Below are 230,686 nucleotides of genomic sequence, written 5' to 3'. Positions count from 1 at the left end.
CCGTTCGTGGTCGGGCCGGGCACCACCACCCACGTCTACCGGGACTCCGGCCGGGTCGGCGACGCGATCGGCGCGGAACTGGCCGCCGCCGCGCCGGGGCTGCTCACCGAGGGCGGCACCATGCAGTACCTGGCCAACTGGGTGCACGTCGCCGGGGAGGACTGGGCGGAGCGGGTCACCGGCTGGTTCGCCGGCACCGGCCTGGACGCCTGGGTGATCCAGCGCGAGGTGGCCGACCCGATGGCGTACGTCCACCTGTGGCTGACCGACGTCGGCGAGGCGGCCGACCCGCACCGGGCGGCGGCCTGGCTGGACTGGTTCGACGCGCACAAGGTCGAGGCGATCGGCTTCGGCATCGTCTCGCTGCGCCACAGCGGTCACGAGGACCCGGTCGTACGGGTGGAGGACCTGCGTCAGCGGGTCGAGCCACCACTGGGCGACCAGGTCGCCGCCTGGTTCGACCGGCAGGACTTCCTCCGGGCCCGGGGCGCCGACGGCCTGCTCGCCACCCGCTACCGGGCGGCCCCCGGGCTGCAACTGCGCCAGGAGGCGACGATCGGCGACGAGGGCTGGGCGGTGGACCGGCAGGTCCTGACGATGCCGCACGGGCTGCGCTGGAGCGAGGAGATCGACCCGCTGGTGCTGGCCCTGGTCGGCGGCTGCGACGGACGGCTGCCGCTGCGCGACCAACTCGCCCTGCTCGCCGCCGCGCACGACGTCACCACGGACGAGCTGGCCGAGGCGGCCGGCCCGATCGTGGCGCGACTGGTCGAGCGGGGCATCGTCGAACCGGTGACCGACTGATGCGGGCGGTGGTGCAGACGGTCGGCCGGGCCGGCGTCACCGTCGACGGCGAGGTCGTCGGCGCGATCACCGACGGCCTGCTGGTGCTGCTGGGCATCACCCACACCGACACCCCCGAGCTGGCCCGGACGATGGCCCGCAAGGTGCACGAGCTACGCATCCTCGACGACGAGCGCAGCGCCGCCGACACCGGTGCCCCGATCCTGGTGGTCAGCCAGTTCACCCTCTACGGCGACACCCGCAAGGGCCGCCGCCCGAGCTGGACCGCCGCCGCCCCCGCCGAACTGGCCGAGCCCCTGGTCACCGCCGTGGTCGAGGCGCTACGCGCCCGGGGCGCGACGGTCGAGACGGGCCGCTTCCGCGCCCACATGCTGGTCGAGAGCATCAACACCGGCCCCCGCACCCTCCTCCTGGACCTCTAACCCACCCCACCCCACCCCACGCCCACCCCACCCCGCCACGCCCGCCTCGCCACGCCCCGCCACGCCCCGGTGATCAAGAGGTTTGCGTCAACTTTGATCTTCTATTTGACGTAAACCTCTTGATCACCGCGAGCAGGGCGGGAGCGCGGGGCGGGAGCGCGGGGCGGGAGCGCGGGGCGGGAGCGCGGGGCGGGAGCGGGAGGGGTGGGGGTCAGGAGAAGAGGCCTCGGCGTTGGAGGGACTGGCGGAGCCAGCCGTCGAGTTGGGCGGCCCAGTCGGTGCGGTCGGCGGTGGCGTGGTCGACGGTGAACCGGCCGAAGGCGTCCCGGCCCTCGGTGAACAGGCCACCCCGCTTGTCCATCTCCAGCACCACCTGCACCTGGTGCGGGTCGGTGATGAAGGTGACCTCCAGCTGGTTGATCGCCCCGGCGTACTGCGGGGCGGGGTAGAACTCGATCTCCTGGTAGAACGGCAGGCTCTGCCGTACGCCAAAGATCTGGCCGCGCTCGACGTCGGCGCGGGCGAACCGGAAGCCCAGCCGCAGCAGCGCCTCCAGCAGCCGTTCCTGCGCCGGCAGCGGATGCACCGACACCGCGTCCAGGTCACCCTTGTCGACCGCGCGGGCCACCTCCAGCTCGGTACGCAGCCCCATGGTCATCCCGTGCAGGCGGTGGCCGTACAGGTCGGTCAGCGGGGTCTCCCACGGCACGGCGAACCGGAACGGGATGTCGTAACGCTGCCCGGCCTCCAGCCGGAACCGGCCGGTGACCTGCTGCCGGGCGAACTCCTGGGTGGTCTCGTACTCGGAGTCCGCGCCTTCCACCTCGACCCGGGTGAGCAGGCCCAGCGCCACGTACTCGATGTCGGTGGCGTGGTCGCCGCCGGCCACCTGGACCCGCCCCTCCAGCACCCCGCCGGGACGGCAGTTCGGGTTGGCGAGCACGGTCTCCACCGCCGGACCGCCCACCCCCATCGACTGCATGAGCCGCTTGAAGACCACCACGTCCTCCATTGCCTGTCGCATTGCCGACCCGGATGGCCGACCGCTGGCACGGTAGCCGGACCTGGCAAGACCCACGACGGCCGACACCCCGCATCCGACCGGATTGCTGTCGGGTCCCCGATCGCCTCACCCCCGTTTCACGTCCCGGTTGGAAAGCTGTCTCTCACCGGAGCCGATGGCGCCGGTACGCGGCACCGAAAGCGGACACGGGGAGACACAGAGATGGCCCTGCAGATGATCGATAACCAGACGCGCCCGGCCACCACCATCGACGCCGAGCACGGCACCGACGCCCTCACCGACCTGGACGCCACCGACGAGCGCGGGGTCTCCACGGACCTGGTGCGGGCCTACCTCAACGGCATCGGCCGGACCAAGCTGCTCACCGCGGCCCAGGAGGTGGAGCTGGCCAAACGGATCGAGGCCGGGTTGTTCGCCGAGGAGAAGCTGTCCACGTGCACTCCCGTCTCCGGTGACCTGCACGCCGACCTCGCGCTGATCGCCCGGCAGGGGCGCGCCGCCAAGGACCACCTGCTCGAGGCGAACCTGCGGCTGGTGGTCAGCATCGCCAAGCGCTACACCGGGCGGGGGATGGCCTTCCTCGACCTGATCCAGGAGGGCAACCTCGGCCTGATCCGCGCGGTCGAGAAGTTCGACTACGCCAAGGGCTACAAGTTCTCCACGTACGCCACCTGGTGGATCCGGCAGGCGATCACCCGGGCGATGGCCGACCAGGCCCGCACCATCCGCATCCCGGTGCACATGGTCGAGCAGGTCAACCGGATGGTCCGGGTCCGCCGGGAGCTGTCGGTCACGCTGGGCCGCGAGCCCATCGTCTCCGAGGTGGCGCGGGCCATGGAGATCCCCGAGTTTCAGGTCATCGAGCTGATCTCGTACGACCGGGAGCCGGTCAGCCTCGACCAGGCCGTCGGCGAGGACGGCGAGAGCGCCCTCGGTGACTTCGTCGCCTCGGTGGACCAGCGCACCACGCCGGGTGACGCCGCCGCCAACGGCGAACTGCGCAACGAGGTACGGATCGTGCTGTCCACCCTCTCGCAGCGGGAGCAGGCGGTGATCCGGCTCCGGTTCGGCCTGGACGACGGCCGGCAGCGCACCCTCGACGAGGTCGGCAAGGAGTTCGGCCTGTCCCGGGAGCGGATCCGGCAGATCGAGAAGGTCACCCTGCTCAAGCTGCGCGACCCGGAGCGGGCGCAGCGGCTGGAGGCGTACGCCTGCTGAGCGGGACGGTTCGGTGCAGGCCCCCGGCGGTTCGCCGGGGGCCTGCACCGTGTCGTACGGGGAAGCGTCGTACCGCTGCGGCAGGGTCGGGGGCATGAACTGGACCCTGGAAGTGGTGGTGGTGCCGGTCTCCGACGTGGACCGGGCCAAGGAGTTCTATGCCGACCGGCTCGGCTTCACCGTCGACCACGACACCCGGATCGGTGCCGACGTGCGGATCGTGCAGCTCACGCCGCCCGGGTCGGGTTGCTCGGTGGTGATCGGCCGGGGTGCGGTGCCCGACATGCCGCCCGGGTCGCTCCGGGGGCTCCAACTCGTCGTGTCGGACCTGGAGCGGGCCCACGCGGAACTGCTCGACAGGGGCGTACCGGTCAGCGACATCCAGGTGGTTGGCGTCAACCCCCGCCCGGTGCCCCACCCGCTGGACAACGTCGGCTTCCTCCACTTCACCGACCCCGACGGCAACGGCTGGGCGGTACAGCAGATCTCCGACCGGGCCTGACCCACCACACCGACCACCGCAGGGAGGCCGGGACCCGACGGCGGGTCACCGGCATCGACCACGGGCGGCGGCGGTCGACACCGAACGACCGCGGTGACGGTCAGAGCCGGCGCGGGCCGGTGTCCGGACGGGCGTCCGCCGTGCCGACACCCACGGCGGCGTGCAGCACCGAGATGCCGTCCGGTCGGGCCAGCACCGGGTTGAGGGTGAGCGACCGCACCCGGGGCTGCTCGTCGGCGAGCCGCCCCACCCGCAGCAGCAGGTCGGCCAGGGCCGCCCGGTCCACCGGGGCGGCACCCCGGTGGCCGCGCAGCAACGGTGCCGCGCGGGGCTCGTCGACCAGTTCGGCGGCGTCCCGGTCGGTCAACGGCACCGCCCGCCAGGCCCGGTCGCCGAGCAGTTCGGTGGCGACCCCACCCAGCCCGAAGCCGACCACCGGCCCGAACGCCGGGTCCTCGCGCAGCTCCACCACGCAGGCCACCCCCGGCGGCACCATCGGCTGCACCAGGACGTCCGCGCCGAAGACCGCCGTCAGGTCCGCGTACGCCCGGCGCAGCGCGCCCGGATCGGCCAGGTCGAGGCGGACGGCGCCCAGGTCGAGGCGGTGCCGCAGGCCGGGCGCGGCGGCCTTCAACGCCACCGGCCAACCCAGCCGTCCGGCGGCGGCGAGCGCCTCGTCGACGGTGCCGGCCGGGGCCGATCCGACCACCTCGACGCCGTACGCGGCGAGCAGCGCTGCCGGATCGGCGGTGTCACCGCGCAGCGCCGCCTGCCCGGCGACCTGGTCCACCCGGGGAAGTTCGGGCGGTGTGCCCGGGTCCCGACGCAGCCAGTCCGCGTACCGGCTGACCCGGCCCAGCGCCCGGACCGCCTCCTCCACACTCGGGTACCCGGGCAGCCCGACCGGCACCCGGCCGGCGAGGAACGTCACCACGGTCGGCTTGCCGCCGGCCACCGCCGCCGCCACGGCGGCGGTGAAGTCCGCCTCCTCGACGGTGAGCTGCCCCGGCAGGGGCGGGGCGAAGACCGCCACCAGCGCGTCCACCCAGTCGTCGGCGGCGGCCCCGGCCAGCGCGACGGTGAACTCGGCGGCCCCGGCGTGCGGGCCGACGTCGCGGGGGTAGCCGTCGGCGACGGTGAGGCCCTGCCCGGCGCAGGCGGTGGCGGCCAGCCCGGTCAGCGCCGACGAGTTGCCGACCACCCCGACCCGACCACCGGCGGGCAGCGGCTGGTTGGCCAGCAGCGTCCCGACGTCGAGCAACTCGGCGACGGTGTCCACCCGGATCACCCCGGACTGCGCGAAGAGGGCGTTGACGGCGGCCTCGTCGAGCGCCGGTCCGACGCCGGGCCCGACCGGGCGGGCCAGCGAGGCCAGCGCCACCACCGGTTTGTCCCGGCCGATCCGGCGCACCAACCGGGCGAACTTGCGCGGGTTACCGAAGGTCTCCAGGTACAGCAGGATCACATCGGTGCCCGGATCGTCCTGCCAGTACTGGAGCAGGTCGTTGCCGGAGACGTCGGCCCGGTTGCCGGCCGACACGAAACTCGACAGGCCCAGCCCCCGGCGCTGCGCCTGCGCCAGCAGCGCCACCCCGAACGCGCCGGACTGGCTGAAGAAGCCCACCCGTCCGGGGGCCGGCAGCACCTGGGCCAGGGTGGCGTTGAGGCGTACCCGCTCGGCGGTGTTCGCCACGCCCAGGCAGTTCGGGCCGACGACCCGCATGCCGGCGGCGTGCGCCGCCCGGACCAGCCCCCGCTGGGCCGCCGCGCCGGCGGGTCCGGCCTCGGCGAAGCCGGCGGAGATGACCACCAGGCCGTGCACGCCGGCACCGGCCGCGTCGGCCACCACCCCCGCCGCCGCGTCGGGGGGCACCGCGACGACCGCCAGGTCGACGTCCACCCCCGCGTCGGCCGCCGACGGGTACGCGGGCAGTCCCGCCACCGTGCGCGCGCTCGGATGCACCGGCACGATCGCCCCCGGGTAACCGCCGTCGCGCAGGTGCCCGAGGACGGCCGCGCCGACCCCCTGCCCGGTGGCGCTGGCCCCGTAGACGGCCACCCCGCGCGGGGCGAGCAGCCGGGCGATGGACCGCGCCTCGGTGCGGTGCTCCCGACCCCGCTGCACCGCCAGGGTCGCCTCGGTCGGGGCGATCGGGAAGGTCAGGTGCACCACCCCGTCGGCGAACTGGCGTTGCACCTGGTAGCCGAAGTCGGCGAAGACCCGCAGCATCGCCCCGTTGGTGGGCAGCACCTCGGCGACGAAGTGCCCGATGCCGGCCCGACGGGCCGCGTCGGCCAGGTGCTCCAACAGCACCGAACCGATCCCCCGGCCCTGGTGGGCGTCCTCCACCACGAACGCCACCTCGGCCTCCGGGGCCGCCGGGCCCAGCCGCTCGTACCGGCCGACGGCGACGATCCGGTCGCCGACCAGCACCACGAACGCCTCCCGGTCCCGGTGGTCGACGGTGACGAACCGGCGCAGGTCCCGCTCCGGAATCCGTGGGTACGGCGAGAAGTAGCGCAGGTAGCGGGTGCGCTCCGAGAAGCGCCCGTGCATGGCGACGATCTCCGGCGCGTCCTGCGGCCGGATCGGTCGCAGGCCGACGGTGCTGCCGTCGCGCAGCAGCACGTCCACCGGTTGCTCGACAGTGGTCACCACGTCCGGTCCCTCCCCAGGTCCCCGGCTCAGTCGCGCGGGTCGTACGGGTCCAGCCCGAGCAGCGGGAACACCGCCTTGCGGGTGGCCGCCACCGCCCGGTCCACCGAGTTCGGCTCACCGGTCGGCTGCCACGGTTGGTGGGACGGGTCGACGTCGTCGGTCATCCGCAGCGGGACGTCCCGGCCGGGCAGCCGGTGGGCGGCCAGGGCACGCCAGCCCGGTGGGGTGAGGGTCGCCGGGTCGAGCGGGGTGCCGGTGGCCACCGCCAGCAGATGGGTCCAGGCCCGGGGCACCACCTCCACCAGGGCGTACCCGCCGCCGCCGGTGGCCACCCACCGGCCGTCGCACAGTTCGTCGGCGAGCGCCCGCAACGCCAGGTAGGTGGCCCGCTGCCCGTCCACCGACAGGTGCAGGTCGGCCAGCGGGTCCATCCGGTGCCCGTCGGCACCGCACTGGGTGACCAGGATCTGCGGCCGGAACGCCCGCAGCACCGACGGCACGATCGCGTGGAAGGCGCGCTGCCAGCCGGAGTCGTCGGTGCCCGGTGGCAGCGGCACGTTGACCGCGCTGCCCTGCGCCCCGGGGCCACCGGTCTCGTCCGGGAACCCGGTGCCGGGAAAGAGCGCGAGCGGGGTCTCGTGCAGGCTCACCGTGAGCACCCGGGGGTCGTGGTAGAAGACCTCCTGCACACCGTCGCCGTGGTGCACGTCCACGTCGACGTAGGCGACCCGTTCGGCGCCCAGGTCGAGCAGGCGGGCGATGGCCACCGCCGGATCGTTGTAGACGCAGAACCCGGCGGCCCGGTCGGGCATGGCGTGGTGCAGCCCACCGGCCACGTTGACCGCGCGGCGGGCCTCGCCCCGCCAGACCGCCTCGGCGGCGGCCACCGTCGCCCCGGCGACCAACGCGCTCGACTCGTGCATCCCGTCGAAGACCGGATTGTCCGAGGTGCCCAGTCCGTAACCGGCGAAGAGCGGATCGCGGGGGGCGGTCCGGACCGCCGCCAGGTAGTCGGGCAGGTGCACCCGGGTCAGCGTCGCGTCGTCGGCCGGCTCGGGCCGGACCAGCCGTACCCCCGGCCGGTCCAGGACGCCCAACTCCCGGGCCAGCGCGACAGTCAGCTCGACCCGGACCGGGTCGAGCGGATGCTCCCCCATGTCGTAGTCGAGCAGGGACTCGTCCCACACCACCAGCGTGTCGTCCGACATGGGGTCATCGTCGCACGCGGGTCACCGGCCGCCCACCACACGCGCTGGTCAACCCGCTGGTGTCGGGCCGGTGGCCACCGGTCGGGACGGATCGGCGACCCAGCCGCTCCACGATCCGACATAGAGCGCGGCATCCGGCCGACCGGCCAGGTGCAGTGCCAGCACGGCCTGCGCGGCGGTCACCCCCGACCCGCAGTACGCCCCCACCGGCCGGTCGGCGTCCACCCCGACGGCGGCGAACCGGTCCCGCAACGCCTCGGCGGTCGGGAAGCGGCCCTCGGTGACGTACTCGGGGGCGGGCAGGTTGACCGCGCCCGGCACGTGCCCGGCGACCGGGTCGATCGGCTCGGTCTCGCCCCGGTAGCGGGGGGCGGCCCGGACGTCCAGCAGCACGCCGTCGTCGGCCGCCCCGAGCCGGGCCGCGCCGTCGACGTCGAGCACCGGCAGCCCACCCGGCCGGACGGTGACGTCGCCGGGCTTCGGGGTGGGCACCTCGACGGTGTGGGGCAGCCCGGCGGCGAGCCAGCCGGGCCAACCGCCGGCCAGCACCCGCACCGACCGGTGGCCGGCCCAACGCAACGTCCACCAGGCGCGGGCTGCCGCCAGCCCGTCGCCGCCGTCGTACACCACCACGGGGTGACCGGCCCGGACGCCGGCGGCCCGCAACGCGGCCTGGAGCGCGGCCGGTTCGGGCAGCGGATGCCGCCCCGCCGCGCCGGGCGGACCGCACAGCGCGGTGTCCAGATCGACGAAGACCGCCCCGGGCAGGTGACCTGCGGTGTAGTCCTCGCGGCCCGGCGGGCCGGCCAGCCGCCAACGGACGTCCAGCAGGGCCGGCGGGTCGGGCCGGGCCAGCTCGGTGGCGAGCCGGTCCGGCTCGATCAGGAGGTCATCGGTACCGGACATGACGTCCAGTCAACACCATCGGGGCACCGACCTCGCGATTCGGCGCAGGTCGATCTTCGTACGCCGGGGTAGCATCGACCACCGGGAGGCCGCTGACGTGAAGCATGACCTGGTCGACACGACCGAGATGTACCTGCGCACCATCCTCGAACTCGAAGAGGAGGGGGTGCCGCCCCTGCGTGCCCGGATCGCCGAGCGGTTGCGGCAGAGCGGGCCGACCGTCAGCCAGACCGTGGCCCGGATGGAACGCGACGGGCTGCTCACCGTCGAGGGCGACCGGCACCTGGCGCTCACCGGTCTGGGTCGGGGCAGCGCGGTGTCCGTGATGCGCAAGCACCGGCTCGCCGAGCTGCTGCTGGTGAACGTGATCGGGATGCCCTACGAGGAGGCCCACGAGGAGGCCTGCCGGTGGGAGCACGTGATGAGCGACGCGGTGGAGAAGCGGGTCTACGACCTGCTCAACCGCCCCACCCGCTCGCCGTACGGCAACCCGATCCCGGGCCTGGAGGAGCTGGGCTCATCGGAGGCCGAGGCCACCGACACCGTCGAGGGTGAACGGAACCTCGCCTTCCCCGGGCTGACCGGCCCGGTGGTGGTCCGGCGGATCTGCGAGAGCGTGCAGACCGACGCCGACGTGCTGCGGCAACTGCACGCCGCCGGGGTGGACCCGGGCGCCACCGTCACCGTGGCCCAGGAACGCGACGGGGTGTTCATCGACCGCTCGGGCGAACGGGTCCGGCTGCCCCGCGAGGTCGCCTCCCGGGTGTTCGTCGCCACACACTGACCGCAGGCCGCTGCCGGCGTACGCCGGGCCGGGTGGGCCCCGTCGCCGCTGGTCCGGGCTGGGCTCGGCTCGGGTCGCCGTCAGCCCGGACGGGGGTCACAGGGACCGGGTGTCGAGCTTCCTGGCCAGGTCGACCAGGCGGGCGGCCACCGCACCGGCGGTCGCCCGGTCGTCGGCCGGCGGGCAGGTCCAGCGGAGCGTGGCCAGCCGGTCCTCGGCGGCCAGCCAGCCCACCTCGGCCGTCGGCCCGTGCTTCGCGGTCTTCGCGCCGGTCCGCCGGTAGGCGGCCTGGCCCAGCTTCGACACCTTCGTCGCCCCGTCGGGCAGCACATCGGCGGTGAAGGTGGGCACGTCGATCGAGGTGTCGGTGACCGTCAGGGTCAGCTCCGGCCAGGTGGTGTCCGTGGCCCGCACCACGCAGGTACGGGTGTCCCCCCGCTCACTGGCCGCCGCCACGTCGAAGCGGATCTCGGTGTGTTCCTCGATCACCGCGAAGTCGAGCAGCCGGCACGCCCCGCCGGACGAGGCGGCACCCACCTCGACGGTGACCGGCTCCCCCGCCGGCAGTCGTACCGGGTCGCCCTGCGACGCGCCGCAGCCCGTGGTCAACAGCACGCCCATGCCGGCCAGCCAGATCCGCCCGTGCACGGGCACACCTCCGTGATCGTCGACGGAGAACCGCCGGGTGACCGGTCGGCAGGCCGTCCGGGTGGCCCGGTCGACGGTCCGCCGGATGTCGTCGAACCGTACGGGTTGGCCTCCCCGGACGGAAGACCCGGGGGTCGGCTCGCCGGCGCACCGGCCGGTCCTCGCCCCGGTTGCGCCGTCATCGGTCCCCGACGGTCCGCACCCGAGCTGGGCGGCCGGCCGGAGCGGGGACAGCTGGATCAGTCGTCGACGTACGGGCAGTGTCGGCAGCCGCGTCCACAGCAGGTGCCGCGCCGGGCCAGGAAACCGGCGCTGAGGACGAACAGCCCGGTGGCCGGGTCGGGATAGCCGGCCTCACCGGCGGCGAGGGCTGTGGCGTGCGCGGCCAGCACCCGTGCCCGGTCAGGGTGCTCTGGCGGCAGCCGGGACGGGTGCGGCTCGGTCAACGGCCGGTCGGCCAACGGACGTCGTTCGCCACTCATCGCGGCGAGTCTACGGACCCGACGAGCTCAGCCGCCCGCGCCGGCGGTCTCGGCACGGACCCGGGTCAGCAGGTCGACGAAGGGGCCGGGCCGTTGGTAGAGCGAGCGGTGGCCGGCGTCGTCCAACACCACGTGCTCCTTGTGCGGGGCCTGGAGCTGTGCGTACCACTGGTCGGTCAGGGCCAGCCGGCCCGGCACCTCGTGCGCACCGTCGACCAGGTAGACCGGCACGGCGAGCTGCCGCACCCGGGTACGCAGGTCGACCTGCTGGACCTTCGGGTAGAGCACGTCCCAGCCGTCCAGGGCGCCGCCGAGCACGTGTGCCTTCTCCAGCACGGTGTACTCGGCCACGCCGAGGTTCTCCCCCGCGCCGCCCCGCCCCTCGTGGCTGCCGGTGCGGTCGAAGTCGAAGGCGGCGGCCTCGTTGGCCAGCAACGGCTCGTAGTGGTACATGTCCGGATACGGCGGCGGCCCCAGCTCGGTGAGCTGCCGCACCAGTTCGGCCCGTCCGGTGCGGCGGGCCCAAACGATGGTGTCGGCGTACTGGCTGCGGTCGGCGTCCAGCAGGTGGACCGCCTGCCCGACCCCGACGTACGCCCGGAACAGCTCCGGGCGGCGCTGCACGGCGACGGTGGCGACCAGCGACCCGCCGGAGTGCGCCACCAGGTAGACGTCCGGTCGGCCGAACCGCTGGCGCAGCCGGTCGGCGACGGCGAGCAGATCGGCTACCTCGTTGTCGAGAGTCAACGACGACGACGGCGGAAACGCCGCCCAGGAGCGTGCCGCGCCTCGGCGGTCCACGCTCGCCACCACGAACTGCCGTTCCAGGCCGGCGAGGTGCCGGCGGACCGCCCCCACCTCGGAACCACCCGGCCCACCGGGCAGGAAGAGCAGCACCGGGGCGTGCCGGTCGGTTCCCCGCAGCAGCACCCCCAGCTCCCGGTCACCGCCGCCGCGCACGGTGGTCAGCTCGGCGATCCCACCAGGCAGGGCGGCCGTTGCGGCCGGCAGCGCCACCCCGACCGTCACGAGCGCCACCAGCGCGGCGAGCGACCCCACCCCGATCCGTCCCAGCCAGGTCCACACCGGACGGCGGCCCGCCGTCGGGGCGGCCCGCCGCGCCAGGCCCGCGCCGTACGCTGCGCCGACCAGCAGCGGCAGCAGGGACAGCAGCCCGTGCACGCCCCGCCCCAACAGCAGCGCGCCGAGGCCGAAGCCGCTCAGGTGCGGGGCGTCCACGGTCGGCCCCCGCAGCGGCCAGCGGACCAGCTCGACGGCGAGCGCGAAGAACACCGGAGCCGCGAACATCGCCCAACGGGACCGGCTCGACCAGCCGGCGAGCCCGCCGACCGCGAGGCTGACCAGGATCGACGTCACCGCCTCGGTGTTGGTGCCGGGACCGCGCGGTGTCCACCAGCCGACGACCAGACCCCAGCCGAGCGGAACGACGCCGGCGACGACCCACCGGAACGGGTGGGCCGACCGGGCAGCACGGGCGAGAAAGGCAGGTCGGGGGAACGACGGCTTCGCCATGACACCTCACCGGAGTCGTCGGCACCCCAGCCTAGTGACGATCGATCTCATCCGCTGTCCCGCCACCCGCACGGAACGTCACGGCCCGGGTCGTCTCCCCGCCGGCTCCACGAAGCACCCGCCGCCCGGCTCGCCCGGTCACACCGCCACCCTGGGTCGGCCGAACCAGTGCACCTCCTGGCCGTGCGAGCGGGTCCAGGCCAGCGCCGTTCCGTCGAGGCTGAGCACGTTGTACAGCGCCCCGTCGGGTGGGGCCGGCAGCCGGGGGTGGCCCAGCACCTCGACCGCCTCGTTGGCCACCCAGTGCCCGGGAAGGGTGCGGACCAGCGCGACGAAGGCCGCCCGGCGCGGCGACGGCACCTGATAGAGCACGGAGGTGTGCAGGACCACCAGTGTCGCGCCGGCCGGTGCCCGCGCGGCCAACGCCGGCAGGTCGTCCACCAGGTCACCGCGGACCAGCTCCGGCGGGTCGGCGGCGGCCACCGCCGCTGCCGCCCGCAGCCGGGCCCGGCGGTGGGTGTGCTCCGGCCAGATCAGCGCGTCGAGCCAGCCCACGTCGGCCGGGTCGGTGACGTCGAGCGGGTTCAGGTCCAGGCCGGCCCGCCACACCACCTCCGGCCGGGCGGCCGGCGGCTCGGTCCCGGTCAGCGTGCAGTCGAGGACCGGCTCCCCCGGGCCGAGCAGGTGGTCGAGGGCCGGGTCCCCGGAGCCGGGCAGGTGGTCGCCGTAGCGGTAGGCGTACCGGTCGGGATAGAGACAGAGACCGGCGGACGCGCCGACCTCCAGCAGCGCCAACGGCTGCGGCAACGCGGCCAGCACCGGCAGCAGCGCCGCGCAGCGACCGGCCTCGTTGGTCTGCACCGAACGGGTGAGCAGCGCGGCCCGCACGGTGGCCCAGTGCGCCAGGGTGTGGGCGCGGAAGGCGGCCGGGTCGTCGACCGGGCCACCGAGCCAGCGGACGACACCGAGGAGCAGTTGCGGCTGCCGGGTGGCCGACGGCAGGGTGTCCAGCAGCGCCAGCAGTTCGTGGTCGTGGGCGATCGCGTGGGCCAGCCGCTCGTAGGCCGGTGAGACGCCGTGCGCCTCCCGGGTGGCGAACTCGACGTACCGGTCGGCGGTGGTCATGCCCCGATCATCCCCGCCGCACCCGTCCCGCGCGGCCCCGCGCCACCCCCGTCCGGATGCCCGGCCGCCTGTCCCACCCGGCCGCCTGTCCGGGATGCTCGCCTGTCGGCCCGGCCACCTGTCCCGCATGGTCGCGTCCGCCCGGCGGCCTGTCCCGCGGGGTCGGCCGCGCCGCGCACGGCATCGGCTTGATCCACTCGCCGGGGGCGATGTAGTGGTGTCCGGATGGGACCGATACCGCCACCTCGCCCCACTGGAGTCGATCATGGAGATGGAAGCGGGAGGGCCGGCACCCGTCGGTGCCGGCCCTCCCCTTCGACGCGTGCGTCAGCTGCAACCGCTGGTGGAGCCGCAGCCCTCACAGACGTAGCAGCTGCCGGCCGGGCGCATCTTCGTGCCGCAGGTGAAGCAGAGCGGCGCGTCGGCGGCCTTGCCGATCACGGCCTCCAGCAACTCGGTGGAGGAGCCCACGGCGGGTGCCGGCTTGGCGGCGGCCACCTCGGCCAACTCCAGGGCCGGCTGGGCCAGCGGGCCGGTCCTGGGCTCGATCGTCTCCACCGGAGCCGAGGACGCCATCGCGGTCAGGTCCGTGCCGCTGGCCTCCGCCTCGGCCTCGGCCCGCAACTGCGCGGCCCGCTCCTTGGCGGTGAAGATGCCCAGCTCGGCACGGCGCTCGTAGGGCAGGAAGTCCAGCGCCAGGCGACGGAAGATGTAGTCCATCACCGAGGCGGCCATCCGCACGTCCGGGTCGTCGGTCATGCCGGCCGGCTCGAAGCGCATGTTGGTGAACTTGCTGACGTACGTCTCCAGCGGGACGCCGTACTGCAGGCCGATGGAGATGGCCACCGAGAAGGCGTCCATCACCCCGGCCAGGGTGGAGCCCTGCTTGGACATCTTGAGGAAGACCTCGCCGAGCCCGTCGTCCGGGTAGGACGAGGCGGTGAGGTAACCCTCCGCGCCGCCGACGGAGAAGGAGACCGTCTCCGACGCGCGCTTCTTCGGCAGCCGCTTGCGCACCGGGCGGTACTCGACGACCTTCTCCACGGCGGCCGGGGCCGGCGCCTCGACGACGGCCGGGGCGGCGGTCTTGTTCGGCTTGGCCACCGAGAGCGGCTGGCCGACCTTGCAGTTGTCCCGGTAGATCGCCAGCGCCTTCAGACCGAGCTTCCAGCCCTCGAAGTAGATCTTCTCGACGTCGGCGACGGTGGCCTGCTCCGGCATGTTGACGGTCTTGGAGATGGCACCCGAGATGAACGGCTGGACGGCCGCCATCATCCGGACGTGGCCCATCGGGGCGATGGACCGCTCGCCCATCGCGCAGTCGAAGACCGGGTAGTGCTCCGGCTTGAGGCCGGGGGCGTCCACCACGTGACCGTGGTCGGCGATGTGCTCGACGATCGCCTCGACCTGCTCCTCGGGGTAGCCGAGGCTACGCAGGGCGCGCGGCACGGTCTGGTTGACGATCTGCATCGAGCCGCCGCCGACCAGCTTCTTGAACTTCACCAGCGCCAGGTCCGGCTCGACCCCGGTGGTGTCGCAGTCCATCATCAGACCGATGGTGCCGGTGGGCGCCAGCACGGCGGCCTGCGAGTTGCGCCAGCCGTACCGGTCACCGACCTTGTTGCCCTCGGTCCACTGCCGGGTGGCCTCCCGGGCGATGGCGGTGGCCACCGTGCCGGCCGGCTTGATGGCGTCGTTGGCGGCGGCGTGCTTGCGCATCACCCGCTTGTGCGGCTCGGCGTTGCGGGCGTAGCCGTCGTACGCGCCGACGATCGCGGCCAGCTCGGCCGACCGACGGTACGCGGTGCCGGTCATCAGCGAGGTGATCGAAGCCGCGACCGACCGGCCCTGCTCCGAGTCGTACGGCAGGCCGGAGGCCATCAGCAGCGCGCCCAGGTTGGCGTAGCCGATGCCGAGCTGCCGGTAGGCGCGGGTGGTCTCGCCGATCTTCTCGGTCGGGAAGTCGGCGAAGCAGATCGAGATGTCCATCGCGGTGATGACGAACTCGACCGACCGGACGAACTTCTCCACCTCGAAGCCGCCGTCGGCGCGGAGGAACTTCATCAGGTTCAACGACGCCAGGTTGCACGAGGAGTTGTCCAGGTGCAGGTACTCCGAGCACGGGTTCGACGCGGTGATCCGGCCGGTCTCCGGGCAGGTGTGCCAGTCGTTGATCGTGTCGTCGTACTGCAGGCCCGGGTCCGCGCACTCCCAGGCGGCCTGGGCGATGGTGCGGAACAGCTTCTGGGCGTCGATGGTCTCGATGGTCTGCCCGTCGAGCCGGCCCCGCAGGTCGAAGCCGCCGCCGTTCTCCACCGCCGCCATGAACTCGTCGGAGACCCGGACCGAGTTGTTGGCGTTCTGGTACTGGACGCTGACGATGTCGTTGCCGCCGAGGTCCATGTCGAAGCCGGCGTCCCGCAGCGCGCGGATCTTGTCCTCCTCGCGCGCCTTGGTGGTGACGAACTCCTCGATGTCCGGGTGGTCCACGTCGAGGATGACCATCTTGGCCGCGCGCCGGGTGGCGCCGCCGGACTTGATGGTGCCGGCGGAGGCGTCCGCGCCGCGCATGAAGCTGACCGGGCCGGAGGCGGTGCCGCCGGAGGAGAGCAGCTCGCGTGACGAGCGGATGCGGGACAGGTTGACCCCGGAGCCGGAGCCGCCCTTGAAGATCAGCCCCTCCTCCTTGTACCAGTCCAGGATCGAATCCATCGAATCATCCACAGAAAGGATGAAACAGGCGCTCACCTGAGCCGGCGACGGGGTGCCGACGTTGAACCAGACCGGCGAGTTGAAGCTGAACACCTGGTGCAGCAGCATCCAGGTCAGCTCGTGCGCGAAGATCTCCGCGTCGGCCGGGTTGGCGAAGTAGCCGTGCTGCTCACCGGCGGCCCGGTAGGTCTTGACCACCCGGTCGATGAGCTGCTTGAGCGACCACTCCCGTTCCAGGGTCCCCACCGCGCCCCGGAAGTACTTGGTGGTGACGATGTTCGCCGCGTTGACGCTCCACGACTCGGGGAACTCCACCCCGCGCTGCTCGAAGTTGATCGAGCCGTCCCGCCAGTTGGTCATGACGATGTCGCGGCGCTCCCACGTCACCTCGTCGTACGGGTGCACGCCCTCGGTCGTCCAGACCCGCTGCACCTTGAGCCCCGTCACCGCGCCGTTCTTCGCCGCCCGCGTCCGGCTTGTTGTCACGCCGTCCCCCGCCATCTCATCGGCCCCCTCGTCTGCGCGGCCACCCGCCACGCGTCGTCACTGTCGGAATCCAGGTCGCTGTCGAAAAAGCTGTCATTCGGTACGGTCGGCGGCCTCGGCCGCGTCGACACGGGCCTGCGCGGCGGCCCGGAGTGTCTCGATCTCCCGCTCGAAGTCGGCCAGCGAGTCGAACGAGCGGTAGACGCTGGCGAAGCGGAGGTAGGCCACCTCGTCCAGGTCGCGCAGTGGGCCCAGGATCGCCAGCCCCACGTCGTGGCTCGGCAGCTCGGCCGCCCCCTTGGCCCGGACGGTCTCCTCGACCTTCTGCGCCAGCAGCGCGATGGAGTCCTCGTCGACCGGCCGACCCTGGCATGCCTTGCGCACCCCACCGATGATCTTCGTCCGGCTGAACGGCTCGGTCACCCCGCTGCGCTTGACCACCGCGAGCACGGCCTCCTCGACCGTGGTGAACCGCTTGCCGCATTCCGGGCAGGAGCGCCGCCGCCGGATCAGCTGGCCGTCGTCGGCCTCGCGCGAGTCGACCACCCGGGAGTCGGCGTGCCGGCAGTACGGACACCGCATCGCCCGACCTCCTTGATCGACCGTGGGCACGCCACCCACCTCCGGGCACGCGTCGACCCGGCGGAGCCGGCGTCGCCGGTCGTCGCCGTGGTCGACGATACGGGAGTGCGGTGGGTAGTCGAACCCAACCTGTGGGCTACTTACGCCCGTGTGACTACTACATCTAGGGGTCGACCGTAGGCCGCCGACCGGGTCGGGTCAAGTTGCCCGGGTGTCCGGCGCGTCACGCCCGAGCCGCCTCCCCCACCCCCGTGACCACCTCGTCACACCCGGACGTCGACAGCTCCAACCGACCGGACCGCCGGGAGGTTACCGGCCGTCCGGCCAGCTCCGACGGAACGGATGACCGACCCGGGACGTGTCGACCCGTCGAACACGGGTTCGACAAGGACGTACCATCTACCAGAACAGACGTACGAGATGCCAGGCTTTCCGTCCGACACGCCGAGGCGCGTCGTACAGATGTTTGAAAATGACCGATCTCACCTATACGGTCATGAACGACCGGGCACGGCACACCACGTCGGTCCCGGCACCGCGACACCCCCGCACGCACCACGAGCCGCCAAGGCACCCAGCGCCGACCAGGGAGGACGGACGTGACCGAGGACCGGGTCAACCGGCAGAAGAACCCGCAGCCGATCGCCGAGGCGGGTCCCCCGGCCACTCGGCGTCCCCGCGCCGCCCGCAGCCGGACCGGCCAGCCGGCCGTCCGGCAGGTCACGCCGGTGGTCAGCGGCTTTCCCGACCCGACCGCCGTCGACCTCACCGCCCGGCAGCGCCGCATCCTGGAGTTCATCCGCAGCTGGGTGGAGCGGCACGGCTACCCGCCGAGCGTCCGCGAGATCGGCGAGGCGGTCGGTCTGGTCTCTCCGTCCAGCGTCGCCTACCAGCTCAAGGAACTGGAAAAGAAGGGCTTCCTGCGCCGCGACCCCAACCGTCCCCGCGCGGTGGACGTCCGCGCCCCCCACGACGCCGACGACGAGCTGAGCCGCGCCCAGCGCCCCACCCCGGCGTACGTGCCGATGCTGGGCCGGATCGCGGCCGGTGGGCCGATCCTGGCCGAGCAGGCGGTGGAGGACGTGTTCCCGCTCCCCCGCGAACTGGTGGGTGAGGGCGAGGTCTTCATGCTCCAGGTCAAGGGCGACTCGATGCTCGACGCGGCGATCTGCGACGGCGACTGGGTGGTGGTCCGGCAGCAGCCGATCGCCGAGGCCGGTGACATCGTCGCCGCCATGCTCGACGGCGAGGCGACCGTCAAGACCTACCGGCGACGCGACGGTCACGTCTGGCTGATGCCGCAGAACCCGGCCTTCGATCCGATCCCCGGCGACGACGCCACCATCATGGGTCGGGTCGTCGCCGTGCTCCGCCGGATCTGACCCCACCTCGACCGGCCGCCTCCGTCGGAGGCGGCCGGCGCTGCCCTCAGGGGCTGTTCCCGTCGCGGCCGGTCACCGCGCCCCCTCGGGGGATCCGTTGGTGGCGATCGCCGTGCCCCCTCGGGGGGTATCCGTGGCAACGGTCGCCGTGCGTCGCGCCGGGTGATTCAGTAGCGTTCGCCGCTGCGGCCGGGGGGTGGGCCGCCCCGCCGGTCATCAGCGCCGCCGTCACGGCGCGGACCGGAACGCGGCTCGCGGGGGCCGGCCTCGCGCCGCGGCGGTTCGGCCCGTCCACCGCCGTAGACACCGTCCCTACCGGCCGGAGCGCCACCCCGCCCGCCCGCCGGGCCGGCGCCGCGCCCACCAGCCGGAGCACCGCCGCGCCCACCAGCGGGAGCACCGCCGTGGCCGCCCGGCGGACCACCACGCCCAGCGGCCGGCGCACCACCACGCCCGCCCGGCGGCGTGCCGCCACGGCCATCCGCCGGACCACCACCACGTCCACCGGCCGGCGCACCACCACGTCCATCCGGCGGCGTGCCGCCCCGGCCACCCGGCGGCGTGCCGCCTCCGGCCACCGGGGCACCGCCACGGGCCCCCGGAGGAGCACCACGCCCACCGGCCGGCGCACCACCGCGCCCCCGGCGGGAGCACCGCCGCGCGGGTCGGCGGCGGCCGGCGCACCGCCCCGGGCACCACCGCGCGGGACGGTGCGTGGGCGCCGCCGCCCGGGGCACCACCGCGTGGGCCGGCGCCGTTGACCGGCGGACCGCCGGCCGGGGCGGCACCGTAGACACCGCCGCCGGCAGGGCGATCGCCACCGTAGACACCGCCGCCCGCCGGACGCCCGCCGCCCGCCGGGGCACCGCCGCCCGGGCCTGCGGGGGAGCCGCCGCGGCCGCAGCCGGGGTCGGCCGCCGCCGTAGACCGCGCCGCCGGCCGGGCGGGCGGGCGCACCACCGGCCGCCGCCGGAGCGCCGTAGACGCCACCACCACGGGCCGGCTCGGCACCCCGGGGAGACTCACCGGCCGGCAAGCTCCCGGCCCGGGACACCGCACCGGAGGTGAAGACCTCGTCGTCGGGATCGTCCGACTCCTCGCCGGCCGTGGCGGCCCGCCGCCGGGAGCGCACGATCCCGACGATGCCGGCCCCGACCAACACCACACCGACCACCCCGACCGCGGCGATCAGGTAGGTGATCTGGTCCAGGCTGAGGTTGTCGTACCAGGACTTGTCGGCCGCCGGCTTGACCCCCGCCGCGCCCTCGACCGCCTCGGCGCCCTTGGTGGACGGGGTGTAGCCGAGGATGTCGATCGGGTCCTCCGGCGAGAGTTCCCCACCGTCGGAGACCGTCACGAACCCGGTGCCGTCCGGGGTGTACGAGATGGCCTCGCCGAACGGGTCGGCCAGCGGGGTGACCCGGGGCTTGCCGGTCGTCAGGGCGGCCACGATGTCGTCGCCACTGACGTCGTACTCGAAGACGTCGGCGTAGGTGCGCAGGACCACCTTGCTGCCGTCGGGCGAGCGGGCCGCCCCGGTGATGGCCACCCGGCCGATGATGTTGAGCGGGTTGTCGGTGGTGGTCTTCGGCAGGGTGATCTCGCCGACCTTCTTCATCGGCACCGGCTCGGTGTTGCCGCCGCTGTCGAGCTTCGCCTCCGGGGTGTAGATCTCCGCCTTGCCGCTGGGCACCTTGGTGATCACCAGGGGCAGTCCGTCCGCGCCGATCAGCAGCGCCTCGGCGTCGTGCGGTTTGCGCTCCGGGTACGACAACCGGTGCAGCACCGGCTGCTTGGACCCACTGACCGGCATCGTCCAGACCGCGACGCGGGTACGCCGTTCCCGGCTGGTGACGTTGTCACCGGTGTCGGCGATCCAGAGGGTCTTGCCGTCCGGGGACAGGGTCAGGTCCTCGGTGTCGAACGGGCCGTCACCGGAGTACTTCACCGGCTCTTTGGCGATCTTGCACTTGCTGTCGAGGAAGAAGACCCGCTTGCGGCTCTCCTGGAGGGTGCCGTCGTTGATCACGATGTAGCCGGTCTTCGTGGCGACCAGCCCGGACAGCTCCCGCAGCCGCTCGTCGGTGATCGTGCACCGCTTCTTACCGGCGACGGCGGCGGCGAGCGGTATCGCCCCGACGGGGGCAGCCAGTGCTGACGCCACCCCGTCGGGGGCGGCCAGGACCGGCGCTGCCCCGGCGGTGGCAGCGGAGACCGGTGCCGCTCCGGCGGCAACGGCGGGTGCCACGGCCGCGCCGAACAGGGCGAGGGCAACCGTGACCGAGGAGACAGCGCGGCGCATGGCGTCAGTGTCGCATGCCGCCATGAACCTCAGGTCACACCGCAGCGCTCACCGACTACCGGCTACCGCCGGGTCACCCGCCGCCACGAACGGCGTCAACTCGGCGGCGAGCGCCTCCCCCACCCGGACGTGCAGCAGCGTGCCCTCCGGCAGGTGGGAGGTGCTGAGCACCTCGCCCTGCCGGTGCAGCCGGGCGACCAGGTCACCCCGGTCGTACGGCAGGACCGCGCGGACCTCGACGGCGGGGCGGGGCAGCCGCTGCTCGATCACCTCGCGCAGCCCGTCGAGACCACGCCCACTGTGCGCGGAGACGAAGACCGCGTCGGGCCAGAGCCGCTTGAGCCGCAGCAGGGTCTCCTCGTCGGCGGCGTCGGTCTTGTTGACCACCAGCAGCTCGGGCAGCCGGTCCGCGCCGACCTCGGAGAGCACCTCACGCACCGCGCGGACCTGCTCCTCCGGATCGGGGTGGGTGCCGTCGACCACGTGCACCACCAGATCGGCCTCGGCGACCTCCTCCAGCGTCGAGCGGAACGCCTCGACGATCTGGTGCGGCAGGTGCCGGACGAAGCCGACCGTGTCGGACAGCGTGTAGAGCCGCCCGTCCGCGGTGGTCGCCCGGCGGGTGGTCGGGTCCAGGGTGGCGAAGAGCGCGTTCTCCACCAGCACGCCCGCGCCGGTGAGCCGGTTGAGCAGGCTCGACTTGCCGGCGTTGGTGTAACCGGCGATGGCGACCGCGGGCACGGCGTTACGGGACCGGCGGGCGCGCTTGGTCTGGCGTACCGTCTTCATGGCCTTGATCTCCCGGCGCAGCCGGGCGATGCGGTGCCGGATGCGCCGCCGGTCGGTCTCCAGCTTGGTCTCACCGGGGCCACGCAGGCCCACGCCGCCGCCGGCGCCGCCGCCGCGCCCGGAGCCACCGCTCTGCCGGGAGAGCGACTCGCCCCAACCCCGCAACCGGGGCAGCAGGTATTCGAGCTGGGCCAGCTCGACCTGCGCCTTGCCCTCTTTGCTCTTGGCGTGCTGGGCGAAGATGTCGAGGATCAGCGCGGTGCGGTCGACCACCTTGACCTTGGTGCGCTGCTCCAGGTTGCGCAGCTGGGACGGGGACAGCTCACCGTCGCAGATCACCGTGTCGGCCCCGGTGGAGAGCACCGCCGCGCTGAGGTCGTCGACCTTGCCCCGGCCGACGTAGGTCGCCGGATCGGGGCGGCTGCGGCGCTGGATCAGCCCTTCGAGCACCTGGGAACCGGCCGTCTCGGCCAGCGCCGCCAGCTCGGTCAGCGAGTTGTCGGCGTCGCGCTGGCTGCCCTCGGTCCAGACCCCGACGAGGACGACCCGCTCCAGCCGGAGCTGGCGGTATTCGACCTCGGTGACGTCGGTCAGCTCGGTGGAGAGGCCGGGGACCCGCCGCAACGCCTGCCGCTCCGACAGCTCGTACTCACCGGTCGTGGCGTCGAGGTCGTCGTCCGAGAAGGGGGTGTGGGTCTCCTGGTCTCGCAAGCTGCGTCTCCTGTCCGTTCTGTGCATGTACCGAGTAATCCTGACACGGGTCAACGCGGAACGCGACCGCTATATGCCCGTGGTGCAGGTCGCCGAACGCGGGGGCGGCTGCCGCCGTGGCCCGGTGGGCGAGTAGAAATGCTGACGAGCCGCCAGCGACGACGGAGGTATTTCCGTGGCCATCACCAGACTGCCGAGTGCCGGATTCTCGATCACGATCCGGATCGCGGTCCCCGCGGACGCCTCCTCGATCGGCCGGCTGACCACGTCGGTCGGCGAGGCCGGCGCGATCGTCACCGCGCTGGACGTGGTCGACTCCGACCCGACCAACGTGATCGTCGACCTCACCTGCGACACCGCCGACGCCGGCCACGCCGACCAGGTCGTCGAGGCGCTCACCGCGCTCGACGGGGTGGACGTGCGCAAGGTCTCCGACCGCACGTTCCTGCTGCACCTGGGCGGCAAGATCGAGGTCACCTCGAAGGTGGCGCTGCGCAACCGCGACGAGCTGTCCCGGGCGTACACCCCGGGGGTGGCCCGGGTCTGCATGGCGATCGCGGAGAACCCGGCGGACGCCCGGCGGCTGACCATCAAGCGCAACACGGTCGCCGTGGTCAGCGACGGCTCGGCCGTGCTCGGCCTGGGCAACCTCGGCCCGGCGGCGTCGCTGCCGGTGATGGAGGGCAAGGCGGCGCTGTTCAAGCGCTTCGGCGGGGTGGACGCCTGGCCGGTGGTGCTGGACACCCAGGACACCGACGAGATCGTGGCGATCGTCAAGGCCATCGCCCCCGCGTACGGCGGGATCAACCTGGAGGACATCGCCGCGCCGCGCTGCTTCGAGATCGAGGCCCGGCTGCGGGAGCTCCTGGACATCCCGGTCTTCCACGACGATCAGCACGGCACCGCGATCTGCGTGCTGGCCGCGCTGACCAACGCGCTGCGCGTGGTGGGCAAGCAGCTCGCGGACGTCCGGGTGGTCGTCTCCGGGGCCGGCGCGGCCGGCACCGCGATCATGAAGCTGCTGCTGCGCCAGGGCGTCGGCGACATCATCGCGTACGACCGGCAGGGCGCCCTGCACCGTGGGCTGACCGGGCTCAACCCGGCCTGGCAGTGGCTGGCCGAGAACACCAACCGGGACAACTACTCCGGTGACCTGGCCGGCGCGGTCCTGGGCGCGGACGTCTTCATCGGGGTGAGCGCCCCCAACCTGCTCACCGGCGACGACGTCGCCACCATGGCCAAGGACGCGATCGTCTTCGCGCTGGCCAACCCCGATCCGGAGGTCGACCCCCGGGAGGCCCGCAAGCACGCCGCGATCGTCGCCACCGGCCGCTCCGACCAGCCGAACCAGATCAACAACGTGCTCGCCTTCCCCGGGGTGTTCCGGGGCATGCTCGACGCGCACGCCGAGGAGTTCACCGAGGAGATGGCGATCGCGGCGGCCCGCGCCATCGCCGACGTGGTCGGCGAAGACAAGATCAACCCGACGGTGATCGTGCCGAGCGTCTTCGACTCCCGGGTCGCCCCGGCGGTCGCCGCCGCCGTCCGCGCCGCCGCCCAGAACCCGGCGGCGACGCCACCCCCGGCCGCCGACCCCGGCCCCGCCGACCTCCCCGAGGTAGCCGCCACCGCCAGCGCCACCCCCTGACAGTGATGAGGTGGGAGCGGGCCACCCGGCCGGTCCGACTCACCCTCTGACGCACCAGACACGCCGGCCACCTGTCGGTCCGGCACCCATTTGAGCCACTCAATGGGGCCGATGTAGCGGTATCGCAGTACCGGCGATACCGCTACATCGACCCACAGGAGTCGATCATGACGGCCAGGACCCACCCGGGCAGGGGCGAGCAGGGCACCCGGCAAGGCAAAGGCGAGCCGGCAGGGATGGGTTATCGCGGGTGTAGGGCAGTGGGGGTCAGAGTGCCGGTGGCGGTGAGGACGGCGGGGCCGGCCAGCCAGCAGGAGTCTTCGGTGACGGTGATGGTGAGGCGGCCACCGGGGACGTCGACCGTGATCGTGCCGGTGTCCCGGGCGGCGTCGCGCAGGGCCACCGCGGCGACCGCGCAGGCGCCGGTGCCGCAGGAGAGGGTTTCCGCCGAGCCGCGCTCGTAGACCCGCATCAGCACGTGGCCGTCGGAGCCGTCCAGCGGGCCGCCGGGGGTGGTGAACTCGACGTTCACCCCGTGCGGGAAGACCCGGGGGTCGAAGTCGGGCGCGCGGGTCAGGTCCAGCTCGGCCAGGTCGATGCCGGCCGGTAGGGCGCAGACCAGGTGCGGGTTGCCGACGTCCACCGCCGTGCCGGGCAGGGTGAGCCCGCCCAGGGTGGCATGCGACGTGTCGTACAGCCGGGGGCGGCGCATCTCGACGGCGATGGTGTCGCCGTCGACCCGGGCCCGCACCAGGCCGGCGCGGGTGGCCACCGGCAGGGTGCCGTCGGTCGCGGTGGCCAGCCCGGTCGCGAGCAGGTAGCGGACGAAGACCCGGGCCCCGTTGCCGCACATCTCGGCGAACGAGCCGTCGGCGTTCCAGTAGTCCATGAACCACTCGGCCGTATCGGCGAGTGCCACCCCGTCGGGGTGCTTCGCGGCGCGCACCACCCGCAGCACGCCGTCGCCGCCGAGGCCGCGTCGTCGGTCGCAGATCCCGGCGACCAGGTCGGGTGTCAGGTCGAGGGCGCCGTCCGGGTCGGGCAGGATGACGAAGTCGTTGCCGGTGCCGTGACCCTTGGTGAACTCCACGCCCCCATCATTGCCGATGCGCGGCGACCACCCGCAGCGCAGTGTCGACAAACGTCGGCGACGTGGGGTCCAGCCAGTGGATCCGCTGGTCCCGGCGGAACCAGGAGCGTTGCCGTCGGACGAACCGCCGGGTGGCCCGGACCGTCTCGTCGCGGGCCTGCGCCTCGTCGGTCTCCCCGGCCAGGAACCGCAGCACCTGCTGGTAGCCGAGCGCCCGGCTGGCCGTCCGTCCCCCGGCCAGGCCGTGCCCGCACAGCGCGCGGACCTCGGCGACCAGCCCGTCGGCCCACATCCGGTCGACCCGCAGCGCGATCCGCTCGTCCAGCAGCGCGGTGTCCAGGTCCACCCCGAGCTGCACCGCCGGATAGTACGGGGTCGGGTCGGGCAGCGAGGCGGTGAACGGGGCCCCGGTCAGCGCGATCACCTCCAGGGCCCGGACGATGCGTCGACCGTTGCCGGGCAGGATGCCGGCCGCCGCGACCGGGTCCGCCTCGGCCAGCCGGGCGTACAGCGGGGCCGGACCGAGGTGCGCCAGCTCCGCCTCCAGCCGTCCGCGTACCACCGGGTCGGTGCCGGGGAACTCGAACTGCTCCAGCACCGCCCGCACATACAGGCCGGAGCCGCCGACCAGCAGCGGCACCCGCCGCCGGGCCAGGATGTCGTCGACCGCCGCGCGGGCCAGCGGCTGGTATTCGGCGACGCTGGCCGGCGCGGTGACCGGCCAGATGTCCAGCAGGTGGTGCGGCACCCCGTCCCGCTCGGCCGGGGTGAGCTTGGCGGTGCCGATGTTCATGCCCCGGTAGAGCTGCATCGAGTCGGCGTTGACCACCTCACCACCCAGGGCGTGCGCCAGGGCGATGCTCAGCGCCGACTTGCCCGCCGCGGTCGGCCCGACCACGGCCACGACCGTGCCGCTCACCGCGCCGGCCCGCCGGTCCATGCCCCGCCCGGTCCGACGGCAACCGGCACCGTCGCGTCCGCATGGTCCTCGCCCGGTCCCGCCTGCGTCGGCCGGGACCACGAGGCCACCAGGTAGCCCACCCCGTAGGGATGCGAGTGGTGGCGCAGTTCGCCGCGCCAGTCGCCGCCGGCCGCGCGGACCGCACCGGCCAGCACCTGCCAGGCGGGCCGGCCGGCGGCCCCCAGCTGCGCCGAGACCGCCGGGTCCAGGCCGAGCAGCGCGTCGGCGTCCGCGTCGGCCAGGGCCCGGGCCACCCCCTCGTCGTACGCCCCGGCGCGCGGGTCGTCGTAGCCGGGCGCCTTCGGGCCGTGGCAGGACGAGCCGTCGCCCAGCACCAGCAGGGCCCACGGCCCGTCCACCCCGAGTCCGGCCCCGAGGGCGGCACACCGGTCGACCGGCTCGTCGGGCCCGACGCTCACCATCCGCCAAGCCGTCGGCGTCGGGGGGGCGACCCGGTCGACCAGCCAGGCCCCGACCAGCAGACTCAGCGGCAGCAGATCGTCGCCGCCGCCGGGGTCGGTACGGGTCGACCCCCCGCCGAGGCGCACCGCCAGGGGCAATCCCCAGGGGGCGAAGCTGCCCTGCCGGGGCAGGTCCAGTTCGGCGGTGTGCCCACCGGAGCCGACCAGCACGACGGTGGCCGCCCCGGCGGCGTAGAGGGCGGTGACCGCGGCGGCACAGGCGGCGCGGAGTTCCGCCAGCTCGGGCGCGGCGGCCCCGGCCAGCTCGGGCACGATCAGCGGCGGATGTGGGCAGACGGCGGCGGCGACCAGGGGCACCAGGCAACGTTAGCGGCCCGGCCCCGACCGCCCCGCCTGCCCCACCGTTGCGGCAGCCCGCCACCGGACCGACCCGGTCGGCAGCCCGACGCCCGAACCGACCCGTTCGGCAGCCCGCCACCGGACCGTCCCGGCCGGCAACCCCGATGCACGGAATCAGCCCGGTTGGCCGCCCCAGCCGCCCTGGACCATGGTCTGGAACCGCCACTGCCCACCGGTGCGGACCAGCAGGTCGGCGTAGCGCACCCGCTGGCGTGCGCCGTCGAGGGTGAACTCGGCCTCGGTGAGCACCACGGCCAGGCTCCGGGTGAGGAAGTACGGCGTGCGGCGGCTCTCCATCCGCAGGTCGCCACCGCCACCGAGCACGCCGCCCATCATCTCCAGGTATGCCGCCCGGTCGAGCTGACGGGCGGAGCCCTCACCCGCCGCGTCGTCGGTGGCCGTGTTCAGCGGGAACATCGCCAACTCGGCGGTGCCGGCGACGTCACCCGCCTCGGCCAGGGCGTCGTAGTGGCGGAACCACTCGTCCAACTCGGCGAGATCGGCCGCGTCGGGCACGAAACCGGGGTCGGCCGGGGGCGTCATCCGGGTCTGGGACTGGGTCATCCTGCTCCTCCTCGCCCGCCCGTCGATCGGGCGGCAGCATCTCGTACGTCGTACGGTACAGCGTACGGCGAATTGCGACACTCCCCCCACGGAGTCTGTGTGTGGGTGCTAGGACACCGTATGGTCACGGTCAGAGACAGGCGCTCGACGCGGACGGGGGCGGACCTGTGACAATGCCGGGAGCAAGTTGGCTGCGCCGTGGCGGCGATCGCGGGGGGTTTCCTGTCGACGCCGGGAGAACGAGGATGTGCACATGAGCGACTGGACTGCCTTCGGACGGGTGGACGCGGACGGCACCGTGTACGTGAAGACCAGCGAGGGCGAGCGGGTGGTCGGATCCTGGCAGGCGGGGGCCCCCGAAGAGGGGCTGGCCCACTTCGCCCGCCGCTTCGCCGACCTGGTCACCGAGGTGGACCTGACCGAGGCCCGGCTCAACTCCGGCGCCGCCGACGCGGGTGGTTCGCTGAGCACGGTCCGGCGGATCCGTGGCTCGCTGGCCGAGGCGCACGTCGTCGGGGACATCGACGCCCTCGCCGCGCGCCTGGACAAGCTCGCCGTCGTCGCCGAGGAGAAGGCCGGCGAGGCCCGCGCCGCCCGGGAGGCTGCCCGGGGTGAGGCGCTCGCCCGCAAGACCGCCCTGGTCGAGGAGGCCGAGAAGCTGGCCGCCGAGTCGACCGGCTGGAAGACCGCCGGTGACCGGCTCAAGGAGATCCTCGACGAGTGGAAGACCATCCGGGGGGTCGACAAGAAGGCCGACGGTGAACTGTGGAAGCGGTTCGCCGCCGCCCGGGACGGCTTCACCCGGCGTCGGGGCGCCCACTTCGCCTCCCTCGACCAGCAGCGCAAGCAGGCGCACACGGCCAAGGAGGAGCTGGTCGCCGAGGCCGAGAAGCTCTCCGACTCCACCGACTGGGCGGCCACCGCCAACCAGCTCAAGGAGCTGATGAACCAGTGGAAGGCCGCCCCGCGCGCCTCCAAGGAGTCGGAGCAGAAGCTCTGGGAACGGTTCCGCGCCGCGCAGGACGCCTTCTTCACCCGGCGCAGCGAGGTCTTCTCGGCCCGGGACAACGAGCAGCGGGCCAACCTGGAGCGCAAGCAGGCGCTGCTGGTCGAGGCCGAGGCGTTGGACGTCGACGGTGACCCGAAGGGTGCGCAGGCCAAGCTGCGGGACATCCAGGCCCAGTGGCACGAGGCCGGCCGGGTGCCCCGGGAGGCGGCCACCAGCCTGGAGCGGCGACTGCGGGCGATCGACGACAAGGTCCGCGAGGTGATGGACTCCGCTTGGCGGCGGACCACCAAGGAGGACAACCCGCTGCTCGCGCAGATGCGGGCGCAGGTCGCCGAGGCCGAGGAGCGGCTCGCCCGGGCCCAGGCCGCCGGGGACGCCCGTCGGGTCAAGGAGGCCGAGCAGGCGCTCGCCTCCAAGCGGCAGTTCCTCCAGCTCGCCGAGCAGGCCGCCGGCTGAGCAGAGCCGCCGGCTGAGCAGGCCGCCGGCTGAGCAGGCCGCCGGCTGAGCAGAGCCGATCCGTGAGCCCCCGGTCCCGTCTGGGACCGGGGGCTCACGCGTACCCGTGGTCGCCGGAACCCACTGACAGATCGGCGAGACGGTCGCGGGGACCGGCCGACGGGTCGGCGGGAGGGGCGCGGGGGCGGGCGCGGGGCCAGCGGTTGACGCATCGAGGCCGGCTGATCAGAATGAGCGGCAGAGCCAGGTCGATCCCACCGGCGCGAGGGCACCGACGACGGACACCGTCGTCGGGAGTCGCCGGTGCACCGCAGCGAGTGGCCGCGTCCACGTGACCCGGCGTGCCGCGCACTGTCCGCGTACCCCCGCAGGAGCGGGACGGGCGGGCGGCGGCCGGTGAATCCCTGGTTTTCCCGCCCCGCGTCGCCGTCGCGACACCGGGCATTCGAAGTGGAGCCCGTATGTACCGACCCCGCATCATCGGCGCTGCGCTCACCGCGCTCGCCACCGCCGCGGCCGGCGTGCTCGTCGCCACGGCCATCAGCACCACGCCGGCCGCCGCCGCAGTCGGCGGCACCGGCACCGGCTACCTGCACACGAACGGCAACAAGATCGTCGACGCCACCGGCGCGACGGTACGGCTGACCGGCATCAACTGGTTCGGCATGGAGACCGACAACCGGACGTTCCACGGCCTGTGGTCGAACAACCCGTGGCGCGGGCAGCTCGACAAGATGGCCAGCCTGGGCTACAACACGCTGCGCGTCCCGTACTCGAACGACTCGGTGAAGCCGGGCGCGACGGCCAGCGGGATCAACGACTTCGTCAACCCGGACCTGGTCGGGCTCTCGCCGTTGCAGATCCTGGACAAGGTGATCGCCTACGCCGGCAGCAAGGGCATGCGGGTCATCCTGGACCGGCACCGGCCGACGGCGGCCGGACAGTCGCCGCTCTGGTACACCCCGACGGTCTCCGAGGCGACCTGGCTCGCCGACTGGAAGATGCTGGCCCAGCGGTACGCCGGCAACACCACGGTGATCGGCGCGGACCTGCACAACGAGCCGCACGCCGAGGGCACCAACCCGGCCGCCACCGGCGCCTGCTGGGGCTGCGGCGACACCGCCCGGGACTGGCGGCTCGCCGCCGAGCGGGCCGGCAACGCCATCCTCGGCGTGCAGCCGAACTGGCTGATCTTCGTGGAGGGGGTGAGCTGCCCCAGCGGCGGCCTGTCGAACGTCTGGGACAACGACCCCAGCAACGACGAGGACTGCGGCTGGTGGGGTGGCAACCTGTCCAAGGCCGGGCAGTTCCCGGTCCGGCTGAACGTGGCGAACCGGCTGGTCTACTCGCCGCACGAGTACGCCACCAGCGTCTACGAGCAGAACTGGTTCAAGGCCGCCGACTACCCGGCGAACCTGCCGGCGATCTGGGACAGGTACTGGGGTTACCTCTACAAGCAGAACATCGCCCCGATCATGATGGGTGAGTTCGGCAGCACCCTGGCCGACCCCCGGGACAAGGTGTGGCTGGAGAAGTTGATGGCCTACACCGGCACCGGGGTCAACGGGATGTCCTTCACCTACTGGTCGTGGAACCCGAACTCGGGTGACACCGGGGGCATCGCGCTGGACGACTGGACCAACATCAACACCGCCAAGCAGGCGATCCTCCAGCCGTACCTGATCGCGCCGGTGGGTGGCGGGACCGACCCGACCGGCACCCCGACGCCGACGCCGACCACCACCGGCCCGACGACGCCGCCGCCGACCACCACCCCGCCGCCGACCACCACCCCGCCGCCGCCGACCACCACGCCCCCGCCGACCGGTGGCTGCACCGCCACCTACAAGCAGGTCAGCGCGTGGCAGGGTGGTTTCCAGGGCGAGCTGACGGTGAAGAACACCAGTTCGTCGGCGGCCAACCCCTGGTCGGTGACCTGGGCCTGGCCGGCCGGGGTCACCCTGGTCAGCGGTTGGAACGCCACCGTCACCCAGTCCGGCACGACGGTGACCGCCGCCGGGCCGAGCTACGCGCCGTCCCTGGCGGCGGGCGCGTCGGTCACCGTGGGCTTCACCGCCAACGGTACGGCCGTCGCCCCGGCCACGGTGAAGCTCCAGGGCACCGCCTGCTGAGCCGAGACCGTCCGTAGTGCCCACCGGCGGGTCGCCGGTCGACGTTGCCCGTCGGCCGGCGACCCGCCTGCCGGATCACCGCCCGCGCACCGGTCGGGGTCCGCCGCTCGCGGGTCCCGGCCGGGGTCGGCCCGCCCCGGGCAGGGGCCGCCACCGGGATCGGGCCGCCACCGGACCCGACGGGTCAGTGCGCGGCGCAGCCGGTCGTCGGCGCGGGCGGCGCGGCCGGCACACCGACCGTGGGCAACCCGAGCACCACCCCGGGGGTACGCGCGGCGCGGCCCGCCTCGGCGGCGTCACCGGCCCGGGTGCGCCGGTGCGCCAGCGGGGCGCCGTCGGCGTTGAGGTGGTGCGGGGCGGCGTACGTGATGGTGGTGTGCACGATGTCCCCCGGCCGGATCGCGCCGGGCTGACTGCTCGCGCCGGGCTGGCCGGTCGCGCCGGTGGCGAAGTGCACCAGGCGGCCGTCGCGGGCCCGGCCGGAGAGCCGGCCGGTGCGCTCGTCCTTGCGGCCCTCGCCGACGGCGACCAGCACCTCGACGGTCTCGCCGACCAGGCGCTTGTTCTCCGCCCAGGTGATCTCCTCGACCGTGGCGATCAGCCGCTCGTAACGCTCCTGCACCACCTGCTTGGGCAGTTGGTCGGGCATGGTGGCGGCCGGGGTGCCCGGGCGCTTGGAGTATTGGAAGGTGAACGCCGAGGAGAACCGGGCCGCGCGCACCACGTCCAGCGTGTGCTGGAAGTCGGCCTCGGTCTCGCCGGGGAAACCCACGATGATGTCGGTGGTGATCGCCGCGTCCGGCATCGCCGCCCGGACCTTGTCGATGATCCCCAGGTAGCGCTCGGACCGGTAGGACCGGCGCATCGCCTTGAGCACGTCGTCGGAGCCGGACTGCAACGGCATGTGCAGCGAGTGGCAGACGTTCGGGGTCTCGGCCATCGCGGCGATCACGTCGTCGGTGAAGTCCTTCGGGTGCGGGCTGGTGAAGCGGACCCGCTCCAGCCCGTCGATGTCGCCGCAGGCGCGCAGCAGCTTGCCGAAGGCGTACCGGTCGCCGAACTCGACGCCGTAGGAGTTGACGTTCTGGCCGAGCAGGGTCACCTCCAGCACCCCCTCGGCGACCAGGGCACGCACCTCGGCGAGGACGTCGCCGGGGCGGCGGTCCTTCTCCTTGCCGCGCAGGGCGGGCACGATGCAGAACGTGCAGGTGTTGTTGCAGCCCACCGAGATCGACACCCAGCCGGCGTACGTCGACTCGCGCCGGGCCGGCAGGGTGGACGGGAAGACGTCGAGGGATTCGAGGATCTCCACCTCGGCGGCGGTGTTGTGCCGGGCCCGTTCCAGCAGCACCGGCAGGGAGCCGATGTTGTGGGTGCCGAACACCACGTCCACCCAGGGGGCCTTGCGGACGATGTCGCCGCGGTCCTTCTGGGCCAGGCAGCCACCGACGGCGATCTGCATCCCCGGGTGCCTGTCCTTCACGGGGCGCAGGTGACCGAGGTTGCCGTAGAGCCGGTTGTCGGCGTTCTCCCGGACGGCACAGGTGTTGAACACCACCACGTCCGGGTTGTCGTCGGCCTCGGCGAGCCGCACGTAACCGGCCTGTTCCAGCAGGCCGGAGATGCGCTCGGAGTCGTGCACGTTCATCTGGCAGCCGTACGTGCGCACCTGGTAGGTGCGCGGGCTGCCCACGGCTGCGGTAGTCATGACATGCACAGCGTATCCGGGCCGCCCGGTCCGGGCCGACCGGGAAGACCCCCACGAGGAGAAGCCATGTGCCGGAGCATCAAGACCCTGCGTGAGCCGTACGTCCCGACGGTCACGCCGGCCGACATCGAGGCGGCGGCGTTGCAGTACGTGCGGAAGGTGTCCGGTTTCCGGGCCCCGGCCGCGCACAACGCGGCGGCGTTCGAGGCGGCGGTGAGCGCGGTGACCGCCGCCACCGCGACCCTGCTGGACCAGTTGCAGGTCCGGGGCGTCCGCCCCACCGCCGCGCCCTGACCCACCCGCTGGACCACCGCCGTGGACGGGCCACCGGCTGACTCACCGGCCGCGCCCTGGCCCACCCGGTCGTGGACGGGCCGCAGCGGGCCGGACGGCCGCGCCCGGCGGGTCCGGGTGGCGAACCCGCAGGACGGCCCGGGGCGGGTCGCCCGGCGGGGTCGGTCAGGCGGCGGCCAGGGCCGGGTTGACCGAGTCGGGTGCCCAACGCGAGCGGCAGCACCGCGACCAGCCCCGACAGCCCGGGTGCGCCAGGGTGCAGAGCCGGCGGGCGGACAGCACCTCACCGTCGTCGGTCTCGGTCACCGCGAAGTGCACCGGGCGGATCGTGCCTCCCGGCGCGACCAGCAGGTGCCGGCCGGCGTCGAGGGTGTCGTCGGCCAGCAGGCAGTCCCGGTCGAGCAGCCGGGCCAGCGCGGCGACCGCGCTCAGCTCGTGCAGCGACTCGGGTACGCCGTAGCAGTCGACGATCGTCCCGAACTCCCCCGGGGCCTCCCAGACGTCGCAGATCACCGCGTACGTGGGCAGCCGGGCCGGATCGGCCACGGCCAGGGGCATCACCACCCGACCGAGCGCCTCGGCCAGGGCCGGGTACACCTCCACGGGTGCGGCGCGGTCGATTCTCCAGTTCCACAGCTCGGTCATGCCGCCTCCTCGCTGCGTTAGTCCCACCGGCCTCCGGATCGGGCCTTACTCACGATGGTGGGGGGCATTTGACCTCAGCCGGGGGCAAGTTACCGGTCTGTGACCATTCCGGGCAAAATTTCCCAGTACCTCATTGCACGGAGTAGCGGGAAGATGACAGTTTATCGGGTACGGTGCCCCCGGCTGGCCAGCCGGACGGCGCGTCAGCGGATGACGACCATCGACTCGCCCCGGGGCAGCAACTCGCCGATCACCGTGCCGCCGGGCACCTCGCCGGCGAGCAGCAGCCCACCGGAGGTCTGCGCATCGGCCAGCAGCAGCCGATCCTCCTCACCGGTCGACCCGAACCCGGTCCACGGCGCCACCCAGTCCAGGTTGCGGCGGGTGCCACCGCTGACGTACCCGTCCCGGACCGCCGCCCGGGCACCGGGCAGGTAGGGCACCCGGGCGGCGTCGATCGCCACCGTGAGCCCGCTCGCCCGGGCCAGCTTCGAGGCGTGCCCGAGCAGTCCGAAGCCGGTCACGTCGGTGCCGCAGCGGATGCCGGCCGCGACGGCGGCGCGGGCCGCGTCCCGGTTGAGGGTGGTCATCAACGCCACCGCCTCGGCGGACACCTCACCGGTGGCCTTGTGCCGGGTGTTCAGCACCCCGACGCCGAGTGGCTTGGTCAGCGACAGCGGCAGCCCGGCCCGGCCGCCGTCCAGGGTGATCAATTCCTCGGGACGCACCAGGCCGGTCACCGCCAGCCCGTACTTGGGGCCGTCGTCGTCCACGCTGTGCCCGCCGGCCAGGTGGCAGCCGGCCTCCCGGGCCACGTCCTGACCGCCGCGCAGCACCTCCCGGGCCAGCTCCAGCGGCAGCGTGTCCCGGGGCCAGCAGAGCAGGTTCAGGGCGACCAGCGGGGTACCGCCCATGGCGTACACGTCGGAGAGGGCGTTGGCGGCGGCGATCCGCCCCCAGTCGTAGGCGTCGTCGACGACCGGGGTGAAGAAGTCGGCGGTGGTGACCAGGCCGGTCCGCTCGTCCAGCCGGACCACCGCGGCGTCGTCGCCGTGGTCCAGGCCGACCAGCAACTCGGCGGTGCCGGTGGCCGGGCCGAGACCGGCGACCATCGCCTCCAGCTCCCCCGGTGGGATCTTGCAGGCGCAGCCGCCACCACGCGCGTGCTCGGTCAGGCGGACCCGGTCGGTCATCCCCCCATGATCTCCGTCACCCGGCCCACCCGCCACCCGACAGGGCCGCGGGGTGACGAAATTCGGACGCCGGAGCACACCCGACACCGGTGTTACCTCTCCGTGACCCGCTGAGTGGCGATCCGCCACGTCGCCCCGCCTACAGTGGCCCAACCGGGGGTCGACCGACCCCGCTTCCGGTACGACGACAGGGACGGTGGACGACGTGGCGACCGGCGAACCGCTGATCGTGCTGGACCGGGTCAACAAGTGGTTCGGCCCGCTGCACGTGCTGCACGACGTGTCACTCTCCGTCGACAAGGGCGAGGTCGTGGTGGTGATCGGGCCGTCCGGCTCCGGCAAGTCGACGCTGTGCCGGGCGATCAACCGGCTGGAGCCGATCAACGACGGCACGATCGTCTTCGACGGCCAGCCGCTGCCGGCCGAGGGCAAGGCGCTGGCGAAGCTGCGCAGCGAGGTCGGCATGGTCTTCCAGTCGTTCAACCTCTTCGCCCACAAGACCATCCTGGAGAACGTCGCACTCGGGCCGATCAAGGTCCGCAAGGAGAAGCCAGCCGCCGCCCGCGAGCGTGGCCTGGCCCTGCTCGACCGGGTCGGCATCGCCAACCAGGCCGACAAGTACCCGGCCCAGCTCTCCGGTGGCCAGCAGCAGCGGGCGGCGATCGCCCGCGCGCTGGCCATGCAGCCCAAGGCCATGCTCTTCGACGAGCCGACCAGCGCGCTCGACCCGGAGATGGTCGGCGAGGTGCTGGACGTGATGACCTCGCTGGCCAGCGAGGGCATGACGATGGTGGTGGTGACCCACGAGATGGGCTTCGCCCGGCACGCCGCCAACCGGGTGATCTTCATGGCCGACGGGCAGCTCGTCGAGGACGCCCCGCCGACGGAGTTCTTCGCCAACCCGCGCAGTGAGCGGGCCAGAGACTTCCTCTCCAAGATCCTCACGCACTAGGCGTCCGTAGTGGAGCGTGCCGGTCACCGGTGCATTCCGACGAAGAAGGAGATCAGTATGCGTATGAAGCGCGTGGCGGCAGTCGCCGCGGCGGCTACTCTGGCGCTCGGCCTGGCCGCCTGCGGCGGCGACGACGCCGACGAGGGCACCGGTTCCGGCAGCAAGTCCTTCGCCGCCGGCAGCACCATGGAGAAGCTCAACAAGGCGCAGAAGATCAAGGTCGGCACCAAGTTCGACCAGCCCGGCTTCGGCCAGAAGGGCCTGTCGGGCAAGCCGGAGGGCTTCGACGTCGAGGTGGCCAAGCTCATCGTCAAGGAGCTGGGCATCCCTGCCGACAAGATCGAGTACGTCGAGACGCCGTCGAAGGTCCGTGAGGACGCCATCGTCAACGGTACCGTCGACCTGGTCGCGGCGACCTACACGATCAACGACAAGCGCAAGGAGCGGATCGCCTTCGCGGGCCCGTACTACGAGGCCGGCCAGAACATCCTGGTCAAGAAGGACGACACCACCATCACCGGCCCGGACTCCTTCAAGGACGGCACCAAGAAGGTCTGCTCGGTGACCGGGTCCACCCCGGCCGAGGAGATCAAGAAGTCCATCAAGGACGTCGGCACCCAGCTGGTGCTCTTCGACACCTACCCCAAGTGCCGCGACGCCCTCAAGGGCGGCCAGGTCGACGCCGTCACCACCGACAACGTGATCCTGCTCGGCTACATCGCCGAGGACGAGGCGTCGTTCAAGCTGGCCGGCGACAACTTCACCAAGGAGCCGTACGGCATCGGGGTGAAGAAGGAGGACACCGACTTCCGCAACTTCATCAACGACACGTTGGAGAAGGCGTTCAACGACGGCAGCTGGAAGAAGGCGTGGGACGACACCGCCGGCAAGTTCGGCGCGGAGCTGGGCACCGCGCCCACCATCAACCGTTACTGATCTGACCTCGATCTGGAGGGTGGGGAGGAACACCGGCCCGTGAGTGTGCTCATCGACAAGTTCGACGTCTTCGCGGGTGGTTTCTGGCTCACCCTCCAGATCTGCGTGCTCGCCGCGATCGGCGCCCTGATCCTGGGCGCCGTCATGGCGGTGCTGCGCATCTCGCCGGTGCCGCCGCTGCGCGCCGTCGGCACCGCCTACGTGACCGTGTTCCGGAACATGCCGCTGACCGTGGTGATGTTCTTCGCCGCCTTCGGTCTGCCGGCGCTCGGCTCCAACGCCGACTTCCTGCGAATCCCCGTGCTGGACTCGCTCTTCACCCGGCTCGGCACCGACCTGCCGTACTTCCGCTTCGCGCTGCTCGCCCTGGTGCTCTACACCGCCGCGTTCGTCTGCGAGGCGCTGCGCTCCGGGGTCAACGCGGTGCCGCCAGGTCAGGCCGAGGCGGCCCGGTCGCTCGGCCTGACCTTCGGCCAGAACCTGCGGCACGTGGTGCTGCCGCAGTCCTGGAAGGCGTCGGTGGTCCCGCTCGGTTCGGTGATCATCGCGATGATCAAGAACTCGGCGCTGATCGGCTTCTTCGGCGTGGTCGGCGACCTGTCCCAGACCGCCGACCAGCTCACCTCCGCCGAGGGCTACGCCTTCATCCCGGTCGCCGTCGGCATCTCGATCGGCTACCTGATCATGACCGTGCCGCTCGGCGCACTGCTCGACCGGCTGGAGAAGCGACAGGCGGTGGCCCGATGAGTCAGCAGACCAGCGTCCTGTACGACGTCCCCGGTCCCCGCCAGCGACGGATCACCCTGATCGGCAGCATCGTCGCCACCGTGCTGCTGGCCGTCGGCGCGTACTTCCTGATCTACCGGCCGCTGGACGACAAGGGCCAGTTCTCGATGGAGCTGTGGGGGCCGCTGGTCGACCCCTCCCACGAGAACTTCTCCCAGGTCTGGGACCGGATCGGCTTCGGCCTGAAGAACACGCTGACCGCCGCGGTGCTGGCCATCGTCGCCTCGCTGGTGGTCGGCACCCTGCTCGGGTTGCTGCGAATCCAGCTCAAGAGCCTGACCCGGCGACGCTTCACCGGGCTGGCCACCCCGCTGGCATACCTGCTGCGCGGGTTGAGCGGCACCCTCTCGGCGGTCACCCGGGTCTGCGTCGAGGTCTTCCGGGGCCTGCCGGTGGTGCTCACCATCTTCTTCGTGGCTCGGGGCTTCCCCGAGTTCGGCATCTCGTTCGACTCGCTGTGGTACCTGGTCATCGGCCTGACCGTCTACAACTCCGTGGTCATCGCCGAGATCCTCCGCTCCGGCATGGAGGGGCTACCCGGCGGGCAGGCCGAGGCCGCCGCCGCGATCGGCCTCTCCCCCGCGCAGACCACCCGGATGATCCTGCTCCCCCAGGCGTTCCGGATCATGCTGCCGGCGCTGATCAGCCAGCTCGTCGTGGTGCTCAAGGACACCTCGCTGGGCTTCATCATCAGCTACGAGGAGACCCTCAACATCGGCAAGCAGCTCATCGGCGTGCTGGACAACCCGATCCAGGTCTACGTGGTGATCGCCGCGCTGTTCATCCTGTTCAACTACTCGCTGTCGAAGCTGGCCCAGTACGTCCAGCGGCGACTCTCCCGGGGCCGTAAGTCGGCCGGCACGCCGGCCCCGCAGCCCCCGGCCACCGCGCTCGTCTCGCAGGCCGAGGGCGGCGGAGGCGGCGGCGGCAACTGACACCCACCTGCACAAGCTGAGCGAGGGCCGGCCCGGAGATCCGGGCCGGCCCTCGCCGTGTCGTTCGACGGTCGCTGTCGCCTCACGCCAGGTCGTTCCGTTGCGCTGGTCGCGCGTTTCCCCTGGCCGGCGGCGGCCCCACCGGGTGATGGGCCGGTGGCACCCCGGCCGGGTGGGTGGTGAAGCGGCCGGGCCGCCGCCGGTCAGCGGGCGATCTCGGTGACCCGGGACTCGCGGACCACGGTCACCCGGATCTGCCCCGGGTAGGTCAGCTCCTCCTCGATCTGCTTCGCCACGTCCCGGGCCAGGACCGCCGCGCCGATGTCGTCGACGTCGTCCGGCTTGACCATCACCCGGATCTCCCGGCCCGCCTGCATCGCGAAGACCTTCTCCACGCCGGTCTTGCCGGCCGCGATCTCCTCGATCCGTTCCAGCCGCTTGACGTACGCCTCCAGGCTCTCCCGCCGGGCCCCCGGCCGCCCGCCTGAGCAGGCGTCGGACGCCTGGGTGAGGACCGCCTCGATGGTCTGCGGCGGCACCTCGTTGTGGTGCGCCTCGATGGCGTGCACCACGTCCTCGCTCTCGCCGTACTTGCGGGCCAGGTCGGCGCCGATGATGGCGTGGCTGCCCTCCACCTCGTGGGTGAGCGCCTTGCCGATGTCGTGCAGGAACGCCGACCGCTTTATCGTCGGCACGTCCAGCCGCAGCTCGGCGGCCATGATCCCGGCGATGTGCGCGGTCTCCACCAGGTGCTTGAGCACGTTCTGCCCGTACGACGTGCGGTAGCGCAGCCGACCGAGCAGGGTGACCAGCTCGGGGTGGATCTCGGTGATGCCCACCTCCACCAGCGCGTCCTCGGCGGCCCGGTGGCACAGCTCCTCCACCTCCTGCCGGGCCAGGTCGTGCACCTCCTCGATCCGGTGCGGGTGGATCCGCCCGTCGAGGACCAGCTTCTCCAGGGTGAGCCGACCCACCTCGCGGCGGACCGGGTCGAAGCAGGAGAGCAGCACCGCCTCCGGGGTGTCGTCGATGATCAGGTTGACCCCGGTCACCGACTCGAAGGCGCGGATGTTGCGCCCCTCCCGGCCGATGATCCGCCCCTTCATCTCGTCCCCCGGCAGGTGCAGGACGCTGACCACGCTCTCCGCGGTCTGCTCGCTGGCCACCCGCTGGATGGCGTCCACCACGATGTGCCGGGCGCGCTGCTCGGCGGTGTTGCGGGCGTCGGACTCGATGTCCCGCACCAGCAGCGCCGCCTCCCGCTTGGCCTGGGTCTCGATCACCTCGATCAGCTCGGTGCGGGCCGAGTCGGCGGTCAGTCCGGCGACGCGTTCCAACTCCCGACGGCGCTGCTCCTCGGCCACGGTCAGCGCGGCCTCCCGGGCACTGATCGCCGCCTCCCGCTCGGCCAGCGCGGCGCTGGCGGCGGTGAGCTGCCGCTCGCGTTCGGCCAGCCGCTCCACCTCCTCGGTGTGCAGCCGTTCCCGCTCGTCCATCCGGGCGGCCCGGCGTTCCACCTCGGCCGCCTGTTCCCGCGTGGTCGCGGCGAGCACCGCCACCTCACGCTCACCGCTGCGGCGGGCGCTGGCCCGCAACTGCTCGGCGTCCGCCTCGGCCTGCTTGTGGGCGCGTTCCAGGACGGTGTCCGCCTCGGCGCGGGCGTCGTCGAGGACCCGGCGGGCCTCCGCCCGGGCCGACTTCGCCTCCGCCTTGGCCCCGGCCGCCTCGGCACGGGCTGCGGAGGCGGCGGACTTCGCCACGTCGATGGTGCTGTTCACCTCGTCGGCGGCGGTCCGCAGGGCGGCCAGCGACTGTTCCTGGCGGTCCTTCTCGGCGATGAAGGCGGGGTCCTGCGGGGCCGGGGCGGCACCGATGCGGCGCAGCGCCCGTACGCCGATCAGGACGGCGCCGACCACGACCAGGGCGAGGACCCCGACGACGACCAGGAGCACCAGATCGAAGGTGTTCATGCCGATGTCCCGTCACCGGGGCCGGTGGGCCGCCACACCGCGTCGGCGCACCCGCGCTCGCCACCGCCTCCTGGGGACCCCCGGTCCCTGTGCCGACCCACCATGGTCGTGCCTCCCCAAACGTCTACGCCGCAGGGGAACCGTGCCGATGGGCACGCACCTCTGCGGCTCTGGACGCCCGACCGAGCGGCTGGCCGTGGGGATAGCTCTCCGTCGGCGGTGCCCATGCGGCATCGCCGACAGCCGGGTGCAGTTGTCGGGTCGGCTCCGGACCGGCTGTCCGGAGCGACCGTCAAGGCCGGTGGAGCTGGCCAAAGTGATGCGGTTCTGTTACGAGATCTATGTTGTGCGCTTAGCCTGCGCTGGTCGGGCAAAGTGAGCCTGTATGGCGAGGCTAGGTCTCGGAAGGCCGATCGGTCAAGAACTCATGATCAAACCCCCCGAACGGAGAGAGTTGACAACGTCACCCATTGGTGATCCAAATCCGGACACCACGCCATAAAAAGTTGATTCTTCCGCCCGACCGGTCCGCTTCAGCTCCCTGCGCGGGCCGCACGGGCCGGCAGGATCAGCGCCCGACGGCAGCGGGGCGGGTGACCCGCAGTGCTGGCCCAGCCGGTCGACCAGCACGAGGTGGCCGCCCGGCTCGCGGACCGCCTCGCCACCGGCCCGCTGACCGGGGCGGCAGGGTCAGCCGGTACCCCACGCGCGGGCGCACGTCACCAGCGCGGCGTTGTCTCGGGCGGGTGAGCCGTCCGGGAGGTGCAGGGTGTCCTCCAGGCCGATCCGGGTGTCCAGACCCCGGCGGACCGCCTCGGCGAACACCGGCCAGGTGGCCACCCCCTCCCCGTGCAGCAACGCCGGAGGATCACCCGGGGCGAGGGTGGCGAGCAGGTCGGCGGCGTCGGCCAGCGCCCGGGCCGGATCGTCGGCCAGGCACTCGACCAGGAGTCGACCGGCCGGCACCCGCCACCGCCGCCAGGCCCGGACGGCGTCCACCGTCCAGAGGCCCGCCTCGACCAGCACGCCGCGCTCGTGCAGGGCCACCGCTACCGCCTCGGCACCGTCCTCGTGCGCGTTCACCGAGGCGAAGTCCGGCAGCACCGACCAGGCGCGTACGGCGGCCACCCGGTCGGCCGGGTCGGGCGCGATCCATGCGCCGGTGCTCACCCCCACCGGCAGGCCGGGCCGGGCGGCGCGGATGGCGGTCACCGCCCCGGCGATCACCGGCGGCGCCAGCGACTCGGCACCGTCGGCGTCCCGTGGGTGTACGTGCACCGCCGTCACTCCCCGCGCGGCGCAGCGGACCGCGTCAGCGGCCAGCTCGGCGGCGGTCAGCGGCACGGCGGGGTGCTCGGCACGCGAGCGGGTGCCGTTGAGGGACGCCTTCCACACGCCCGGTCAGCCCCGCTCGCCCTCGGCCTCGGCCAGGGCGTCGGCGTCGATCTGCTCGGCGAACTCGGCGGCCTCGGCGCTCTGGGCGGCGAGGGCGTCCTTCACCGCCCGGATCGCCACCCCGGGTGGATAGCCCTTGCGGGCCAGCATGCCGACCAGCCGGCGGAACACCGCGTCGGGCTCGCCCCGGGCGGTGCGCAGCTTCCGGTCGACCAGTGCCCGGGCGGTCTCCGCTTCGGTCTCCTCGTCCAGCTCACCGAGGGCTTCGCTGGCCACCTCGCCGTCCACGCCACGCTGGCGCAGCTCGTTGGCGAGCGCCCGGCGGGCCAACCCGCGACCGTTGTGCCGGCTGGAGACCCAGGCCCGCGCGAAGGCCGCGTCGTCGATGATGCCGACCTCGTCGTAGCGGTCGAGCACTTGGGCGGACACCTCGTCGGAGATGCCCTTCTTGGCCAACGCCCCGGCCAGCTCGGCCCGGGTGCGCGGACGCACCGCGAGCTGCCGCAGGCAGATCTCCCGGGCCATCTCGCCCTCGTCGCGGGGCTTCGACTCGACCGGGGTCGGCCCGGTCCCGTCGGGCCGACCCCGGCCACCCCGCCGAGGCCTGGTGCTTTCGGCCCAGGGCGGGCCGGCGTCGGCCCCGACCGGGTCGTCGGCATCCGCCCGGGATGAGTGGTCGGCACCCGCGCGGGGAGGGGCGGCATCCCAGCCCCGCCCCGTGCGGGCGCGTCGTCCTGCCATTCGACCGCGACCGGTCAGAAGTCGACAGGCGGCAGCTCAGGGCCACCGGCGGCGTCACCCGCGCCGACCCCGACGCCGAGCTTCTCCAGGATCTTCTTCTCGATCTCGGCGGCCACGTCCGGGTTCTCCTTGAGGAACTCCCGGGCCTTCTCCTTGCCCTGGCCGAGCTGGTCACCGTCGTAGGTGTACCAGGCGCCGGACTTGCGGATGATCGCCTGCTCCACGCCGACGTCGATCAGCGAGCCCTCGCGGGAGATGCCCTTGCCGTACATGATGTCGAACTCGGCCTGCTTGAACGGCGCGGCGACCTTGTTCTTGACGACCTTGACCCGGGTGCGGTTACCGACCACGTCGGTGCCGTCCTTGAGGCTCTCGATGCGGCGCACGTCGAGCCGGACCGAGGCGTAGAACTTCAGCGCCCGACCACCGGTGGTCGTCTCGGGCGAGCCGAACATGACGCCGATCTTCTCGCGGAGCTGGTTGATGAAGATCGCCGTGGTGCCGGTGTTGTTGAGCACGCCGGTGATCTTCCGCAGCGCCTGGCTCATCAGCCGGGCCTGGAGACCGACGTGGCTGTCGCCCATCTCGCCCTCGATCTCGGCGCGCGGCACCAGGGCCGCCACCGAGTCGATCACGATGATGTCGATCGCGCCGGAGCGGACCAGCATGTCGACGATCTCCAGCGCCTGCTCGCCGGTGTCCGGCTGGGAGACCAGCAGGGCGTCGGTGTCGACGCCGAGCGCCTTCGCGTAGTCGGGGTCGAGCGCGTGCTCGGCGTCGACGAAGGCGGCGATGCCGCCGGCCCGCTGGGCGTTGGCCACCGCGTGCAGGGCGACCGTGGTCTTACCGCTGGACTCGGGGCCGTAGATCTCGACGACCCGGCCCCGGGGCAGGCCACCCACCCCGAGCGCCACGTCGAGCGCGATGGACCCGGTCGTGATCACCGACGTCTGGATGACCGGGCGCTCGCCCAGCCGCATCACCGACCCTTTACCGAACTGCTTATCGATCTGAGCGAGAGCAAGGTCGAGTGCCTTCTCCCGGTCGGGCCCTGCGGCCATGTTTGCCACCCCTGCCTTCGCCGGCGTCTTTCCTGAGCTTCGCGTCACGCGGACACGCTAGGCGCTAGGTCCGACAGAAAACCAGCCGACGGGCCGTGAGCTGTGGACGAGCACCCCGCTGTGGACAATAGCCGAACAGGTGTACGAGCCGGCAAGCGACACGCAGAAGTGCCGCAACGGCAGCTCAACGTAGCCGTGCGGGCACCCGGTCGGGGTATGCGGCGACCACCGCCCGCCACACGACGTGGGTCTGCTCACCGGCGGCGAGCGCCTGCGTGATGGTCCGCCCGTCGAGTTGGGAGAGCACCTGGTCGCTGGCGATGCTGGCCGCGTAACCCGGCCCGAAAGCCTCGTCCAGCCGGGTCCAGAAGTCGGTCAGCCGCACGTGATCACTCCTCCTCGTCGGGTGCCGTCGGTGGCACCCGACGCAACGCTAGCGCCACCAGCGGCACCACCGCGATCGCCGCCAGCAGGGTGAGGGTCGGATAACCCGCCAGCCGCATGACGAACCCGCTGGCCGCCGCCGCGCCCGCCCCGGCCAGCCCCATCGTCAGGTCGGACAGCCCCTGCACGCTGGGGCGTACCCCGGACGGGACCGCCTCGGACAGCAGCGTCGAACCGGCCACCATGGTCGCCGACCAGCCCAGCCCGAGCAGGGCCAGGCCGACCGAGAGGCGCGGCGTGTGGTGCCCGGCGGTGCCGGCCACCGCGCAGGCGGCCAGCAGCATGCCGCCCCCACCGAGGATCACCGCGCGTCGGCCCAGCCGGTCGGTGAGCCAGCCCACCACCGGAGAGAGGGCGTACATGCCGGCGATGTGCAGGCTCAGCACGATGCCGACGACCCGCAGCACGTCCGCGTCGGAGTGCGACTCGCCGAGGCGTACCGGAGTCATCGCCATCACCGCGACCATCACCAGGTGGCCGACCGCGACGGCGGCGATGCCCAGCCGGGCGGCCGGTCGCCCACGGACCACCCGCCAGGCCGCCCGCATGCCGACCCGCCGCGCGCCCGGCGCGGTGTCCGTCACCGGCGACGCGGCGGCCCCGGCCACCGGCGGTGTCCCCGCGCCGGCCGCCGCGAGCCGCCGCGCGGTGAGCAGCGGATCCGGCCGCAGCAGCAGCAGCAGTACGACCGCAGCCACGCCGAACGCGACGGCGCTGAACGCGAACGGGCCGGACAGCGACGGCAGGCCCCAGCCCCGGGTGAACCCGTCGGCGAGCGCGGCGAAGTTGGGTGCCGCCACCGCGCCGATGGTGGTGGCCCAGACGACCAGGGAGAGTTGCCGGCCCCGGCGGGCCGGCTCGGCGAGGTCCACCGCCGTGTAGCGGGCCTGGAGGTTGGCCGCCGTGCCCCCGCCGAACAGCAGCATCCCCAGGAAGAGCAGCGGCACCCCACCGGTGACCGTGGCGAGCACCACCAGCAGCGCCCCGACCGCCCCGATCAGGTACGCCACCACCAGCCCCGGGCGACGCCCGTGCCCGTTCATGATCCGGGTGACCGGTACGGCGAGCAGCGCCGCGCCGACCACCCCGCAGCTCTGCGCCAGCCCGGCCACGGCGGTGCCGGCGACCCGGGCCGCCAGCAACGCCCCGACCGAGATCCCGATGGCCACCCCGACCCCACCGATGATCTGCGTGACGAAGAGCAGCCGCAGCGTGCGCCGCTGGATCGGGGCGACGTCGGGCCGGGTCGGCGCGCGCAGGTCGACGGTCATCGCACGCTCCTGGTCCGGGGGGCCCATCGTCGCGCAGCCGGTCCGCCGCCCGCACCGGGGTTACCGGTCGGTGCGCGGCGGGGTGTGGTCGGGAACGCCCCGTCCCGTTCCCCGTGCCGCCGTGCCGGGACCCGCACCCGGTCAGCCGGCCAGGGCGCGGGCGGCCACGGTGAGGTCGTCGACCAACCCCCGGTAGGCGACGTCCTGGTTGTCGGCGCGCAGCACCGCCGACGGGTGGATGGTGGCCAGCACCCGGGCGGCGGGCGCGTCGGCGTCGTCCACCCGGGGGAAGTCCTCCGGGTGCTCGGCGGCGGCTGGCCAGGGCAGCAACTCGCCGCGCTGCCGGGTGACCCGGAACGCCGGGCCGAGCAGGGCCTTCGCCGCCGTCGCGCCGAGCACCACCACCAGTTCGGGGCGGAGCCGGGCGAACTCGGCGACCAGCCACGGCCGGCAGGCGACGATGTGCACCCGGTCCGGGGTCTGGTGGATGCGCCGCCGGCCGCGAAGCTCGTGTCGGAAGTGCTTCACCGCGTTGGTGATGTAGAGGTGGGCCGGGTCGAGACCGGCGTCGTCGACCGCCCGGCGCAGCAGCCGCCCGGCGGGGCCGACGAAGGGCAGCCCGTGCTGGTCCTCCAGGTCGCCGGGCTGCTCGCCGACGAAGACCACCCGGGCGCGTTCGTCGCCCCGGCCGAAGACGGTCTGGGTGGCGTCCCGGTACAGCTCGCAGCCCCGGCAGCCGGCGGCGGCGGTACGCAGCTCGGCCAGTGTGCCGGCCTGCGGCGGGATGAATTGCTGGGCACCGGGTGGGTCGGTCTGCTCGGCCATGGCGACTGTTCTACCCGCTCCCACGAGAGCACCCGCGACGGCCCCGCCCGGCGCTTTACCACCGGTGCATCAGCTCAGGAACTTCGCCTACGCCTCATCGTCGTTTTCCAGCAGGTGCGGGCGCTTCTCGGCAATCCACGCCTCTACGTCGGACTTCAGCCAGACGTTGCCCATCTTGAGGGTGGCAGTCGGAGCCGGGAAGTCCCGTCGGTTGATCAGGATGTACGCGCGCTGTCGGGAGATACCCAGGCGCTCCTGGATCTCCGCTGCCCCCATCAACGCCAGTCCCACGTGACAAACGCTACGGGCAGAGATAGCGCACGCTTCCAGGAGCTTACATGCTCTACCTGACACGCTTTCCTGATGTACCCTTTACGTCACGTAAACCGTTGGCGTCAGGAGGACCCGGCATGTCTCGTGGGAAGTGGTTTCAGCGGCCCGCTGAACCTGTCGACGTCGTACAACAGCTCAGGCCCCGGCCGGCGACCGGGGCAGCCGGGAAGGACGCCACCGCCGACGCCCGTCCGGCGGTGCCGCGCCAGGTGACTCCCGAGGCCAGGTGGGGCGCACGGAATGCCCGTAAGCTCAACCGGGGGTCCTGGCCGCATGTATGAGCAGCGACCCGCCGAACCGCCGTTCGCCGTGCTGATGGCCGGCTACGTCGTCGACTTCCACCATCGCAGCGCCTGCTCCCGGTGCCGGCCGGACGGTTCGTGCGCCCGCCTGGTCGACGCGGGCGAGACGTTGCGCGCCTGGCGGGACCGGAAGCGCCGGTGAAGGCCGGCGATCTGGTGTACGTGACCAGGGCCGCCAGCGTGCAGTTCCTCCGGCCCATCCGGTTCCGGGTCATCCGGGTGCTCGACTGGCCCACGTACGACGGATGGGTCTGGTTGGAGGGATACCAGCTGAACGCGGCCGGGGATGCGGTCTCCCGCCGGAGGATCTTCGTACAGCCGGCGGGGTTGACCACGCCACCCGCTCCCGTCCCCGCACAGCCCGGCAGGAGAAGGCAGACGGACCGGGTCAGGCGGTGAAGCCGATCGGGTCGGTGGGACGCACCGCCGCCGCCAGCGCGTCGGCCAGCGGACCGAGGTCGGCGTCGTCGAGCGTGCTGACCGTGATCCGTACGGCGGGCGGGGCGCCGATCCGGTAGAGGCCGCCGGGGGCGACCGACCAGCCGGCGTCGCGCAGGGCGGTGACCGTGGTGGTTTCGTCGGGCACCGGCAGCCAGACGTTGATGCCGCTGCGGCCGTGCCCCACCAGGCCCCGGTCTGCGAGCGCGGCGAGCAGGCCGGAGCGGCGGCTGTCGTACGCGTCGGCGGCCCGGTCGATCAGGGCCGTGGTGCCCGGATCACGCCAGAGCGACAGGACGAGTCGTTGCAGGACGGTGGAGACCCAGCCGGCGCCCACCCTGGCCCGGCCGGCCACCCGGGAGACCGTCACCTCGTCACCGGCCAGCACCGCGAGCCGCAGGTCAGGACCGAAGGGCTTGCTCGCCGAGCGGACGAACGCCCAGGTCGGGGTGGCCCCGGCCAGCGGGTGCAGGGGCAGGCGGGACAGTTCGGCGGCGTGATCGTCCTCGATCAACAGCAGGTCGGACCGGCCGGCGAGCAGTGCCCGCAGGGCTTGGGCCCGATCGGCGGAGATGGCGGCGCCGGTCGGATTCTGCGCCCGACTGGTGACCACCATCGCCCGTACCCCCAGGATCAGCGCATCCCGGACCCCGGCGACGGTCGGCCCGTCGTCGTCGACCGGGACGCCGACCGGCCGCAGGCCGAGCGCGGCGACCAGGTCGAACAGGTTGGCCCAGCCCGGATCCTCCACCCCGACCGCGTCGCCGGGCCGCAGCTGGCTGGCGAGCAGCCGCTCGATGCCGTCGAGCGCTCCCCCGGTGACGGTCAGCTCGTCGGCGGGCACCCCGTCGGCGGCGAGCCGGGAACGGGCGGCCTCCGCCAGTGCGGGGTGCACGCCGGTCGAGGCGTAACCGGCGGGCGGGCCGATGTCGGCGGCGAGCGCGGCCAGGTGCGGGCCGAGCGGCGGCAGCAGCCGGAGGTCGGGCTGACCCTGGGACAGGTCGCGGGTGCCGGGGGCGGGCGCGGGATGCCGGGCGGCGCGGCGGGGGGCGACCGGGGGCCGGGGCCGCACCCGGGTGCCGTGCCGGCCGGCGGTGACGACCAGACCCCGCTGGCGCAGCTCCTGGTAGGCGCGGGCGACGGTGGCCGGGCTGACCGCCAGCGTGGTGGCCAGGGAGCGGACCGGCGGCAACGCGTCGCCGGCCGCGAGCACCCCAGTGCGGATGCCGGTTTCCACACTCGCCGAGATCGCGGCGGACGTGGATCCGAGGATCTGATAATGTGCTGCCACAGTTCCAGGATCGTACTAGAACAAAGGCGGGATGTCACATGTACGCGCCGACCGCACGCACCACCGCCAGCCGCACCCGGGACCGGATGAGCTACGACCGGGCCGCCGCCCACGCCGTGCTGGACGAGGCGTACCACTGCGTGCTGGGGTTCGTGGTGGACGGCGAGCCGCGACTGCTGCCCACCCTGCACGTCCGGGTCGGTGACACCCTCTACCTGCACGGGTCCACCGGCAGCCGGCCGCTGCTCGCCGCCCGGGGCGACGCCGGGCTGCCCGTCTGCGTCACGGTGACCCTGCTCGACGGCCTGATCTATGCCCGCTCGCAGTTCCACCACAGCGCCAACTACCGGTCGGTCGTCGCGCACGGCACCGCCCACCTGGTCACCGACGACGACAAGCGCGCCGCGATGACCGCCCTGGTGGAAAAGGTCGGGGTGGGCCGGGCCGCCGACAGCCGCCCACCGAGCCGCCGGGAGCTGGCCGAGACGGCCGTCCTGGCCCTGCCGCTGCGCGAGGTGTCGGTGCGTGCCCGCACCGGCGGGGTCCGCGACGAACCGGCCGATCTCGACCTGCCGCACTGGGCCGGGGTGGTGCCGCTCCGGCTGACCGCCGGCCCGCCCGAGCCGGACGCCGGGGTGGTCGCGCCGGTCCCGGCCTACCTGCCCGGCACCGGCTCGCCGGAGCCGGACTCCGGCGGGTCACCGGCACCGGTTTCCGCCGGCCTGCCGGGGCCGGATTCCGGTGGGTCACCGTGGCGGGAGCCGGTGCCGCTGCACGGCGCGCACGTGCTGCTGGAGCCGTTGGCCCCGGCGCACGCCGACGAGTTGTTCGCCGCCACCGCCGAGCTGGAGGTCTGGGCCCACCTGGGCCACCCGTTGCCCGCCGACCCGGCCGCGATGCGGGCGGTCGTCGCCGCCGCGTTGGCCGCCCGGCACGACGGCGAGCGGGTGCCCTGGGTGCAGCGCTGCGCCCGGACGGGAGCGGTCGTGGGCACCACCTCCTACTACGAGATCGACCCGGAGCGTCGCAGCGTCGCGATCGGCTACACCTGGCTCGGCCGACCCTGGTGGCGCAGCGGCATCAACACCGAGGCCAAGCTGCTGCTGCTCGGCCGGGCGTTCGACACGCTGGGTGCGGTGCGGGTGGTCTGGCACACCGACATCCGCAACACCCGGTCCCAGGCGGCGATCGCCCGGCTCGGCGCGACCCGGGAAGGCGTGCTGCGCATGCACCGACAGCGTCCGGACGGCTCCTGGCGCGACACCGTGCAGTACGCGATGACCGTCGATGAGTGGCCGAACGCACAGGCCAGGCTGCGGGAAAGGCTTCGTGGTACGCCACCGGCGGGGCGAGGATGACGGGCGTGCTGGGCATCACCGACATCTGGACATACGTGTTGGGCACCGTGGCGATCATCCTGCTGCCGGGGCCGAACTCCCTCTTCGTGCTCTCCACCGCCGCCAAGCGGGGGGTAGCCGTCGGTTACCGGGCGGCGGGTGGGGTGTTCCTCGGCGACGCGGTGCTGATGCTCCTCTCCGCCGCCGGGGTGGCGTCGCTCCTCAAGGCGTATCCACCACTCTTCCTCGTGATCAAGTACGCCGGCGCGGCCTACCTCGGGTACGTGGGGCTGACCATGCTGCGCGGAGCCTGGCGACGGTGGCGCGATCGTCACGACCCGGCGACGCCCCGGCTGATCGACGCGGCCGAGCCGGCGGCGCTGCACAGCCCGTTCCGCAAGGCGCTGGTGATCAGCCTGCTCAACCCCAAGGCGATCCTCTTCTTCATCTCGTTCTTCATCCAGTTCGTCGACCCCGGCTACGCCTGGCCGGCGCTGTCGTTCCTGTTGCTCGGGCTGATCGCCCAGGTGACCAGCGTGCTCTACCTGACCGCGCTGATCTTCGCGGGCACCTTCCTGGCCGCCCAGTTCCGGCAGCGCCGCCGGTTGGCCGCAGGAGCCACCACCGGTGTCGCGGTGCTCTTCCTGGGTTTCGGCATCAAGCTCGCCACCGCCTCGGTCTGACCAACAGCCCACTCCGTCACCGCCTCGGCCTGACCACCGGCCCTCGCCGAGGCGCGGACGATGGACCGGCGACCCACCACCGGTCGGGTGCCCTCGTCGCCACCGCTACCCCTGCTGCCGAGACCTGCGATCGATCCGCGACATCCCCGCCGGTCAGGTGCCGTCGCCGCCACCGCCACCACCACCGATGCCACCACCGCCGCCGGCACCGCCCAGTCCGTAACCGGGTCGCACCGGCGCGTCCGGCGGCCGGCTGACATGGGCCGACTCGGTGATCCGGGCCGACCAGTGCGCGTTCGAGGCCGCCGCCGCATGCCGGTTGATCGCCGCCCGCAGCCAGCCGTCCACGACGGAGACCCAGTCCTGTTGATCGGCACCGGTGTGCCAGATCCGGAACCGGCTGATGCTCTGGTGGCTGATGCCGGTCAGCGAGAGCCGCCGGTCCATCCAGAGCAGCACCTCCAGGCCGGCGGAATTGGTCACGAAGATCAGCTCCAGTTCGGTGATCGGTCCGGCGTACAGCGGGGCGACCCAGTAGCCGAGGCGTTCGTGCACCGGCAGGCTCTGCGCGACCCCCGGTAGCCGGCTCGACACCAGGCCCACCTGCCGCAGGACGAAACCGAGGGTGTCCAGCGCCGTGAGCACATGCTGCTGGGTGGGGAGCGGGTGGACGAAGATCGGCACCATCGCGCCCTGCTCCAACTCCGGATCCACCGACACCTCGGTACGTAGCCCGGTGCGCAGGCTCATCAACGGCACCCCGCCGAAGATCGTCACCGGGGTTTCCCACGGCAGGGGCACGGCGAAGTCGATGGCCCGCCGCCGCCCGGCCGGTACGACGAACCGGCCCCCCACCGTCACCTGGTGGTACTGCACGAGGCTGCGGGGTGCCCGGGGGTCCTCCGGTTCGGCGGTCGCCACCAGCCCGAGCCGTACGTGCCGGACCGGCACGTCCTGCGACCCGGCGCTGAGCATCACCCGCCCCGGCAGCCGCAGCCCTGGACGGGTGCTCGGATTGGTCAGGGTGGTGCTCACCGACAATCCGGTCGCACCGGACTCCCGGGACACCCCGGTCAACCGCATCCCCGCCCCTCCCCCCCTGACTGGCGGACCGTGACCGAAGAACGACCTGGCCGACCAGTGGGCGGATTCCCGCTGTCCGGCCCGGCACTCCTCGACCGCCTCCAGACCAGCACCCGGCCCGTCCGAGAAGCCAGCCGACGCTCGGGGCGGTGGTTGATCGACTCAGTGGGGGCGATATTGCGGTGTCCGCCGCACATCGATGCCGCCACATCGGCCCAGATGAGTCGATCTCCACGACACGGGCCGGCCGAGGGACACGGGCCGGCCGAGGGACACGGGCCGGCCGCCGGGTCGGGGAGACCCGGCGGCCGGTCGGTGGATCGGGAAGCCCGTGGCCGGTCAGGGGGCGGGGCTCCCGCGTCGGTCAGCGCAGGCGGCGGCCTCGGGGAATCGGGTCGGTCTCGTCGTCGAACTCGCCGATGACCTCCTCGAGCAGGTCCTCCAGCGCCACGAAACCGATCGGCCGGGTGGGCCCGCCGCCGTTGCGTACCAGCGCCAACTGGGCCTGGTCGGCGCGCATCGCGGCGACCGCCTCGGTGACCGAGGAGGTGGCCGGCAGGGTGAACGACCGGCTCATCAGCTCGGCGGCGGTGGCCGTCCGACCGGTGGTGACCGCGCGGACCGCCTCCCGGACGTGCACCAGCCCGCACACCTCGCCACCGCCGTCGAGGACGGCGAGCCGGGACCGGCCGCTGTCCCGGCTGACCTGTTCGATCCGCTCGGCGGTGTCGTCCCGGTGGACCGTGACGATCTGGTCGAAGGGTTCCATCACCTGGGCGACGGTGGTGCCCTGCAATTCCAGCATGCTGGTCAGCATCTGGTGCTGCTCGGCACCGAGCAGCCCGTGCTCGCGGGACTGCTCCAGCAGGATGCGCAGTTCGTCCGGTCCGTGGACCTGGGCGAGCTGATCCTGCTGCTGCACCCCGACCAGCCGCAGCATCGCGTTGGCCAGGGCGTTGAGCAGGGACAGCACCGGCCGGGCGACCCGGGCGAAGGCCCGGAACGGCAGCGCCAGCAGCGTCGCCGAGCGCTCGGCGTCGGTGATCGCCCACGACTTCGGGGCCATCTCGCCGACCACCAGGTGCAGGAACGTCACCAGCCCCAACGCGAAGATCAACGCGACGATGTGGCTGGCTGCCGCCGGCAGCCCGACGGCGTGCAGCAACGGGCTGAGCAGGTGCTCGATCGCCGGTTCGGCCAACGCGCCCAGGCCCAGCGTGCACAGGGTGATGCCGAGCTGCGCGCCGGCCAGCATCAGGGAGAGTTCGCGTACCCCGTCCAGGGCGGCACGGGCCGCCCGACCACCACCGGCGGCGGTCTGTTCCAACCGGTAGCGCTTGGACGCCACCAGGGCGAACTCGGCGGCCACGAAGAAGCCGTTGAGCGCGAGCAGCAGCACCGAGACCAGCAGGGCGACGACGGGGCTCATGACCGCTCCTCCCGGCGCCGGGAGGAGCGCACGTCCGCACCCGTGCCGGTGGCGCGGGCATTCGTACCACCGCGTCGGTCGCGTCCGGTGCCGGTGGCGCGGACGTTCGTGCGGCGGCGCTGGTCGCCCCCGCCACGGGTGGTCGTGGGCTCCGCGCCCGCACCCTCGTCGTCGGCCATGGTGAGCCGGACGGAGTCGGCCACGTGCCGGTCCACCGCGAGCACCTCGATCAGGGCCTTCGGCCGTTCCGCCGGCTCGTCGCCGTCGGCCGGCAGGACGACCTCCAGCCGGTCACCGACCTCGGGCACCCGGCCCAGCTCCCGCATGACCAGCCCGGAGACGGTGTCGTACTCCGGGGCCTCGGGCAGCGAGATGCCGGTGCTGTCGGCGACCTCGTCGATGCGCCAGCGGGCCGGCACCACCCAGGAACCGTCCTCCTGCCGGGCCGGGGCCCGGTCGGGCGGGTCGTCCTCGTCGCGGATCGGCCCGACCAGTTCCTCGGCGATGTCCTCCAGGGTGATCACGCCGGCGAAGCCGCCGTACTCGTCGACCACGCAGGCGAGCTGCCGGTGCCCGGACCGGAGCCGGTCCAGCACCGTGGGCAGCGGCAACGTCTCCGGCACCAGCAGCGGCGGTACGGCCACCGCGCTGACCGGGGTGGTGGCCCGTTCGGCCGGCGGCACCCCGAGCACGTCGGCGATGCCGATCACGCCGACCAGGTCGTCGACGCCCTCGGCACCGCGCACCGGGAAGCGGGAGTGGCCGGTGTCGAGCAGCTCGACCACCCGGCTGACCGGCTCGTGCGACCGGATGGTGTGCACGTCGACCCGGGGGACCATGGCCTCCCCGGCGGTCAGCTCCCGGAAGTCGAGACCCCGGTCGAGCAGGTCGGACATCTCGGCGTCGAGGTGCCCCTCCTCCCGGGACTCGGCGATGATCTGCTCCAGGTCGGCCGGGGTGGCGCCGCTGGGCAGCTCCTCGATCGGCTCGATGCCGATCCGGCGCAGCAGCCGCACTGCCGCCCGGTCGAAGAGCGTGATCAGGGGTCCGGCCACCTTCAGGTAGATCAGGGTGGACCGGCTCAGCGCCCGGGCCAACGCCTCGGGCCGGGCGATGGCCAGGTTCTTGGGGGCCAGCTCGCCGAGGACCATCTGCACGACGGTGGCGATGAGCAGGGCCAGCGCCACCGACAACGGCAGGCTGATGCCGGTGGAGACGCCGACGCCACCGAGCAGCTCGGCCAGCCCGGCACCGAGGTAGGGCTCGGCGGCGTAACCGACCAGCAGGGCGGTCACGGTGATGCCGAGTTGCGCCCCGGAGAGCATGAACGACAACCGGCCGGTGACCTCCAGGGCGCGGGCGGCCTTGGCGTCGCCGTCGTCGGCGAGCTGCTTGAGCTTGCCCCGGTCCACGGCGACGTAGCCGAACTCCTGGGCCACGAAGTAGCCGGTGGCGGCGGTGAGGACGATGATGAGTGCGAGGCCGACGACGATCAACACGGGTCGCTCAGGGCTCCCGTGGACGTCGGGGCGGGGGATTGCCGGGCACGACCCGGCTGGCTACTGCTGCCCTCCTGGGCAGAAGAGTCGATCATCCGGCAATTCTATCGGCGCTCGCTGCAAGCCCGCTGAGGGTGGGCACAAAGTTCCTGCTCCTCCCCGTTGTCCGCCGCGTCACCCCGCTATTCGCCGGGCCCGGACCGGGAACCACCGCGCCGCTGTTCGCCACGCTCAGGCCCGGAGCCATCGCGCTCAGGCCGGGAATCACCGCCCTCGGGCCGGTGGTCGGCCAACTCGTCGACATCGAGCAGGCTGCGGTCGACCCGACCCGACCGGTAGGCGGCCCGGCCGATCATCTGGGCGGCGACCGGGGCGGTGGCCAGCTGGAAGACCCCGACCAGCACGATCATGCCCAGATCGGCGGCGGTACGCAGCCGCAGCGCCAGCCCGACCAGCAGGAGCAGCACCCCGAGCACCTGGGGTTTGGTGGCGGCGTGCATCCGGTCCAGCACGTCCGGAAAACGCAGCACGCCGATCCCGGCCGCGAGACTGAGCAACGCCCCGGACACCAGGGCGACGGCGGCCAGCCAGTCGACCACCGTACCCACGCTCACGGCTGTCCCCCGGCGGCCGTCGGCACACTCCGGCCGCGAGCCGGTGCCGCGCCGAGCGGGCTCACGACTCCTCCCGGGCGGCGAAGCGGACCAGGGCGACCGAGCCGACGAAGCCGAGCAGGGAGAGCACCACCAGCACCGGCAAGGTGGTCGCGTGCCGGTTCACCGCGGCCTCCGCGCCGACCGCGCCGAGCATGGCGGCGAGCAGCAGGTCCGCGGCGATGACCCGGTCGAGCAGCGACGGGCCCCGGTAGATCCGGGCCAGCGCCAGCAGCGCGGTGGTCGACAGCAGCACGGTCAGGACGATGGCGAGGACGACGGTCACGGTGCCTCCGTGGGTGCGGTGGTGAGCTGCCGCAGCTCGGCCTCGGAGCCGACGGCCCGGACGATGCGTTCCTCGACGGCGAGGATCCGGTCCCGGCTGCCGGTGAGGTCGGCCGGTGAGCGCACGTCGAGCACGTGCACGTAGAGGACGCCGGCCTCCCGGTCCACCTCGACGATCAGGGTGCCCGGCACCAGGGAGATCAACTCGGCGGTGAGCGCCAGGTTCAGGTCGGTGCGGACCCGCAGCGGCACTCCGATGATCGCGCCGCGCGGGCGGAAGCCGGGGCGCACGGCGATGGCGGCGACGTGGATGCTGGCGCTGACCAGTTCGGTCACGAAGGTGCCGGCCAGCACCAGCACCGCCCGGGGCCGCAGCCGGCCGCCGAAGGAGACCGACGGGAGCGGGAAGAACAGCAGCACCGCCCCGCCGACCAACAGGCCGGTGAGGACGTTGGCCGGGGAGAAGTGACCCCAGAGCAGGTTCCAGACCACGACCAGCCAGCCGAGGGCGATGAGCTGGTCCCGGCGGCGTCCGGCGGGTCGCGGCGACGACGCGCCGGTCACGGCGGGCCGCCGGGCAGGACGGCCCGCACGTACGGGGTGCGCAGTCGCAGGTCGGTGGCGGCGTCGGCGGTGACCTGGAACAGCGGGCCGGCGGCGACGGTGAGGGCCAGCCCCAGCACCACCAGGGCGGTGGTGGCCCCGACCATCAGCCCGGGGAGCCGGGTGACCGGTTCGGCGGTGGCCAACTGCGGGGCCCGCCAGAACGCGATGTTCCACACCCGGGAGGCGGCGTAGAGGGTGAGCAGGCTGGTCGCCGTGCCGGCGACGACCAGCACCCAGGGCAGCGGGCCGCCCTGTGCCACCCCGGCCTGGAGCAGGCCGACCTTGCCGAGGAAGCCGGAGAACGGTGGGATGCCGGCCAGGTTCATCGCGGGGACGAAGAAGAGCACCGCCAGCAGCGGGGTGACCCGGGCCAGCCCGCCGAGCCGGCGCAGGTCGGTGCTGCCGGCCCGCTCCTCGACCAGGCCGGCGACCAGGAACAACGTGGTCTGGATGGTGATGTGGTGCACCACGTAGAAGATCGCGCCGGAGAGCGCGGCGGTGGTGCTCAACGCCACCCCGAAGATCATGTAGCCGATGTGGCTGACCAGGGTGAACGAGAACAGCCGCTTCATGTCCGACTGGGCCACCGCGCCGAGCACGCCGACCACCATGGTCAACCCGGCCACCACCATCAGCAGGTTGGCCACCTGGCCGCCGGGGAAGAGCAACGTCTCGGTCCGGATGATCGCATAGACGCCGACCTTGGTGAGCAGGCCGGCGAAGACCGCGGTGACCGGTGCCGGGGCGGTGGGGTAGCTGTCCGGCAGCCACGCGGAGAGCGGAAAGACCGCCGCCTTGATGCCGAAGGCGAGCAGCAACATCAACTGCAACGCCAGGCGTACGCCGTCGGGCAGCGCGTCGAGTCGGCCGGCGAGCTGCGCCAGGTTGAGGGTGCCGGTGGCCGCGTACACCAGCCCCACCCCGGCCAGGAAGATCATCGAGGAGAGGATGCTGACCACCACGTACGTCGAGCCGGTGCGGAGCCGGGCCTCGGTGCCGCCCAGGGTGATCAGCACGAAGCTCGCCGCGAGCAGGATCTCGAACCCGACGAAGAGGTTGAACAGGTCACCGGCGAGGAACGCGTTGCAGATCCCGGCGGTCAGCACCAGGTAGGTCGGGTGATAGATGCTCACCGGCGCGGACTCGCTGGTCTCGGCGCGGCCCTGCCCGATCGAGTAGACCAGCACGCAGAGCGTGACCGCCGACGAGACCACCAGCATCAGCGCGGCGAGCTGGTCGGCGACCAGCACGATGCCGACCGGCGCGGGCCAGCCCCCCACCTCGGTCACCACCGGCCCGTCCCGGTGGGCCCGCACCAGCAGCAGCACCGCGACCACCAGGTTGGTGCCGAGCGCGACCACGCTGACGGCGCGTTGCAGCCGGGGCCGGTTGACCAGGATCAGGGTGAGCGCGGCCCCGAGCAGCGGCACCACCACCGGCAGCGGGAGGAGCTGGTTCACCGGGTACCCCCCGACCGGCGTGGCCGCTGCGGCGGCTCGGGGTCCACCTGTTCCGGGTCGTCACCGGGCCCCTCGCCGCCGAGGTCGGCGTTGGCCACCTCGTTGCGCGCGGCGAGCGCGACGATCTGCTGGTCCTCCACGTCGTCCTGGACCTCGTCGTCGCCGCCGAGGTACCAGCTGCGGTAGGCCACGGCGGCGAGGAAGGCGGTCAGCCCGAAGGTGATCACGATGGCGGTGAGCACCATCGCCTGCGGCAGCGGGTCGCTCATCTCCTCGTCCGGGCCGGCGCCGACCACCGGCGCCCCACCGGAACGGCCACCGACCAGGATGAGCAGGTTCACCCCGTTGCCGAACAGGATCACGCCGAGCAGGATCCGGGTGAGGCTGCGCTCCAGCAGCAGGGTCACCCCGGTGGCGGTGAGCACGCCCACCGCGATCACCAGCACCAGCGTCGGACCCACCCCGCCGTCCCTCACCGCCGGTCCCCCTCGTGGTCGACGACGAGCCCCCGGTCGGACTTGCCGGCCGCCTCGATGTGCCGGTCGATCTCGGCACCGAGACTGCGCAGGATGTCCAGCATCAACCCCACCACGATCAGATAGACGCCGATGTCGAAGAAGAGCGAGGTGACCAGGTACGGCCCGCCGAGGCCAGGCAGCGGCAGGTCGACCTTGAAGCTCTCCAGCACGGTCCCGGCGGCCAGCAGGGAGAGCACGCCACCGCCGACGGAGATCGCCAGGCCCGCGCCGAGCACCGTGCCCGCCCCGACCGGGGCCGCCTCGGCCAGTTCGTAACGGCCGCCGGCCAGGTAGCGCACGGCCAGCGCCAGGCTCGCCACCAGCCCACCGGCGAAGCCGCCGCCGGGCGCGTTGTGGCCGGAGAAGAGCAGGAACAGCGAGAAGAGCACGATGGTGTGGAAGAGCAGCCGGGTCACCACCTCGAAGACGATGGACCGGCGTCGCGCGTGCAGGGTCGCCCCGCCGCGCAACCACACCGGCCGGTCGTCGCGCCGGGGCGAGGCGGGTTCGACCCGGCGGGGACGGGGCCCGGTGCGGGACCGCTCGAAGATCAGGCTGGCCACCCCGGTGGCGGTCACCACCAGCACCGAGATCTCGCCCATGGTGTCCCAGGCCCGGATGTCCACCAGGGTCACGTTGACCACGTTGCGTCCGTACCCCTCGGCGACGGCGAGCGCCGGGAACGCGGTGGAGATGGGCACCGCGGTCCGGGCCCCGGAGGCGACCAGCGCCAGCCCCGCCAGCACCACGCCCACGGCGACACCGAGCACCCGGCGGGCCCACCGGCTGCGGCGCAGCGGCCGGGCGGAGAACCGCTCCGGCAGCCGCCGCAGCACCAGGACGAAGACGGCGATGGTGGAGGTCTCCACCAGGAACTGGGTCAGCGCCAGGTCGGGCGCGCCGTGCAGCACGAACAGCATCGCGGTGCCGTAACCGGTCACCCCGACCAGCAGCATCGCGGTCAACCGCCGTCGGGCGTTCACCGCGAAGACCGCCGCGACCCCGATGACCAGCCCGACCACCAGTTGCAGCGGGCTGTCCCAGAACGCGATCCGGGTCTGCCACGGGCTCGTGCTGACCAGGGCGGTGCCGGGCACCAGCACCAGGGCCAGCAGGATGGTGCCGAGATACAGCGGCAGTGAGCCCCGTTGGGTGGCGCCGGTGACCTCGATGGCCAGCCGGTCGAAGTGGTGGGTGGCCCACTCGTACCCCTGGTTTCCGGTGAACGGCAGCCGCCACCGGGCCAGCGTCGGGGCGAGCGGGCCGCGCACCGCGTGCAGCACGGCCCCGCCGGCCAGCGCCAGCGCGGAGAGGCCGAGGGCGGGGGTGAGGCCGTGCCAGAGGGCGAGCTTCTCGTGCGGCGGGCCGAAGAGTTCCGCGTACGGGCCGAGCAGGCCGTCGATCCCGGCGGCGGCCGGGCCGGCGACCAGCCCGGCCAGCGCGAGCAGGGCCGGTGGGGCGAGCATCGGCAGCGGGAGCGGCCCCGGCTCGGCGGCGGCGACGCCGGGGCGGGTGGCGAAGGCGCCCCAGAGGAAGCGGATGCTGTAGGCGACGGTGAGCACCGTGCCCAGGACCAGGCCGACGAGCAGCACCGGCCGGTCGGTCTGGGCGGCGAAGACCGCCTCCTTGGCGACGAAGCCGAGCAGCGGCGGCACGCCCGCCATCGAGGCGGTGGCGAGCGTGGCGACGACCGCCAGCACCGGTGCCCGACGACCGAGACCGGAGAGTTCCCGCAGGTCACGGGTGCCGACTTCGTGGTCGATGAGGCCGACCACGAGAAACAGCGCCGCCTTGAACAGGGCGTGGGCGAGCAGCATCGCGACCCCGGCGAGTGCGGCGTCCGCGCTGCCCGTGCCGATCATCACGGTCAGCAGGCCGAGCTGGCTGACCGTGCCGTAGGCCAGCAGCAGCTTGAGGTCGCACTGGCGCAGCGCCGCCCAGCCGCCGACGAGCATGGTGACCAGGCCGAGGGTGAGCAGCACGGGCCGCCACGGGCCGGCGTCGGCGAGCACCGGGGCGAGCAGGCCGATCAGGTAGACGCCGGCCTTGACCATCGCCGCCGCGTGCAGGTAGGCGCTGACCGGGGTGGGCGCGGCCATCGCCACCGGCAGCCAGCCGTTGAACGGCACGATCGCCGACTTGGCCAGCGCGCCGGTCAGGATCAGCAGCACCGCGGCGACCAGCGTCCCGCCTCCGGGCAGGGGCGCGGCGGCGATCTCCGACCAGCGGTAGGTGCCGGCGTGCCCGCCGAGGATCAGGAAGCCGAGGAGCATGGCCAGCCCGCCGAACGTGGTGACGGTCAGCGCCTGGGCCGCCGCCCACCGGCTGGGGCGGCGCTCGGTGCTGTGCCCGATGAGCAGGTAGGAGAAGACGGTGGTGAGTTCCCAGAAGACGTAGAGCAGCAGCAGGTCGTCGGCGAGGACCAGGCCGAGCATCGCGCCGGCGAAGGCGACCAGCACGGCGACGAACCGGGGCAGGCCCGCCGCGTCGGCCGCGAAGTACCGGCCGCAGTAGACCAGCACCAGCGCGCCGACCCCGCCGACCAGCAGGGTCATCAGCCAGGACAGCGTCGTCATCCGCAACGCCACGTCGAGGTCCAGCTGACCGATCCAGTGGTACGTCTCGACGACCGCGCCGCCGTCGCGGACCGTCCGGGTGCGGGTCAGCGCCCAGCCGAACGCGGCGGCGGGCACCAACGCGAGCGGATAGCAGGCGCGCGGACCCCACCACCGGACCAGCAGTGGCGCGAGGAGCGCCGCCACCAGGTGGAGGAGCAGCAGTACGAGCACGCGTCCTCCCGTCGAACTGGCGGCGCGCACCGGGCGAATTGTCCCGGTCCGCACCGATCACACGCCAGTTCAGCCCCCTATGGGGGGGTTTCGGGAAATCGCCGTCAGCCGGGTGGCGCCTCGCCGCCGGGAAGCGCGGGCGTCAGCGCCCGCCGGGGCTCGACCAGCAGATCGGGGCGGCCGAGCTGGAGGGCGACCTTGTCGACCACCCGCTGGGCGACGGCCAGCGATCGCACCGGGAGCAGCTTGCCGCGACTCTCCCGACGGAGCACGAAGTAGTGCACGGCGACCCGCACCTGACCCCGGTCGGCCGCGCTGGCCTGGGCGGTGGAGACGACCAACTCCCGCAGGCTGTCGGCGAGGCGCTCGGCCAGCTCCAGCTCAGGGCCGCGCAGGCTGGTCCGCAGGGCGGTGAGGTGCCCTTCGACCTTGCGGATGAGCACGTCGGTGCCGGGCGTCGGGCCTCGCTCCTCGACGAACATCCGATTCCTCTCACCCGTTACGGCAGTCCGGGTGAAGTTACTTTATGTTGTGGGTCACAAGCAAGCAGTTAAGTAAGACTTAACGTACTAATCGGCTAATTCGCTATTCTCTCGCGACGTCGGACAGATCAGCATCCGCCCCGGCGCGATGTCACACCGTCGGGGCAGGATGGGGACGTGACGAGGCGGGGTGGGGCGGGAGCGGGCGGCCCGAGCGGCGGCCCGGCGGACCCGGCTGCCGGCGCGGGAGTGCCGACCGGATTCGGTCCGGCCACCCGGGAGTGGTTCACCGCCGCCTTCGCCGCGCCCACCCCCGCCCAGCTCGGCGCCTGGGCCTCGGTGGCCGCCGGCCGCAACGCCCTGGTGGTCGCACCCACCGGCTCGGGCAAGACGCTCGCGGCGTTCCTCTGGTCGCTCGACCGGCTGGCCGACACGCCTGCTCCGGCCGACGCCCGACAACGCTGTCGGGTGCTCTACGTCAGCCCGCTCAAGGCGCTCGCCGTCGACGTCGAGCGCAATCTCCGCACCCCGCTCACCGGCATCCGGCAGGCGGCCACCCGACTCGGCGTGACACCGCCGGACATCACCGTCGGGATGCGCACCGGCGACACCCCCGCCGACGAGCGCCGGGCCTTCGCCCGCACCCCGCCGGACATCCTCATCACCACCCCCGAGTCGTTGTTCCTGCTGCTCACCTCGGCGGCCCGGGATTCGTTGCGCGGCGTCGAGACCGTCATCGTCGACGAGGTGCACGCCGTCGCCGGCACCAAGCGCGGCGCCCACCTGGCGCTCTCCCTGGAGCGCCTGGACGAGCTGCTGGCCAGGCCCGCCCAGCGGATCGGCCTGTCCGCCACGGTCCGGCCGATCGACGCCTGCGCCCGGTTCCTTGGCGGCGCCCACCCGGTGGACGTGGTGCAGCCGGCCAGCCCCAAGACGATCGAGGTGAGCGTCGAGGTCCCGGTGGAGGACATGACCCGGCTCGACGAGACCGCGCAACCCCCCGAGGACGACCTGGGCGGCCCCGGCCCGCGCCGGGCGTCGATCTGGCCCGCCGTGGAGGAACGGGTCCTCGCGCTGATCCGGGCACACCGCTCGACCATCGTGTTCACCAACTCCCGGCGGAGCGCCGAACGGCTCTGCGCCCGGCTCAACGAGTTGGCCGCCGAGGAGGTGCCCGCCGACGACGGCGGGCCGCCGGCCGAGGTGATGGCCCAGTCGGGTGCGGCGGCCGGTGCGGATGCGGTGATCGCCCGCGCCCACCACGGCAGCGTCTCCCGGGAGGAACGCAAGCAGATCGAGGAGGCGCTCAAGTCCGGCCGGCTGCCCGCCGTGGTGGCCACCTCCAGCCTGGAGCTGGGCATCGACATGGGCGCGGTCGACCTGGTGGTGCAGATCGAGGCCCCCCCGAGTGTCGCGGCCGGCCTGCAACGGGTCGGCCGGGCCGGGCACCAGGTGGGTGCGGTGTCCCGGGGAGTGGTCTTCCCCAAGCACCGGGGCGACCTGCTCTCCTGCACCGTGGTCGCGGAGCGGATGGCGACCGGCGCCATCGAGGAGCTGCACTACCCGCGCAACCCGCTGGACGTGCTCGCCCAGCAGATCGTCGCCATGGTCGCCCTCGAACCCTGGCCGGTCGGTGACCTGGCGGTGCTGGTCCGCCGCGCCGCGCCCTTCGCCGAGCTGCCCGACTCGGCGCTGCACGCCGTGCTCGACATGCTCTCCGGTCGTTACCCGTCGACCGCCTTCGCGGAGCTGCGTCCCCGGTTGGTCTGGGACCGGGCCACCGACGTGCTGACCGGCCGACCGGGTGCCCAGCGCCTCGCCGTCACCAGCGGGGGGACCATCCCCGACCGGGGGCTCTTCGGGGTGTTCCTGGCCGGGGCGCAGCGGGCCGCCCGGGTCGGCGAGCTGGACGAGGAGATGGTCTACGAGTCCCGGATCGGCGACGTCTTCCTGCTCGGCTCCTCGTCCTGGCGGATCGAGGAGATCACCCCCGACCGGGTGCTCGTCTCCCCCGCTCCCGGCCAGGCGGCCCGGATGCCGTTCTGGAAGGGCGACCAGTTGGGCCGCCCGGTCGAGCTGGGTCGGGCCATCGGCGCCCGGGTCCGGGCGTTGGTGCGCCAGGACGACGCCACCGCCCTGACCGCGTTGCGGGCCGGCGGCCTGGACGACTGGGCGGCCGGCAACCTGATGGCCTACCTGCGCGAGCAGCAGACCGCCACCCGCTCGCTGCCCGACGACCGCACGGTGCTGGTCGAGCGGTTCCGCGACGAGTTGGGTGACTGGCGGCTGGCCGTACACAGCGTGCTCGGGGCCCGGGTCAACGGGCCGTGGGCGTTGGCGATCGGCCGCCGGCTGGCCGAGCGCTACGGAGTGGACGCCCAGGTGATGCCCTCCGACGACGGGATCGTGGTGCGGCTGCCGGACACCGCCGACGAGCCGCCCGGCGCCGACGTGGTGGTCTTCGAGCCCGACGAGATCGCCCAACTGGTCGAGGAGTCGGTGGGCACCTCGGCGCTGTTCGCCGCCCGGTTCCGGGAGTGCGCCGCCCGGTCCCTGCTGCTGCCCCGGCGTGACCCGCGCCGCCGGCAGCCGCTGTGGCAGCAGCGCCAGCGCGCCGCCCAACTGCTCGACGTAGCCCGCGAGTACGCCGACTTCCCGGTCACCCTGGAGGCCGCCCGGGAGTGCCTGCAGGACGTCTTCGACCAGCCCGCCCTGGCCGGGTTGATGCGCGACCTGGCCAGCCGCAGGGTCCGCCTGGTCGAGGTGGAGAGCGAACGCCCCTCGCCGTTCGCCCGGTCGCTGCTCTTCGGCTATGTCGGCGCGTTCCTCTATGAGGGGGACGCCCCGCTGGCCGAGCGGCGGGCCGCCGCGCTGGCGCTGGACCCGACCCTGCTCGGGGAGCTGCTCGGCCGGGTGGACCTGCGCGAGTTGCTCGACCCGGCGGTGCTCGCCGAGACCGAACGGCAGCTGCGCTGGCGCACCGACCAGCGCCGTCCCCGCGACGCCGAGGACGTCGCCGAGTTGCTGCGGGTCCTCGGTGACCTGACCGAGGCGGAGCTGGCCGAGCGGGGTGTGCCGGTGGACTGGCCGGCGGAGTTGGGGGCGGCCCGCCGGGCGCTGCGGGTCCGGATCGCCGGCGAGGAACGCTGGGTGGGCATCGAGGACGCCGCCCGGCTGCGCGACGCGCTCGGGGTGGCGCTGCCGGTGGGGGTGGCCGAGGCGTACCTGACGCCGGTGGCCGACCCGCTCGGCGACCTGGTCGCCCGGTACGCCCGTACCCACGGGCCGTTCGCCGCCGCGACCTGCGCCGCCCGCTTCGGGCTCGGGGTGTTCGTGGTGGAGCAGACGCTGCGTCGGCTCGCCGCGACCGGGCGGGTGGTCTCCGGCGAGTTCGCCCCGGACAGCGTGGGCACCCAGTGGTGCGACGCCGAGGTGCTGCGGCTGCTGCGCCGCCGGTCGCTCGCCGCGCTGCGTCGGGAGATCGAACCGGTGCCGCCCCGGGTGCTGGCCGGCTTCCTGCCCCGCTGGCAGCAGGTCGGCTCGTCGGCGCGCGGGGTGGAGGCGGTGGCCGCCACGATCGAGCAGTTGCAGGGCACGGCGGTGCCGGCGTCGGCGTGGGAGCGGCTGGTGCTGCCCGCCCGGGTCGCCGACTACTCCCCCGCCCAGCTCGACGAGCTGTGCGCCGGGGGCGAGGTGGTGTGGGCCGGCTCGGGGGCGATCTCCGGCGGCGACGGCTGGCTCACCCTGGCGTACGCGGATGTCGCGCCGTTGCTGCTCCCCCCGGCGGACGACGCGTTCGCCGGCACCCCGCTGCACGCCGCCGTGCTGGACGCCCTCGCCGACGGCCAGGCGCTCTTCTTCCGCCCGCTGTCCGACCGGGTGGGCTCCGCCGACGACACCGCCCTGACCGCGGCGATCTGGGATCTGGTCTGGGCGGGGCAGCTCACCAACGACACCCTCGCCCCGCTGCGGGCGGCGCTCGGCGCGGGTGGCGCGCACCGGTCCCGGCCGGCCGCCCCGCGCACCCGTTACCGCCGTCCGGGTCGGGTGGCGCTGCCCAGCCGGGGCGGCCCGCCCACCGTGGCCGGGCGCTGGTCCCGGCTGCCGGAGCGGGACACCGACCCGACCCGACGGGCCGCCGCCCTGGCCGATCTGCTGCTCGACCGGCACGGGGTGGTGACCCGGGGCGCGGTGCTGGCCGAGCAGGTGACCGGCGGGTTCGCCGCCGTCTATCCGGTGCTCGCCGCCCTGGAGGAGCGGGGCGCGGCCCGGCGGGGCTACTTCGTGGAGGGGCTGGGCGCGGCGCAGTTCGCGGTGCCCGGCGCGGTGGACCGGTTGCGGGCGCTCGCCGAGCCGGCCGACCGGGGTCGGGGCGACGGGCCGACCGTGGTGCTCGCCGCCACCGACCCGGCCAACCCGTACGGCGCGGCGCTGCCCTGGCCGGAGCGGGCCGTCGACTCGGGTGACGGCGCCGCACCGGGCACCGGGCACCGGGCCGGGCGCAAGGCCGGGGCGGTGGTGGTGCTGGTCGGTGGTGACCTGGCCCTCTACGTCGAGCGGGGTGGGCGGACGATCCTCTCCTTCACCGTCGACGCCGACACGCTGGCCGCCGCCGGCAAGGCGCTCGCCGACGCGGTGCACTCCGGGGCGTTGGGGGCGATGTCGGTGGAGCGGGCCGACGGTGAGGCGGTGCACTCCTCACCGCTGCGCGACGCGCTCGCCGCCGCCGGTTTCCGGGCCACCCCCCGTGGCCTGCGGCTGCGCGGCTGACGGTCCGGGTCATCCCGCACCCCTCGCCGGACCCGGGCGGCCCGCGACGGGCGGGCTCAGCCGAGCTTGGCCAGCACGTCGTTGTAGCGCTTCTGCTCGGCGGCGCTGGTCCGGGTGCCCAGGTAGTTGAGCACCACCGCACCCGCCCGGTACGCCTTGACCCCCCACATGTCGGTCTGGTTGGTGGCGGTCGCCTCGTCGGGGAAGACGTAGACGGAGACGGCGTCGGTGACGAGCAGTTGGGCGCAGCCGACCCCCGTACCGTTGGGTCCGCAGTCCTTGGACCGGTCGCGCGGGTCGGGCACCTTCAGGCCGGCGGCCTTGAACGCGTCGACCACCTTGCGGGCGGCGGGGGCGCTCGTCTGCTTGGTCGGCAGCACGAACGGTGGGGTGGAGGGGCTCTCCAGGGGGGCGGTGCCCGGCTTCGCGGCCTTCGCGGGTTCCTCCGCCGGGGCGGCCTCGGTGGTGGCCGGGGCTTTCGACCGGCCGTCGGCCCATGCCCCGCCGTCCCGCTCGTCGGCGGGATCGTCACCGCAGCCGGCCAGGGCCAGGGCGATCAGGACGGTGGCGGTCGTGGACAGGATACGAAGGCGTTTCGTCACCCCGGCAGTCTGCCGAACCCGCTGCGGGGGCGGCACCGGCCGGTCGGCCGATCGGGGTGTCCGGTCAGTGATAGTGCGCTCGCCGCACTAACCTGCCGGCATGGCCCCGATCCCCTGGATCTCGCTGACCACCGACTACGGGCTCACCGACGGGTTCGTGGCCGTCTGCCACGGGGTGATCGGCCGGATCGCCCCGACGGCACGGGTGATCGACGTGACCCACCTGGTGCCGCCGGGGGACGTCCGGCGGGGCGCGGCGGTGCTCGCCCAGGCCGTGCCGCACCTGCCGTACGGGGTGCACGTGGCGGTCGTGGACCCGGGGGTCGGCACGTCCCGGCGGGCGGTGGCGCTGGTCGCACCGGGCGGGCTGCTGGTCGGGCCGGACAACGGGGTGCTGACGGCGGCGGCGCAGGCGTTGGGCGGGATCACCTCGGCGGTGGAGTTGACCGCGCCGGGGTGGCTGGCGGCGGAAGTGTCGGACACCTTCCACGGCCGGGACGTCTTCGCCCCGGTGGCGGCGCGGCTGGCCCTCGGCGACCGGCCGACCGACGCCGGGCCGGAGGTCGACCCGGCCACCCTGGCGACCCTGCCCCCGCCGGTGCTGCGCCGGGAGGCCGAGGGGTTCACCGCCGAGGTGCTCACCGTGGACCACTTCGGCAACGTGCAGCTCGCCGCCGGGGCCGACCTGCTGACGTCGCTGGCCGGGCCGGTGGAGGTCGCCGGCCGACCGGCGGTACGCGGCCGCACGTTCGCCGACGCGGCACCCGGTGCGCTGGTCGTCCTCGTCGACTCCGCCGGCCTGGTGGCGGTGGCCCGCAACGGCGGCCGGGCGGTGGACCTGCTCGGGGTCGCCCCGGGTGCCACGGTCACGGTGCGGGGGCGTATCAGGGGGTGAGCTGCGCTCCCTGCCCGACGTCCGGTGTGGAATGCTGCTGCGGTGGGTGAAGTGTGGGTTCCGGTGGGCTGTCCCTGTTGTGCGTCCCGGACGGGTGGGGGCACCTGTCCGGTCTGCTTCTGGACCGATGACGGCCAGGGTGACGCCGACGCCGACGTGGTGCGGGGCGGGGCGAACGGTGAGCTGAGTCTCACCCACGCCCGGCTGAACTTCGCGGTGTACGGCGCGAGTCACCCCCGCTACCAGGACATGGTCCGGCCGCCCCGCCCCGACGAGCGGCCCTGAGCCGACCCGCCCGGCGACCCGGCCGGTCGAGGGCGGTCCCGTCAGCGTCAGCGGCTCACCGGTCAGCAGGGTGACACGGTGCCGCCGTAGACGGTGGACACGTAGGCGTGGCTGACGTACTGGCCGCCGGCCAGCCGGTTCCACCGGTTGGTGGTCCGGTACGTCCCGGCGACCGTCTGCCCCTTGACGTAGCACTGGATCGGCACGTTGGCGTGCGTGGCGGCGAGCCCCCGGGTCGGGTACGAGGTGCCGGGGCCGGTGCGGATGTTGAGCGGCCCGGAGCCGATCACGCCGCGCGGCCCGGTGCCGGTCCAGAGGTACGTCACGTCGACCCAGGCGTTGTCGGTCAGCAGCAGGCCGTCCCAGAAGGTGCCGTCGGCGAGGTCGATGCCGGCCGGGTTGAGCACGGTACGGCCGAACTGGTCCTTGCCGCCGTGGTAGCCGTACTGGTAGGCGGCCTGCGCCTCGGGGCGGCCCTGCGGCAGGTCCTTCCAGTTCTCCCGGACGGCGGTGGGGTTCCAGTAGTCGTCGCGGGTGTTCCACGGGCCGACGTCCCAGACCGGCGCGTACTCGCAGCGGCTGCCGCTGGTGGTGCAGACCCGCACGGTGTAGTCGCCGGTGTTGATCGGGGAGAGCCCGCGCCGGGAGGGCAGGGCGACGAAGTGGTCCCGGGGTTGGATGGTGCGGCCGTTGGCGGTCACCCCGCCGACCTCACCCTCCCGGGTGGCGAAGACCCGGTAGCTGCGTACGGCGGTGGGGGTGGGCGTCGCGACAGCGATGGTGTCGGCGGTGAGCTGGACCGCGCGTACCGAGGCGGCGGCCTTCGCGTCGCGGGTGGTGAGCAGCACCCGGGCCTGGACCCGGCTGACCGGTCGGTCGAAGGCGGCCGGGGCGGTGCCGGCCTCCCGCCACTCGGTCCAGCCGGTGCCCTGCCAGCCGCGCACCTGGACGCCGACGGCGGCACCGGTGGGCACCTCGGCGGTGAGCGCGGCGCGGACCCGGTTGGCCGGGCCGGCGAGGGTCCGCACGGGGGCGAGGAGCACTCCCTCGGCGACCGGCGCGTGCAGGGCGGCGGGCCGGTTGCGGCGGGTCGGACGGGGGTCGGCCAGGCGCAGCAGGCCGGCACCGAACCGGACGTTCACGTCGTCGCCGCCGACGACGGTGAGGTCGACGGACCAGCGCTCACCGGCGGCCGTCGTGCCGCTCTGCCGCCCGGACCGCGACGGGTCGGACGCGGACCGGTCCAGGCCCGACCGGTCGAGCGCGGACCGGTCCAGGGCCGACCGGTCGAGCGCGGAGCCTTCCAGGGCCGCGCGGTCGAGCGCGGAGCGATGGAGGGCGTGGGGTGCGGCGGTCGCGGCGGCCGGGGTGAGGGCACCGGCCAGGGTCACGGTCAGCAGACCGACCAGCAGGGACGATGAGGTACCACGGGGGCCAACGGCCATAACATTCTCCTCAGAACCCCCTAATAGTGCATTTATTCGTAGATCGACAGGAAGCACGCTACAAATAGCGATACATGCGAATTCTGCTCGGACGAGGGAGAATGCCGGGGTGCCCGAAGGAGACACCGTCTGGAACACCGCCCGCGTCCTGCACCGGGCGCTCGCCGGCACCCGGCTCACCGGCAGCGACTTCCGGGTGCCCGCGCTGGCCACCACCGACCTGTCCGGCTGGACGGTGCGCGAGTCGGCCAGCCGGGGCAAGCACCTGCTGCTCCGGCTGACCGCACCCCCGCAGGCCGCACCGGCCGCGGACTGGACGCTCCACTCCCACCTGCGGATGGACGGCGCCTGGCGGGCGTACGCCCCGGGGGAACGGTGGACGGCCCGGCCGGCGCACCTGATCCGGGTGGTGCTGCGCAGCCCGGAGGCGGTGGCGGTCGGCTACCACCTGCACGAGCTGGCCCTGCTGCCCACCGCCGGCGAGGACCACCTGCTCGGGCACCTCGGCCCCGACCTGCTCGGCACGGACTGGGACCCGGACGAGGCGGTCCGCCGGCTCGCCGCCACACCGGAGGTGACCATCGGTGAGGCGCTGCTGGACCAGCGCAACCTGGCCGGGGTGGGCAACCTCTACAAGTGTGAGCTGCTGTTCCTGCGCGGCCTCTCCCCCTGGACGCCGGTCGGCGCGGTGCCCGACCTGGCCGGCACGGTGACCCTGGCCCAACGGCTGCTCGCCGCCAACCGGGGCCGGTGGACCCAGAGCACCACCGGCTCGCTGCGCCGGGGCCAGACCAGCTACGTGTACGGCCGGCGGGCCCAGCCGTGCCGCCGCTGCGGCACCGCCATCGACAAGGAGGAACTGGGCGACCGGGTCACCTACTGGTGCCCGACCTGCCAGCCGCCACCCGCCCCGGCCCCGGAGGCCGGCTGAGCGGGCGCGACCAGCGCCGGGCCACCCTCCCGCCTGGCGGGACGACCCGCAGACACGGACGAATGGGTAATTCCTATCCGGCCGCCGACGTCGCATGCTGCGTTGGAGTGCTCACCGTTCGTCACCACCGGACACGACCGCCCACCACGCCGGGGTGGGGGCGGCGGGTCCCCGTGCCCGGGGAGAACCATGGCCCTGTTCCGCAGACTGCGACCACACTGGACGACCCGGGTCGTCCGTACCGACCGGCCCGTCGTGCCGGCGGCCCGGACCGGCACCGCCGATCCCGCCCCGGCGAGCCTGGACCCGGCCGCCGTGCCGGGCTACTTCGGCCCGGTGCCGAACTTCGCCGACAGCCCGCGACCGGTGCGCGACCCGCAGGGCCGGGTGGTCACCGGCACCGGCCTGCGCAAGTTCGTCGACGCGCTCCCGGTGCCCGGCCCGGCGGGCCGCACCGAGCTGGGCGGTCACCTGCCGGTCGCCACCCCGGACACGGTCAGCTGGCCGGGCTGCGACTACTACGAGATCGGGCTGTCCGAGTACACCCAGCGACTGCACCGGGACCTGCCCACCACCCGGCTGCGCGGCTACCGCCAGCTCAACCTGGGCACCGACCCGGACGGGCACAACACCGTCGCCCCGCCGGAGCGGCCATACCACCTCGGGCCGCTGATCATGGCGCGGCGGGGCCGCCCGGTGCGGATCAAGTTCATCAACCAGCTCCCCACCGGCCTGGCCGGGGACCTGTTCCTGCCGGTGGACACCAGCCTCCCGGGGGCCGGGCCGGGTCCGCTGGAGGGACCGGCGCCCTACCCGCAGAACCGGGCCGTGCCGCAGCTGTCCGGCGCGCACACCGGCTGGATCAGCGCCGGCAACCCGTGGCAGTGGGTGACCCCGGCCGGGGAGATCACCCCGTACCCGACCGGGCCGGGCCTGACCCACGTGCCGGACATGCCGCCGCCCGGGGCGGGGGCCACCACGCTCTACTACCCGAACGCGCAGAGTGGCCGACTGATGTGCCTGCAGGACAACACCCTCGGGCTGTCCCGGTTGACCGTCCTGTCCGGCCAGTTCGCCCTCTATCTGCTCACCGACCCCGCCGAGGACGAGCTGGTCGCCGACGGGGTGCTCCCCGCCGACCAGCTCCCCCTGGTGATCCAGGACCGGACCTTCGTCCCCGACGACGCCCAACTCGCCGCCGAGGACCCCACCTGGGACCGGGAGCGCTGGGGCACCCGGGGCAACCTGTGGCACCCGCACGTCTACCAGCCCCGACAGGACCCGTACCGGGACTGCGGGCGCAACCCCACCGGACGCTGGGACTACGGCCCGTGGCTGCCCGGCGCCGACGGCCGGGACGCGCCGCAGGTCGGCCCGGTCGACAACCCGCACCACGATCCGGAGGCCGCGCCGCAGGAGCCGCCCCGGGCGCCCGGCACCCCACACCCCAGCGCCGTGCCCGAGGTGTACGGGGACACCATGCTGGTCAACGGGGTCGCCTATCCGTACCTGCGGGTGCGGCCGACGGCGTACCGGTTCCGGATCGTCAACGGCTGCGCCGACCGGGCCCTCAACCTCCAGCTCTACCGGGCCCGCGCGGACGGGCCGATGTGGCAGGCCGACGGGAGTCTCGCCGACGCCGACGCCGGCGAGGTGCCGATGGTGGACGCCGGGCGCGCCCCCGGCCGGCCGGCGGACTGGCCCACCGACGGCCGCGACGGTGGGGTGCCCGACCCGGCCGCCGCCGGCCCACCCATGATCCAGATCGGCAACGAGTGCGGGCTGCTCCCCGCCCCGGTCGTGGTGCCGAACCGCCCGGTCGGCTACCGGTACGACCGCCGCGATCCGACGGTGCTCAACGTGGACTCGGCCGCGCTGCTGCTCGCTCCGGGTGAGCGGGCCGACGTGGTGGTCGACTTCTCCACCCTGCCGCCCGGGGCGACGGTGCTGCTCTACAACGACTGCCCGGCACCGCTGCCCGGCGGCGACCCCCGCTACGACCGGCACAGCGCCGCCGGGGACGCCGGCTCCGGCAGCCTGCCCGGGTACGGCCCGAACACCCGTACCCTGCTCCAGTTCCGGGTCACCGGTGCCCCCACCAGCCGGTACGACCCGCACCGGCTCGCCGACCGGCTACCCGCCGCGTACGCGGCCAGCCAGCGCCCGCCGATCGTGCCGCAACGGGAGTACGACCGGGCGTTCGGCACCACCACCGCCCGGGGTGTGGTCGCCCCCGCACACGCCACCTCGGTCACCTTCACCCCACCCGGCGCCACCGGGCCGGTCACCCTGCCGATCCAGGTGAAGACCGTCGGGACGGTCTTCGAGCCGGAGTACGGGCGGCGGGCCGGCCGGCTCGGGGTGCCCCACCCGACCGCCGGCCCGCTCGGCCCGGTGACCCTGCCGCTCGGCCCGACCGAACCGGCCACCGAGATCCTCGTCGCGGCCGACCCGACGGCCGGTGCGGACGAACCCGCCGACGGTGTCCAGCTGTGGCGGATCAGCGGGACCGGCCGGCAGACCCACCCGGTCCGCTTCGACGGCTGCGACGTGCAGGTGGTCCACCGGATCGGCGGGGACGGCACGGTCCGCGCCCCGGACGGTGGCGAACTGGGCTGGAAGCAGACCGTCCGGGTCAACCCGGCCGAGGATCTGGTGGTGGCCCTGCGACCCGAGGTGCCGCCACTGCCGTTCAAGGTCGCCGACAGCCTGCGACTGCTCGATCCGACCCGACCCGCCGGGGTACGCCTCGACGCCGCCCCGGTCAGCCCCTGGGACGGACGGCCGGCGACGGTGGTCAACCAACCGGTCAACCTGGGCTGGGAGTTCCGCTGGTCCAGCGCGGCGGCGGGGCTGCGGGACCTGGGCATGAGCCGGCCCCTGATGCTGCGGGTCTCGCCCCGCGCGCCGACCGGGTTGACCGCGACCCCGGTGCCCGGCTCGGCGACCGCGCTGCCGGCGATCGCGCTCGCCTGGACGGGCAACGGCAGCCGGCCGGCGGCCACCAGCCACCTGCTGCAACGGGCCACCGACGCCGACTTCGGCACCGGGCTGACCACCATCACCGTGGCGGGGACCGCCACCCGCTACACCGATGCCACCATCACCCCCGGCGTCACCTACCACTACCGCATCCGGGCCGAGAACGCCGCCGGCTGCTCGACCTGGTCGAACAGCAGCCCGGCGTCGGTACGCCTGCCCGCGCCGAGCGGACTGGCCGCGACGGTGCCGCCGGCCATGCCCCTGCGGGTGGCGTTGCGTTGGGTGAACCGGTCCTTCGCCACCGGTCTCGACGTGCAACGGGCCACCAATCCGACCTTCACCAGTGGTCCGGGCACCACCGCCGTCCCGGTCGCCGACCGCCACCTCGATCCGGCGGTCGCCCCGGACACCACGTACTACTACCGGGTCCGGACCACCTACCTCGGTACGGCGTCACCGTGGTCGACGGTGGCGACGGTGACCACCCCGCCCGTGCCGGAGGTGCCCAACGGGGTCGCCGCGACGGTCGCCGTCCCCGCGCCGGACACCGCGACGGTGTCGTTGGCCTGGGCGGCGAGCCTTCCGGCGGGTCCGGGGGCGGGGTTCGTGGTGCAGCGCGCGGTGGACCCGCAGTTCGGCCGGGAGGTGGTCACCTTCACCGTTGCCGGCCGGAGCTTCACCAACACCGGCCTGGACCGGGGCGTCACCTACCACTACCGGGTCCGCTCGTTCAACGTGGTGGGCCACTCCCCGTGGACCGGTCCGGTGTCGGTGCACATCCCCCACTGAGGCGTCGGTCAGCGGGTGGGGGCGCGCAGGGGCTCGCCGACGGTACGCAGCTCGGCCAGGGCGGCGGCGACGCCGTGCAGCAGGTCGGTCGCCTCCATCAACCGGGCGGCGGACGGGTCGGCGACGACCCCCGGGTGGGCGTCCTCGGCGACGTAGCCGGCGGCGGCGACGACCAGCCCCTCGTAGGCGGTCACCCCGCTGACCAACTGGTCGCCCAGGGCCCGGTGCGCCTCGGCGAGCCGGGGTCGGGCCTCGGGCGGGGCCAGCCGCAGGGCGCGTTCCACGCCGGCCGTCCGGTCGGCCAGGTCCCGCAGCGAACGGTCGGCGGCGGCGGCCTCCAGCACCGCCGGCTCAGCCAGGCCGGTCAGCCGGGGCGCGATCCCGGCCAGGGTGAGCGCGGCCCGGTCCAGCCGGGCCCAGGACTCGGCGGCGGAGGTGCCCCGCAACGCGAACCGGGAGCGGAACCGCCGGGCCTCGGCCAGCACGCCGGGGCCGACCGGGAGTCGTTCGACGGCGGCGACCAGCCGGGCCCGGGACCGGGCGGCGGCTTCGGCCGGGTCGAGGGCGGGTGGGGCCGGGCGGGCGGCGAACGCCCGCAGGTCGATCCAGCGCCAGGCGGCCAGCGCGACGGCGCTTCCCGCGGCGCCGGCCCAGGCCGCGTCGGGCAGCCCCAGCCCGGCGTACGGGGTCAGCACCGCCGCCGTGCCCGTGAGCCCACCGGCCAGGACGCTCCACCGGCGGGCGGAGCGTCGTAGCCGGTCCAGTCGCCGGAAGTGTCGCGTTCGCTCGTCGGCCACCCGTACCTCCTCGTGCCGGCCGCTCAGCCGGCGGTGGTGTCCCCCACGCCGCGGTCGCGGCTCATGCTCGCCCGGATCTCGTCCAGCCGGGCGGCGGTGGCCGGGTCGGCCGTCGGGGCGGCCGGCTGGGCCTGCTGCTGCGCCGCCGGCTGCTCCTGCCGGCCACCGAGCTGGTCGCCGGCCATGCTGGCCCGGATCTGCTCCAGCCGGGACGACCCGGCGCTGTCCAGGGTCGACTTCTGGATCTCCAGCATCCGCCCCTCGACGGAGTTGCCGGCCAGCTCGGCCCGGCCCATCGCGTTGGCGTAGCGGCGCTCGATGCGGTCACGCACCTCGTCCAGCGAGGGGGTGTTGGTCGGCGCGGTCATCGAGGACATCGACTCCAGCGAACGGGCGACGCTCTCCTGCATCTTGGCCTGTTCGAGCTGGCTGAGCAGCTTGGTGCGCTCGGCGAGCTTCTGCTGGAGGATCATGGAATTGTTCTCGACCGCACGGCGGGCCTGGGCGGCGGCACCGAGCGCCTGGTCGTGCAGGGTCTTCAGGTCCTCGGTGGCCTGCTCGGCGGAGACCAACTGGGTGGCGAGCACCTGGGCGGACTGCTCGTAGCGACCGGCCTCGGTCTCGTCGCCCTTGGCCCGGGACTGGTCGGCGAGGACCAGCGCCTGCCGCGCGTTGCCCTGGAGGCGCTCGACCTCGGTCATCTGCCGGGAGAGCTTCATCTCCAGCTGCCGCTGGTTGCCGATCACCGCCGCCGCCTGCTGGACCAGCGCCTGGTGCTGACGCTGCGCGTCCTCGATGGCCTGCTGGATCTGCACCTTCGGATCGGCGTGCTCGTCGATCTTGGCACCGAAGAGCGCCATCAGGTAGTGCCAGCCCTTGACGAACGGGTTCGCCATCTCCGCGGTATCCCCTCAGTAGCGTCGCTGCGCCTCGGCCACACCGGGGCCGGACGGGCCGCCCGGCGCGCTCCCCATCGTCGCAGCCCGACGCCAGCAGGGGCGTTCGTGCCGTGGGGGTGCTCCGGCGGCCTGCGATCAACACTACGCGGCGTCGGCCACCCCGGCCACGGGACCGGACAGGGGTCAGGCGGCGCAGACCACGTCGCGGTCGCTGGGACGGACCCGGGAGCTACGCAGGGTGGCCTTCAGCGGGGAGTCCTGGCGGACCGAGACGGCGACCGCGCCGTCGGTGGTCACCTGGCGCACACCCCGACCGGTGGCCTTGCGCACGGTGCCGGCGGGCCCGGCGGCGGCCGGCTCGTCCTGCACCGGCATGAGCACGCCCGGCAGCTGCTCGGCGAGCGCGACGGTGTCGCTCACCTCCCGCAGCAACTCGGACAGGCGGGCACCGAGCGCGTCACAAATGGCGGCGAGCAGCTCGCTGGAGGGCTCCTTCTGGCCACGCTCGATCTCGGACAGGTAACCGAGGCTGACGTTGGCGGCGGTGGAGACCTCGCGCAGGGTGCGGTGCTGACCCTGGCGGCGCGCCCGAAGTGCGTCACCGATCACCCGGCGTAGCAGGACCATCGCACCTCCCCCTGACGGGATTCACTCTCCGGGCGGATGAGCGTCCGCGCCGGACGCGGTGGACCGCGCCGCCGCCGACGCCGTACGCCGGAGCCTTCCCGCAACCGTACCCGTTGGTCGGCCCGGCGACATCCCACCCCGCCTGTCGGATCTGGACAAGGCCGGTCAGCGACGACCCGCGCCGGCCGGTGGGACGGCGGCCGGCGACCCCGGCACCGGGGCCCGCCCGGCTTCCGGGAAGGCCCGGTGGACCCGGGCCACCAGCAGGCGTAACGCCTCGATCACCGTGGCCGCCCGGATGTGGTCCCGACCCCCGTCGAGGTCCAGCCGACGGACCACCGGGCCACCCGGTCCGGCCACCGCGACATAGACCAGGCCGACCGGTCTGCCGTCCTGCGGCTCGGGACCCGCGACCCCGGTGGTGGCCAACCCCCAGTCGGCGGCGCAGCGCCGCCGGCCACCCTCGGCGAGGGCGATCGCCACGTCCGGATCGACCGGTCCGCGTTCGGCCAGCAACTCCTCGGGTACGTCGGCCAGCCGCGCCTTCAGCTCCGTGGCGTACGTCACCAGTCCACCCCGGTAGACGGCGCTGGCTCCGGCGACGTCCACGATCGCGGCGGCGAGCAGCCCCCCGGTCAGGGACTCGACGGTGGCCAGAGTCTGCTGCCGCTCGTGCAGGCTGTGCACCACGCCCGCCGCCGGATTGCCCACCGGTTGCTCGTGCTTCGCATCGGTCCCCATGCCGTCCTCCTTCCCCGGTGTCACCCCGCTACTCATTCTGTCCGCCTGATCATCGGTGTCCGGGCCGACTGCCCCGCAGCGGTGGGCGGGTCAGCCGGTGAGGCCGGCGTCCCGGGCGAGCAGGGCGGCCTGGACCCGGTCGGCGACGCCGAGCTTGGCGAAGACCGCCGACAGCTGGTTGCGTACCGTCTTCTCGCTGATCCCGAAGTGCCGGGCGATGCGGGCGTTGGTGTCCCCGGCGGACAACCGGCGCAGGATGTCCCGTTCCCGGGGGGTGAGCCGGTCGAACGGGGGCGGCAGCTCGACCGGCTGGCGGCGCAGGCTGGTCAGCACCTGGGGGCCGATCCGGGGGCCGAGGACGAGCCCGCCGCCGGCCACCGTGCGCAGCGCGTCGATGATCACGTCCGGGTCGGTGTCCTTGAGCACGTAACCCCGGGCGCCGGCCCGCAGCGACCGGCCGACCACGTCCTCGTCGTCGGCCATGGTCACCATCAGCACCCGGATCTCCGGCCGGCCCTGCACGATCCGGCGGGTCGCCTCCACGCCGTCGCCGTCCGGCAGCGCCACGTCCATCGCGACCACCCCGACCGGCTCGGTCAGCGCGATGCCGATCGCCTCGGCGCAGGTGGCCGCCTCCACGACGCCGGCTACCCAGCTCTCGCCCTCCAGCATGGTCCGCAGCCCACGGCGGACCACCGGGTGGTCGTCCACGACCAGCACCCGGACCGCCCCGCCACGAGCACCCTCTCCCGTCAATGCCCTCCCCCTCCCGCAGCGCCGTCCTCCACCCGCCCCCCACCCGCCCCGCCCCACGCCGGGTCCCGGGAGCCCCCGGTGATCAAGAGGTTCGCGTCATCCTCCGGGCGGATTCTGACGCAAACCTCTTGATCACCGGAATCGGACGGGCCGGGGGCGGACGGGCCGGGGGCGGGCGGGCCGGGGGCGGGCGGGCCGGGGGCGGGTGGGGTGGGAGGGGGCGGGGTGTCGTCGGGGGGCGGGAGGGGGAGGCGGACCCGGACCAGGGTGCCGTGCGGGGCCCGGTCGACGAACTCACAGTCGCCGCCCAGCTCGGCGGCCCGCTCCCGGATCGAGTCCAGGCCGACCCCGCCGGGTCGCCGGGCCACGATGCCGGTGCCGTCGTCGGACACCTCCACGACCAGCGCCCGGCCCCGGCGCACCACCACGTCGCAGCAGGTCGCCCCGGCGTGCCGGGCGGTGTTGGCCAGCGCCTCGCCGACGATCCGGTACGCCGCCACCTCGACGGCGGCCGGCAACCCGTGCAGGGCGTCCGCCACGCTCAGCCGGACCGTCAGGGCCGGGCCGTCGAAGCGCTGACACTCGGCCCGCAGCGCCGACTCCAGCCCCCGGTCCAGGGCCGCCGGGCGGAGCTGGTCGACCAGTTGGCGTACCTCGCCGGTGCAGGTGAGCAGGTCGTCGGCGAGCCCGTCGAGAATGCGGGTCAGCCGGCCCTGGTCGGCGGTGGCGAGCTTGCGGGCCGCGCGTACCTGCATGGACATGCCGGCGAAGGTCGGGCCGAGGCCGTCGTGCAGGTCCCGGCGCAGCCGACGGCGCTCCTCCTCGCGGGCCGTCACCAGCCGCTCCCGGGAGTCCCGCAGGTCACGAATCAGCCGGGCCGTCGCGGCGGCCACCGAGGCGTGCATCGCGACGTCGCTGAGCAGCCGCCGCTCGACCGGGGTGAACCGGGTACCGGGTGCCCGCCGGGCCACCACCAGCCGCCCCACCCACTCCCCGTGGGTCACCATGTCGAAGCGCTCCAGCGAGGTGGTGGCGTGGCCGTGCGCGGCGTGCACCCGCCCGGGTCGCCCGTCGTCGGCGTGCTCCCCGCCGAGTTCCACCGCCACGTACGGCACCTGGAGCGAGCGGGCGATGGTGCCGGTGAGCAGCGGCAGCACCGCCTGTGGCTGCACCGTCCGTTCCAGCAGGTCACCGAGGCGGGCCAGCACGGCGTACGGCTCGTCGCGGTCGCCGTAGAGCAGCCGGTTCACCCCGCGCTGCACCCGGTGCCGCAGCGGCTCGAAGGTCACCGCGATCAGGCCGGTCGCCACCAGGGACGCGTTGGAGGTGTTCCCGCGCAGCACGAGGTCCCGCAGCAGCGCGACGACCCCGACGAAGGCGGCGATCACCAGCAGGCTCATCACCAGCCAGACCAGGGTCCGGTTGATCACCTGTTCCAGGCCGTAGAGCCGGTAGCGCAGCACCGCCAGGGTCATCGCGCCCGGGATCGCGATCACCATCAGCACCCACGCGCCGGAGAGGTTGAGCCAGTCCAGCAGGAAGCCGAGCAGGAACAGCGCACCGGCGGCCAGCAGGCAGGCCAGTTGCTGACGGGCCTCGCCGACGGCCCGCCGCCACCGACCGGCCAGCGACACCAGCACGGCGGCCACCAGCAGCAGTTGCACCGCGACGGTCAGCAGGGCGACCCGGACCAGCAGTCGTGCGGTCGGGTCGGTGGCCGGCGTGGCGGACAGCAGCAGGCCCCGGGGGTCGCTGGTCGCGGCCACCGCCAGCGCGACGGCCACCACCGACGTGGTGACCACCAGCCCGACGGCGACCGGCCGCCAGCGCCGGCCCGGCAGCCGGCCGTCCGGGAAGACCAACAGGGCCAGGAAGATCAGGCCGTACGGCGGCCACCAGAGCCACTGGCTCAGCCAGGCCAACGGGGTGACCGCCGACCAGCTCAGCGCCAGCACCGCCGCGCCCGCGACGAGACCGGCCGCCACCATCAGCCGACCCACCGGCTGACCGGGCAGCCCGGCCAGCACCAAGCCCCCGAGCGCGGTGAACGCCACCGCGATCGTGCCGGTCAACGCGGCCGGCCCGAGCGACGCCGGGTACGGGTCCCGCCACTGCCCGACCAGGACGAGCACGGCGACGACCAGGCCCACCCCGGCCAGGACCCGGCGGGGGGCGGACGGCGCTCCGATGGTCGACGGCACGGCAGGCCCTCCCGGGGTGGTCGTCGGTGGTGGGGCGGGCGGGTCAGTCCGCCCAACCGGCGGCGTGCATGGCGTTGTGCAGCCAGTTGCCGGTGTCGTGTTCGAGGTGTTCCGGCAGGGCGCCGATGACCTCGGACAGGTCCGGGTCGTCGAGGCGGGGCAGTTCGGACAGCGCCCGCTCCCACGAGATCCGGGACCGGGCGAGCACGTCCGGGTGGTCGTGGACGTACTGCGTCACGTGCGCGACCACCGTGGACAACCGCTGCCGGACGACCTCGGGCTCCGCCGGGGCGGTGCCGGCCTCCAGCATCTCCAGCCGCCAGTCGGCGGAGAAGACCGGATGCAGGCGGCGGCCGGTGACGTCGAAGAACTCGACGGCCCCGGCGAGCTTCTCGCCGTGGTCGGCGGTGGCCAGCAGGTCGGCCAGATCCTGGTAGACGTGGCAGAACGTGTCGTTGGTGGCGATCAACAGGATCCGTCGGTCGTCGTCGGCGCTCAGCGTCATGATCACTCCTCGGATGCCGGTGCGCGGACGACGGGGCCGGCGTGCCGGCACCCGTCCGCCGCAGCGTAGGTGGTGGATCGTCCACAGTGGCACCGCCGGGCGGACCGGCGGTCGTCGGTGAACGGTCGAACCATCGTCGTCCGCCGGTTGTCCCGCCGACCCGGGTCGGATGTCCCGGGTCGGCGGGACCGATCGGCGGCACCCGGCCACGTCGCGACCGAGGTGCCAGCCCTGCCACCCGTCGTCGCGCCGGGGAGGCGTCCCGGCCGGTACGCGACCGTGGGAGGGTCCCGGTCCCGGCGGGACCCTCCCGGTCGGGGCACCCCGTGGGCGGTCAGCCCGCCGGGTGCACGCTCACCGTGGTCGCCCGGGTCATGTCGGTCGCCGCGGTCACCTCCGGCAGCCCCTCGGTGTGCCCACCGGAGCGCACCCGGGTCGACCAGTGGTCGTAGCGCTGGCCGAGTTGCCCGACCCGGACGAACGCCGCGCTGGCCAGGCAGGCGCTCAGCGGGTCACGCGGCTTGTCCGGCACGGTGGCCTGGGCGCAGCCGGCACCGTACCGGCCCTGGTCGCGCAGCGGGTCGAAGCCCGACCGGTCCTCGTTGCACGGGTTCCAGTCGAACGACTGCACGCAGTCGGCGTAGTTGGCCACCGCCTGCGACATCGCGTTGCGCAGGTGCTGGTGGGCCGACTGGTCGGCGTCGCTGCGCGGGCGGGTGTAGTCGGCCGGCAGCCCGTCGCTGCCGAAGAGCAGGCCGGTCAGGCTGTCGTCGAGTTCCAGCGCGGTGCCCCACCCCAGTTCCGTGTACGCCTGCAACAGCCGCAGCGCGTCCGAGACCGCCTTGCCCTTCTGCCAGAGCACCCGGGACACCTCCCAGGTGTCGCTGCTCGGCGGGTTCGGCCCGGTGCCGGCCCGCATCACCCGGTAGAAGTACTTCTGCCGGCCGGACAGCATCGCGGCGGCCTTGCTGCGGGCGGTCGTCGCCTGGGTGGCGACGACCGGGACCGCCGCCGACTCGAACGCCGGCTTGTACGTCCCCGGCCACCGCTCGGTGAGGTACTTGTTCTCGTCGTAGCAGTAGCCCTGCGGAACGGGGGAACGGACGTCCCACGAGCAGAACGTGCCGATCGGGAACGTCCTGGTCGCGGTCTGCACCTCCTGCCAGTCCCCGCCCGCCCACTTCACCCGCGACCGCAGGGTGATCTGGAGGTCGCCGGTGGTGGTCTGGAACCGGGGCCCCTCGTGCTCCTCGACGTTGACGAAGTTCGCGTCGTAGCAGGTGGAGAACGCCGGCGCGTGCCCCGGCGGCATGGCGTGGTGGGCCAGGTGGAAGGCGTTCGGCAGGTTGGCGCGTCGTACCGTCGACGGAATCGGTCGGCTGACCCGGCTCGCGCCGCACCCCCCGATCGACTCGACCTCGGGAATCCGGTTCGCCGCCGGGAGCGCCTGGTCCGGGCTGCCCCACATGTCGTGCACCGGCAGGGTGTCGCTGCCGTTCCAGACCACCGCCCTGCGGACGTTCTCCACCTGGGCGTTCCAGCCGGTGACCGCCGTGCGGTAGTCGGCCATCAGCGCGGTGAACAGCGGGTTGGTGCTGCCGTCGGCCGCCGGTTGGCTGAACTGGCGGACCCGCTCGTTGATGGTCCGCCCGGCCTGGGTCACGGCGTCGCCCCGCCCGCTGGCCACCTGGCCGGCGAACTGCGGGTTCTCCAGTTGCAGGATGTTGTAGACCCGGGCGGCGGTGGTCCAGGCGGCGGCGTTGGCGACCGGGCCGGTGGTCCACTCGCCGCCGACCCGGTCCTTGGCCCACCGGGCCAGATAGTTGATCGAGCCGGCCGGCAGGTGGGTGTCGACCACGCTGACCGGGTCGACCAGGCTGGCCCCGGCCGGGGCGGTGAAGGTGCCCTCGTCGGCGGCGTTGACGGTGGCGAAGGTGAAGGTCGGCGACTCGGCCTTCGGGAAGTACGTGCCGAGGTAGTCCGGGATCGGCTGCCCGGTGATCTCCTTGTGGTGCACGTACGTGGTGATCACCGAGTTGAGCTGGCTCTTGGCGATGTTCTCCAGGGCCACGTGGGTGGCGAGCGCCATCGAGTCGACCTTGCGCTCGATGGTCTGCAACTGGGTGGCGATCCGGCCGAGGTTGGCGCGTACCTCGTCGAGGCCCCTGGTGAGCGCGTCGAGCTGGGCGACCAACCCGGCGTACATCTCCTTGAGCGCCGACTCGATCCGGTCGAACCGCTTGTCGATCCCCTTGGCCAGCCGGTCGATCTGCTGGCCCAGCTTGCCGATCTCCGCCTGGATGGCGGCGTTCGGGTCACCGCCACCGGCGAAGAGGCCGATCAGGCTCACCGCCGCACCGAGCAGGTTGCCGGTCAGCACCGCCGTGCCCATCGCCGTCGCGGCCATGGTCAGCCCCTGCCCGAGCACCGTCGTCACGTACGTGTTGATCGCGGTCACCGAGGTCACCACGGCCTTGCCGATGGTCTCCAACTGCTTGCCGAACTTCTTGTCGACGAAACCGACCAGGGTGGACAGCACCGTGACGGTGGAGCCGAGCCCTTCGAAGATCTTGCGATTCGCCTCGGTCTTCGCCTTCTCCGCGTCGACGACCGGCTGGCTCGGCTTCGGGTCCTGGTGGAGCGGGTAGCTGTTGGCGTAGCTGATCACCTCGGTGATCCGGTTGTTGCCGTCGGTGTCGAGCACCTTCAGCGTGGCGTACGCCCGCTCCTGGACCAGCGCCCGGAAGGCGGTCGGGTCCCCGCGCAGGTCGCGGAGCGCGGCAAGCGGCACGTAGTGGCCGAGGGTGCCGGCATTGCCGTCGGCGCGCGGCTCGTGGATCCGGGCGGCCAGCAACCCGTCGACCGGGGTACGCACACCGGTGCCGGTCCGCCCGACGAAGGTGGTGTCCCAGCCGGTGGCCAGGGCGTCGTCCGTGGCGGCCCGACGGTGCAGCTCACGCCAGGTGTCCTGGGTCAGGTCCCGGGAGCGGGCGTTCCACGCCGCGTCCTGGTAACCGCCGCGGACCAGGTTCAGCGCGTCCGGCACCACGTTCGCGCCCTCCGCGCCGACCGTGCTGGCCAGGAAGGCGCGGACGGTCGGGCCGGTGGTCACCGCGCCGGTGGACTCGCCGAGCCGGGCCAGCACCGCCATCGCCACCGCGAACCGGGACCGGTCCTCGGCCCGCGCGTCGCTGACCGCCGCGTCGGCGACCGCCCGGGTGGCGGTGACGTGCGCGGCCACCTGCGTCGCGTCGGCGGCCGGCTGGGTGGTACGCCAGTCCAGCAGCTCGGCGGTGAGCAGGGCGTCCTTCAGGCCGGCCGCCCCGGCGTCGCGCAGCTGCACCACCGCCCCGAACAGCGCCCCGTGCACCGCCTGCTCGTCGAACGGCACCGGATCGGCGGCGCGGGCCGGGGTCTGGTGCAGGGTGACCGCCAGTACCGCCGTCAGTCCGGCCGCCCACAGCCGGCGGCTGCGCCACCCGCCGCCCGGGGACCGTCCCCGGGCATGTCTCGTCGCTGTCCGCACCGCTGCTCCTCCCGCCACCGGGCGCAACCCCGCCCGCCGTCGCCGGGCGTCGACCGACCGGACCGACGCCGCACCGGACCGCAGGGGCCGGTGCGGTGCCGACTCTGCGGGGCGGGGCGTCCCGGCCGGCAGGGACAGCCGTCCCGCCGTCCCGGGATTCCGGTGCGGGGGTACGACGCGGTGCGGCCCGCCCACATGTCCCGGTGCCCGCGGGCGCGGGGACGCGACGCTGGCGGGCGCACGCGTGGAGCAGGAGGACGCGGGTGTGGGTGGGGCCCCCGGTCAGGGGCGGGGACGGCGCAGCCGCAGCGCCTGGGCGACGTAGTCGAAGCCGGTGACCACGGTGACCAGCACGGCGGCGGCCATGATCCATCCGCCGACGGCGGCGAGGGCGGCCGGCATCGGCCAGAGATACCAGGCGATGGCCAGGACCTGCAGCGCCGTCTTGAGCTTGCCGCCCCGGCTGGCGGCGATCACGCCGTGCCGGATCACCCAGAACCGCAGCCCGGTGATGCCCAGCTCCCGGACGAGGATCAGCACCGTCACCCACCAGGGCAGCCGGTCGTAGACGGAGAGCAGCACCAGGGCCGCGCCGGTGAGCGCCTTGTCGGCGATCGGGTCGGCCACCTTGCCGACCGAGGTGACCAGCCCGAACCGGCGGGCGATCCAACCGTCCACCAGATCGGTCATCGAGGCGAACGCGAAGATCAGGCAGGCGGCGATCCGCCACCCGGTGTGGGTCAGCCCGGAGGCGATCACCGAGGCCGCGAAGACGGGCACCAGCACCAGCCGCAGCAGGGTCAGCCCGTTGGCCGCGTTGAGCACCGGCACCCGGGCCACCGGCGGCGCGGACTCCGCCGCCCCGGTCACCGCCGCGCCCCGCTCCGGCCGCCGTGGCGTTCCTGGCACCGCCCCACCTGGCTCCCCCGCTCCGTCCGGACCCACCGTCACCGTTCCGCGCCGGGCGCCGCCGAGATCATCTCATCCGGCACGGCCACCAGGTCGACGCCCTCGGTCGCGGTGACCGTGGCCCGCACCAGGTCGCCGGGGCGCAACGCGGTCAGGTCGACGCCGCCGCCGACCGGTGCGACCAGGGTGGTCGAGCCGTCGACCTCGGGGGCCTGGTGCGCCGCCCGGCCCTCCACCACGCCGTCGTCGACCGTGTCGACCAGCACCTCGACCGTGCTGCCGAGCCGCTCCTCGGCCCGCTGCGAGCACAGCTCGTCGGCGAGCGCGGCGAGCCGGTCGTAGCGGCGCTTGACGGTGGCGGCGGAGAGCTTGCCGGGCAGGCCGGCGGCCTCGGTGCCGTCCTCGTCGCTGTAGTCGAACACGCCGATCGCGTCGAGCCGCGCGTCGGTCAGGAAGCGGACCAGCTCGGCCACGTCCTGCTTGGTCTCGCCGGGGAACCCGACGATGAAGTTGCTCCGCGCGCCCGCCTCCGGGGCCAGCGCGCGGGCGCTCGCCAACAACTCCAGGAACCGGTCGGTGGAGCCGAACCGGCGCATCCGACGCAGCACCGGCTCGCTGGAGTGCTGGAACGACAGGTCGAAGTAGGGGGCCACGCCGGGGGTGGTGGCGATCGCCTCGACCAGGCCGGGCCGGGTCTCGGCGGGCTGGAGGTAGCTGGCCCGCACCCGGACGATGCCGTCGATCGCGGCGAGCTGCGGGAGCAGCTTCTCCAGCGCCCGCGGGTCACCCAGATCCTTGCCGTACGAGGTGGAGTTCTCGCTGACCAGCACCAGCTCACGCACGCCGGTCTTGGCCAGCCACTCCGCCTCGGCGAGCAGCTCGTCGGGGGTACGCGAGACGAACGCGCCCCGGAACGCGGGGATCGCGCAGAACGCGCACCGCCGGTCGCAGCCGCTGGCCAGCTTCAGCGAGGCCACCGGGCCGGTGTCGAGCCGGCGACGCAGCACCTGCCGCAGGTGCGCGGGGGTGTGCGCGTCGGTCTCCATCGTCGCCCGGGTGGGGGTGCCGTGGCCGGGCAGCGACACCGCCGACTCGCGCCGGTTGACCGGGGTGAGCGGCAGCAGTTCGCGGCGGTCCCGGGGGGTGTGCGCGTCGACCTTCTCGCCGGCCAGCACCGCGCCGAGCCGGGCGGCGATGTCCGGGTAGTCGTCGAAGCTGAGCACCGCCTGGGCCTCGGGGAGGCTGTCGGCCAGCTCCCGGCCGTACCGCTCGGCCATGCAACCGGCGGCGACCACCTTGGCCCCGGTGTCGGCGGCGGCGAGCAGCGTCTGGATCGAGTCCTGCTTGGCCTTCTCCACGAATCCGCAGGTGTTGACGACCACCACGTCGGCGCCCTCGCCGTCGGTGGTGACCTGCCAGCCGTCGGCGTGCAGCCGGGCGGCCAGCTCCTCCGAGTCGACCTCGTTGCGGGCGCAGCCCAGGGTCAGCAGGGCGACCCGTCGGCCGTCGGCGGACGGCTGCGCCAGGTCACGGCGGGGCGTCGGGCCGGCATTGTCAGGCGTGGGGGTGGCAGACACCATCCGAGGGTACCGGGCGCGGTAGCGGGCCCGACCGACGGCGGCGTGCGGTGTCGGCCGCTTCACCCCCGCCGACCCTGCGACCGTTGATCAAATGACGATCAATGCACGCGACACGCCGGAAACACTCGCTGAAACTGCAATCCGATCACGATGCACCCGCTTGGGCAGACGACGCGGCACCGGTCAGACCGCCGTCGCGCCCACCCGGACCAGCCGGTCCAACAGGGCGACCTCGGTGCCGGCCAGCCCGGTGGAGCAGAACACCGACACCTGGTCCGCGCCGGTCCGCCCCGGGACCGCGCCGGCCAGGACCGCCCCCAGGTCCCGCAACCTCCCCGGGTACGGCCCGACGGCGGTCAACAGCGGCGGGTCGTACGCCGCCGCCTGGGCCGGGGAGTCGGTGACCAGCAGATCGGCGGCGTCGAGCAGGTCGGTGCCGAACTCGTGCCGGTGCACCTGCTTGAATCCGACGGTGTTGACGTGGGTCCCCGGGGCGAGGTCGGCGGCGGCCAGCACCGGGGTGACGCTGGTGGTGGCGAGCACCACCACGTCCCGGTCGCGGACCGCCTCGGCGGCCGAGCCGACGGCGCGGGCGGGCACCCCCAGCTCGGCGCGGACCCGGGCGGCGAACGACTCCCGGCGGGCCGCCGAGCGACTGTGCACGGTCACCTCGCACAGGGGCCGGACGGCGGCGGTCGCCCAGACCTGGGTCCACGCCTGCCCGCCCGAGCCGATCACCCCCAGGGTGACCGCGTCGGGGCGGGCCAGGGCGTCGACCGCCACCGCGCCCAGCCCGCCGGTGCGCCGGGAGCCCAGCTCCGCACCGACGGCGATCGCCCGGACCGCCCCGGTGCGGGCGTCGTGCAGCACCACCAGCTGCTCGCCGGCCGGGTGGCCGAGGGTGTCGTAGGAGCGGAAGCCGTACCACTCGTCGGTGAGCTGCCCGGCGGTGAGGACCATCCGCCCACCGGCGAGGGGCGCGGATGCCCGGGGTGGGGCGACGAGTCGGCCGGCGTGGGCGGCCAGCAGGGCGTCCCGCATCGCCGCGACGGTGGTCGGCGCGTCCAGGGTGGCGGCGACCTGCCGGTCGTCGAAGAGCAGCGTCATGCCCCCATGCTGCAACCTCAAGCTGACTTCAACTCAAGGTCTGGTGGGGAGGATCACCCCACCCCGCTGGCCGGCGGTGCTAGCGTCGGTCGTGGTGGCCTGCGTGGGCAGGTCGGTGCCGCGGCTCCCGCCGGCCCGCAGTCACCCCGGACGAGTCGTGGGCGTACCCGGTCAGGCCAAGACGCCCCGTGCCTACCCGACTCGTCCCCGGCCGGCCCGGTCCGGGACCCGCACCCCCGAGGTGATGCCCGATGGCCTGGATCGTGCTGGTGCTCTCCGGACTCCTGGAGACCGCGTGGGCGGTCTCCCTCGACCGCAGCGCCGGATTCACCCGACCGCTGCCCTCGGCCGTCTTCGCGGTCACCCTGGTCGCCAGCATGGCCGGCCTGGCGTACGCGCTGCGCGAGATCCCCGTCGGCACCGGCTACGCGGTCTGGGTCGGCATCGGGGCGGTCGGCACCGCGCTGGTCGGCATGGTGGCGCTGGGCGAGTCGGCGAGCCTGCCCCGGCTGCTCAGCCTGCTGCTGGTGGTGGCCGGCGTGGTCGGCCTCAAGCTCTTCCACTGAGCCGGTGCCGTGCCCGGCCTCCCGGTGAGCTGCCGGGCAGGCTGCTAGGGACCGGTCGACGGGTCAGGGCCGACCGTCTGCGCGTGCCGCAGCAGTCGCAGTTGGCCGATCTCGGCGACGTTCTTCATCAGCTCGCCGGCTCCACACGTTCCAGGTGGTACCCGAACAGGGACCAGGTCAGGTCGAACTGCCAACGCAACAGGTCACGGCGGGATGCAGACATCGGGTGCCCCTGCCACACCGCATGTCCGCCATCGATCGAATTCTCACCCCGTCACCGCGACGTGCCCGGTGGGATGTTGCCGCCCGGTGCGTAGTTCTCGTCCCGTCTGGGTAGTGATCGGCCGACCGCAGCATTCAGGATTCCCTCACGGAGGACGTCATGGCCGACACCCACGCGACCGCCCGCCCGCGCACCAACGCCGCCCGGATCTGCACCATCCTGGCGTTCGTCTTCGCCGTCGTCGCGTTGCTGATCGCCCCGGTCATCTTCGGCGTCATCGGCCTGGTGCTCGGCATCGTCGGCGCGGTGCTCGGCGACAAGCCGCTGGGTTGGTACGCCGCTGCGGCCAACGTGGTCGCCATCATCCTCAGCCTGGTGATCGTCAGTGCCCTGATGAACAGCTGACCGTCACGCGCTGCCAACGGGCCCGCCGGCATCCGGCGGGCCCGTCGCACGTCCACCCCCGGCCCCACGCCGACCGGTCCTTCCGGACCACGCCGGATCCGGTCGGCGCGGCCCGGACCCGATGCACGTCGCGCCGGCCCGACGCCCGCCCGGCTCAGTCGACGTCGCCGCGCAGGCCGTCGAGCACCTCTTCCAGCTCGTCCGGCTTGACCAGCACGTCGCGGGCCTTGGAGCCCTCGGACGGGCCGACCACCCCACGGGTCTCCATCAGGTCCATCAGCCGACCCGCCTTGGCGAAGCCCACCCGCAGCTTGCGCTGGAGCATCGAGGTCGAGCCGAACTGTGAGGTGACCACCAGCTCGACCGCCTGCACCAGCAGGTCCAGGTCGTCGCCGATGTCCTCGTCGATCTTCTTCTTGCTGTCCTGCGCCGGGGCCAGCACGTCCGAGCGGAACTCCGGCTCCCGCTGGTCCTTGCAGAACTTCACCACGTCGGCGATCTCGCGCTCGGTCACCCACGCGCCCTGGATGCGGACCGGCTTGGACGCGCCCATCGGCAGGAACAGCCCGTCGCCCCGGCCGAGCAGCTTCTCCGCGCCCGGCTGGTCGAGGATGACCCGGGAGTCGGCCAGCGACGAGGTGGCGAACGCCAGCCGGGACGGCACGTTCGCCTTGATCAGGCCGGTCACCACGTCGACGCTCGGCCGCTGGGTGGCCAGCACCAGGTGGATGCCGGCGGCACGGGCCAGCTGGGTGATCCGGACGACCGAGTCCTCCACGTCGCGCGGGGCGACCATCATCAGGTCGGCCAGCTCGTCCACGATCACCAGCAGGTACGGGTACGGCCGCATCTCCCGCTCGCTGCCCGGCGGGGCCTTGATCTCGCCGTTGCGTACCTTGCGGTTGAAGTCGTCGACGTGCCGGACCCCGTTGGCGGCGAGGTCGTCATAGCGCATGTCCATCTCGCGGACGACCCACTCCAGCGAGTCGGCCGCCTTCTTGGGGTTGGTCACGATCGGGGTGACCAGGTGCGGGATGCCCTCGTACCCGGTCATCTCGACCCGCTTCGGGTCGATCAGCAGCAGCCGCACCTCGTCCGGCGTGGCCCGGGTCAGGATCGACACCAGCAGGGTGTTGAGGCAACTCGACTTGCCCGCGCCGGTGGCCCCCGCAATCAGGATGTGCGGCATCTTCGCGAGGTTGGCCACCACGAAGCCGCCCTCGATGTCCTTGCCGAGGGCGACCACCATCGGGTGGTGGTCGCTGGTGGCGGCCCGGGAGCGCAGCACGTCACCGAGGGCGACGTTCTCCGGGTCGGTGTTGGGGATCTCCACCCCGACCGCGCTCTTGCCCGGGATGGGGCTGAGGATCCGCACGTCGGGCGACTTCACCGCGTACGCGATGTTGCGGGACAGCTGGGTGATCCGCTCGACCTTGACCCCGTGGCCCAACTCGACCTCGTAGCGGGTGACGGTCGGGCCCCGGGTGAAACCGGTGACCTCGGCGTCCACCCCGAACTGGTCGAAGACGCCGGTCAGGGCGGCGATCACCTCGTCGTTGGCCTTGCTGCGGGTCTTCGGGGCCGCACCGCCGGTGAGCATGTTCGCCGGCGGCAGCACGTAGTCGCCGGCCAGCCCGGTCAGCGCGAGCTGCTCGGCCCGGGTGGGCGGGGCCGAGTGCTCCGGCGGCTCCGCCGGTTTGCGGCCGGCGGGCACCCGGCCCGACGGCCGGCGCGGCAGCACGATGGTCTCCTGGAGGTCCACCCCCGGCTCGACGTCGTCGAAGTCGTCCGGGTCGACCGGCGGCGGCACGGCCTTGCGGGGCCGGCGGCGGGCCGGCTTCGGGGCGACCGCCGTCTCCGCCTCCGCGTCCTCCTCCTGCGCCGGGGCGTCGGGCGGGGCCACCAGCGTGCCGGCGAGCAGACCGAGCCGCTCCGGGATCTTGTTGATCGGGGTGGCGGTGACCACCAGCAGACCGAAGACGAGCAGCAGGACGAGCAGCGGCATGGCCACCCAGGCGGTCATCCCCCGCTCCAGCAGGTCACCGACCCCGGCACCCACCAGGCCACCGGCGTAGTCGCGCTGCACCGGGTCGACCGGATTCTGTCCGATGTGCAGCATCGCCGCCGTGGCGACCAGCATGGAACTCCAGCCGACCAGGCCACGCCCCCGGTGTTCCGGGTCGACCGGGGTACGCATCAGCCGCCAGGCGCCGATCATCAGCAGCACCGGCACCACGACCGCGATCGCGCCCAGAAAGAGCCGTACGGTGTCGTCGAGGCGTGCACCGAGCGGGCCGGCACCGGAGAACCAGATGGCCACCGCACTGAGGATGGCCAGACCGAACAGCAGCAGGCCGGCGCCGTCGCGACGGTGCTCCGGATCCAGCTCCCGGGCCGAGGCCGCCTGCCGACCGGCGGCCCGGAACCCCCAACCGACCCCGTGCGCCAACCCCATCCACAGTGCCCCGACGGCGCGACCGACGTACTCCGCCGGGGCGGGCCGGGACGCGGGCCGTCGCCGGGGCGTCGCCCGGGTGGTCTTCTTCGCCGGCTGACGGGCACGACTGTTCGTGGTACCGCGCGGCGACGCGCCGCGTCGCCGGCTCGCCTGAGGGGTACGGCCCGCCATAGAGTCACCGTAACGGCGTTACCCGGCAGATCGCCGCTTTTCCGGGTCGTGTCCGCGCGTCGCAGCGCGGACCACGCCGCAGACGTGTTATTCGCCTCAGAAGGGATGCCCGATGGCGTCGCCTGCTTTCGCGGACCGTCCGGACCCTCTGGCGGGTCACCCGCAGGCCCTGCGTCCGCTGACCGTCGACCTGGTCGCCGCCGTGCTCGACCACCGGGGGTACGCCGTCGTCACCGACGACGACGGGGATCTCGTGGGCCGCTGGGACGACAGTCTGATCTGGTTCCTGCGCCGGGGCACCCTCGACGAGCTGCTCCAGATCCGCACCGTGGCGGCGCCGACCTTCGGCATCGACCAGGTGCCGGCGCTCTACGCCTTCTGCAACTCGTGGAACCACGACCGGCTCTGGCCCAAGGCGTTCGTGCACGTGGACGACGACGGCCGGGCCCAGGTCTGCGGGGAGGTGGTCACCGACCTGGAACACGGGGTCACCCCGCACCAGCTCGACCAGCTGCTCGACTGCGGCATCACCGCCGGCTGTCAGCTCGCCACCGCCGTCGGCCTGCTGCCCGGCGGGACACCGGGATGACCGCCGGGTTCCGCCCCGGGGCGGACGGGCCGCCCGTCCGCCGCGATCCCGCCCTGGCGTCCGCGCTCGCCGAGGCCGCGGACCTGCCCGACGGCGAGGCCCGACTGGCCGAACTCGACCGGATCGCCGCCCGCGCCGACGCGCTCGGCGACCCGCACTCCGCGCTGGACGCCCGATTCGCGCTGGTGGCGGCATACCTGCGGCACGGCGGGCGGTGGCGGATCATCGAGCCGGTACGCCGCCTGCTGGCCGCTGTCGGCAGCTCCCCCGACCTGCTCGACGGCCGCCCCGGCGACGCGGAGCTGCTGCGGCGGCACCTGCGGCAGGCGGTGGAGGCCGCGATCGGCACGCCCAGGATCGGGCTGGACCAGGCGCAGTCGTTGCTCGACGCGCTGGCCCGGCGGGTCGGCGAGGACGCCGGCGTGGTCGCCCAGTTGCGCTGCCGGCTCGCCGACCACCGGGGCGACGAGCCGACCGCCCGACAGTGGTACGACCGCTGGACCGCCGCCACCGACCCGGACCCGGAAGCCGGTTGCCCCGGCTGCCTGCCGGTGCGCCGGGCCGAACTGCTGGCCGGTTGGGGGGACGACCGGGCGGCGCTGGAGGCGCTGCGACCCGTGCTCGACGGCAGGAGCGATGGCGGGGTCGACTGCACCGACCAGCCGGAACGGGCCCTCGCGGTGGGGCTGCTGCCGTGGCTGCGCACCGGGGCGTCCGCCCGGGCCGGACAGGCGCACCTGCGGGCGTACCGGCGGCACCGGCGGGAGCGCACGGCGTTGCCGTACCTGGCCGCGCAGTTGCGGTTCTGCGCGCTGGCCGGGCACCCGGACCGGGCCCTGGACCTCCTCGCCGAGCAGTTGCCCCGGCTGGACCACCCGTACGACGACCTGTCGGCGATGGAGTTCGCCGCCGCCGGGGCGTTGGTCTGCGCGCTCGCCGCCGAGTCCGGGCGGGACGGTCGACGGGTACGCCGCCCCGGCCACGCCGACCGGCCCGCCGCCGAGCTGACCGTGGCGGCCCTCGGCACCGACCTGTCAGCCGAGGCCACCCGGCTGGCGGGCAGCTTCGACGCGCGCAACGGCACCGGCCACCACGCCGGCCGGATCGCCGCCTGGCTGGCCGAACGGCCGACCGGCGACCCGGTGCCCCTGCCGGCACCGGAGAGCGTCGAGGACCCGGACGACGAACCGTTCCTGCCCTCGGCCGAGGAGCCGGCCCCGCTGAGCCTGACCCAGCTCACCGCCGTGCTCGACGTCCGGGGCGACGTGTACGCGGTGGACGCCGGTGGCGTGGTGGTCGGTCGCTGGGACGAGGCGGTCGTGCAGTTCCGCCTGTTGGGCGGGCACGGGGAGATCCTGCACGCCCGGGTGGTGGCGGCCCGGCGGCTGGCGGCGGGACGGCTCGCCGAGGCGTACGAGTTCTGCAACGCCTGGAACCACGACCGCCTGTTGCCGAAGGCGTACGTGCACGAGTTGCCCGAGGGTGAGCTGGTGCTGGCCGGCGACGTCACCACCGACCTGGCGCACGGGGTGGCCCCGACGCAGCTCGGCATCCTGGTCGACGCGGCGGTGAGCACCGGCGTCGCGTACGCCAGGGCCGTCGCCGCCCTACCCTGACCGGCGCTGCCTCGCCCTGACCTGCCCTGCCCTGACCGGCCCCGCCCTGACCGATGGCGGCCGGCCGGCATCGGGGGTCCGGACGCGGAGCGACCCCCGACCACCGGGCGGTGGTGGTCGGGGGCCGCGGTACCGGTGGTCCGGCTCAGCCGGCCGGGAGCTCGGGGGCGCCGGCGGCGGGACCGCTCAACGCACCGACCCGGCGGTACGCGCCCGGAGCCGGGTGCTGGTCTGCGGCTGCGCGTCCTGCTGGCCGTCGGCGGTCACCAGGGTCAGGTTGTTGCGCTGGAGGATCTCGTTGACCGGCTGGAAGAAGGTGGTGCCGCCGACGGTGCAGTCACCGGAGCCGCCGGAGGTGACGCCCTGCGCCTGGTCGCCGGAGATCCACGAGCCACCGGAGTCGCCCGGTTCGGCGCAGACGTCGGTGCGGGTCAGCCCGGTGACCGTCCCCTCCGGATAGTTCACGGTGGCGTTGCGGGCCTGGACGACACCGCAGCGGGCACCGGTGGTGGAGCCGGAGCGGCAGATCGACGCGCCGGCCGGCATCTCGGTGGAACCGTTGACCGGCACCACGCCGCCGTTGAAGTCGTTCACCACCCCCTGCGGGGTCCACTGGCCGTTGGTGCGCACCACCGCCCAGTCGTCGCCGGGGAACGACGACGCCGCGAAGACGCCCTGCTGCGCCTGGTTGAAGCCGGTCGTGCGGTCGCCGACCCGGCCACAGTGCCCGGCGGTGACGAACCCGCCCACCACCGAGAAGCCGATCGAGCAGCGCCCCGCGTCGTTGATGAAGAACGGGTCGCCGCCGACCAGGTCGAACAGCGGACGCGGCTGCTCCCGGGAGGTGGTGATCCGGACCGCCCCGGCCGGGGCCCCGCTGCTCGCCGCCCACCGGCGGGCCCGCGACTCGGCACCCGGCTGGGCGAGCACCACCACGGAGTTGGTGGCGACGTCGACGTACCAGCCGGCGATGGCCGGAGACGCCTGCCGACCCACCGAGTCGAGCCGGCTCTTGGCCGCGTCCAACTCGGTGACCGCGCGGTCCACCTGCTTGGGCACCGCACCGGCGGCCCGGACCCGGTCCGCCTGTGCCGGGTCGGCGACCGCCACGTTGAGGGTGGACCCGTCGCCGCTGAGCCAGGCGCCGCCGTAGTCGTTGCCGAGCGCGGCCCGCAGCCGGGCCAGCCGCCCGGTGGCCTGCTGCTCGGCGGTCAGCCGCCGGACCGCCTGGTCCCGGCTGATCCGCAGGTCGCGGCTGAGCGCGTCCACCACCTCGGGCGCCACCCCGCCGGTGGCCCTCGGGTCGGTCCCACCGGCGTTCGGCGTGCCCTGGTCACCGGCGAACGACGGCAGGGTCACCGCCGCCGTCAGCCCCGCTGCCGCCAGCACGACGCCGATCGCTGTCATCCGTCTGCGGTCCATCCGTCATGCTCCTTCCGGCCGACGCGGGGTACGCCCACCGGATTGAGGTACGGCAACGGACACCGCCCGGTTGAAGAGATCCACACTTATCGACGGAGGGTATCCGCCCCGTCACGCATCCGGCACCGACTGTCGTGCCTACCCCCGGCAGGGTGTGGTTGGCCGGGTGACCGCCGCCAATACTGGGATCCATGCAGGCATCAGGACAGCTCGGCGAGTTCCTCCGCTCGCGCCGCTCCCGGCTCGGCCCGGAGGAGGCCGGGGTGGTCACCTACGGCGGACGGCGGCGGGTTCCGGGGCTGCGCCGGGAGGAGCTGGCCCTGCTGGCCGGGGTGAGCGCCTCCTACTACGCCCGGCTGGAGCAGGGCCTGGCCACCAACGCCTCACCCGAGGTGCTGGACGCGCTCAGCCGGGCACTGCGCCTCGACGACGCGGAACGCCGCCACCTGTCCGGGCTGGCCGCCGGTGGCCGCCGCCCGGTCACCCGCCGGCCACCGCCGGAGCGGGTCGATCCGACCGTACGGCAGCTGGTCGCCGCGCTCGGGGACGTACCCGTGCTGGTGCTCGGCCGCCGACTCGACGTGCTGGCCTGGAACACCGCCGGGCACGCCCTGTTCGCCGGTCACCTGGCGCCGGAGGCGGTGGACCGGCCGGACCGGCGGCCGAACATGGCACGGTTGCTCTTCCTCGACGCGCACACCCGTGACCTGTACGTCGACTGGCCGGCCAAGGCACGGGCCGTGGTGGCGACCCTGCGGATGACCTCCGGGCAGCACCCGTCGGACCCGTTGCTCGCCGCGCTGGTCGGCGAGTTGGCGGTACGCAGCCCCGAGTTCGCCGCCGGGTGGGCCGACCACCGGGTCAAGGCCGGCGGCAACGCCGGCTACGAGATGCGGCACCCGGTGGTCGGCGTGCTGACCGTCACCCAGCAGACCCTGCGGACCGAGGACGACCAGTTGGTCGTCCTCGCCACCACCGCGCCGGGCTCCCCGTCGCAGGCGGCGATGACGCTGCTCGTACACGCCGCGGTCACCGGCCGGGCCGCCACCCGTCAGCCACTGCCCGCGCCCGGCTGACCCGCCACTTCCCACCCCGGCAGCGCCGCGCCAGACCCGCCGGGCGCTGCCGTCCCACCCCGCCCCGGCGGACCGGTGTGATCCGGCCGGCCGCCGCTGCGGCGACCCCGCGAGACGAGGGCACCCCGACAGGTGCCGGATCGTCCGCGCCCTGAACCGGGCCCACGTCCGGGCCCCTCACCAGAAGGACGAACCATGCGCAGAAGAATCCTCACCCTCACGGTGGCCGCTGCGGCGGCCGGCGCCCTGGCCGTACCCGGGGCGGACCCGGCACCGGCGGCCGTCCCGGTCGCCGCCGTCAGCCCGGCCCGGTCGACCCCGGCGACGCAGATCACGGCCCACTTCGACCTGGCGAAGGGGCAACTGCCGGAGAACATCGCGCTGGGCCCCGACGGCACGGCCTATCTCACGTTCGCGGCGGCACGGCAGGTCGCCGCCGTCGACCCGGCGGGCCGGACCCGGGTCCTGGCCACCCTGGCCGCGCCGGCCGACGGCGGCGTCGCCACCCCCGTGCTCGGCTTCGCCCTGACCACCGGCATCGTCCGTACCGGCGACGGCACGTTGTATGTCCTGTACGCCAGCGGCGACGCCGCCAGCACGGGCCTCTACCGGATGTCGCCGGGCCGGGCCCCCCGACGGATCGCCGCGCTACCGGCCGCCGGGCTGCCCAACGGGCTGGCGCTCGACCCGACGGGCCGGACGTTCTACGTCACCGACTCGGTGCTCGGCACCATCTCGACCATCCCGCTGGCCGGTGGTCCCGTCCGGGTCTGGTCGTCGGCGTCCGCCCTCGCCCCGACCGGCTTCCTCGGCGTCAACGGCGTCAAGGTCCGGGGCGGCGCGGTCTGGGCGACCAACCTGGACCAGGGCACCCTGCTGCGGATTCCGCTGCGGCAGGGCCGTCCGGGGGCCGTCGAGGTCAGGGCGACCGGACTGGTCGGCATCGACGACTTCGCCTTCGCCCCCGACGGCCGGATCGTCGCCACCCTCAACGGCCCGAACACGGTGGTGGGCATCGACCGCGACGGGCGGGCCCGGACCCTGCTCACCGGTGCCGACGGGCTGCAGAACCCGACCTCGGTGGCCGTCCGTGGGCACACCATCCTGGTGGCCAGCGCCGCCTACACCACCTCGACCGACCCCAACCTGATCGTGGCCACCCTGCGCCACCGCTGAGTGCCCGTCGGGTCCCGGAACCGGGCCGGCCACCGTCATGACGACGGTGGCCGGCCGGGTGCCGTTGGTGGAAGGAGCCGCTCAGACCTCGACGACGGTCGGAACGATCATCGGACGGCGGCGGTACGCGTCGTTGACCCAGCGCCCCACCGTGCGTCGGACGATCTGCTGGAGCTGGTGCGGATCGGTGATGCCGTCCGCGGCGGCCCGGTTCAGCGCCTCGGTGACCAGCGGGATCACCGGGTTGAACGCCGCCGGGTCCTCGGAGAAGCCCTTGGCCGACAGGGTCGGGCCGGCGACCACCTTGCCGGTGACCGAGTCGACCACCACGGTGGTGGCGATGAAGCCGCCGTCGCCGAGGATCCGCCGCTCGGTGAGCAGCGACTCGCTGACGTCGCCCACGGCCAGGCCGTCGACGTAGACGTACCGGCTCTTCACGTGCCCGACCACGCTGGCGCGGCCCTCGACCAGGTCGACGACGTCGCCGTCCTCGCAGATCACCACCCGGTCCGGGGCGACCCCGGACTCGATGCCGAGCCGGGCGTGCGCCCGCAGGTGCCGCCACTCGCCGTGCACCGGCATCAGGTTGCTCGGCCGGACGACGTTGAGCAGGTAGAGCAGTTCCCCGGCGGGGGCGTGCCCGGAGACGTGCACCTTGGCCACGTCCTTGTGCACCACCACCGCGCCGGCCCGGGCCAGCCGGTTGATCACCCGGTAGACCGACGTCTCGTTGCCGGGGACCAGCGACGAGGCGAGCACGACGGTGTCGCCGGGGGCGATGGTGATGTGCCGGTGGTCGCCGCTGGCCATCCGGCCCAGCGCGCTCATCGGCTCGCCCTGCGAACCGGTGGACATCAGCACGATCTGGTCGGGCGGCAGCGTGGTGGCCTCCTCGATCCCGATCACCAGACCGGCCGGGATGTTGAGCAGGCCGAGGTCGCGGGCGATGCCCATGTTGCGCACCATCGACCGGCCGATCAGCGCCACCTTGCGGCCGTGCTCCAACGCCGAGTCGAAGACCTGCTGCACCCGGTGCACGTGGGAGGCGAACGAGGCGACGATGATCCGCCCCTTCGCCTTCGCGAAGATCGAGTCGAGCACCGGCCCGATCTCCCGCTCCGGGGTGACGAAACCGGGGATCTCGGCGTTGGTGGAGTCCGACAGCAGCAGATCGACGCCCTCGGCGCCGAGCCGGGCGAACCCGGCCAGGTCGGTGATCCGGCCGTCCAGCGGGAGCTGGTCCATCTTGAAGTCGCCGGTGTGCAGCACCAGGCCGGCGGGGGTACGGATGGCCACCGCGAGGGCGTCCGGGATGGAGTGGTTGACCGCGAAGAACTCGCACTCGAACGGGCCCAGCCGCTCCCGACCGCCCTCCCGCACGGTCAGCGTGTAGGGCTGGATCCGCCGCTCGGCCAGCTTCGCCTCGACCAGGGCGAGGGTGAACTGGGAGCCGACCAGGGGAATGTCCGGCTTGTGGGCGAGCAGGTACGGCACCGCGCCGATGTGGTCCTCATGGCCGTGGGTCAGCACGATCGCCTGCACGTCGGCCAGCCGGTCCAGGATCGGCCCGAAGTCGGGCAGGATCAGGTCCACACCGGGCTGCTCGACGTCGGGGAAGAGCACCCCGCAGTCGACGATCAGCAGCTTGCCGTCGAACTCGAAGACGGTCATGTTCCGACCGATGGCACCGAGTCCGCCGAGCGGGATGATCCGCAGCCCGCCCTCGGGCAGCGGCGGGGGCAGTTCACCCTCGAATTGCGCCTCGGTCACGCGTCCACCTCATTCTGCGACGCCGTAACCCGGCGTCCATCGTATCGTTCGATCATTCGGGCAGGTCCAGGCCCGCCGCCGCGCAGTCCGCGCGCAGCAGGGCCAGTTCGTCGTCGGTGGCGTCCACCAGCGGTGGCCGCACCGGACCGGCGGGCAGGCCCAGCACGTTCAGGCCCGCCTTGACCAGGATGGTGCCCGGGCTGCGGAAGATCCCGGTGAGCAGCGGCAGCAGCCGCCGGTGCAGGGTCAGCGCCGCGCCGGTGTCGCCCGCGTCGTACGCCTCGATCATCTGCTTGGCGAGCGCGCCGGTGAAATGGGTCGAGGTGCCGACCAGGCCGACCCCGCCGACCGCCAGGGTGGGCAGGGTGAGCGAGTCCTCGCCGCTGTAGAAGGCGAGGTCGGTGCGGCTGGTCACCCAACTGGTGGCGGTCAGGTCACCCTTGGCGTCCTTGACCGCGACGATCCGCTCGTGCGCGGCGAGCCGCACCAACGTCTCGGTCTCGATCGCCACCCCGGCGCGGTGCGGGATGTCGTACACCATGATCGGCAGGCCGGTGCCGTCGGCGACCGCGGTGAAGTGCCGCACCAGCCCCTGCTGCGGTGGCTTGCTGTAGTACGGCGTCACCACCAGCAGGCCGTGCGCGCCGGCCTTCTCCGCCGAGGCGGCCAACTCGATGGTGTGCCGGGTGTCGTTGGTGCCGACGCCGGCCACCACCTGCGCCCGGTCGCCGACCGCCTCCACCACCGCCCGGATCAGGGTCTCCTTCTCCGCGTCCGTGGTGGTCGGCGACTCGCCGGTGGTGCCATTGATCACCAGCGCGTCGTTGCCCTGCGCGTCGACGAGGTGCGTCGCCAGTTGGACGGCGCCGTCGAGGTGGAGGGAGCCATCGGCGGTGAACGGGGTCACCATCGCAGTGAGCAGTCGCCCGAACGGGCGCGACAGGCCCCGGTCGGGGGCGGCAGGGTGGTCGTGCGTCATGCTCACAACCTAGCGGACGAGCACCGGACGTCCGGTGGGTAAGGGCTCAGGACAGCTGTGCGTGCGGGCTCGTCGCCACCTCGGTGCCGTCCGGCAGGGTGCTGACGACGAAGTCGGCGAAGACGTTCGGGGCCACCCGTTGGAGCTGCCGCAGGCACTCCACGGCCAGTTCACGGATCTCCACGTCGGCGTGTTCGGTGGCCCGCATCCCGATGAAGTGCCGCCAGGCGCGGTAGTTGCCGGTGACCACGATCCGCGTCTCGGTGGCGTTGGGCAGCACCGCCCGGGCCGCCTGCCGGGCCTGCTTGCGGCGCAGCGTCGGGTTGGGCTCGTCGGCGAACCGCTGCTCCAGCCCCTCCAGCAGCTCGGTGTACGCCCGGACGCTGGCCTCGGCGGCCTCGACGAACCGCTTGTGCAGCTCCGGATCGTCGGCGATCACGGCCGGCTCGACCATCGCCGCGTCCCGCTCCGGGACGTACCGCTGGGAGAGCTGGGAGTAGGAGAAGTGCCGGTGCCGGATCAGCTCGTGGGTGAACGAGCGGGACACCCCGGTGAAATAGAAGGTCACCGTGCCGTGCTCCAGCACCGACAGGTGCCCGACCTCCAGGATGTGCGCCAGGTAACCGGCGTTGGTGGCGGTCGCCGGGTTCGGCTTCTTCCAGCTCTGGTAGCAGGCCCGGCCGGCGAACTCGGCGAGCGCCTGGCCGCCCTCGGCGTCGGTCGACCACGGCACGTCGCTCGGGGCCTGGAACTGGGTCCACGCGATCAGCTGGGCCTGGGGCTGCACCATCTCCGGCATTCCTGCGACTGTAGTGGCCGGGTGGCCGGCGGGGAAACTCGGGCCGCCGCCCCTGACCAGCGCGATCACCCGCCGTTGCGGGTTTCGGGCGGGCGGTGGGTGGCCAACGTCTCGCACCGGCCTCCGCCGGACGGCACCGCCACGGCGGACCGCGACGCGCGCCGGCCCGCCCGGCCGGCGACGGCGCGGCTCCGCCCGCCGGGCGGGGTCAGACGTAGAGGGCGGTGAACGGGGCCCAGGGCAGGTTGCGCAGCACCGAGAAGGCGAGCCAGACGGCGAGGAAGCCGCCGATCACCGGGGAGCTGAGCCGCAGCTCGGGCAGCCGCCACCCGAATGCCTGCTTACCGGCCCAGGCGACGAAGAGGTAGGCCAGGAAGGGCACCGCGAAGACGAAGACGACATGGTGTCGGGCGGCGGCGGGCAGGTCGGCGTGCAGCAGGTACCACAGCGCGCGGGTGCCTCCGCAGCCTGGACAGTCCAGCCCGGTGGTCAGCTTGAGCAGGCAGCTCGGCGGGGCGTCCGGGTCGCTGGTGGTCGGATCACTGACCAGCGCGTACGCCATCCCGGCGGCGACGCAGCCGAGGGCGGCCAGCGGTGCCGCCCAGCGCGGCGAACGGGCGTGCAGCCGGAGCACGAAACGGGTGAGCCGGTCCGGCTCGGGCTGCTGCCACACCACCGGCGGCCCGGCCGACCAGGACCCGGGTGGCACCGCGTCGGCGGACCAGCCACCCGGTCCGACCGCACCGGGGGCGGCACCGGACACCTCGCCGGTGCCGGGCGGGGTGGCGGAACCACCCACCTCGGCGACGCCGCCGGCCCGGAAGGCGTCGCCGACCCCGGCGGCGTCCCGGGACGGGTCGCTCAGGGTGTGGGTGGTGCCGGCCGGCACGGGACCGGTCGACGTCGGATCGGTGCCCGGCCCCGGCCGACCCGGCTCGGCCGCTCCGGTCGGCCCGTCAACGCTCGTCACGGCCTCACGGTACACCGGTGAGGCTCCGCAACGCGGCGGCCAGCGGGGCGGCCAGGTCACCCGCGGCCGGCGGGGCGACCGCATCCAGGCCGAGCCAGCCGGCGAGCCGACGCAGTTCGGCGGCGAGCGCGACGGCGGTCTCCCCAGGGTCGACGCCGGGCTCCTGCCAGGCCGCCGGCACCAGCAGCACCCCGGCCTTGCGGTCGGCCTTGAGGTCGACCCGGGCGGTGAACCGCTCCCCCTGCAGGAAGGGCAGCACGTAGTAGCCGTGCACCCGCTGCGCGGCCGGCACGTAGATCTCGATCCGGTAGCCGAAACCGAACAGCCGCTCGGTGCGGGCCCGTTCCCAGACCAGCGGGTCGAACGGGCTGACCAGGGTGTTGCCCCGGACCCAGCGGGGCAGCCGGGCGTCGACGTGCCGCCAGGCCGGCTGCCGCCACCCCTGCACGGTCGCCGGCACCAGCTCACCGGCCTCGACCAGCTCGGCGACGGCCTGCCGGGCACCCGCCAACGGGAGCCGGAAATAGTCCCGCAGCTCCGGCTCGGCGGCCACCCCCAGCGACCGGGCGGCCACCGCGACCAGGGTGCGGTACGCCTCGGCATCGGTCGGCGTGGGCGCGTCGAGCACGGCCGGCGGCAGCACCCGTTCGGGCAGGTCGTAGCGGCGGGCGAAGGAGGGGGTCCGGTCGGCGGCGGTGACCTCGCCGGCCCAGAACAGGAACTCCAGCGCCCGCTTCACCGCCGACCAGTTCCACCCCCAGTTGCCGGTCTCCCGGGGCGCGTCGTGCTCGATCTCGGCGGCGGTCAGCGGGCCCCGGGCGGCCACCTCGTCGCGGACCCAGCCGACCAGCTCGGGCTGCTCCTCGGCGATCCGCCGCATCCCGCCCCAGGCGTCGTCGCGGGCCTTGGCCATCCGCCAGCGCAGCGCGGCGTGCAGGCCCACCGGCACCAGGGACGCCTCGTGCCCCCAGTATTCGAACAGCTCCCGGGGACGGCGGTAGGCGGCGGTGTCGAGCAGGCCCGTCGGATAGGGCCCGAGCCGGCTGTAGAGCGGCAGGTAGTGCGCGCGTTGCAGCACATTGACCGAATCCATCTGGATCAACCCGACCCGGTCGAGCACCCGGCGCAGGTGCCGGCGGGTGGGCACCCCGGCGGGCGCCGGGTCGGCGAAGCCCTGGGCCGCGAGCGTCATCCGCCGGGCCTGGGCGAGGGAGAGCGATTCCGGTGCGGCCATCGCCGACGACCCTAGACCAACGGTACGACACCGGAGCGGACACTGGACCGGCCGCCCGCCGGGGCATAGAACGGACACATGCTCACCATCCGTCGCGAGGGGCCGGACGACGCCGAGGCGATCGCCCGGGTGCACATCCACGGCTGGCAGGCCGGTTACGCCGGCATCATGCCGGCCGAGGTGCTGGTCCGGCTCAACCCGGTGGCCTGGGCACAGCGCCGACGGGACGTCGGCACCGCCGACCCGGAGCACCCGTTCACCACCCTGCTCGCCGAGATCGACGGGGTGCCGGCCGGATTCACCACCTTCGGCCCGTACCGCAACAACCAGGACCGGGGTGACCTGGACCCGACGTACGGCGAACTGCTGGCGATCTACGTGGAGCCGGCGCACTGGGGTGACGGCACCGCGCGGGCCCTGTTCACCGCCGCCCGGGACGGGCTGGCGGCCAACGGCTGGCGGGAGTACCGGGTGTGGGTGCTGGCCGACAACGCCCGCGCCCGCCGGTTCTACGAGCGGGCCGGCCTGTCAGCCGACGGTGAGCGGTCCCGCTACCCGGTGCCGCTGGCCGGCGGCGGGCCCGCCGTGCACCTCGACGAACTGCGTTACGTCGGCCGCCTCCCGGGCTGACCCGGCCGGCCGCTGCACGGCACCGGGCGGGCCGGCGGGCCGCGCCGCCCCACCCCGGCCGGTGGGCCCCGCCGGGCCGCCGGGCCGGCCGCCGACCGGGGCGGCCCAGGTACGGATCGGCAGCAGCACCAGCAGCGCGAGGCTGATCCAGACGTAGGTGTTGCTGCCCAGGAAGCCGGTGATCCCGGTGAAGTCCTTCTCCCAGGCCCAGACGATCCGGCTGCACAACAGCGCGTAGCCGACCACCGCGAGGGCCAGCAGCGCCCGCCGCCGCAGGCCGCCGGCGGGCGCGGCGACGGCGTTGTCGACCAGCAGGATCAGCGCCGGGATCAACCAGACCAGGTGGTGCACCCAGGTGACCGGGCTGACCAGGCACATCAGCGCGCCGGTCAGCGCCAGCCCGGTGGCCTCGTCGCCGACCGCCACGGCGACCCGGCAGCGCCAGGCCCAGACGGCCAGGGTGACCAGCACCAGCGCCAGCCAGGCCAGGGTGCTCGGATGCTCCGGGTTCAGCCGGGCCACCACCCCGCGCAGCGACTGGTTGGACACGAACGCCAACTCGCCCACCCGGTCGGTGTTCCACAGCGCCGAGGTCCAGAACTCCCGGGTCGCGTCGGGGAAGAGGGCGGCGGCGAGCAGCGTGGCGGCGGCCGAGGCGGCGACGGCGGTGCCGGCGGCCCGGAACCGCCGGGTGATCAGCAGATAGACGATGAAGACGCCCGGGGTCAGCTTGATCGCGGTGGCCACCCCGATCCCGACCCCGGCCCACCGGTTGCCGGCCGGCAGCAGCCGCAGCAGATCCACCGCCACCAGGAAGAGCAGCAGCATGTTGACCTGGCCGAAGTTGACCGTCTCGCGCATCGGCTCGAACGCGGCGGCCAGGCAGAGCGCCACCGCCAGGACGAACCAGCGGGTCCAGCCGGCCCGCCGGGCGACCGGGTCGAGCAGCCACCAGACCAGCACCGCGCTGACCACCACCGTGGCGGCCACGCTGACGGTGATCGCCGCCGGCCACGGCAGGTACGCCATCGGCAGCATCACCAGCGCCGCGAACGGGGGGTAGGTGAAGCCGTACTGGGTGCCGGGCTTGAGGTAGTCGTAGATCTCACCGTGGTCGTGGACCCAGAAGGTCAGCGCGCCGTAGTAGACCTTCAGGTCGAAGAAGCCGTGCCGGACGGCCGCCACGGAGAGGAAGGCGGCCACCGCGACGGCGAGCACCACCACCGCGACGACCTGCCCGGTCGTCCGCCTGGCACCCTGCGCCACCGTCGTCTCCCTCGCTGTGGCCTAGGCTTTCGTGCCATGGCTCTGGGGTTCGTCCGCCCGGCGCGTCCGGAGGACGCCGCCGAGATCGCCCGTGTGCAGCTCGCGACCTGGCGGGTCGCGTACCGTCGGCTGCTGCCCCGGCACGTGCTCGACAACCTGGACGAGGCGTGGCTCGCCCGGCGGTGGAGCGCGGCGGTGCAGGAGCCGCCCTCGGCCGCGCACCGGGTGCTCGTCGCCGTGGAACAGGCCGAGCAATCCTATCTGGTGGGCTTCGCCGCTTCCGGGCCGGCGGACGACGAGGCGCTCGCCCCGGGCGAGCCGGCGGCGGCACTGGGCACCGGCGTGGTGGCGGTGACCGACCTGCTGGTGGAGCCGCGCTGGGGTCGGCGCGGGCACGGCAGCCGGCTGCTCTCCGCCGCCGTGGAGGGCTGGCGCGCCGACGGGTTCACCCGCGCGGTGGCCTGGGCCTTCGACGGCGACGAGGCGACCCGCAAGTTCCTCACCAGCACCGGTTGGGAGCTGGACGGCGCCGCCCGCGCGCTGGACGTCGACGACATGCTCGTCCCCCAGGTGCGGCTGCACGTGGCGGTCCCCGCCGAGCCGACCGACACGCCCTGACCCGGCCGGTTCTGTCGGCCCGCCGTGGTAGACCGAAGGCGGCGGGGTGCCACCGACGGTGAGGGAGACGACCATGTTCCGGGAGACGAAGGCGTTCAGCGGGTTCTCGGCCGACGACACCGACCGGGCCCGGGAGTTCTACGCCGACACCCTCGACCTGCGGGTGTCCCAGCTCGGCGGTCCCGGTGGGCTGCTGATGCTGCACCTGGCCGGCGACCGGGACGTGGTGGTCTACCCGAAGGCCGACCACGTGCCGGCGGCGTTCACGGTGCTCAACTTCCCGGTGGACGACGTCGACCGGGCGGTCGACGAGCTGACCGCGCGCGGGGTGCGGTTCGCGCGCTACCCGGGGTTGCCGCAGGACGACCGGGGGATCATGCGCGACAACGGGCCGACGATCGCCTGGTTCACCGACCCGGCCGGCAACATCCTCTCGGTGATCGCGCAGGAGTGACGCCACCGACGGTCAACGGCGCAGTTCGGCGACCAGTTCGTCGTCCTCCACCACACCGGTGGGCGCGAAACCCAACGAGGTGTAGAGCCGGGCGGCGGCGGCGTTGTCCGGGTGGTACGACAACCGGACCGGGTGGACGGCGTCCGGGCCGCCCAGCCAGTCGGCGAGGGTGCGCACGGCGGCCCGGCCCACCCCCCGGCCCTGCTCGGCGGCGTCGACCACCATCCCGCCGATCCACCGGGACCCGTCGTCGTCCACGCCCCACATGACGTGGCCGACCACGGACCCGTCGGCGTACACCGCCAACGACGTCCACACGTCGGAGCGCATGGTCAGCACCAGGTAGCGGGCCGCCAGCGCCGGCACCCAGTCCCGCTGGTCGTCGCGGGGGGCCAGATCGGCCACCGCCCGCCAGTTGTCGTCGTCCACCGGGCGCAGGGTGACCCGCCGCCCGGCCCTATCGGTATGTCCGGAATCCAGCACCGGGGCAGCCTAGGAGTCGGCCCGGCGCACCGCCAACGAATTCGCCGACACCACCCCACGACATCCGGCTCCGACCCGGGACACGCCCGGCGCGGCCCAGCGGCCTAGTCGAGCAGGGCGTCCAGGCCGACGGTCAATCCCGGTCGCTGTCGGACCGCCCGCACGGCCAGCAGCACCCCGGGCATGAACGAGACCCGGTCGTACGAGTCGTGCCGGATGGTCAACGTCTCGCCCAGGGTGCCGAACAGCACCTCCTGGTGGGCGACCAGGCCGGTGGCGCGGACCGCGTGCACGCGTACCCCGTCGATGTCGGCGCCGCGCGCCCCCGGCACCTCGTCCTTGGTGGCGTCCGGCATCGGGCCGAGACCGGCCTCGGCGCGGGCCTGCGCGACCAGCCGGGCGGTGTGGGTGGCGGTGCCGCTCGGCGCGTCGAGCTTGCGCGGGTGGTGCTGCTCGATGATCTCCACGGACTCGAAGTGCCGGGCCGCGCGGGCGGCGAACTGCATCATCAGCACCGCGCCGATGCCGAAGTTGGGGGCGATCACCACCCCGACGTCGGGCCGGTCGGCCAGCCAGCCGCGCACCTGCTCCAGCCGCTGCCGGGTGAAACCGGTGGTGCCGACCACCGCGTGCACACCCCGGTCGACGCACCAGCGCAGATTGTCCATGACCACGTCCGGGGTGGTGAAGTCGACGACCACCTCGGCGGCCGAGGCCCCGGACAGCTCGTCGCCCTGGTCGACCGCCGCCACCAGCTCCAGGTCACCGGCCCCGTCGACCGCCCGGCACACCTCGGCGCCCATCCGACCCCGGGCACCCAGCACACCGACCCGGATCGACCCGTCCCGGCCCTTCTCCTGCTCGTCAGTCACGGGGCACAACCTATCCCAATCGGGACGCGACCCCCCGCCGGACCAGCACCGTCCCACCGGCCGGTCCCGGCACGGACTCCGTACCCGACCGCGAGCCGACGCCCACCTCGACGCCGACCGCTCGGGCCGACGCCGCGACGGCACCGCGCGGCCGGGTACGGGCCACCGGGTGGGCCGGCGGGCTCAGCCGGCGAAGTCGTGCTCCCCGAACGGGCCGACCACGGCCAGCGACATCGGCCGGCTCAGCAGCTCGGCGGCCAGGGTGTTCACGTCGGCCACGGTCACCGCGTCGACCCGGGCCAGCAACTCGTCCACCGGCATCAGGTCGCCGTAGAGCAGCTCGCCCTTGGCCAGCCGGCTCATCCGGGACCCGGTGTCCTCCAGGCCCAGCACGAACGAGCCCTTGCTCATCCCCTTGCCCCGGGCCACCTCCGCCTCGGTGAGCCCGTCGGCGGCCACCCGGGCCAGCTCGGCGCGGGTCAACTGGAGCACCTCGTCCACCTTGCCCGGCGCGCAGCCGGCGTAGACGGCGAACAGGCCGCTGTCGGCGTACTGGCTGGCGTAGGAGTAGACCGAGTAGGCCAGGCCACGGCGCTCACGGATCTCCTGGAACAGCCGGCTGGACATCCCGCCGCCGAGGACGTTGTTGAGCACCCCGAGGGCGAACCGCCGCTCGTCGACCCGGTCGATGCCGGGGCAGCCGAGGATGACGTGGGCCTGCTCGGTCTCCTTCGGCGCGACCAGGACGGTGGCCGGCTTCGTGCGTACCGCCGGGGTGGTCGGCCGGGGGGTGCCCGGCTCGGCCGGGTCGGTGTCCAGCGGGGTCCCCCGCAGCGCCTGGCGGACCAGCCGGACCACGGCGGCGTGGTCGAGGTTGCCGGCGGCCGCGATGACGATCTGCGGCGCGGTGTAACGGCGGCGGTAGAAGCTCTGGATCTGCCGGCGGGTCATCGGGGTGACCGTCTCCTCGGTGCCGGAGATCAGCCGGCCGAGGGGGTGACCACCGTAGACGGCGCGGGCGAAGAGGTCGTGCACCTCGTCGCCGGGCTCGTCGTCGTGCATGGCGATCTCTTCGAGGATGACGCCGCGCTCGGTCTCCACGTCGGCCGGCTCCAGCAGCGAGTCGGCGACCGCGTCGCACATCACGTCGATGGCCAGCGGCAGGTCCTCGTCGAGGACCCGCGCGTAGTAGCAGGTGTATTCCTTGGTGGTGAAGGCGTTGGTCTCGCCGCCCACCGCCTCGATCTCGGAGGAGATCTCCAGCGCGGTGCGCTTGTGGGTGCCCTTGAAGAGCAGGTGCTCCAGGAAGTGCGCGGCACCGGCCTGCGAGCCGGTCTCGTCCCGCGAGCCCACCGTGACCCAGATGCCGAACGAGACGCTGCGCATCGTCGGGATCGCCTCGGTCAACACCCGTAGCCCGCTCGGCAGGACGGTCCGCCGCACCGTGCCGCCCAACGGGTCGTCACTGATCGTGCGGGTCACCGCCCGGGACGCGGCTCCGGCGCGGCCGGGTTGCGCCCCGGTGGCGTGCCGGACGACGTCGGGCGACGCCACCGGCCGTCGACCCGCGGGAAACGACGAACGCTGGGCCCGGCTCACGCAAACCTGCTCTCCGTGCGACGAGGGGTGGAGGAGACACACCGGCCGGGTGACGACGACGTCGTCACCCGGCCGGTCACTGCTCAGCTGTGCCGGGTACGCCGACGCGGACGTTCGCCGCCGTCGCCACCCTCGTCGCCACCCGGGCGCTCGCCGCGCTCCGGGCCACGCTCGCCGCCGGACGGGGCCCGACCACCCCGGTCGCCGCCACGGTCCCCACGGTCACGCGGACCGCGGTCGCCGCCCCGGCCGGCCGGCCGGTCGCCACCGGCGGCCTCGCCGGCCTCACCGGCGGCCGGCGCCTCGGCACCCTCCGGCCGGACCTTGTCCAGGTAGATCTTGCCGCGGGCGTCGATGTCCGCGATCTCCACCTCGACCTTGTCGCCGACGTTGAGGAAGTCCTCGACCCGCTCGACCCGCTTGCCGTCGCCCACCTTGGAGATGTGCAGCAGGCCGTCCCGGCCGGGCAGCAGCGAGATGAACGCGCCGAACGCGGCGGTCTTGACCACCGTGCCGAGGAACCGCTCGCCGGCCTTGGGCAGGGTCGGGTTGGCGATCCCGTTGATCCGGTCCACGGCGGCCTGCGCCGACGGGCCGTTGGTCGCGCCGACGTAGATCGTGCCGTCGTCCTCGATGGAGATCTCGGCGCCGGTCTCGTCCTGGATGGCGTTGATGGTCTGCCCCTTCGGGCCGATCACCATGCCGATCTTGTCCACCGGGATCTTGACGGTGGTGACCCGCGGCGCGTAGTCCGACATCTCGGCCGGCGACTCGATCGCCGCCTGCATCACACCGAGAATGGTCTGCCGGGCCTCGTTCGCCTGCTGGAGCGCGGCGGCGAGCACGTCGGACGGGATGCCGTTGAGCTTGGTGTCGAGCTGGAGCGCGGTGACGAACTCCGGCGTGCCGGCGACCTTGAAGTCCATGTCACCGAACGCGTCCTCGGCACCGAGGATGTCGGTCAGCGTCACGTACTGGGTCTTACCGTCCACCTCGTCGGAGATGAGGCCCATCGCGATGCCGGCCACCGGCGCCTTGAGCGGCACACCGGCCGACAGCAGCGCCAGCGTCGAGGCGCAGACCGAACCCATCGAGGTCGAGCCGTTGGAGCCGAGGGCCTCGGACACCTGTCGGATCGCGTACGGGAACTCCTCGCGCGACGGCAGCACCGGCAGCAACGCCCGCTCGGCCAGCGCGCCGTGGCCGATCTCCCGCCGCTTCGGCGAGCCGACCCGGCCGGTCTCCCCGGTGGAGTACGGCGGGAAGTTGTAGTTGTGCATGTAGCGCTTGCGGTTCTCCGGGGAGAGGGTGTCCACCATCTGCTCCATCCGGAGCATGTTCAGCGTGGTGACCCCGAGGATCTGGGTCTCACCCCGCTCGAACAACGCGGAACCGTGCACCCGGGGCAGCACGCCGACCTCGGCGGTGAGCGCCCGGATGTCGCGCGGACCCCGGCCGTCGATCCGGACCTGCTCGCGCAGCACCCGGTTGCGCACCTCGGACTTGGTCAGCGACCGGAAGGCGGCGGACAGCTCCTTCTCCCGGCCCTCGAACCGGCCGCCGAGCTCCTCGGCGACCTTGGCCTTGATCCGGTCCAGGGCCTCCTCGCGGTCGGCCTTGCCGGCGATCTGGAGCGCCTCGCCCACCTCGGCGCGGACCAGCTCGGCCACCGCCTGGTAGATGTCGTCCTGGTAGTCCAGGAAGACCGGGAACTCGGTGACCGGCTTGGCCGCCACCTCGGCCAGCTCGCTCTGCGCCCGGCACAGCTCGCGGATCGCCGGCTTGGCGGCCTCCAGGCCGCTGGCGACGATCTCCTCGGTCGGGGCGGTCGCGCCGCCCGCGATCAGGGCGACGGCGTTCGGCGTCGCCTCGGCCTCGACCATCATGATCGCGACGTCGCCGTCGTCGAGCGTGCGGCCGGCCACCACCATGTCGAAGGTGGCGCGGGCCAGCTCCTCCAGGGTCGGGAAGGCCACCCACTGGCCGTCGACGTGCGCGACCCGGGTCGCCCCGATCGGGCCGGAGAACGGCAGGCCGGACAGCTTGGTCGACATCGAGGCCGCGTTGATGGCGACCACGTCGTACGGGTGCTGCGGGTCGAGCGCGAGGATGGTCTCGACGACCTGGACCTCGTTGCGCAGGCCCTTGACGAACGACGGGCGCAGCGGCCGGTCGATCAGCCGGCAGGTGAGGATGGCGTCCTCGCTGGGCCGGCCCTCGCGGCGGAAGAACGAGCCGGGGATGCGGCCCGCGGCGTACATCCGCTCCTCGACGTCGACGGTCAGCGGGAAGAAGTCGAACTGCTCCTTCGGGTGCTTACCGGCGGTGGTGGCGGAGAGGACGACCGTCTCGCCGAGCTGGGCGACGACGGAACCGGCGGCCTGACGGGCCAGCCGGCCGGTGGAGAAGGTGATCTCACGGGTGCCGAAGGACCCGTTGTCGATCACGGCGGTACGGGATTCGGTGCCGAGGTTGGTCTCGGTCATGTGCGGCGGTACTCCTTCGCGTCGTGGGCGCACGACACCGGAGCTGCTCAGACGGCCGGTCTTCGATCGAAGCGCCCGGGTGGCCGGCATGATGCCGGGATGCCCGGGGGCCACTACCGGAGACCGGTACGCTGACCGGCTCCCTCTCGGGTGGTCGCGCGGCCCTCTTCTTCTGGTGGTGCCGAGCGGGGGAGCGGCCCAGCGGCCACTCCCCCGTCACGTCATCGGCGCAGGCCGAGCCGCTCGATCAGCGACCGGTAGCGACTGATGTCCTTCTTCTGGACGTAGTTGAGCAGCCGACGGCGCCGACCGACCAGCAGCAGCAGCCCACGGCGGCTGTGGTGGTCGTGCTTGTGCACCTTCAGGTGCTCGGTCAGCTCCGCGATCCGCTTGGTGAGGACCGCGACCTGGACCTCCGGCGAACCGGTGTCGCCCTCGGCGGTCGCGTACTCCGTGCGGATCTTGGCCTTGGCTTCCTGGTCGAGCGCCATGTTCTCCCTGTTTCGGTGGGTTGACAACTGGTGTCCGTCGTTCGGGTCCGAACGGACCGGGGACGGACGAACCTCGCACCCGCGGCGTCGTGCAGGCACGCGAGGCCCCGCGTCGGTCATCCGACGTCACCGCCACACTACCAGCCCGTCGCGGAACCGCCCGGTCAAGGCCCTCGGGCGGGGCGACGGAGGGTCGCGGACCGCCCCGCCCGGCCCGTCAGGCGACCGCCTGGCGGGTCCGCGCGACGTCCTCGGCCATCTGGACGAGCAGCGGTTCGATGGCGTCGTACCGGATCTGGCCGCGCAGGTGGGCGGCGAAGTCCAGGGCGACCCGTTCGCCGTACAGGTCGCCGGAGAAGTCCAGCACGTGCGCCTCGACCCGGCGCTCCCGGCCGGCGAACGTCGGGTTGGTGCCGATCGAGATGGCCGCCGGCAGCCGCTCGGTCCCCCGACGCACCAGCCAGCCGGCGTAGACCCCGTCGGCGGGCACCGCCGCGTGCGGCGGGCAGAGCAGGTTGGCGGTGGGGAAGCCCAGCTCCCGGCCGCGCTGGTCACCCAGCACCACCACCCCTTCGAGCCGGTGCGGGCGACCGAGCACGGCCGCCGCCGCCGCCACGTCGCCCGCGTCGACGCAGGACCGGATGTACGTCGAGGAGAAGACCGTCCCTTCGGCGGCGACCAGCGGGGCGTTCTCCACTCCGAAGCCGAACGTCCCGCCGAGCTGTTCGAGCAGCGCCACGTTCCCGGCGGCCCGGTGCCCGAAGCGGAAGTTGTCCCCCACCACGACCAGCATGGCGTGCAGGTGCTCGACCAGGATGTCGTGCACGAACGCCTCGGCCGGCAGCCGGGACAGCTCGGCGGTGAACGGCACCACACAGAGCACGTCGACCCCGAGCGCCTCGATCAGCTCCGCCTTGCGGGTGGGCTCGGTGAGCACGGCCGGGTGCGCGCCGGGGCGGACCACCTCGGCCGGGTGCGGGTCGAAGGTCACCACCACCGACTGGACGCCCAACTCCCGGGCCCGCGCCACGGCGTGTCCGATGGTCGCCTGGTGTCCCTGGTGCACGCCGTCGAAGACGCCGATGGTGACGACCGACCGCCCCCAGTCACCGGGCGCCGCCTCGTACCCCCGCCACCGCTGCATGCCGCTCCTCTCCTGCTCCACCGCTGACCGGCTCCCACCCGTGCCCACCGCCGCCGGAGTCCCGGCCGTCGTCCGTGCCCGTCCCGCCGTACCGTCCATCTGCCGTCCGCCGGTCGTGCCGGCCGGCGGCCCGGTCAGGCCGGGGCGAGCACGACCTCCGCGCGGGCCCGGCCGTCCCGCTCGCTGACGATAGCGATCAGCCCACCGTCCGGTCCGAAGACGGCGTACGGCCCGGCGATGCCCACCGGGTCGAGCGGCCCGCCGTGGGAGAGCACCTTCGCCTCGTCGGCGGTGGCCTCCCGACGGGAGAAGTACCGGTCGGCGGCGGTGTCGAGGGGCAGGTTGACCACCTCGGGCGCACGCTGTTCCAGGGTCGCGAGGGTGGCCGACTCGGCCAGGGTGAAACTACCCACAGCGGTCCGCCGTAGCGCGGTGAGGTGCCCGCCGACGCCGAGCGACCGACCGGCGTCGCGGGCCAGCGCCCGGATGTACGTCCCGGACGAGCAGTCGACGTCGACGTCGACGTCGACCACGTCCGGGGTGTCCCGACGGATCGCCAGCACGTCCAGCCGGGAGACGGTGACCCGCCGGGCGGGCAGTTCGACGCTCTCGCCGTCCCGGACCCGCTTGTACGCCCGCTCTCCATTGATCTTGATGGCGCTGACCGCGCTGGGCACCTGGTCGATCTCACCGGTCAACGGCACGAACGCGGCCCGGATCGCGGCGTCGGTCAGCTCCCCGGCGGGCGTGCTGGCGAGCACGTCGCCCTCGGCGTCGTCGGTGACGGTGGCCTGGCCGAGCCGGATCGTCGCGGTGTAGCTCTTGCCCGCCCCGATCACGTACGTCAGCAGCCGGGTGGCCCGGCCGACCCCGATCACCAGCACACCGGTGGCCATCGGGTCGAGGGTGCCGCCGTGCCCGACCCGGCGGGTCCGGGCCAACCGGCGGATCCGCGCCACCACGTCGTGCGACGTCATGCCGCCGGGCTTGTCGACCACGATCAGACCGTCACCGTTCACGACCGCCAAGCCTGCCAGACGGGTCGACCCCGCCCGCCACCGCAGGGCACAATGCCGTCGTACCACGAAGACTCCCCGTCGCCGCCAGGAGCAGCATGAGCACGCCGCCCCCGCCCGAGCACCGTGCCCGGGTCGAGCTCCCTGAGTGGATGCGCCACCCGGAGCCGCCCCGTCGTACCCTCGGCCGGCGGCTGTCCGGGCTGGTCGAGGCCGTGCCGGCGCTCCGACAGGCCCGTCGGTCGCTCTGGCGCTGGCGGGACCGCAGTCGATTCAGCGAACGTCACCCGGTGGTCGCCGGGATCACCTCGTTCGTGCTGGTGGCGACGGTGGCCACCCTGCTCGTCGGCGGCGCGCTCTACCTGCTCGGACGGATCCGCGACCGCACCCTCTGAGCCCGCGCCCGGCTCCGCCGCGCGACTGATCGCGCCCGGGAGCGGGCGCCCCCGCCGCCCGGAACAGGGCAGCGCCGCACCCGGTCGGATGCGAGGATCATGCGCCCTTCCCCATTCGACTCAGGGACACGCGTGCCCCACAGCCCGATCCCGGCCGATCCACGCCCGGCCGCCGACGCGCCGTCGCCCACCGGTCCACCCCCGCCCGCCGACCCGCCGGCCACCGACCCCCCGCCGGCCGCAGGCCCGCCTCCCGCCGCAGACCCGTCATCGGCCGTCGGCCCGCCGTCGCCCGAGGCCGCGGAGTCACCCCTGGACCGGTACGCGGTCGCCACGGCGGACGAACCGGTCCGGATCCCGTCCTGGATGCGGGAACCCGAGGTGGAGCACGAACTGACCCGCTCGGAACGGCTCCGGCTGCGCTGGGGCCGGCACGGCGGCACGCTGCTCGGTGCGGTGGGCGCACTGCTGGTGCTGGTGCTGGTCGGTGGGCTCGCCCTGGGCGGGTTCGGTCTCGTCCAGCGGGTCCACGACGGTGCGCCGCTGCTCCCGCAGCGGGGTGCCACGTCGCCACCCGCTCCCCGGCCGACCGACGACAGTGGCAACAGCCTCGGCCCCTTCGTCGCCACCCCGGCCGAGGCGTACGCCGAGGGGGCGGCGGCCGTCGTGCCGCCCGCCGCCCGCACCACCGGGCCGTTCACCGCGAAGCAGGTCGCCGACGGGCTGGCGAAGGTCCGCCGGGCCCTGGTCGAGGGGCGGTTGCAGTCCCGGATGCTGGATGGCGATCCCGACGGGTTCCTCGCCGTGCTCGCCCCGCAGTCCCGGGACTCCGTCCGTCGGGACCTGGCCGCCGGTGCCAATCTCGGCTTCGCCAGCCGGGTCGCCGACAAGGCCGACCCGGGACTGGACCCCGACGAGGAGGTGCGCGCCCGGGGCACCATGACCTACCGGTCCACCACCGCCGAGGGCGGTGTGCGGGCGTTGGAGATCACCACCCGGTTCGTCTGGGTCTACCCGTTCGACCTGTGGCGTCCCCAGGCGTACCCGCCGGGCGCGGAGCTGGTCACCCTGCGCGACGAGGCGGTGTGGCTGTTGCCGTACCCGGACGATGTCGACCCCGGCGGGCGCGGGCTCTGGCTCAGCTCGGCCAGGGTCACCCTCCAGAACGCCAGTTGCCCGGCGATGGAGCGGGGCTTCCTGGCACTGGCCGAGGCCGAACCGCTACGCCGCCGGACCGCCCCGGTCCCGACCCCGACCAGCGACGTCTATGACGAGAGCTGGCGGGCCGGCGACGGCGAGGAGTGCTGAACGACCGTCGTGGTCGCCCCGGCCGGGAACCGTCGCCTCGCCGGTGACGCCGGCGGTGGCTGGTCAGCGCACCGCGCCGACCACCGCCCACCTGCCGGAGCGCAGCCGCAGCAGCACCCCGACCAGCCGGATCAGCACGAACAGGGTGAGACCGGCCCAGATGCCGCCCAGGCCCAGGTCGAATGCGTAGGAGAACCAGATCGACGGCAGGAACCCGCCGAGCGCCGCGACGACGGTCAGGTCGCGCAGGTAGCGGACGTCGCCGGCACCGATCAGCACGCCGTCGAGGGCGAACACCACCCCGGCGAACGGCTGCATCGCCACGAACCAGGGCCAGGCCACCATCGCCTGGCCCTGCACCTGGGAGTCGGCGCTGAACAACGACGGCACGATCCCCGCCCCGGCGGCGATGAGCAGCGCAAAACCCACCCCGCACACCCCGCCGAGCAGCGCGAACCGGCGGGCCAGGGCACGTGCCCCGGCGGCGTCGCCCGCGCCCAGCGCGGCACCGATCAACGCCTGCGCGGCGATCGCCAACGCGTCGAGCAGCAGCGCGGTGAAGAACCACAGTTGCAGGGCGATCTGGTGGGCGCCCACAGCGGCGGCGCCGAACCGGGCGGCGACCGCGGTGGCGGACAGGAAGCTGGCCTGGAAGGCGACCCCCCGGATGAGCAGGTCCCGGCTGAGCACCATCTGCTGGCGGATCAGCACCGGGCGGGGCCGCAGGCTCGCCCGTTCCCGCAGCAGCGCCCCGACGAACAGACCGCCCGAGATGGTCTGGGCGATCACGTTGGCCACCGCCGAACCGGGCAGGCCCAGCCCGGCGGGGTAGACCAGCAGCGGGCAGAGCAGCGCGGAGAGCAGATTCGGCCCGAGCACGAACAGCAGCGGACGACGGATGTCCTGGATGCCGCGCAGCCAGCCGTTGCCGGCGGCGGCCAGCAGCAGACCGGGCGCGCCGAGGGCCGCGATCCGCAGCCACTGCCCGGCCGCGTCGGCCACCTCGCCACCACCCCCGGCGAGGGTACGCGCCAACGCGTCCCCGCCGAGCTGCATGCCGACGGCCACCAGCACGCCCACCCCGAGTGCCAGCCACGACGCCTGGACACCCTCGTCCAACGCCGCGGCCCGGTCGCCGGAACCGAACCGCCGGGCCACCCGCCCGGTGATGCCGTACGCCAGCACGGTGCCGAGCCAGGCGGTGAGCGTCAGCACCGTGCCGCCGACGGCGAGCGCGGCCAGCGGAACCCGGCCCAGGTGCCCCACCACGGCGGTGTCGACCAGCACGTAGAGCGGTTCGGCCGCGAGCACCACCAGGGCGGGCAGGGCGAGCGTGGCGATCCGACGCGGTGAGGCGAGCGCGGTGGCGGTAGGACTGGGCTGGCTCATCGCCGCCGATCCTGACACGCCCTTGGTAAGGAACGCAATCCCCGGCAACACTTACCAGGGCGATGGCTGGCGGAGCCGACGCTGCGGACCCCGAGGGTGTCCTGTCGGAGCACTGTCGGGTGAACCCGCCCGGCGGACCCCGACAAGGTGTGCGACCGGGCGGGCCCCACCCGGCGGACCTCGGTGGTGTGCGACCGCCGAGCCCGAACGGGGCGCGGGGTCAGCCGGGCGGTGGGGCCATCGCCGGTGGGGCAGCGTCACTGGCGGGTGTCCATCGAGGTCTGCAGCGCGCGGCGCATCTGCTCGCGGGCCTCGTCGGTGGTCTCGGTCTTGGTCTTGGTCGCCATGGCGGTGTCCTTCCAGGGTGCGGACCACCGGAACAGGTGGCCCTACGGGCGGTCCTGCTGAGCGCCGGGAAGGCGGCCCGGGATCACCGGAGCGGCTCGCCTGGCAGCGTGAGCCCGGGTCGGTCAGACCCTGGAGGGAGGCGGCACCGGGTGTGGCACCACCGCCCACGACCTGCGTCGCGACGCGACGTCGGCCCTTCCCAAGTTAACGTTTACTTTCCACATGGTGCCCACTCTTCCCGTCATCTGGACGGCACGGCCGTCGATCCCGGGGCACCCGGAAGCGGGCGCAACGACGCGCCGGCAGGGCGCTCGGCGCACGGGAGCAGTGGGGAGGCGGTGCCCGAGCAGGCAGCGCGGCCGGTCCCGGGCAGGCAGCGCGACCGATGCGACGCCCGGAAGGCAGCGCAGCCGGTGGTGGGCAGGCAGCGCGGTGTCGGAGGGCAGGCAGCGCGGTGTCGTACGACGGCCGGATCGTGGTCAGCGGGGCAGACCGGCCGGCGTCGGAGGGACGGTGCTGCTCAGCGGGCCAGGAAGTGCCAGCCCAGCCACCACCAGAAACCGAACAGCCCGATCCGGCCGACCGGCACCGGACCCACCTCGTACCGCATCACATAGGCGCAGACGTCCCCCAGGGACGGAATCCGGGAACCCTCCCGGCGGGCAGCCCACTCGACCGCCGCGAAGAGCACCAGTGAGGCGAGGAAGCCACTGATGGCGAGGGTACGCATCACCGCCGCACCAGCCCCCAGAAGGCGGCCAGCCAGGCGAACCAGACCGCCGAGCGGACCAGGCCGTCCTCCAGCAGCGGATCGGCCAGGCGGGAGAAGGTGGGGAACTCGTCCCCGACCGCCATGACGAAGGTGGTGCCTTCGAGCACCCCGAACAGCGCCGCCGGGAGCAGCCACCAGACGGTGCCCCCGCCCAACCGGCGCGGTGCCGGCCGACGCTGCACCCGATTGCCGAGGCCGAGCCAGATCAGCGCGCCGCCGGTGCCCAGCGTCCAGAGGTTGGCCTGGGCGGAGAACGACGGGAACTGCCCACCGACCAGGGAGAGGCAGGCCAGTACCGGCACGGTGACCACCGGCCGGTCCCAGGTCCGGGAGACGTTCATGGTGATCTCGTGCGGCTGCTCCATCGTCCGATTCTCCCCGGGCTCACCCTGTGCGGGAAGACCGACACCCGTCGGCGTCGGTGTGGCCGACGGTCAACGCACCGGCCAACTCCGCCCTGATCTGGGCGATGACCTGGTCAACGTCGCCCCGCCCGGTGAAGCCGGCGGCGAACAGGTGACCCCCGCCACCCAGCGCCACCGCCACCGCGCTGACGTCGACCGCGCCCTTGCTGCGCATCGACACCGCCCACTCGTCCGGCCCGAGCTGCTTGAGCACGCACGCGACGTCCGCCTCGGCGGTGCAGCGCACCGAGTCGATGAGCGACTCCAACACGTACGGCCGCTGGTCGTGCCGGGCGAGGTCGTCGAGAGTGGCGTGGGTCCAGACCAGGCCGTGACCGGCGGCGGCCTCCGGTTCGAGCCGGGACCGGCCCAGCACCTCACCGAAGAGCCGTACCGCGCCGAACGGCCGGGTGTCGAACACCTCGCGGGAGATGTCACCGGGGCGCAGGCCGGTGGCGAGCAACCGGGCGGCGAGCCGGTGCACCTCGGGCGTGGTCGCCGCGAACCGGAACGAGCCGGTGTCGGTGGTCAGCGCCACATAGAGGCCCGCCGCGATCTCCGCGTCCAACGGCACGTCGAGCCGGGCGAGCAACTGCTCGGCCACGACCGAGGTGGCCGCCGCTGTCGGGTCCACCAGATGCACCGCGCCGAAGCCGGTGTTCGAGGCGTGGTGGTCGAGGACCACCGACGTGCCGGCGGTGTCGAGCCGGTCGACCAGGTCACCGAGCCGCGACTCACTCGCGGCGTCGAAGCAGACCACCAGATCCGGATCCGGGTACGCCTCGGCCGCCGGCACCAACAGGTCGATCCCGGGCAGCCAACGGAACGGCTCCGGCACCTCGGGCGGCCCCGGGAAGGTGGCCTGCAACCGGCGTACGCCGAGTCGCCGCAGGCCGATTCCGAAGCCGAGCATGCTGCCCAGGGCGTCGCCGTCCGGGTTGACGTGACAGATCAACAGCACCCGGGCGTCGGCTGGCAGGCCACGTACCGCCGCGACGGCGGCAGCCCAGTCGTCCTCGCCGGGGCCGGTCGACGGTGACCCGGCGAGGAGCCCACCGGCCGTGTCCGGGGCGGCCGTCACCGCCGGTCCGTCGACGAGGTGTCGGTGTCGGCGGCTTCGTCGTCCACGTCGTCGTCCTCGTCGTCGACCCGGTACGGCTGGGCGTCACCCGCGTACTTCGCCTGGGCGGCCAACCGCTGCACCTCGGCGTCGGCGTGCCGGGCCTGGGCGAGTAGGTCGTCGATCTGCTTGACCTGGTCCTGCACGTCGTCGAGGACGAAGGCCAGCGAGGGCGAGTGGCGCAGCCCCAGCGCCTTCCCGACGGTGCTGCGCAGCATCCCCTTCGCGCTCTCCAGCGCGGCGGCGGTGCTGGCCTGGGCCGTCGCGTCACCGAGCACGGTATAGAAGACGGTGGCCTCACGCAGGTCGGCGGTGATCCGGGCGTCGGTGATGGTGATCATCCCGAGCCGGGGGTCCTTGATCTGGCTCCGCACCACCGAAGCGACCAGTTCGCGGATCCGCTCCGCGTGCCGGCGAACCTTGGCCGGATCAGTCATGTCCCCCACCTCCAGGGCGTTCCTTCCGCGGCCGGCACGGCGGCGCAAACCGCCACCGGAACCAGCCACCCCAACACCTCGAACACTACCCGCGCCCCACCCCCACCCGCCCGCCCCACCCACCCCCACCCCCACCTTCCCCTCCCCCACCTCCCTCCCCTCCCGTCCCCCGCCCGCCCACCCACCCGTCCCGCCCCGGTGATCAAGAGGTTTGCGTCAACCTGAAGATCAAAACTGACGCAAACCTCTTGATCACCGAAGGCGGGCGGACCAGGGAGGGGAGCCGGGGGAGGGGGAGCCGGGGGAGGGGTGGGGGTGGGGGTGGGGGTGGGGTCAGTCTTCGGGGGTGTGGAGGGTGCGGCGGACGGAGAGGAGGTCCAGTTCGGGGCGGGCGGCGACCAGGCGTTCGCAGGAGTCGAGCACCTCGCGGACGTGGGCCGCCTCGGCAGCCACCACGGCCACCCCGATCTCGGCCCGACCGTGCAGGTCGAGCGCACCCACCTCGGCGGCCGACACCTCGAAGCGGCGCAGCGCGGCCACGACGGGCCGTACATAGGAACGCTTGGCCTTGAGCGATCGGGAGTCGCCCGGCAGGAGCAGGTCGAAGAGTGCGGTTCCGGTATACATCACTCCGGACGTTACGGAACCGGCCCGGACATGCTCAAGGGGTTTACGCCGGTCGGCGTAAACCCCTTGAGCACTGTTGTCAGCCTCGGATCAGGCGCGCGGCTTCTCCCGCATCTCGAAGGTTTCGATGGTGTCGCCGACCTGGACGTTGTTGAAACCGGCCAGCGTCAGACCACACTCGAAGCCCTCGCGGACCTCCGTCGCGTCGTCCTTGAACCGCTTGAGCGAGCTGATCGTGAGGTTGTCCGCCACGACCGCCCCGTCCCGCAGCAGCCGCGCCTTGGCGTTGCGGCGAATGATGCCGGACCGGACGATGCAACCGGAGATGTTGCCGATCTTGGACGAGCGGAAGACGTCGCGGATCTCCGCGCTGCCCAGCTCGACCTCCTCGTACTCCGGCTTGAGCAGCCCCTTGAGCGCGGCGTCGATCTCCTCGATGGCCTGGTAGATGACCGTGTAGTACCGGATCTCCACGCCTTCGCGGTCGGCGATCTCACGGACCTTGTTGGCGGCCCGCACGTTGAAGCCGATGATCGTGACCGCCTCGGACGAGGCGCTCGCGAGCATGACGTCGCTCTCGGTGATCGCACCCACGCCCCGGTGGATGATCCTGAGCTGGACCTCTTCCGGGATGTCGAGGTTGAACAGGGCGTCCTCGAGGGCCTCCACGGAACCGGAGACGTCGCCCTTGAGCACCAGGTTGAGCGAGGTCTTCTCGCCCTCCTTGAGCTGCTCCATGAGCGTTTCGAGGGTGGCCCGGCCACGGGAGTTGGCGAAGGACGCCGCCCGCCGTCGTGCCTGCCGCTGCTCGGCGATCTGACGCACCGTACGGTCGTCCGCCGCGGCCAGGAAGGTGTCACCCGCACCCGGCACCGCGGTCAGACCAAGCACCAGGACCGGACGGGCCGGACCGGCCTCGGCGACCTGGTTGCCGTTCTCGTCGAGCATGGCGCGGACCCGGCCGTGCGCCCCACCGGCGACGATCGAGTCGCCGGCCCGCAGGGTGCCCTTCTGCACCAGCACCGTCGCCACCGCACCGCGGCCCTTGTCCAGGTGCGCCTCGATGGCCACACCCTGCGCCGGCCCGTCGATCGCGGCGGTCAGCTCCAGGGACGCGTCGGCGGTCAGCAGGACCGCCTCCAGCAGCTCTTCGATGCCGATGCCCGGCTTGGCCGCCACGTTGACGAACATGGTGTCGCCGCCGTACTCCTCGGCGACGAGACCGTATTCGGTCAGCTGCTGGCGGACCTTGTCCGGGTTGGCCTCCGGCTTGTCGACCTTGTTGACCGCGACCACGATCGGCACGTCGGCCGCCTTGGCGTGGTTGAGCGCCTCGATCGTCTGCGGCATGACGCCGTCGTCGGCCGCCACCACCAGCACCACGATGTCGGTGACCTGGGCACCACGGGCACGCATGGCGGTGAACGCCTCGTGGCCCGGGGTGTCGATGAAGGTCACCGCGCGGTCGATGCCCTCGTGCGGGACGTGGACCTGGTAGGCACCGATGTGCTGGGTGATGCCACCCGCCTCGCCCGCCACCACGTTCGCCTTACGGATCGCGTCGAGCAGCTTGGTCTTACCGTGGTCGACGTGACCCATGACGGTCACCACCGGCGCACGGCTGACCAGGCGGTCCTCCGCGACCTCGGCGTCGAGGTCGATGTTGAACTGCGCGAGCAGCTCGCGATCCTCGTCCTCCGGGCTGACGATCTGCACGTCGAAGCCGAGGTGCTCACCGATCAGCAACAGGGTCTCGTCGGAGCAGGACTGGGTCGCGGTGACCATCTCGCCCAGGTTGAACATCTCCTGGACCAGCGAACCCGGGTTGGCGTTGATCTTGTCGGCAAAGTCCGACAGCGAGGCGCCACGGGAGAGCCGGACGACCTGACCCTGACCCCGGGGCGCGCCCGAGCTCATGGTCGGGGCCGACAGGTTGTCGAACTCCTGTCTGCGCTGCTTCTTGGACTTGCGACCACGGGTCGGCCGACCACCGGGACGCCCGAAGGCACCCGCGGCGCCGCCGCCACGGCCACGACCGCCACCACCGGGACGACCGCCGCCACCGGCCGGGGCACCCGGACGGAAACCGCCGCCGGGAGCACCACCGCCGCCACCGGGGCCACCACGGTAGCCACCGCCACCGGCACCAGCGCCGCCGCCGGGACCGCCACGGAAGCCGCCACCGCCACCGCCGCCACCGCCACCGGGGCGGAAGCCACCGCCACCGCCACCGGGACGACCGGCGCCACCGCCACCGGGGCCACCACGACCGCCACCGGGGCCGCCGGGGCGACCCGTGGTGGGCCGCTGGCTCGGCATCGAGGCCGGGCTGGGCCGAGGCGGCATCGAGGCCGGGCTCGGACGCGGCGGCATGCCGGCCGGACTCGGCCGGGGACCGCCACCACCGGCGGCCGGGGGCCGCTGCTGCTGGCCACCCTGGATGCCGAACGGGTTGTTACCGGCGCCGCGCGCCGGCGGACGACCGCCGGGCCGGGCACCCGGGCCGGCCGGAGGGCCACCCGGACGACCGGCGGCCGGGGTACCCGGACGCGGCGGTACGGCATTCGGACCGGGACGCGGACCCGGACCCGGACGGGGACCACCCTCGGTCGGGGGCTCCCGTCGGACGTTGTCCCGCTGCTGCTGCCGGGCAGCCTGGGCGGCCTTGACCGCCGCCTCCTGCTCGGCCTTCAGCGCGGCGGCGCGCGCCTCGGCGGCCGCCACCTCGATGTCGTGTGCGCTCGCCGGCTTGGCGACCGGGGTCACCGGCTGCGGCGGGCCGGGGACCGGGCCCTTGGGCTTCGGTCCAGGGGTCGGCGCGGTCGGCCGCCGGGGCGGCATCGGCCGGGCCGAGACCCGAGGGGCTCCCGGGGTCGGGGACGGCGTCGGGGTCGATGCCGGGCTCGGGGCCGCCGCCGGAGCGGTCGGTGCCGACGAACCACCGGCGGACGCGACGAATGCGCCACGCAGACGTCGGGCGACGGGCGCCTCGACGGTGCTGGACGCGGACTTCACGAACTCGCCCATTTCCTTCAGCTTGGCGAGCACTGTCTTACTCTCGACCCCGAGCTCCTTAGCAAGCTCGTGTACGCGGGCCTTACCTGCCACTGCACTCCTCACTCCGAGGTCGTGCGGGCAGCACCCGCAGCGACCTCACTCCTGCACTTGAAGCCTGGTCATTTCAGGGACTTCATCGTGTGCTCATGTCGGTCGTCCTACCTTGCTAGCGACCCTCGCCCGATCGGGTTGACCGGACGTAGTGGTTGGCGCATCGACGTGCTCCGCGACGGCACCGTGGTCAGGGACCTCGGTGAGTCGCAACGCCCGCCCGAAGGCGCGACGCCGTACCGCCAGCGCGAAGCAGGCCGGATCCGGGTGCATGTTCGCTCCCCGACCCGGCAGACTGCGGCTCGGATCAGGCCGGAGACTGTGACCATCCTCGTCACCGACCGCGACGATCCGCAGCAATTCGCTGGCCGGCGCACGTTTCCGGCAACCCACACAGGTGCGCTCCGGATGCGCGCGTCGTACCACTGGCAGAAGTCTACCCCTAGCCGCCCGAGATCGCTCCGCCCGGCTCCGGGACAGACTCGGCACCGCCCCGACCGCCGGTGCCCGCCTGCTCCGCATCCGACCGGATGTCGATCCGCCAACCGGTCAATCGCGCGGCAAGCCGGGCATTCTGCCCTTCCCGCCCGATGGCGAGGGAGAGCTGGAAGTCCGGGACGGTCACCCGGGCCGTGCGGGTCGCCAGGTCGACCACCTCGACCCGCAACGCCTTGGCCGGCGAGAGCGCGTTGCCGACGAAGGCGGCCGGGTCGTCCGACCAGTCGATGATGTCGATCTTTTCGCCGTGCAGCTCGCTCATCACGGCGCGGACCCGCTGGCCCATCGGGCCGATGCAGGCGCCCTTGGCGTTCACGCCCTGGACGGTGGAGCGTACGGCGATCTTGGTGCGGTGGCCTGCCTCACGGGCGATCGCCCCGATCTCCACCGTGCCGTCGGCGATCTCCGGCACCTCCAGCGCGAAGAGCTTCTTGACCAGTGCCGGGTGGGACCGGGACAGGGTGATCTGCGGACCGCGCATCCCCTTGGTCACGTGCACCACCACGCAGCGGATCCGCTCGCCGTGGGTGTACCGCTCGCCGGGCACCTGCTCGGACTGCGGGAGCACGCCCTCCAGCTTGCCGAGGTCGACGCTGACGATGCCCTTCTCGCTGCGCGCCTCGTGCGCCTGCACCACGCCGGTGACCAGGTCACCGTCGCGGCCGACGTACTCGCCGAAGTGCACCTCGTCGGTGGCCTCCCGCAGCCGCTGGAGGATCACCTGCTTGGCGGTCATCGCCGCGATCCGGCCGAAGTCGTGCGGGGTGTCGTCCCACTCCCGCACCACGCTGCCGTCGGCGTCCACCTCCTGGGCGTAGACCAGGGCGGCCCCGTTCTTGCGGTCGATCTCCACCCGGGCGTGCGACTCGGCGCCTTCGGTGTGCCGGTAGGCGGTCAGCAACGCGGTCTCGATCGCCGCGAGGATCGTGTCGAACGGGATCTCCCGCTCGCGCTCCAGTGCGCGCAGCGCCGCGAGGTCGATGTTCACCTCTCCTCGTCCTCCACATCATCGTCGTCATCTTCGTCGGCGGCGTCGTGCTCGTCGCCGTCGGACTCGTCATCGTCGTCGTCGACCTCGTCCGCCTCGTCGAGGCGGTGGAACTCGACCTGCACCCGGCCGGGGCCGAGGGCGGCGTAGCGGTGCTCCACCTGACCGGACTCGGTCTCCAGCACCACGCGCTCGTCGTCGGCCACGACCACCCGGCCGGTGACCTGACGGTCCACGGCGGGCTGCGCATCGGTCCGCTCGACCCGGACGGTCACCTTGACCAGCCGGCCGGCGTTGCGCCGCCAGTGCCGGGGCAGGGTCAACGGGCGGTCCACCCCGGGGGAGCTGACCTCCAACTGGTACTCCCCCGCCACGATGTCCCCGCCGGCCTCCTCGGCCGCGTCCAACGCCGCCGAGACCAACCGGGAGACGTCCGCGACGGCGTCCAGGTTGATCCCGCCGTCGGCGTCCACGATCACCCGGACCACGTGCCGGCGGCCGGCCCGGGAGACGGAGACGTCCTCCAGGTCGTAGCCCGCCGCGGTGACCACCGGCGCGATCACGTCGCGCAATTTGGTACGCCGGGCGGCCAGGTCGCCCCGCGATGCGCCCGCACGGTCCCCGCCCCGGTCGCCGTCGGTGCGACGGGATCGTCCCGTCGGCGCCGTCGGCCGGGTGGCACGGCCACGCTGCGTCATCTGGGCACCCTTCTGCTGATCGGCGGCGGTCGTCGGACCGGCACGCCGGGACGCCACCGGGGCGGCAGCGCCGGTGGCTGCGCAGAGCGTAACGCGCCGCCGGGACGGGGGCCCCGGCGGCGCACCGACGGCGGTCGTCCGGCGGTCGACGCGGATGGTGTTGACTTGTCCGGTGGCCACGGGCAGAACAACGACGCACCCCGACGGAACGGGGCAATCCCGGCGCACGGTGCTGCGCACCGGTGCGCTACTGGCGGTCGGCGCCGCCGCGGTGCCGCTGACCGGGTGTGGTCTCCTCGACCGGGACGGACCCACCCCACCACCCGACCCGCTGGAACCCCTGGCGGCCGAGTCCCGGGAGCTGGCCGCCCGGCACCGGGCCGCGATCACCGCCGATCCGGGGCTGGCCGACCGGCTCACCCCGATCGCCGACGCGCACACCGCGCACGCCGACGAACTGCGCCGGCTGATCGGCCGCCCCGAACCCTCCGGCCCGGCGGCGCCGGGCCCGACCGTCGTCGACGGCGCGCGGAACACCCTCCTGAGCGAGCTGCGGGCCGCCGAACAGAGCGGCCGGGACAACGCGGCGAAGGCGTGCGCCGACGCGCCGGGCGACCGGGCCGCGCTGCTCGGTACGATCGCCGCCGCCCGGGCCACCCACCTGGAGGCGCTGAAGTGAACCGCCGGACCGCCCCGGCCGCGCCCGGCGACGCGCTCGCCGGCGCGTTGGCCGCCGAGTACGCCGCGATCTACGCCTACGGCCCGATCGGGGTACGACTCACCGACGCCGACCGGCGGGCGGCCCGCACCGCCGAGGCCGCCCACCGGGCCCGACGCGACGCGCTGGTGCTCCAACTCAGCGCCACCGGCGGCCCCGTCCCCGCCGATCAGGCCGGCTACGCACTGCCGTTCCCGGTCACCGACCGGGCCAGCGCGTTGCGGCTGGCGGTGCAGGTGGAGGAGCGCACCGCGGCGTTCTGGCGGGCGGCGCTGCCGGTCACCACCGGCGCGGACCGCACCCGGGCGCTCAACGCGCTGACCGACTGCGCGGTACGGGCCACCCGGTGGCGGCGCAGCGCCGGGATCACCCCGCTGACCGTCCCGTTCCCCGGCCGCCCCGCCTGACCGCCGGACCGCGCCGCCTGACCGACCCACCGAACCGACCCACCGAACCGGCCGCCGGGCCACCGCACCGACCGGCCGACGTGCCGGGCCGGCGTCGACACGATTTCCCGGAGAGACGGATCACCCCCGCCCGGTCGGGGTTTTCCGCCCTATTCGACTGATTCAGTGGAGCTGCAGGGCCGCCCCGCACGCGCAGCGGTTGCGGTCCGCATACGGGGTATGCATACTCCGTTGCCATGTCCATCCGTCACGGCCTGCTCGCCCTGCTCGAGCGCGGCCAGATGTACGGCTACCAACTCCGGGCCGCGTTCGAGGAGTCGACCGGCTCGACCTGGCCGCTGAACATCGGGCAGGTCTACACCACCCTCAACCGGCTGGAACGCGACGGCCTGGTCCGCTCGCTGCCCGAGCACGAGGGCGGCCAGCGGCCGTACGAGATCACCGATGCCGGACGGGCGGACCTGGCGCTGTGGTTCGTCACCCCGATCAGCCGCAACGACCGGCCCCGGGACGAACTGTCCATCAAGTTGGCCCTGGCGCTGACCACCCCCGGGGTGGACGTCCGGGCCGTGGTGCAGACCCAGCGCAGCGCCACCATGCGTACCCTGCAGGAGCTGACCCGGCTGAAGTACACCAGCGACCGGCCCGAGGACCTGCCCTGGCGGCTGGTGCTGGACGCCATGATGTTCCAGGCCGAGGCGGAGATCCGCTGGCTCGACCACTGCGAGACCAGCCTGGTCCGGCACCGACCGGCGGCGCCCACCGCACGCAGCGGGTCACCGCCGGAGGTGGTGGACCGGGCCGACGAGGAGGCGCACCGGTGACCGGCCCGGAGGGTGCGGTGCTCGAACTGCGCGACGTCCACCGCACCCACGGCGACGGGGAGGCGGCGGTGCACGCGCTGCGCGGGGTCAGCCTCACCGTTCGACCGGGAGAGCTGGTGGCCGTGATGGGTCCCTCCGGCTCCGGCAAGTCGACCCTGCTCACCCTGGCCGGCGGGCTCGACCGGCCGACCGCCGGTGAGGTGCTGGTCGAGGGAGAGCAACTGGGGACGTTGAACGGTCGGCGGCTGGCCCGGCTGCGTCGTCGCCGGATCGGCTACGTCTTCCAGGATCTGAACCTGCTCGGCAGCCTCACCGCCGTGGAGAACATCGCCCTCCCCCTCGAACTCGACGGCGTCGGGGTGCGGCAGGCCCGGCGGGCCGCTCTGGCGGCCCTGGACGAGGTGAACCTGACCGGACTCGGCGCACGCTTCCCGGACCAGATGTCCGGGGGTCAGCAGCAACGGGTGGCGATCGCCCGGGCACTGGTCGGCGAGCGGCGGCTGGTGCTGGCCGACGAGCCCACCGGGGCGCTGGACTCGCAGACCGGGGAGGCGGTGCTGCACCTGCTGCGCCGCCGGGTCGACGCGGGCGCGGCCGGGGTGCTGGTGACCCACGAGGCCCGGCACGCGGGCTGGGCGGACCGGGTGGTCTTCCTCCGCGACGGCGTCATGGTCGACTCCACCGCCCCACTGACCGGGGTCGAGCACCTGCTCTCGGGCAGCGGCCGGTGAGCGGGCCGCACCGCCCCGACCGGCCGCACCACCCCACCCGGGTCGACCGGACCGATCGGGCGGACCAGCGGCCCCGACCGGACCCGGCCGCCGGATCGACCGGTCCCCTCGCCCCGGCCGGCCCGCGACGCCGGCCCGGACTGTCCGGTCGGCTCGGCGAGACGGTCGGGTCGTGGCGGGCGGCGCTGCGGATCGCCCGGCGGGAGGCCCGCCGGGCCCGGGGGCGCACCGCCCTGGTGCTGGCGATGATCGCGCTGCCCGTGCTGGCGTTGAGTTTCGTCGCGGTCACCTACGACATGGCCGACCTCACCCGGGTGGAACAGTTCGACCAGCGGCTCGGTGCCGCCGACGTCGAGCTGCGCTGGTTGGCGGAGAACCCGCTCCAGCAGGACCCCTGGGGTGAGTCGAGCTGGGCCCGCGAGGGGGAACTGGTGGCCCGGGAGCGGCCGGCGAGCCAGGCGGAGGTCGAGGCGCTGCTGCCCCCGGGTAGCCGGGCCAGCCGGGTCAGCTGGTGGGTGCCGTTCGAGGTCCGGATCGGTGAGCGGACCACCACCCTGGACGGGCGGGCGCTGGACCTCACGGACCCGCTGCCCCGGTCGACGGTGCGCCTGCGGTCCGGCCGGGTGCCCACCGCCACCGACGAGGTAGCGGTCAGCGAACGGGCCGCCAGGCAACTGGGCGTACGGGTCGGTGGGACGGTCGCCGCCGCCGACGGTTCCCGCCCCTGGCGGGTGGTCGGCGTGGTGGAGTTCCCCGACCAACTGGGCGAGGTGGTGGCCCTGACCCGGGGCGGCCTGGCCCGCATCAGTCGTGGTGGCCAGGACGACAGTTGGCTGGTCGACCTCCCCGGCGCGCCGGACGCCGCCCTGGTGGAGCGGCTCAACGCGCACGGCGTCACGGTCAGCGCCCGGACACCGGTGCCCAGCGGGCAGCCGTCCGACACGCAGGAACCACGCGCCGCCCTGCCCGACCCGGTGGCGGCGAGCAACACGGTGCTGGTCGGTGGGCTCGGCCTGCTGGAGGTCGTCCTGCTGGTCGGTCCGGCCTTCGCCGTCGGGGTCCGCCGGCGGCGGCGGGACCTGGCACTGGTCGCGGTGGCCGGCGGCGACCCGGTGCACCTACGGCGGATCGTGCTCGCCGACGGCGTGGTCCTCGGCGGGCTCGGGGCGGCGCTCGGGCTGCTGCTCGGGGTCTCCGCCGCCCTGGTCGGCCGGCCGCTGGTCGAGGTCTACGTGCTCACCGCGCGCAGCGGCGGATACCGGGTCTTCCCGGCGGCGCTCGCCGCGATCGCGGCCGTCGCGGTACTGGCCGGGATGCTGGCCGCGCTCGCCCCGGCGCTGACCGCCGCCCGGCAGGACGTGGTGGCCGGGTTGGCCGGTCGCCGGGCCGTGCCGCCGCACCGCCGGCGCTGGCTGGTCCTCGGGGTGGTGCTCACCGCGCTGGGCACCGGAGCCGCCTTCCTCGGGGCCGGCCGGAGCAACACCCCACTGGTCCTGACCGGGCTGATCCTGGGTGAGCTGGGCCTCGTCTTCGCCACTCCCACACTGATCGGGCTGCTCGCCCAGCTCGGTCGGTTGCTGCCACCGGCGCCCCGGATCGCGCTGCGCGACGCCAGCCGTAACCGCTCCTCGGCCGCCCCGGCCATCTCGGCGGTGATGGCCGCCGTCGCCGGCAGCGTCGCCCTCGGCGTCTACGTGGCCAGTGACGACGCGCGCAACCGGGCGGAGTGGCTGCCGGGCATGCCGCCGGGGCGGGTGCTGCTGTTGCGGGCGGACCGCGACGGCACCGATCCGCTGCCCCCGTTGGCACTGGTCACCGAGCGGATCCGGGCCGGTCTGGGGACCGACGCGGTGCGGTCGCTGGCGGTGCCGGCCTGTGTCGAGGAGGAACAGGGCGGCTACTGCTCGGTGGCGCCGGCGCTGCCGCCGGAACAGGTCTGCCCCTACGACGGGGAGTCGTACGACACGGCGGCGGTGCGCCGGCAGGCCCTGGCCGATCCGCGCTGCGTCCCGCCGGTGCGCGTGGTGGGCGGGTTCTACCTGCCCGCCCTGGTCGACGACGGCAACGCCCTCGGGGTGATCAGCGGCGCCCCACCGGACGAACTGGCGGCGGCGACGGCCGCGCTGCACGCCGGTGCCGCCGTGGTGACCGATCCCCGGTACCTGACCAACGGCCGGCTCACGATCCGGGTCACCCGGTCGCCCGCCGGCTCCGGTCCGTCGCGGGAGACCACCGTCACCCTCCCCGGGCACCTGCTGCGCAGCGGGCTGCCCCTCGACCGGTTGGTGCTCTCGCCGGCCGCCGCCGGCCGGGCCGGCCTGACCACGAGGCAGATCGGTTACGCCGTCGACACCCCCGCCGCGCCAGCCCCGGCACAGATCGACCGGCTCGTCACCGCGCTGCGGCCGATGGTGGCGGTGTCGCCGCAGGTGGAACGCGGCCCGCCCGCCTCCGAGCAGCGGCCGGTGCTGCTCCTGCTGGCCGTCGCCGCCGGGGTGATCACGGTGGGCGCCGCCGGGGTGGCCACCGGGCTCGCGGCGGCGGAGGGTCGTCGGGACCTCTCCACGCTCGCCGCGGTGGGCGCCAGTCCCCGGGTACGCCGGGTGCTCTCGCTCTGCCAGGCGGGGGTGATCGCCGTGGTGGGTTCGGTGCTCGGCATCGCCGCCGGCCTCGCCTCCGCACTGATCATCCTGACCTCGGTGAACCGCCAGTACGCCGCGGCGTGGCCCGTCCAGCTGCCGTACCCGATGGTGGTGCCCTGGCAGACCCTCGGGGTGCTGGTGGTGGTGCCGTTGGTGGCGATGCTCGGCGCCGGCCTGTTCACCCGCTCCCGCCTCGCGGTCGAACGCCGGTTGGACTGAGCGCCGGTGGGACCGAGTGCCGACCGCGGCGGGCCGGACGGGCCCGCCGCCACCGGTGCGACCCGACCGGTGGGTGCGGACACCGCCACGACCAGGCACACTGACCGGGTGCCCGTACTCGGAACCCTCACCCGCCGGCTCGGTCACCACGAGTGGTTCGGCACCGCCATGCGGCTGCTGGTCCCCGCCGACCGGTTGGTCGGACGGCTCACCCGGGGCCGGGTGGTGGCGCTGGGGCTGGTCCCCTCGCTGATCATCACGACCACCGGACACCGCTCCGGGCTGCCCCGCAGCAACCCCCTGCTGTACGTGCCGGACGGCGACGGTTTCGTGGTGATCGGGTCCAACTGGGGCCAGCCGCGCCAGCCGGGTTGGGTGCTCAACCTGCGCGCCCGGCCCCAGGCGGAGGTGGCCGTCAAGGGTCGCCGGGTCGCCGTCCGGGCCGATCTGGCCACCGGGGCCGAGCGGGAGCGGCTCTGGCAGTTGCTGGTCACCGAGTGGCCGGCGTACCGGACGTACGTGCGGCGGGCCGGCGGCCGGGAGATCCACATCTTCCGGCTGGCCCCGACCGGCCCCGGTCGACAGTGACGCTGCCGGAGCCGGCGGCCGGGGTGGACCCGGACGATCCGCGCTGGCAGGTCGCCGGGCGGACGGCCGACGCGGCGCGGCGGCGCTTCCCGGCGGACATCCTCGCGGTGGCCGTGCACGGCCCGTTGGCGCACGGCGACGACGACGGCGGCGGGGACGCCGAGGTCGGGTTACTGCTGGTCACCTACCGGGCGGGCGGCGGGCCGGATCCGTCGAGCCGACGGATCGACGGGGTGCTTGTCGAACTGACCGTCACCGGTGCCGACGACCACCTGCGGCGGGCCCGGACGCTGACCCCGCGCTGGCCGCTGACCGCCGACCGCTACGTCACCACCGTTGCGCTGTACGACCCGACCGGCTGGTTGCGGACCCTGCGCGACGAGCACCTGGGCCGGTTGGCGCGGGCCCGGCCGGCCGAGTTCAGCGCCGCCGCGCGGGACGCCTGGTACCCGGGCTGGGCGGCGCACGCCCGCGCCGCCCGGCTCGCCGAGTGGTACGAGACCGACCAGGCGCTGGTGATGCTCGCCGAGGCCCGGCTGGCGGCGGCCACGGTCAACGGGCTGCTCAGCCGCACCTACTTCCGGGACCCGGGGGACGCGGTACGGCGTACCGGGCTGGCCGGTGCGGACATGACCGAGGTGGGCCGGGTGCTGACCGGGCAGGCCGAGGAGCTGGCCGCCCGGGGCCGACCGGTCGACGGCACGGTGGACGACCTGCTCACCCGCTGAGCCCCGGCACTGGCACTGGCACCGGCACCGGCACCGGCACCGGCGGACCAACTGACCGGCCGCGACGACCGACCCTGCCGGCGACAACGGTCTAGCCGAGACCGCCCTGGACCCCGATCAGCATCCCGATCAGGTAGGTCGCACCGGCCGCCGCCGCGCCGAGCAGCAACTGCCGCAGCCCGCCGGACCACCACGGGCGGTGGGTGAACCGGGCCACGACCGCCCCGGCCACGAAGAGTCCCACCCCGCCGACGGCGAGCGCCAACACGAGGCTGGTGGAGCCGAGCAGGTAGCTCAGCAGCGGGATCAACGCGCCGATGGAGAAGCAGAGGAACGACGAGATCGCCGCCGCCCAGGGGCTGGGTTGTTCGTCGGGGTCGACGCCCAACTCCTCCCGGACGTGCACCCGCAGCGCCTCCTCCGGGTTGCGGCGCACCGCCTCGGCGACCTGGTCGGCCAGGTCGCGGGGCAGGCCCCGGGCCACCCAGGCGTCGGACAGCTCGCGGGCCTCGGCCTCCGGATGCCGTTCCAGCTCGCGCCGTTCCTTGGCCACCTCGGCGGCGACCTGCTCGTTGGCCGAACGGACGCTGGTGTATTCGCCCAGGCCCATCGAGATGGCGCCGGCGACCAGGCCGGCGGTGCCGGTCAGCACGATGCTGTGCGGGGACACCCCACCGCCGCCGACCCCGGCGATCAGGGCGATGTTGGTGACCAGCCCGTCCATCGCGCCGAAGACGGCCGGCCGTAGCCATCCGCCGGACACGTCCGCGTGGTGCGCCTCCCGCAGCGCCGCCGGGGTTTCGGTCACGGCAGGGTGAGGATCTCGTGGCCGTCGTCGGTGACGACGATGGTGTGCTCGAACTGGGCGGTCCACCGGCGGTCCTTGGTGACGACCGTCCAGCCGTCGTCCCACATGTCGTACTGGTAGGTGCCGAGGGTGATCATCGGCTCGATGGTGAAGGTCATGCCCGGCTCCATCACGTCCGTCGGCCGGGGGCTGTCGTAGTGCGGCACGTAGAGGCCGCTGTGGAACGCCTCGCCGATGCCGTGGCCGGTGAAGTCGCGGACCACCCCGTAGCCGAACCGCTTGGCGTACGACTCGATGACCCGGCCGATGACGTTGATCTGCCGGCCGGGGCGGACCGCCCGGATGCCCCGCATCATCGCCTCGTGGGTGCGTTCGACCAGCACCCGGGCCTCCTCGCTGACCGCGCCCACGCAGAAGGTGGCGTCGGTGTCGCCGTGCACCCCGTCGAGGTAGGCCGTGACGTCGACGTTGATGATGTCGCCGTCGGCGAGCACTGTGGAGTCGGGGATGCCGTGGCAGATGACCTCGTTGATGCTGGTGCAGCAGGACTTGGGGAAGCCCTTGTAGCCCAGCGTCGAGGGGTACGCGCCGTGGTCGACGAGGAACTCGTGCACCACCCGGTCGATCTCGTCGGTGGTCACCCCGGGCTTGCAGTGCGCACCGGCGAGCTGGGTGGCCTGCGCCGCCAACCGGCCGGCGACCCGCATCTTCTCGATGGTCTCCGGGGTCTGCACGTGCGAGCCGCGCCACTGCTGTGGTTGCTTCTTGCCCACGTACTCCGGTCGGGCGATGTGGCCAGGGACCGCTCGCCACGGGGAGAGCGTGCCTGGGGTCAACGGGGCACGGACGGTCATGACGACAGACTATCTCCGGGCGTCCGGACCGCCGTGCCGTGCCCGGCCCGTCGGTTGTTGCTGTGGCCACCGGGCTGTGCCATTGTGGCTTCGTGGATCTAGGGGGCGCACCTCCCGTGTTCTCCGCGAGCGCGGAGCTGGCAGGTGACCATGTCCACGTCACGGTGACCGGTGAGGTCGACATGGCCACCGCCGGCACCATGATGCAGACCGCCCTGCGGGAGCCGGCCCGGCAGGTCACCCTGGATCTGCGCGCGGTCACCTTCTTCGACTCCGCCGCCATCCACGCCGTGGTCCAGCTCGCCCGGCGGTTTCCCGGCGCGCTGACCGTGTTCCCGTCCCGGCAGGTCAGCCGGGTGTTGGAGATCTCCGGCCTCGGCGGTCAGGACTGGCTCCGCCCGACCTGACCGACCGGTTCCACATCCGCGCCGCGCCCGGCCCGCGCCACCGACGCCCACCCAGGGGGTCCGCGCCGGCCCGGCTCAGTCGGCCAGCCGGCGGCGCAGCGACACCTCGGTCCCCTCGTCGGTACGCCGTACCGTCAGCTCGCCCAGCGCCTCGATCAACGCGAGTCCCCGGCCCCGGAAACCCGCCCCGGTCGACTCGCGCCACCGGCCGCTGTCGCGCACCGTCGCCACCACCGTGCGGTCGACGATCGTGACCTCGACGCCGATCATCGGCCGGACCGGCGCGACCGGGTGCTCGATGGCGTTGGCGGCGGCCTCGGAGACGGCGACGATCAGGTCGAACAGGTCGTTCTCGCCGACGGAGTGGGCGACCAGGAAGTCCTCCAGTCGCTTGCGCAGCACGCTCAGCTGGGTCGGGTCGGCGGGCAGCCGCAGCGCGAAGCGGTTCAGCTCGGCGGCCTCCAGGGCCAGCACCGCGACGTCGTCGTGCCGGGTGCGCCCGTCGACCCGCCGCACCACCGCGTCCACCAGGTCGGTGATGTGCTCACCGCCGGTGCCGGCGTCCGCCCGGAGTTGGGCCAGTGCCGCGTCGATGCCGGCCTGACGGTCCTCGATCAGGCCGTCGGTGTAGAGCAACAGCCGACCGCCGGGGGCGAGTTCGCCCTCGACGGTGCGGTAGTCGGTGCCGGCGATCGCCCCGATCGGCGGCCCGAGAGCCCGCTCGTGCAGGAATGCCACGTCGTCTCCTCGGATCAGCAGGGGGGACGGATGACCGGCGCTGGCGTACCGCAGCCGGCCGGTGCGCACCGCGAAGGAGAGGCAGAACACGGTGGCGAACGACTGCCGCTCGGTCGAGCCGACCAGCCGGTTGAGCCGGGTCAACGACTGTCCCGGGTCGTACCCCTCCAGCAGGTACGCCCGCAGGCCGTTGCGGAGCTGACCCATCGCCGCGGCGGCCCGGACGCCCTTGCCGACCACGTCGCCGATGACCAGCACCACCTCGTCGTCGCCGATGCCGATCACGTCGTACCAGTCGCCGCCGACCTCGACGTCGGTGCTGCCGGGCAGGTAGCGGCTGGCCACCAGCGCTCCGGGCAACTGGGGCAGCGACCGGGGCAGCAGGCTGTGCTGGAGGGTGGTGGCGATGCGGTGTTCGGCCTCGTAGAGCTGGGCGTTCTCCAGCCGTACCCCGACCAGGCGGGCCAGCTCCGCGACGGCGGCCTGGTCGGTGCTGTCGCCCTCGCGACGCCAGACCCGCAGCTCACCGAGCTGCCCACCGGCGGTGCCGGTCAGTGGCAGCACCTGCGACGGCTCGGTGGCAGCGGCGCCGCCACCGTCGGCCTCGTGGCGTGCGCCGGTGACCGTGGTGACCAGCACCCGGGCCGCCTCGGCCAGGTGCAGGGCGTGCCGGGCGGCGACCTGGACCACCTCGGCGGTGGACTTCGCGGTGTTGACCGCCACGGCCGCGTCGGCGAGCGCCCGCAGCCGGCGGATGATCTGCCCGCGCAGCTGACCCAGCTCGACGTTGGCCCGGACCCGGGCGATCAGCTCCGCGCCGGAGAACGGCTTGGTGAGGTAGTCGTCGGCGCCCACCGAGAGGCCGGCGCCCACCTCGGCGGAGCCGGCCCGCGCGGAGAGCAGCACGATCGGCACGTGCCGGGTGCCCGGGTTCGCCCGCAACGCGGTGACCAGGCCGAAACCGTCCAGCCGGGGCATCATCACGTCGGTGAGCACCAGGTCGAAGGGGCTCCCGGTGGCCTCCTGGAGGGCCACCACGCCGTCCGGCACGGCCACCACCTCGTACTCGGGGCTGAGCAGGCGGGTGACGTGTTCGCGCAGGTCGGCGTTGTCGTCGGCGAGCAGGACCCGGCCCGCCCGCCCGGTGCCGCCGCCGGTCGGGGCGACCTGCCCGCCGTCGGTCCACCACGCGGTCTCCGCGACGTAGAGCGACGCCTGCGACGACCCGGCGGTGGGCAGCGGCGCGGCGTCGGCGACCCGGTCGGCGGGCAGGTGCGCGGTGCCGAACGGCACGGTCACCGTGAAGGTGCTGCCCTGGTCGACCCGGCTCGCGGCGACCACCGTGCCGCCGTGCATCTCGGCCAGCTCCCGGACCAGGGCCAGCCCGATCCCGGTGCCCTCGTGGGTGCGTGACCGCGCCCCCGGCACCCGGTGGAACCGCTCGAAGACGTGCGGCAGTTCCCCGGCGACGATGCCCACCCCGGTGTCGGACACCTCCAGCCGGGCCGCGCCGTCCACCGTGCGCACCCGCACCCGGATCTCCCCGTCGAAGGTGAACTTCAGCGCGTTGGAGAGCAGGTTGAGGACGATCTTCTCCCACATGTCCCGGTCCAGGAAGACCGGTGCGGGCAGCGGCGGGCAGTCCACCACGAGCCGCAGCCCGGCCCGCGCCATCGCGGAGCGGAAGGTGCTGGCCAGCCGGGAGGTGTACTCCGCGAGGTCGGTGGGCTGGTAGTGGGCGGCCAGCCGGCCGGACTCCAGCCGGGAAAAGTCGAGCACCGTGTTGACCAGCTTGAGCAGGCGCAGCGCATTGCGGTGCATCACGGTGAGCCGGTCGAGGTGCGACGCGGGCAGCGTCGGGTCGGCCAGCATGTCCTCCAACGGGCCGAGGACCAGGGTCAGCGGGGTGCGGAACTCGTGGCTGACGTTGGCGAAGAAGTTGGTCTTGGCGCGGTCCAGCGCGGCCAGTTCGGCGGCGCGGGCCCGCTCCTGCTCGTACACCCGCTGCTGGCCGACCAACCGGGAGACCTGCGCGGCGATCAGGCCGACGAAGTCGCGGTGCTCGTCGTTGCACGGCAGCCGGTCGGACCGGCCGACCACCAGCGCCCCGGCCGGCTCACTGGTGGCCGTCAGCGGCAGCACCAGGGCCCGCTCGGCGACGCCGTCCGGCACCGTGCCGAACAGCGCGGCCACGTCGATCTCGGCGGCGACCCCACCGGCGGCGACCCGGGACAGCGCCGCGGGCAGCTCGGCCGGCACCCGGGCCGGATCGACGCCGCTGACTCCGGCCAGCACCGGCCGGCCGGTCTCGTCGGTCAGGTGGATCAGGGCGAAGGGTACGTCCGCCCGGTACCCGTCCAGCACCGCCGCCGTGAGCTGTCCCAGCTCCGCCATGCTGCTGGCCGCGCCGAGCCGGGAACCGAGTTCGGCCAGCGCCCGCAGTCGACGTTCCCCGATGACCCGGCCGGTGGTCTCGTTGACGAAGCAGAAGACGCCGTTGACGCTGCCGTCGTCGTCCCGGATCGGGTCGTAGGAGATGTCGAAGTAGACCTGCTCGACGAAGCCGTGCCGGTCGAGCAGAAACGGGTGGTCCTCGCCCCGGTAGGACTCGCCGGTGCGGCGTACCCCGTCCAGCAGCGGGCCGAGCACCTCCCAGGTCTCCACCCAGTGCTCCCGCGCCGGCCGGCCGAGCGCGTGCGGGTGCTTGTCGCCGATGGTGGGCCGGTAGGCGTCGTTGTAGAAGGCCAACTGCTCGGGGCCCCAGAACATCACGATCTGGGCCCGGGACGAGAGCAGCATGCCGACCGCGTGGCTCAGCGCCGCCGGCCAGGTGTCGGGGCTCCCCAACGGGCTGGCCGCCCAGTCGTGTTCGCGCAGCCGGCGGCCCATCTCGCCACCCGCCGCGAAGGCCCCGGCCAGCCATGGCGGGAGGGTGCGGTCGGCGGACAGTGCGGACACCCCTCGGCCGTCCTCGCCCCCGTGGGCCGAGCTCATCCGCGCCCCCTGCTTCGGCCGGTCGTGCCCCCCCAAACGCCTCGGCTGACGCCGACCGCGTCCCGTCTTCTACCCCGACGGATCAGGAACGTAACGCATGGGTTCCGGCAGACGCTGGTAACCCGCGCCTCATCCTGCCGCCAACTGCCCGTCCCTGCACGGTGGGACCGGCGGGGGCACAGCCGGGCAGGACTCAGAAGACCGGCAGGCCGTCGATGCTGGCGGCGTTCCTGGTCGCGCGGTAGGTGACCAGATCCTCGGCGGTGCGCCGGGAGTGTGACGTGAGCAACAGGTCCCGGTCGCCGCGATAGTCCATCTGGGGCACCGCGTAGCCGCAGGAGTCGCTGACCCGCTCCACCGTCACCCCGATCACGGCCCGGACGGCGTGCAGGTCCGGCGGGTCGGGGAAGTCGGCCAGCAACGCGCCGAAGCCCGGGTCGGTGACGGGGGTGGCGACACCCCGCCCGTGCAGCCGGAGGATCTTCGGCGGGCCGTCGAAGGCGCAGAACATCAGCGTGATCCGACCGTTGTCCCGCAGGTGGGCGATCGTCTCCGCACCACTGCCGTGGTAGTCGAGCCAGGCCACCCGGTGCGGGCCGAGCACCACGAAGGTGCCCCGCATCCCCTTGGGCGAGACGTTGACGTGCCCCTGCGCGCCACTGGGCGCGGTGGCCACGAAGAACATCGGCTGCGCCTCGACGAACTCCCGCAGCCGCCCGTCGAGCGCCGGATACACCGTCCCCATGCTGTCCACCCTTCCGTCGCCGACCGAATTCCGGGACAACTTTCCTGCATTGTAGGACAGCGTCAGGATCCCCGGGCCGCCCGGACCAGGGCGGTCACCGGGCGCGGGTCGTCATCGTTCTCCGGATGCCACTGCACCCCCAGCAGGAACCGTCGCGCCGGGTCCTCCACCGCCTCCACCACCGCGTCGTCGGCCCAGCCGGTGACGGTGAGCCGACCCGGGTCGGCCACCGCCTGATGGTGGTACGAGTTGACCCGGTCCACCCCGGCCAGCACCGCCGCCGTCCGGCTCCCCGGAGCGAACCGGACCGGGTGCGCCCCGTACACCCCGGGGGCGGGGCGGTGCCGGTCGTGCCCCACCACGTCCGGCAGGTGCTGGTGCAGCGACCCGCCATGCGCGACGGCCAGCAACTGCATGCCCCGGCACACCCCAAGCACCGGCAGGTCGACGGCGAGCGCGGCGGCCAGCAGGGCCGACTCCCCGGCGTCCCGGTCCGGCCGGGGCTCGGTGCGCGGGTCCACCGGTTGGCCGTACCGCTCCGGGCCGACGTCCGCGCCGCCGGCCAGCAGCAGCCCGTCCAGGACGTCGACCACGTCGGCATCCAGGTCGTCCGGGGGCAGCACCACGGCCCGACCACCGGCGGCGGTCACCGAACGGACGTACGCCTGCGGCACCAGCGACGCCGGGACGCCCCGCCAGACCGCCCAGCTCGCCGGCTCGACGTACCCGGTGATCCCGATCAGCGGACGGGACCGCCGGCCGGTCTCCCCGGGCCGGGCGGCGCGGACCGGCGGCCCGGCGGGATCACCAGCCGGCCCGCTCACAGGGGGGTGACGTACGCGCCGGTGATGCCGCCGTCGACCACGAACTGCGCGGCGGTCATGAACGACGCGTCGTCGCTGGCCAGGAACGCCACCGCGGCGGCGATCTCCTCCGGTGCGCCGAACCGGCCCATCGGCACGTGGACGAGGCGGCGGGCGGCCCGCTCCGGGTCGGCGGCGAACAGCTCCAGCAGCAGCGGGGTGGCGACCGGGCCGGGGCAGAGCGCGTTGACCCGGATGCCCTCCCGGGCGAACTGCACGCCCAACTCCCGGGTCATCGCCAGCACCCCGCCCTTGCTCGCGGTGTACGCGATCTGCGAGGTGGCCGCCCCCATCAGCGCCACGAAGGAGGCGGTGTTGATGATCGAGCCCTTGCCCTGCCGGCGCATGTGCGGGATGGCGTACTTGCAGCACAGGTAGACGCTGGTGGTGTTGACCCGCAGCACCCGCTCCCAGGCGTCCAGACCGGTGTCGAGGATCGAGTCGTCGTCGGGCGGGGAGATGCCGGCGTTGTTGAACGCCACGTCGACCCGGCCGTGCCGCTCGGCGACCCCGTCGAAGAGGCTCCGCACGGCCGCCTCGTCGGCCACGTCGGTGTGGACGTACTCCCCGCCGACCTCCTCGGCGGCCCGGCCACCGGCCTCGGCGTCGATGTCGACGCAGACCACCCGGGCCCCCTCGGCGGCGAACCGCCGCACGGTGGCCAACCCGATCCCGCTGCCCGCCCCGGTCACCACGGCGATCCGGTCCTGTAGCCGACCCTGCACGCGCCTCACTCCTCTGTGCTGATGAAGACGTTCTTGACGTCGGTGAAGGCGTGCAACGCGTCCGGTCCCAGCTCACGGCCGAGCCCGGAACGTTTCATCCCACCGAACGGGGTCCAGTAGCGCACCGAGGAGTGCGAGTTGACGCTCAGGTTGCCCGCCTCCACCGCGCGGGCCAGCCGCAGCGCCCGCCCGACGTCCCGGGTCCAGATCGAGCCGGACAGGCCGTACTCGGTGTCGTTGGCGAGCCGGACCGCATCGGCCTCGTCGTCGAACGGGAGCACCGAGACGACCGGCCCGAAGATCTCCTCCCGCCAGTGCCGGTCGGCCGGGGAGTCGGCGAGCAGCACCGTCGGGGCGTGCCAGAAGCCGGGGCCGTCGGGGCGGGTGCCGGTGAAGGCGACCGTCGCGCCGTCGAGGTAGCCGGCGACCCGGTCCCGGTGCGCGGCCGAGATCAGCGGGCCCATCTCGGCGGTCTCGGCGGCCGGGTCCTCCACCCGGAACGCCCGTACCGCCGGTTCGAGCAGTTCCAGGAACCGGTCGTAGACCGGGCGCTGCACCAGGATGCGGGAGCGGGCGCAGCAGTCCTGGCCGGCATTGTCGAACACCGCGTACGGCGCGGTGGCCGCCGCCTTCGCCAGGTCGGCGTCGGCGAAGACCAGGTTGGCGCTCTTGCCGCCCAGCTCCAGGGTGACCCGCTTCACCTGCGCGGCGCAGCCGGCCATGATCCGGGTGCCGACCTCGGTGGAGCCGGTGAAGCAGACCTTGCGGACGGCCGGATGGGTGACGAAGCGCTCGCCGACCACGTCGCCGCGGCCTGGCAGCACGGTGAACACGCCCTCCGGCAGGCCGGCGGCCAACCCCAGTTCGGCCAGCCGCAGCGCGGTCAGCGGGGTCAGCTCGGCGGGCTTGAGCAGCACCGTGTTGCCGGCGGCCAGCGCCGGGGCGAAACCCCAGCCGGCGATCGGCATCGGGAAGTTCCACGGCACGATCACCCCGACCACACCGAGCGGCTCGTGGAACGTGACGTCCCAGCCGCCGGGCACCGGGATCTGCTGCCCGGTCAGCCGCTCCGGCGCCCCCGCGTAGTAGTCGAGCACGTCGCGGACGTTGCCCGCCTCCCAGCGCGCGTTGCCGATGGTGTGCCCCGCGTTGCGCACCTCCAGCTGCGCCAACTCCTCGCGGTGGGTGTCAACCAGCGCGGCGAACCGCCGCAGGAGGCGTCCCCGGTCCCCGGGCGCGACCTGCCGCCACGTCTCGAACGCGGCGGCCGCCCGCGCGATCGCGGCGTCCACCTCCCCCGGCCCGGTCGCCGGCACCTCCGCGACCACCGTCCCGCTGGCCGGATCGAGCACCTGCGTCACCGCGTCCGCCCTTCCTCGTCGGTCCCGGAGCCCCGGCGTCCGGCCCCGCACCACGATCGCACGGCGGCTGCGGACGCGGCAGGGGTCAGAGCCGTTCGAAACCCCGGGTCAGTTCCCAGTCGGTGACGGCGGCGTCGAAGGCGGCCAGCTCGATCCGGGCCATGTTGGCGTAGTGGGCGTGCACCTCGGGGCCGAAGGCCGTCCGGGCGGTCTCGGAGCCCTCCCAGAGGGTCAGCGCGTCGCGGAGGGTGGCCGGGACCCGTTCGGCGGTCGGGTCGTCGTAGGCGTTGCCGGTGCACTCGTCGGCCAGCTCCAGCTCCTGCTCGATGCCGTGCACCGCCCCGGCGACCAGGGCGGCGATCGCCAGGTACGGGTTGACGTCCGCGCCGGGCACCCGGTTCTCCACCCGCATGCCCTGCCCGTGGCCGACCAGCCGCAGCGCGCAGGTGCGGTTGTCGGTGCCCCAGCGCAGCGCGGTCGGCGCGAACGAGCCGGGCTGGTAACGCTTGTAGGAGTTGATGTTCGGGGCGAAGAGCAGGCTCATCTCCCGCATCGTGGCGAGCAGCCCGGCCAGCACCCGCTGGCCGGTCACGCTGAGCTGGGCCGGCCCGTCACCGAGCATCGCCGAGCGGCCGTCGACGTCACGCAGCGAGAAGTGGATGTGGCAGGAGTTGCCCTCCCGGGCGTTCGGCTTGGCCATGAAGGTGATCGACACACCCTCCTGGGCGGCGATCTCCTTGGCCCCGTTCTTGTAGATCACGTGGTGGTCGGCGCAGGCCACCGCCTCGTCGTAGCGGAAGGCGATCTCGTGCTGGCCGAGGTTGCACTCGCCCTTGGCGCTCTCCGGGGTGAGCCCCGCGCCGGCCATCTCGGTGCGGATGCGGCGCAGCAGCGGCTCCACCCGGGCGGTGCCGAGCAGCGAGTAGTCGACGTTGTACTGGTTGGCCGGGGTGAGGTCGCGGTAGCCGCGCTGCCAGGCCTCCTCGTACGAGTCGCGGTAGAGGACGAACTCCAGCTCGGTGCCGGCGTACCCGGTCAGCCCGTGGTCGGCCAGCCGGTCGAGTTGGCGGCGCAGGATCTGCCGGGGCGAGGCGACCACCGGGCCGGAGCCGTCCAGCCACTCCAGGTCGGCCAGGAGCAGGACGCTGCCCGGCTGCCACGGCATCCGGCGCAGGGTGGACAGGTCGGGGCGCATGGCGAAGTCGCCGTAGCCGCGTTCCCAGCTCGACATCGCGTAGCCGTCGACGGTGTTCATGTCGACGTCCACGGCGAGCAGGTAGTTGCAGCCCTCGCTGCCGTTGGCCACCACCTGGTCGAGGAAGAACGGGGCGTGGAACCGTTTGCCCTGGAGGCGGCCCTGCATGTCGGTCAGGGCGAGCACCACCGTGTCGATCTCGCCCTCGGCGACGGCGACCCGGAGCTGTTCCAACGTGAGCGGGGCTTTCCTCATCCGTGCGCCTCCATCACCAAGGTCTACCGGGCCTAGCGGATCACCGTCAATGCCCCGTTCGGGCGTCCCGGCAAACCCACCACCTTCGGGCGCACCGACCCGGCCCGGGGCCGTCCCCGGCCGCCCGGCCCGCCGTGCCGAACCCGCCCCGCGATGGTTCGCCGCGCCCGGACGCCGACGCGGGACTGGACGCGGCTCCCCCGCGAGACGAGCGGGAATTGTCGTGCGCACCACAACGGAAACGCTTTTCCCAAGCACGGGAAAGGTGCGACACGACACCCTGCTCATCCGTTCGGACAAATACCCGGCACTCGGATCGGTAATCGCGCAGCCACCTTGCACGGAAGTTGAACCCTTGCCAGACTCGGATTCGATCGGGTGCGACGCCCGGCACATTATCGGTCGACCCACCAGCCCGCTTTTCCGATGACCATCTGCGTATCCGCGCGAAATGCGTCGACCACGTCAACGGAGAGCGGATGTCCGGCCGAATCGGTCGCACCCGGCCGGCCCAGAAATGCCCGAACTGTTCCATCACGACGCACCGAAGGACGCGTAATGACGAGAGTACGTCTGAGTGGGAAGCCCCGGGCCCTCGCCGCCCTGGTGGCGATCGCCGTTTCCGCCGCGCTGCTCGCGGTGGCCAGCCCGACCCAGGCGGCACCCCGTGCCGCCGGGGCCGACGCCGCGAAGCCCTCGGCGGGATCGTCCGCCACCGGCGGCGCGACGGCCGGCCGCCTCGCCCCGCTCTCCGCCGGGGCCACCGGCCCGTCGGCGGGTTCCTACGGCACCCTCGCCTCGACCTCCGTGACGGGGACCGTCGGTTCCATCACCGTCACCTGCACGCTGACCCCGAGCACCCCGTTCGTCTACTACGGCGGCCCGTACGGTGGCGGTGAGGAGGGCCTCGCGACGGTCCGGTGCACCTACCCCGTCTACGCGGCCCAGGTCGAGGTCGCCCTGTTCCGCTACGGCACCCAGGTCACCTACAACACCTACACGAACTACAGCACCACCACCACGACCGCGGACACCGAGTACCCCCGGTCCAGCGGCGAATACAAAACGGGCGCGGACGCCTTCATCACCTGGAGCTACGGCGGCCCGACCACCTTCATTCCGCTCACCTTCAGCAACAGCATCTATCTCTGACATCCTGACCCGCGCCGACGGGACGTCCGCCGGCAACCGGGCAGCCCCTGGCCGGAACCTACAGGGCTCCACCAGGGGCTGCCGCTCCGTACCGTCGGCGACCGGGACGTTCGCGGTCAGGCCGGTCCGTCGGCCCGCGCGGCGTCCGCCGCCGCATGCGCCCCCGACCCGGGTACGTCGACGGTACGGCGCGGGCCGGTGAACCACTTCCGGGCCGAGGCGTACCACCAGATGCCCACCCCGAGCAGCACCCCGCCGACGGCCAGCGGCGCGTAGTTCACCGCCGACCAGCTGAACCCGTTGTTGCCGGGCATTCCGGCCGGCACGATCGGCAGCACGAAGTAGACCGAGATGATCACGATCTCGACCACCGCGATCCAGCCGAACAACTTGTACTTGCGCCCGAGCGTCCACGGCCCCGGCTCGAACCGGTCCCCCATCCGCAGCCGCAGCGCGATCGGGATGACGAAGGACAGGTAGAGGCCGATCACCGCCACCGACACCACCGCGTAGAAGGCGACCGGGACACCGTCGCTCTGATAGAGCGCCGGCAGGGTGAGCACCAGGCCGGCCAGCGTCGCTCCGATGATCGCGTTGGCCGGGGTGCCGTTACGGTCGACCTTGGACCAGAGCCGCCAGCCGGGCACCGCGCGGTCCCGGCTGAACGCGTACGCCATCCGGCTCATCGAGGTCACGCAGCTCATCCCGCAGAAGAACTGCCCGATGGTGGAGATGATGATGACCGTCTTGAAGAAGAACGGGGTCAACGCGGATTCGAAGATCGCCCCGGAGAACCCGCCGGCCGCGTTGATCGCGTCCACGTCGGTGGCGGCGAACAGGAACGCCAGCAGCAGGATCCAGCCGCCCACCGCCGAATAGAAGATCGACCGCCACAGCCCCTTCGCGGCGGCCTGCGACGCGCCCCGGGTCTCCTCGGAGACGTGCGCGCAGGCGTCGAAGCCGGTGATCGTGTACTGGGTGAGCAGGAATCCCAGCGGCAGCACGTAGAACCAGAAGGTCAACCCACCGGTGTCGCCGTCACCGAACCCGGAGTTGTTGAACCGCTCGGTGAAGACGAACTGGAAGCTCTGGTGCTCGTCCGGCACCAGCAGCAGGATGGCCACCACGGCGGTGGCGCCGGCCACGTGCCACCAGACCGAGACGTTCTGGAGTACGTCGATGATCCGGTGCCCGAAGATGTTGATCAGTCCGTGCAGGGCCAGGATGATCACGAACAGGACGAATGCCTGCCGCAGCGTCCCCTCCCACCCGTCGAAGAGCGCCGACAGGGTCAGGTTGAGGAAGGTGGCGCAGCCGTAGTCCACCGACGCGGTGACCGCGACCAGGCCGATCAGGTTGAGCCAGCCGGTGAACCAGCCGTGCACCGGCTTGCCCATCTTCGCCGCCCACCAGTAGATCCCCCCGGCGGTCGGGTACGCCGAGACCAACTCGGCCAGGCAGAACCCGATGATCAGGATGAACAGCGAGATCAGCGGCCAGCCCCAGGAGATGGCGACCGGCCCGCCGTTGTTCCACGCCTGGCCGAAGGTGGTGAAACAGCCGGCCAGGATCGAGATGATCGAGAACGAGATGGCGAAGTTGGAGAAGCCGCTCCACTTGCGGTGCAACTCCTGCTGGTAGCCGAGTTCGGCGAGCCGTCGGGCGTCGTCGTCCGGCGCCTGCGGTGGTCCGGCGCTCGGCGGCTGCCCGGTGCCGGCGCTCGGCGGCTGCCCGGTGGTCGGGGGTTGCCCGGTGCCGGCGCTCGGCGGCTGCCCGGTGGTCGGGGGTTGCCCGGTGCCGGCGCTCGGCGGCTGCCCGGTGGTCGGGGGTTGCCCGGTGCCGGCGCTCGGCGGCTGCCCGGTGGTCGGGGGTTGCCCGGTGCCGGCGCTCGGCGGCTGCCCGGTGGTCGGCGGGGGCGTTGTGGCCACAGCACACCTCCCTGAGGTGGTACCCGGTACTGCCCCGGGTGATCCCGGTGCGAGTGCGCCCGAGTCTCGTCCCGCCGATCACCACGGTCAATCCGTCGCCGGTGCCGAACTCGTTAGAACGCGTCGCCCGGCCCGGCGGTAATCAGGTTGCCCCGGGCACTGCACCGACGGATGCTTGAGCCCGTGACCAGGCCCGATCGCGACGGGCCGAGGCCGGGCGCTCGGCAGGAGCCCGGCACCACGGCGGTGCGGGGCGTCCACCTCTCTCTCACGTACGGCGTCGTGCCGTACCCGACGGGCGTCCCGCCCCGCCACCCACTCCCGCCCTGCCCACTGTCGCCTTGATCCACTGCCGCCTTGATCCACTCGCCTGGGCCAATGTTGCGGTATCCGCCGCGCACGGACACCGCAACATCGACCCAGAAGAGTCGATCTTGCCGTCCCGACCTACTCCACCCCGATCGACTCGTCTTGATCGACTCGCTTGGGTCGACGTTGCGGTGTCCCGGCGGCCGGATGCCGCAACATCGGCCCAAGTGAGTCGATCTTGCCGGTGCCCGGCCTGCGTGTCAGGTGAAGAGGAGGCCGGCCACCCAGAGGGCGGCAATCATCAGGCCGGCCAGGAACTCCACCATCATGGACAGGCCGGCGGCCTTCAACGCCTGCACGGTCGCCGGCCAGGCGAGCTGGTTGCTGCCCAACCGCAGCCGCTCGGCCCCCCACACCCCGCCGACGAAGCCGATCACCAGGCCGATCACCGGGATGACGAAGAACCCGACCAGGCCGAGCAAACCCCCGACGAGCAGCGACGACGTCGGCACCCCGGTGCGCTTGAGGTTGCGCCCCGGCCAGGCATACTTGATCACAGCACCGGCGGCGGCGACCACGGTGGCCGCGCCGAGCACCGCCCAGCGGCCCGGCCCGGCATCGCTGAAGATCGCCCAGAGCAGCACCCCGCCCCAGCACAGCGGCAGCGCCGGCAGGCCGGGGACCACCACCCCGGCCAGCCCGGCGACGATCGCGATCGCCGCGACCACCGAGACCGCCGCCCCACCATCGGTCAGGCTCACCCCGCCACCTCTCCCCCGCCCGGTCCCGCCCCGGTCACGTCGACACCATGCCAGAGCACCGGGCTCCCCGCCGGCCACCCGCACCCGACCAGCCACTTCCGACCGGCCGCTTCCACCCACCCGCACCCGACCGGCCACTTCCGACCGGCCACTTCCACCCACCCGCACCCGACCACCCGCACCCGACCAGCCGCTTCCGGTCACCCGCACCCGACCGGCCCGTTCCGGCCGTCCCACCCCGAACTGGCCGGGGAGCAGGTCACTCCGTCGTCTCCCCGCGCAGCCGGGCGGTGATCTGATCCGCCGGGGCGGGTGGGCCGAACCAGCGGCCCTGTCCGGTGTCGCAGCGCAACGCCCGCAGCCGTTCGGCCTGCTCCCCGGTCTCCACCGCCTCGGCGGTCACCGACAGCTCCAGCGCGTGCGCCAACCGGACCAGGGCGTCGACGATCCGTTCGTCCCGGTGGTCGGGCGGGGGGTCGTCGCCGGCACCCCGGATGCCCTCGACGAACGGGCCGGCCAACTTCAGGCAGTGGATCGGCAGCCGCCGCAGGTAGACCAGATTGGAGTAGCCGGTGCCGAAGTCGTCGATGGCCAGCCGTACGCCCAGATCCGCCAGCCGGTACAACGACCGTAACGGCTCCCCGGCGGTGCCCATCACGGCGCTCTCCGTCAGCTCCAGCTGCAACAGCTCCGCCGGCAGGCCCGTACGGCTCAGCGCGCTGGCGACGGTGTCCACGATGGCCGGGTCGTCGGCCTGCCGGGCCGCCAGGTTGACGCTGACCACCAGTTTCGCCCCGGGGAACTCGCGATGCCAGGCGCGGGCGTCACGGCACGCCTGCCGGAGCACCCACTCGCCGAGCCGGACGATCAGCCCGGTCTCCTCGGCCAGCCCGATGAACCGGTCCGGGCCGACCAGGCCCAGTTCCGGGTGGGCCCAGCGGACCAGGGCCTCCACCGCGATCATCGAGCCGTCCAGCAGGGAGACGATCGGCTGGTAGTGGACCACGAACTCGCCCCGGTCCAGGGCCGCCGGGAGGCCGGCGGCCAGCGCGGACCGGGCGATGTCGGCGGCGCTGCGCTCCGGGTCGTACACCGCCCAGCGGCCCCGACCCTCCGCCTTCGCCCAGTACAGCGTGGTGTCGGCGGCCTTCATCAGCTCGGAGACGCTGGTCTCGCTGGCCGGGCACTCGACCACCCCGACACTGGCCGAGACGGCGAGCTGGTGGTCGCCGACGAGCACCGGCGCGGCCACCGCGGCGAGCGCCAACTCGGCGACCCCGACCGCGTCGTCGATCCCCTCGCCGCCGTTGACCAGGATGACGAACTCGTCGCCGCCCATCCGGGCCACCAGGTGCCCCTGACCGATGACGCAGTCGGAGAGCCGCCGGGCGATGGTGATCAGCAGCCGGTCGCCGAGGTCGTGGCCGAGGCTGTCGTTGACCGCCTTGAACCCGTCGAGGTCCAGGAAGCAGATGCCGATCCGCTGCTCCGGCCCGGCGTCGGCGAAGACCTGACCGAGGGTCTCGAAGAACAGCGTCCGGTTGGGCAGGCCGGTCAGCGGGTCGTGCAGCGCCTGGAAACGCAGCCGCTGCTGGAGCTCGTACCGCTGGGTGATGTCCTCGATCATCGCGACCGTGAACCGGGGGCGGCCGTCGTCGTGCCGGATCAGCGAGACGGCCAGGTCCGTCCAGACGACCGTGCCGTCCTTGCGGTAGTAGCGCTTCTCCACCCGGACGCTGTCGTGCTTGCCCTCGATCAACTCCTGGTACATCTCCCACATCCCGGCCGCATCCTCGGCGTGGAACAGCGACGACACGTTGGTCTGCCGCAACTCCTCCGGGCTGTAACCGAGCATGTCGGCGAAGGACTGATTGACGTCGATGATCTGCCCGTCGATGCCGGCGATGCCGATGCCGATGACCGCGCCGGTGAAGACCGCCCGGAACCGCGCCTCGCTGTCGCGCAGCGCCCGCTCCACCGAATCCCGGGCCTGCCAGGCCGACCGGGCGATCCGCTCCTGCTGACTGAAGGTACGGTCCCGTAGCGCCCGACCGAATCCGGCGGCCAGCCCACCCTGCAACGCGGCCACCCGGGCGGCCAGGTCGGACGGCAGGTCGCCCGGGGGCAGCACGCGCTGCGGCAACTGTTCGCCGAGCGCCCGCACCGACCAGTCCAGGACGCGCGGCTCGGTCAGGTGCGCCTCCACCAACGCCCGGCCCACCTCCTCCGCCGGGGCAGCGGAGAACTCGTCGGCGAGCAGTGCCTGCGCCAGCCGTACGGTGTGCACGAGCAGCAGCCGCTCGGTCTCGTCCGCGCTCATCGGCACGAATCCGAGCCGGCGTACCGCCCGGGCCCAGTCGGCGGCGTAGCCCTGGGCGCCCGGACGGGACGCGTCGGTGCCGCCGGGGTCCGGAACGGCGGACATGGTCGACTCAGCCGGCGGGTCGGTCGTACCGGGCGACGCCACCGAACGCCCCGAACCGCTCGGGATGCTCGTCCACGTCGGACGGAGAGTCGGGCCGCCACAGCGGCATGTGCACCACACCCGGCGCAAGCACCGTCCAGTCGCCGAAGAAGCCGGTGACCTCGGCGCGGGACCGCAGCGTGATCTCGGTGTCGGTACGCGCCGAGAGGCGCTGCGCATCCAGCATCTCCTGGGGCTGGTCCTCGAAGGTGGAGTGCGAGATGACCAGGAAGCTGCCGGGTGCGGCGGCGGCCCGCAGGGTGGTGAGGATGTCGGCCGGCCGGTCGGCGTCCGGAACGAAGTGCACCACCCCGGCGAGCAGGATGCCCAGTGGACGGTCGAAGTCGATCAGGCCGCTGGCGCGGGCCTCGTCCAGGATCAGCTTCGGCTCGCGCAGGTCGGCGTGCACGGCGATGGCCCGGTCGTTGTCGGCGAGCAGTTCCCGGCTGTGCGCCACCGCGACCGAGTCGATGTCGACGTAGACGATCCGGGCCTGCGGATTGGCGGCCTGGGCGACCTCGTGGACGTTGCCGACGGTGGGAATGCCCGAGCCGATGTCGAGGAACTGGTCGATGCCGGCGTCGAGCAGCACCCGGACGGCACGGCGCAGGAACTCCCGGCCGGAGCGCATGGTGGCGGCGAGGTTCGGGGTCATGCCGGCGATCTGCTCGGCGAGCCGCCGGTCGATCTCGAAGTTGTGCGCGCCACCGAGGAAGTAGTCGTAGACCCGGGCGGCGCTGGGCCGGCTCAGGTCGATCTCGGCGGGAAGTCCGTCCGGCGTCTGCATCGCTGTCTGGCCCCCAGTTCGTCGCCGCGGTGCGGGAGGGCACCGGTGTCGGCGGCGTGCGCGGGCACGCGGAGCCGCACCGGCCGACCCGCGGATCGTGTGGTGCTGACCACTCTAGGCCCGTCCGTCCAGGTACGGGAGATCAGCTCACCCCGATCTGTGGCCGGCCGGGCAGCGCGAACGACCCGAACGACCTGCCGTCACCCTGGGCAGCCGTCCGCGCACCGTACCGTGACGGGAGGCCGGCGGATCAGGGGCCGGTCGCCACCGGTCGGCTCCCCGGGCTCAGTCGGCGGATTCCAGCAGCAGGGAGATGCCCTGGCCCACCCCGACGCACATGGTCGCCAGGGCCCGCCGGCCGCCCCGGCGACGCAGCTCCAGGGCAGCGGTCAACGCCAGCCGGGCCCCGCTGGCCCCCAGCGGATGCCCCAGGGCGATCGCGCCGCCGTTCGGGTTGACATGCTCGGCGTCCTCCGGCAAGCCCAACTCGCGGAGCACCGCGATGCCCTGCGCGGCGAACGCCTCGTTCAACTCGATCACGTCCACGTCGGCCAGGGCGACACCGAGCCGGTCCAGCAGCCGACGGGTGGCCGGCACCGGCCCGATCCCCATGATCCGGGGTGGTACCCCCGCCGCCGCCGCGCCGCTGATCCGGGCCAGGGGGGTGAGACCGTACCGGGACACCGCCGCCTCGGAGGCGACCAGCAGGGCCACCGCACCGTCGTTGACGCCGGAGGAGTTGCCGGCGGTGACCGTGCCGCCGTCGCGGAACGGGGTGGGCAGCGCGGCCAACTTCGCAAGCGAGGTCTCCCGGGGGTGCTCGTCGGCCTCGACCAGCGTGGTCTCCCGCCGGCCGGCCGGCACGGTCACCGGCACGATCTCCTCGGCGAACCGGCCGTCGGCCTGCGCCTTGGCGGCCCGCTGCTGGGAGCGCAGCGCGAACTCGTCCTGCGCACGCCGGTCGACGCCGAACTCGGCGGCCACGTTCTCGGCGGTCTCCGGCATCGAGTCGATGCCCCACCCCTTCGCCATCAGCGGGTTGACCAGCCGCCAGCCGAGGGTGGTGTCGTACACCTCGGCGGCGCGGGAATAGGGCGTGGCGGCCTTCGGCATGACGAACGGGGCCCGGCTCATGCTCTCGACGCCACCGGCGAGCACCAGGTCGGCCTCCCCGGCCACCACGGCGCGGGCGGCGGTGGCCAGCGCGTCCAGGCCGGAACCGCAGAGCCGGTTGACGGTGCTGCCCGGCACCTCCTGCGGCAGGCCGGCCAGCAACGCCGCCATCCGGGCCACGTTGCGGTTGTCCTCACCGGCCTGGTTGGCGCAGCCCAGCACCACGTCGTCGACCCGGGACCAGTCCACCGCCGGGTGCCGGGCGACCAGTTCGCGCAGCACGTGGGCGGCCAGGTCGTCGGGGCGCACCCCGGCGAGGGCGCCGGCGTACCGGCCGATCGGGGTACGGACTCCGGCCACGAGGTATGCCACGGTCATCGACGCACGTCCTTCGGGGGTGGGAAGGGGCTGGCGGTTCCGGCGTCACCGGGTCACGGGGACATCCGGCGTCAGGATATCCAGGCCCGTCCCGGCCCGTTCCCCGCACACCCGCGGCGTGACGGGACGCCGGTCGGCCGGGCCCGCGCCGGATAGGTTGGCGGTATGACCCGGGCCCAGTTCAGCGCAGAGACCTCCGGCGGCGGGGCGTTCGTCCGCCAGCCCAACCGGTTCACCGGCCGGGTCACCCCGCACTCCACCTCGCCTGCGGGCGGCGGCCCGGACGACCAGGGTCGCTGGCCGTTGGAGGCCGGCCGGTACCGGTTGATCTGGTGCCGGGCCTGCCCGTGGGCGCACCGGGCCCGGATCGTGCGCGGCCTGCTCGGCCTGGACGAGGTGATCTCGCTGGGCACGGTCGACCCGATCCGCGACGAGCGGGGCTGGCGGTTCACCCTCGACCCGGACGGCTTCGACCCGGCGCTGGGCATCGGCTTCCTCTCCGAGGCCTACCTCGCCACCGATCCGGACTACACCGGTCGGGTGACCGTGCCGGCGCTGGTGGACACGCTGACCGGCCGGGTGGTCACCAACGACTATCCGCAGCTCACCCTCGACCTGTCGACCGAGTGGCGACGCCTGCACGCCCCGGACGCGCCCGACCTCTACCCGGTCGCGTTGCGTCCGGAACTGGACGCGCTGATGGCCGAGATCCACGCCGACGTCAACAACGGCGTCTACCGGTGCGGCTTCGCCACCTCCCCGCAGGCGTACGACGAGGCGTACACGGCGTTGTTCGACCGGTTGGACGTGCTGTCGCGGCGGTTGGCCGGGCAGCGTTACCTGATGGGTGACGCGATCACCGAGGCGGACGTCCGGTTCTTCACCACCCTGGTCCGCTTCGACGTGGCGTACCACGGGCACTTCAAGTGCAACCGGCAGAAGCTGACCGAGATGCCGGTGCTGTGGGCGTACGCCCGGGATCTGTTCCAGACCCCGGGGTTCGGGGAGACGGTGGACTTCGACCAGATCAAGCGGCACTACTACGCCACCCACCGCGAGATCAATCCCACTGGCGTGGTGCCGGCCGGCCCCGACACCTCCGGCTGGCGTACGCCGCACGGCCGTGCCTGATCCCGTCCCCGGTCGGGTCCGCACCGCTGCCGGGTGGGCCGCCGCCGGCTGCGTGCTGGCCGGCACGGTCGCGGTGACCGTCGCCGTCGCGGCCGGTCCGGGCCTGTCGAGCGGGTACGTCAGTGAGGCCGGCGTCACCGGCAGCGCTGTCGCGTCGACGTACCGGATGGGGGTCCTCGTCCTGGCGGCGGCGCTGCTGTCGCTGGCCGCCGCGCTGCCGGCGGCGCTGCGGATCGCGGCCGGCCTGCTCGTGGCCGGCGCGGCCGGCGCGGTGCTCTCCGGGGCGGTGACGTGCAGCGCCGGTTGCCCACTGCCGCCGTTCGAGGCGACGACGCCGGCCGACCTGGTGCACGCCGGGGCCAGCATCGCGGCGGCCGGGGCGACCGTGCTCGCGATGCTGGTGGTCGGGTTCCTCCGCCCGACGACGGCGGCCCTGCGGCGGGCGGCCCGGGGGGCCTCGGTGGTGGCGTTGCCGGTGGCCGTGCTCGTCGCGCTGGGTCTGCTGACCGTGGGCCGGGGTGCCCTGGTGGGTGGCCTGGAACGGCTGCTGCTGGCGGTCTGCCTCGGTTGGGGCCTGGTCACCGCGCTGCTGCTGACCCGACCCCGGCCCGACGTGCCCGCAGCACTCCGGCCCGGTGCGGACCGGCCCGATGCCTGCGCAGCGGACCGACCCGATGCCTCCGCAGCGGACCGGCCCGATGCCTGCGCAGCGCTCCGAACCGGTGCCTCCGCAGCGGACCGGCCCGGTGCGGACGGCGATCAGGAGAGCGCCGAACGTGACGAACGGGTCGCCGGGTCGAGAACAGCCGTGTAAGGAGCCTCACGCCGAGCGCTCCTTCCACCTGTCGGTCGGCCGGGAGTAGCGTCGACAGGCGATGACCAATGTCTGGCACCTCACCGTGCGCCTGTACGTCGATCTCCGACGTCAGGCCAGCGGGGTCTGTCCGGCGCAGCCGCGCTCCTGACGCTGCCCGTTCGACCGACCCCCTACCGACCTTGGACGCATCCTGATGGCTTCCACCCTGCGCAAGTTCCCCTTCTCCGCCCAGATCCTGCTCGGCCTCGTGCTCGGCGTGGCGCTCGGCTTCCTCGCCCGCGCCAACGACCTGAGCTGGCTGGCCAGCACCCTCGACACCGTCGGCGGGCTCTTCGTCCAACTGCTCAAGCTGGCCGTCCCGCCGCTGGTCTTCACCGCCATCGTGGTCAGCGTGGTCAGCCTGCGCGGGGTGGCCAACGCCGCCCGGCTGGCCCTCAAGACGCTGCTCTGGTTCGGGATCACCGCGTTGATCGCGGTGGGCATCGGCATCGGCATCGGCCTGCTCACCGACCCGGGCCGGGGGGTGACCCTGGACGTCGGCGGCGCCACCGCACCGAAGACCACCGGCTCGTGGACGGACTTCCTCACCGGCATCGTGCCGACCAACCCGGTCGGGGCGTTCGTCGAGGGCAACGTGCTCCAGATCGTCTTCCTCGCCGTGGTGGTCGGTGCCGCCGCGCTGCTGGTCGGCGCGGCTGCCGAGCCGTTCGTCGAGGTCAACCGCGCGGTGCTGAGCATCGTGCAGAAGGCGCTGTGGTGGGTGATCCGGCTCGCCCCGATCGGCACCCTCGGGTTGATCGGCCACGCCGTCGCCGCGTACGGCTGGGACCTGCTGGCCCCGCTGGCGAAGTTCACCACCGCCGTCTACGTCGGCTGCGCCATCGTCCTGTTCGTGGTCTACCCGCTGCTGCTGGTCACCGCCGGCCGGCTCAACCCGCTGCGCTTCTTCGCCGGTGCCTGGCCGGCGATCGAGCTGGCCTTCGTGTCCCGTTCCTCGGTGGGCACCATGCCGGTGACCCAGCGCTCCGTCGAGCGGCTCGGCGTCCCCCGCGAGTACGCCTCCTTCGCGGTGCCGTTCGGCGCGACCACCAAGATGGACGGCTGCGCCGCGATCTATCCGGCGCTCGCCGCGATCTTCGTGGCCCAGGTCTTCGGGGTGGACCTCGGCGTCGGCGACTACCTGCTGATCGCCTTCGTCTCGGTCGTCGGTTCGGCCGCCACCGCCGGCCTGACCGGTGCCATCGTGATGCTCACCCTGACCCTGAGCACGCTGGGCCTGCCGCTGGCCGGGGCCGGTCTGCTGCTGGCGATCGACCCGATCCTCGACATGATCCGCACCGCCACCAACGTGGCCGGGCAGGCCGTCGTGCCGACCATCGTGGCCGCCCGCGAGGGCACCCTGGACCGGGACGCCTACGCCAACGCCGGCCGGCGCGACCTGATCGACGCCGACGGGAGCACCGACGCCGACCGGCCCGCCCGCAGCGACGAACTGACGCCGGCACCCGCCTGAGCGCGCCGACCGCGGTCCCGGTCGCCGGGACGGCCGGGACCCCTCCCGGGGCGCACCGCGCCCCGCACCGCACCGCCGCCCGCCCGTACCGGAGGATCACCCGTATGAGTGCCCTGTTCACCCCGCTCGCCCTGCGCGGCGTCACCCTGCCCAACCGGATCGCCCTCGCGCCGATGTGCCAGTACAGCGCCGGCCCGGACGGCCTGCCCACCGACTGGCACCGGGTGCACCTCGGCTCCCGGGCCGTCGGTGGCGCCGGCCTGATCGTCACCGAGGCCACCGCGGTCGTCCCTGAAGGGCGGATCAGCCCCGAGGACACCGGCATCTGGTCCGACGGGCACGTCGACGCGTGGCGTCCGGTCACCGCGTTCGTCGCCGGCCAGGGGGCGGTGCCCGCCGTGCAACTCGCGCACGCCGGGTTCAAGGCCAGCACGTACCGGCCCTGGGCGCAGGAGCGCGGCGGGGTGCCGGACGCCGACGGCGGTTGGCGGCCGGTCGGCCCCGGGGCCGAGCCGTTCCTGCCCGACTACCGGCAGCCGACCGCGCTGGACGAGGCCGGGATCGCCGGGGTGGTGTCGGCGTTCGCCACCGCCGCCGGCCGGGCGGTGGACGCCGGCTTCGCCGTCGTGGAGATCCACGCCGCGCACGGCTACCTGCTGCACGAGTTCCTGTCCCCGCTGACCAACCACCGCACCGACGGCTACGGCGGGGACCGGTCCGCCCGGATGCGGCTCACCCTGGAGGTGGCCCGTGCGGTCCGCGCCACCGTCGGCGAGCAGGTGCCGGTGCTCACCCGGATCTCCGCCACCGACTGGGTCGACGGCGGTTGGACGGTGGACGACAGCGTGGCGCTCGCCGCCGAGTTGGCCGCGACCGGGGTGGACCTGGTGGACGTCTCCTCCGGCGGGGCGGCGGCCAGGGCCACCATCCCGGTCGGGCCGGGCTACCAGGTGCCGCTGGCCGCCCAGATCCGCCGCGAGGCGGGCGTGGCCACGGGCGCGGTCGGCCTGATCGTCGAGCCGGAGCAGGCCGAGCAGATCGTCGCGGCCGGGGAGGCCGACCTGGTGCTGCTCGGTCGGGAGCTGCTCCGCGACCCGTACTGGCCGCGCCGGGCCGCGGCCAAGCTCGGCGCCAGCTCCGACTGGCCCGACCCGTACGCCCGCGCCTTCTGACCGCACCCGGGCTGTCGGCTTGCGGTAACTCCTGCGGGGAGAGTTGTCGTCGCTGAAGCGACGACAACTCTCCCGAACCTGCGGCCCCCACCGCGCCGGCCGGCCCGACGCGGCCGGCCAGACCCGACCCGACCCGACCCGACCAGGCCCGACCGACGCGGGTCGGGCGGGGTCAGCCGGCCAGGTGGCCCCAGTCGCCCTCCAGGTCCCGCCACGGGCCCTGGGCGGCGGCCGTGCCGTCGACCAGCACCACCACGTGGTCGGCGCGGACCAGCGCCGCCCGCTTCGAGGTGGAGCCGACCACGGTCACCCCGTGCGCGCGCAACGCCGCCCAGAGCGCCAACTCGGTGGTGACGTCCAGGGCGGACGACACGTCGTCGGCGACCAGCAGCTCGGTGCGCGGCGCGAGCGCCCGGGCCAGCGCCAACCGCTGCAACTGCCCGCCCGAGAGCCGGGTGCCCTTGTGCCCGATCAGCAGCCCCAACCCACCCCCGGCCGCCAGGTCGTGCGCCAGCTGGGCGGTGCTCACCGCACCGTCGGCGTCCACGTCGTGCCCGAGGGCGATGTTGTCGGCGACCGTGCCGGAGAGCACCCGGGGCAGCTGACCGACGTAGCCGACCTGCTGCGGGCGCAGGAACAGCTCCGGCTCGGTCACCGGCTCACCGTTCCAGCGCAGCTCGCCGACGTGGTGCACGATCCCGGCCAACGCCCGCAGCAGTGAGGACTTGCCGGACCCGACCGGCCCGACCACCAGCACCAGCTGGCCCCGGTCCACGGTCAGGTCGACGTCCCGCACGGCGAGGGTGCCGTCGGAGTGCAGCGCCCCGAAGCCGGCCAGCTCCAGCCGGCGCAGTGGCCGGCGCGGTGGCGGCTCCGGCGCGGGGGCGGTGCCGGCGGCGAGGTCCACCCCGGGCACCTCCGCCGAGTACGCCCCGATCCCGGTCATCGCCACCGTCCGGCGGGTCCAGACCCGGGCCGACGGGTACTGCGAGACCAGGGACGCGGTGGTCCAGGCGAACCAGCGGGCCGCGCCGAGGGTGGAGACGACGACCAGGGTGGCACCGGCGGACAGCCCGCCGGCCAGAAAGAGCGCCCACGCCCCGATCGGCAGCAGGCCGCTCGCCACCGACGGGGTGGACCGGGCCCACACCTGTGCGGCGATCTCCCGCCGCTGCCGGTCGCTGCGGACCAGGTCCAGGGCGGAGAGGTGGGCGAGCACCGGCCGGGTCGCGCCGGCCAACTTGACCGTACGGGCCGCCGACAGCGAGGAGACCAGCGCGGTGGCGAACGCGGCACGGGCCGCCACGGTGTCCCGGGCGGAACGCTCCAGTCCCGGGCCGAACAGGGTGGCGGCGAGCCCGGAGACGGCCATCGTGCCGAGGAAGAACAACGCCGGCACCAGACTGCCCGTGACCAGCGTCATGGTCACCATGGTCACCAGGGCGATGAACTGGTCCATCAGGTTGTCGGCGAGCTGCACGACCCGTTCGGTGTCGCCGCTCTGGGCCACCACCTCCGCCGGGGTGTGCCGGCTGGTGCGGCGCGGGCCGGTCTGCCCGTGCACCAGCCGCAGGCTCATCCGCAGCATCTGCCGGACCCACCACTGGGGGAACCGCACGTTGGTCCAGTAGGGCAGCGGCAGCACGACCACCAGCGCGGCGGCGATGCCGATCGCCGGCAACCACGGGTCGCCGCCATCGACGACGTCCGCCCAGAGCCAGGGCAGCACGGTCCCGTCCAGGCCGAGCACCGTGATCACCATGAACAACGCGACCGACAGCAGGCCGAAGCGCGGGTCGTTCATGCCCAGCCGCAGGATCTCCCGCATCGTCCGGGTGGGCGGGACGGGTGGCAGCGGCGGCGGGTCCCCCTTCGGTACGGCGACCGCCGCCCGCCCGGACCCGCCGGCCCGGTCCGGCCCGTCGACGCCCGACCCGGTGCCGTCCGACCCGGGCCGGGGTGCGCCGCCGGCCACCGCTGCGGCGGCGTCCGACCAGGTGCCGTCCGGCCCGCCCCGGGCTGACGCGTCGGCGTCCGGCCAGGCACCGCCCGAACCGGCGTCGTCCGCCCAGGTGTCCGCCCGCCCGCCCGGGTCCGGCCAGGCCGCCCCCGGACCGTCGAGCAGGTCCACCCCGCCCCGGGCGGTGCCCGTGGAGGCCGCGCCGACCGGGGTGTACGCGGCGGCGTGGCTGGTGGCGAGCAGCTCGGCGAAGCGGGCCGAGGAGTGCAGCGGCCCGGCCTCCAGGACCGCCCCGTCGGCCATCACCACCACCTCGTCGCAGCGCCGCACCGAGGAGAGCCGGTGCGCGATGATGATGCCGATCCGGTCGGTGAGCAGACGTTCGGTCGCCTCGCGTACCCGGACCTCGGTGACCGGGTCGAGCCGCGCGGTGGCCTCGTCGAGGACCACCACGTGCGGGTCGCGGACCAGGATCCGGGCGAACGCCACCAACTGCTCCTGACCGGCGGAGAGCACGTGACCGCCCTCGCCCAGCCGGGTCCGGATGCCGTCCGGCAGCTCCGCGACCCAGCCGGTGAGCCCCAGCTCGGCCAGCGCCCGGGGGGCGTCGTCGAGCAGGTCCGGGTCGAACAGGGCGACGTTCTCGGCGAGGGTGCCGGCCAGGATCTCGGTGCGCTGCGGCACCACCGCGATCCACCGGCGCAGCTCCTCCACGTCCAGGTCGCACAGGTCGGTGTCGCCGAGCAGGACGGTCCCCCGGGGCACCTCGACCGCCCGGGTGAGCACCTTGGTCAGGGTGGACTTGCCGGACCCGGTCCGGCCCACCAGCGCGTACGACCGGCCCCGGACGAAGCTGAGCCGGATGTCACGCAGCGCCGGCCCGCGCTCGCCCTCCCCGGTCGCCGGGTAGTGGAAGGTGAGCCCGCGCAGCGTCAGGTCACCGTCGGTGGGGGTGACCCCGCCGGCGGGCTCCTGCCGGGCGTCGGAGAGCAGCAGGACCCGGGCCCAGGCGCCGAGCGCGTACTGGAGGTGCGGCACCCAGCGGGCGAGGTGTTCGACGGTCGCGCCGAAGCTCAACGCGAGCAGCCAGATCGCGGTCAACCGGGCCCCGTCGACCCGGCCGGTGGTCAGCGCCCAGGCTCCGGCGAGCACCACCCCGGCGATGCCGACCCGGATGGTGCCGGCGGCGACGGCGGTGACCCGCGCCGACATCAGGAAGACCCGGCGGCAACGGGCCAGCACCTCGGCGGCCCGCCGGGCGTACAACCGCAGCACGTACGGCTGGGCGAGGCTGGTGCGGACGTCGTCTTGGCCGTGCACCGCCTCCTCCATCACGGCGGCCAGGTCGGACCAGGCTTCCTCCTCGAACATCCGGGCCGGCGCGATGGCGGCGGTGGGACGGCGCAGCAGCACCCCGAGCAGCGCGGTGAGCAGCAGCATGACGACGCCGGCCGGCCACCAGACGAACAGGGCGCTGACCGTGGCGAGCAGGCAGAGCACCAACCCCTGCACGAGCCGTACGCCGGTGTTGCGCAGCTCGGAGGCGACCTGGTAGACGTCGTTGTCGATCCGGTCGAGCAGCTCGCCGACCGGGGTGCCCTCCAGGGTGGGCAGATCCTGCCCGAGGGCGACCCGGCAGAGCCGGCGGCGCACGTCGGCGGACCAGTCGGCGGTGATGCCCGCCATCAGCAGCGCGATCACCAATTCGCCGAAGACGGCGACGACCAGCGCGACGACCAGCGCCACGAACCAGCCGGCCGAGCGGTGCACCAGCACCGGGCCGGCGATCGCCGAGGCGGCGGCCTGACCGGCGGCACCGAGCACGACGAGCACGATCACGACCGTCACGCGGCGCGGCGCGGAGGCCCAGAGATCACGGAGCAGGCGCATGGAGATTCCCTCCGGGACTCGGGGTGGCGGTCCCCCCAGCCTGACCCCCCCGAACCCCTCCCCTCAACGCATTTACCACCCACTCCCTCCCACGCCACGCTGCCCCGCCCCACCCGCCAGCCCCGGTGATCAAGAGGTTTAGGTCAACAATCTCGCTCGGAGTGACCTAAACCTCTTGATCACCGGGGCGAGAGAGGGCGGAGGGCGAGAGAGGGGGCGGAGGCCAGCCTCACGGTCAGAAGAGGATGGTGGCCAGGGTGCCTACGGGGTGGAAGCCGCAGCGTTGGTAGACCCGGCGGGCGGGGAGGTTGAAGTCGTTGACGTAGAGGCTGACGGTGGGGGCGACCCGGAGCAGCGCGTCGCGTACCACGGCGGCCATCGCGGCGGTGGCGATCCCGCGTCCCCGCCACTGCGGTGCCACCCAGACGCCCTGGATCTGGGCGGTCCGGCGGGTCACCACCGCCAACTCGGCCTTGAACACGACCTCCCCGTCGACCAGGCGGGCGTACGCCCGACCGGCCCGGACCAGGTCCTCGACCCGTCGGCGGTAGGCCCGGCCGTCGTCGTCGGCCAGCGGTGAGACGCCGACCTCCTCGGCGTACATCGCGACGGCCGCCGGGAAGAGCCGGTGGACCTCGTCGGGCCGGACCCGACGCACCTCGGGGTCGACCGGGATGCGGGGCAGGGTGTCGGTGGCCAGCAGGGGCTGATTGGGGCGTACGTCGCGGGCCGGGCCCCAGTGATCGGCGAGCCGGTCCCAGAGGCCGAGCACCGCGTCGGCCCGCCCGACGATGGAGGAGCAGAGTCGTTCCTCGGCGGAGAGCTGCTCGGCGAAGGCGGCGACGGCCGAGTCGGTGGCGAGGATCGGGGTGAGGTTGCCGCCGAGCCAGCAGATCGACTCCAGGTTGCGGCGGGTGCCGTAGCCGAGGATGCGCCCCTCGGCCCGCCACCAGGCCAGCCCTCGGGCGGAGACCCGCTCGGCGACCTGCGCGCCCGCGAACGGGTCGAGGTCGAGCAGCCGCTCGACCGCACGGCGCTCCGACTCTCCCAGTTGGCGTACCGGCACCGTCAGCACGGTTACCAGCCTGCCAGATACAGGCGGTGGTCCGCCGGGCGACCGGCGCAGCCGCCTGTCCGCCGGCCCCGGCCCGATCTCACCGCGAACACCCTTGCCGGCGACACGTTGGCGATATATCGTTGATGCATCAGCGACACTCTACGGAAGGAACGACACGATGGGATTCCACCGTCGGATCCATGCACTACAGGAGGCACGGCAACGCGGCTTCGGCTTCCCGCCCGTACCGCCCGGCCCGCACGGGCACGGGGGTTGGGGCGGCGGCCGGGGCGGTCGCGGGCGGGGCCGGGGACGCCGGCCGAACGTCCGGGGCGCGGTGCTGGCCCTGCTCACCGAGCGGCCGATGCACGGCTACGAGATGATCCAGGAGATCGACTCCCGCACCGGCGGGGCCTGGCGGCCCAGCCCCGGATCGATCTACCCGACCCTGCAACTGCTGGAGGACGAGGGCGTCATCGCCGCCAGCGCCGATCCGGCCGGCGGCGGGCGCAAGCGGTTCGACCTCACCGACGCCGGTCGGGAGGAGGCCACCACCGCCGCGCAGACCCCGCCCTGGGCGGAGTTCGCCGAGGACACCGTCAACAGCTGGCACGACATCCGTGACGCCGGGGCGCAGGCCATGCACGCGCTGCGGCAGGTGATGATGACCGGCACCGACGACCAGCGGGAACGCGCCGCCCAGGTGCTCGACGAGACCCGACGCAAGCTGTACGCGATCCTCGCCGAATCCGAGTGACCAGGCCCGCACGTGCGAAGGGCGGCCGTCCCCCCGCGGGGCACGGCCGCCCTTTTCGGCGGTGGCTACGGGTCAGTGCACGGTGACGGTGGCGCCGGGGATCATGTCCCGCAACTCCTCGGGGATCTCCGCGCCCATCTCGTCGGCGATCCGCAGCGCCTCTTCGATCAGCGTCTCGACGATCTGGCTCTCGGGGACGGTCTTGACGACCTGCCCCTTGACGAAGATCTGCCCCTTGCCGTTGCCGGAGGCGACGCCGAGGTCGGCCTCGCGGGCCTCGCCCGGCCCGTTCACCACACAGCCCATCACGGCGACCCGCAGCGGCACCGGCAGCCCTTCCAGGCCGGCGGTGACCTCCTCGGCGAGCTTGTAGACGTCCACCTGGGCCCGCCCGCAGGACGGGCAGGAGACGATCTCCAGGCCCCGTTCGCGCAGGCCCAGCGACTCCAGGATCTGGTTGCCGACCTTGATCTCCTCGACCGGCGGCGCGGACAACGACACCCGGATCGTGTCGCCGATCCCCTCGGCGAGCAGCGCCCCGAAGGCGACCGCCGACTTGATGGTGCCCTGGAACGCCGGGCCGGCCTCGGTCACGCCCAGGTGCAGCGGGTAGTCGCACTGCTCGGCCAGCTGACGGTACGCCCGGATCATCACCACCGGGTCGTTGTGCTTGACCGAGATCTTGATGTCCCGGAAGCCGTGCTCCTCGAACAGCGAGCACTCCCACAGCGCCGACTCGACCAGCGCCTCGGCGGTGGCCTTGCCGTACTTGGCGAGCAGCCGCTTGTCGAGCGAGCCGGCGTTGACGCCGATCCGGATCGGCGTACCGGCGGCGGAGGCGGCTGCCGCGATCTCCCGGACCTTGTCGTCGAACTGGCGGATGTTGCCCGGGTTGACCCGGACGGCCGCGCAGCCGGCGTCGATCGCGGCGAAGACGTACTTCGGCTGGAAGTGGATGTCGGCGATCACCGGGATCTGCGACTTCCTGGCGATCGCCGGCAGCGCCTCCACGTCGTCCTGGCTGGGCACGGCGACCCGGACGATCTGGCAGCCGGAGGCGGTCAGCTCGGCGATCTGCTGGAGGGTGGCGTTGACGTCGGAGGTGAGGGTGGTGGTCATCGACTGCACCGAGACGGGGGCACCACCACCGACCGGCACCGAGCCGACCATGATCTGGCGGCTGGTCCGGCGCGGGGCGAGCGGCGGGGGCGGTACGGCGGGCATACCGAGGCTGACAGCGGTCACTAGACACTCACCTTGTGAAGAGGGTGATCGGGTTGACGATGTCTGCGGTGGCGGTGAGCAGTGTGAACGCGCCACCGATGAGGATCACCGCGTACGTGATGGGCATCAGCTTGAGGTAGTCGACCCGGCCCGGGTCGCGCCGGCCGATCCGGGCATAGAGCCAGGAGCGGGCCCGTTCGAACCAGGCGATGGCGATGTGGCCGCCGTCGAGGGGCAGCAGCGGCAGCAGGTTGAACACGCCGACGAAGAAGTTCAGCGAGATGAACAGCAGGACCAGCAGCTGCCAGACGCCGTTCTCCAGCGCCTCACCGCCGAGCCGGCTGGCCCCGACCACGCTGATCGGGGTGTCCTTGTCGCGTTCGCCGCCGGTGATGGCGGTCCACAGGGCGGGGATCTTGTCGGGGATGCGCTTGAGCGCCTCGTAGGTGCCGACGGCCAGGTCCTTGGTGTAGCCGGCGGTGGCCGGGATCGCCTCGACCGGGCCGTAGGTGACGTTCGCCGGGACGCCGGGCGGGAGCATCGGGCCGGCGACGCCGAGGGCGGAGACGGTGATCGGGGCGCCGTCCGGGTCGTCCAGCGGCTTGCGCTGCACGGCGGCGAGGCCGGCCCGGACCTCGCCGGCCACCCCGTCGCGTTCGTAGCTGATCGTCGCCGGCTGGCCCGGGGGCAGCTCACGGACGGTCTTGACCAGCGCGGTGTAGTCGGCGACCTGGACCCCGTTCACCGCGACGATCTTGTCGTCGTCGCGCAGCCCGGCCTGCTTGGCGGGGCTGACCGGGTCTCCGGGGGCGCACTCGCGGGCCGCGTCGGTGGGGATGACGCAGTCGACGACCTTGACGTGCGCCGGCAGCGGGTTGGGCAGATCCTTGTTGGGCAGGCCCATGAACATGGCGGCCAGCCAGATCGCGATGACGGCCAGCGCGAAGTGGGTGACCGAGCCGGCGGACATCACGATCGTCCGCTTCCAGACCGGGTAGCGCCACATCGCCCGCTTCTCGTCACCGGGTTCGACGTCGTCGTCCTGCGGCGTCATTCCGACGATCTTGCAGAAGCCACCGAGCGGGATGGCCTTGAGGCCGTACTCCGTCTCGCCTCGGCGGAACGACCAGATGGTCGGCCCGAAGCCGACGAAGTAGCGGGTGACCTTCATTCCGAACGCCTTGGCGGTCAGCATGTGACCGGCCTCGTGCAGGCTCACCGAGATGAGGATCGCCAGGGCGATCACCACCACCCCGAGCAGATAGAGCATCAGGCTTCCTTCCCCGACCCCGAGATGATCTCCTGCGCGTGCGCGCGCGCCCACGATTCGGCGGCGAGCACGTCCTCGACGGTACCTGGTTCACCGAAATCGGGGGCCTCCTCCAACACCCGCTTCAAGGTGTCGACGATGCCGAGGAACGGCAACCGGCCGGCGACGAACGCCGCCACGCACTCCTCGTTCGCCGCGTTGTAGACCGCCGGCCTGCTGCGGCCCGTCTCACCGGCCGCCTTGGCCAACGCCACCGCCGGGAACGCCTCGTCGTCGAGGGGGGCGAACTCCCAGGTGTGGGCGGTGGTCCAGTCGACGGCGGCGGCGGCGTCACCGACCCGGTCGGGCCAGCCGATGCCGAGCGCGATGGGCAGCCGCATGTCCGGCGGGCTCGCCTGGGCCAGGGTGGAGCCGTCGACGAACTCGACCATCGAGTGGATCACCGACTGCGGGTGCACCATCACGGTGATGTCGGCGTAGGGCACGTCGAACAGTTCGTGCGCCTCGATCACCTCCAGCGCCTTGTTGACCATGGTGGCCGAGTTGATCGTGACGACCGGCCCCATGTTCCAGGTCGGGTGGGCAAGCGCCTGCTCCGGGGTGACCCCGGTCAGCTCGTCGCGCCCCCGCCCCCGGAACGGCCCGCCGCTGGCGGTGACGACCAGCCGCCGCACCTCACCGCGCGTCCCGCCGCGCAGGCACTGGGCCAGCGCCGAATGCTCCGAGTCCACCGGCACGATCTGCCCCGGCCGCGTCACCGCGGCCTTCACCAGCGGGCCGCCGGCCACCAGCGACTCCTTGTTGGCCAACGCGAGGGTACGACCGCAGCGCAGCGCGGCCAGCGTCGGCGCGAGCCCGAGCGACCCGACCACCCCGTTGAGGACCACGTCGCAGGGCCACTGCGCCAGCTCGGTCATCGCGTCCGGGCCGGCAATGATCTTCGGCAGCTTGAAGTCCCCGGTGGCCCAGCCGCGCCGGCTCGCCTCGGCATAGAAGGCGAGTTGGAGATCCTGCGCGGCGGACGCCTTCGCCACCCCGACCGCGTCCACCGCCAGTTCGAGCGCCTGGGTGGCAAGCAACTCGACGTTGCCGCCGCCGGCACCGAGCGCCACCACCCGGAACCGGTCCGGGTTGCGCCTGACGATGTCGATCGCCTGGGTGCCGATCGAACCGGTCGAGCCGAGCAGTACGAGATCCCGGGGAGTTGTCACGCGGCCATTCTGCCCCGGCCACGCTGTACTCCCGCTGGGAGCCTCACCCCTCGACGTCGCCCTCCCCGCCCGGCGTCTCCCCGCCGGGCGGTTCCGCCTCCGCGACCGGTGCCTCCTCGCCGAGAAGGTCGGCCGGATCGATACTGAACTCGAAGGGCTGCCGCATGACGAACGTCGTCCCGGCGGCAGCCGCCGCGACCGGCCGGTACTCCCCGTCGGTCAACTCGAAGAGCGCGATGGTGGACACCCGGTTGCGCAGGTCGACGCGGAGGAAGAACGGGACACCGGCGGCGGCGTACTCGCGGGGCCGGTCGATCACGTCCTTACGCCGGTTACCCGGCGAGACGACCTCACCGAGCAGCACGGCGTGGCCGATGTCCATCGTCGTCCGCCCGCCACCGGGAACGTCGAGGATCACGATGTCAGGAATGAAGAGGTCGGCCCCGGAGATGATGTTGGCTTCGGCGTAGAGCCACAGCTTTTCTCGGCGGGCCGCCTGCTTGAGCAGGTAGGCCAGATCCAGCTCGGCATTCTGATGGTCGTATCCGGCATGTGGTGTCACGATCACGCTTCCGCTCAGGACCTCAACCTTGGGGCCGTTGGTCTCCGGCAACAGGTCGAGGGCGAGCTGGGCGGTCCACGGCTCGTCGTGCCAGCGCAGCACGTCGAACGACGGCCCGGTCGGCCGGTCGCCCGACCCTTGCGACTGACCGCTGGACTCGGGCCACTGGGACGTCGGCTCGGGCAACGGGGACGTCGGCTCGGGCGACTGCGGTGCCGGCTCGGGCGCGAATGCGGCCTGGGCCATCCGGGCTCACCCCCTCAGCGGAACATCCTGCTGCTCCCAGCCTAGTCGCCGCAGCCCCGCCACCGGACCGTCGCACCACCAGTGCGTCACCCGCCCGCCCGGCCGCGCCCGCCCAGCGGGCCTTGATCAACACATCGGGGCCGATATGGGGGTGTCCGGGGCGATCGAATACCCCAACCTCGGCCCCATTGAGTCGATCACCACGCCGAGAGGCGAGCCCGGCGGGGCGGGCCTGTCACGGCTACGGATGACCGCACCGACGGTGGTACGACCACGACACCGCCGGGGCGAGGAACGGCGATGAACCCGGCGGGCAGCTTCGGCGGCAGTGCGGGTCGGTTGTGGGTGGAGCCGAAGTCGCCCGATCCGCCGACCCCATGCCGATCCCGCCTACCGCCGCCCCACACCCATCCCCTGCGGCCCCCACACCCGTGCCGCCTAACGCCAAGATCGTGCTCGATCCGGGATGTAGTGGTCTCGAACCATGAGGATCCACTACATCCCGGAAGTAGCACGACCTTGGCGAGGGCGCGAGGGCGCGAGGGCGCGAGGGCGCCTGAGCTTCTTTGATCCTGGGCGATGGTGAGTGGAGCCGCTACGGGCGAACGACGAACGAGCCCGCTCTGGTCGCAGCGACGAACCCGGCCCAGGCGGCGGGCGCGAAGGTCAGTGCGGGTCCGCGCCGGTCTTTACTGTCCCGCACCCCGACCACCTGCGGCAGATTCGTCGCCACCTCCACACAGGTCGAGCCACCGTTGTCGCTACGGGTCGACTTGCGCCAGACAGCGCCGCTCAGCTCCATGACTTCGCCAACTCCCGAATGAGATCCCGGGACGCCCTGCGTGGCAGTGCTTCCCCGCGCAGGCTCTCCCATCTGCGCTGAAGGCTATCAACGTCGTCAGGCCGGTCGGTGATGTGCGCGCGCAGCGCGCTGTCCAGGTGCGCCACCTCGCCGCCGTCGGGCACGCGGACCAGGATGAACGGGCCGGCCAGGCCGGCATGCATCCCCGCATCCGTCGGCACCACGTGCAGACTGACGTGCGAGTGCTCGGTCAGCCGCAGCAGATGCTCGAACTGTTCGATCATCACCGCCGGCTCACCGATCGTCCGGCGCAGCACCGTTTCGTCGATCACCGCCACCACCTCGGGCGGGTGATCCCGGGTCAGCACTTCCTGCCGCTCCATTCGGGAGGAAACACGCTGCTCGATCTCACTCGCGCGGAGCATCCCGCCGCCGTGCAGCACCGCGCGGGCGTACTGCTCGGTCTGGAGGAGGCCGGGGATGAGTGACGGCTCGAACCAGCGGATCAATGTCGCCTCCCGCTCCACGCTGATCCACTCGCGCAGCCACGGTGGGGCGGAGTCGGCGCGTACCAGGGTGAGTAGCCGCTCGAAGAGGCCGCCGGCTTCCAGGACCGCATCTGTTCGGGTGATGAAGTCCTGTGACGGCGTACGGTGGCCGATCTCCACCATGCCCACCAGCGACGACGAGTAGCTGATCTGTTGGGCCAGGTCCTCCTGGCTCAGCCCGCGTTCCCGGCGCGCCCGGCGCAACTCCGCCCCGAGGAATTCCAGGGTCGACATCGGTCCACTGGTCATCACACCTCCACCACACGTCTGGCACTGGCCGCCAGCGCCGGCCACCAGGGCGGACCCGCTCGGCACACCCGACGCTGAGGCCGCACGCCACCTTCCCGACAGTAGTCGCTCCACAGCAGAGTGCGAACAGGCGGCAGTCGCTTGTGGCCCGGCCAGGGCGTCCGGAGCGACGCAGCGCTTGCGGAAGGAGTAGCGGATGAGGAAGCACGACAGGCCGGTACCGACGGCACCACGGCATCGGCGGGACTGGTTCCGGTGGGGTCGGCACTGCACCTGTGGACTGCGCTGGCCGTGCCCGGACCGGCTGTCCGCCGTACCGCCGCGAGAACCGCCACCGCCCCCGCTGCCGGTGCCGCGCCACCACCTGTGGAACGGCCCCACCGCCGCCTACTGGGTGGGCGCTCACCCGGGGCCAGGCCCGCCGGGCGAACGGCCGCCACCGGTGACCCCGCCGACCGAGGACACACGGCGCGGCCTGCCGGCAACGGCCGTGCCCCCGCCGCCGGACGACACACGGCGGGAGCGACCGGCGACGGCCGTGACTCCGCCGACGGACAGCGCACGGCGTGGGCGGCCGGCAGCGGTCCGGACGGACGGCTCCGGTCGGCATGTCGCCGCCCGGCCCGCCTGGCGGCGCCGGGCCTGTGCCGCCCCGTGGCCCTGCCAGCCGGCCAAGCTGAGCCTGCGGCGGGAGTACGCCCACGACCGGCCGGCGCTGGCCATCTACCTCTGTCTGCTCATGCACGACGCGATCACCGATCGCTGCGGGTCGGCACCGGCACGGTCGACCCGGCCGCCTATTTCACCCGCTTCCTCGCCTGGACCCGCCACGACCGGCCGCCGCCCAACCTGCCACCCGGCCCGCCCTCCAAGCCACCACCCGACCTACCGCCCGGTCCGCCCTCCGGGTCGTCGCCCTCATCCGCGCCCGCCGACGCGGGTTGATCGACACAACGGGGCCGATGTAGGGGTGTCCCCGTCGACCGGACACCCCAACATCGGCCCCATTGAGTTGATCATCGCCCCGGGACCTGCCCGGGGACGACGGTCAGGCGTAGGTCTCGAACTCGGCGACCTTCGGGGTGGCAGCAGAGCTGTTGATCCGGAAGGTGATCTTCTTCAGCGAGGTCCGGGGGAAGGTGACCACGCCGGCCCGGCTGCCGGAGGCCAGCACCGCGCCGGTGTCGCCGTTGAGGACCTGCCAGGAGGTGATGCTGCCGGCCGAGCCCGACGCCTCCCGGATGTTGATCGAGGAGATGCTGGTTGCGGAGCCCCACTTGATCGAGATGTCACCGGTCGACCCGGCCGGCGACCAGAAGGTGCTCAGGTTGCCGTCGCGGACGTCGCCGTAGCTCGTACCGCTGGCCTTGCTGGAGCCGTCGGAGCCGGCACCGATGCTGAGGTTGGTCCCGCCGGGGTTGCTGGTGGGCGGCGGGGTGGTCGGAGCGGGCGTGGTCGGAGCGGGCGTGGTCGGTCCCGGGGTGGTCGGGGCCGGCGTCTGCGGCGAGCAGCTCCCGTTCGACTCCTTGAGGCCGGTGTTCGCACCGGCCGTCTGTCGGACGATGTCCGGCACGCAGCTCGCCCCGTCCAGCCGGTAGGAGTACGGAATGCTGACACTGGTGTTGGACGGCATGCCCGGGCCGGCGGGGTTGGTCTCGCTGCCGGGGCTGGACCAGGTCACGTTGTCCAGGATGTTCCCGCTGGCCTGCCAGTAGCCGGCCTCGCTGGTGTAGAAGGTGCCCAGGACGTCCCGGGAGTTCTTGAAGTAGTTGTTCTCCACCTTGGCCCGCGCACCGGCCCGGGAGTTGATCCCGGACTCGTTCAGCTGCACGTACGAGTTGTTGTAGGCGTGCGCGATCCCGCCCCGCAGCAGCGGCGCACGGGAGTCGATGTTCTGGTAGAGGTTGTGGTGGAAGGTGACGAAGCCGTTGCCCCGGTCGCTCTCGCTGGACCCGATCAGGCCGCCCCGCCCCGAGTTGCGCAGGATGCTGTACGACAGCGTCACGTACTGGACGTCGTCCTTCATGTCGAACAGCCCGTCGTAACCCGCCGACTCGCCACCGGACGCCTCCAGCGTGGCGTGGTCGACCCAGACGTTGCGCACGCTGCTCTCCATGCCGATGGCGTCACCGCCGTTGGAGATGGGCGAGCCCGACTTCTTGACGTTCCGGACGGTCACGTTCTGGATGATGATGTTGCGGGAGTCCCGGATGTGGATGCCGAGCTGGTCGAAGACCGCGCCACTGCCCACCCCGACGATGGTGACGTTGCTGATCTCCTTCAGCTCGATCTTGTCGGCGGCGGTGTTGCAGCTGCTGCCGGAGACCTTGGTGGTGTTGCCGTGGTTGATCGTGCCCTGCACCTCGATGACGATCGGGGTGCTGCTGCTGGCCCGGTTGCACAGGGCCGTGTGGATCGCGGTGCCCGTGCTGGCCCGGACGGTCTGCCCGCCCGCGCCGCCGGTGGTCCCACCGTTCTGGGTGGCGTAGCCGCTGGCGCTGCCGGCCGCCGCCGACGCCTGGTGCATCGGCAGGGCCACGCAGATCGCGGCACCGACGGCCGCCGTGGCCAGCCCCGCCTGGACTCGTCGTGCAACTGGTCGTCTCATCCTCGCGTCACCTTTCTCATTGCCTGGTGGTGGTGCCGCTGCCGGGGGTGTGGTGCTGGTGTGGTGCCCGGCCGGGCGGCGGTGATGGTGGTGATCCTGCGAACCTGTGCGCGCCGGGGACGGGCCGGGCCTTCGCGGCCGTCAGGCGGAGTCGCCGGTCGGCCAGGGTGGTGGCGCCGGTGTACCGGATCGACCCGCTCACCGTGCTGCCGCGCACGGCGAACTGGCGCCTCCGGCGGCAGCAAACTCGCCGAGGCACCCGCAAGGAGCATCTGGAAAGCGCTTTCCACAAGCGAGAATAGGACGACGTCTATCGATACCGCAAGATGTCGTCCGGATTACGGGCTAATGACCACTTGAGTCGGCTAATGACCACCTAGGGTGCCCGGGAGCGCCCGGCGGACGAAGGTCTCCAACTCCTCGCCGCCGTACCAGTCGGTGCGCCGGCCCAGGTGGGTCATGCCGAGCCGGCGGGCCACCGCCATCGACGCCACGTTGCCGGGGGAGACCACCGCGTACACCTGCGGGGTGCCGGTGGCGAGTTCCCGGTCGACCAGGGCGCGGGCCGCCTCGGTGGCGTACCCGTGGCCCCACGAGTCGGGGTGCAGGTGCCAGCCCACCTCGATGTCGCCGGTGGGCACCTGCTCGTCCCGGCCGGGCAGCGGCTTGAGCAGGATCGTGCCGACCACCAGGCCGGTATCGCGCACCTGCACCGCCCAGCTGCCGTACCGGTCACCGTGGTCGGCGTGCCGGGCCCGCCAGAGCGCCAGCCGGTCGGCCGCCTGCGCGGGGTCGGTCAACGGCAGGCCGGGGGCCGCGCCCAGCCAGCGCACCACCTCGGTGCGGGAATAGAGGTCGAAGATCCGGGCCAGGTCGGCCGGCGAGTCGGTCCAGTTCCGCACGATCAGCCGGGCGGTGGTGAGCACGGTCATGTCGCGGGATCGTAATGCGTGCCCGCCGCCGTCCGGGGGAAGAACATCGCGATGGGCGACGCATGGCAGCGTACGAAGCGGATCACCAGTGCCGCGTTCCGGCCGGTACGCGGGCGGGATCTGTCCCTGCACGCCGCCGCGATCACCTTCTACGGGGCGATCGCCGTGGTGCCGGTGGCCCTGCTGGCGATCTGGCTGACCTCGCTGCTGGCCGGCGTGGACCGGGTACGCCGGCTCACCGCGTACGCCGTGGAGACGCTGCCGGACGCGATCGGCGCGCCCGATGCGGTGGACGCGCTGGTCAACGCCGGGGTGCGGTTGACCCCGCTGCTGGCGCTGGCCTCCCTGCTGCCCGCCTCGCTCTACGGTGAGGGGCTGCGCCGGGCCTTCGTCTCGGTGGCCGCGTCGCACACCGGCGAGTCGTTCGTCGGCTGGCGGGGGCGGTTGCTGCTGCTGCCGCTGCTCGCCCCCGCCCCCGCCCTGCTGCTGTCGATCCTCATCGCGCTGCCCACCACCACCCGGCTGATCCGGCAGGGCGGCTGGGTCGCCGCCCTCGGCATCGTGCTGTCGTTCCTGGCGGTGTGGCTGGTGCTCACCCCGGTGCTGATGTGGGTGTTCCGGGTGGTCGGGCCGGCCTCACCGGACTGGTTGTCGACGCTGGCGGTCGGCTCGTTCACCGCCGCCAACCTCTCCGGCTTCCTGCACGGCTTCGTGTTGTTCTGTTCGCTCCCGTTGGACCTCGGTGTCCCGTTCGGCGGCTTCGACCCGGTCGGGGCCGGCGTCGCGGTGCTGCTCTGGCTCTACCTGTTCCACGTGATCGTGCTGGCCGGCTACTCGGCCACCCTCGCGTTGTCCCGCTGGCGGGCCCGCCGCGCCGCCGCCTCCGGGTCCGCAGCCGGCTCCGGCTTCGGGGCCGCGTCCGCAGCCGTCGACGCCGGGGCGTCCGGGTCCGGGGTCGACGACGCCGGGGCCGCCGCAGCGAACCACGCCGAAGCGCTGACCGACCCGCCCGGGGTCCCCGCCACCACCGACGGGACCGCCGACGCCGACCCGCCTGGGGTCGCTGGCGGTTCCGCCGGGTCGTCGGTCTCGCGCAGGCCGTAGCGGGCCCAGAGCCGGGCCAGGGGTGCCGGGGCCCACCAGTTCCACCGGCCCAGCAGCCGCATGGTGGCCGGCACGAGCAGCGCCCGGACCAGCGTCGCGTCCACCACGATCGCCACGATCATGCCGACGCCGATCAGCTTGATGTAGGCCATCCCGCCGGTGGTGAAGCCGGCCACCACGATGATCAGCAGCAGCGCGGCGGCGGTGATGATCCGGCCGGTGCGTTGCAGGCCGGCGGCGACCGAGGCGGTGTTGTCGCCGGTGCGGTCCCACTCCTCGCGGACCCGGCTGAGCAGGAACACCTCGTAGTCGGTGGCCAGCCCGAACAGCACCGCGAGCATCAGGATGAGGTTGCTCGGCTCGATGAACCCGGTGGAGGTGAAGCCGAGCAGACCGGCCAGGTGGCCGTCCTGGAAGATCCAGACCACCACGCCGAACGACGCGCCGATCGACAGCAGGTTCATCAGCACCGCCTTGACCGGCAGCACCACCGAGCCGAAGGCGAGGAAGAGCAGCAGCAGGGTCGCGCCGGCCATCAGCAGTGCCATCCACGGCAGCCGGTCGCCGAGGCTGTCCAGCAGGTCCACGTCGGCGGCGGGCCGCCCGCCGACCAGCACCTCCGCCCCGTCCGGGCCGGGCAGGTCGCGCAGCGTCCGCACCAGGTCCCGGGCGTCGTCGCCGGTCGGCTCCCCCGGGTAGCTCACCGACAGCAGGGTGGACTCCCCCCGGGCCGCCGTGACCTGGACCCCGGTCACCCCCGGCACCGCCGCGATCCGGTCGGCGAAAGGCCGCACCGCGTCGGCCGGCGCTCCGGAGACCAGCACCTCGATCGGGGCGATCGTGCCGCCGGGGAACTCGGCGGAGATCCGCTCGGAGACCACCCGCGGCGCGGCGTCCGCCGGCAGCACCCGCTCGTCGACCCCGCCGAAGGTGATCCGCAGGAACGGGGTGGCCAGCACCGCGAGCAGCACCGCGACCCCCACCAGGTACCGCACCGGCCGGCGCATCACGCTGCGCGCGATCCGGGCCCAGGCACCACCCCCGTCACCCGCCGCCCGCCGGGCACCCCGCGTCCCCCGCCGCCACGGCAGCGGTACGCGCACCGCGTCCACCCGGTGGCCGAGCACCACCAGCAGGGCCGGCAGCACGGTGAGCGCCGCCAGCATGGCGATCAGGACGGCGGCCATCCCGCCGAAGCCCATCGAACGCAGGAACGGCTGCGGGAAGATCAGCAGGCTGGCCATGGCGAGCGCGACGGTCAGCCCGGAGACGAACACGGTGCGGCCGGCGGTGAGGATGGTGCGCCGGATCGCCTCGGCGGTGGTGCGCCCGGCGGCCAACTCCTCCCGGAACCGGCTGATGACGAACAGCGCGTAGTCCACCGCCATCCCGAGCCCGATGAGGGTGATCACGTTGATCGCGAAGATCGACACGTCGGTGACCATGTTGACCAGGCGTACCGCCACGAACGCGCCGAGGATGGCCAGGCCGCCGACGAGCAGCGGGGTGCCGGCGGCGACCAGGCCGCCGAAGATCAGCACGAGCAGCACCAGCAGCACCGGCATGGACAGCAGCTCGGCCCGGGTGATGTCCTCGGTGCTCTGGGTGGTGGCTTCCGCCTGGAACGCCACCAGCCCACCGACGTCGGTCCGCAGACCGGGGGCGTCCAGCGCGGGGCGCAGCGCCGCGAACTGCGCCGAGCGGGCGTCCTCGTCACCGCCGGTCAGCTTGACCAGCGCGTAGGTGGCCCGCCGGTTCTCGGCGACCAGCGCGGGCGCGGGCGCGTCGTACCAGGTGGTCACCGCGCCGACCTCGGCGCGCTGGCGCAGCCCGGCCACGGTGAAGGTGACCGGGTCGCGGAACTCCGGGTCGTCGACGGAGGCGGTGTCGCTGGACCAGAGCACGATCACGTCGGCGCCCTGCCGGCCCAGTTCGGCGGTGACCCGCTGCACCGTACGGCTGGACTCGCTCGCCGGGTCGTCGAACCCGCCCCCGGTCAGCTCGCCGAACACCCCGACACCCCAGGTGGCGCCGACGGCCATCAGCACCCCGGCGACGGCCAGCACCACCCACCGGGCGCGCACCACCACCCGCCCCCACCAGGCGAACATCACCTCTCCCCTCGTCGACCCCACCGACCCGCCGTCACCCACACCGGGCCGTCGACCGGCGGCGACCGGTGTCGGCCCCGCAGCGATCGCCGTCCACTATCGCAACAACCGTTCACGTTCGACGGGTCGGCCCGGCCTCCCCCGGTTACCGGAGCGGGAGGGGCACCACTTCCCGTGGTGACCGGTATGCCTGTGCGTCATATTCATGCCGCAGTGGCATGACGCGTTGCGCGGCTGATGCCGACACCCGGCCGACCCGACCCCGCCGGACCACCCCGGCCGACCCGGACCACCCGGCCCCGCCGGTCCCGCCAGTCCCGCCGGCCGACCCGGACCAACCGGCCCCGCCAGTCCCGCCGGTCGAGCCGGCAGACGGACGCCGCGCGCCGCACTAGGCTGCCCAGGCATGAGCGATGCGAGTGAGCTGCCGTCCCGCGCCGACGTCGTGATCATCGGAGCGGGGCACAACGGGCTGGTCTCCGCCGTCCTGCTGGCCCGCGCCGGGCTGGACGTGCTGGTGCTGGAGGCGGCGGAGGTGATCGGCGGGGCCACCCGCACCGAGAACCCGTTCCCGAAGGTGCCCGCGCTGCGCCACTCCACCGGGTCGTACCTGCTGGGGTTGATGCCCCCGGAGCTGCTCGCCGCCCTCGACGTGCGCATCCCGGTGCTGCGCCGCGACCCGCACTACTTCCTGCCCACCCCGGGCGGGCCCGGTGCGCCCTACCTGCTGATCGGCAGCGACACCGCCGCGACCCGACGGCAGCTCACCGAGTTCTTCTCCCCCGCCGACGTGGCCGCCGACGACGCGCTCCAGGCCGAGCTGGCGCAGCTCCGCACGGACCTGGCCCCGGCCTGGCTGACCGGGCCGCTGCCGGTGGAGCAGACCGCCGACCGGTACGTCCGCCCCGGGCTGCGGCAGACCTTCGTCGACCTGGTACGCGGCTCCGTCGCCGACTACCTGGCCCGCTTCGACTTCCGCTCCGAGCTGCTGGTCAGCATGTACGCGGTCACCGACGGGCTGTCCGGCCTCAACGCCGGCCCCGACGACCCCGGCACCGGCCACAACTTCCTGGTGCACAACATGTGCCGGCTGCCCGGTGCCGACGGCACCTGGATGATCGCCGAGGGCGGCATGGGCACCGTCTCCCGCACCTTCGCCGAGGCCGCCCGGTCGGCCGGGGCGACCATCCTGACCGGTGCCCGGGTAGCCGCCGTCACCCTGGCCGGGGGCGCGGCCTCGGGCGTCCGGCTCGCCGACGGCCGGGAGGTCGCCGCCGAGGTGGTGCTCGGCGCGTGTGACCCGTACCGGCTGATGGAGCTGGTGCCCGACGGCGCGCTGCCGGCGGAGTTGGGCGCGCGGATGGCGGCGGTCCGCCGGCCCGGCACCACCCTCAAGCTGAACCTGGCGCTGACCGGGCTGCCCCGGTTCTCCTGCCTGCCGGCGGACGCGCCCAGCCCGTTCGGGTCCACCATCCACCTGCTTCCCGGGTCCGCGTCGCTGCTCGGGGCGGGCGGTGAGTCGCCGATGGCGGCGCTGCGGGCGATGTGGGCGGACGTCCAGGCCGGTCGGCTGCCCGACGAACCGACCATCGAGTGGTACCTGCACACCACCGTCGACGCGTCGCTGTCCGACCCGGCCGGGCACCACTCGTCGGCGCTGTTCGTCCAGTCGGTCCCCTACACGCCGGCCGGCACCGACTGGGACACCGCGCTGCCCGGCTACGTCGCCCGCCTGGTGGAGATCTGCGAGCGGTACGCCCCGGGCACCGGTGACCTGATCGCCGACGCGGTGCCGCTCCCGCCGCCCGGCATCGAGGCGCACTTCGGCATCACCGGCGGGCACATCCACCACGTCGACAACACCGTCTCGTTCACCGACCGGATGCCCTACGCCACCGGCATCGACGGGGTGTACGCGGGCAGCGCCGGCTGCCACCCGGCGGGCAGCGTGATCGGCGCGGCCGGCCACAACGCCGCCCAACGCATCCTCGCCGACCTGGGCCGCTGACGCCCTCCGCTCCCGCCCGGCCCGCCCGGCCCGCGTCCGTCCCCCGCCCGGCCCGCCCGTCCCGCCCGGCCCGCGACGGGCCGCCGCCGGGTGGTCAGGCGGGGGCCGGGCGGGAGGACGGCAGGTCGCCGGGGCCCCGGACCAGGTACAGCCCGGTCAACAGGAAGTACGCCGCGAGGCTGAGCACCGGATCGACGAAGGAGATGCCGAACGCGACCACGTAGAGCAACGGGCCGAGCAGGAAGCGGCGGGCCACGGCGCGGGCCAGCCGGGGGTCCAGCCCGGGGTCGAGCAGCCGCCGGCGACGGGCCCACCACCAGCTCAGGTTGAAGAACAGCGCCTCACCGAGCACCGTGCCCACATAGAGCGCGGCGGTCAACCGCTGGTCGGCGACGGTGCCCCGCAGGTTGTCGGCGAGCAGGCTGGCGGCGAACGGAATGGCCGCCACGAACAGCAACAACAGCAGATTGAGTACGAGCAGCAGCTGGTCGACCTTGACGACGTACCGCCACATGTTGTGGTGGGTCAACCAGACCTGTCCGACGATCACGAACGTGATCACGAACGCCAGGTAGGCGGGCCACTCGTGGAACAGCGCGTCGGGCAGCTCCTGCCCCTCGGGCCGCTGCGGACTGAGTTGGAGCAGGTCCACCGCCATCAGGGTGAGCACGATGGCGATCACGGCGTCGCTGAACGCCTCCACCCGGGAGGCGTCCCGCTCCTTCTCCCGCCGGCGCCCGAACTCGTACTCCTCCTCGTCCACCACCCCGCCCCACCCGCCCTGTCGGTCCTGACGTCACCGTGCCCGGAGTGCACCGGTCAGCCGGGCCGGCACCACGTCATGGTCGCCGGAAACGGGGAGTGGCGGGGTGGGAACGGGGTCAGTTGCCGCCACCCCATCGGGCGGCAGCGAGGACGGGAGCGGTCGGGAACGGCCGGTCAGTTGGCTGGTCCACCGGCCGGGGCGGGCGCTTCCGCGTCCACCCGGCCGGCGCGGATCTTGTGGCCGACGCTGGTCAGGCAGCGGCCGGACGGCAGGTCGAACTTCCAGCCGTGCAGTTGGCAGGTGAGCTGGTCTCCGTCGACGATGCCGAACCGGGTCAGGTCCGCCTTCAGGTGCGGGCAGCGACGCTGCACCACCCAGTCACCCAGGGTGATGTCCTCGGCGTCGGTGCTGCGCTCGTGCTCGTCGTACCAGCCCTCGGCGTACTGGAGGCGCTCGGTGGACAGGCACTTGAAGAAGGCGTACACGAACTCGTTGTACTGGCCGATCCGGGCCGCCGAGAAGCGGCAGGACAGGAAGAGCGAGTTGACCCAGTCAACCTCGTCGATGTGCAGCAGGTGCTCGATCAGCGCCCGCTCGGTGCGGAACCGGTAGCGGACCTTCTCGTCGGCGTACGGCCGGACCTGCTTGCCCGGGAAGTCCACCACGATGGATTCAATGGTCTCCCCGCCCGAGCTGTCGGTGCCGACCAGGTCGAAGCGGACCGGGCCGCCGACGCCCTTGGCCAGATAGATCGACTCTTCGAGCAGCGGCTCGATCCGGCTCTTCATCCCGGCCAGCACGTCCACCTCGGGGTGCCGCCAGGACGCCTTCTCCGCCTCGATGATGCCCCGCTTGCGCTCCCGCATCTCCTCCAGGTGCGCCGTCTTGTTCGCGAAGAACTCCTCGACCGGCTGCGGGTGGGTGGTCGTCGCGCCGGAAGTGGTCACCTCGGCGACGCTGCCGGGCAGCAGCACGATGCCGTTGGTGCCGCCGACCTTCGCGTACTCGGACAGGAACACCGACTGGTCGGGGAAGATGTTGCCCTCGTCGCCGTGGATGTCGTTGAACTGCCACAGCGCGTCGTCGAGGAAGCACGGCGGGCCGGCGATCGGGAAGACGTGGTCGGCCTTCAGGTCGTCGATGTAGCGCCAGGTCCGGTCGAACTGCCGCTCCCGCTTCTGCTTGCCGAACGCGGTCTTGGCCGCCTGCGGCAGCTCGTAGACCATCGGATACCAGATCGCGCCCGAGAACTGGAGCAGGTGCGCGTGCACGTGACCCAGCTCGGCGAAGACGGTCAGGTCGGTGGGGCGGGCGTCGTTCTGGTTGAGCAGCCGGACCCCGTCGTACTCCACCCAGAGCGACGAGTCGCCGATCGGGCCGTCGGTCGGGCTGGTCAGCGCCTGGATCATGATCTTCAGGCCGCCGTCCAGCTCCACCACCTGCTCGTTCGGGGCCCGGAGGAACTTCGTGAAGCCCAGCGCCCGCAGCTCGTCCTCCATCTCGGAGGTGGGGAACTCGGGCAGCAGGACGGTGGCGTCCTTCGAGACGAAGTCGCGCAGGTGCTTGGCGTCGAAGTGGTCCCGGTGCAGGTGCGACACGTACAGGTAGTCGACCTGGCCCAGGGTGTCCCAGTCGAGCAGGGAGTTGTCGGGGAACGGAAACCAGGAGGCGAAGTAGGCCGGATTGACCCACGGGTCGCACAGGATGCTGCCCGCAGCCGTGTCGATCCGCATGCTGGCATGTCCCGTACCGGTCACTCGCACCGCAGTCCCCCTCAAACAGACAATCAAGGTGTACGTCAGAACGCTACCGGAGGCAGTGTGGTCGACGGCCCGCGACGCCGGTAGAGCCGATCCGCCCCGTCAGGAAGGAGAGCTTGGACCCCGGTCTCCCGGCTCCCCCGCCCGTGCCGGCGTGCCTTCCCCGCTCGTGCCGGGGCGACTTCCCCCCGCTCGTGCCGGGCGACTTCCCGGTCCCTGCCGGGGCGGGCGCTGCTGGTCAGCAGCCGCGCCGCACGCCACGGCTTTCCCGGCGTGCCGCACCGCAGCAGGGCGGACCCCGCACCGGGCCCGGGGCAGGGCGTGCCAGACTAACCGGAGATCCGATCGCGAGGGAAGGACCGACAGTGGCAGGAAGCGAGCCGGTAACCGCGCCAGATCAGCACAGGCCCGGGCACCGCAAGGCCGGGCGGATCGGCGCGGTGCTCTCCGCGTTGGCGCTGTTGGCGATGCTGTGCGGCAACCACGAGGGCAAGGTCGAGGACATCTGGCTGGTCGGCCTGGCCGTGCTGTTGCTGGCGATCGTCATCGGCGACGCCGTGCTGCGCCGCAGCGGGCTGCGCTCCTGACGCACCGCCCTACACCTACGAGGGCCCGCCCCGGTCGGGGCGGGCCCTCGTCACATCTGGTGGATCAACGGCCGAAGAGGATGTCCTGGACGTCCTTGAGCGCGGCGTCGACCTCGGCCTCGAAGTAACCACCGGGCACCAGCCCGAACCGCAGCGTGTCCAGGTCCTTCGGGTTCACCGGCATCTGGTTGCGGCCCTGCATCCCACCGAGCAGGCTCTCGAAGAACCGGTCCACCTGGTCGGGGTCGTACCCGCTGCCGAAGCGGCGCACCTGGAAGCTGCGCCGGATCTGGTCGACCCGGTACAGCTCGCTGCCGGGCGGGCCGGCCATTGGCGGACCCACCATCGGCGGCCCGCCGGCCGGCGGGCCCATCGGCGCGGGCCCGCCCATCGACGGACCACCCATCGGCGGCGGCGACATCGGCGGCGGGCCTCCCGGACCACGACCACGCATCTCCCGCGGGTCGCGCTCGGGCATCCGGTCCCGTTCCGGCATCCGGTCCCGCTCGGGCATCCGGTCCCGCTCGGGCATCCGGTCGCGCTCGGGCATCCGGATCTCGGCAGTCATGTCGGTACGACCGTGCCGGCCCGCCTCGAAACCGTCGAAGCGCTGTTCGTCCGGGGGGCCGTAGCCACTACCCGGGCCGGCCGGCAGGCCCCGCGGCGGTGGGCCACCGTGCCCCGTCGGCCCGCTCGGACCAGGGCCCATCGGCCCACCGGGGCCCGGTCCCAACTGGCCGCGCGGTGCGTCGTACCCACCGCGCGGCGCGTCGTACCCACCGCGCGGCGCGTCGTGTCCGACGGCGAAGGCACCGCTCGGCTCGTCGTACCCACCACGAGGCGCATCGCGTCCGACGGCGAAGGCACCGCTCGGCTCGTCGTACCCACCACGAGGCGCGTCGCGTCCGACGGCGAAGGCGCCGCTCGGCTCGTCGTAGCGGTTGCCGTAACGGTCCGGCGGACCGGGCTGGGCCGGCATGGCGCGGGGCGGCATCGGCGGCGGGGCCGACGGCAGGCCCCGGTGGTCGTCGCGCATCGGCGGGGCGAGCCGGTCCGCGCCGCGCGGGTCGGCACCCCGGCCGCTGGGGGCGGCGCGCTCCTCCAGCTCGGCCAGCTGCCGCTCCACCCGGTCCAGGTGCAGGTCGACCTGCCACTCGTCATAGCCGTTGAAGCGGACCCGGAAGACGACGTCGTGGACCTCCTGGGAGGCCACGGGAGCGCCGACCGGCTGACCGGCGAGGGTCGCCTCCACCCGGTCCAGGAAGGCGTCGACCTCGTCGACCTTGTAGCCCCGGCGGAGCGCCTTACGCCGGAAACGCTGACCCTGACTCGCCACTATGTCTCCTGGTCTCGTACCGCTACGCCCGGTCGCGCCCGCGCGGCGCTTCGATGTCACTGTCCACCGCGGCAGCCAACTGCCCGCACGCACCGTCGATCTCGCGTCCCCGGGTGTCACGCACCGTGGTGGAGACGCCGGACTCCCGCAACCGTCGGACGAACTCCCGCTCCACCGGCTTGGCACTGGCGTCCCAGCGGCTACCCGGTGTCGGATTGAGCGGGATGAGGTTGACGTGCGCCGACCTACCGGCCAGCAGGCGTCCGAGCAGGTCGGCCCGCCACGGCTGATCGTTCACGTCCTTGATCATCGCGTACTCGATCGACACCCGGCGCCCCGTCGTCGCCGCGTAGTCCCACGCTGCGTCCAGCACCTCGGCTACCTTCCAGCGCTGGTTGACCGGCACGAGTTCGTCGCGCAGCTCATCATCGGGCGCGTGCAGCGACAACGCAAGGGTCACCGCGAGGTCTTCGCTGGCCAGTCGGCGAATGGCCGGCACCAGGCCGACCGTGGAGACGGTGATGTGCCGTTGCGACAGGCCCAGCCCTTCCGGAGCCGGCGCCACCAGCCGCCGGATCGCCGTGACGACCCGGGAGTAGTTGGCCAGCGGCTCACCCATGCCCATGAACACGACGTGGGACAACCGGGGCGGCGACCCGGCCACCGCGCCCGAGGCGGCGACCCCGGCGAGGTAGACCGCCTGGTCGACGATCTCGGCGGCGGAGAGGTTGCGGGTCAGCCCGGCCTGGCCGGTGGCGCAGAACGGGCAGGCCATGCCGCAACCCGCCTGGCTGGAGATACAGACGGTGACCCGGTCCGGGTAACCCATCAGCACGCTCTCCACCAGCGACCCGTCGTGCAACCGCCACAGCGCCTTGCGGGTGGCGCCGTCGTCACAGGCCATCTCCCGGACCGGGGTGAGCAGCCGGGGCAGCAGCGCATCGGCCAACCGGTCCCGGGCGGCCGCCGGCAGGTCGGTCATCTCGGCCGGGTCCCGGACCAGTCGCCCGAAGTAGTGGTGGGAGATCTGCTTGGCCCGGAAGGCCGGTTCACCGAGCTCGGTGACGAGCGCCCGCCGACCCGGCAGGTCAAGGTCGGCGAGGTGCCGGGGTGGCATCGCCGGGCGGCGGCCGGGGGCGTCAGGGTCAACGGGGATCACAGGCAGGCTCGTCATGGCTGGTCCAGTCTGTCACGCCGGTCGCCGGACCCGCCCGTCCGGAGGTGCCGAATCGGCCCCCACCAGGGGGACCGCCCCTGCGGCCCGGCGTGATTCATCCCTCAGCCCACCACCGGCACGAGGATCGCCAGCAGCAGATAAGCGGTGGGTACGGCGAACAGGACCGAGTCCAGCCGGTCCATCAGGCCGCCGTGTCCGGGCAGCAGGGTGCTCATGTCCTTCACGCCGAGATCCCGTTTGATCATCGACTCGGCGAGGTCGCCCAGCACCGCCGCACCCGAGACCGCGACCCCGAACACCGCGCCCCACCAGGGCGCCACGTCGAAGAGCAGCCAGAGCAGCAGGGCGCTGCCGACCGCGGCGGCGGCGACCGAGCCGGCGAAACCCTCCCAGGACTTCTTCGGGCTGATCCGGGGGGCCATCGGGTGCTTGCCGAAGGACACCCCGGCGGCGTACCCACCGGTGTCGGACAGCACCACACCGACCACGGTGACCAGCACCCGCAGGTGGCCGTCGCCCGGGGCCGCCGCGAGCATCGCCGCGAAACCGCCCAGGAACGGCACGTAGACCGCGATCAGGGTCGCCGCGGTGATGTCCCGTTGGAAGCCGGCCGGGCCGTCACCCAGCCGCCAGATCATCGTGCCCAGCACGGTGACCAGCAGACCCAGGCTGAGCGCGTCCGGCCCGGCGAACCAGGCCAACCCGATGGTGAGCACACCACCGGCGAGCAACGGCAGCAGTGGCGGGTGGGCCCCGCTGCGCCGGACCGCGCGGGTCATCTCCCAGATGCCCACCCCGATCGCGGCGGCCAGCACGGCCAGGAAGCCGGGGAGGAAGAAGAACAGCGGCACCAGGACCAGCGCGCCGAGCCCGAGCCCGACGCCGATGGCGGCCGGCAGGTTCCGGCCGGCCCGACCGGTCGCCGGCAGCGGGGTGGCCGGTCGGGCCGCGCTGGCCCGCCGCCGACCCCGGAACCGCCGGCCGGTCGGCGGCGCCGGCTCCGGTTCGGCGACGGGCGACGGGAACGACGACCGGGAACCGTCGTCGTCGCGGACCGGGGCGAACTGGGCGGTCGGCTGGTCGTCGTCCCTGACCGGCGTCAGGTGCGCAGTCGGGGCGTCGTCGTCCCGCACCGGGGCGAGGTGCGAGGTCGGGGCGTCGTCGGGGAGCGGCCGGACCAGGTCGCCGAGAGGGCGGTCAGCACCGAACCGGTCACCGACCGGCTCGTCGTACGGCCCGCCGTTCGGCTCGTCGTGTCGACGCACGGGCGGCCGGAGCGGGGCCTGCGGCCCGGCCGACAGGTCGGGACCGGACTGCCGGGGCGACCACGGCTCGACCTCCCGTTCCGGCCAGGGCAGCGCCGGGGGACGGTCGGATCGCTCCCAGCCACGAGGCTCGGTGCCGCTGTAGGGGTCGAGGTGGGACATCACGCACCGAACGACGGTACGAGTTCCACCACATGACGCAAGACCACAACCATCCCCTACCCGCGTGACTGCTTCCGGTTGACCGGCCCGACGGCCGATCGATCCCCGCCATTCACCGCCCGGTGGCCGGGAATCTTGCCGAGCCTACTGCACGGGCCGGCCGGGCACGGTGGACGTCGGCCCGGCGGTCCACCAGCGGCTCGCAGGCCGACCCCACCCCGCTGGCGCGACCTGCCCGGACCACCGGCCCCACCCCGCTGGCGCGACCCGCCCGGACCACCGGCCACACGCCTGGCCGACCGGCCGCCGGCTCGGCCCACGGGCCGGTCCGGCCCACGGATCGATCCACCGGTCCGCTTGACGCACCGGCCCGGCCGGGTGGGCGAACGACGGCGGCACCGGCGCGGCGCCGCCACAGGGGCGGTGCCGCACCGGTGCCGTGGCAGCCGGGCTCAGACTTCGAGCAGCTCCGACTCCTTGTGCTTGACCAGTTCGTCGACGGTGCCGACGTAGCGCTGGGTCAGGTCGTCGAGTTCCTTCTCGGCGCGGCGGCCGTCGTCCTCGCCGACCTCACCGTCCTTGACCAGGCGGTCCAGCTCTTCCTTGCCCTTGCGGCGGACGTTGCGGACCGCCACCTTGGCCTCCTCGCCCTTGTGCCGAGCCACCTTGATCATCTCGCGGCGGCGTTCCTCGGTCATCTGCGGGAGCAGGATGCGCAGCTGGTTGCCCTCGTTGTTCGGGTTCAACCCGAGGTCGGAGTCGCGGATCGCCTTTTCCATGGCATTGATCTGCGAGTTGTCGTACGGCTTGATGATGGCCATGCGCGGCTCGGGCACCCCGATGGACGCCATCTGGGGCAGCGGGGTCGGCGTGCCGTAGTAGTCGATGATGACTTTGGAGAACATGGCGGCGTTGGCGCGACCGGTACGGATGGCGCCGAACTCCTCCTTGGCGTGCTCGACCGCACGCTCCATCTTTTCCTCGGCCTCGAGGAGGGTGTCGTCGATCACCGGTCTCCTCGCCTCCTTCTGTTGCTCGTCGTGGGCTGGGCTGCTGCTGTGGGTGCGGCAGGACCGCACTGGTGGCCGGGAGCGGTCAGGCGGTGATCAGCGTACCGATCTTGTCGCCGCCGACGGCGCGGATGATCGTGTCCTCGCCCTGGGCGCCGAAGACCAGCATCGGCAGCCCGTTCTCCATGCAGAGGCTGAACGCCGCCGCGTCGGCCACCCGCAGGTTGCGTTGCAACACCTCGGAGAAGGTGATCGAGTCGAACTTACTGGCGTCCGGGTCGATCCGCGGGTCGGCGCTGTAGACGCCGTCCACGCCGTTCTTGCTCATCAGCACCACGTCGGCGCGGATCTCCAGCGCCCGCTGGGCGGCCACCGTGTCGGTGGAGAAGTACGGCATCCCGGCACCCGCGCCGAAGATCACCACGCGCCCCTTCTCCAGGTGCCGGATCGCCCGCAGCGGGATGTACGGCTCGGCGACCTGGGCCATCGTGATCGCGCTCTGTACCCGCGTCTCGATGCCCTCCTTCTCCAGGAAGTCCTGCAACGCCAGGCAGTTCATCACGGTGCCCAACATGCCCATGTAGTCGGCGCGGGCCCGGTCCATGCCACGCTTCTGCAACTCGGCACCGCGGAAGAAGTTGCCGCCGCCGACCACCACGGAGACCTGCACACCACGACGTACCACGGTGGCGATCTGCCGAGCGATGGCCTGCACGACGTCCGGGTCGACACCGATCGCCCCACCGCCGAAGACCTCACCGGAGAGCTTCAGCACCACCCGGCGGGCGCGGCCGGGCGGCGGTGCCGTCGGGTCGTCCGCCTCCAGGCTCCGGTCGTTCACAACCTGTGTCATCCGCCCCGCCCCTCCCGCGTACGCGTCGACCGCGCCGCGTCACCGCGTACCTGCCCGTTGCCGACCCTATGTGACGAGGAGGCCGCGGTGCCTGTCGCGTACACCAGCGGCCTCCTCGTCGACGTTGCGTGCCCGTCCGGGCGCGACGTGCGCCCGGACGGTGGCGGCTCAGGCCTGGCCGACCTCGAACCGGACGAAGCGGGTCACCTCGATGCCGGCCTCGGCCAGCACCTGCTTGACGGTCTTCTTGTTGTCGGAGACCGACGCCTGCTCGATCAGGACGTAGTCCTTGAAGAAGGCGTTCACCCGGCCCTCGACGATCTTCGGCAGGGCCGCCTCGGGCTTGTTCTCCTCGCGGGCGGTCTGCTCGGCGATGCGCCGCTCGGACTCGACGACCTCGGCCGGCACCTCGTCGCGGGTGACGTACTTCGGCCGCATCGCGGCGATCTGCATGGCGGTGCCCCGGGCGTCGGCGTCACCGGCCTCGTCGGTCTTGCCGCGGTATTCCACCAGCACACCGACGGCCGGCGGCAGGTCCTGGCTCTTGCGGTGCAGGTAGACCGCGACGGTGCCGTCGAGCTTGGCGAAGCGGTTGAGCACCAGCTTCTCGCCGATCTTGGCGGACTGCTCCTGGATCAGGTCGGCGACGGTCTTGCCGTCCAGCTCGGTGGCGAGCAGCTCCTCGGCGGTGCCGACGCCGCTGCGCTCACCGTGCTCGACCAACTGCTGGGCCAGGGCGACGAACGCGTCGGTCTTGGCCACGAAGTCGGTCTCGCAGTTGAGCTCCAGCAGCGCCTGGCCGGAGTGCGCGACGAGGCCGTTGGCGGCGGTCCGGCCGGCCCGCTTGCCGACGTCCTTGGCGCCCTTGACGCGCAGGATCTCGACGGCCTTGTCGAAGTCGCCCTCAGCCTCGGTGAGCGCCTTCTTGCAGTCCATCATGCCGGCGCCGGTGAGGTCGCGGAGCTTCTTGACGTCCGCGGCGGTGAAGTTGGACATGACTCTCTCTTCGGTGTTGAGTCTGCGGTGGGTGGTCTGAGGTGCCGGCTACCCGGAACGGGCCGGATGTGCCCGGCGGTGACCGCCGGACCCCGCCGCCCGGACTGGGCGACGGGGACGCGGCGGTACGAGTCACTCGGCGGCGGCGGTGGCCGGCTGCTCGGCCGGCTTCTGCTCGGTGGCGGCGGGCTCCTCGGCGGCGGGCTGCTCGACCGCCGGCTGCTCGGTGGCCACCGGCTGCTCGTCGGCCTTCTTCGGCTCGAGCAGCTCGCGCTCCCACTCGGTCAGCGGCTCGTCGCTGCCGACCTGACCCGCCTCCGGCTTCTCGTCGCCACCGCGACGACGGCCGGACCGGGCGATCAGACCATCGGCGACGGCGGCGGCCACCACCCGGGTCAGCAGCTCGGCGGAGCGGATCGCGTCGTCGTTGCCCGGGATCGGGAAGTCGACCTCGTCCGGGTCGCAGTTGGTGTCCAGCACCGCGATCACCGGGATGCCCAGCTTGCGGGCCTCGTCGACGGCGATGTGCTCCTTCTTGGTGTCGACGATCCAGACCGCGGCCGGGAGCTTCTGCATGTCCCGCAGGCCACCAAGGGTCTTGGTGAGCTTGGTCTTCTCGCGGAACAGCTGCAGGGTCTCCTTCTTGGTGTAGCCGGCGGCGGTGCCGGTCAGGTCACCCAGCGCCTCCAGCTCCTTCATCCGCTGGAGCCGCTTGTACACCGTCTGGAAGTTGGTCAGCATGCCACCGAGCCAGCGGTGGTTGACGTACGGCTGGCCGACCCGGGTGGCCTGCTCGGAGATGGCCTCCTGAGCCTGCTTCTTGGTGCCGACGAACAGGATGCTGCCACCCTCGGCCACCGTGCTGCGCACGAAGTCGTACGCCTTCTCGATGTAGTCGAGGGTCTGGCGCAGGTCGATGATGTAGATGCCGTTGCGCTCGGTCATGATGAAGCGCTTCATCTTCGGGTTCCAGCGCCGGGTCTGGTGCCCGAAGTGGACACCGCTCTCCAGCAGCTGACGCATGGTCACGACGGCCATGGTGGGGTACTCCTCAAGATCCCTGGTTGTCACGTCCGGCCGGTGGCCGGGCGTCCTGGTGCCTGGTCGCCGGCCCATGGTGGGCCCGAAGGAGATCGGGACCAGGGAGGCCGTCGCCCCACGACGAAACGTGGAGAGGGCACGCGAGGTCGACCGCACAAGGCGGTCGCCAAGAGGCCAGTGTACGCCCCCGCCCTGCCCGCCGGCCCCCGCCCCACCATCCGGCCCCGGGTTCAGGCTCCCGGCGGCGACGGTGCCCGAGGAGGGCGACGGTGCCCGAGGAGTCGGAAGGCCGGACGGGGCGGCACGGGGTTCGGCGGGCCGGCGGGGGCGGCGGTTCAGCGGCCCCGGCGGTTCAGCGGGCGGCGAGGGCGGCGGCGAGGAAGAGGACCAGCCCGACGGTGAGGTAGGCGGTCGGCGGGCGCAGCCAGCCCCGGGCGCCGTCGGCCATCGCCAGGCCGCCGGTGCGCAGCCCGTACAGGCCACCGGCGAAGACCGGCAACCCGATCACCAGGAAGGTGCCCACCACGACGTGTGACGCCGAGACCGGGTCGCCGGTGAGGCCGTGCAGCAGCACCCGCAGCGCCGGTGCCTCGAAGACCAGGACCGACAGCCCCAGCAGCGCCGCCAGCGCCGGCCGCCGGGTGCGGTAGACGCCGTCGGAGGCCGGTCCACCCGCGCGGTACGTCCCGTCCGGGCCGGCCAGGTCGTCCGCTCGGGGCGTGACCGGTGCCATCGGGCCGGTCGGCACCTCCAACGGGGAGGGCTCAGCCGGTCGGGTGGGTTCGACGATCGGATAGTTGCCCAGCGCCGCCGGCCGGACCGACTCGGCCCCCGCCAGCGGGCCCACCCCACTGACCCCCAGCACACCCGAGTCGGCGGTGAACCGACCGGTGCCGCTGTCACCGCCGCCGAGCCGCCCGGTCGGGGCACCAGCCAGCCGGCCCGTCCCGGTATCACCGACACCCCGACCCGTTCCGGCATCGGTCAGCCGACCCGTCCCGGTGTCACCGAGACCCCGACCCGTTCCGGCGTCGGTCAGCCGGCCGGTACCGGTGTCGGCCAGGCTCCGGGCTGTTCCGGCGTCGGTCAGCCGGCCCGTTCCGGTGTCACCGACGCCCCGCACCGGCAGACCGCCGAGCGGGCCCGCGCCGCCGTCCCCGAGCGGGCCGACGCCACTGACGCCGGCTTCGCGGGCGGCGCGTCGACCCACCCGGTCGCCGGGCAGTTCGCCGGAGACGTCCGGGTCGTCACGACGGGAGCGGGTCGGCCGGTACCCGGTGGTGCCGCCCCCCACGGCACCCAGCGGATCGGCCACGTCGAAGCGCCCCGAGTCGAAACGGCTGGCGTCGGCGTACCGGCCTTCCTCGGCGGCCCGCTGGTCGGGGGTGCGCGACTCGTCGTCGTACCGGCGCACCCCGCTCGCCGTACGCCAGTCCGAGTCGTCGTACGCGCGTTCCCGGTCGGCCGGGTACCAGCGTGACTCCTGATCTTCGGGGTAGCTCCGTCGTGCGTCCACGTCCGGCACCGTATGCGACCGACCCGCCCGACGCCATTCGCAGGTCGGACCGGCCGACAGCACCGATCGGACGGTTCGACGGACGCCCGGCCGCCACCCCCGTGAGCAGGGCTTCGGCAGATCACATAGCACGGCGGAGCCTTGATCGTCCGGTCGTCCACAGGGCGTCGAGTTGTCCACAGGCGTGCCGTCGGGTGTCGCGCCCATCCCGGCCCCACCCGCAGCCTGACGGGCATGACGAAGCGGAACCAGGCGGTCGGCGCGTACGGCGAGAGGTGCGCCGTACGGCACCTGATCGGGGCCGGGCTGCGCCCGGTGGCCCGCAACTGGCGCTGCCGCGAGGGCGAGATCGACGTCATCGCCTGGGACGGCCCGGTCCTCGCCTTCTGCGAGGTGAAGACCCGGCGGAGTGACACCTACGGCAGCCCCGCCGAGGCGATCGTCCCGGCCAAGGCCCGACGGTTGCGGGGGCTCGCCGTCCGCTGGCTGGCCGAGACCGGGACGACCGCCGACGAGGTGCGCTTCGACGTGCTGTCGGTCCGCCTGCCGTCCGCCGGCCCGGCCCGGGTCGAGCACCTCAAGGGCGCCTTCTGATGGCCGCCGACCTCGTAGTCGAGGTTTCCACCGGCGACGCCCCGGGCCGGGCCGGCCGGCGGCGCGCGGGAGGCTCCCGTCCGGCTCCCCACCATCGCGCCGGGCGATGCTGGGCGGAGGTGGCGCGGTGAGCTACGCCAAGGTGCACGCGGTCGGACTGGTCGGGGTCACCGGACACCTGGTCGAGGTCGAGGCGGATCTCTCCCCAGGGCTGCCGGCGGTGGTCATCTCGGGCCTGCCGGACACCGCCCTGCACGAGGCCCGGGACCGGGTCCGCGCGGCCGTGGTCAACTCCGGCCAGCGCTGGCCCAACCGTCGGATCACCCTCAACCTGCTCCCCGCCACGCTCCCCAAGTACGGCTCGGCGTTCGATCTGGCCATCGCGGTCGCCCTGCTCGGTGCCGCCGGTGAGCTGCCGCTGCTGCCGATGGAGGGGGTGGTGGTCCTGGGCGAGTTGGGACTCGACGGCACGGTCCGGCCGGTCCGTGGGGTCCTGCCGATGGTCGTCGCCGCCGTCCGCGCCGGCCTGGACCGGGTGGTCGTACCGGTGGGGAACGCGGCCGAGGCGGCGGTGATCCCCGGGGTACGCGTTCGCGCCGTGGACACCCTGCACCGGCTCGTCGCCTTCGTCCGGGACGGCACTCCCCTGCTGGAGCCACCGTCCGCCACTCCCGCCGAGACGCCGTCCGGGCCGGACCTGGCCGACGTCGCCGGGCAGGGGCTGGGCCGGCGGGCGTTGGAGGTGGCAGCGGCCGGCGGGCACCACCTCTCCCTGCTGGGGCCGCCCGGCGCCGGCAAGACGATGCTCGCCGAACGGCTGCCGTCGATCCTGCCGGCGCTCGACGACGAGGCCGCGCTGGAGGTCACCGCGCTGCACTCGATCGCCGGCACGCTGCCGCCGGACGGCCGGCTGCTGCGCCGACCACCGTTCCAGGCCCCGCACCACTCGGCCACCGTGCCGTCGCTGGTCGGTGGCGGCTCGGGGCTGGCCCGGCCCGGCGCGCTGTCGCTTGCCCATCGGGGGGTGTTGTTTCTCGACGAGGCCGCCGAGTTCAGCAAGGGCGCCCTGGAGGCGTTGCGCCAGCCGCTGGAGAGTGGGCACGTCCACCTGACCCGGGCCAGGGGCAGCACCCGGTACCCGGCCCGGGTGCAGTTGGTCATGGCCGCCAATCCCTGCCCCTGCGCGAAGCCCGGGGGCGACGCGCTGTGCGAGTGCAGCCCGCTGGCGCGGCGGCGGTACCTCGGCCGGCTCTCCGGCCCGCTGCTCGACCGGATCGACATCCAGATCAGGGTGCATCCGGTGCGGGCGGCCGAACTGATGGGCACCGACCCCGACGGCGAAGACTCGCCGACTGTCGCCGCCCGGGTCGCGGTGGCCCGGAAGGCTGCCGCCGCGCGGTGGGCCCCGACCGGGCACCGGCTCAACGCGGAGGTGCCCGGCCCGTTGCTGCGCCGGCCGCCGTGGCGGCTCGCCACCCGGGTCACCGCCGAACTGCGGGGACGGCTCGACCGGGGTTCGTTGTCGGCCCGGGGCTTCGATCGGATCGTCCGGCTCGCCTGGACGATCGCCGATCTCGACGGTCGGGCCGGACCCGATCAGGAGGACGTCCGGGAGGCCACCGGGCTCAGGACGGGGGAGGAAGTGTGAACAGCACCGAGGATCTGCACGCCCGGGTGGCGCTGACCTGGCTGACCGAGCCGGGCACCCGGTTGGTGCACCGGCTGGTGGGCCGGCTCGGTCCGGTCGCCACGCTGGACCTGCTGCTCGACGGTGGCGCACCCGACGAGACGTTGCGGACGGCGGTGGCGGCCCGGCGGCACGCGGGTGACCCCCGGGCGGTAGCCGCCGAGGCGGTGGCGCTCACCGACCGGCTCGGCGCGCGGATCATCGCCCCGCCGGACGACGAGTGGCCCGCCCCGCTGGGCGACCTGGAAGGGCTGGTGCTGCCTGGGGCGAGCCGGAAGGTCGACCGGGAGACCGCCCCACCGCTCTGCATCTGGGTACGCGGCGGGTGGCCGTTGGGCGAGGTGCTGGACCGCTCGGTGGCGGTGATCGGCGCACGGGCCGCCACCGGGTACGGCGTACACGTCGCCACCGAGCTCGGGTACGGCCTGGCCGACCGGGAGTGGACGGTGGTCTCCGGTGGCGCGTTCGGCATCGACGCCGCCGCTCACCGGGGCGCGTTGAACGCGGGTGGGGTGACGGTGGCGGTACTGGCCTGCGGCGTGGACCGCCCCTACCCGATGGGCAACTCCGCGCTGTTCGACCGGATCGCCGAGACCGGCCTGCTGATCAGCGAGTGGTTGCCGGGGGCGGAGCCGTTGCGTCCCCGTTTCCTGATCCGTAACCGGGTGATCGCCGCCGGCACCCGGGGCAGCGTGCTGGTGGAGGCGGCGGCACGCAGCGGCGCGGCCCAGACCATGCACCGCGCGATCGCCCTGCGACGACCGGCGATGGTGGTGCCCGGCCCGGTCACCTCGGCGCTGTCCGTCGGCGCGCACGAACTGCTGCGGGAATACGACCGCACCCGACTTGTCACCGGGCTCGCGCACGTGTTGGAGGAGGTGGGCCGGATCGGGGCGGACCTGGCACCACCGGCCAGGGGCGCGGACCGCCCGACGGACGTCCTCGACGACGAGGCGGCCATGCTGCGCGAGTCGATGCCCCGGCGCGGTGCGATCGGTGCGGACGCGCTCGCCGCCCGGGCCGGCGTGCCGGTCCGGACGGCGTTGCGCAAACTCGCCCTGCTGGAGGAGCTGGGTCTGGTGACCCGCCGCGACGACGGCTACGCCCTCACCCGACCGCAATCGTCCAAGGGTTGAGGATGCCCGGGTGAGCAGTCTCGCTCCGGTGGGGCCGGCGGACAGCATCGACCGGCCCGCCGAAGTACGAGGATCTCAGGCGCTGGTGTTCCGACCAGGGGAATCGTGGTCTCCCCTGGCCAGCATTTCCCACCGCGCTTTCACGAAGGCAGGACGACCCACGAACGCCAGCTTCGCTCGGCGAGAACGTCGGGCGTCCGTAGGCCGGCGCAGAGCAGCACCAGCCCGCAACGAGCAGCCGCATCCAGGGGTTGGAAGCCTTCACCATGCCAGTTTCCGTCGGTAGGACCGGTGGCCGCACGAGGACCGTGACAGTCCACCCGTCCACCCACCCCTCCCCAGGTAGTGAAGTTCGCCGCCGCGAAGGGCGTCATCCAACCGATCACACTGTTGAGAGGGTGCGATGATCGCTGCCGTGTCGATTCCCCGTCGTTCCGTGCTCGGTCTCGGGTTCGCCGCCGCCCTCGGGTTGGCCGGCTGCGCCAAGAACCCGCCCACCGCGCCGGCCGGCTCCTGGGCCACCGCCGCGCCGGTCGACGGTGCGCAGGGCGGCCAGGGTGCTGCGGCGGCCGGCCGGCCGAAGGCGGCAGCCCGGGGCACCGCCCCGGTCCCGGCCAGCAAGCCGCGCACCCTCACCGTGGCGCTCCAGCGTTACCTCCAGCCGACCACCGAGAACCCGAAGCACCCGACGTACGCCGGGGCGGTGGTGCTGGCGATGACCGCCGGTGAGCCGACCGACCAGCTGGCGGTCGGTGAGGCGCTGCGCTACGACGCCGGCCCGGTGCTGCTGCCGGCGGCGAAGCGGGTCGCCATGCGTCCCGACTCGATCTTCGACCTGGCCTCGCTCACCAAGGTCTACACCGCGATCCTCACCCTGCAACAGGTCGACAGCGGCCGGATCGACCTGGACGCGCCGGTGGTGCGCTACCTGCCCGAGTTCACCGGCGCCGGCAAGTCCACCGTCACCGTGGCGATGCTGCTGGCCCACACCAGCGGTCTGCCGGTCGGGGCCAAGGTGACCGGTTACGCGACGATGGCCGAGCGGTGGCGCGCGGTGCTGACCACGCCCCTGGTCAGTGGCACCACCCCGGGCACCGTGTTCCGCTACTCCAGCGTCGGCCTGATGGTGGCCGGGAAGATCGTCGAGAAGGTCACCGGGCTCAGCCTCGACCGGGCCCTGAAGACCCACCTGACCACGCCGTTGGGGCTGCGCTACACCGGGTTCAACCCCAACACCTGGCTCGGCACGGCCGACCGGGCCAACCGGCTGGTCGCCACCGATGCCCGCTCCTCCCGGGGGCTGCTGCGGGGCGTGGTGCACGACGACGTCGCCAACCACCTCGGCGGCATCGCCGGCCACGCCGGCATCTTCGCCCCCGCCGAGGAGGTGGCGGTCATCGGGCAGTTGCTGCTCGACGGCGGCAGCTACGGCGGGAAGCGGATCCTCGCCGAGAGCACCGTCGCCCGGATGCTGCGCAACGCCAACACCGGGCTGCCCGCCGTCGACCCGGACCGACCGGGCCGCACCTCCGACCACGGCCTCGGCGTGGTGCTCAACCAGCCCTGGTTCATGGGCAAGCTGGCCCGGCCCACCACCTACGGGCACACCGGGTTCACCGGCACCTCGTTCCTGGTCCAACCCGACCGACGCCGGGTGCTGGTGCTGCTCACCAACCGCGCCCACCCGAACTGGAGCTGGGCCGACCCGGATCCGGCCCGGGTCGCCGTGGCCAACACGTTCGCCTGACCCGTCGCCCTACCCGCCGGCGTCCGTAAGCTGGGCGGGTGGCCCCGGACGACCGCTCGCTCCCCCGTCGGTCACCGCCGCCCTGCGGGTGCCGCCACCGGTCGACCTTGGCGGAGGCGGGTCGATGAGTCGACGCGGTGCGGGCACCCGGGTCATCCACCAGGCGCTGCCGCCGGCGATGCGGGACGCGGTGGACGAGTTCGCCGCCCACCTCGCCCAGGTGCGCAACCGGTCCGCGCACACCGTCCGGGCGTACGTGGCCGACCTGGTCTCGTTGCTCGACCATGCCGTCCGGATGGGCTGTGCCGCGCCAGCCGACCTGGAGCTGAGCGTGTTGCGAAGCTGGCTGGCGAAGCAGCGGACGACAGGCGCGGCGCACAGCTCGTCGGCCCGGCGGGCCGCTGCGGTGCGTACCTTCAGCGCTTGGGCGCACCGGTCCGGTCTGCTGGCCACGGACGTGGCCGCCCCGCTGGCCACCCCGAAGGCCCGTCGGGAGCTGCCGGTGGTGCTCCGCGCCGACCAGGCCGCCACCCTCGTCGAGGCCCCGGGCGACGGCGGGCCTTCCGCACCGGGCGGTGCCGGCGGCGCCGGTGCGCCGGAGGAGGCCACGGCGGACGATCCGGTGCTGTTACGTGACCGGGCGTTGCTCGAACTGCTCTACGCGACCGGTGCACGGATCAGCGAGGTGTGCGGGTTGGACGCCACGGACGTCGACCACGAACGCCTGGTGATCCGGGTCCTCGGCAAGGGCAACCGGGAGCGGACGGTCCCGTACGGGCTACCGGCCCAGCGGGCCGTCGACCGGTGGCTGGCGGTCGGCCGGCCCGCACTGGCCGGCCCGGACTCCGACCGGGCCCTGTTCCTCGGTGCCCGGGGTGGCCGGCTCCATCCGACGATGGCCCGTCGGATCGTCGCCGGTTACGCCCGGGCTGCCGGGCTGCCCCCGACCACCCCGCACGGGTTGCGCCACTCGGCGGCCACCCACCTGCTGGACGGCGGCGCGGATCTGCGGGCGGTGCAGGAGCTGCTGGGGCACTCGTCCCTGGCGAGCACCCAGATCTACACCCACGTGTCGGTGGAACGGTTGCGCGCCGCCTACCGCCAGGCGCACCCCCGGGCCTGACCGGCCCCGGCCGGCGGCACCTGCGGGCCTGACGGGGACGAGGACGACAACGGGCCGCAGTGACCGGCGACGATCGGTCCGCCGGTCCCCGGCGTGCCGGCTACGATCACCGGATGAGCGTCCCGCCGCCGCCCGAGTCGATTCCCGGGGCCCGACTGCTCTTCACCCTCGACCCCTCGGTCAGCTATCTCAACCATGGCGCGTTCGGCGCGGTGCCGCTCGGGGTGCAGCGGACCCAGCAGCGACTGCGCGACGAGATGGAAGCCAACCCGCAGCGCTTCTTCGGCCAGGCGCTGACCGAGCGGCTCGCCCACACCCGGCGGCACCTGGCCGCCTTCCTCGGCGCCGATCCGGAGGGCACCGCCCTGGTTGGCAACACCACCACCGGGGTGGCCGTCGCCCTCCAGTCACTCGGTCTGCGCCCCGACGACGAGGTGCTCGGCACCGACCACGGGTACGGCGCGGTGAACTACTCCGTCGCCCGGGAGTGCCGGCGGACCGGTGCGACCGCCCGCAGCCTGCATCTGCCCCTGTCGGCCACCGAAGCGCAGCTCGTGGAGATCGTCCGGGCCGGGCTGCGCCCGGGGCGGACCCGGTTGCTGGTGATCGACCAGCTCACCTCGGCCACGGCCCGGGTGCTGCCGGTCGCCGCGCTGGTGGCCGTGGCGCGGGAACACGGCATTTCCGTGCTGGTGGACGCCGCGCACGTGCCCGGGATGCTGCCGGTCCAGGTGGACGCGATCGGGGCGGACTTCTGGGTGGGCAACCTGCACAAGTGGGGGTACGCCCCGCGCGGCACCGCCGTCCTGGTGGTCGCCCCACGCTGGCGGGACCGGATCGAGCCGTTGGTGGTGTCCTGGCAGCAGCCGAGCGGCTTCCCGGGGAACGTCGAATGGCAGGCCACCCTCGACTACACCGGCTGGCTGAGCGCCCCGGCCGGCCTCTACACGCTGCGGAGCATCGGCGTGGAGCGGGTCCGCACGCACAACGCCGCACTGGCCGCGTACGGGCAGCGGGTGGTCGGGGACGCGCTCGGGGTGCCGCCGGCCGACCTGCCCGACCCGGGCGGGCCGGGGGTGGCGATGCGGATCGTGCCGCTGCCACCGGGCGTCGCCGGCACGCTGGAGGGTGCGGGGGCGTTGCGTGCCCGGATCGCCGACCGGCTCGCCGCCGAGGTGTCGGTGATGGCCTGGAACGGGCGGGGCTGGCTCCGGCTCTGCGGTCAGGTCTACAACACCCCCGACGAGTACGACCGGTTGGCGACCCGGCTGCCGGCGTTGTTGGCCGAGGGGTGAACCGTCCCCCTGCCGGGGCGCGGACCGCACCGGCAGGGTGCCCACCCGTCCCGCCGGATGACCCCGTCCGGCCCCTGGCCCCACCGTCGGCCGGCGTCGGAGTCACCGACCCGGACCAGCCGGTGGTCTGCGTCGGGATCGTCCCGGACCGGCCGACCCTCGAAGCCGGAGCTGCCGGCCCGGGCCCACCGACCGTCGGCGTCGCCGTCCCGGCGGGACCCGTCGTCGCCGGGGATGACCGCCTCGACCGGTGCCGTCACCGGTAGCAGGCGGACCGGGCCGAGCCCCAGCAGGGCCAGCGGATCGAGGTATTCCCGGTCCCGGCGGGCCCCCCAGTGCAGACACCCTCCGGTCGGGGTGGAAGCCCCCGCCGTGGAGCAGCCAGGATGCCCGCCCAGCAGCGCTCCCAGTGGTGCACCGAGCGCCACGACGTCCCCGGGGTGCACCTCGGGATGGACCGGCTCGTAGGTGGTCCGCAGACCCCCGGGGTGGCCGACGGTGACCACCGGCCGGCCGGCGACCATGCCGGCGAAGAGCACGGTGCCGGCCCCGGCGGCCCGGACGGTGGCACCGGGCGCGGCGGCCAGGTCCACGCCCCGGTGGCCGGGAAGCCACGGCAGCGGAGGCGGGTCGAACCGGCGTACCGGCCGGGGTGGGCCGTCGAGTGGCCACCGGAACACCGGTGCCGGCACGACCCGGACCGGGGCGGATGGTGGTGGGGTGGACCGCCCGGGGAGCCAGTGGGAGCCGATCACGAGCACGGCGGTCCCGAGGGCCACCGCCTGCCGCAGTCCTGTGCGCATCACCGCAGCATGTCGGGACCGACGGACCGACGCCACGGACCGGTTGTCCGCTGTGGATGACGGGACCGACTGTGGAGAACGCCCGCCCGGCCCGATGATCTGCTAAGACGGCGAGGCTGCGGACGATCCACCGGTCTAGGCTGGCGGCATCGCAGGCGGGCGCAGACCGGGAGGCCACCGATGACCATGGACGAGGTGAGCCGACCGTCGCGGGTCGCCGGGGCGGATGAGGCGATCAGCCCGGAGGAGCTCCAACTGGCCGCCCGCAACCACGGCATCCCGCTCGAAGCGCTGCGCTACGACGTCACCCCCGCCGGCCTGCACTACCTGCTCATCCACTACGACATCCCCGACCTCGACCCGGTGGCCCACACGCTGACCGTGGACGGCGCGGTGGGTCAGCCGCTCCGGCTCGGGCTGACCGAGCTGCGCGAACGCCCCCGGGTGACCCGCCGGGTCGCGATGGAGTGCGCCGGCAACGGTCGAGCGCTGTTACATCCCCGTCCGGTCAGCCAGCCGTGGCTGGTGGAGGCGGCGGGCAACGCCGAGTGGACCGGCACCCCGTTGGCGCCGTTGCTGCGCGAGGCCGGGATCGCGCCGGAGGCGGTGGACGTGGTGTTCACCGGTGCCGACCATGGCGTCGAGCGCGGGGTGGAGCAGGACTACCAGCGGGCCCTGCCGGTCGCCGACGCGCTGCGCGACGAGGTGCTGCTGGCGTACGAGATGAACGGCGCTCCCCTGCTGCCCCAGCACGGCGCACCGCTGCGGCTGATCGTCCCCGGCTGGTACGGCATGGCGCACGTCAAGTGGTTGCGGGCGATCAGCGTGCTGACCGGGGAGTTCGACGGCTACCAGAACGCGGTGGCCTACCGGCTGCGGCGCGACGCCGACGACCCGGGTGTGCCGGTGACCCGGATCGAGCCCCGGGCACTGGTCCGGCCGCCGGGCTTCCCGGACTTCATGTCCCGCAGCAGGGTGCTGCGTCCGGGACCGTGCACGGTGGACGGACGTGCCTGGTCGGGGCACGGCCCGGTGGTGGTGGTCGAGGTGACCACCGACGGCGGGGTGAGCTGGACACCGGCCACCCTGGACCCGCCGACCGGTGGCGAGTGGTCCTGGCGACGCTGGCGGTACGAGTGGACGCCGCAGCCCGGCCGTTACTCGCTGGGGGCGCGGGCGACCGACGCGTCGGGGCGTACCCAGCCGGTGGAGCAACCCTGGAACCGGGGTGGCTTCGCCAACAACCTGATCCAGCGGGTCGACGTGCTCGTCGTCGGGGAGTGAGGCCGGCGGCGGGACGGGCCCCGGCCCGGCGTCGGCGGCGGGGGCCGACGCGGGGCGGGGGTCAGCTACCGAAGCCCGAGTCGGCGGGCAGCGAGATGTCGGGCTTCTCCAACTCCTCGACGTTGACGTCCTTGAACGTCATCACCCGGACGTTCTTGACGAAGCGGGCCGGGCGGTACATGTCCCAGACCCAGGCGTCGTGCATCTCGACCTCGAAGTAGACCTCGCCGTCGGAGTTGCGCACGTGCAGGTCCACCTGGTTGGCGAGGTAGAACCGGCGTTCCGTCTCCACCACGTAGGAGAACTGACGGACAATGTCGCGGTACTCCCGGTAGAGCTGCAGCTCCATCTCGGTCTCGTACTTCTCGAGATCTTCCGCGCTCATCGCACTCCGCCTTCCATGACCACATCTTCCCCCACCGGTGCCGGAGGCCGAGGCTGCTCGCCCAACGCCACGCCGACGGTACCCCCTGCCGGGCCCGAGCGCTCCATCGGCTCGGGAGCGGCTGCGCCGAGCGGCCGACGGGCCCGGGGCGGGGCACCCTCCCGGCCGGAGACGGCAGCGACATTGACGTACGAGAACCGGTGCTCCACGCAGGGACCGCGCTCCCGCAGCGCCTCGGTGTGCTCGGCCGTGGCGTACCCCTTGTGCTCGGCGAAGCCGTAGCCCGGGTGGCGTCCGTCCAGCTCCACCATGATCCGGTCCCGGGTGACCTTGGCCAGCACGCTGGCCGCCGCCACGCAGGCCGCCACCCGGTCACCCTTCCAGACCGCCAGCCCCGGCACGTCCAACCCGTCCACCCCGAAGCCGTCGGTGAGCACGTACTCCGGTCGGGTGGTCAGCGAGGCCAGGGCCCGGCGCATCGCGGCCAGGTTGCACACGTGCAGCCCCCGGGCGTCGACCTCCTCGGCGGGGATGACCACCACCGCGTACGCCAGGGCACGGGCGACCACCTCGGCGTACACCCGCTCCCGGCTGGCCGGGGTGAGCAGCTTGGAGTCGGCCAGCCCCTCGATCTCGCCGCGCCGTCCCTCGGGGAGCACCGCGGCGGCGGCCACCAGCGGGCCGGCGCAGGCTCCCCGGCCGGCCTCGTCCGCGCCCGCGACATGCCGGAAGCCGCGGCGTTGCAGAGCCCGCTCCAGCGCGTAGAGCCCACCGTCGCGGCGCACCACCGTGCGCGGCGGGGTCAGCACGACGCCTCCGACGCGGGGGCCGCCGTCAGCACCTGGGTCAGCAGGACCGCCAGGTCGGCGGGATAGCACCGCTCGGCGGTGTCGGCCAGTTCGGCCGCCGACCACCAGCGGTGTCCGGTGACGCTGGCCCGCTCGATCTCGTCGAAGCCGGCCGTGTCCACCTGCCAGGCGGGCACCCGGACCACGAAGAACTCCTGTTCCTGGCGGTACCACACGCCGTCGAAGGGAAACTCGATCGTCTCGGACCGGACCGACCCGCCCAGCTCGGCCGGCGTGAGCCGTAGCCCGGTCTCCTCGGCCAACTCCCGGGCCGCCCCGGCAGCCGGGGACTCCTCCGGGATGAGCCCGCCGCCGGGGGTGAACCAGTACCGGTGGCCCGGACGGGCCGGATCGATGCCCTCGAAGAGGAGCACCCGGTCGGACGCGTCGACGAGCAGCACGCGGGCCGCACGACGGGGGTGGAAGACGGTCACCGCATCAGCCTGCCAGACGGCCCCGACGCTCGGCCACGCCCCGGTGGTCTCGCCCCGGTCAGGGTTGGGGAATCCCGTCGAACGACTTCGGCACGGTGAGCCAGGTGGCCCGGTCGAACGGCCAGAAGACGGTGAAGGCCCGACCCACCACCTCACCCTCGGGGATGGTGGCGCTGTCGATGTTGCGGCCGGACTGCTGCCAGTGCTCCAGGGAGTCGCCGGAGGCCGAACGGTGGTCACCCATCACCCAGAGCCGTCCCGTCGGGACGGTGATGTCGAACTCCTGGTCGGCGGGCTTGTCCTGCTGACCGTTGGCGGAGTAGATGTACGGCTCGTCGAGGGACTTCCCGTTGATCGTCAGCCGATCCTGCGCGTCGCAGCAGACCACGTGGTCACCGCCGACCCCGATCACCCGCTTGATGAAGTCTTCGCCGTCCGGGTTGCCGCTCCACTCGGTCGGCGCCTTGAACACCACCACCTCACCCCGGTGCGGTGAGCGGAAGTCATAGACCAGCTTGTTGACCAGCACCCGATCGTCGATCTTGAGAGTGTTCTCCATGGAAGGTGACGGGATGAAGAAGGTCTGCAGCACGAATGCGCGGACCAGCACCGCCACCAGAATCGCGACGCCCAGGAGAATGGGCAGCTCCTTCCAGAAGGAACTGCGCGGCTTGTCGGTCTGCTCGTCAATCACGGGTGGAGCCTACGTCGCCGGAGCCGAACGGGCCGCCCGGAACGCCGGAGGTGTCCCGGCCAGCCGGAACGCCGCAGCCGTTCCCGGCGCAGGTGTGGTGGTCGGCCGGAACCTGCGGACCGGCCGGGGCCGGGGGGCCACACCCGTCGCCCGGAGCGGACGACGGCCGCGAGCAGCGCGGCGACCGGGAGGAGCAGGACCACGTCACCGGTCGGGGTCGGCCGGACCGGTGCCGGGGCGTTGGGCGCGGCGGCGGAGTCGGCCACCCGTTCGAAGGTGGCCGGCACCGGAAGCGACGCCCACCGGGAGGACGGCCACACCACCATGAACGCCCGGCCGACCACGTTGTCGATCGGCACCGGGCCCTGGCAGCGGGCATCCTGGGAGACCAGCCGGTGGTCGCCCATCACGAAGATCTGATCCGGGGGTACGACCACCTCGTCGAACCGCCGGGACCGGCACTCCTTGGGGTTCGGCGGCACGTCCAGCGGGGAGTCGCGCACCACGTACGGTTCGTCCAGCGGGATGCCGTTGACCAGCACCCGGCCCTGGTCGTCGCAGCACTTGACCCGGTCGCCGGGCAACCCGATCACCCGTTTGATGAAGTCCTTCTCGCCGGGGCGGCCCACGCCGATCAGGTCGCCGAGGGTACGCCCGATCCTGCCGACGGCACCGGCCGGCGGCGCAGGGCTCTCCAGGGCGACCCACTTGTCGGTGCCCCGGAACACCACCACCTCGCCGCGCAGCGGGTCCCGCACGTCGTAGACGACCTTGTTGACCAGGACCCGGTCGCCGATGAGGAGGGTGTCCTCCATCGAGCTGGACGGGATGAAGAATGCCTGGAGCAGGAAGGTGCGGATCAGCACCGCGAGACAGAAGGCCACGATCAACAGGAGTGGCAACTCCTGCCAGAGGGGCATCTGCCGACGGGTGGGTCGGGTCCGCCGACGCCAAGGGTCGGCCGTGTCGTTCGAGTCAAGCACCTGCACCACGCCACTCCCCGGTCCGCAGAAACGACACTACCGCCCGGGAGCCTCGTCGAGGCCCCACGGGCGGCGGTGGACGATCGGAGCGCCGCGACCTGGGTCGCGACACCACCTGCCGGACTGCGCCCGTACCGATCAGCGTAATGCGCTCTGCTCGATACGACATCCGCGCAGCTCAGGCGGCATGGCGAACGGGAAGTCAGCTGGGCTGCTTCTCCCGCTTCTCCTTGATCTTGGCCTTCTTGCCGCGCAGCTCACGCAGGTAGTAGAGCTTGGCCCGGCGAACGTCACCGCGGGTCACGATCTCGATCCGGTCGATGCCCGGGCCGTTGATCGGGTAGGTCCGCTCCACGCCCACCCCGAAGCTGACCTTGCGGACCGAGAAGGTCTCGCGCAGACCGTCACCCTGGCGGCGGATGACGACGCCCTGGAAGATCTGGACCCGGGACCGGTTGCCCTCGACGACCCGCGCGTGCACCTTGACGGTGTCACCGGCACGGAAGTCGGGGAGGTCAGTGCGCTTCGACTGGGCGTCAAGGGCGTCCAGGATGTTCATCGCTGCGTCCTCGTGATGCTCACGGCGCACCGTCAGTCGGTGCGCGGATGGGTGATTCTGATCCCCGGTGGTGGTCGGCGGGGCCGACCCCGGTCGGGAATCCTCGCAGCCGCCCACGGGCGCGGACGGATGCGGCAACCCCTCTACTTTGCCACATCCCCCGAGGGCAGGGGAAACCCACCCCGCTCCAGCGCCGCCACGTCCCGTTTGTCCAGGATCTCCGGGGGCAACGCGGCGAGCATGTCGGGTCGCCGGGTGGCCGTCCGGGCCAGCGCCTCGTTGCGCCGCCAGCGGGCGATCCGACCGTGGTCGCCCGAGCGGAGCACCTCGGGCACCTCGTGCCCCCGCCAGTTCGCCGGCTTGGTATACATCGGGGCTTCCAGCAGACCGTGCGCGTGCGACTCGTCGTCCAGCGAACCGGCGTTGCCCAGCACCCCCGGCAGCAGCCGGATGACCGCCTCCAGGATCACCAGCACCGCGACCTCGCCGCCGAAGAGCACGTAGTCGCCGAGCGAGACCTCGGCGACCCGCAGCCGGGTCGCGGCGTGGTCGAGCACCCGCTGGTCGATGCCCTCGTACCGGCCGCAGGCGAAGAGCAGGTGCGACTCGGTGGCCAACTCGTGCGCCATCGCCTGGGTGAACGGCGCACCGGCCGGGGAGGGCACCAGCAGCCGGGGCAGGGTCAGGCCGTCCGGAGCCAACTCGTCGGGGGCCAACGCGTCCAGCGCCGCGCCCCACGGCTCCGGCCGCATCACCATGCCCGGCCCACCGCCGTACGGCGTGTCGTCGACCGTGCGGTGCACGTCGTGGGTCCAACTCCGCAGGTCGTGTACGGCCAACCGGAGCAGACCCTGCTCCCGGGCCCGCCCGATCAGGGAAAGGTCCAGCGGGGCGAAGTACTCCGGGAAGATCGACACGATGTCGACGCGCATGTGGGTGGCTTCCGGTCTAGAGGTCGAGCAGACCGGCCGGCGGGTCGACGACGACGCGTCCGCCGGCGAGATCGACCTCCGGGACGATCGCCTTGACGAACGGGATCAACGCGGTGCCGCCCTGCGGGCGGCGCAGGACGAGCAGGTCGGAGGCGGGCGCGTGGTCGATCTTCACCACCTCACCGAGGTGCTCCCCGGCCGGGGTGACCACGGCGAGGCCGACCAGCTGGTGGTCGTGGAACTCCTCCGGGTCCTCCGGTGCGGCGACGGAGGCGCTGTCCACCCCGATCAGGGTGCCGCGGAGCGCCTCGGCGGTCTCCCGGTCGAGCACCCCTTCGAAGGCCACCAGCATCCGGCCCTGGTGCCAGCGGGCCGCCTCGATGGTCAGCTCGTCGGGGACCTCGTACGCCACCCCCGGCTCGGGGGTGGCGGCCGGCTCGGGGGTCGACGCCCGGGCCTCCCGCGGGAGCCCGGTGCGGGGCGTCGCCCCCGGCTCGGTGCTGAGCACCGCGCCGGGGGCGAACCGCGCCTCGGGCTCGTCGGTCCGCACCTCCACGGTGACCTCACCGCGGAGGCCGTGCGGCTTGCCGATCCTGCCGATGATGAGCAGCATCAGTACGAGTCGACGATGTCGACGCGTACCCCGCGTCCTCCGATGGAGCCGATCACCTGACGCAGCGCCTTGGCGGTCCGGCCGGACCGCCCGATCACCGTGCCGAGATCCTCCGGGTGCACGCGGACTTCCAGCCGCTTGCCCCGACGGGAGTCGACCATGCGGACGCGCACGTCGTCCGGGTGGTCGACGATCCCCTTGACCAGGTGCTCCAGGGCGGGACGCAGCGGCATGTCAGGCCTGCTCACCGGCGTCGGCAGCAGCGGCCGGGACCTCGGCCGGCGCCTCGGTCTTCGGGGCCTCGGTCTTCGGGGCCTCGGTCTCGGCCGGGGCCTCCGCCTTGGCGGCCTTGCGGGCCGGCTTGGCCGGGGTCTCCGGGGCCAGGCCGGCGGCGGCCTTCGCCTCGGCCTCGTACGCCGCCTTGCGGTCGGCGCGCTCGGCGGCGACCTTCAGCGGCGGCGGGGCCGGCAGGCCCTTGAACTTCTGCCAGTCACCGGTCAGCTCCAGCAGCCGCTGGACGGCCTCGCTCGGCTGCGCGCCGACCGAGAGCCAGTACTGGACCCGCTCCGACTTGACCTCGATGATCGAGGGGTCTTCCTTCGGCTGGTAGATGCCCACGAACTCGATCGCGCGACCGTCGCGCTTGGTGCGCGAGTCCGCGATGACGATGCGGTACTGCGGGTTGCGGATCTTACCCATCCGCAGGAGCCGGATCTTTACGGCCACAGTTGTTTCGCTCCTGTTGCGATTTCACCGACCCGGCTACGGGCGGTGCACGGGTGAGCGTCGACCGGCACAGTGGGGTTGGGCCGGAGACTGCTCGATGGACTGGCGACGCGCCCGGGTTAGAGGGCGCCGAACGCGCGCCGGATACCAGCGACCCATTCTGCCAGATCGCCCGCGGGATGCTCACATCGGCCCGCCCGGCGGGCGCGGCGGGCCAGCGCCGCGCCCGCCGGGCGGGCCCAACCTTCCCCCGCACGGGGGCGCGGTCCGAGTGGGTAAGGACACACTCAGCGTACGGGTGGCCGGTCCCAGCCGGGCGGCAGCTCCGTCGGGGACGTCCAGTCGGCCGGCGGGACGAAGTCGCACCAGGTGCCGTCGAACGGGAACTCCCCCGCCTCGGCGAGGGCGATCACCCGTGCCCCCTCGGCCCGGACCGCCTTCTCGTCGGTCACCCAGTAGTGGTCGGGGAAGGCGAGCCGCTCGGTGAACTCGTCCTCGTCCTTCCACTGCCAACTGCGGTCGGGACGGACCACCACGTCCAGGTCCTGGTCGACCACGTCCACCCCGGCCACCGACCCGTCGTCCCACCGGACGCCGTGCTCCTCCAGGTTGACGTACCAGGTGGCGAAGCGGCCCTGCGCGTCGCGGAAGAACCAGACCGAGTGGGCCGCGCCGGTGGGCAGGAACTCCAGCAGCGGTGGGCCGTTCCACCGACCCCGGGCCAGCCGGTAGGACGAGGCGATCCACTCGGTGAACGGCATCGCCCGCATGCCCAGGCCCGCCTCGGACACCTCGTGCGCCACCGGCGTGTCCCGGGCCACCCAGAGCAGCAGTCCCCGGTCGTCGTCGAGGACCACCCGGGCCGCCCGGACCCACCCGATCCGGCCGTGCCGGACGTTCCGGTGCATGATCAGCTGACCTGGCGCGAAACGCACCACACCTCCACAGGTCTGGACGGGCTTCCGGCGCTCCCGGCCCCACTGCCATGCCGGGGCCCCGGCAGCCTCTCCGGGCGACGGTGCGCCCGGGATGAACAGTCCAGCCGGTTCACGGCGTACCCGCGACGAACGGGGCAGCCGGATCCGGTGGGCGGGTTGCGTAGCGACGCGTGTCGCCGCACCCACGGCCGGTCGGCGACCCGGGAGCCGGGCCTGCGGCCCCCGGGAGCCGCCGTGGGCCGCTCAGTAGGCGCGGGCCAGGATGGCGGTGAGGTCCGGCTCGTCCTCGTTGTCCGGGACGGAGCCGTCGGCCCGCAGCAGGCAGCGGACGGTGACCCCCTGGCCGTTGGCCTCGGCCTCGCCCGCGACGCCGACGGCCGACCAGGGCACCATCGCCCAGCCGTTGGCCGCCGCCTCGATCGCCTCGGCGAGGGTCGACACCTCGACGGTGCGGGACCGCCGGTGGGCCAGCGCCTCGTCGTGCAGCGCCTGCTGGTCGGCCTCCAGGGCCGCCAGGACCGCGCCGACCACGTCCGCGACCGGGGTGGGCGCCTTCGAGCCGTCCGTGCGCCGGACCACGACCGCGTTGCCGGCGGCCAGGTCGCGGGGGCCGACCTCGACGCGTACCGGATAGCCGCGCAGCTCGGCGTCGACGGCCCGGCGGCCGAACGCGGTGTCGGTGCGGTCGTCGAGCGCGACCCGGACACCGGCGTCGCGCAGCGCATCGCGCAGCTTGGCCGCCGCCTCGCCCACGCCGTCGCCCGCCTTGACGATCATGACGTACGCCTGGATCGGGGCCAGCCTCGGCGGCACCCGCAGACCGTTGTCGTCGCCGTGCGCCATGATCAGGCCGCCGAGCATCCGGGTCGAGGTGCCCCAGGAGGTGGTCCAGGCGTGTTCCCGGCCACCCTCGGCCGAGGAGTAGCTGATGTCGAACGCCTTGGCGAAGTTCTGCCCCAGCTCATGGCTGGTGCCCAACTGGAGCGCCTTGCCGTCACCCATCATGCCTTCGCAGGTGTAGGTGGCGGTCGCCCCGGCGAAGCGCTCCCGGGTGGTCTTCAGCCCGACCACCACCGGGATGCCCAGCACGTTGACCATCAGATCCTCGTACGCCTCGTGCAGGATCTTGCGGGCGTAGGCGCGGGCGTCCTCCCGGGTGGCGTGCGCGGTGTGCCCCTCCTGCCAGAGGAACTCGCTGGTGCGCAGGAAGATCCGCGGGCGCAGCTCCCAGCGGACCACGTTCGCCCACTGGTTGAGCAGCAGCGGCAGGTCCCGGTAGGAGTCGATCCACTTGGCCATGAACTCGCCGATCACCGTCTCGCTGGTGGGGCGCACCACCACCGGCTCGGCGAGCTGCTTGCCACCACCGTGGGTGACCACCGCCAGCTCCGGCGAGAAGCCCTCGACGTGCTCGGCCTCGCGCTTGAGGTAGCTCTCCGGGATGAACAGCGGGAAGTAGGCGTTCTCCGCGCCGGCCGCCTTGATCCGGGCGTCCATCTCGGCCTGCATCCGCTCCCAGATGGCGTAGCCGGCCGGACGGATGACCATGGTCCCCCGGACCGGGCCGTTGTCGGCCAGCTTCGCCTTGGCGATCAGGTCCTGGTACCAGCGGGGAAAATCCTCCGCACGGGGAGTGAGCACGCGAGCCATGACCGCACATCCTATGCGCCCCGCCCGACGTCGACGTCATCGGGCGCGCCTGCGCCGTCCCGCGCGCCGGTCAGCGGACCACCCGGCCACGCAGGACGATCCGGCTGGGGGTGCGCACCACGGCCAGGTCCCGGCGGGGGTCCTGCGGATAGACGACCAGGTCCGCCAGGCCGCCCTCGACCAGGCCGGGGAAGCCGAGCCACTCCCGGGCCCGCCAGGAGGCGGCGGCGAGCACGTCGACGGCGGACATGCCGGCCTGCTGGTGCAGCAGCAGCATCTCCTCGGCGGCCAGCCCGTGGTCGATGCCGCCGCCCGCGTCGGTGCCCACGTAGATCGGCACCCCGGCCTCGTGGGCGGCGCGCACCACCTCGGGGAAACCGTCGCGCAGGGCGAGCATGTGGTCGGCGTACCCGGGGAACTTGGGGCGGGCCGCGGCGGCGATGCCCCCGAAGGTCCGAATGTTGATCATCGTGGGGACCAGCGCGGTGCCCTGCCGGGCCATCAGGTCGATCAGGTCGAGGCTCAGCCCGGTGCCGTGCTCCACCGAGTCCACCCCGGCCTTCACCATGATCTCCACGGCCGACTCGCTGAACGTGTGCACCGCCGCGCGGACCCCGGCGGCGTGCGCGGCGGCCACGGCGGCGGTCATCGTGTCGGGGTCCCAGGCCGGCGCGAGGTCGCCGACTCCCCGGTCGATCCAGTCGCCGACCAGCTTGACCCAGCCGTTGCCGGCGGCGGCCTGCGCGGCCACGGCCGCGGCCACCTCCGCCGCGCCGACCTCCAGCCCGATGTCGCGCAGGTAGCGCTTGGGTGGGGCGACGTGCCGGCCGGCGCGGGCCAGTCGCGGCAGGTCCGGCTCGGCGTCGAGCTGGGGGTACGGGTACGGCGAGCCGGCGTCGCGCAGCGCGAGCACCCCGGAGTCGCGGTCCACCCGGGCCAACGTACGGGCCTGGTCGAGGGAGGTGATCGGGGTGCCGCCCCGGGCGATGCCGAGGTGGCAGTGGGCGTCGACCAGGCCGGGCAGCACGAATCCGGTGTCGGCGACCGTCCGGGCGCCGGGGACCGGGTCGAAGGTGACCCGGTCGCCGTCGAGCCAGATGTCCCGGACCTCGTCGTCGGGCAGGAGCACACCGCGCACATGCAGAGCCATGCGCACAGTCCTACCCGATCACGGCCCCTCGGGGGCGAGCAGGTCGTTCTTCCGGGCGGTCAGCGCCGGCAGGTCGACCGAGACCTTCCACGGCGACTCGGTGACGAAGAGGTCCTCGGTGTGGGTGATCTGCTCGTAGTCGCGGCCACCGGGACCGAGTGCGTACTCCGTCAGCGTGATCCGCTCCTGGAGCGGGTCGACCACCCAGTACGAGCGGACCCCGGCGTGCGCGTACACCTTCGCCTTGTCGTACATGTCGCGAAAGGTGGAGGTGGGCGAGACCACCTCCACGGCGAGCAGGGCGTCCTCGACGGGCAGCGGGCTACGAGTAGCGTTCCCCCGCCGGACCACGACGACGTCCGGCCGGGGCTCGTTGCGTCGGTCCACCCGCATCGAGAGATCGATTCCGACCTGGTATTCCCTCGGGCAGTTCACTCGAAGCGCGAGCAGCAGCTCGACGCACATGTCTTGGTGCAGCAGAGTCGGCGACGGCACGATCAACTTTCCGTTGATCAGTTCGTACGGAAGGTCCTTCGGCAGGTCGCCGAGGTCGTCGACCGTCCACTCGTGCCGTTCGGGCAGGATCCGGGCTGCGGTCATGACATCTCCTTCCAGGGGGCGACAACCGCACCAGGCATCCGAATCGTCGCCCACCGTCACCGACACGCCTCAGCGGGGCCCGCTGTCGCCCTTGCCGAGCTTGTTGAAGTCGATCTTCGGCAGCTTGAAGCCCGGCGGCAGGCCCTGCCCGCCGGCCAGGTCGTTCGGGTCCATCCCCGGCGGCAGCTGCGGCATGCCACCCGGGAAGCCGCCCGGCAGCCCGGCGCCCGCACCGCTGCGCGGCCGGTTGCCACCCTTGGTGCCCTTGCGCTTGTTCTTGGGGGACTTGGTGGCCTTGCGACGGCCTCCGCCGGGCAGGCCCATCATGCCGCCCATCTGCTTCATCATCTTCTGCGCGTCGGCGAAGCGGTTGAGCAGCTGGTTGACGTCCATCACGGTGACCCCGGAGCCACCGGCGATGCGGGCCCGCCGGGACCCGTTGATGATCTTGGGGTTGCTCCGCTCGGTCGGGGTCATCGACCGGATGATCGCGGTGACCCGGTCGAAGTGCTTGTCGTCCAGCTCGGCGAGCTGGTCCTTCATCTGCCCCATGCCGGGCATCATCGCCAGCACGTTGGCGATCGGGCCCATCCGCCGCACCGCGATGAGCTGGTCGAGGAAGTCCTCCAGGGTGAACTGCTCACCGCCCATCAGCTTGGCGGTCATCTTCTCCTTCTGATCGGTGTCGAAGGCCGCCTCGGCCTGCTCGATCAGAGTGAGGACGTCGCCCATGCCGAGAATCCGGCTGGCCATCCGGTCGGGGTGGAAGACGTCGAAGTCCTCCAGCTTCTCGCCGGTGGAGGCGAACAGGATCGGCTGGCCGGTGACCTCCCGCACCGACAGCGCCGCGCCACCCCGGGCGTCGCCGTCGAGCTTGGACAGCACCACGCCGGTGATGCCGACGCCGTCGCGGAACGCCTCGGCGGTGCGGACCGCGTCCTGGCCGACCATCGCGTCGATGACGAAGATGACCTCGTCCGGGTCGACCGCGTCGCGGATGTCGGCGGCCTGCTGCATCATCTCGGCGTCGATGCCGAGCCGGCCGGCGGTGTCGACGATGACGATGTCCCGGGCGGCCCGCTTGGCGTGCTCGATCGAGGCGCGGGCGACCTGCACCGGGTCGCCGGTGCCGTTGCCGGGCTCCGGGGCGTACACCTCGACGCCGGCGCGGCCACCGAGCACCTGGAGCTGCCCGACCGCGTTGGGACGCTGGAGGTCGGCGGCGACCAGCAGCGGCTGGTGCCCCTGGGCCTTGAGCCAACGGGCCAGCTTGCCGGCGAGGGTGGTCTTGCCGGAACCCTGGAGGCCGGCCAGCATGATCACGGTCGGCGGCTGCTTGGCGAACTGGAGTCGCCGCCCCTCGCCGCCGAGCACGGTGACCAGCTCTTCGTTGACGATCTTGACGATCTGCTGGGCCGGGTTGAGCGCCTGGGAGACCTCCGCGCTGCGGGCCCGCTCCTTGACGTTGGTGATGAAGCCCTTGACCACCGGCAGCGCGACGTCCGCCTCCAGCAGCGCCAGGCGGATCTCGCGCGCGGTGGCGTCGATGTCGGCGTCGGTGAGCCGGCCCTTGCCGCGGAGCTTGGTGAAGATTCCGGACAGGCGGTCACTCAAGGTGTCAAACACGCGAACATCCCGTTTGTCGTCATCGGCGGGCACAAATGCAGCCGGGCCGGCTGTCCAGCCCACCGTTAGGGTAGCCCGCCGGCCCCGCGCCCGCTGCGGCCCCGCACGCCCCGCACCGCACCGCGCGGAAGCGGCCAGCACCGGGTCGTCCACACTGCGCTGGGCGCACCCCGCTGCCGCCGGGCGTCCACCCGTGGACAAGCACCGTGTCGGGCCGCCGTCGCGGCGCGGTCCTACACCGCGGCGAGGACGGCGGTCTCGACGCTGGCCCGCTGCTCGTCCGACGGCCAGCCACCGACCAGGTAGAACGCGTCGACCACGTCGCCGCCGAGAGTGGAGATCCGGGCGGCGCGCACCTGCGCCCCCGCCTCGTCCAGCGCGCAGGCGACCCGGTAGAGCAGACCCGCCGCGTCGGCGGCCCGTAACTCCAGCAGCACCGCGTCGGTGGCCGCCTCCCGGTGCCAGACGACCCGGGGGGCCGCGCCCCCGCTCCGCGCGGCCAGGGCCCGGCCGCGCAGCCGCTGGGTGACCGAGACGTCGCCGACGACCGCGCGGCGCAGGTCGGCGCTGAGCGCGATCGGGTCCGGGGCCAGCCCGTAGCGCGGCTGCACCCGGCACTCGACCAGGGCCCGGCCGTCGACCGTCGCAGCGTCCGCGGAGATCACGTCCAGCCGGTGCAGGGCCAGGCAGCCGGCCACCGTGGCGAGCAGCCCCCGCCGGTCGGCCGCGGCCACCGCCACCCGGTCCTCGGTCAGGTGTACGACGGGCAGCGGCCCGGCGACCAGCGCCGGGTCGGGGGCCGGCGGGGCGGGTACCACGCCGGTGTCCAGGGTGGTCCGCACCCGGGCGACCAGTTCGGCGATCAGCCGGCCCTTCCAGCCGGACCAGGCGGCCGGGCCGGTCGCGGTGGCGTCGGCCAGCACCAGGGCGTGCAGCAGCTCCAGGGTGGTGGTGTCACCGACCCGCTCGGCGACACCGGCGATCGTCTTCGGGTCGGACAGGTCGCGGCGGGTGGCCACGTCGGGCAGCAGCAGGTGCAGCCGCACCAGCGTGCCGATCAACGCCGCCTCCCCGGCGGGCAGGCCGATCCGGGCGGCCACCGCCTCGGCCAGCGGCGCGCCGACGGTCGAGTGGTCGCCGTCCAGCCCCTTGCCGATGTCGTGCAGGAACGCGGCGATCAGCAGCAGGTCCGGGCGTTCGACGTCGCGGGTGTGCCGGCTCGCCTCGTACGCGGTCTGCACGAGGTGCCGGTCGAGGGTGAACCGGTGCACCGGGTTGTGCTGCGGCAGGCTGCGCAGCCGGGTCCACTCGGGCAGCCAGCCGTCGACCAGGCCGTACCGGTCGCAGGTCTCCCAGGCGGGCACCAGGCCGGGGCCGGCACCGAGCAGGGTGATGAACGCGGCCCGGGCGGCCGGCGGCCAGGGCGCAGGCAGCGGCGGGCAGTACGCGGCCAGCCACTCGCAGGTGGCCCGCGCGATCGGCAGGCGGTTGGTGGCGGCCGCGGCGGCGATCCGCAGCGACAGGCTCGGGTCGGGGCGGGCCCCGATGGCGGTCCGGGCGAGCACCAGCTCCCCGTCGTGTTCGACCACGTCCCGGGCCACCGGGCGGCGCAGCGGCCGGCCGTCGGCGCCTCGGCGGCGGCCGGAGCGGAGCCGGTCGGCGGCCCGCCAGGCGTCGTCGAGCGCGTGGCTGACGGTGCGCGCGTCGCCGGCGACCCGACGCAGCAGGGCGTCACCGTCGCCGGCCTCCGCCCGCGCCCCGGGGTCGGCGACCTCGGACGCCGGCTGGCGCAGGCCGAGCAGCGCGGCCACCCCGGCGCGTTCCTGGGCGACCAGCCGGTCGACCCGGCGGCCCACCTGCTGGTGCAGGGCGTCGCGGGTGTCCAGCAGCCGCAGGTGGGCGGCGCGGACGGCGGGACGCAGCGCGTCGGTGATCCCGGCGGTGGCGATGGCCCGCAGGATGCCCACGTCGCGCAGTCCGCCGGCGGCCTCCTTGAGGTCGCCTTCGAGCAGGAAGGCCAGCTCGCCGTGGGTACGCCAGCGCAGGTCGGTGATCTCCCGCAGGGCGGGCAGTTGGCGGACGGCGGTCCGCCGCCAGTGGTCGGTGGCGGTGCGGGTGAGCGTGTCGGCGAGGGCCCGGTCACCGGCGACGAAGCGGGCGTCGAGCAGGGCGAGAGCGACCTTGACGTCGTCCTGGGCCACCGACAGCGCCTCGGCGAGGGTACGCACGGAGTGGTCGAGGCGGACCCCGGCGTCCCAGATCGGATACCACAGCGAGGCGGCCAACTCGTCCACCCCGGCCACCCCGGCGTGCAGCAGCACGAGATCGAGGTCGCCGTACGGGGCGCACTGTCGACGGCCGAGGCCGCCGACGGCGATCAGCGCGATGCCCTCCCGCCCCGGCAGCAATCCGCGCAGCCATCCGTCGAAGGCATCCGCGCGCCCCACCCGGGCCGGTTCCCCGATTCCTGCGGGGACCCCGATGACCCCGTCGACCACGAGTTTCCTGTCTCCGTCGCCGGTGTCGTCCGACGCGTTCCTCGTGGTCGACGGGGTCATCTGGTAGGTCCTCCTACAGGGCGTCGAGGCCGCGTTCGCCGGTACGGACCCGGACGACCTCTTCCACGCCGGTCACCCAGACCTTGCCGTCACCGATCTTGCCGGTCCGGGCGGCGGCCACGATCGCGTCGACCACCTTGTCGACGTCCATCTCGTCGGTGAGCACCTCGACCCGGATCTTGGGCAGGAACTCGACCGTGTACTCGGCACCCCGGTAGACCTCGGTGTGCCCCTTCTGACGTCCGTACCCCTGGACCTCGCTGACGGTCAGACCGGCAACGCCGAGGGCGTGCAGGGCCTCCTTCACCGCGTCCAGTTGGTACGGCTTGATGACCGCGGTCACCAGCTTCATGTCCAAGCCCTCCATTCTCCGAACGTTAACGCGCGACCTTCTCGTCCACCGGCGCGCCGGCCGGCTCGGGTGCCCCCGGGGAGGCCGGCTTCGCGCCGGCCGGGGTGAGCCCGGCCATCGCGAACGCCCCACCACCGCCACCGGCGCCGCCGGTGCTCGGGGACAGGTCGTAGCCGCTCTCCGCGTGCTCGGAGATGTCGATGCCCTCGACCTCGTCGTCGGCCTTGACCCGGAACCCGATGGTCTTGTCGATGACGAAGGCGAGCACCCAGGCGACACCGAACGACCAGACGGTCACGATCAGGCCGGCGAGGGCCTGGCGGCCGAACTGGGTGACGCCGCCGCCGTAGAACAGGCCGTCGGAGGCACCGACCACGTCGCTGATCGCGGCGTTGACCGAGTTGGTGGCGAACAGGCCGAGCCAGAGCGACCCGATCCAGCCACCGACGAAGTGCACGCCGACCACGTCGAGCGAGTCGTCGTAGCCGAGCTTGTACTTCAGGCTGATGGCCAGCGCGCAGACCACACCGGCGACGATGCCGAGCAGGACTGCCGCCCAGGGGGCGATGAAACCACAGGCCGGGGTGATGGCGACCAGACCCGCGACGGCACCGGACGAGGCACCGACCATGGTCGGCTTCTTGTCCTTGATCCACTCCACCGCGATCCAGCCGAGCACCGCCGCGGCGGTGGCGAGCTGGGTGTTGATGAAGGCCAGCCCGGCGACCGAGTCGACCGTCAGCTCCGACCCGGCATTGAACCCGAACCAGCCGAACCACAGCAGACCGGCACCGAGCGCGACCAGCGGGATGTTGTGCGGCTTCATGCCCTCACGCGGCCAACCGAGCCGCTTGCCGAGCACCAGGGCGACGGCGAGGGCCGCCGCACCGGCGTTGATGTGCACCGCGGTACCGCCGGCGAAGTCCAACGCATGGATCTTGGCGCCGATGATGCCGCCACCCCACACCCAGTGCGCCACCGGGAAGTAGACCAGCGTGGCCCACCCGAAGGCGAAGAGCAGCCAGCCGCCGAACTTGGCCCGGTCCGAGATCGCGCCGCTGATCAGCGCGACGGTGATCACCGCGAAGACCATCTGGAACGCCATGAACACGTACAGCGGGACGCCGATGCCGCTGGGGTTCTCCGCCGTGGCGCCCCACAGGTCGGTCTCGGCGAGGAAGGTCTTGGTGCCCAGGTAGGCACCGGGGTCGCCCCAGAAACCGTTGACGTCGGTCCCGAAGGCGATGCTGAAACCGTAGAACCACCACAGAACAGAGATGAGCCCGATGGCGGAGAAGCTCATCATCATCATGTTGAGCACGCCCTTGGCCCGGTTGAGGCCGCCGTAGAACAGCGCCAGTCCCGGGGTCATGAGCAGCACGAGAGCGGTCGAAACCAGCAGCCAAACGGTGTTGCCGCCGTCGATCGTCGGTGCTTCAGGCACGCTGGCCTCCTAAAGGTGAAGTTCCCTCCTTCGCGGCTTCCGGGGCAGCGTCGCCCGTACGCCGGTTGGCCGAGAGCTTGGTGGGCCGCTGTTTCCTGCACCGACACCCCTCGATTTCCGACACGTGACGGGTTGTTTCCGGCGTGTGAAGAACCTCGATCATGAAAATCGGAAAACGAAAGAGTGGCCGTTCGGCAACGAACGGCCACTCTTTCCCCGATGACGACCAATCGGAGGGGTGGTCCGGGTGATCGACGCGCGGGGTGTATCGGGCCCGGCCCGCGCGTAGGGGTGTGACCGCGCCCGGCCCGCGCGCGGTGCGCCTTGCTCGGCTCGCGCGCAGGGTGTGGCCGCGCTCGACCGCAGGGATGGGCGGGCCTGGTGCACGGGGGTGCCGGGCTCAGCGCAGGGCGTGCTCCAGGGCGTGCCGCTCGTAGTCGAGCAGGCGCAGGTCGCGCATCGGGCGACGAAGGTGACCCTTGTGCACGATCCGGACGAACGCCGGCTCACCCGCCGCGGCCATCCGCCGGATGCCCTCCACGTGGTCGACGATCCGCTTGCGGATGGTCCGGATCAGCCGGTGCCGGTCCCGGGGGATCAACCCGTACGCGTCGGCGAACAGGCGCAGCCGGCGGGGCCGGTCCGGGCGCTTCCAGCCGAGCGTGATCGAGTCCCGGTCGGCGAAGATCGGCACCCACGTCCACGCCGCGTACGCCACGTCGTAGATCCGGGCGCCGGGCGAGGCGAGGTCGAAGTCGATCAGGCCGAGGGTGCCGTCCGGCCGCCAGATCACGTTGTGCGGGGCGGCGTCGTGGTGGCAGATCACCTCGGTGTCCGGCGGCGGCGGCCCGAACGAGCGCCAGACCGCGCCGGGCGGCGGGGCGAAACCGTACTGGGCGTCGTGGAACATCCGCAGCATGGTGGCCACGGTCACCAGCGCCTCGTCGGTGACCCAGTGCGGGGCCAGCGGGTACTCTCCGCACTCCCCCTCCAGGTACGACAGCACCTCCCGGTTGCGCTCGTCCATGCCCAGCGCCCGGGGAGCGCCGGTGAACCCGACGTACTCCAGGTGGCGCAGCAGGGCGTGCACCGAGGGCGTCCACGGGCCGGCGTTGCGCCGGACGGTGTCGCCGACCCGGACCACGGTGCTCACGTTCCCACCGTGCAGCGGGATCTCCTGCGAGGTCACGTACGGTCTCCCCAGGCCCGGCGCCGCATGGCGGGGGTCACGCCACCCGGCGTACGCGCGATCGTCGTTGCTCACCGCGAGGTTACGCGTCCCGGGCGAGCGGCTCGGTGCCGAGCAGCGCGTCGACGAACTGCGCCGGGTCGAACGGGGCCAGATCGTCCGCGCCCTCGCCGAGACCGACCAGCTTGACCGGGATGCCGAGCTTGCGCTGTACGGCGATCACGATGCCGCCCTTGGCCGTCCCGTCGAGCTTGGTCAGCACCACGCCCGTCACGTTCACCACCTCGGTGAAGACCCGGGCCTGTTCCAGCCCGTTCTGCCCGGTGGTGGCGTCCAGGATCAGCAGGGTCTCGTCGATCGGGCCGTGCTTCTCCACCACCCGCTTGACCTTGCCCAGCTCGTCCATCAGGCCGATCTTGTTCTGCAGGCGGCCCGCGGTGTCGATGAGCACGGTGTCGGTGCCGGCGTCGATGCCCCGGCGGACCGCGTCGAAGGCCACGCTGGCCGGGTCGGCGCCCTCCGCGCCCCGGACCGTCTCCGCGCCCACCCGGCCGCCCCAGGTCTCCAGCTGGTCGGCGGCGGCGGCCCGGAAGGTGTCGGCCGCGCCGAGGGTGACCGAGCGCCCGTCGGCAACCAGCACCCGGGCGATCTTGCCGCAGGTGGTGGTCTTGCCGGCCCCGTTGACCCCGACCACCAGCAGCACCGCCGGCATGCCGTCGCGGCCGGTGGTGCGCAGCGAGCGGTCCAGGCCCGGGTCGAGCGCGGTGACCAACTCGGCGGCGAGCAGGTCACGCAGCTCACCGGCGGAGCGGGTGCCGAGCACCCGGGTCCGCTCGCGGAGCCGGTCGACGATGTCCCGGGTGGCGTCGATGCCGACGTCGGCGGTGATCAGGCTGTCCTCGATCTCCTCCCAGGCGTCCTCGTCGAGGTGGTCGCGGGCGAGCAGGCCGAGCAGGCCCTTGCCGAAGGCGTTCTGCGAGCGGGCCAGCCGGGACCGCAGCCGGACCAGCCGGCCGGCGGTCGGCTCGGGGACCTCCAGCGGCGGGGCCGCGACGACCGGCGGCTCGACCAGGACACCGGTGGACAGGTCGGACTCCGCCGCCTCGACGGGTGGGCCGGCCAGGTCCTCCTCCGCCCGGGTGTCGACCTCGGTCTGCGGCAGCGGGGGTTCGCCACGCCGGCGCAACCGGGGCACCACCAGGCCGAGGCCGCCGAGGATCAGCACACCGAGCAGGGCCAGTGCGACGAGGAGGTAGTCCGTCATGCCGAAATCCTGTCAGATGCCGGCAGCGGCGTCCCACTCACCGCCTCCGGACCTGAGCGAGCTGCGGGTACGCTCGCCGCTGCCGGGGGTGACCCACTGACCCACGGGGTAGAAAAGATGAAACGTCTTCTCCTCGGAGGTGCCACCCATGCCCGAGCCCCGTCTGCTCATCGGCCCGTTGCTGCGTCGGGTCGTCGGCACCCGGGCGACGGTGTGGGTGGAGACCAGCGGGCCCGCGGTGGTCACCGTCCGCACGGCCGAGGGCGTCACCGGCTCCGCGCCGACCTTCTCCGCGTACGACCACCATTATGCGCTGGTGGTGGTGGAGGGGCTCGCCCCGGACCACACCACCAGCTACGAGGTGCTGGTCGACGACGAGCTGGTCTGGCCGGTGGCCCGGGACGGCTTCCCACCCAGCGTGATCCGGACCAGGGCGGCCGACGACCGGGACCAGCCGGTCAGCCTGATCTTCGGATCGTGCCGGGAGACCACCCAGCACAACACCACCCGGCGGCTGCCCCCGGACGCGCTGGACGCGTACGCCCGGCGGTTGATGGCCGCATCCGACCGGGACGCGCAGCCCGACCTGCTGGTGCTGCTCGGCGACCAGGTCTATGCCGACGTCACGTCGCCCACGGTCAGGCGGCTGCTCAAGCGGCGTCGGCGGCGGCCGCAGGACGCCCCGGCCGACCAGGTGGTGAGCTTCGACGAGTACACCAAGCTCTATCTGGAGTCGTGGCGCGACCCGGAGATCCGCTGGCTGCTCTCCACCGTGCCGAGCGTGATGATCTTCGACGACCACGAGGTGATCGACGACTGGAACACCTCGAAGTCGTGGCGGGCCGACATGCGCCAGCAGGCCTGGTGGGCCGAGCGGATCCGCAGCGGCCTGGCCTCCTACTGGGTCTACCAGCACCTGGGCAACCTGGCCCCGGACGAGATCGCCGCCGACCCGCTCTATGCCAAGGTGGTCGCCGCCGAGGACGCCACCGACGTGCTGCGCGAGTTCGGCGAGCGGGTCGACTCCGAGGCCGACGAGGCGCACGACACCGAGCGCTGGCGGGCCGTGCAGTACCAGTGGAGCTACGCGCTGGACCTGGGCCGGACCCGGCTGGTCATGCTGGACAACCGGTGCAGCCGGGTGCTCGAACCGGGCGGGCGGTCGATGCTGCCGGCCGGTGAGTGGTCCTGGTTCCTGGACCGGGCCCACGGTGTCTACGACCACCTGGTGATCGGGGCGTCGCTGCCCTGGCTGCTGCCGCCGGGCATCCACCACGTCGAGGCGTGGAACGAGCGGCTGGCGGACTCCGGCAAACCGTGGGTCGCCGGGCTGGCCGAGAAGCTGCGCCGGGCGCTCGACCTGGAGCACTGGGCCGCGTTCCGCCGTTCGTTCGACGCCCTCGGCGCGCTCTTCGTCCGGCTGGGCAGCGGTGCCCCGGGCACCGCCGGGGACCGGGTCGGCGCCGGGCCCGCGTACCCGGCGCCGGCGTCGATCAGCGTGCTCTCCGGCGACGTGCACCACTCGTACGTGGCCCGGGCCCGGTTCGACGATCCGGCGGTGCGCACCCCGGTGCACCAGCTCACCTGCTCACCGATCCACAACCAGGTGCCGGCGGCGATGCGCCCGCTGATGAAGCTGGGCTGGAGTTCCGGGCCGGCGGCGGCCACCCGGGCGCTGGCCCGTTCCGCCGGGGTACGCCGCCCGACGGTGCGTTGGAAGAAGCTGGCCGGCCCGTACTTCGGCAACGCGGTGAGCACGCTGCGCCACACCGGGCGGGAGGCCGAGGTGCTGATCGAGGGCACCACCAGCGACGGGCACCTGCGCGAGGTGGCCCGGCAGAAACTCTCCTCGGCGAAGTGACGAACGGCACGTACGCTCGGTGCCGTGGACGATCATCTGCCGGAGACGATGCGCGTGCTGGAGCACGAGTTGGCCGCGCTGCTCCGCCGGGGGCGGGCACTCTCCCTGGAGATCGCCCGGGAGGTGCACCCCAACCTGGAGCCGAACGCGTACGGCCTGCTGCTCTGGCTGCGCCGGTCCGGCTCGACCCGGCTCACCGACCTGGCGGTCCTGCTGGGCATCGGTAAGGGCACGTTGAGCCGGCAGATCCAGGGGCTGGAGACGCTGGGGCTGGTGCGCCGCGATCCGGACCCGGCCGACCGGCGGGCGGCGCAGCTGCGCCTGACCGAGGAGGGCAGCCGGCGTTTCGACGCGGCCCGGTCGGCCCGGATGGACCAGATCACCCGATCCATGGAGACCTGGCCGAAGCGGGACGTCGAGGAGTTCGCCCGCCTCATACACCGGTTCAACGAGACCTTCTGACCCCGTCACGCCCCTCCCCCGGCCCGGGGCGAGGGGAATAGAGCCATGTCACGTCCGGTTGTTGCTTGAGGCAACGAAAGCCTACGGTTGCCTGAGGCACCCTTTTCACCACCCATCGGAGGCAGCGACGATGACCCAGGCGACAGCGCCCAGCAGGGCGACCGGCGTCGAGATGACCCACCGGCAGATCCTGGAGGCCCTCTCCGGACTGCTGCTGGGCATGTTCGTCGCGATCCTCTCCTCCACGGTCGTCTCCAACGCGCTGCCGCGGATCATCACCGAACTCAAGGGCGGCCAGTCCGCCTATACCTGGGTGGTCACCTCGACCCTGCTGGCGACCACCGCGACCACCCCGATCTGGGGCAAGCTCGCCGACCTGACCAGCAAGAAGATCCTGGTCCAGCTCTCCCTCACCATCTTCGTGCTGGGCTCCGTGCTGGCCGGCCTGTCCCAGTCCACCGAGCAGCTCATCGCCTGCCGGGTGCTCCAGGGCGTCGGCGCGGGCGGCCTCACCGCCCTGGCCCAGGTGATCATGGCGACGATGATCGCGCCCCGCGAGCGGGGCCGGTACAGCGGCTATCTCGGCGCGGTGCTGGCCCTCGGCACCATCGGCGGCCCGCTGATCGGTGGCGTCATCGTGGACACCTCCTGGCTCGGCTGGCGCTGGTGCTTCTACGTCGGCGTGCCGTTCGCCATCGCCGCCCTGGTGGTGCTCCAGAAGACCCTGCACCTGCCCGTGGTCAAGCGCCAGGTGAAGATCGACTGGTGGGGCGCGACCCTGATCACCGCCGCCGTGTCGCTGCTGCTGATCTGGGTCACCCTGGCCGGCGACAGGTACGACTGGATCTCCTGGCAGAGCGCCGTGATGGTGACCGGTGCGGTCGCCCTCGGTGTGCTCGCCGTCCGGGTGGAGAACCGGGCCAGCGAGCCGATGATCCCGCCCCGGCTGTTCCGCAACCGGACCATCACCCTCGCCGTCGTCGCCAGCATCGCCGTCGGCGTGGGGATGTTCGGCGCCTCGGTCTTCCTCAGCCAGTACTTCCAGATCAGCCGGGGTGCGAGCCCGACCATGTCCGGCCTGATGACCATGCCGATGATCCTCGGCCTGCTGGTCTCCTCCGTCGTCGTCGGTCGGATCATCACCAGGACCGGCCGGTGGAAGCGCTACCTGGTCGCCGGGTCGGCCCTGCTCACCGCCGGGTTCGCCCTGATGGGCACGATCCGCTACGACACCCCGTACTGGCACCTCGCCATCTACATGGCGCTGATCGGCCTCGGGCTCGGCATGACCATGCAGAACCTCGTGCTCGCCGTGCAGAACACCGTCGACACCCACGAACTCGGCGCGGCCAGCTCGGTGGTGGCCTTCTTCCGCAGCCTCGGCGGCGCGGTCGGCGTCTCCGTGCTCGGCGCGGTGCTCGGCCACCGGGTCAAGGACCACATCGCCGACGGTCTCACCGCGCTGGGCATCCCGACCGGCGCCTCGGGCAGCGGCGGTGTGCTGCCGAACGTGCACGCCCTGCCGGGCCCGATCCGCACCGTGGTGGAGAGCGCCTACGGTCACGGCGCCGGGGACATCTTCCTGGCCGCCGCCCCGTTCGGGCTGATCGCCCTGATCGCGGTGATCTTCATCAAGGAGATCCCGCTGCGCCAGCACACCGGGGACGCCCTGACCGACACCGTCACGCAGGAGTCCACCGTCGCCGCAGGCGCCGGGGCGGCGGTGGTCCGCACCGGGACCCGGGACTGACCGGTGAGCATCCCCGTCGAGCGTGAACAGTACGGCCCGCAGGCCCGCCCGCTGGAGTTCGAGCGCGGCACCGACGGCCCCCGGGTGGTGCTGGTCGGCGTCGACGGCAGCCGGACCTCGCTGCGGGCCGCCTCGTACGCGGCGGGGCTGGCCCGCCGGCAGCATGCCGGGCTGGTGGTGGTCTTCGTCAGCGCCCCGGCCGGCTACGCCTCCCTGATGCCGGCTGTGGTGGCCGGGGCGGTCCAGCAGACCCACGACGAACTCGCCGCCGACCTGCGGCAGGAGTGCCGTCGGGGCGCGGAGGAGCTGGGCCTGCCGGTGACGTTCCTGTGCCGGCGCGGCGACGCGTACACCGAACTCCGCGCGGCGGCCGACGAGTCCCGGGCGGACCTGGTGGTGGTCGGCTCCTCCGCGCAGGCCGGGCACCGGCTGGTCGGTTCGGTCGCCACCCGCCTGGTCCGCACCGGCCGCTGGCCGGTCCTCGTCGTGCCCTGACCGGGGACAGGGTCGGCGACCGCTGCCGCCCGGGTTCCCTCCCGGGTCACCGCCGGGCATCCTGGCCGGGTGGTGCCGCTGGCGGCGCGACGAATCTCGGTCGCGGAATGTCGGACCGGGCGACGAGGATGCCGGACATGACCTGGCGTGCACCGGAGATCACCCGGACCCCTGAGCTCCCCGTCGGCGACGAGCGGGCCATGCTGGAGAGCTGGCTCGACTACCACCGGCAGACCCTGCTGCTCAAGTGTGCCGGGCTGACCGGCGAGCAGTTGCGCACCCCGAGCGTGCAGCCGTCGACGCTGACCCTGCTCGGCCTGGTCCGCCATCTGGGCGAGGTGGAGTCCTGGTGGTTCCGGGAGAATTTCGCCGGGCAACAGTTCGACTACCCGTACGGCACTCCCGAGAACCCGGACGCCGACCTCGACGTGCGCCACGCCGACGCCGAGGCCGACTTCGCCATCTACCACGAGCAGGTCGCCCTGGCCCGGGCTGCCACCGCCGGGCGCTCGCTCGACGAGACGTTCACCGAGGTCGGCACCAAGAAACGAACCTTCAGCCTGCGCTGGGTCTACCTCCACCTGATCGAGGAGTACGCCCGGCACAACGGCCACGCCGACCTGCTCCGGGAACGCCTCGACGGCGTCACCGGCGAGTGACCCCGGCGGGAACCGGGCCCCGGATCGGCAGGCTGTCAGGCGGACAGCCCACCGGCCGGCCGGGTCAGCACCCCAGCGCCGCCCGCAGGTAGCGCAGCCCTTCCGGCCCACTCCACCGGTACGCCGACAGCCCGGCCACCCGGGCTCCCCGGACCGCCCAGTCCTCGTCATCGACGAAGAGCACCCGGGCCGGTGGGGTCGCCAACGCGTCGCAGGCCGCCTGGAAATACTCCTTCGCCGGCTTGTGCACCCCGACGACCGAGGAGTTGACCACCACGTCCAACTCGCCGACCAGGCCCAACTCGGCGAGGTCGGTGTCGAGCAGGTCGGTGGCGTTGGTGCCCAGCCCGACCCGGACCCCGGCGGCCCGCACCTCGCGGACGAAGGCCAGCACGTCGGCGTCGACCTCACCCCGGTAACGCTGCCACTGCTGCACCGCCGCCCGCGCCCGGTCCGGGCCGACCGACTCGGTCAGCGCGTCGGCCACGCTGGACACCCAGTCGGCGTGGCTGACCTGACCGGTCAGCACCGGTTGGAGCCGCCCCCAGTGCATGGCGATCTCGCCGAGCACCCCGGCGGCAAGGCCGTACTCCCGCTCGATGCCGGCGGCCACCGCCGGGTCCCAGTGGCGCAGCACGCCGTCGAAGTCGAGCAGGAGCGCCGTCGGCCGTTCCCGTGCCACTACTGATTCTCCTCAGTTCGGTCGGACCGCTCGTCGTCGGTCCGGTGGAGCCGTTGACTGATCACCTGGGTCACGCCGTTGCGCATGGTCACGCCGTAGAGCGCGTCGGCGATCTCCATGGTCCGCTTCTGGTGGGTGATGACGATCAGCTGGCTCTTCTCCCGCAACTGGGCCAGCAGGGTGATCAACCGGCCCAGGTTCACGTCGTCGAGGGCCGCCTCCACCTCGTCCATGATGTAGAACGGGCTGGGCCGGGCCCGGAAGATCGCCACCAGCATCGCCACCGCGGTCAACGACCGCTCGCCGCCGGAGAGCAGCGACAGCCGTTTGATCTTCTTGCCGGGCGGCCGGGCCTCCACCTCCACACCGGTGGTCAGCAGGTCGTCGGGTTCGGTGAGGATCAGCCGACCCTCGCCGCCGGGGAAGAGCACCGTGAAGACCTGCTCGAACTCGCGGGCGGTGTCGGCGAACGCGCTGGCGAAGACCTCCAGGATCCGCTCGTCGACGTCCTTGACCACGGTGAGCAGGTCACGCCGGGTGGCCTTGAGGTCCTCCAACTGCTCGGAGAGGAACTTGAAGCGCTCCTCCAGGGCGGCGAACTCCTCCAACGCGAGCGGGTTGACCTTGCCGAGCAGGGCCAGTTCCCGTTCCGCCTTGGCGGCCCGCTTCTCCTGCACCGGCCGCTCGTAGCGGACCGGCTCGGGCACCGGCAGGCCGTCGCGTTCGGCCGTCGCGACGTCCACCGGGGTCGGCGGGACGGGCTGCGCCGGGCCGTACTCGGCGACCAGGGTCTCCAGGTCCAGGCCGAAGTCCTCGGCGGCCTTCGCCTCCAGCTGCTCGATGCGCAGCCGCTGCTCGGCGCGGGCCACCTCGTCGCGGTGCACCTGGCTGGTCAACCGCTCCAGCTCCGCGCCGAGCCGCTTCGCCGCCCCGCGTACCTCCTGGAGTTCGGCCTCCCGGGCGGCGCGTTCGCGGGCGACCGCGTCGCGGTGCTCCTCGGCACGGGCGACGGAGGCGCCCAGCCGGGTCAGTGCCTCGCGGGCGCCACCGACCACGGCCCGGGCGATCGCCGCGCCCCGGGTCCGCGCCGCCCGCCGGGCCGCCGCCCGCTCCCGGGCCGCGCGCTCGGCGGTGGCCTGCCGGGCCAGCGAGTCCGCCCGGCCGGCGATCGAGGCGACCCGCTCCTCGGCGGTACGCACCGCGAGCCGGACCTCCATCTCGTTCTGCCGGGCCCGGGGCACCATCGCCGCGAGCTGGTCCCGGTCCTCGGTGGAGGGTTCCGCGTCGATCGGGGTGTCCTCGGCCAGCCGCAGCCGCTCCGCCAGCTCGGCGAGGGCGGTCAGGTCACGTTCCCGGGCCGCCTCGGCGCGGGACCGGCTCTCGCCGAGCCGGTCGGTCTCCGCCTTGGCGGACCGGGCCGCCGCGCCCAGCTCGGCCAGCCGGCGGGCGGCCGCGTTACGGTGGCTCTCCGCCTCCCGTTTCGCGGCGGCGGCGTGCTGCACCGCCTCCTTGGCGGTGGCTACCTCGGCACGGGCGTCGACGAGCTGTTCGCGCAGCTCCGCACCGGTCCGCTCGGCGGTGAGCCGGTTGGCGCGGGCCTCCTCCACGGCCGCCTGCACCTCGATGAAGCTGGCCGCCTTGGCCGACCCACCGGCCGCCGCGTACGCCCCGACCACGTCGCCGTCCGGGGTGACCGCGCGCAGCTCCGGGTTGTCGGCGACCAGCTCGGCGGCGGCGGTGAGGTCGTCGACGAGCACCACGTCACGCAGCGCCCGGTGCACGGCGGGACGCAGCTGCGGGGCGCACTCGACCAGGTCGGGCGCCCACCGCGCGGAATCCGGCAGCCGGGGGCGCAGTGCGTCGGCGGGGCCGGTCATGCCTGGTCCGGCGGGGCTGCCGACCAGCAGGCCGGCCCGCCCGGCGTCGGAGATCTTCAGCAGCCGCATCGCCTCGACTGCCTCGTCCACCCCGCTGACCGCGACCGCGTCGGCGAGCCCGCCGAGCGCGGCGGCGAGCGCCGCCTCGTGGCCGGCGGCGACGGTGAGCAGCCCTGCCAGGCTGCCCAGCAGGCCGGACACCTCGTCGGCGCGGGCCAGCAGCGCGCCCGCGCCGTCCTTGCGGCGCAGCCCCAGGGCGAGCGCCTCCTCGCGGGCCTTCCACGTCGCGGCGTCCTTCTCGGCGGCCCGTTCGGTGTCGGTCAACGCCCGGACGGTGGCCTGCGCCCGCTCGTGGACGGCCACCGCCTCGGCGTGCCGGTCGTCCAGCTCGGCGTTGTCCCGGTCGGCCTCGGTGGACTGTTCGGCGACCGCGTCCAGCTCGGCCTGGGCCTGTTCGGCGCGGGCCAGGGCGTCGGCGTGCGCGGCGGCGAGCCGGTCGATCTCCTCACCGGCGCTGGTGGTGCGGGCCCGCGCCGAGTTCACCTGCCCGGTCAGCCGGGCCAGACCCTCCCGCCGGTCGGCGATCGCCTTGGCCGCGGCGACGAGTTCCCGCTCGGCGGCGGCGAGCTGGCGTTCCAGCTCCTGCCGGTGCTCGACCGCCTCGGCGAGCCGGATCTGGTCGTCGGTGAGCGCCCCGCGCAGCTCCTCCTCCTGCTCGCGGACCCGCTGCGACTCGGCCTCCAACTGGTCGGGGTCCCGGCCGGGGCGCTCGTCGTCGCCGGTGGCGCTGAGGTGGCGCAACCGCTCCCGGGCCAACTGCTCCACCGAGCGGAACCGTTCGGAGAGCGCGGAGAGCTTGTACCAGGTGTCCTGGGCGGCGGCGAGCAGCGGCGCGTCCTCGGCGAGCGCCGCCTCCAGCTCACCGAGGCGGCCCTGGACCTCGGCATGCTCGCCCTCGATCTGCTCGCGTCGCTCGCGCAGCGCCGTCTCGTCGGCGATCTCCTTGTCCAGGGTGACCCGCAGGGTGTGCAGGTCGTCGGCGAGCAGCCGGAGTCGGGCGTCGCGCAGGTTGGCCTGGATGGCGGCGGCCCGGCGGGCCACCTCGGCCTGCCGGCCCAACGGCTTGAGCTGGCGGCGCAGCTCGGCGGTGAGGTCGGTCAGCCGGTTGAGGTTGACCTGCATCGCGTCGAGCTTCCGCAGCGCCTTCTCCTTGCGCTTGCGGTGCTTGAGGACGCCGGCCGCCTCCTCGATGAACGAGCGGCGGTCCTCCGGTTTGGCGTGCAGCATGCCGTCGAGCCGGCCCTGACCGACGATGATGTGCATCTCCCGGCCGATGCCGGAGTCACTGAGCAGCTCCTGGATGTCGAGCAGACGGCAGGTGTCGCCGTTGATCTCGTACTCGCTCTCGCCGGAGCGGAACATCCGGCGGGTGATGGAGACCTCGGTGTACTCGATCGGCAGGGCGCCGTCGGTGTTGTCGATGGTGAGGGTGACCTCGGCCCGGCCCAGCGGCGCCCGCCCGGCGGTGCCGGCGAAGATGACGTCCTCCATCTTGCCGCCCCGCAGCGCCTTGGCGCCCTGCTCGCCCAGCACCCAGGCGATGGCGTCGACGACGTTGGACTTGCCGGAGCCGTTCGGGCCGACCACGCAGGTGATCCCGGGCTCCAGCTTCAACGTCGTGGCGGAGGCGAAGGACTTGAACCCCTTCACCGTCAGGCTCTTGAGATGCACCTTCTCGATCCTCGTCCGGTGGCCACCGCAGGCGTCGCGGGCTGCGCGGACCTGGTGAACCCGCAGAGTAACCCGTCGGTACGCGGTGACCGGCACGCGACCCGCCCCGGCCTCCGGCGCCGGCCCCCAGCCGGTCCGAAAATTGCTCGGGTGTGCTGCGCCACATCGGGCTCACAAGATCATGAATTGGCGCCCGGAGAAATGTGCCGCGACAGCACTGCGCGCCGGCACAAAAGTGTCGGCGCGCTTTTTCGCGGTGGTGCTGTTCAGTTTTCTGCGTAGCCGAAGATCAGGTGAGCGCCGGCTCGGCCAGCCGGAGGAGGTCGTCCACCTCCGCCGCAGCCGCCGCGAGCCGATCATTGTCGGCGCGCAGGCGCGTGATCTCGAACTCCAGGGACTGCACCCTGGAACGCAGTCGGGTGACCTCGTCGAGCAGACGCCGGTCGGGCGCTGCACCTACGTGGCCGTAGAGGGCCTTCGCCATGCTGACTCCTTGATATGCGCTGCCGGAAAAGCCGGCCAACGCGCGCCCATTTCGTGTTCGCGACTAACTACCGGGCCACTGAGTTCCGGGCGTGGCTGGGCGCGACTGGCGACACCTATATATTGAGCGATAACCCGCCGTTCGTCAAGTTCTCGCAGGCCGTAGATCATCTCCACGCCTACCCTGACGGCTGTGCCGGGGGGCCCTAAGGCTCGGACACTCTCTGTCCGGACTTCTTGACTCTACGCCTTCCGAAACGGGTACGGTGACCTTGGACGCCTGTCTGGCCTTAACTCTTCCTTAGCCGCATTGCCGCTGTTCCCGTTGCCGCCGTAGCGTCACCCCGGCCCGCAACCGACCCGTGGAGGCGACAGGCGTGTACGGCTGGACCGATCGGAACGACCCGGACGCCGAATACCGACGGCCGCAGCCGTCGGCGGACGACCCGGCCTGGCTGACCGACCGCCCCGAGCCCCGCTCGGCGTACCTCTTCGGTGACGACCCGGCGCAGGACGGACCGGCGCAGCCGGGACCCGGTGCGGCCGGGACCTCCGCCGGACGTTTCGGGGACGGGGCCGACCATCCCGCCGGACCCGCCGCCGCCGCCGACCGCGGGGCCGCTGCGCCGCGCGGCCAGCACCCGGCGGAGCCGACCGGGACGTGGCGGGAGGAGCAGACGGACCGGTGGCGGGACGAGCCGACCGGCCAGTGGAGCGGGGAACCCGCCGGGCAGTGGCCCGCCGCCGACCAGGCCGACCGCTGGCAGGGCGAACAGGCCGGAACGTGGCAGGGCGAACGCGCCGACCACCCGCAGGCTGAGCGGGCCGGTTCCTGGCAGGGCGAGCACACCGGGTCATGGCAGGGCGAACAGGCCAGTTCCTGGCAGGACGCACAGGGCGAACAGGCCGGTCGGTGGCAGGACGCACAGGGCGAACAGGCCGACCGGTGGCAGGAGGCGCAGGCCGGCCAGTGGCACGGTGAACGGGCCGGGCCGCGGCAGGACGAGGCCGACGACCGGTGGCAGGGCCCGCAGACCGGGCAGTGGCGCGGGCAGACGCCCCGGGCCGCCGCACCGGACGGGCCCTGGGAGGCCGAACAGGACGGACAGGCGTACCGGGGCGGAGCCGGGCCGCTGCCCGCCGACCGGGACGCCACCGCGTTCGCCCCGGCGGTCGTGCCGGTCGGCGGACGCTTGACGCCGACCGACCGCGACCGGCCACGCCGCCGGCTGAAGCGTCCGCTGCTCATCGGCGGGGCCGCCGCCGCGGCGACCCTGGTGGTGAGCCTCGGCATCGGCGCGCTGATGCTGCCCGACGACGACGAGCGCGCCGACCGGGCCGCCTTCGACGCGCCGGTGGCCACCGCTCCGGTCATCCCGGACGCCGCGCCGAGCACCGACGCCCCGGCCTCCCCGAGCCCGTCGCCGAGCCCGTCGACGGCGTCCCCGACCCCGAGCCCGTCGCCGAGCCGGACCGTCACG

At 73.3% G+C, this 230,686-nt stretch carries 194 protein-coding genes, 5 pseudogenes and 1 riboswitch (2 of these 200 running past the window's edge); of the genes and pseudogenes, 65 read left to right on the top strand and 134 right to left on the bottom strand.

The features are described 5' to 3' along the window. Positions 1-804, top strand: partial view of a DUF7059 domain-containing protein gene (locus ACQP1S_RS08345; RefSeq protein WP_432904878.1) — the 3' portion only. It extends 681 nt beyond the left edge of the window; the window shows 804 of its 1,485 coding nt (coding positions 682-1,485); its start codon lies off the left edge, out of view; the stop codon is at positions 802-804. Then, positions 804-1,226 (top strand): D-aminoacyl-tRNA deacylase, encoded by a 423-nt coding sequence (gene dtd / locus ACQP1S_RS08340; protein WP_432904876.1) that lies wholly within the window; start codon positions 804-806, stop codon positions 1,224-1,226. The genes ACQP1S_RS08345 and dtd overlap by 1 nt, the downstream gene beginning before the upstream one ends. 211 nt (positions 1,227-1,437) lie before the next feature. Here dtd and ACQP1S_RS08335 read toward each other — a convergent pair whose 3' ends face one another. Further along, positions 1,438-2,226, bottom strand: coding sequence for a sporulation protein (locus ACQP1S_RS08335; protein WP_432907884.1), 789 nt, complete (start codon positions 2,224-2,226; stop codon positions 1,438-1,440). A 225-nt stretch (positions 2,227-2,451) separates the two neighbouring features. Between ACQP1S_RS08335 and sigB the strand changes: the two genes are divergently transcribed. After that, positions 2,452-3,468, top strand: coding sequence for an RNA polymerase sigma factor SigB (gene sigB / locus ACQP1S_RS08330; RefSeq protein WP_432904873.1), 1,017 nt, complete (start codon positions 2,452-2,454; stop codon positions 3,466-3,468). Between the two features lie 94 nt (positions 3,469-3,562). Then, positions 3,563-3,970 carry a VOC family protein gene (locus ACQP1S_RS08325; protein ID WP_432904870.1) on the top strand — a complete coding sequence of 136 codons (408 nt, stop codon included), beginning with the start codon at positions 3,563-3,565 and terminating at the stop codon, positions 3,968-3,970. A 100-nt stretch (positions 3,971-4,070) separates the two neighbouring features. On the opposite strand, the gene ACQP1S_RS08320 is transcribed toward ACQP1S_RS08325, so the two are convergent. From ACQP1S_RS08320 to ACQP1S_RS08310, 3 genes are read right to left on the bottom strand one after another with little or no spacing between them, the layout of a single operon-like run. Beyond that, the gene (locus ACQP1S_RS08320; protein ID WP_432907881.1) at positions 4,071-6,659 is read right to left on the bottom strand and encodes a GNAT family N-acetyltransferase; all 2,589 of its coding nucleotides are present in this window, start codon (positions 6,657-6,659) and stop codon (positions 4,071-4,073) included. Continuing rightward, positions 6,656-7,837: an acetoin utilization protein AcuC gene (locus ACQP1S_RS08315; protein WP_363666761.1), complete on the bottom strand. Its 1,182-nt coding sequence runs from the start codon at positions 7,835-7,837 to the stop codon at positions 6,656-6,658. Before ACQP1S_RS08315 ends, ACQP1S_RS08320 begins: the two co-directional genes overlap by 4 nt. A gap of 48 nt (positions 7,838-7,885) precedes the next feature. Continuing rightward, positions 7,886-8,743, bottom strand: a complete 858-nt coding sequence (locus ACQP1S_RS08310) for a sulfurtransferase (protein ID WP_432904867.1) — start codon at positions 8,741-8,743, stop codon at positions 7,886-7,888. A gap of 127 nt (positions 8,744-8,870) precedes the next feature. Here ACQP1S_RS08310 and ACQP1S_RS08305 point away from each other — a divergent pair, with 127 nt between their 5' ends. Next, complete coding sequence (locus ACQP1S_RS08305; protein ID WP_432907878.1) at positions 8,871-9,527, top strand: metal-dependent transcriptional regulator; 657 nt, start codon at positions 8,871-8,873, stop codon at positions 9,525-9,527. 96 nt (positions 9,528-9,623) lie between these two features. On the opposite strand, the gene ACQP1S_RS08300 is transcribed toward ACQP1S_RS08305, so the two are convergent. The 6 genes from ACQP1S_RS08300 to nrdR form a co-directional block, all read right to left on the bottom strand. Next, the gene (locus ACQP1S_RS08300; RefSeq protein WP_432904864.1) at positions 9,624-10,175 is read right to left on the bottom strand and encodes a hypothetical protein; all 552 of its coding nucleotides are present in this window, start codon (positions 10,173-10,175) and stop codon (positions 9,624-9,626) included. Between the two features lie 239 nt (positions 10,176-10,414). Next, complete coding sequence (locus tag ACQP1S_RS08295; protein ID WP_432904861.1) at positions 10,415-10,657, bottom strand: DUF5522 domain-containing protein; 243 nt, start codon at positions 10,655-10,657, stop codon at positions 10,415-10,417. A 27-nt stretch (positions 10,658-10,684) separates the two neighbouring features. Then, positions 10,685-12,190, bottom strand: a complete 1,506-nt coding sequence (locus ACQP1S_RS08290; protein ID WP_432904858.1) for an alpha/beta fold hydrolase — start codon at positions 12,188-12,190, stop codon at positions 10,685-10,687. Between the two features lie 138 nt (positions 12,191-12,328). Next, a complete protein-coding gene (locus ACQP1S_RS08285; RefSeq protein WP_432904855.1) occupies positions 12,329-13,315 on the bottom strand; it encodes a DUF2332 domain-containing protein in 987 nt (328 codons plus the stop codon). A 327-nt stretch (positions 13,316-13,642) separates the two neighbouring features. Beyond that, complete coding sequence (locus ACQP1S_RS08280) at positions 13,643-16,528, bottom strand: vitamin B12-dependent ribonucleotide reductase (protein WP_432904852.1); 2,886 nt, start codon at positions 16,526-16,528, stop codon at positions 13,643-13,645. Between the two features lie 78 nt (positions 16,529-16,606). Beyond that, on the bottom strand, positions 16,607-17,095 hold the full coding sequence (gene nrdR, locus ACQP1S_RS08275) for a transcriptional regulator NrdR (protein WP_091249551.1): 489 nt from the start codon (positions 17,093-17,095) through the stop codon (positions 16,607-16,609). Between the two features lie 599 nt (positions 17,096-17,694). On the opposite strand from nrdR, the gene lexA reads away from it, so the two are divergent. Further along, the gene (gene lexA, locus ACQP1S_RS08270) at positions 17,695-18,477 is read left to right on the top strand and encodes a transcriptional repressor LexA (RefSeq protein WP_091249548.1); all 783 of its coding nucleotides are present in this window, start codon (positions 17,695-17,697) and stop codon (positions 18,475-18,477) included. Between the two features lie 46 nt (positions 18,478-18,523). On the opposite strand, the gene ACQP1S_RS08265 is transcribed toward lexA, so the two are convergent. Beyond that, the gene (locus tag ACQP1S_RS08265; RefSeq protein ID WP_432904848.1) at positions 18,524-20,779 is read right to left on the bottom strand and encodes a hypothetical protein; all 2,256 of its coding nucleotides are present in this window, start codon (positions 20,777-20,779) and stop codon (positions 18,524-18,526) included. Positions 20,780-20,827: 48 nt separating this feature from the next. Then, positions 20,828-22,279: a GTPase HflX gene (gene hflX, locus ACQP1S_RS08260; RefSeq protein WP_432904845.1), complete on the bottom strand. Its 1,452-nt coding sequence runs from the start codon at positions 22,277-22,279 to the stop codon at positions 20,828-20,830. Between the two features lie 175 nt (positions 22,280-22,454). Between hflX and ACQP1S_RS08255 the strand changes: the two genes are divergently transcribed. Next, positions 22,455-23,927, top strand: a complete 1,473-nt coding sequence (locus ACQP1S_RS08255; protein ID WP_432904842.1) for an NAD-dependent malic enzyme — start codon at positions 22,455-22,457, stop codon at positions 23,925-23,927. Positions 23,928-24,168: 241 nt separating this feature from the next. Here the strand turns inward: ACQP1S_RS08255 and dapF are convergent, their stop codons facing one another. The 4 genes from dapF to ACQP1S_RS08235 all read right to left on the bottom strand — a co-directional run bounded on the left by dapF (position 24,169) and on the right by ACQP1S_RS08235 (position 27,363). Next, positions 24,169-25,017, bottom strand: coding sequence for a diaminopimelate epimerase (gene dapF, locus ACQP1S_RS08250; RefSeq protein WP_432904839.1), 849 nt, complete (start codon positions 25,015-25,017; stop codon positions 24,169-24,171). Between the two features lie 7 nt (positions 25,018-25,024). After that, positions 25,025-25,957 carry a tRNA (adenosine(37)-N6)-dimethylallyltransferase MiaA gene (gene miaA, locus ACQP1S_RS08245; RefSeq protein WP_432904836.1) on the bottom strand — a complete coding sequence of 311 codons (933 nt, stop codon included), beginning with the start codon at positions 25,955-25,957 and terminating at the stop codon, positions 25,025-25,027. After that, positions 25,933-26,757 carry a hypothetical protein gene (locus tag ACQP1S_RS08240; RefSeq protein WP_432904834.1) on the bottom strand — a complete coding sequence of 275 codons (825 nt, stop codon included), beginning with the start codon at positions 26,755-26,757 and terminating at the stop codon, positions 25,933-25,935. The genes miaA and ACQP1S_RS08240 overlap by 25 nt, the downstream gene beginning before the upstream one ends. A 156-nt stretch (positions 26,758-26,913) precedes the next feature. Further along, the gene (locus ACQP1S_RS08235) at positions 26,914-27,363 is read right to left on the bottom strand and encodes a hypothetical protein (RefSeq protein WP_432904831.1); all 450 of its coding nucleotides are present in this window, start codon (positions 27,361-27,363) and stop codon (positions 26,914-26,916) included. Between the two features lie 253 nt (positions 27,364-27,616). Here ACQP1S_RS08235 and ACQP1S_RS08230 point away from each other — a divergent pair, with 253 nt between their 5' ends. After that, a complete protein-coding gene (locus tag ACQP1S_RS08230; RefSeq protein ID WP_432904828.1) occupies positions 27,617-28,828 on the top strand; it encodes a DUF349 domain-containing protein in 1,212 nt (403 codons plus the stop codon). A gap of 461 nt (positions 28,829-29,289) precedes the next feature. Continuing rightward, positions 29,290-30,960: a cellulase family glycosylhydrolase gene (locus ACQP1S_RS08225; RefSeq protein ID WP_432904825.1), complete on the top strand. Its 1,671-nt coding sequence runs from the start codon at positions 29,290-29,292 to the stop codon at positions 30,958-30,960. A gap of 184 nt (positions 30,961-31,144) precedes the next feature. On the opposite strand, the gene miaB is transcribed toward ACQP1S_RS08225, so the two are convergent. Next, positions 31,145-32,668 (bottom strand): tRNA (N6-isopentenyl adenosine(37)-C2)-methylthiotransferase MiaB, encoded by a 1,524-nt coding sequence (miaB, locus tag ACQP1S_RS08220; protein WP_432904822.1) that lies wholly within the window; start codon positions 32,666-32,668, stop codon positions 31,145-31,147. A 66-nt stretch (positions 32,669-32,734) separates the two neighbouring features. On the opposite strand from miaB, the gene ACQP1S_RS08215 reads away from it, so the two are divergent. Then, entirely contained in the window at positions 32,735-32,962 is a 228-nt protein-coding gene (locus ACQP1S_RS08215) for a DUF2277 family protein (RefSeq protein ID WP_091249519.1), read from the top strand. Positions 32,963-33,127: 165 nt separating this feature from the next. On the opposite strand, the gene ACQP1S_RS08210 is transcribed toward ACQP1S_RS08215, so the two are convergent. Next, complete coding sequence (locus ACQP1S_RS08210; RefSeq protein WP_363666791.1) at positions 33,128-33,607, bottom strand: hypothetical protein; 480 nt, start codon at positions 33,605-33,607, stop codon at positions 33,128-33,130. Positions 33,608-33,810: 203 nt separating this feature from the next. Further along, positions 33,811-34,800 carry a selenide, water dikinase SelD gene (gene selD / locus ACQP1S_RS08205; protein WP_432904818.1) on the bottom strand — a complete coding sequence of 330 codons (990 nt, stop codon included), beginning with the start codon at positions 34,798-34,800 and terminating at the stop codon, positions 33,811-33,813. A 196-nt stretch (positions 34,801-34,996) separates the two neighbouring features. Between selD and ACQP1S_RS08200 the strand changes: the two genes are divergently transcribed. Genes ACQP1S_RS08200 through ACQP1S_RS08185 form a run of 4 tightly spaced genes read left to right on the top strand, consistent with a single transcriptional unit; the run spans position 34,997 to position 38,409 of the window. After that, positions 34,997-35,752, top strand: coding sequence for an amino acid ABC transporter ATP-binding protein (locus ACQP1S_RS08200; protein ID WP_091249511.1), 756 nt, complete (start codon positions 34,997-34,999; stop codon positions 35,750-35,752). 57 nt (positions 35,753-35,809) lie between these two features. Beyond that, positions 35,810-36,688 carry a glutamate ABC transporter substrate-binding protein gene (locus ACQP1S_RS08195; protein ID WP_091249507.1) on the top strand — a complete coding sequence of 293 codons (879 nt, stop codon included), beginning with the start codon at positions 35,810-35,812 and terminating at the stop codon, positions 36,686-36,688. Positions 36,689-36,727: 39 nt separating this feature from the next. Continuing rightward, on the top strand, positions 36,728-37,435 hold the full coding sequence (locus tag ACQP1S_RS08190) for an amino acid ABC transporter permease (RefSeq protein WP_091249504.1): 708 nt from the start codon (positions 36,728-36,730) through the stop codon (positions 37,433-37,435). Next, complete coding sequence (locus tag ACQP1S_RS08185) at positions 37,432-38,409, top strand: amino acid ABC transporter permease (RefSeq protein ID WP_432904813.1); 978 nt, start codon at positions 37,432-37,434, stop codon at positions 38,407-38,409. Before ACQP1S_RS08190 ends, ACQP1S_RS08185 begins: the two co-directional genes overlap by 4 nt. 203 nt (positions 38,410-38,612) lie before the next feature. On the opposite strand, the gene rny is transcribed toward ACQP1S_RS08185, so the two are convergent. From rny to ACQP1S_RS08145, 8 genes are all read right to left on the bottom strand, one after another. Next, a complete protein-coding gene (rny, locus tag ACQP1S_RS08180; RefSeq protein WP_432904810.1) occupies positions 38,613-40,379 on the bottom strand; it encodes a ribonuclease Y in 1,767 nt (588 codons plus the stop codon). 690 nt (positions 40,380-41,069) lie between these two features. Next, positions 41,070-41,774, bottom strand: a complete 705-nt coding sequence (locus tag ACQP1S_RS08175) for a 3-keto-5-aminohexanoate cleavage protein (protein WP_432904807.1) — start codon at positions 41,772-41,774, stop codon at positions 41,070-41,072. 6 nt (positions 41,775-41,780) lie between these two features. Continuing rightward, positions 41,781-42,515 carry a regulatory protein RecX gene (locus tag ACQP1S_RS08170; protein WP_432904804.1) on the bottom strand — a complete coding sequence of 245 codons (735 nt, stop codon included), beginning with the start codon at positions 42,513-42,515 and terminating at the stop codon, positions 41,781-41,783. 14 nt (positions 42,516-42,529) lie between these two features. Further along, positions 42,530-43,576, bottom strand: a complete 1,047-nt coding sequence (gene recA / locus ACQP1S_RS08165) for a recombinase RecA (protein WP_091249483.1) — start codon at positions 43,574-43,576, stop codon at positions 42,530-42,532. 184 nt (positions 43,577-43,760) lie between these two features. After that, the gene (locus ACQP1S_RS08160) at positions 43,761-43,961 is read right to left on the bottom strand and encodes a DUF3046 domain-containing protein (RefSeq protein ID WP_091249479.1); all 201 of its coding nucleotides are present in this window, start codon (positions 43,959-43,961) and stop codon (positions 43,761-43,763) included. Positions 43,962-43,965: 4 nt separating this feature from the next. Further along, on the bottom strand, positions 43,966-45,291 hold the full coding sequence (locus ACQP1S_RS08155) for an MFS transporter (RefSeq protein WP_432904800.1): 1,326 nt from the start codon (positions 45,289-45,291) through the stop codon (positions 43,966-43,968). A gap of 141 nt (positions 45,292-45,432) precedes the next feature. Further along, complete coding sequence (locus ACQP1S_RS08150; RefSeq protein ID WP_432904797.1) at positions 45,433-46,116, bottom strand: UdgX family uracil-DNA binding protein; 684 nt, start codon at positions 46,114-46,116, stop codon at positions 45,433-45,435. Between the two features lie 87 nt (positions 46,117-46,203). Further along, positions 46,204-46,407, bottom strand: a complete 204-nt coding sequence (locus ACQP1S_RS08145; protein WP_413231898.1) for a helix-turn-helix transcriptional regulator — start codon at positions 46,405-46,407, stop codon at positions 46,204-46,206. A 315-nt stretch (positions 46,408-46,722) separates the two neighbouring features. Between ACQP1S_RS08145 and ACQP1S_RS08140 the strand changes: the two genes are divergently transcribed. Further along, entirely contained in the window at positions 46,723-46,893 is a 171-nt protein-coding gene (locus ACQP1S_RS08140) for a hypothetical protein (protein WP_432904793.1), read from the top strand. Then, positions 46,890-47,150 (top strand): hypothetical protein, encoded by a 261-nt coding sequence (locus ACQP1S_RS08135; protein WP_091249467.1) that lies wholly within the window; start codon positions 46,890-46,892, stop codon positions 47,148-47,150. Before ACQP1S_RS08140 ends, ACQP1S_RS08135 begins: the two co-directional genes overlap by 4 nt. Here ACQP1S_RS08135 and ACQP1S_RS08130 read toward each other — a convergent pair. Then, positions 47,140-48,480, bottom strand: coding sequence for an aminotransferase class I/II-fold pyridoxal phosphate-dependent enzyme (locus tag ACQP1S_RS08130; RefSeq protein WP_432904790.1), 1,341 nt, complete (start codon positions 48,478-48,480; stop codon positions 47,140-47,142). The genes ACQP1S_RS08135 and ACQP1S_RS08130 overlap by 11 nt on opposite strands. Before the next feature lie 38 nt (positions 48,481-48,518). On the opposite strand from ACQP1S_RS08130, the gene ACQP1S_RS08125 reads away from it, so the two are divergent. Together ACQP1S_RS08125 and leuE are read left to right on the top strand one after the other, a co-directional pair. After that, complete coding sequence (locus ACQP1S_RS08125; RefSeq protein WP_432904787.1) at positions 48,519-49,838, top strand: bifunctional pyridoxamine 5'-phosphate oxidase family protein/GNAT family N-acetyltransferase; 1,320 nt, start codon at positions 48,519-48,521, stop codon at positions 49,836-49,838. Beyond that, positions 49,835-50,500 carry a leucine efflux protein LeuE gene (gene leuE, locus ACQP1S_RS08120; protein ID WP_357894998.1) on the top strand — a complete coding sequence of 222 codons (666 nt, stop codon included), beginning with the start codon at positions 49,835-49,837 and terminating at the stop codon, positions 50,498-50,500. The genes ACQP1S_RS08125 and leuE overlap by 4 nt, the downstream gene beginning before the upstream one ends. A 153-nt stretch (positions 50,501-50,653) precedes the next feature. On the opposite strand, the gene ACQP1S_RS08115 is transcribed toward leuE, so the two are convergent. The 10 genes and pseudogenes from ACQP1S_RS08115 to ACQP1S_RS08070 all read right to left on the bottom strand — a co-directional run bounded on the left by ACQP1S_RS08115 (position 50,654) and on the right by ACQP1S_RS08070 (position 61,304). Further along, the gene (locus ACQP1S_RS08115; protein ID WP_432904784.1) at positions 50,654-51,583 is read right to left on the bottom strand and encodes a sporulation protein; all 930 of its coding nucleotides are present in this window, start codon (positions 51,581-51,583) and stop codon (positions 50,654-50,656) included. A gap of 364 nt (positions 51,584-51,947) precedes the next feature. After that, positions 51,948-53,012 carry a hemolysin family protein gene (locus ACQP1S_RS08110; protein WP_432904781.1) on the bottom strand — a complete coding sequence of 355 codons (1,065 nt, stop codon included), beginning with the start codon at positions 53,010-53,012 and terminating at the stop codon, positions 51,948-51,950. Positions 53,013-53,173: 161 nt separating this feature from the next. Further along, positions 53,174-54,511 (bottom strand): annotated as a pseudogene (locus tag ACQP1S_RS08105) (hemolysin family protein); the annotation flags it as partial. Positions 54,512-54,693: 182 nt separating this feature from the next. Then, positions 54,694-55,125: a monovalent cation/H(+) antiporter subunit G gene (gene mnhG, locus ACQP1S_RS08100; protein WP_432904778.1), complete on the bottom strand. Its 432-nt coding sequence runs from the start codon at positions 55,123-55,125 to the stop codon at positions 54,694-54,696. A gap of 61 nt (positions 55,126-55,186) precedes the next feature. Next, positions 55,187-55,450 carry a monovalent cation/H+ antiporter complex subunit F gene (locus tag ACQP1S_RS08095; RefSeq protein WP_091249448.1) on the bottom strand — a complete coding sequence of 88 codons (264 nt, stop codon included), beginning with the start codon at positions 55,448-55,450 and terminating at the stop codon, positions 55,187-55,189. Next, on the bottom strand, positions 55,447-56,013 hold the full coding sequence (locus tag ACQP1S_RS08090; RefSeq protein WP_091249446.1) for a Na+/H+ antiporter subunit E: 567 nt from the start codon (positions 56,011-56,013) through the stop codon (positions 55,447-55,449). The genes ACQP1S_RS08095 and ACQP1S_RS08090 overlap by 4 nt, the downstream gene beginning before the upstream one ends. Next, complete coding sequence (locus tag ACQP1S_RS08085; RefSeq protein WP_432904774.1) at positions 56,010-57,515, bottom strand: Na+/H+ antiporter subunit D; 1,506 nt, start codon at positions 57,513-57,515, stop codon at positions 56,010-56,012. The genes ACQP1S_RS08090 and ACQP1S_RS08085 overlap by 4 nt, the downstream gene beginning before the upstream one ends. Beyond that, positions 57,512-57,976: a Na(+)/H(+) antiporter subunit C gene (locus ACQP1S_RS08080; protein ID WP_245722638.1), complete on the bottom strand. Its 465-nt coding sequence runs from the start codon at positions 57,974-57,976 to the stop codon at positions 57,512-57,514. The genes ACQP1S_RS08085 and ACQP1S_RS08080 overlap by 4 nt, the downstream gene beginning before the upstream one ends. Positions 57,977-57,987: 11 nt before the next feature. Further along, complete coding sequence (locus ACQP1S_RS08075; protein WP_432904771.1) at positions 57,988-60,822, bottom strand: Na+/H+ antiporter subunit A; 2,835 nt, start codon at positions 60,820-60,822, stop codon at positions 57,988-57,990. A gap of 104 nt (positions 60,823-60,926) precedes the next feature. Beyond that, complete coding sequence (locus tag ACQP1S_RS08070) at positions 60,927-61,304, bottom strand: hypothetical protein (RefSeq protein ID WP_091249434.1); 378 nt, start codon at positions 61,302-61,304, stop codon at positions 60,927-60,929. 249 nt (positions 61,305-61,553) lie between these two features. Here ACQP1S_RS08070 and ACQP1S_RS08065 point away from each other — a divergent pair, with 249 nt between their 5' ends. After that, entirely contained in the window at positions 61,554-66,074 is a 4,521-nt protein-coding gene (locus ACQP1S_RS08065) for an ATP-dependent helicase (RefSeq protein WP_432907875.1), read from the top strand. 56 nt (positions 66,075-66,130) lie between these two features. Here the strand turns inward: ACQP1S_RS08065 and ACQP1S_RS08060 are convergent, their stop codons facing one another. Beyond that, on the bottom strand, positions 66,131-66,676 hold the full coding sequence (locus ACQP1S_RS08060; protein WP_432904768.1) for a hypothetical protein: 546 nt from the start codon (positions 66,674-66,676) through the stop codon (positions 66,131-66,133). Between the two features lie 100 nt (positions 66,677-66,776). Between ACQP1S_RS08060 and ACQP1S_RS08055 the strand changes: the two genes are divergently transcribed. Together ACQP1S_RS08055 and ACQP1S_RS08050 are read left to right on the top strand one after the other, a co-directional pair. Beyond that, positions 66,777-67,571, top strand: coding sequence for an SAM hydrolase/SAM-dependent halogenase family protein (locus tag ACQP1S_RS08055; RefSeq protein ID WP_432904765.1), 795 nt, complete (start codon positions 66,777-66,779; stop codon positions 67,569-67,571). A 42-nt stretch (positions 67,572-67,613) separates the two neighbouring features. Continuing rightward, on the top strand, positions 67,614-67,856 hold the full coding sequence (locus ACQP1S_RS08050; RefSeq protein ID WP_084261072.1) for a CPCC family cysteine-rich protein: 243 nt from the start codon (positions 67,614-67,616) through the stop codon (positions 67,854-67,856). Positions 67,857-67,918: 62 nt separating this feature from the next. On the opposite strand, the gene ACQP1S_RS08045 is transcribed toward ACQP1S_RS08050, so the two are convergent. Next, positions 67,919-69,301: a hypothetical protein gene (locus tag ACQP1S_RS08045; protein WP_432904761.1), complete on the bottom strand. Its 1,383-nt coding sequence runs from the start codon at positions 69,299-69,301 to the stop codon at positions 67,919-67,921. Between the two features lie 109 nt (positions 69,302-69,410). Between ACQP1S_RS08045 and ACQP1S_RS08040 the strand changes: the two genes are divergently transcribed. Together ACQP1S_RS08040 and ACQP1S_RS08035 are read left to right on the top strand one after the other, a co-directional pair. Next, complete coding sequence (locus ACQP1S_RS08040) at positions 69,411-70,232, top strand: zinc finger domain-containing protein (protein WP_432904758.1); 822 nt, start codon at positions 69,411-69,413, stop codon at positions 70,230-70,232. A gap of 189 nt (positions 70,233-70,421) precedes the next feature. Beyond that, positions 70,422-74,003, top strand: coding sequence for a hypothetical protein (locus ACQP1S_RS08035; RefSeq protein ID WP_432904755.1), 3,582 nt, complete (start codon positions 70,422-70,424; stop codon positions 74,001-74,003). A gap of 8 nt (positions 74,004-74,011) precedes the next feature. Here ACQP1S_RS08035 and pspM read toward each other — a convergent pair whose 3' ends face one another. The 11 genes from pspM to ACQP1S_RS07980 form a co-directional block, all read right to left on the bottom strand. After that, positions 74,012-74,800, bottom strand: coding sequence for a phage shock envelope stress response protein PspM (pspM, locus tag ACQP1S_RS08030; RefSeq protein ID WP_091249416.1), 789 nt, complete (start codon positions 74,798-74,800; stop codon positions 74,012-74,014). Between the two features lie 23 nt (positions 74,801-74,823). Next, positions 74,824-75,696 carry a PspA/IM30 family protein gene (locus tag ACQP1S_RS08025; protein WP_432904752.1) on the bottom strand — a complete coding sequence of 291 codons (873 nt, stop codon included), beginning with the start codon at positions 75,694-75,696 and terminating at the stop codon, positions 74,824-74,826. A gap of 186 nt (positions 75,697-75,882) precedes the next feature. Then, positions 75,883-76,326: a helix-turn-helix domain-containing protein gene (locus tag ACQP1S_RS08020; protein ID WP_091249409.1), complete on the bottom strand. Its 444-nt coding sequence runs from the start codon at positions 76,324-76,326 to the stop codon at positions 75,883-75,885. 165 nt (positions 76,327-76,491) lie between these two features. Then, positions 76,492-77,067 (bottom strand): CinA family protein, encoded by a 576-nt coding sequence (locus tag ACQP1S_RS08015; protein WP_432904749.1) that lies wholly within the window; start codon positions 77,065-77,067, stop codon positions 76,492-76,494. 90 nt (positions 77,068-77,157) lie between these two features. Continuing rightward, on the bottom strand, positions 77,158-77,823 hold the full coding sequence (locus ACQP1S_RS08010; RefSeq protein WP_432904747.1) for a response regulator: 666 nt from the start codon (positions 77,821-77,823) through the stop codon (positions 77,158-77,160). Beyond that, complete coding sequence (locus tag ACQP1S_RS08005) at positions 77,820-80,024, bottom strand: GAF domain-containing sensor histidine kinase (protein ID WP_432904745.1); 2,205 nt, start codon at positions 80,022-80,024, stop codon at positions 77,820-77,822. The genes ACQP1S_RS08010 and ACQP1S_RS08005 overlap by 4 nt, the downstream gene beginning before the upstream one ends. A 43-nt stretch (positions 80,025-80,067) precedes the next feature. After that, entirely contained in the window at positions 80,068-80,529 is a 462-nt protein-coding gene (locus ACQP1S_RS08000) for a hypothetical protein (RefSeq protein WP_432904743.1), read from the bottom strand. Positions 80,530-80,863: 334 nt separating this feature from the next. Next, complete coding sequence (locus ACQP1S_RS07995) at positions 80,864-84,055, bottom strand: hypothetical protein (protein WP_432904741.1); 3,192 nt, start codon at positions 84,053-84,055, stop codon at positions 80,864-80,866. Between the two features lie 282 nt (positions 84,056-84,337). Beyond that, complete coding sequence (gene pgsA, locus ACQP1S_RS07990) at positions 84,338-84,925, bottom strand: CDP-diacylglycerol--glycerol-3-phosphate 3-phosphatidyltransferase (RefSeq protein ID WP_091246167.1); 588 nt, start codon at positions 84,923-84,925, stop codon at positions 84,338-84,340. A 77-nt stretch (positions 84,926-85,002) separates the two neighbouring features. Continuing rightward, positions 85,003-86,544 (bottom strand): 30S ribosomal protein S12 methylthiotransferase RimO, encoded by a 1,542-nt coding sequence (gene rimO, locus ACQP1S_RS07985; protein ID WP_245722520.1) that lies wholly within the window; start codon positions 86,542-86,544, stop codon positions 85,003-85,005. Positions 86,545-86,727: 183 nt separating this feature from the next. Then, entirely contained in the window at positions 86,728-87,651 is a 924-nt protein-coding gene (locus ACQP1S_RS07980; RefSeq protein WP_432904738.1) for an ornithine cyclodeaminase family protein, read from the bottom strand. Positions 87,652-87,778: 127 nt separating this feature from the next. After that, positions 87,779-87,842, top strand: a riboswitch (guanidine-III (ykkC-III) riboswitch). A 60-nt stretch (positions 87,843-87,902) separates the two neighbouring features. Between ACQP1S_RS07980 and ACQP1S_RS07975 the strand changes: the two genes are divergently transcribed. Next, a complete protein-coding gene (locus ACQP1S_RS07975) occupies positions 87,903-88,217 on the top strand; it encodes a DMT family transporter (RefSeq protein ID WP_091246294.1) in 315 nt (104 codons plus the stop codon). A 382-nt stretch (positions 88,218-88,599) separates the two neighbouring features. Next, complete coding sequence (locus ACQP1S_RS07970; RefSeq protein WP_432904736.1) at positions 88,600-88,845, top strand: hypothetical protein; 246 nt, start codon at positions 88,600-88,602, stop codon at positions 88,843-88,845. Between the two features lie 154 nt (positions 88,846-88,999). Here the strand turns inward: ACQP1S_RS07970 and ACQP1S_RS07965 are convergent, their stop codons facing one another. Then, positions 89,000-91,474 (bottom strand): DNA translocase FtsK 4TM domain-containing protein, encoded by a 2,475-nt coding sequence (locus ACQP1S_RS07965; RefSeq protein WP_432904733.1) that lies wholly within the window; start codon positions 91,472-91,474, stop codon positions 89,000-89,002. A 112-nt stretch (positions 91,475-91,586) separates the two neighbouring features. Here ACQP1S_RS07965 and ACQP1S_RS07960 point away from each other — a divergent pair, with 112 nt between their 5' ends. Continuing rightward, positions 91,587-92,063, top strand: a complete 477-nt coding sequence (locus tag ACQP1S_RS07960) for a YbjN domain-containing protein (protein WP_432904730.1) — start codon at positions 91,587-91,589, stop codon at positions 92,061-92,063. Further along, positions 92,060-93,679 (top strand): YbjN domain-containing protein, encoded by a 1,620-nt coding sequence (locus ACQP1S_RS07955; RefSeq protein WP_432904727.1) that lies wholly within the window; start codon positions 92,060-92,062, stop codon positions 93,677-93,679. The genes ACQP1S_RS07960 and ACQP1S_RS07955 overlap by 4 nt, the downstream gene beginning before the upstream one ends. Before the next feature lie 186 nt (positions 93,680-93,865). On the opposite strand, the gene ACQP1S_RS07950 is transcribed toward ACQP1S_RS07955, so the two are convergent. Continuing rightward, entirely contained in the window at positions 93,866-95,101 is a 1,236-nt protein-coding gene (locus ACQP1S_RS07950) for a S1 family peptidase (RefSeq protein WP_432904724.1), read from the bottom strand. A gap of 191 nt (positions 95,102-95,292) precedes the next feature. Between ACQP1S_RS07950 and ACQP1S_RS07945 the strand changes: the two genes are divergently transcribed. Both ACQP1S_RS07945 and ACQP1S_RS07940 read left to right on the top strand, forming a co-directional pair. Further along, positions 95,293-96,177: a helix-turn-helix domain-containing protein gene (locus ACQP1S_RS07945; RefSeq protein WP_091246145.1), complete on the top strand. Its 885-nt coding sequence runs from the start codon at positions 95,293-95,295 to the stop codon at positions 96,175-96,177. 195 nt (positions 96,178-96,372) lie between these two features. Next, positions 96,373-97,353: a hypothetical protein gene (locus tag ACQP1S_RS07940; protein WP_432904721.1), complete on the top strand. Its 981-nt coding sequence runs from the start codon at positions 96,373-96,375 to the stop codon at positions 97,351-97,353. A gap of 81 nt (positions 97,354-97,434) precedes the next feature. Here the strand turns inward: ACQP1S_RS07940 and ACQP1S_RS07935 are convergent, their stop codons facing one another. The 5 genes from ACQP1S_RS07935 to ACQP1S_RS07915 all read right to left on the bottom strand — a co-directional run bounded on the left by ACQP1S_RS07935 (position 97,435) and on the right by ACQP1S_RS07915 (position 103,105). Further along, on the bottom strand, positions 97,435-99,123 hold the full coding sequence (locus ACQP1S_RS07935; protein WP_091246138.1) for a ribonuclease J: 1,689 nt from the start codon (positions 99,121-99,123) through the stop codon (positions 97,435-97,437). Between the two features lie 52 nt (positions 99,124-99,175). Next, positions 99,176-100,102, bottom strand: a complete 927-nt coding sequence (dapA, locus tag ACQP1S_RS07930) for a 4-hydroxy-tetrahydrodipicolinate synthase (protein WP_432904718.1) — start codon at positions 100,100-100,102, stop codon at positions 99,176-99,178. Positions 100,103-100,148: 46 nt separating this feature from the next. Beyond that, positions 100,149-100,892: an FAD-dependent thymidylate synthase gene (thyX, locus tag ACQP1S_RS07925; RefSeq protein WP_432907871.1), complete on the bottom strand. Its 744-nt coding sequence runs from the start codon at positions 100,890-100,892 to the stop codon at positions 100,149-100,151. A 217-nt stretch (positions 100,893-101,109) separates the two neighbouring features. Beyond that, a complete protein-coding gene (locus ACQP1S_RS07920; protein WP_432907868.1) occupies positions 101,110-101,766 on the bottom strand; it encodes a DUF2752 domain-containing protein in 657 nt (218 codons plus the stop codon). 109 nt (positions 101,767-101,875) lie between these two features. After that, positions 101,876-103,105 carry a winged helix-turn-helix domain-containing protein gene (locus ACQP1S_RS07915; protein WP_432904715.1) on the bottom strand — a complete coding sequence of 410 codons (1,230 nt, stop codon included), beginning with the start codon at positions 103,103-103,105 and terminating at the stop codon, positions 101,876-101,878. Positions 103,106-103,183: 78 nt separating this feature from the next. On the opposite strand from ACQP1S_RS07915, the gene ACQP1S_RS07910 reads away from it, so the two are divergent. Next, on the top strand, positions 103,184-103,735 hold the full coding sequence (locus ACQP1S_RS07910) for an N-acetyltransferase family protein (protein WP_432904712.1): 552 nt from the start codon (positions 103,184-103,186) through the stop codon (positions 103,733-103,735). On the opposite strand, the gene ACQP1S_RS07905 is transcribed toward ACQP1S_RS07910, so the two are convergent. After that, positions 103,634-105,001: a glycosyltransferase 87 family protein gene (locus ACQP1S_RS07905; protein WP_432904709.1), complete on the bottom strand. Its 1,368-nt coding sequence runs from the start codon at positions 104,999-105,001 to the stop codon at positions 103,634-103,636. The genes ACQP1S_RS07910 and ACQP1S_RS07905 overlap by 102 nt on opposite strands. A 36-nt stretch (positions 105,002-105,037) precedes the next feature. Here ACQP1S_RS07905 and ACQP1S_RS07900 point away from each other — a divergent pair, with 36 nt between their 5' ends. Beyond that, entirely contained in the window at positions 105,038-105,619 is a 582-nt protein-coding gene (locus ACQP1S_RS07900; RefSeq protein ID WP_432904706.1) for an N-acetyltransferase family protein, read from the top strand. Between the two features lie 73 nt (positions 105,620-105,692). Beyond that, positions 105,693-106,073 (top strand): VOC family protein, encoded by a 381-nt coding sequence (locus ACQP1S_RS07895; protein WP_091246115.1) that lies wholly within the window; start codon positions 105,693-105,695, stop codon positions 106,071-106,073. A gap of 12 nt (positions 106,074-106,085) precedes the next feature. On the opposite strand, the gene ACQP1S_RS07890 is transcribed toward ACQP1S_RS07895, so the two are convergent. The 7 genes from ACQP1S_RS07890 to truB all read right to left on the bottom strand — a co-directional run bounded on the left by ACQP1S_RS07890 (position 106,086) and on the right by truB (position 114,167). Then, a complete protein-coding gene (locus ACQP1S_RS07890) occupies positions 106,086-106,502 on the bottom strand; it encodes a GNAT family N-acetyltransferase (protein ID WP_245722519.1) in 417 nt (138 codons plus the stop codon). A 158-nt stretch (positions 106,503-106,660) separates the two neighbouring features. Continuing rightward, positions 106,661-107,428 carry a 4-hydroxy-tetrahydrodipicolinate reductase gene (gene dapB, locus ACQP1S_RS07885; RefSeq protein WP_432904702.1) on the bottom strand — a complete coding sequence of 256 codons (768 nt, stop codon included), beginning with the start codon at positions 107,426-107,428 and terminating at the stop codon, positions 106,661-106,663. A 183-nt stretch (positions 107,429-107,611) separates the two neighbouring features. Further along, positions 107,612-108,982, bottom strand: coding sequence for a M16 family metallopeptidase (locus ACQP1S_RS07880; protein ID WP_363667366.1), 1,371 nt, complete (start codon positions 108,980-108,982; stop codon positions 107,612-107,614). A gap of 128 nt (positions 108,983-109,110) precedes the next feature. Continuing rightward, positions 109,111-111,513 (bottom strand): polyribonucleotide nucleotidyltransferase, encoded by a 2,403-nt coding sequence (locus ACQP1S_RS07875; RefSeq protein WP_432904699.1) that lies wholly within the window; start codon positions 111,511-111,513, stop codon positions 109,111-109,113. A gap of 221 nt (positions 111,514-111,734) precedes the next feature. Beyond that, the gene (rpsO, locus tag ACQP1S_RS07870) at positions 111,735-112,004 is read right to left on the bottom strand and encodes a 30S ribosomal protein S15 (RefSeq protein WP_091246098.1); all 270 of its coding nucleotides are present in this window, start codon (positions 112,002-112,004) and stop codon (positions 111,735-111,737) included. Between the two features lie 217 nt (positions 112,005-112,221). Continuing rightward, the gene (locus tag ACQP1S_RS07865; RefSeq protein ID WP_432907865.1) at positions 112,222-113,148 is read right to left on the bottom strand and encodes a bifunctional riboflavin kinase/FAD synthetase; all 927 of its coding nucleotides are present in this window, start codon (positions 113,146-113,148) and stop codon (positions 112,222-112,224) included. A 134-nt stretch (positions 113,149-113,282) separates the two neighbouring features. Continuing rightward, complete coding sequence (gene truB, locus ACQP1S_RS07860) at positions 113,283-114,167, bottom strand: tRNA pseudouridine(55) synthase TruB (RefSeq protein WP_432904695.1); 885 nt, start codon at positions 114,165-114,167, stop codon at positions 113,283-113,285. A 95-nt stretch (positions 114,168-114,262) separates the two neighbouring features. Here truB and ACQP1S_RS07855 point away from each other — a divergent pair, with 95 nt between their 5' ends. After that, entirely contained in the window at positions 114,263-114,559 is a 297-nt protein-coding gene (locus ACQP1S_RS07855) for a hypothetical protein (RefSeq protein WP_091246092.1), read from the top strand. 132 nt (positions 114,560-114,691) lie between these two features. Beyond that, complete coding sequence (locus ACQP1S_RS07850; RefSeq protein WP_432904692.1) at positions 114,692-115,867, top strand: hypothetical protein; 1,176 nt, start codon at positions 114,692-114,694, stop codon at positions 115,865-115,867. A 63-nt stretch (positions 115,868-115,930) separates the two neighbouring features. Here ACQP1S_RS07850 and ACQP1S_RS07845 read toward each other — a convergent pair whose 3' ends face one another. The 10 genes from ACQP1S_RS07845 to rimP all read right to left on the bottom strand — a co-directional run bounded on the left by ACQP1S_RS07845 (position 115,931) and on the right by rimP (position 126,256). Then, entirely contained in the window at positions 115,931-117,256 is a 1,326-nt protein-coding gene (locus tag ACQP1S_RS07845; protein ID WP_091246087.1) for an MATE family efflux transporter, read from the bottom strand. 868 nt (positions 117,257-118,124) lie between these two features. Further along, on the bottom strand, positions 118,125-118,334 hold the full coding sequence (locus ACQP1S_RS07840; protein WP_176738974.1) for a DUF6186 family protein: 210 nt from the start codon (positions 118,332-118,334) through the stop codon (positions 118,125-118,127). Beyond that, positions 118,334-118,741, bottom strand: coding sequence for a hypothetical protein (locus tag ACQP1S_RS07835; RefSeq protein ID WP_091246080.1), 408 nt, complete (start codon positions 118,739-118,741; stop codon positions 118,334-118,336). The genes ACQP1S_RS07840 and ACQP1S_RS07835 overlap by 1 nt, the downstream gene beginning before the upstream one ends. Before the next feature lie 19 nt (positions 118,742-118,760). Beyond that, positions 118,761-119,861, bottom strand: a complete 1,101-nt coding sequence (locus ACQP1S_RS07830; protein WP_432904687.1) for a DHH family phosphoesterase — start codon at positions 119,859-119,861, stop codon at positions 118,761-118,763. Further along, the gene (gene rbfA / locus ACQP1S_RS07825; RefSeq protein WP_432904684.1) at positions 119,858-120,337 is read right to left on the bottom strand and encodes a 30S ribosome-binding factor RbfA; all 480 of its coding nucleotides are present in this window, start codon (positions 120,335-120,337) and stop codon (positions 119,858-119,860) included. Before rbfA ends, ACQP1S_RS07830 begins: the two co-directional genes overlap by 4 nt. A gap of 333 nt (positions 120,338-120,670) precedes the next feature. Continuing rightward, positions 120,671-120,964 (bottom strand): DUF503 domain-containing protein, encoded by a 294-nt coding sequence (locus ACQP1S_RS07820; protein WP_357894853.1) that lies wholly within the window; start codon positions 120,962-120,964, stop codon positions 120,671-120,673. Between the two features lie 90 nt (positions 120,965-121,054). Continuing rightward, positions 121,055-124,072, bottom strand: a complete 3,018-nt coding sequence (infB, locus tag ACQP1S_RS07815; RefSeq protein ID WP_091246065.1) for a translation initiation factor IF-2 — start codon at positions 124,070-124,072, stop codon at positions 121,055-121,057. Between the two features lie 93 nt (positions 124,073-124,165). Then, positions 124,166-124,498 carry a YlxR family protein gene (locus tag ACQP1S_RS07810; protein ID WP_091246062.1) on the bottom strand — a complete coding sequence of 111 codons (333 nt, stop codon included), beginning with the start codon at positions 124,496-124,498 and terminating at the stop codon, positions 124,166-124,168. Between the two features lie 16 nt (positions 124,499-124,514). Next, positions 124,515-125,558, bottom strand: a complete 1,044-nt coding sequence (gene nusA, locus ACQP1S_RS07805) for a transcription termination factor NusA (protein WP_091246059.1) — start codon at positions 125,556-125,558, stop codon at positions 124,515-124,517. Then, positions 125,555-126,256 carry a ribosome maturation factor RimP gene (gene rimP / locus ACQP1S_RS07800; RefSeq protein WP_432904678.1) on the bottom strand — a complete coding sequence of 234 codons (702 nt, stop codon included), beginning with the start codon at positions 126,254-126,256 and terminating at the stop codon, positions 125,555-125,557. Before rimP ends, nusA begins: the two co-directional genes overlap by 4 nt. A gap of 229 nt (positions 126,257-126,485) precedes the next feature. On the opposite strand from rimP, the gene ACQP1S_RS07795 reads away from it, so the two are divergent. The 7 genes from ACQP1S_RS07795 to ACQP1S_RS07765 all read left to right on the top strand — a co-directional run bounded on the left by ACQP1S_RS07795 (position 126,486) and on the right by ACQP1S_RS07765 (position 133,113). Then, a complete protein-coding gene (locus ACQP1S_RS07795; protein WP_432904675.1) occupies positions 126,486-126,935 on the top strand; it encodes a hypothetical protein in 450 nt (149 codons plus the stop codon). Further along, positions 126,932-127,381, top strand: coding sequence for a ferritin-like domain-containing protein (locus tag ACQP1S_RS07790; protein WP_432904672.1), 450 nt, complete (start codon positions 126,932-126,934; stop codon positions 127,379-127,381). The genes ACQP1S_RS07795 and ACQP1S_RS07790 overlap by 4 nt, the downstream gene beginning before the upstream one ends. 236 nt (positions 127,382-127,617) lie before the next feature. After that, positions 127,618-128,205, top strand: coding sequence for a PadR family transcriptional regulator (locus ACQP1S_RS07785; protein ID WP_091246050.1), 588 nt, complete (start codon positions 127,618-127,620; stop codon positions 128,203-128,205). Beyond that, positions 128,202-128,936, top strand: a complete 735-nt coding sequence (locus tag ACQP1S_RS07780) for an ABC transporter ATP-binding protein (RefSeq protein WP_432904668.1) — start codon at positions 128,202-128,204, stop codon at positions 128,934-128,936. The genes ACQP1S_RS07785 and ACQP1S_RS07780 overlap by 4 nt, the downstream gene beginning before the upstream one ends. Then, entirely contained in the window at positions 128,933-131,797 is a 2,865-nt protein-coding gene (locus tag ACQP1S_RS07775) for an FtsX-like permease family protein (protein WP_432904665.1), read from the top strand. The genes ACQP1S_RS07780 and ACQP1S_RS07775 overlap by 4 nt, the downstream gene beginning before the upstream one ends. Positions 131,798-131,905: 108 nt before the next feature. After that, positions 131,906-132,385 (top strand): nitroreductase/quinone reductase family protein, encoded by a 480-nt coding sequence (locus tag ACQP1S_RS07770; protein WP_432904662.1) that lies wholly within the window; start codon positions 131,906-131,908, stop codon positions 132,383-132,385. Further along, positions 132,382-133,113 (top strand): nucleotidyltransferase domain-containing protein, encoded by a 732-nt coding sequence (locus ACQP1S_RS07765; protein ID WP_432904659.1) that lies wholly within the window; start codon positions 132,382-132,384, stop codon positions 133,111-133,113. The genes ACQP1S_RS07770 and ACQP1S_RS07765 overlap by 4 nt, the downstream gene beginning before the upstream one ends. Positions 133,114-133,204: 91 nt before the next feature. Here the strand turns inward: ACQP1S_RS07765 and ACQP1S_RS07760 are convergent, their stop codons facing one another. Together ACQP1S_RS07760 and map are read right to left on the bottom strand one after the other, a co-directional pair. Beyond that, positions 133,205-133,921 carry a VIT1/CCC1 transporter family protein gene (locus ACQP1S_RS07760; RefSeq protein ID WP_091246044.1) on the bottom strand — a complete coding sequence of 239 codons (717 nt, stop codon included), beginning with the start codon at positions 133,919-133,921 and terminating at the stop codon, positions 133,205-133,207. Beyond that, positions 133,918-134,775 (bottom strand): type I methionyl aminopeptidase, encoded by an 858-nt coding sequence (gene map / locus ACQP1S_RS07755; protein ID WP_432904656.1) that lies wholly within the window; start codon positions 134,773-134,775, stop codon positions 133,918-133,920. Before map ends, ACQP1S_RS07760 begins: the two co-directional genes overlap by 4 nt. A gap of 92 nt (positions 134,776-134,867) precedes the next feature. On the opposite strand from map, the gene ACQP1S_RS07750 reads away from it, so the two are divergent. Continuing rightward, positions 134,868-135,182, top strand: a complete 315-nt coding sequence (locus tag ACQP1S_RS07750) for an STAS domain-containing protein (protein WP_432904653.1) — start codon at positions 134,868-134,870, stop codon at positions 135,180-135,182. Between the two features lie 75 nt (positions 135,183-135,257). Here the strand turns inward: ACQP1S_RS07750 and ACQP1S_RS07745 are convergent, their stop codons facing one another. The 6 genes from ACQP1S_RS07745 to ACQP1S_RS07720 all read right to left on the bottom strand — a co-directional run bounded on the left by ACQP1S_RS07745 (position 135,258) and on the right by ACQP1S_RS07720 (position 144,058). Then, entirely contained in the window at positions 135,258-138,914 is a 3,657-nt protein-coding gene (locus ACQP1S_RS07745) for a SpoIIE family protein phosphatase (protein WP_432904650.1), read from the bottom strand. A gap of 193 nt (positions 138,915-139,107) precedes the next feature. Beyond that, a complete protein-coding gene (locus tag ACQP1S_RS07740; protein ID WP_432904647.1) occupies positions 139,108-139,659 on the bottom strand; it encodes a pyridoxamine 5'-phosphate oxidase family protein in 552 nt (183 codons plus the stop codon). 62 nt (positions 139,660-139,721) lie between these two features. Then, positions 139,722-140,402: a gamma-glutamyl-gamma-aminobutyrate hydrolase family protein gene (locus tag ACQP1S_RS07735; RefSeq protein WP_432907862.1), complete on the bottom strand. Its 681-nt coding sequence runs from the start codon at positions 140,400-140,402 to the stop codon at positions 139,722-139,724. Positions 140,403-140,479: 77 nt separating this feature from the next. Continuing rightward, positions 140,480-141,247, bottom strand: coding sequence for a 3-oxoacyl-ACP reductase (locus tag ACQP1S_RS07730; RefSeq protein ID WP_432904644.1), 768 nt, complete (start codon positions 141,245-141,247; stop codon positions 140,480-140,482). Between the two features lie 5 nt (positions 141,248-141,252). Then, the gene (locus ACQP1S_RS07725; RefSeq protein WP_432907858.1) at positions 141,253-142,599 is read right to left on the bottom strand and encodes an aldehyde dehydrogenase family protein; all 1,347 of its coding nucleotides are present in this window, start codon (positions 142,597-142,599) and stop codon (positions 141,253-141,255) included. A 94-nt stretch (positions 142,600-142,693) separates the two neighbouring features. Further along, positions 142,694-144,058, bottom strand: coding sequence for a glutamine synthetase family protein (locus ACQP1S_RS07720; RefSeq protein ID WP_091246021.1), 1,365 nt, complete (start codon positions 144,056-144,058; stop codon positions 142,694-142,696). 558 nt (positions 144,059-144,616) lie between these two features. Between ACQP1S_RS07720 and ACQP1S_RS07715 the strand changes: the two genes are divergently transcribed. Continuing rightward, a complete protein-coding gene (locus ACQP1S_RS07715; RefSeq protein WP_141723101.1) occupies positions 144,617-145,210 on the top strand; it encodes a hypothetical protein in 594 nt (197 codons plus the stop codon). 116 nt (positions 145,211-145,326) lie between these two features. Here the strand turns inward: ACQP1S_RS07715 and ACQP1S_RS07710 are convergent, their stop codons facing one another. From ACQP1S_RS07710 to pcaF, 5 genes are all read right to left on the bottom strand, one after another. Continuing rightward, the gene (locus ACQP1S_RS07710) at positions 145,327-147,138 is read right to left on the bottom strand and encodes an amino acid permease (protein ID WP_432904641.1); all 1,812 of its coding nucleotides are present in this window, start codon (positions 147,136-147,138) and stop codon (positions 145,327-145,329) included. A 569-nt stretch (positions 147,139-147,707) separates the two neighbouring features. Continuing rightward, a complete protein-coding gene (locus tag ACQP1S_RS07705) occupies positions 147,708-148,208 on the bottom strand; it encodes a DUF456 domain-containing protein (protein WP_091246011.1) in 501 nt (166 codons plus the stop codon). Between the two features lie 259 nt (positions 148,209-148,467). Further along, a complete protein-coding gene (locus ACQP1S_RS07700; RefSeq protein ID WP_432904638.1) occupies positions 148,468-150,633 on the bottom strand; it encodes a putative bifunctional diguanylate cyclase/phosphodiesterase in 2,166 nt (721 codons plus the stop codon). A gap of 7 nt (positions 150,634-150,640) precedes the next feature. Beyond that, positions 150,641-151,459 (bottom strand): SAM-dependent methyltransferase, encoded by an 819-nt coding sequence (locus ACQP1S_RS07695; protein ID WP_432904635.1) that lies wholly within the window; start codon positions 151,457-151,459, stop codon positions 150,641-150,643. Positions 151,460-151,744: 285 nt separating this feature from the next. Next, complete coding sequence (pcaF, locus tag ACQP1S_RS07690) at positions 151,745-152,950, bottom strand: 3-oxoadipyl-CoA thiolase (RefSeq protein ID WP_432904632.1); 1,206 nt, start codon at positions 152,948-152,950, stop codon at positions 151,745-151,747. A 165-nt stretch (positions 152,951-153,115) separates the two neighbouring features. Here pcaF and ACQP1S_RS07685 point away from each other — a divergent pair, with 165 nt between their 5' ends. The 5 genes and pseudogenes from ACQP1S_RS07685 (at position 153,116) to ACQP1S_RS07665 (ending at position 157,583) form a co-directional block, all read left to right on the top strand. Further along, positions 153,116-154,081 carry a glutathione S-transferase family protein gene (locus ACQP1S_RS07685; RefSeq protein ID WP_432904629.1) on the top strand — a complete coding sequence of 322 codons (966 nt, stop codon included), beginning with the start codon at positions 153,116-153,118 and terminating at the stop codon, positions 154,079-154,081. Then, a pseudogene (locus ACQP1S_RS07680) lies at positions 154,074-154,610 on the top strand (DUF998 domain-containing protein); the annotation flags it as partial. The gene ACQP1S_RS07685 and the pseudogene ACQP1S_RS07680, both read left to right, overlap by 8 nt. 121 nt (positions 154,611-154,731) lie before the next feature. Beyond that, positions 154,732-154,944 carry a DUF1720 domain-containing protein gene (locus ACQP1S_RS07675; RefSeq protein ID WP_432904626.1) on the top strand — a complete coding sequence of 71 codons (213 nt, stop codon included), beginning with the start codon at positions 154,732-154,734 and terminating at the stop codon, positions 154,942-154,944. 159 nt (positions 154,945-155,103) lie between these two features. Continuing rightward, positions 155,104-156,411, top strand: coding sequence for a dicarboxylate/amino acid:cation symporter (locus ACQP1S_RS07670; protein ID WP_432907856.1), 1,308 nt, complete (start codon positions 155,104-155,106; stop codon positions 156,409-156,411). A gap of 104 nt (positions 156,412-156,515) precedes the next feature. Continuing rightward, the gene (locus ACQP1S_RS07665) at positions 156,516-157,583 is read left to right on the top strand and encodes an NADH:flavin oxidoreductase/NADH oxidase (RefSeq protein ID WP_432904623.1); all 1,068 of its coding nucleotides are present in this window, start codon (positions 156,516-156,518) and stop codon (positions 157,581-157,583) included. A gap of 172 nt (positions 157,584-157,755) precedes the next feature. Here ACQP1S_RS07665 and ACQP1S_RS07660 read toward each other — a convergent pair whose 3' ends face one another. Continuing rightward, positions 157,756-161,433 (bottom strand): ATP-binding cassette domain-containing protein, encoded by a 3,678-nt coding sequence (locus ACQP1S_RS07660; protein WP_432904620.1) that lies wholly within the window; start codon positions 161,431-161,433, stop codon positions 157,756-157,758. Positions 161,434-161,668: 235 nt separating this feature from the next. Then, the gene (locus ACQP1S_RS07655; RefSeq protein WP_432904617.1) at positions 161,669-162,508 is read right to left on the bottom strand and encodes a GNAT family N-acetyltransferase; all 840 of its coding nucleotides are present in this window, start codon (positions 162,506-162,508) and stop codon (positions 161,669-161,671) included. Positions 162,509-162,668: 160 nt separating this feature from the next. Between ACQP1S_RS07655 and ACQP1S_RS07650 the strand changes: the two genes are divergently transcribed. Continuing rightward, positions 162,669-163,247 carry a PadR family transcriptional regulator gene (locus ACQP1S_RS07650; protein ID WP_091245987.1) on the top strand — a complete coding sequence of 193 codons (579 nt, stop codon included), beginning with the start codon at positions 162,669-162,671 and terminating at the stop codon, positions 163,245-163,247. A gap of 72 nt (positions 163,248-163,319) precedes the next feature. On the opposite strand, the gene ispG is transcribed toward ACQP1S_RS07650, so the two are convergent. From ispG to ACQP1S_RS07610, 8 genes are all read right to left on the bottom strand, one after another. Then, positions 163,320-164,492: a flavodoxin-dependent (E)-4-hydroxy-3-methylbut-2-enyl-diphosphate synthase gene (gene ispG, locus ACQP1S_RS07645; protein ID WP_432904614.1), complete on the bottom strand. Its 1,173-nt coding sequence runs from the start codon at positions 164,490-164,492 to the stop codon at positions 163,320-163,322. Between the two features lie 7 nt (positions 164,493-164,499). After that, positions 164,500-165,741: a M50 family metallopeptidase gene (locus ACQP1S_RS07640; protein WP_432904611.1), complete on the bottom strand. Its 1,242-nt coding sequence runs from the start codon at positions 165,739-165,741 to the stop codon at positions 164,500-164,502. Next, positions 165,741-166,952, bottom strand: coding sequence for a 1-deoxy-D-xylulose-5-phosphate reductoisomerase (gene dxr, locus ACQP1S_RS07635; protein ID WP_432904608.1), 1,212 nt, complete (start codon positions 166,950-166,952; stop codon positions 165,741-165,743). The genes ACQP1S_RS07640 and dxr overlap by 1 nt, the downstream gene beginning before the upstream one ends. A gap of 43 nt (positions 166,953-166,995) precedes the next feature. Continuing rightward, a complete protein-coding gene (locus ACQP1S_RS07630) occupies positions 166,996-167,760 on the bottom strand; it encodes a Uma2 family endonuclease (protein ID WP_432904605.1) in 765 nt (254 codons plus the stop codon). A 595-nt stretch (positions 167,761-168,355) separates the two neighbouring features. Next, complete coding sequence (locus ACQP1S_RS07625; RefSeq protein ID WP_432904602.1) at positions 168,356-168,562, bottom strand: DUF397 domain-containing protein; 207 nt, start codon at positions 168,560-168,562, stop codon at positions 168,356-168,358. Continuing rightward, positions 168,553-169,359, bottom strand: a complete 807-nt coding sequence (locus tag ACQP1S_RS07620) for a Scr1 family TA system antitoxin-like transcriptional regulator (protein ID WP_432904599.1) — start codon at positions 169,357-169,359, stop codon at positions 168,553-168,555. Before ACQP1S_RS07620 ends, ACQP1S_RS07625 begins: the two co-directional genes overlap by 10 nt. A gap of 1,048 nt (positions 169,360-170,407) precedes the next feature. Beyond that, positions 170,408-171,967, bottom strand: coding sequence for a pectate lyase family protein (locus ACQP1S_RS07615; protein WP_432904596.1), 1,560 nt, complete (start codon positions 171,965-171,967; stop codon positions 170,408-170,410). A 365-nt stretch (positions 171,968-172,332) separates the two neighbouring features. Then, a complete protein-coding gene (locus tag ACQP1S_RS07610; protein WP_432904593.1) occupies positions 172,333-172,899 on the bottom strand; it encodes a GNAT family N-acetyltransferase in 567 nt (188 codons plus the stop codon). A 51-nt stretch (positions 172,900-172,950) separates the two neighbouring features. Between ACQP1S_RS07610 and ACQP1S_RS07605 the strand changes: the two are divergent. Then, positions 172,951-173,781, top strand: a pseudogene (locus ACQP1S_RS07605) (YhjD/YihY/BrkB family envelope integrity protein); the annotation flags it as partial. On the opposite strand, the gene ACQP1S_RS07600 reads toward ACQP1S_RS07605, so the two are convergent. After that, positions 173,730-176,114 carry an MMPL family transporter gene (locus tag ACQP1S_RS07600; protein ID WP_432904590.1) on the bottom strand — a complete coding sequence of 795 codons (2,385 nt, stop codon included), beginning with the start codon at positions 176,112-176,114 and terminating at the stop codon, positions 173,730-173,732. The pseudogene ACQP1S_RS07605 and the gene ACQP1S_RS07600 overlap by 52 nt on opposite strands. A gap of 406 nt (positions 176,115-176,520) precedes the next feature. On the opposite strand from ACQP1S_RS07600, the gene ACQP1S_RS07595 reads away from it, so the two are divergent. Beyond that, positions 176,521-178,122: a phytoene desaturase family protein gene (locus ACQP1S_RS07595; RefSeq protein ID WP_432904587.1), complete on the top strand. Its 1,602-nt coding sequence runs from the start codon at positions 176,521-176,523 to the stop codon at positions 178,120-178,122. Between the two features lie 94 nt (positions 178,123-178,216). Here ACQP1S_RS07595 and ACQP1S_RS07590 read toward each other — a convergent pair whose 3' ends face one another. Then, positions 178,217-178,888 carry a TMEM175 family protein gene (locus tag ACQP1S_RS07590; RefSeq protein ID WP_432904585.1) on the bottom strand — a complete coding sequence of 224 codons (672 nt, stop codon included), beginning with the start codon at positions 178,886-178,888 and terminating at the stop codon, positions 178,217-178,219. Between the two features lie 173 nt (positions 178,889-179,061). Further along, positions 179,062-180,651: a Rieske 2Fe-2S domain-containing protein gene (locus tag ACQP1S_RS07585; protein ID WP_091245946.1), complete on the bottom strand. Its 1,590-nt coding sequence runs from the start codon at positions 180,649-180,651 to the stop codon at positions 179,062-179,064. Between the two features lie 362 nt (positions 180,652-181,013). Here ACQP1S_RS07585 and ACQP1S_RS07580 point away from each other — a divergent pair, with 362 nt between their 5' ends. Continuing rightward, positions 181,014-181,235 (top strand): DUF2631 domain-containing protein, encoded by a 222-nt coding sequence (locus ACQP1S_RS07580; protein WP_091245943.1) that lies wholly within the window; start codon positions 181,014-181,016, stop codon positions 181,233-181,235. Positions 181,236-181,299: 64 nt separating this feature from the next. Here ACQP1S_RS07580 and ACQP1S_RS07575 read toward each other — a convergent pair whose 3' ends face one another. The 8 genes from ACQP1S_RS07575 to ACQP1S_RS07540 form a co-directional block, all read right to left on the bottom strand. Continuing rightward, positions 181,300-182,571, bottom strand: coding sequence for a DivIVA domain-containing protein (locus ACQP1S_RS07575; RefSeq protein ID WP_432904581.1), 1,272 nt, complete (start codon positions 182,569-182,571; stop codon positions 181,300-181,302). Between the two features lie 22 nt (positions 182,572-182,593). Further along, positions 182,594-183,745 carry a 23S rRNA (adenine(2503)-C(2))-methyltransferase RlmN gene (gene rlmN / locus ACQP1S_RS07570; RefSeq protein WP_432904578.1) on the bottom strand — a complete coding sequence of 384 codons (1,152 nt, stop codon included), beginning with the start codon at positions 183,743-183,745 and terminating at the stop codon, positions 182,594-182,596. A 104-nt stretch (positions 183,746-183,849) separates the two neighbouring features. Then, positions 183,850-185,175 carry a phosphatidate cytidylyltransferase gene (locus ACQP1S_RS07565; RefSeq protein ID WP_432904575.1) on the bottom strand — a complete coding sequence of 442 codons (1,326 nt, stop codon included), beginning with the start codon at positions 185,173-185,175 and terminating at the stop codon, positions 183,850-183,852. Between the two features lie 452 nt (positions 185,176-185,627). Beyond that, positions 185,628-186,185, bottom strand: a complete 558-nt coding sequence (gene frr, locus ACQP1S_RS07560; RefSeq protein WP_091245927.1) for a ribosome recycling factor — start codon at positions 186,183-186,185, stop codon at positions 185,628-185,630. Between the two features lie 85 nt (positions 186,186-186,270). After that, positions 186,271-187,038 carry a UMP kinase gene (gene pyrH / locus ACQP1S_RS07555; RefSeq protein ID WP_091245924.1) on the bottom strand — a complete coding sequence of 256 codons (768 nt, stop codon included), beginning with the start codon at positions 187,036-187,038 and terminating at the stop codon, positions 186,271-186,273. Between the two features lie 168 nt (positions 187,039-187,206). Continuing rightward, positions 187,207-188,034 carry a translation elongation factor Ts gene (tsf, locus tag ACQP1S_RS07550; RefSeq protein ID WP_363667002.1) on the bottom strand — a complete coding sequence of 276 codons (828 nt, stop codon included), beginning with the start codon at positions 188,032-188,034 and terminating at the stop codon, positions 187,207-187,209. A 132-nt stretch (positions 188,035-188,166) separates the two neighbouring features. After that, positions 188,167-189,072, bottom strand: a complete 906-nt coding sequence (gene rpsB, locus ACQP1S_RS07545; protein ID WP_432904571.1) for a 30S ribosomal protein S2 — start codon at positions 189,070-189,072, stop codon at positions 188,167-188,169. Positions 189,073-189,427: 355 nt separating this feature from the next. Then, entirely contained in the window at positions 189,428-190,591 is a 1,164-nt protein-coding gene (locus tag ACQP1S_RS07540; protein WP_432904568.1) for a hypothetical protein, read from the bottom strand. A 234-nt stretch (positions 190,592-190,825) separates the two neighbouring features. On the opposite strand from ACQP1S_RS07540, the gene ACQP1S_RS07535 reads away from it, so the two are divergent. The 6 genes from ACQP1S_RS07535 (at position 190,826) to ACQP1S_RS07510 (ending at position 198,173) form a co-directional block, all read left to right on the top strand. After that, positions 190,826-191,185, top strand: coding sequence for a YraN family protein (locus ACQP1S_RS07535; RefSeq protein WP_432904565.1), 360 nt, complete (start codon positions 190,826-190,828; stop codon positions 191,183-191,185). Positions 191,186-191,312: 127 nt separating this feature from the next. After that, positions 191,313-192,833 (top strand): YifB family Mg chelatase-like AAA ATPase, encoded by a 1,521-nt coding sequence (locus ACQP1S_RS07530; RefSeq protein WP_432904562.1) that lies wholly within the window; start codon positions 191,313-191,315, stop codon positions 192,831-192,833. Beyond that, positions 192,830-194,008 carry a DNA-processing protein DprA gene (locus ACQP1S_RS07525; RefSeq protein ID WP_432904559.1) on the top strand — a complete coding sequence of 393 codons (1,179 nt, stop codon included), beginning with the start codon at positions 192,830-192,832 and terminating at the stop codon, positions 194,006-194,008. Before ACQP1S_RS07530 ends, ACQP1S_RS07525 begins: the two co-directional genes overlap by 4 nt. A 415-nt stretch (positions 194,009-194,423) precedes the next feature. Beyond that, entirely contained in the window at positions 194,424-195,755 is a 1,332-nt protein-coding gene (locus ACQP1S_RS07520; RefSeq protein ID WP_432904556.1) for a serine hydrolase domain-containing protein, read from the top strand. 124 nt (positions 195,756-195,879) lie between these two features. Continuing rightward, complete coding sequence (locus ACQP1S_RS07515; RefSeq protein WP_091245892.1) at positions 195,880-196,878, top strand: tyrosine recombinase XerC; 999 nt, start codon at positions 195,880-195,882, stop codon at positions 196,876-196,878. A gap of 113 nt (positions 196,879-196,991) precedes the next feature. Next, on the top strand, positions 196,992-198,173 hold the full coding sequence (locus ACQP1S_RS07510; protein ID WP_432904553.1) for an aminotransferase class V-fold PLP-dependent enzyme: 1,182 nt from the start codon (positions 196,992-196,994) through the stop codon (positions 198,171-198,173). Positions 198,174-198,430: 257 nt separating this feature from the next. Here the strand turns inward: ACQP1S_RS07510 and ACQP1S_RS07505 are convergent. Then, positions 198,431-198,976 (bottom strand): annotated as a pseudogene (locus ACQP1S_RS07505) (M23 family metallopeptidase); the annotation flags it as partial. A 180-nt stretch (positions 198,977-199,156) separates the two neighbouring features. Here ACQP1S_RS07505 and ACQP1S_RS07500 point away from each other — a divergent pair. Beyond that, a complete protein-coding gene (locus tag ACQP1S_RS07500) occupies positions 199,157-200,260 on the top strand; it encodes a sulfite oxidase (RefSeq protein WP_432904550.1) in 1,104 nt (367 codons plus the stop codon). 61 nt (positions 200,261-200,321) lie between these two features. On the opposite strand, the gene ACQP1S_RS07495 is transcribed toward ACQP1S_RS07500, so the two are convergent. The 20 genes and pseudogenes from ACQP1S_RS07495 to ftsY all read right to left on the bottom strand — a co-directional run bounded on the left by ACQP1S_RS07495 (position 200,322) and on the right by ftsY (position 219,205). Further along, the gene (locus ACQP1S_RS07495) at positions 200,322-200,645 is read right to left on the bottom strand and encodes a DUF2469 domain-containing protein (RefSeq protein ID WP_011905215.1); all 324 of its coding nucleotides are present in this window, start codon (positions 200,643-200,645) and stop codon (positions 200,322-200,324) included. Continuing rightward, entirely contained in the window at positions 200,642-201,454 is an 813-nt protein-coding gene (locus ACQP1S_RS07490) for a ribonuclease HII (RefSeq protein WP_091245883.1), read from the bottom strand. Before ACQP1S_RS07490 ends, ACQP1S_RS07495 begins: the two co-directional genes overlap by 4 nt. Further along, positions 201,448-201,927, bottom strand: a complete 480-nt coding sequence (locus ACQP1S_RS07485; RefSeq protein WP_432904543.1) for an NUDIX hydrolase — start codon at positions 201,925-201,927, stop codon at positions 201,448-201,450. The genes ACQP1S_RS07490 and ACQP1S_RS07485 overlap by 7 nt, the downstream gene beginning before the upstream one ends. A 58-nt stretch (positions 201,928-201,985) precedes the next feature. After that, a complete protein-coding gene (gene lepB, locus ACQP1S_RS07480) occupies positions 201,986-202,621 on the bottom strand; it encodes a signal peptidase I (RefSeq protein ID WP_432904540.1) in 636 nt (211 codons plus the stop codon). 170 nt (positions 202,622-202,791) lie between these two features. Beyond that, positions 202,792-203,613: pseudogene (gene lepB / locus ACQP1S_RS07475) on the bottom strand (signal peptidase I); the annotation flags it as partial. 193 nt (positions 203,614-203,806) lie between these two features. Continuing rightward, entirely contained in the window at positions 203,807-204,163 is a 357-nt protein-coding gene (gene rplS, locus ACQP1S_RS07470; RefSeq protein ID WP_091245871.1) for a 50S ribosomal protein L19, read from the bottom strand. A gap of 143 nt (positions 204,164-204,306) precedes the next feature. Beyond that, positions 204,307-205,095, bottom strand: a complete 789-nt coding sequence (gene trmD, locus ACQP1S_RS07465; RefSeq protein WP_432904536.1) for a tRNA (guanosine(37)-N1)-methyltransferase TrmD — start codon at positions 205,093-205,095, stop codon at positions 204,307-204,309. A gap of 16 nt (positions 205,096-205,111) precedes the next feature. Further along, the gene (gene rimM, locus ACQP1S_RS07460; RefSeq protein WP_176738976.1) at positions 205,112-205,705 is read right to left on the bottom strand and encodes a ribosome maturation factor RimM; all 594 of its coding nucleotides are present in this window, start codon (positions 205,703-205,705) and stop codon (positions 205,112-205,114) included. A gap of 2 nt (positions 205,706-205,707) precedes the next feature. Further along, positions 205,708-205,968 (bottom strand): RNA-binding protein, encoded by a 261-nt coding sequence (locus tag ACQP1S_RS07455; RefSeq protein ID WP_172862164.1) that lies wholly within the window; start codon positions 205,966-205,968, stop codon positions 205,708-205,710. Next, a complete protein-coding gene (gene rpsP, locus ACQP1S_RS07450; protein ID WP_432904533.1) occupies positions 205,943-206,434 on the bottom strand; it encodes a 30S ribosomal protein S16 in 492 nt (163 codons plus the stop codon). Before rpsP ends, ACQP1S_RS07455 begins: the two co-directional genes overlap by 26 nt. A gap of 287 nt (positions 206,435-206,721) precedes the next feature. Continuing rightward, complete coding sequence (locus ACQP1S_RS07445) at positions 206,722-207,369, bottom strand: DUF402 domain-containing protein (protein WP_432904530.1); 648 nt, start codon at positions 207,367-207,369, stop codon at positions 206,722-206,724. Between the two features lie 246 nt (positions 207,370-207,615). Then, positions 207,616-209,022 (bottom strand): proline--tRNA ligase, encoded by a 1,407-nt coding sequence (gene proS / locus ACQP1S_RS07440; protein ID WP_363667028.1) that lies wholly within the window; start codon positions 209,020-209,022, stop codon positions 207,616-207,618. A gap of 70 nt (positions 209,023-209,092) precedes the next feature. Beyond that, positions 209,093-210,172 (bottom strand): amidohydrolase family protein, encoded by a 1,080-nt coding sequence (locus tag ACQP1S_RS07435; RefSeq protein WP_432904526.1) that lies wholly within the window; start codon positions 210,170-210,172, stop codon positions 209,093-209,095. An 18-nt stretch (positions 210,173-210,190) separates the two neighbouring features. Then, entirely contained in the window at positions 210,191-210,772 is a 582-nt protein-coding gene (locus ACQP1S_RS07430) for a Uma2 family endonuclease (protein WP_432904523.1), read from the bottom strand. 69 nt (positions 210,773-210,841) lie between these two features. Next, a complete protein-coding gene (gene ffh, locus ACQP1S_RS07425; RefSeq protein ID WP_432904520.1) occupies positions 210,842-212,398 on the bottom strand; it encodes a signal recognition particle protein in 1,557 nt (518 codons plus the stop codon). Between the two features lie 233 nt (positions 212,399-212,631). Then, the gene (locus ACQP1S_RS07420; RefSeq protein WP_432904517.1) at positions 212,632-214,956 is read right to left on the bottom strand and encodes a [protein-PII] uridylyltransferase; all 2,325 of its coding nucleotides are present in this window, start codon (positions 214,954-214,956) and stop codon (positions 212,632-212,634) included. 13 nt (positions 214,957-214,969) lie between these two features. Then, positions 214,970-215,308 carry a P-II family nitrogen regulator gene (locus ACQP1S_RS07415; protein ID WP_067307311.1) on the bottom strand — a complete coding sequence of 113 codons (339 nt, stop codon included), beginning with the start codon at positions 215,306-215,308 and terminating at the stop codon, positions 214,970-214,972. A gap of 25 nt (positions 215,309-215,333) precedes the next feature. Then, positions 215,334-216,752: an ammonium transporter gene (locus ACQP1S_RS07410; protein WP_432904514.1), complete on the bottom strand. Its 1,419-nt coding sequence runs from the start codon at positions 216,750-216,752 to the stop codon at positions 215,334-215,336. Positions 216,753-217,152: 400 nt separating this feature from the next. Next, positions 217,153-218,016, bottom strand: coding sequence for an aminoglycoside phosphotransferase family protein (locus ACQP1S_RS07405; protein ID WP_176738972.1), 864 nt, complete (start codon positions 218,014-218,016; stop codon positions 217,153-217,155). Positions 218,017-218,023: 7 nt separating this feature from the next. Beyond that, positions 218,024-219,205: a signal recognition particle-docking protein FtsY gene (gene ftsY, locus ACQP1S_RS07400; RefSeq protein ID WP_091245842.1), complete on the bottom strand. Its 1,182-nt coding sequence runs from the start codon at positions 219,203-219,205 to the stop codon at positions 218,024-218,026. A 148-nt stretch (positions 219,206-219,353) separates the two neighbouring features. On the opposite strand from ftsY, the gene ACQP1S_RS07395 reads away from it, so the two are divergent. From ACQP1S_RS07395 to ACQP1S_RS07375, 5 genes are all read left to right on the top strand, one after another. Continuing rightward, positions 219,354-221,066: an alkaline phosphatase D family protein gene (locus ACQP1S_RS07395; protein WP_432904509.1), complete on the top strand. Its 1,713-nt coding sequence runs from the start codon at positions 219,354-219,356 to the stop codon at positions 221,064-221,066. A 24-nt stretch (positions 221,067-221,090) separates the two neighbouring features. Next, complete coding sequence (locus ACQP1S_RS07390; protein ID WP_432904506.1) at positions 221,091-221,528, top strand: MarR family winged helix-turn-helix transcriptional regulator; 438 nt, start codon at positions 221,091-221,093, stop codon at positions 221,526-221,528. Between the two features lie 130 nt (positions 221,529-221,658). Continuing rightward, positions 221,659-223,278: an MDR family MFS transporter gene (locus ACQP1S_RS07385; protein WP_432904503.1), complete on the top strand. Its 1,620-nt coding sequence runs from the start codon at positions 221,659-221,661 to the stop codon at positions 223,276-223,278. A gap of 3 nt (positions 223,279-223,281) precedes the next feature. After that, complete coding sequence (locus ACQP1S_RS07380; RefSeq protein ID WP_432904500.1) at positions 223,282-223,773, top strand: universal stress protein; 492 nt, start codon at positions 223,282-223,284, stop codon at positions 223,771-223,773. A 137-nt stretch (positions 223,774-223,910) separates the two neighbouring features. After that, the gene (locus tag ACQP1S_RS07375; protein ID WP_432904497.1) at positions 223,911-224,432 is read left to right on the top strand and encodes a DinB family protein; all 522 of its coding nucleotides are present in this window, start codon (positions 223,911-223,913) and stop codon (positions 224,430-224,432) included. 64 nt (positions 224,433-224,496) lie between these two features. Here the strand turns inward: ACQP1S_RS07375 and ACQP1S_RS07370 are convergent, their stop codons facing one another. The 3 genes from ACQP1S_RS07370 to ACQP1S_RS07360 all read right to left on the bottom strand — a co-directional run bounded on the left by ACQP1S_RS07370 (position 224,497) and on the right by ACQP1S_RS07360 (position 229,206). Continuing rightward, complete coding sequence (locus ACQP1S_RS07370; RefSeq protein ID WP_091245829.1) at positions 224,497-225,114, bottom strand: HAD family hydrolase; 618 nt, start codon at positions 225,112-225,114, stop codon at positions 224,497-224,499. Continuing rightward, positions 225,114-228,722: a chromosome segregation protein SMC gene (gene smc, locus ACQP1S_RS07365; RefSeq protein ID WP_432904493.1), complete on the bottom strand. Its 3,609-nt coding sequence runs from the start codon at positions 228,720-228,722 to the stop codon at positions 225,114-225,116. Before smc ends, ACQP1S_RS07370 begins: the two co-directional genes overlap by 1 nt. 289 nt (positions 228,723-229,011) lie before the next feature. Further along, complete coding sequence (locus ACQP1S_RS07360) at positions 229,012-229,206, bottom strand: hypothetical protein (protein WP_091245820.1); 195 nt, start codon at positions 229,204-229,206, stop codon at positions 229,012-229,014. 376 nt (positions 229,207-229,582) lie between these two features. On the opposite strand from ACQP1S_RS07360, the gene ACQP1S_RS07355 reads away from it, so the two are divergent. Then, a protein-coding gene (locus ACQP1S_RS07355) for a CAP domain-containing protein (RefSeq protein WP_432904489.1) crosses the window boundary here: on the top strand, positions 229,583-230,686 show its 5' portion. Its footprint extends 489 nt past the window's final position; 1,104 of the gene's 1,593 nt are visible here — the first part of the coding sequence; it begins with the start codon at positions 229,583-229,585; its stop codon lies off the right edge, out of view.

It is taken from the genome of Micromonospora matsumotoense, from assembly GCF_050951065.1.
Taxonomy (GTDB): domain Bacteria; phylum Actinomycetota; class Actinomycetes; order Mycobacteriales; family Micromonosporaceae; genus Micromonospora; species Micromonospora matsumotoensis.
Note: the sequence above shows the minus strand (reverse complement) of the source record. Positions and strands in the feature narration are given on the sequence as shown.

Coding starts and splice junctions, on each gene's coding strand:
- ACQP1S_RS07975 (WP_091246294.1), top strand. CDS start 87,903: ATGGCCTGGATCGTGCTGGTGCTCTCCGGACTCCTGGAGACCGCGTGG.
- ACQP1S_RS08150 (WP_432904797.1), bottom strand. CDS start 46,116: ATGGCCGAGCAGACCGACCCACCCGGTGCCCAGCAATTCATCCCGCCG.
- ACQP1S_RS07675 (WP_432904626.1), top strand. CDS start 154,732: ATGCCTGCGCAGCGGACCGACCCGATGCCTCCGCAGCGGACCGGCCCG.
- ACQP1S_RS07950 (WP_432904724.1), bottom strand. CDS start 95,101: ATGGACCGCAGACGGATGACAGCGATCGGCGTCGTGCTGGCGGCAGCG.
- rbfA (WP_432904684.1), bottom strand. CDS start 120,337: ATGACTGATCCGGCCAAGGTTCGCCGGCACGCGGAGCGGATCCGCGAA.
- ACQP1S_RS08215 (WP_091249519.1), top strand. CDS start 32,735: ATGTGCCGGAGCATCAAGACCCTGCGTGAGCCGTACGTCCCGACGGTC.
- pyrH (WP_091245924.1), bottom strand. CDS start 187,038: ATGACACAGGTTGTGAACGACCGGAGCCTGGAGGCGGACGACCCGACG.
- ACQP1S_RS08290 (WP_432904858.1), bottom strand. CDS start 12,190: ATGGCGAAGCCGTCGTTCCCCCGACCTGCCTTTCTCGCCCGTGCTGCC.
- dapA (WP_432904718.1), bottom strand. CDS start 100,102: ATGACGCACGACCACCCTGCCGCCCCCGACCGGGGCCTGTCGCGCCCG.
- recA (WP_091249483.1), bottom strand. CDS start 43,576: ATGGCCGCAGGGCCCGACCGGGAGAAGGCACTCGACCTTGCTCTCGCT.
- pcaF (WP_432904632.1), bottom strand. CDS start 152,950: ATGACCGTGGCATACCTCGTGGCCGGAGTCCGTACCCCGATCGGCCGG.
- rplS (WP_091245871.1), bottom strand. CDS start 204,163: ATGAACATCCTGGACGCCCTTGACGCCCAGTCGAAGCGCACTGACCTC.
- ACQP1S_RS07515 (WP_091245892.1), top strand. CDS start 195,880: ATGAGTCGACGCGGTGCGGGCACCCGGGTCATCCACCAGGCGCTGCCG.
- rpsB (WP_432904571.1), bottom strand. CDS start 189,072: ATGGCCGTCGTGACCATGCGTCAGCTGCTGGAGAGCGGTGTCCACTTC.
- rimP (WP_432904678.1), bottom strand. CDS start 126,256: ATGACGCAGCGTGGCCGTGCCACCCGGCCGACGGCGCCGACGGGACGA.
- ACQP1S_RS08235 (WP_432904831.1), bottom strand. CDS start 27,363: ATGACCCAGTCCCAGACCCGGATGACGCCCCCGGCCGACCCCGGTTTC.
- ACQP1S_RS08315 (WP_363666761.1), bottom strand. CDS start 7,837: ATGTCGGACGACACGCTGGTGGTGTGGGACGAGTCCCTGCTCGACTAC.
- ACQP1S_RS07845 (WP_091246087.1), bottom strand. CDS start 117,256: ATGAGCCAGCCCAGTCCTACCGCCACCGCGCTCGCCTCACCGCGTCGG.
- ACQP1S_RS07495 (WP_011905215.1), bottom strand. CDS start 200,645: ATGAGCGCGGAAGATCTCGAGAAGTACGAGACCGAGATGGAGCTGCAG.
- ACQP1S_RS08225 (WP_432904825.1), top strand. CDS start 29,290: ATGTACCGACCCCGCATCATCGGCGCTGCGCTCACCGCGCTCGCCACC.
- ACQP1S_RS07915 (WP_432904715.1), bottom strand. CDS start 103,105: ATGGCCGCACCGGAATCGCTCTCCCTCGCCCAGGCCCGGCGGATGACG.
- ACQP1S_RS07535 (WP_432904565.1), top strand. CDS start 190,826: ATGACGAAGCGGAACCAGGCGGTCGGCGCGTACGGCGAGAGGTGCGCC.
- map (WP_432904656.1), bottom strand. CDS start 134,775: ATGACCGTCCGTGCCCCGTTGACCCCAGGCACGCTCTCCCCGTGGCGA.
- ACQP1S_RS08025 (WP_432904752.1), bottom strand. CDS start 75,696: ATGGCGAACCCGTTCGTCAAGGGCTGGCACTACCTGATGGCGCTCTTC.
- ACQP1S_RS07385 (WP_432904503.1), top strand. CDS start 221,659: ATGACCCAGGCGACAGCGCCCAGCAGGGCGACCGGCGTCGAGATGACC.
- ACQP1S_RS07640 (WP_432904611.1), bottom strand. CDS start 165,741: ATGCTCTATCTGCTCGGGGTGGTGGTGATCGCCCTGGCGATCCTCATC.
- ACQP1S_RS07620 (WP_432904599.1), bottom strand. CDS start 169,359: ATGACCAGTGGACCGATGTCGACCCTGGAATTCCTCGGGGCGGAGTTG.
- ACQP1S_RS07415 (WP_067307311.1), bottom strand. CDS start 215,308: ATGAAGCTGGTGACCGCGGTCATCAAGCCGTACCAACTGGACGCGGTG.
- ACQP1S_RS07685 (WP_432904629.1), top strand. CDS start 153,116: ATGACCCGGGCCCAGTTCAGCGCAGAGACCTCCGGCGGCGGGGCGTTC.
- ACQP1S_RS07720 (WP_091246021.1), bottom strand. CDS start 144,058: ATGAGGAAAGCCCCGCTCACGTTGGAACAGCTCCGGGTCGCCGTCGCC.
- ACQP1S_RS07875 (WP_432904699.1), bottom strand. CDS start 111,513: ATGACCGAGACCAACCTCGGCACCGAATCCCGTACCGCCGTGATCGAC.
- ACQP1S_RS07865 (WP_432907865.1), bottom strand. CDS start 113,148: ATGCAGCGGTGGCGGGGGTACGAGGCGGCGCCCGGTGACTGGGGGCGG.
- ACQP1S_RS07500 (WP_432904550.1), top strand. CDS start 199,157: ATGACCATGGACGAGGTGAGCCGACCGTCGCGGGTCGCCGGGGCGGAT.
- ftsY (WP_091245842.1), bottom strand. CDS start 219,205: ATGACGGACTACCTCCTCGTCGCACTGGCCCTGCTCGGTGTGCTGATC.
- ACQP1S_RS07960 (WP_432904730.1), top strand. CDS start 91,587: ATGGCGTCGCCTGCTTTCGCGGACCGTCCGGACCCTCTGGCGGGTCAC.
- ACQP1S_RS07375 (WP_432904497.1), top strand. CDS start 223,911: ATGACCTGGCGTGCACCGGAGATCACCCGGACCCCTGAGCTCCCCGTC.
- ACQP1S_RS08285 (WP_432904855.1), bottom strand. CDS start 13,315: ATGACCACCGCCGACCGGTACGTCGAGTTCGCCACCCGGGAGGCGCAC.
- ACQP1S_RS07700 (WP_432904638.1), bottom strand. CDS start 150,633: ATGTCCGCCGTTCCGGACCCCGGCGGCACCGACGCGTCCCGTCCGGGC.
- ACQP1S_RS07945 (WP_091246145.1), top strand. CDS start 95,293: ATGCAGGCATCAGGACAGCTCGGCGAGTTCCTCCGCTCGCGCCGCTCC.
- ACQP1S_RS08265 (WP_432904848.1), bottom strand. CDS start 20,779: ATGCGCCGCGCTGTCTCCTCGGTCACGGTTGCCCTCGCCCTGTTCGGC.
- ACQP1S_RS07715 (WP_141723101.1), top strand. CDS start 144,617: ATGACGAGAGTACGTCTGAGTGGGAAGCCCCGGGCCCTCGCCGCCCTG.
- ACQP1S_RS08000 (WP_432904743.1), bottom strand. CDS start 80,529: ATGACGCTGAGCGCCGACGACGACCGACGGATCCTGTTGATCGCCACC.
- ACQP1S_RS07600 (WP_432904590.1), bottom strand. CDS start 176,114: ATGTTCGCCTGGTGGGGGCGGGTGGTGGTGCGCGCCCGGTGGGTGGTG.
- ACQP1S_RS07965 (WP_432904733.1), bottom strand. CDS start 91,474: ATGGCGGGCCGTACCCCTCAGGCGAGCCGGCGACGCGGCGCGTCGCCG.
- ACQP1S_RS07650 (WP_091245987.1), top strand. CDS start 162,669: ATGGGATTCCACCGTCGGATCCATGCACTACAGGAGGCACGGCAACGC.
- ACQP1S_RS07740 (WP_432904647.1), bottom strand. CDS start 139,659: ATGGGGACGGTGTATCCGGCGCTCGACGGGCGGCTGCGGGAGTTCGTC.
- dtd (WP_432904876.1), top strand. CDS start 804: ATGCGGGCGGTGGTGCAGACGGTCGGCCGGGCCGGCGTCACCGTCGAC.
- miaA (WP_432904836.1), bottom strand. CDS start 25,957: ATGGACCGGCGGGCCGGCGCGGTGAGCGGCACGGTCGTGGCCGTGGTC.
- rimO (WP_245722520.1), bottom strand. CDS start 86,544: ATGGTGTCTGCCACCCCCACGCCTGACAATGCCGGCCCGACGCCCCGC.
- ACQP1S_RS08280 (WP_432904852.1), bottom strand. CDS start 16,528: ATGGCGGGGGACGGCGTGACAACAAGCCGGACGCGGGCGGCGAAGAAC.
- ACQP1S_RS08295 (WP_432904861.1), bottom strand. CDS start 10,657: ATGAGTGGCGAACGACGTCCGTTGGCCGACCGGCCGTTGACCGAGCCG.
- ACQP1S_RS08170 (WP_432904804.1), bottom strand. CDS start 42,515: ATGGCAGGACGACGCGCCCGCACGGGGCGGGGCTGGGATGCCGCCCCT.
- ACQP1S_RS07980 (WP_432904738.1), bottom strand. CDS start 87,651: ATGACGCTGCTCTTCGACGACCGGCAGGTCGCCGCCACCCTGGACGCG.
- ACQP1S_RS08230 (WP_432904828.1), top strand. CDS start 27,617: ATGAGCGACTGGACTGCCTTCGGACGGGTGGACGCGGACGGCACCGTG.
- ACQP1S_RS08015 (WP_432904749.1), bottom strand. CDS start 77,067: ATGGGGACCGATGCGAAGCACGAGCAACCGGTGGGCAATCCGGCGGCG.
- miaB (WP_432904822.1), bottom strand. CDS start 32,668: ATGACTACCGCAGCCGTGGGCAGCCCGCGCACCTACCAGGTGCGCACG.
- thyX (WP_432907871.1), bottom strand. CDS start 100,892: ATGGTGCAGCCCCAGGCCCAGCTGATCGCGTGGACCCAGTTCCAGGCC.
- ACQP1S_RS07940 (WP_432904721.1), top strand. CDS start 96,373: ATGCGCAGAAGAATCCTCACCCTCACGGTGGCCGCTGCGGCGGCCGGC.
- ACQP1S_RS07895 (WP_091246115.1), top strand. CDS start 105,693: ATGTTCCGGGAGACGAAGGCGTTCAGCGGGTTCTCGGCCGACGACACC.
- ACQP1S_RS07840 (WP_176738974.1), bottom strand. CDS start 118,334: ATGCGTACCCTCGCCATCAGTGGCTTCCTCGCCTCACTGGTGCTCTTC.
- ACQP1S_RS08210 (WP_363666791.1), bottom strand. CDS start 33,607: ATGACCGAGCTGTGGAACTGGAGAATCGACCGCGCCGCACCCGTGGAG.
- rpsO (WP_091246098.1), bottom strand. CDS start 112,004: ATGGCGCTCGACCAGGAAGCCAAGGCCAAGATCCGCACGGAGTACGCG.
- leuE (WP_357894998.1), top strand. CDS start 49,835: ATGACGGGCGTGCTGGGCATCACCGACATCTGGACATACGTGTTGGGC.
- ACQP1S_RS08125 (WP_432904787.1), top strand. CDS start 48,519: ATGTACGCGCCGACCGCACGCACCACCGCCAGCCGCACCCGGGACCGG.
- sigB (WP_432904873.1), top strand. CDS start 2,452: ATGGCCCTGCAGATGATCGATAACCAGACGCGCCCGGCCACCACCATC.
- trmD (WP_432904536.1), bottom strand. CDS start 205,095: ATGCGCGTCGACATCGTGTCGATCTTCCCGGAGTACTTCGCCCCGCTG.
- ACQP1S_RS07565 (WP_432904575.1), bottom strand. CDS start 185,175: ATGTCCCACCTCGACCCCTACAGCGGCACCGAGCCTCGTGGCTGGGAG.
- ACQP1S_RS08045 (WP_432904761.1), bottom strand. CDS start 69,301: ATGGCCGTTGGCCCCCGTGGTACCTCATCGTCCCTGCTGGTCGGTCTG.
- ACQP1S_RS08035 (WP_432904755.1), top strand. CDS start 70,422: ATGGCCCTGTTCCGCAGACTGCGACCACACTGGACGACCCGGGTCGTC.
- ACQP1S_RS07510 (WP_432904553.1), top strand. CDS start 196,992: ATGAGCGTCCCGCCGCCGCCCGAGTCGATTCCCGGGGCCCGACTGCTC.
- ACQP1S_RS08110 (WP_432904781.1), bottom strand. CDS start 53,012: ATGAGCCCCGTCGTCGCCCTGCTGGTCTCGGTGCTGCTGCTCGCGCTC.
- ACQP1S_RS07910 (WP_432904712.1), top strand. CDS start 103,184: ATGCTCACCATCCGTCGCGAGGGGCCGGACGACGCCGAGGCGATCGCC.
- tsf (WP_363667002.1), bottom strand. CDS start 188,034: ATGTCCAACTTCACCGCCGCGGACGTCAAGAAGCTCCGCGACCTCACC.
- rny (WP_432904810.1), bottom strand. CDS start 40,379: ATGAACACCTTCGATCTGGTGCTCCTGGTCGTCGTCGGGGTCCTCGCC.
- ACQP1S_RS08055 (WP_432904765.1), top strand. CDS start 66,777: ATGGCCCCGATCCCCTGGATCTCGCTGACCACCGACTACGGGCTCACC.
- ACQP1S_RS08195 (WP_091249507.1), top strand. CDS start 35,810: ATGCGTATGAAGCGCGTGGCGGCAGTCGCCGCGGCGGCTACTCTGGCG.
- proS (WP_363667028.1), bottom strand. CDS start 209,022: ATGGCTCGCGTGCTCACTCCCCGTGCGGAGGATTTTCCCCGCTGGTAC.
- ACQP1S_RS08305 (WP_432907878.1), top strand. CDS start 8,871: ATGTACCTGCGCACCATCCTCGAACTCGAAGAGGAGGGGGTGCCGCCC.
- ACQP1S_RS08115 (WP_432904784.1), bottom strand. CDS start 51,583: ATGCGGTTGACCGGGGTGTCCCGGGAGTCCGGTGCGACCGGATTGTCG.
- ACQP1S_RS07435 (WP_432904526.1), bottom strand. CDS start 210,172: ATGGCTCTGCATGTGCGCGGTGTGCTCCTGCCCGACGACGAGGTCCGG.
- ACQP1S_RS08325 (WP_432904870.1), top strand. CDS start 3,563: ATGAACTGGACCCTGGAAGTGGTGGTGGTGCCGGTCTCCGACGTGGAC.
- ACQP1S_RS07615 (WP_432904596.1), bottom strand. CDS start 171,967: ATGAGACGACCAGTTGCACGACGAGTCCAGGCGGGGCTGGCCACGGCG.
- ACQP1S_RS07955 (WP_432904727.1), top strand. CDS start 92,060: ATGACCGCCGGGTTCCGCCCCGGGGCGGACGGGCCGCCCGTCCGCCGC.
- ACQP1S_RS07430 (WP_432904523.1), bottom strand. CDS start 210,772: ATGACCGCAGCCCGGATCCTGCCCGAACGGCACGAGTGGACGGTCGAC.
- ACQP1S_RS07630 (WP_432904605.1), bottom strand. CDS start 167,760: ATGGCCCAGGCCGCATTCGCGCCCGAGCCGGCACCGCAGTCGCCCGAG.
- ACQP1S_RS08070 (WP_091249434.1), bottom strand. CDS start 61,304: ATGTTCGTCGAGGAGCGAGGCCCGACGCCCGGCACCGACGTGCTCATC.
- ACQP1S_RS07660 (WP_432904620.1), bottom strand. CDS start 161,433: ATGCGCCTGCTCCGTGATCTCTGGGCCTCCGCGCCGCGCCGCGTGACG.
- ACQP1S_RS07395 (WP_432904509.1), top strand. CDS start 219,354: ATGCCCGAGCCCCGTCTGCTCATCGGCCCGTTGCTGCGTCGGGTCGTC.
- ACQP1S_RS07665 (WP_432904623.1), top strand. CDS start 156,516: ATGAGTGCCCTGTTCACCCCGCTCGCCCTGCGCGGCGTCACCCTGCCC.
- ACQP1S_RS07610 (WP_432904593.1), bottom strand. CDS start 172,899: ATGACCGTGCTCACCACCGCCCGGCTGATCGTGCGGAACTGGACCGAC.
- rlmN (WP_432904578.1), bottom strand. CDS start 183,745: ATGACGAGCCTGCCTGTGATCCCCGTTGACCCTGACGCCCCCGGCCGC.
- ACQP1S_RS07970 (WP_432904736.1), top strand. CDS start 88,600: ATGGCCGACACCCACGCGACCGCCCGCCCGCGCACCAACGCCGCCCGG.
- ACQP1S_RS07625 (WP_432904602.1), bottom strand. CDS start 168,562: ATGGAGCTGAGCGGCGCTGTCTGGCGCAAGTCGACCCGTAGCGACAAC.
- ACQP1S_RS07695 (WP_432904635.1), bottom strand. CDS start 151,459: ATGCAGACGCCGGACGGACTTCCCGCCGAGATCGACCTGAGCCGGCCC.
- ACQP1S_RS07855 (WP_091246092.1), top strand. CDS start 114,263: ATGAGCACGCCGCCCCCGCCCGAGCACCGTGCCCGGGTCGAGCTCCCT.
- nrdR (WP_091249551.1), bottom strand. CDS start 17,095: ATGCGGTGTCCGTACTGCCGGCACGCCGACTCCCGGGTGGTCGACTCG.
- ACQP1S_RS07900 (WP_432904706.1), top strand. CDS start 105,038: ATGGCTCTGGGGTTCGTCCGCCCGGCGCGTCCGGAGGACGCCGCCGAG.
- ACQP1S_RS08020 (WP_091249409.1), bottom strand. CDS start 76,326: ATGGTCCTGCTACGCCGGGTGATCGGTGACGCACTTCGGGCGCGCCGC.
- ACQP1S_RS07785 (WP_091246050.1), top strand. CDS start 127,618: ATGTCCATCCGTCACGGCCTGCTCGCCCTGCTCGAGCGCGGCCAGATG.
- ACQP1S_RS07420 (WP_432904517.1), bottom strand. CDS start 214,956: ATGACCCCGTCGACCACGAGGAACGCGTCGGACGACACCGGCGACGGA.
- ACQP1S_RS07835 (WP_091246080.1), bottom strand. CDS start 118,741: ATGGAGCAGCCGCACGAGATCACCATGAACGTCTCCCGGACCTGGGAC.
- ACQP1S_RS07745 (WP_432904650.1), bottom strand. CDS start 138,914: ATGAGCTCGGCCCACGGGGGCGAGGACGGCCGAGGGGTGTCCGCACTG.
- ACQP1S_RS08310 (WP_432904867.1), bottom strand. CDS start 8,743: ATGTCCGGTACCGATGACCTCCTGATCGAGCCGGACCGGCTCGCCACC.
- ACQP1S_RS08185 (WP_432904813.1), top strand. CDS start 37,432: ATGAGTCAGCAGACCAGCGTCCTGTACGACGTCCCCGGTCCCCGCCAG.
- ACQP1S_RS08140 (WP_432904793.1), top strand. CDS start 46,723: ATGTATGAGCAGCGACCCGCCGAACCGCCGTTCGCCGTGCTGATGGCC.
- ACQP1S_RS07595 (WP_432904587.1), top strand. CDS start 176,521: ATGAGCGATGCGAGTGAGCTGCCGTCCCGCGCCGACGTCGTGATCATC.
- ACQP1S_RS08155 (WP_432904800.1), bottom strand. CDS start 45,291: ATGACCGTCGACCTGCGCGCGCCGACCCGGCCCGACGTCGCCCCGATC.
- selD (WP_432904818.1), bottom strand. CDS start 34,800: ATGACCGACCGGGTCCGCCTGACCGAGCACGCGCGTGGTGGCGGCTGC.
- ACQP1S_RS07360 (WP_091245820.1), bottom strand. CDS start 229,206: ATGGCGAAGGCCCTCTACGGCCACGTAGGTGCAGCGCCCGACCGGCGT.
- ACQP1S_RS07820 (WP_357894853.1), bottom strand. CDS start 120,964: ATGTATACCGGAACCGCACTCTTCGACCTGCTCCTGCCGGGCGACTCC.